Here is a 230686-nt window from a genome sequence, read left to right as displayed (position 1 = left end):
AGGAACGTGCGGACGTTGGCGTCCTGCGCGGCCGGCAGCAGGCGGTTGTCGATGAGCGACAGCGCTTCCTGGTGGCCCTTCACCATCGCATCGACGTAGGCCTTCTCGTAGTCCTTGCCGGACTTCTGGTCGAGCGTGGACAACTCGCTGCGGCCCTTCTCTTCCAGCGCGGTCACTTCGGGGTTGCTTTCGCTGGCGCCGAGCTTCTGGCCGGCTTCGAGGTTCTTGGAGTGTTCGCGATGCAGCATGTTGGCGTAATCGGCGACATCGCCGGTCACCTTCTTGCCCTTGGCCTGTTCGGCGGCGGCGATCTCATGCTTGTCGACGGCGCCGACGAGCGCGACGGCCTGGCCTTGCGTCATCGCGCCGGTGGCCGAGGCGTTCGGCGACGCGGCGCTGCTCTGGTCGGTGGTCGCGGCGGTCGAGCCCGCCTGTGCGCTGGCATCGCCGGTGGTGCTGGCGTTGTTGCCCGGCTCGGCGCTGGTGTCGGCGGTCTGGTCGACGGCCGGGGTGGCGGACGTCGCCGGCGTACCCGGTGCGTTGTCGGCCGTGGCCTGGTCGTCGTTGCGATTGTTGCAGCCCGTCAGGGCCAGCATCGCAAGGGAGGTGGCGAGGGAAAGCTTCAATGCACGGTTCATGTCGGGATCCTTCGTGGGTGGTTGTCGTTGGAGCAAAGCGCGATCAATGCAGTCGCAGCAGGCCGTCGGTGCGCGGGAACAGACTCGCGCGTTCCCACGCGGCGCGCACGTCCGGCTCGACCTCTTCCCACGACAGGCCGGTGGCCTGTTCGTAGGATTTCCACAGCGCCGCGGCGGCGCGTTCGGCGGTGTCCCAGTCGGCGCCGTAGATCTCGCGTGCGCCTTCGCCGATGACGGACACCAGTTGGCTGTAGCTGATCATCCGAGTCGTCATGTCATCCTCCCGCGAACATTCGCGATGCAACGCGTTGCGTGCGCTGCCATGACCATGTCCCCGCAAGTGTCGTGCCACGGCGGTGAGGCGCCCTAACGGGCTCGACGGCGCATTCACGCGAAAAAGATTCCGCGTGCGCGCAGCAATTCGCGTCGGGTGCGCGGCCCCAACGAGTCGTTCAGTTCGTGCACGATCCATTCACCGCCGCGGCGGTATGCACGATGGATCGACGAATCGGATTCCAACGCATGCATGCTTCGCAACGCTTCGCCACGCTCGCGCTGATCGCCGCAACGCTCGCGATGACGGCGTGCGGCGATGGCCCGAACGGCCGCATCAACGGCGCCACCGATGCGCAGGGCAACGCCACCGAACGCGAGCCGACGACACCCGCGCCCGAGCAGCCGACGCCGGGCGGCGCGACGCCGTCCGCCTCGAATCCGGCGAGCGGCCCTGTGCTCGCGCTCGCGCAGAACGCCGACGGCGGCGCGTACCTGGTGAATTCGGCGAACTCCGCCGTGTATGCGCTGGAAGGCGACGTCAACGGCAACCGTTGCGACGACGCGTGCATCGAAGTCTGGCCGCCGCTGCTCACGACCGATGCGCGCAGCGGCGTCGGCGAAGGGCTGCGCGCGGAACTGCTCGGCACGGTCGGCCGCGCGGACGGCACCACGCAAGTGACCTACGATCGCAAGCCGCTGTATCGCTACAACGCCGACACCGGCGCGGGGCGTACCGGCGGCCATGGCGTGCGCGACAAGTGGGGCCACTGGACCCTGCTGGACGCGGGCGGCAAGGCGTTGCCCGATCCGGCGAAGGCCGACGCCGCGAAGCCGGCGACGTCGTAAGGCGCGCGACGACGGGCGACCATGGAGGCTGCCTTCGCGACCGCATTGATCGCCACGGGCCACGATGTCCCGGCGCGTTCCTCGTTGATGTGGGGCGCGCTCGCGCTCTACTGGTTGTGGACGATCGCCGGCTGCCTGGATTTCGCCTGCCATCGCGCGACCAACCTGCCCGCGACCTCGGGCATCGCCGAATCGCGATTGCATCTTGTGCAGCTCGCGTTGTGCGGTGGCGGCGCGGTGTTGTGGCTCGTGCTCGCGCCGACGGCCGGGCTCGCATTGCTGGTGGGCTTCATCGTCGTCGTGCACGCGTGGGCGGGCTATCGCGACACGCGCGCCGCGTTCCTGGCAGGCCGCACCATCTCCCCGATCGAACAGCACATCCACAGCGTGCTGGACGTCGCCCCGTGGATCGCCCTCGCCGCGACGGCGTGGCTCGCCTGGCGCGCGCCGCAGACGCAGTGGGGGCTCACTCTTCGCGAAACACAACTGTCGATCGGGATCTGGGCGGCCGTGCTGTTGCCTGCGCTGGTGCTGTGCGTTGCGCCGGCGCTGATGGAATTCCGCGACGCGCTGCGCGTGGCGAACCGGAGGCGGAACGTTGGCGCAGATGCCTGAACAACAGATGCGCGCCGGCCAAACCCACCGCGAAGGCCGCGTAGGCCGACACCATGCCGCCGGCGGACAGATGGCGGTCGAATCCAGGCGTCAGGCGTCGCGGCACGACGTGATAGTCGACAACGTACGCGGTGACGGCGGTAGCAGCGGCGAGCCCGGCAACGGCCTCGGGCCGCTTGCGGTGCGCGCAGGCTTCGAACATGCCGGCCCACCACAGCGAACTGGCGTGGTGGATCGCGTAGCCGAGCGCGGTGTGCCGCATGTCGGTGCCGTGGCGATGCATCGCCGCCTCGCCCCACGCCCAGTGGCTGGTCGCGTTGACGCCGCTCGCCGCGCGCCCGGTTCGTGCGCGCGAATGCAGCGCAACAGCGAGGGTTGACGCGATGCTCGCGAACGATCCCGACACCAGCGTGCGGATCGACCAGCGCGCGACGCGCCGCGTCAACGCGCTGGCATCGCCCTCGCCTGCCGGGAGCACGTCGTGCGCGTGCTGATGACCGGTGCGACGGGGCTGATCGGAAGCGCGGTGGTGCGGCGATTGTCGGACGCGGGGCATGAACTCGTGCTCGTCGTTCGGGAGGTGGACGCGGCGAAGGCGCGCTGGCCGCACGCGCACGTCGTGCCGGGCGGCTTCGGTGGCGACACGCCGCCCTGGCCGGATTACCTGCGCGGTGTCGACGTGGTGATCAACGCCGTCGGGATCTTCACCGAGCAAGCAGGCCAGAGCTTCGATGCAGTGCACGTGAAGGGCCCGGTCGCGCTGTTCCGTGCGGCGATCGAGGCGCGCGTGCGCCGGGTGATCCAGATCTCCGCGCTGGGCGCGAGCCCGTATCGCGACGAGGCCTACCTGTCCACGAAAGGACGCGCCGATGCCGAACTCACCGCGATGCCGATCGAAAGCACCATCGTGCGTCCGTCGCTGGTGTTCTCCGCCGAGGGGCCGAGCACGCAGTGGTTCGCCGCGCTTGCCGCGCTGCCGCTGACGCCGCTTCCCGGCGGCGGCGGCCAGCACATCCAGCCGGTGCACATCGACGACGTCGCCGATGCGATCGCGCGCCTGGTCGTCGCGCGCGAGGTGCCGGGCGAGCTGATCCTCGTCGGGCCGCATGCGCTCACGCTTCGTCGCTATCTTGCCGCGCTGAAGCACGGGATCGGGGCCGGCGGCGGTTTCGTGTCGATCCCGTCCGGGATGCTTCGCGGGATGTCGGCGCTGTTCGGCCGTTTCAGTCCGTGGCTGTCGGGCGAGACGATGCGCATGCTCGATGCGGGCTCGACCGCCGCGCCGGCGCCGCTGACGAACCTGCTCGGACGAGAGCCGCGCGAGGTCGAGACCTTCGTCGACGACGGAAATCGCGCCGGGCTGCGGCTGGCGGCGATGCTGCAATGGCTGCGGCCGCTGCTGCGATGGTCGATCGCGCTGATGTGGCTGGTCACCGCGTACGTGTCGGCCCTCGTGTATCCGGTGCGCGACAGCCTCGCGCTGCTCGCGCGTACCGGCCTGCACGGTGTTGTCGCCGACATCGCGCTGTACGGCGCGGCGGCGGCCGATGCCCTGCTCGGCGTGATGCTCTTCGCGCCGCGCTGGCGGCGACTGTCGTATTCGTTGCAGCTGCTGCTGATCGCCGGCTACACCGTGATCATCACGATCTTCCTGCCCGAATACTGGGCGCATCCCTACGGGCCGATCCTGAAGAACCTGCCGCTGCTGGCGGCGATCGCGACGGCCCGCGAACTGGACGCACCGCATGGACGTCATCGTCGTTAAGTACCTGCACGTGCTCTCCTCGACGTTCCTGTTCGGAACCGGCGTGGGCACGGCGTTCTACCTGCTGGTCGCCAGCCGCGCGCGCGATGTGCATGTCGTCGCGGCGATCTCGCGCTACGTGGTCGTCGCCGACTGGATCTTCACCGCCACGACCATCGTCTTCCAGCCGCTGAGCGGGCTGTACCTTGCCCACAAGCTCGGCTATCCGCTGACGTCGTTCTGGCTGTACTGGTCCATCGTGCTGTTCGTGATCGCCGCGCTGTGCTGGTTGCCGGTGGTATGGCTGCAGATGCGCCTGCGCGACATGGCAGTCGAAGCCGCCGCGAAGAACGAACCGCTGCCGCTGCGCTACGACGGCTATCTCGGCGCGTGGGCGGCGCTGGGCGTGCCCGCGCTGATCAGCTTCCTGGCGATCTTCTACCTGATGGTCGCGCGCCCGGCCTGAGTCGCGGGCGGAAAGAACTTCCTGCGGGCTGAACTTCGCGCGCGCAATGCGATGCGCCGCGCCGCGAAGAGCCCGCTTGGCGCTGGCACGGGCCTTGCGTCGCTCAGTCCAGGGACCCGCGCAGGGCGTGTCCCGAATCCGATGATCCGACCGAACCGCATCCATTCGACCAACGCCGCGCTCCGTCGCAATCGCGCCCAGCGCGGGCGCATCGCGTCGCGGCTCGCGCGCAGCAGCGCGGCGCGCGCGATGGCCGGCGCGCATCGGCGCAGCGACACGGACGCGCTGGCGATCGTGTGCTCGCCGGCCGCCGTCCATCGCGGCTATCGCATCACCATCGTGCTCGACCGCCTCGACGTGCGCGAGCACTGGAGCGGCAAGGCGCTGATCGCATCGAGCACGTCGCCAGCGCGCTGGCTCGCCTGCCTGGACGCGCACAATCTGTCGCGACGCCACGGCGGTTTGCGGGCGCGGGCCGCGATGCTGCGTCGCGCGATGCGGAAGATCGACGAGGTCGAGGCCGCATCGCACGGCGTGTGGCCGGCCGTCGCGGATCCGGCATGACCGTCCTTTCACATCGCCTTGAATGCGGCGCGCGTTCGCCGCTGCTTCACCGTGCATCGCCGAGCATGCGGGCTCATCCGACGACACGCAGGAATCTTCGCGAATGAGCACCGCACGCACCATTCCGGTCTGGATGTCCATCAACACGCCGCCGGGCGGCTGGTCGGACCTGCCGTCCGCCAAGGCGCTCGATGTCGCCGTCGTCGGTGCGGGCATCGCGGGACTCACGACCGCACTGGCGCTGCTGCGCGAAGGCCGGCAGGTGACGGTGATCGAACGCGAAGGCGTCGGCGCGGGCGAAACGCTGCGCACCTCGGCGCATCTGTCGAATGCGCTTGACGACCGCTACTACACCCTCGCCCGCCAGCACGGCGAGGACGGCGCGAAACTCGCCGCCGCAAGCCACGCCGCCGCGATCGACTTCATCGAATCGCTGTGCCGCGACAGCGTCGACGGCTGCGGCTTCCAGCGCATCCCGGGCTATCTGTTCGGGCATGACGGCGACGTCTCGCAACTGGAGAAGGAGGCCGAAGCCGCCAACGCGGCGGGCGTCCGCGCAAGGCTGATCGGCGCGGGCGACGAAGCGCCGGCGGTGCTCGGCCCGCTGCTTCGCTTCGAGCAGCAGGCGCGCATCGACATCGGCGCGTACATGCGCCATCTCGCGCAGGAAGTCCGCGATGCCGGCGGGCGCTTCGTGCGTGCGGAAGTGACGAACATCGAAGGCGGATCGACCTGCCGCATCGTGTTCCGGGACGGCTCGACGATCTCCGCGCAGACCGTGGTCGCCGCCACCAACGTTCCGATCCACGAAACCAACGCCACGTACATGAAGCAGGCGCCGTACCGCAGCTATGTCGTCGCGGGCGAAGCGCCGTCGAACCTCGCCGACGCGCTGTACTGGGACACGGCCGACGCCTACCACTACGTCCGCCTGTTCCGCGATGGCGACGGCAAGGACTGGATCATCGTCGGTGGCGAGGACCACAAGACCGGTCAGGACGACGATCCGACCGCCTACGTCCGCCTGCAGGAGTGGACGCGCGAACGCTTCCCCGACGCGGGTCCGTTCACGCATGCGTGGTCCGGGCAGATCATCGAACCCGTCGACGGCATGGCCTTCATCGGCGCCGACCCGGACAACGACAACGTGTTCCTGATCACCGGCGATTCCGGCAACGGACTGACGCACGGCACGCTCGGCGCGCTGCTGGTGTGCGACCTGGTGCAGGGCCGCGACAACCCGTGGACGCAGCTCTACGACCCCGCGCGCAAGCCCGTGCGCGCCGCCGGCGAATGGATACGCGAGAACGCGAACGCGGCGTTCCAGTTCCGCGACTGGCTGAAGCCGTCGGCGATTGGCGACGCCGACGACATTCCGCTCGGCGGCGGGGCGGTGCTGCGTCGCGGCGTGCATCGCGTGGCGGTGTACCGCAGCGGCGACGGCGAACTGCACGCGTTCAACGCGCGATGCCCGCACATGGGCTGCGTCGTGCGCTGGAGCGGCGAGGAGAAATCCTGGGACTGCCCGTGCCACGGCTCGCGCTTCGAAGGCGCTACCGGCGCCATTCTCAACGGGCCCACCAGCGAGCCGCTCGCGCCGATGGAGTGGAAGGAGTAATCGCACGCGGCTTCACCTGCGCCGCGGTGCATCGTGATGTTTTGACGACGAAACTGAATTCGTGCGTGCGCATGTCGAATGCGACGCGACGCACGAATCTACGGCGCACCGCGTGATTCTTCACGCAATGTGGTTGCCGCGGTTCCTATAACGGACGACGTTTTCAACACGACAGGAATCCGCGTCATGGCACGTACGTCCAACTTCGACCAGGCCCAGGTCCGCGAACTGCTGCTGCAGGCGCTGGAAACCGAGCGCGGCGGCATCCAGGTCTACACCGCGGCGATCAAGGCGGCGCAGAACCCGGACCTGCGAAAGGAATTCCAGGAATACCTGGAAGAAACCACCACGCACGAGGAAATCCTCACGCGGGTGTTCCAGCAGCTGGGGATGGATACCGAGGAACAGAGCCCGGGCCGCGCGGTCGTCGCGCATCTGGGGCAGTCGCTGGTCGCGGCGATCGAGATGGCGATGCAGAACGCCGATCCGGCCGCGGCGGAACTCGTCGCCGCCGAATGCGTGGTGCTGGCCGAAACCAAGGATCACTCGAACTGGGAGCTGATCGGCCAGATCGCGCTGAAGACCAAGGCGGACTTCGCCGACGTGCTGAAGCAGGCGTACCAGTCGGTGGAGAAGGACGAAGACCACCACCTCTATCACACCAAGGGCTGGGCGCGGGAATTGTGGATCCAGTCCCTCGGCCTGCCGGCCGTGCTGCCGCCGCCGGAAGAGGTCAAGCAGGTCGAAACCGCGATCGGCGCATCGCGTGCGGAACAGTCGCGCGAGGAGATGCTCAAGCGCCATTGAGAAGCCGGGAACAAGTGGTCGGGGAACGAGAACCGGTGACGGGACTCCACTCGCCGCTCGTTCCTTGCCGCGCGTTGCGGCGCTTACGATCCCAGCCCGTGCTCGCGCGCGTACGCGTAGAACTCGAGGTCGCTTTTCACCCCGAGCTTGCGCATCGCCTCGACCTTCTGGCTGCTCACCGTCTTGACGCTGCGGTTGAGCTGACGGGCGATCTCCGACACCGTGTGGCCGAGCGCGAACAGGCGCATCACCTCGGCCTCGCGCTTGGACAGCGTGGTCGTGGAGTTGGGGCTCTCGCCCTGCGCCGATTCGATCTGCTTGCGCACCGATGCGCTGAGGTAACTGCGGCCGGCCGTGGCGGCGGTCACCGCGGTCGGCAGTTCCTTCATGGCGTCCGACTTGCTGACCACGCCGCGCACGTTCGCCAGTCGCGCGATGTTGTTGAGCACGCCGGGATTGGCCAGCTGGGTGAGCACCACGATGTTGAGGTCCGGCCAGCGCCGTCCGAGCAACTGCAGCAGGCTTAGGCCGTCGGCGGCCTGTTCGCCGGGCATGTTGAAGTCGGTGACCACCAGCTGGCAGGCCGTGCTGTCCAGCACGCGGAGCAGCTCATCCGGCGAGGTCGCCTCGGCGACGACGCGAAAACCCGGGCTCTGCTCCAGCAGCGCACGCACGCCGCTGGAGACGATCGGGTGGTCATCGGCGAGAACGATATGGAAAACCAAGCGGGCTCCTCAGCTTCACTCGCAACGCGGCTTCACTCGGAGAACGCGCCGCCAGGCAGCGGTCCCGATCCTGGCCGCTGCCGGCCTCGCACTGGCCGGAGTATATACCCGCCCGTTCAGGCAACGTGATCTCCGCCCTCACCATTCAGGCTAGACTGTTTCCATGCGTGCCATCGCGTTCCGCCTGCTGCTCTGCCTGATGCTCGTCCTCAACGGGACGGGCTATGCGGTGGCCGCGACGCAGATGAACGTGGCGCACGTGGCGATGGCGCTGGCCGCCCAAGAGGCGGCGAACAACCCGCCGTGCCATGAGGAAGCGCCCGCGCAGGACGCTGCGAAAACAGCGCATTCGCATGCCGGGCTCGCGGCGGATCCGTCCAACCCCGCCGCGCCTTCGTGCTGCCAGTCCTCGCATTGCAACTGCGATTGCCTCCAGCACGCGACCGCCGCGATGTCCGTCCTCGCGGTCGCTACCCCCGTGCCGCCGGACGCCGACATCGCCCAACCCGGCGTTGTGAGTCCCATCGCGCCGGCACTGCCGAACCTGCTCCGACCTCCCATCGCCTGACTCCGGGCGCGCAACCGCGCGCCGATCTCCACGCGTGCGCACCTGGCCGCCATGACGGCCAGCGCGCCGCATCGACGATGATCTGCACGGAGCAGTCCATGACATCCGATGTTTTCCGGCGTCGCGCGGCATCGCCGTCGCGCCGTCGTTTCGTCACCGGCCTGGCGGCCGGCGGCGTCGCCACGGGCGCGGGCCTGTGGCACCTGCCCGGTTCGGCGGCCCTCGCCTCGCCGGCGCATTCCGCCAACGTCCTCACCGGCACGCAGTTCGACCTTTCGATCGACGCCGCGCCGGTCAACTTCACCGGGCGCACGCGTCCGGCGGTCACCGTCAACGGGTCGCTGCCCGCGCCGATCCTGCGCTGGCGCGAGGGCGATACCGTCACGCTGCGCGTCGCGAACCGCCTGCCCGTACAGAGTTCCGTGCATTGGCACGGCCTCGTGCTGCCGGCCAACATGGACGGCGTGCCGGGCCTGAGCTTCGACGGCATCGGTCCCGGCGAGACGTTCACCTACCGCTTCGACATCCGCCAGTCCGGCACGTACTGGTATCACAGCCATTCGCTGTTCCAGGAACAGGCCGGCCTGTACGGCGCGATCGTGATCGATCCGCGCGAGCCGGCGCCGTACGCGTTCGATCGGGAGCACGTGGTCCTGCTGTCCGACTGGACCGACCTGGAACCGGCCGCGTTGTTCCGGCGCATGAAGAAGATGGCCGGCTACGACAACTTCCATAAGCGCACGGTCGGCGATTTCTTCGACGACGTCTCGCGCGACGGGCTGTCGGCGACGCTGCGCGATCGCGGCCAGTGGGGGCGCATGCGCATGACGCCCACCGACCTGTCCGACATCAACGCCAACACCTACACCTACCTGCTCAACGGCACCGCGCCGTCGGGCAACTGGACCGGCCTGTTCCGCAGCGGCGAGAAGGTCCTGCTGCGCTTCGTCAACGGCTCGGCGATGACCTATTTCGACGTGCGCATTCCGGGCCTGAAGATGACGGTGGTCGCCGCCGACGGCCAGTACATCCATCCGGTCACCGTCGACGAATTCCGCATCGCGGTGGCGGAAACCTTCGACGTGATCGTCGAGCCGTCCGGCCAGGACGCGTACGCGATCTTCGCGCAGGACATGGGCCGCACCGGCTACGCGCGCGGCACGCTCGCGGTGCGGCACGGGCTCGAAGCGCCGCTGCCGGCCCAGGACCCACGGCCGATCCTGACGATGGACGACATGGGCCACGGCGGCATGGATCACGCCGGCATGAAGCATGGCGCGAAAGGCATGGAAGGCGGTTGCGGCGCGAACATGGGCATGAAGGGGATGGAAGGCGGCTGCGGCGCGAACATGGGCACGAAAAGCCCGGGCCACGACATGGCCGGCATGGACCATGGCGGCGGGATGCAGTCGCATCCGGCGAGCGAGAACGGCAATCCGCTGATCGACATGCAGACGATGTCGCCGGCGCCCAGGCTCGACGACCCCGGCATCGGCCTGCGCGACAACGGGCGCACCGTGCTCACCTACGGCGCGATGCGCAGCCTGTTCGAGGATCCCGACGGCCGCGAGCCTTCGCGCACCGTCGAACTGCACCTCACCGGGCACATGGAGAAGTTCGCCTGGTCGTTCGACGGCCTCAAGTTCATGGACGCCGAACCGTTGCGGCTGAATTACGGCGAGCGCATGCGCATCGTGCTGGTCAACGACACGATGATGACGCACCCGATCCACCTGCACGGCATGTGGAGCGACGTCGAGAACGAGGCCGGCGAGTTCCACCTGCGCAAGCACACCGTCGACATGCCGCCGGGAACGAAGCGCAGCTATCGCGTGCGCGCCGATGCGCTCGGCCGCTGGGCGTACCACTGCCACCTGCTCTACCACATGGAAGCCGGGATGATGCGCGAAGTGCGCGTGGAGGAGCGCGCATGAGGTCGCTTCGCACGAACGCATCGCGCACGCTGCTCGCCGCTGCGTTGTCGCTTGCGCTGGCACCCGCATGGGCGCAGGACCCTGCGCATCACCACGCACCGCCGCAGCCGCAGCCGTCTTCCGCGCACGATCACGCGTTGATGGATCACGGCACGCACCAGGGCGCCGTCGACCACGCCGCGATGGGACACGGGACGCCCTCGCAGGCGACGCCACGCGAGCCCATCCCGGCGATCACCGATGCCGATCGCGCGGCCGCGTTCCCGCAGCTCGAACACGGCATGCACCACGCGCCGGAGCGCAACAGCTTCGTGCTGTTCGATCGCCTGGAAGCGATCGATCTGGACGACGGCCGGGGCGAAGCGTGGGAAGCGCAGGCCTGGTTCGGTTCGGACATCCATCGGCTGTGGCTTCGAAGCGAAGGCGAGCGCGAGCACGGACACACCGAATCGGCGGACCTCGAACTGCTCTACGGCCGCAGCGTCACGCCGTGGTGGGACGTGGTCGCCGGCGTGAAGCACGACTTCAAGCCAGGCCGTTCGCGCGACTGGGCCGCGTTCGGCGTGCAGGGCCTTGCGCCGTACAAGTTCGAGGTGAGCGCGACGGCGTACATCGGCGAAGGCGGCGCGACGGCGGCAACGGTCGAGGCCGAGTACGAAGTGCTGCTGACGAACCGGCTGATCCTGCAACCGCGCGTGGAAGTGGAGGCGTTCGGCAAGGACGATCCCGGGCGAGGCGTCGGCTCCGGCCTGTCGACGGTCGAAACCGGCCTGCGATTGCGCTACGAGGTCACGCGGCGATTCGCGCCTTACGTGGGCGTCGCGTGGGAGCGCGCGTACGGCGGCACGGCAGACCTGCGCCGCGACGAAGGCGAAGCCGTCGAGGACACGCGCCTCGTCGCCGGCGTGCGGCTCTGGTTCTGATCGCCATGCGCGCCATGACGCACCGCCGTCCCGCCCTGCCCCGCACCCGGTGCGGCAGGCGGCGGTGCGTTGACCTTCCCACGATGGGAAGGCCCAGGCTGCGTCCATCGAATCCGCCGATGGAGCCCGCATGAACACCCTCGCCGCCACCGACCTGCGCCTGCCGATCGCGGGCATGACCTGCGCCTCGTGCGCCGGACGCATCGAACGCGCGCTCGCCGCCGTTCCGGGCGTCCTGCGCGCGGACGTGAACCTTTCCACCGCGACCGCCAACGTGGCGACCGATGGCAGCGTCGCCGCGCCCGCGCTGGCGGACGCCGTGTCGCGCAGCGGCTATCGCGTCCCGGAACGCACGCTCGACCTGGCTATCGGCGGCATGACCTGCGCATCGTGCGCGGGACGCATCGAGAAAGCCCTGCGCGCCGTGCCGGGCGTGATCGACGCCAACGTGAACCTCGCGACCGAACGGGCGCAGGTGCGCGTGCTGCCGGACGTATCGGCCGACGATCTCATTGCCGCCGTCGTGGCGGCTGGCTATCGCGCCAGTGCACCGGACCGGGACGGGGCCGACACCGCGCAATCTCCCGACGCCGAAACCGACCAGGCCGACGCGCGCGAACGCCGGCATCTCTGGCTCGCGATCGCGCTGGCGCTGCCGCTGGTGCTGCCGATGCTCGCGATGCCGTTCGGCGTGCACGCGATGCTGCCCGGCTGGATCCAGTTCGCACTCGCCACGCCGGTGCAGTTCTGGCTGGGCGCGCGCTTCTATCGTGCCGGCTGGGCGGCGCTGAAGGCGCGCAGCGGCAACATGGACCTGCTGGTCGCGCTCGGCACCAGCGCCGGTTACGGCCTCAGCGTGTGGCACCTGCTCGCGGGCGGCGATCACGCGCCGCTGTACTTCGAGGCCTCCGCCGTCGTCATTGCGCTGGTGCTGCTCGGCAAGTGGCTGGAAACGCGCGCCCGGCGCCAGACCACCGCCGCGATCCGCGCCCTGCAGGCGCTGCGTCCCGCCACCGCGCGCGTGCTGCGTGACGGCGTCGAGGCGGACGTGCCGCTCGCCCAGGTGCGCGTGGGCGATGCCGTCGTGGTTCGCCCGGGCGAACGCATTCCGGTCGACGGCCGCATCCTCGACGGCCGCACGCATGCCGACGAATCGATGCTGACTGGCGAATCGCTGCCGATCGCGCGTTCGGAGGGCGACCGCGTCACCGGCGGCGCGGTCAACGGCGAAGGCCGCATCGTGGTCGAGACCCTCGCGATCGGCGCCGAGAGCGCGCTCGCGCGGATCATCCGGCTGGTCGAGGATGCGCAGGCGAAGAAGGCGCCGATCCAGCGCATCGTCGATCGCGTCAGCGCGGTGTTCGTGCCGGTGGTGATCGGCATCGCGCTCGTCACGCTGCTGGGCTGGGGCGCGACGACCGGCGACTGGAGCGGCGCGCTGCTCAACGCGGTCGCGGTGCTGGTCATCGCCTGCCCGTGCGCGCTCGGCCTGGCGACGCCCACCGCGATCATGGCCGGCACCGGCGTCGCGGCGCGCGCCGGCATCCTGATCAAGGACGCGCAGGCGCTGGAAACGGCCAAGCGCATCGCCGTCGTCGCCTTCGACAAGACCGGCACGCTGACGGAAGGCAAGCCGGCACTGGCCGAAGCCATCGCGCTCGATGGCGACACGTTGTCGTTGCTGGCGCAGGCGGCGGCGGTGCAACGCGGCAGCGAGCACCCGCTCGCGGCGGCCGTGGTGCATGCGGCGAAGGACGCGCCATTGCTTACGGCAGCCGACATCCGCGCGGTGCCGGGACGCGGCGTGCGCGGCCGCATCGGTTCGCATGACGTGCTCATCGGCAGCGAGCGGATGATGCGCGAGGTGTCGGTGGATGTCGCGCTGCTTTCCGCACGCGCGGAAGCGTTGACCGCCAGCGGCCACACCGTGTCGTGGGCGGCGACAGCCGCAGGGGGCCCGCGTCCGCGCCTGCTTGGCCTGCTCGCCTTCCGCGATACGCCGCGCGCCGGCGCACGCGAGGCCATCGCGCGGTTGCACGCACTGGGCGTGCGCACGGTGATGGTGTCGGGCGACCAGGAAGGCGCCGCGCGGGCGATCGCCGCGGACCTGGGCATCGACGACGTGCGCGCCAACGTGCTGCCGGACGAGAAGGCGGCCGCGATCGACCAGCTGCGCCGGTTTGGCGTGGTCGCGATGGTGGGCGACGGCATCAACGACGCACCCGCGCTCGCCGCGGCGGATGTCGGCATCGCGATGGGCAGCGGCACCGACGTGGCGATGCATGCCGCGGGCGTCACGCTGATGCGACCGGAACCGGCGCTCGTCGCCGACGCCATCCAAATCTCGCGTCGCACCACGCGAAAGATCCATCAGAACCTGTTCTGGGCGTTCGTCTACAACGTCGTCGGCATCCCGCTGGCGGCGTTCGGACTGCTCGATCCGGTGATCGCCGGCGCCGCGATGGCGTTCTCGTCGGTCAGCGTCGTCACCAACGCGCTGCTTCTGCGCGGCTGGCGACCGCATCGCCTTCAAACCCTCTCGACATGAACCACGCACGTTTGAATCGCAAGGAGCCGACCATGCCCCGCATGCCACGACCCGAACTCGCCGACGCTCGCCAGCAGGGCCTGCACAACATCGGCGAAGCCGCGCGGCAGAGCGGCGTCAGCGCGAAGATGATCCGGCACTACGAGAGCATCGGCCTGATCCCGCCGCCGAACCGCACCTTCGCCGGCTATCGCCTTTACAACGACGCCGACCTGCATCGTCTGGGATTCATCCGTCGCGCACGCGGGCTGGGTTTTTCGATCCGGCAGATCGAGGCGTTGCTCGGCCTCTGGGACGACCGATCGCGCGCAAGCGCCGAAGTGAAGCGCCTGGCGCAATCCCACGTGGACGAGCTGGCCGAAAAGATCGCCGAGATGCAGGCGATGCAGCGGACGCTGCAGGACCTGGCACGTCGCTGCCACGGGGACGATCGGCCGGACTGTCCGATCCTGGAGGATCTGGCCGCAGCACCGGATGCGGATGCGGATTCGTCATCCCAACGCGGTGCGGGCGATGCGCCGCTGTCGTTCGAGGCGGGAAGCGAACGACGTCGTGCGGGACGCGGGCGCTGAGGTGGGTGGGCGCCGTAAATCGAATCACCATTACCCAACCACCAACCGCCAATCACGAATCACGGATCACGAATCACGAATCACGAATCACGAATCACGAATCACGAATCACGAATCAAAAAACCAAAGCGCAAAACGCCGAAGGGCCCCGTTTCCGGAGCCCTTCGGCGTTTCACTATTTGGCGTCCCCACGGGGATTCGAACCCCGGTCGCTACCGTGAAAGGGTAATGTCCTAGGCCTCTAGACGATGGGGACAAAACTCTTTGTTTCAGCATCATCCCCGAAGAGATGGTGGAGCCAGCCGGGATCGAACCGGCGACCTCCTGCATGCCATGCAGGCGCTCTCCCAGCTGAGCTATGGCCCCACGTGCTGCTGGAAAGACGAAAATTCTAGCGGGCGTTCAGCGATGTCGTCAAGCGTTCGCTGCCAGATTTTTTTCGTCGCGTCCGCCGGTGCTGGTACCGGCGTCGACGGGGCGCAATGTTGCCACACCATGTCCCCGCTCCGCTAGATACTCGAGCCACTTTCCGAGAAACGTGTTCATCCGTGTCCTGTGGTCGAGCACTTCCGCCGCCGGCGGATACATGCCGATGACGTCCTGCCAGCGGCGGCCGACGTAGCAGTTGGTGACTTCCAGCTGGCGCGCGTCGTGATACAGCCGCAGATAGGCCGACGGATCCTGCTCTCCGGTGACCGGATCGCGCATGGCGTAGGTCAGGCGCAGCTCCGTGGTGTACGGATGGCGCTCGATTACGTCCAGCTGCAGGTCCAGGCCGTCGCCGACGCTGGAGTGGTAGGTGCCGACCTCCAGGACCGCCGACGGGAACAGTCGCGCGAAACGGGCGTGGTTTTCGGCGTACAGCCCCATGAGCCAGCCGAAGCGGCTGAGGCGGGGAATGCGTGCTTTGCGGGTAGCGAGTGACATGGGCATGGACACCGATATGGAGTCGATGCTACACGGCACAACCTCGGCGCGGCAGCGTTGACGCACGCCCCCGGCAGGCATACGGTAAGGATTCCTCGCGACGGCCTTTTTCCGGGGTTTTCCCGCTCCGCCGCCGTTCAGAACATCTCGCGATGGATCCCCAGCGTGGTCAGGACCTTGCTCGAGATTTCCTCGATCGAGGTGTTGGTCGTGCTCAGCGTCGAGATGCGCTCGGCGCGGAACATCGCCTCGGCGGCCGCCACCTCCCGCTTGCAGGTCTCGAACTGCGCATAGCGGGAGTTCGGGCGCCGCTCCTGGCGGATCTGCTGCAGGCGCACCGGGTCGATCGTCAGACCGAAGAGCTTGTTGCGGTACGGGCGCAACCGGGGCGGCAGGCGGTCGTGCTCCAGGTCTTCCTCGGTCAGCGGATAATTGGCCGCGCGCACGCCGTAATGCAGCGCCAGGTACACGCACGTCGGCGTCTTGCCGGCACGCGACACCGCCACCAGAACCAGGTCGGCATCGTCGTAGTTGATGGCCTGCCCGTCGTCGTGCGTCAGCGCGAAGTTCATCGCGTTGATGCGGCGGTGGTAGGTGTCGAAATCCACCATGCCGTGCGCCTGGCCGATGCGGCGCTCGCGCGTCTGTTCCAGTTCGCGCTCCAGCGGCTCGATGAAGGGCGCGAAGACGTCGAGCATCAGCGCGCCGCTTTCGGCCAGCGCCGCACTCACTTCGGTGTCCATGCACGAGTTGATCACCACCGGGCGCACGCCGTAGGACTCGGCGGCCGCGCGGATCTTCTCGCCCACTTCACGCGCGCGCTCGGCGCTGTCGACGAAGGGAATGCGGTCGGTGACGAAGCGCGTCTGGGTGAACTGGGTGAGCAGACTGTGGCCGATGGTCTCGGCAGTGATACCGGTACCATCGGATACGTAGAAGACGGGACGCACGCCGGCCATCGGTTTTCTCCTGAACTGGGCGTTCACAATACAAAAAACGCCGATGTATCAAGCTTGTCTGCCTCCGGCGCCCGGGCGATCATATCCGGATCGCTGCGCGCCAAGCGCCGAGGGCGCGCCGGCCGTTCCGCCACTCCTCTTCGAATCGCCTGCTTTTCCTGTCTGGAGATCGCCCGCTTGAACGAGAACATCCTCTGGCTGCACGCGTTGCGCCTTACCGACCTGGCCCGCGTCGGCGGCAAGAATTCCTCGCTCGGCGAGATGATCGGCAACCTCGCGAACCTCGGCGTCTCCGTGCCCGGCGGCTACGCGACCACCGCGGAAGCCTTCAAGGACTTCATCGCGCACAACGACCTGCACCAGCGCATCTACGACAAGCTCGCCACGCTCGACGTCGAGGACGTCAACGCGCTGACCGCTGCCGGCGGCGAGATCCGCAGCTGGGTGATCGATGCCCCGCTACAGCCGCAGCTGGATGCGGACATCCGCGCGGCCTACAAGCAGCTTTGCGACGAGAACGGCGGCGGCGACGTCGCCGTTGCCGTTCGTTCGTCCGCCACCGCCGAAGACCTGCCCGATGCCTCGTTCGCCGGCCAGCAGGAAACCTTCCTTAACGTCACCGGTGCCGACGACGTCGTGCACAAGGTCAAGGAAGTCTTCGCCTCCCTCTACAACGACCGCGCGATCGCCTACCGCGTGCACCACGGCTTCAAGCACGAGGACGTGTTCCTCTCCGCCGGCGTGCAGCTGATGGTGCGCTCGAACGTCGGATCCTCCGGCGTGCTGTTCACGCTCGACACCGAGTCGGGTTTCCGCGACGTCGTGTTCATCACCTCCAGCTACGGCCTGGGCGAGATGGTCGTGCAGGGCGCGGTGAATCCCGACGAGTTCTACGTCTACAAGCCGACGCTGCTGCAGGGCAAGCAGGCGATCCTGCGCCGCGGCATGGGCGCGAAGCAGCAGCGCATGGTGTATTCGGACAAGCCCGGCGAGCGCGTGCGCATCGAGGAAACGCCGGCCGATCTGCGCGCGACGTTCTCCATCAGCGACGAGGACGTGCATGAACTCGCGCGCCAGGCGCTGACGATCGAAAAGCACTACGGCCGCCCGATGGACATCGAGTGGGCGAAGGACGGCGTGAGCGGCAAGCTGTTCATCGTGCAGGCGCGCCCGGAAACGGTGAAGTCGCGCGGCCATGCCACGCAGATCGAGCGTTACCAGCTCACCAGGCGCGGCGACATCGTGTGCGAAGGCCGCGCCATCGGCCAGAAGATCGGCACCGGCGTGGCGCGCGTCGTGCGCTCGCTGGCCGACATGAACCGCGTGCAGCCCGGCGACGTGCTCGTCGCCGACATGACCGACCCCGATTGGGAGCCGGTGATGAAGCGCTCGGCGGCCATCGTCACCAACCGCGGCGGCCGCACCTGCCACGCGGCGATCATCGCGCGCGAACTCGGCGTGCCGGCCGTCGTCGGCACCGGCAATGCGCTCGACACGATCCAGGACGGCCAGGAAGTCACCGTCAGCTGCGCCGAGGGCGACACCGGCTTCATCTACAAGGGCACCCTGCCCTTCGAGCGCAACGTGGCCGACCTCGACAAGATGCCGGAAGCGCCGCTCAAGGTGATGATGAACGTCGCCAACCCGGAGCGCGCGTTCGACTTCGCCATGCTGCCGCACGCGGGCGTCGGCCTGGCGCGCCTGGAAATGATCATCGCCAGCCACATCGGCGTGCATCCCAAGGCGCTGCTGGAGTACGACCAGCAGGACGCCGCGACGAAGAAGAAGATCGACGAGAAGATGGCCGGTTACGCCAGCCCGGTCGACTTCTACGTGGATCGCCTCGCCGAAGGCATCGCGACGATCACCGCGTCGTTCGCGCCGTACCCGGTGATCGTGCGCCTGTCGGACTTCAAGTCCAACGAATACGCCAACCTCATCGGGGGTTCGCGCTACGAGCCGCATGAAGAGAACCCGATGATCGGCTTCCGCGGCGCGAGCCGGTACGTCGATCCGAGCTTCACCGAGGCCTTCGCGCTGGAATGCCGCGCGGTGCTGAAGGTGCGCGAGCAGATGGGCCTGACCAACTGCTGGGTGATGATCCCGTTCGTGCGCACGCTGGACGAAGGCCGCAAGGTCGTCGAGGTGCTCCGCTCCAACGGCCTGGAACAGGGCAAGGACGGGCTGAAGATCATCATGATGTGCGAGGTGCCGTCCAACGCGCTGCTCGCCGAGGAATTCCTCGAGATCTTCGACGGCTTCTCCATCGGTTCCAACGACCTGACGCAGCTCACGCTGGGCCTGGACCGCGATTCGGGCATCGTCGCGCAGCTGTTCGACGAACGCGATCCGGCGGTCAAGAAGCTGCTGTCGCTGGCGATCCAGGCCGCGCGCGCGAAGGGCAAGTACGTCGGCATCTGCGGGCAGGGACCGAGCGATCACCCGGATCTGGCCGAATGGCTGATGGACCAGGGCATCGAATCGGTGTCGCTCAACCCCGACACGGTCGTCGACACCTGGCTGCGTCTGGCGAAGGCCAAGGCGAAGAAGGCTGCGGCCTGACACCCGCCTTGCACTGAACTACCGTGACGCATCGACGCCCCGCTTATGCGGGGCGTCGTATTTTGTGAACGCACCATCAAATCCGTCGTACCGAAGGAGGCCGTCTTGACCGCCGATCCCACGCCGCAAGCCACGTTGCAGGATTCCCTGCCGAACATCACCCGCGAACTCGCGCCACCGGCGCATTTCAGCGCGATGACGGCCGACCAGTTCTGGGCCTGGGCGATGGACGTGGGCATCAAGATCGGCGGCGCCCTGCTCGTCTTCTACATCGGCCACCACGTCGCCAAGTGGATCGTGCGCGCCGCCGGACGCGGCCTCACGCGCGCGCATGTCGAAGCGACCTCGCTCCAGTTCATCAGCCGCGTGATCTACATCGCGCTGCTGATCGTGCTGCTGCTGGCGATCCTGCAGGGCTTCTTCGGCATCGCACCGACCTCGTTCATCGCGATCCTCGGCGCGGCGGGCCTCGCGATTGGCCTGGCACTGAAGGATTCGCTGTCGAACGTCGCCTCGGGCGTGATGCTGGTGACGCTCAAGCCGTTCCGCGTCGGCGACGTGGTGCAGATCGGCGGGAGCAGCGGCACGGTGGAGAACGTGAGCATTTTCCAGACGAAACTGCGCGGCGCCGACAACCAGACCATCGTGCTGCCGAACAACCTGATCACCACCGCGCCGATCGTGAACCTCACGCCCGACACGCGCCGGCGCATCGAGCTGATCATCGGCATCGGCTACCAGGACGACATCGACCTCGCCCGTGCGGCGATCATGGGCATCATGAAAGCCGACAAGCGCATCTTCGACGCGCCGGCACCGGACGTCGTGGTGTACGAGCTGGCCGACGTTGCGGTGCGCCTGGGCGTGCGTTGCCACGTCAGCAACGCCGATCACTTCGCGACGAAGTGCGACCTCAACGAGCGCATCAAGAAGGCGTTCGACCGCGCCGACATCAGCATCCAGCAGGCGCAGCGCGACATCCGCGCACAGCGGCGCGTACTCGAGGCGGTGCAGTCGTCGACGACCAGTGCGGCCGGCGTCACCGAGACGGCGCCGTCGTCCTCGCCCGAGGAACAATCTGCGACGTCGTCGCCGTCGCCGGACCAGCAGACGCCGCCCGAGCTGCGCTGACGGTCAGTCCTGCGCGTCGCCGCCGAGGCGGCCCATGAAACCGCGGTAGTGGCGCAGTTCGGCGATGGAGTCGCGCACGTCGCTCAGCGCGGTATGGCGCGCGTCCTTGTTGACGCCAGCCAGCACGTCGGGCGCCCAGCGGCGCGCGAGTTCCTTGATCGTGCTGACGTCGAGGTTGCGGTAGTGGAAGTGCTTCTCCAGCCGCGGCATCAGGCGGTGGAGGAAACGGCGGTCCTGGCAGATCGAGTTGCCGCACATCGGCGACTTGCCCGCCGGCACCCAGCGCTGCAGGAACTCGAGCGTCTGCTGCTCGGCCTGCGCGATCTCCACGCGGCTGTCGAGCACGCGCTGCCACAGGCCCGAACGGCCATGCTGGTTGCGGTTCCATTCGTCCATCGCTTCCAGCCGCGACAGCGGATGCGAGATCGCCAGCTCCGGCCCTTCGGCGAGCACGTTGAGCTGCTTGTCGGTCACCACCGTGGCGATCTCCAGGATCGAGTCGCGGTCGGTGTCGAGCCCGGTCATTTCCAGGTCGATCCAGATCAGGTGTTCGTCGTTCACAGAAGGGACGGCCGCCATGCGCTCGCACTGGAATGAGGACCGGCGCATCATACAGCCAGCCCGCCCGGCGGCTTCGCGCCGCACTCACGGAAAACGCCACGAATGCCCTCGCCCGTCGCGATCGATCCAACGCATTACGCCGTCGTCTCGGCCATGATCACCCCGGCGTTCTTCCTGACCGCCGCAAGCTCCATGCAGATCTCATCGAACAACCGCCTGGCGCGCGTGGTGGACCGCATGCGCGCGGACATCGAGACGCTCCGGGGCCTGCCGCAGGGCCCGGCCCGCGTGGAGCAGGAAGCACGGATCGCGATCCATCGCCGCCGCTCGTACCTCGTCCTCGCCGCGGTGCGGATGCTCTACGCGGCGATCAGCGCGTTCGTCGGCACGAGCCTGGGCATCGCGGTGGATGCGTTCTTCGGTTACCGGCTGGACCTGGTGCCGACGGGGTTGGCGGTGGTCGGCGTACTGCTGATGTTCGCCGCGTCGCTGTGCCTGGGGCATGAGGCGAAGCTCGGGCTGCGGATGCTGGATCGCGAGCTGGATGAGCAGTTGGCGAAGGATCGGTTGGAAGTGAAGGAGTGACGTTCGGTCCTCTCCTGGACGGCGAGAATCAAAATGGGTTCCAGCTTTCGCTGGAATGACGGAGCACGAGCGGCAGCGCATGACCGCTCTTGGGCGTGACACACCCCGGGTGCGCTTCGCTTACCCGGGCTACAACAGCGCCTAGCCTTGCGGCGCAGCGGGCGTCGCCTTCCCCCGCTTTCGCCGGAAATACGCCGTCAACCGCGCACCGGATTCCTCGCCCAGCACGCCGCCGGTGACCTGCACGCGGTGGTTGTGACGCGGATCGGCGAGCAGATCGAACACGCTTCCCGCCGCGCCCGTCTTCGGGTCGCGCGCGCCGTATACGACGCGGGCCACGCGCGCGTGCACCATCGCCATCGCGCACATCGCGCACGGCTCCAGCGTCACGTACAGGGTCGAACCCAGTAGCCGATGGTTGCCCACGCGCTGCCCGGCTTCGCGCATCGCGACGATCTCGGCGTGCGCGGTGGGATCGCGCAGGGTGATGTTGCGATTCCAGCCCTCGCCCAGCACTTCGCCGTCGGCAGAAACCATTACCGCACCGACCGGAATCTCGTCGTCCTCGCGCTCGGCGCGTTCGGCCAGCGCCATCGCGTGGCGCATCCAATGCAGGTCGGCATCTTCGGCCTGCGGCGCGTTCGTCGTTTCCTGAACCATCGCGACAGGATGCCCGAGCCCGCGCGGCCCCGCCACGCTCCGAGCGCGATTCACCGCCCGTTGCGCCCCATCCGATCAGCCGCCGCGTGCCCGGAACCGCTAAAATTGACGTTCCCCGCGCTCAAGCGGCAGCCAGCCACCGACGGCCCCGCGCCACGGCCGCCCGCCAAACCCAGGACCGCGCTTCGTCCATGAATGCCACGCCCATGAACTCCCAACACCGCAAACCGCTGCCCGGCACGTCGCTGGACTATTTCGACGCACGCGAAGCGGTCGAGGCCATCGCCCCCGGCGCGTGGGCCGGCCTGCCCTACACCTCGCGCGTGCTGGCGGAAAACCTGGTGCGCCGCTGCGACCCGACGACGCTGGTCGCGTCGCTGAAGCAGCTGATCGAACGCCGCCGCGACCTGGATTTCCCGTGGTTCCCCGCGCGCGTGGTGTGCCACGACATCCTCGGCCAGACGGCCCTGGTGGACCTCGCCGGCCTGCGCGATGCCATCGCCGACCAGGGCGGCGACCCTGCGAAGGTGAACCCGGTCGTGCCGGTGCAGCTGATCGTCGACCACTCGCTCGCGGTGGAGTGCGGCGGCTTCGACCCCGATGCGTTCGCGAAGAACCGCGCCATCGAGGATCGCCGCAACGAGGACCGTTTCCACTTCATCGAGTGGACCAAGCACGCGTTCAAGAACGTCGACGTGATCCCGCCGGGCAACGGGATCATGCATCAGATCAACCTCGAAAAGATGTCGCCGGTGATCCAGTCCCAGCGCGACGAGAACGGCAAGCTCGTCGCGTTCCCCGACACCTGCGTCGGCACCGACAGCCACACGCCGCACGTCGATGCGCTGGGCGTCATCGCGATCGGCGTCGGCGGGCTTGAAGCCGAGAACGTCATGCTCGGCCGCGCGTCGTGGATGCGCCTGCCGGACATCATCGGCGTCGAACTCACCGGCAAGCGGCAGCCGGGCATCACCGCGACCGACATCGTGCTCGCGCTCACCGAATTCCTGCGCAGGGAAAAGGTCGTCGGCGCGTACCTGGAATTCCGCGGCGAAGGCGCGGCCAGCCTGACGCTTGGCGACCGCGCGACGATCTCGAACATGGCGCCCGAATACGGCGCGACGGCGGCGATGTTCTTCATCGACGACCAGACGCTCGACTACCTGCGCCTCACCGGCCGTGAAGACGCGCAGGTGAAGCTCGTCGAAACCTACGCGAAGACCGCCGGCCTGTGGGCCGACGACCTGAAGGCCGCGCAGTACGAGCGCACGCTGACGTTCGATCTGTCCAGCGTGGTGCGCAACATGGCCGGCCCGTCGAATCCACACAAGCGCCTGCCGACGTCCGACCTCACGCAGCGCGGCATCGCCGGCAACCTCGACGCGGCACGCGCGCAGGAGGCCGAAGGGCTGATGCCCGATGGCGCGGTGATCATCGCCGCCATCACCAGCTGTACGAATACCAGCAACCCGCGCAACGTGATCGCGGCCGGCCTGCTCGCGCGCAACGCGAACGCGCGCGGCCTCACGCGCAAGCCGTGGGTGAAGACCTCGCTCGCGCCGGGTTCGAAGGCCGTGCAGCTGTACCTGGAAGACGCGAAGCTGCTGCCGGAGCTCGAACAACTCGGCTTCGGCATCGTCGCGTTCGCGTGCACGACGTGCAACGGCATGTCGGGCGCGCTGGATCCGGCGATCCAGCAGGAAATCATCGACCGCGACCTGTACGCCACGGCCGTGCTGTCGGGCAACCGCAACTTCGACGGGCGCATCCATCCGTACGCGAAGCAGGCGTTCCTCGCCTCGCCGCCGCTGGTGGTCGCCTACGCCATCGCCGGCACCGTGCGTTTCGACATCGAACGCGACGCGCTGGGCGCGGACGCCGACGGCAAGCCGGTCACGCTCAAGGACATCTGGCCCAGCGACGAGGAAATCGACGCCATCGTCGCGCAGAGCGTGAAGCCGGAGCAGTTCCGCCGCGTGTACGAGCCGATGTTCAACATCCGCGTCGAACACGGCGAACGCGTGAGCCCGCTGTACGACTGGCGCCCGCAGAGCACCTACATCCGCCGCCCGCCGTACTGGGAAGGCGCGCTGGCCGGCGAGCGCACGCTGCGCGGCCTGCGTGCGCTGGCGGTGCTCGGCGACAACATCACGACCGACCACCTGTCGCCGTCGAACGCGATCCTGATGAACAGCGCGGCCGGTGAATACCTGCACAAGATGGGCCTGCCGGAAGAGGACTTCAATTCGTACGCGACGCATCGCGGCGACCACCTCACCGCGCAGCGCGCGACGTTCGCCAATCCCACGCTGATGAACGAGATGGCCGTGATGGATGGCGAAGTGAAGAAGGGGTCGCTGGCGCGCATCGAGCCGGACGGCCAGGTCGTGCGCATGTGGGAAGCGATCGAGACCTACATGGAACGCCGCCAGCCGCTGATCATCATCGCCGGCGCCGACTACGGCCAGGGCTCCTCGCGCGACTGGGCGGCCAAGGGCGTGCGCCTGGCGGGCGTGGAAGCGATCGTCGCCGAAGGTTTCGAGCGCATCCACCGCACGAACCTGATCGGCATGGGCGTGCTGCCGCTGGAGTTCAAGCCGGGCTTCAATCGCACGGTGCTGCGCATCGACGGCACCGAGACCTTCGACGTGATCGGCGAGCGCAAGCCGCGCGCGGACCTCACGCTGGTGATCCATCGCCGCGATGGCGAGCGCGTGGAGGTGCCCGTCACCTGCCGCCTCGACAGCGACGAGGAAGTATCGATCTACGAAGCCGGCGGCGTGCTGCAGCGTTTCGCGCAGGACTTCCTGGAATCGTCGGCGCGCGCGGCCTGACCGCCGCGTGCCCGCTCATCGCACGCCCTTTCCCACCCCGCAAGGAGTAGCGACATGCCCGGCACCGTCACCCTGCACCGCGTCATCCGCGCGCCCGCCGAACGCATCTACCGTGCCTTCATCACGCCGGCCGCGATGGTGAAGTGGCTTCCGCCGCACGGTTTCACCGGCGAGGTCCATTCGATGGATGCACGCGTCGGCGGCAGCTACCGCATGTCGTTCACCAACTTCGGCACCGGCGGCAGCCATTCCTTCGGCGGCACGTACCGCGAGATGGTCCCCGGCGAAAAGCTGCGCTACGACGACCAGTTCGACAATCCCGAGCTCCCCGGCACGATGGAAGTCGAGATCACGCTGAAGCCCGGCATGGTCGGTACCGACGTGAGCATCGTGCAGAAAGGCATTCCCGATTCGATCCCGGTCGAGTTCTGCTACCTGGGGTGGCAGGAATCGCTGGAGATGCTGGCGAAGCTGGTGGAGCCGGAGATTCCGGACGGGGCGTGATGACCGGCGTCGCACCGCGAAGACGGGGATCCAACTTTGCGGCGTGTCCAGCTTTCCGGAGAGTGTGATTTGTCGGCAAGTTGGATTCCCGCCTTCGCGGAAATGACATCAAACACAAGAACGAGTACCCAATGACCCACGCACCGCAGATCCGCATCCCCGCCACCTTCATGCGCGGCGGCACGAGCAAGGGCGTGTTCTTCCGCCTGGATGACCTGCCCGAAGCCGCGCGCGTGCCCGGCAAGGCGCGCGATGCGCTGCTGCAACGCGTGATCGGTTCGCCCGACCCGTACGGCAAGCACACCGACGGCATGGGCGGCGCGACGTCCAGCACGAGCAAGTGCGTGATCATCTCGAAGTCGTCCGTGCCCGGGCACGACGTCGATTACCTCTACGGCCAGGTCGCCATCGAGGAATCCTTTGTCGACTGGAGCGGCAACTGCGGCAACCTGAGCACGGCGGTCGGTCCCTTCGCGATCGCCGCCGGGCTGATCGACGCCGAGCGCATTCCGCAGGACGGCCTGTGCACGGTACGCATCTGGCAGGCGAACATCGGCAAGACGATCATCGCGCACGTGCCGGTGACCCACGGCCAGGTGCAGGAAACCGGCGATTTCGAACTGGACGGCGTGACCTTCCCCGCTGCGGAAATCCAGCTGGAATTCCTCGATCCGTCCGACGACGGCGATGCCGGCGGCTCCATGTTCCCCACCGGCAATCTCATCGACGAACTGGAGGTGCCGGGCGTCGGCACGTTCAAGGCGACGATGATCACTGCGGGAATTCCCACGATCTTCCTTGACGCCGCAGATCTGGGGTACACCGGCAGCGAGTTGCAGGACGCGATCAACAAGGACGCCACGGCGCTGGCGAACTTCGAGAAGATCCGTGCGCACGGCGCCCTGCGCATGGGGCTGATCAAGCATCTGGACGAGGCGAAGACGCGCCAGCACACGCCGAAGGTCGCGTTCGTCGCGCCGCCGGCGGATTACGTTTCCTCGAGCGGCAAGCAGGTTGCGGCGAACGATATCGATCTGCAGGCGCGCGCGATGTCGATGGGCAAGCTGCACCACGCGATGATGGGCACGGCCGCGGTGGCGATCGGTACCGCTGCCTCGATTCCCGGCACGCTGGTGAACCGCGCCGCAGGCGGCGGCGAACGCGAGTCGGTGCGCTTCGGCCACCCCTCCGGCACGTTGCGCGTGGGCGCGCAGGTGAAGCTCGTCGACGGCCAGTGGACCGTGACGAAGGCCATCATGAGCCGCAGCGCGCGCGTGTTGATGGAAGGCTGGGTGCGGGTGCCGGCGGATTCGTTCTGAGCGGTGCGCTTCGCTTACCCGCGCTGCAAAAACCGATCCGCTGCACCAACAAAAAAGCCCCGCCATGCGGGGCTCTTCATCATCGTGGCCGCTCATTCCCACTCGATCGTGGCCGGCGGCTTCCCGCTGATGTCATACACGACGCGCGAGACGCCGCGCAACTCGTTGATGATGCGATTGGACACGCGGCCGAGGAAATCGTACGGCAGGTGCGCCCAGTGCGCGGTCATGAAGTCGATGGTTTCCACCGCGCGCAGCGCGATGACCCACTCGTACGCGCGCGCATCGCCCACCACGCCCACCGACTTCACCGGCAGGAACACGGCGAAGGCCTGGCTGGTCCGGTCGTAGAGATCGGCCTTGCGCAGCTCTTCGATGAAGATGTGGTCGGCGCGTGCGAGCAGTTCGGCGTGTTCGCGCTTCACTTCGCCCAGGATGCGCACGCCCAGGCCCGGGCCCGGGAACGGATGGCGATAGACCATCGCGCGCGGCAGGCCGAGTTCGACGCCGAGGCGACGCACTTCGTCCTTGAACAACTCGCGCAGCGGCTCGACGAGGCGCAGCTTCATGTCTTCCGGCAGGCCGCCCACGTTGTGGTGGCTCTTGATGACGTGCGCCTTGCCGGTCTTGCTGCCCGCCGACTCGATCACGTCCGGATAGATCGTGCCCTGCGCGAGCCACTTCGCGTTCTTCAGCTTGGCCGACTCCTCGTCGAAGATCTGGACGAACAGGTTGCCGATGATCTTGCGCTTGGCTTCGGGATCCTCGACGCCGGCGAGCGCCTTGAAGTAACGGTCGGCGGCGTTCACGCGCACGACCTTCACGCCCATGTGCTCGGCGAACATCGCCATCACCTGGTCGCCCTCGTTCCAGCGCAGCAGGCCGGTGTCGACGAACACGCAGGTGAGCTGCTCGCCGATCGCCTTGTGCAGCAGGGCGGCGACGACGGAGGAATCCACGCCGCCGGACAGGCCGAGGATCACTTCATCCGAACCGACCTGCTCGCGCACGCGCGCGATCTGGTCCTCGATGATGTTGGCGGCCGTCCACAGCGTCTTGCAGCCGCAGATCTCGGCCACGAAACGGCGCAGCAGCGTCTGGCCCTGCTTGGTGTGCGTGACCTCCGGATGGAACTGCACGCCGTACCAGCGCTTGTCCTCGCGCGCCATCGCGGCGACCGGAATGCGATCGGTCACGGCGGTGACGGTCCAGCCCGGCGGCGCCTTGGCGACGTGGTCGCCGTGGCTCATCCACACGTCGATGCGCGGCTCGCCGTCGTGGTCGGTCAGCCCGCCGAGCAGCGCGTCGCTCGCGACCAGCTCGACTTCGGCGTGGCCGAATTCGCGCGCATCGGCCGCTTCGGTCGCGCCGCCCAGCTGCGCGGCGAGCGTCTGCATGCCGTAGCAGATGCCCAGGATCGGCAGGCCGGCGTCGAAGACTTCCTGCGGCGCGCGCGGGGCGCCCTGCTCGGTCGTCGATTCCGGGCCGCCCGACAGGATGATGCCCTTCGCGCCGAACGCGGCGATTTCCGCCGGATCGTGGTCCCACGCCCAGATCTCGCAGTAGACGCCGATCTCGCGGATGCGGCGGGCGATCAGCTGCGTGTACTGCGCGCCGAAATCGAGGATGAGGATCTTGTCGGTGTGGATGTTGGTCATGGACGGCCGTGATTCGTGATTCGTGAAGTGTGATTCGCAGCAGCGATCCCGTGGTGCGGAGCCGAGTCCCCGACGAATCACGAATCACCCATCGCGAATCACGCGCGCGTGCGTCAGCTCGCGCGATAGTTCGGCGGTTCCTTCGTGATCTGCACGTCGTGCACGTGGCTCTCGCGCGCGCCGGCGTTGGTCACGCGCACGAAGCTGGGCTTGGTGCGCATTTCCTCGATGCTCGCGCAGCCGACGTAGCCCATCGTGGCGCGCAGGCCGCCGGCGAGCTGGTGGACGACGTTGCGAAGCGGGCCGCGGTACGGGACGCGGCCTTCGATGCCTTCGGGCACGAGCTTGTCGGCATCCGACGCGTCCTGGAAATAACGATCCTTGGAGCCCTGCTCCATCGCGCCCAGCGAACCCATGCCGCGGTAGCTCTTGTAGCTGCGGCCCTGGAACAGCTCGACTTCGCCCGGCGCTTCCTCGGTGCCGGCGAACAGGCCGCCGATCATCACCGTCGATGCGCCGGCGACGATCGCCTTGCCGATGTCGCCCGAGTAGCGGATGCCGCCGTCGGCGATGAGCGGGATGCGGTCCTGCAGCGCTTCGGCGACCATCGCCACGGCGGTGACCTGCGGCACGCCGACGCCTGCGACGATGCGGGTGGTGCAGATCGAACCGGGGCCGACACCGACCTTCACCGCGTCGGCGCCGTTGTCCATCAGTGCGAGCGCGGCGTCGCCGGTGACGATGTTGCCGCCGATGACCTGCAGCTGCGGGAAGTTCTTCTTCACCCAGTTCACGCGATCGAGCACGCCCTGCGAATGGCCGTGCGCGGTGTCGACCACGACCACGTCCACGCCGGCCGCGGCGAGCGCTTCCACGCGCGCTTCGGTGTCGCCGCCGACGCCGACGGCCGCGCCGACCAGCAGGCGTTCGCTGGTGTCGTAGGCGGCGTTGGGGTTGTCGGACTTCTTCTGGATGTCCTTCACGGTGATCAGGCCGCGCAGCTCGAAGCCGTCGTTGACCACCAGCACCTTCTCGATGCGGTGCTTGTGCAGCAGGCTCAGGACTTCCTCGTCGGTGGCGCCTTCGCGCACCGTCACCAGGCGGTCCTTCTTGGTCATGATGTGGCGGACCGGATCGTCGAGCTTCTTCTCGAAGCGCATGTCGCGGCTGGTGACGATGCCCATCAGCTGGCCGCCTTCCACCACCGGCACGCCGGAGATGTTGCGCGCACGGGTGAGCTTGAGGACTTCGCCGATCGTCGTGTCGGGCCCGACGGTGAAGGGCTCCTTGATCACGCCGGCCTCGAACTTCTTGACCTGCGCGACCTGCGCCGCCTGGGCTTCCAGGCTCATGTTCTTGTGGACGATGCTGATGCCGCCCAGCTGCGCCATGGCGATGGCCAGGCGGGCTTCGCTGACGGTGTCCATCGCGGCCGACAGGATCGGCAGCCGGATGTTCAGGTCGCGGGTTAGGCGGGTGGTGAGCGAGACGTCCTTGGGCAGGACCGTCGAATGGGCCGGGACGAGCGAGACGTCGTCGTAGGTCAGTGCTTCAGCCTGGATGCGCAGCATGGGCGGGGGCCGGAAGAGGTGAAGCGCGACATTGTAACGTGTCCGGGGTCCTCGACGCTGCCTTCGCGCTGGGATGTGTCGTTCTGCAGGAGTGGCGGGTCGCGCTTGAGCCGATTCGCTTCGCAAATCGACTCCGACACGTGCACCACACCCGCCCCTCGCCGCTCCGCGGCGACCGCCCCTGACTCAGGGGCTGGGGCAAACGCCTCGCTTCGCCCTTGGTCTTCAGCCCCTCTCCCACCGGGAGAGGGGTTGGGGTGAGGGGCAACGGAGTTACACAATCCCGGATCGCGTGGTCGGTACAGCGCTGTGGGGTGCTTTTCAGGCAGCCATTGCCAGCCTACTTCACCGCATGCCACCCACGGCCCGAATCCGCCGCCTCGGCGGCCTCGAGCGTGTTCTGCATCAGCGTGGCGACGGTCATCGGGCCGACGCCGCCCGGGACGGGCGTGATCCAGCTGGCCCGCTGGGCCGCCGCGTCGAACCCCACGTCGCCCACGAGGCGGCCGTCGTCGAGGCGGTTGATGCCCACGTCGATGACCACCGCGCCCGGCTTCACCCATTCACCGGGGATCAGGCCCGGGCGGCCGACGGCCACCACGAGGATGTCGGCGTTGCGGATCGACGCCTCCAGCACCTGCGGCGGGGTGAACTTGTGGCAACTGGTGACGGTGCAGCCGGCGATCAGCAGTTCCAGCGCCATCGGGCGCCCGACGTGGTTGGACACGCCGACGATCGTCGCACTCTGCCCGCGCACCGGGCGGTCGGTGTAGGCCAGCAGCGTGGTGATGCCGCGCGGCGTGCACGGGCGCAGGCCGAACTGGCGCAGCGCGAGGTGGCCGACGTTCTCCGGATGGAACCCGTCCACGTCCTTGCGCGGGTCGATACGGTGGATCAGCTCCGTTGCGTCGCGGCGGTCCGGCAGGGGCAGCTGCACCAGGATGCCGTGCACCTCCGGGTCCGCGTTGAGCCTGTCGATCAGCGCGAGGAGTTCGTCATTGCCCGTATCGGCCGGCAGGTCGTAGTCGATCGCGCGGATGCCCACTTTCTGCGCCGCGCGCCGTTTGTTCTTCACGTAGACGCTGGACGCGGGGTCGTTGCCGACCAGCACCACGGCCAGGCCGGGGCGCGATTTGCCCGACGCGACGCGCGCATCGACGCGGCTCTTGAGCGTGTCGAGCAGGTCCTCGGCGATGCGCTTGCCGTCGAGGATTCGGGCCGGTGCGTGGGTCGTGGAGACGGTCATGCCGTGGGCTGGAGTACATTCGGGCCGGGCATTATCGCTCAAGCCACCTGCCGGCGGCCGGCACGCCGCTCCACCGCCCTACCCCGCACCGCGACGACGACGCCCCCGATGACCGAACCCGATTTCGAAACCACCCAGATCGAGGCCGCCGCCTTCCGGCGGCTGCTCCAGCACCTGCTGCAGGAGCGCCCGGACGTGCAGAACATCGACCTGATGATCAACGCCGGCTTCTGCCGCAACTGCCTGGCCGACTGGTACCGCGAGGCCGCCGAGCAGCGCGGCATCACGATGACCAAGGACGAGGCGCGCGAGGCGATCTACGGCCTGCCCTTCGCGCAATGGAAGGCGCAGCACCAGCGCGAGGCGACGCCCGAGCAGCTGGCGGCGTTCGAGGCGGCGCAACGCCGTCACGCCGGATGAGTTTCGGGCGCCGCCAGTGGCTGGGCTGGGCGGCGCTGCCGGTGCTCGGCTACGCGGGCATGGTCGCGTGGCTGTTCTCCAAGCAGCGCGAGCTGATCTACCTCCCCGAAGGCACGCGCATCGACGTCGCCCAGACCGACTTCACCCTCGCGCGCGGCGACGTCCAGCTGCACGGCTGGGTGCTGCATCCGCATGCGTCGCGCCCGGTGATCTACTTCGGCGGCAACGCGGAAGGCATCCAGAACCGGCGCGAGATGCTCGACCGGCTGCTGCCCGATCGCCCCGTGTACCTGGTGTCGTATCGCGGTTACGGCGCGAGCGGCGGGCAACCGAGCGAGGCGGCGCTGCTCGGCGATGCGCTGGCGTTGTTCGACGAAGTGCGTTCGCGCCACCCGGACCAGCCGATTGCGGTGATCGGCTCCAGCCTGGGCACCGGCGTCGCCAGTTACGTCGCCAGCCAGCGGCCGGTGTCGCAGCTGGTGCTCATCGCGCCGTTCGACAGCCTCACGGCCGTGGCGCAGGTGCATTACCCGGTGCTGCCGGTGCGCTGGATCATGCGCGACCGCTTCGATTCGATCGAGCGCCTGCGCGGCTACGAGGGCGAGGTGATGGTGATCCGCGCCGCGCTCGACACCATCGTGCCGCCGGCGAACACCAACCGCCTGATCGCGGTGCTCGGCAAGCCGCCGAGAGTCGTGGACCTGCCGCAGGCCGGGCACAACACGATCAGCGGCGATCCGGTGTTCGAACAGGCGCTGGCCGACTTCCTGCGCTGAAGCCTACGCGGCGCAGAACGTCACATAGTCGATGTAGCCCGGGAAGTCGCGCCCCGCGGCGCACACCGGGCAGTCCGGATCGGCCGACAGCCGCGTTTCGCGGAACCGCATCCCCATCGCGTCGAAGTGCAGCAGGCGGCCCGCCAGCGGCTCGCCGACGCCGAGGATCAGCTTGATCGCCTCGGTCGCCTGCAACAGGCCGATGACGCCCGGCAGCACGCCGAGCACGCCCGCTTCGGCGCAGTTGGGCGCGGCTTCCGGCGGCGGCGGCTCGGGGAACAGGCAGCGATAGCACGGCGCATGGCCGCGATGGCGCCCCGCATCGAACACGCTCACCTGACCTTCGAAACGATGCACCGCGCCGTACACCAGCGGCTTGCCGAGCTTCACGCAGGCGTCGTTGAGCAGGTAGCGCACCGGGAAGTTGTCGGCGCCGTCGATCACCACGTCCGCGCCGTCGATGAGACGTTCGACATTGGCGGCGGTGATGCGCTCCTGGAAGGTCGCGATGTTCACCGACGGATTCAGCGCCGACAGCGCAATGCGCGCCGACTCGACCTTCGGCACCCCGATGCGGTCTTCGGTGTGCAGGATCTGCCGCTGCAGGTTGCTGCGATCGACGATGTCGTCGTCCGCCAGCACGATCGTGCCGATGCCGGCCGCCGCCAGATAGAACGCTGCCGGCGAGCCGAGGCCGCCGGCGCCAACCATCGCGATGCGTGCGGCCTGCAACCTCCGCTGTCCCGTCTCGCCGACTTCGGGCAGGCGCAGGTGGCGCGAATAACGGTCGTAGAAGTCGAATTCGCGCTCGTCGCGCGTGATCGGCAGGCCTTCGGCGATCCAGCGCGTCGTACCGCCTTCCACCGACGCCACGCGTGCGTAACCCGCCGCATGCAACGCCTGCGCGGCCTTCATCGAGCGCGCGCCGGACTGGCAGATGATCAGCACGTCGGCCGAGCGGTCGGGCAATGTCGCCTGCGGATCGGCCTCCAGTGCGCCGCGAGCGACGCCGAGCGCGCCTTCGGCGATGCCGGTCGCGCGCTCGTGCGATTCGCGCACGTCGACGATCACCGCGCCGTCGCGCTGGCGGCGGAAGGCGTCGGCGGGCGTGATGCGTTCGATCTGGTCGGTGATATCCATGGCGCGATTATCGCCCCTCAGGCGTAACGCAGGATCTCGACCACGGCGCCGGCAGCCAAACGCTGCGGTCCATCGGGCACGACGATCAGCGCGTTGGACTCGCCGACCGCTCGCAGGCGGTGCGAACCCACAGCGGGATTCGGATCGGCCCGCAGCACGCCGTGTTCGTCGCAGAAGACGGTGGCACGCTGGAATTCGCGTCGCGCGTGGGATTTGTCGACGGGCGCGACCAGTTGCGCGCGCTCGACCGGACGCGGCTCGGTGCGGCCCTGCAATGCGTCGATGAGCGTGCGTCCGAACCCCAGGAAGGTCGCGAACACCGACACCGGATTCCCCGGCAGCGCGAGCACGCGCGCCTGGTCGAGGCTGCCGAACAGCACCGGCATGCCGGGCTTCATCCGCACCTTCCAGAAATGCACGGTGCCGAATTGCTGCAGCACCGCCGGAATGTGGTCCTTCTCGCCGGCCGACACCGCGCCGCAGGTGACGATCAGGTCGAACGCGCAGCCGGCATCACGCAGTGCGATCTCGACCTGCTTCGGATCGTCGGGCAACCGCGGCCAGGCCGTCGGCTCCAACCCTTCCGCGCGCAGCAGGCCCATCAGCAGTTCGCGATTGCTGTCGTAGATCTCGCCCGGGGCCAGCGAAAGACCGGGTTCGATCAATTCGTCGCCGCTGCTGAACACCGCGACCGTCGGCTTGCGGAACACCGTCAGCGACGGCACACCGAGCGAGGCGGCGAGCGACACGCGCGCGGGCGTCAGGCGTTTGCCGGCTTGCAGCACGCATTCGCCGGCCTGCACGTCCTCGCCGGCAAGGCGCAGGTTCGCGCCGGCGGCGGGCGGCATGAGGACCACGACGCGATCGCCTTCCACGCGCGTGTTTTCCTTGATGACGACCGTGTCGGCGCCCGCGGGCATCGGTGCGCCCGTGGTGATGCGCACGCATTCGCCCTCGTCCACCGTGATCTCGCGGGCACGGCCGGCGAACTGTTCGTCGACCAGGCGCAGCGTCGTCCCGCCTTCGCGCAGATCGGCATGGCGCAGTGCGAAGCCGTCCATCGCGCTGTTGTCGAACGGCGGCAATGGGATCGGCGCGTGCACGTCGGCCGCGAGAATGCGCCCGTGTGCACGCGACAGCGGCAGCGTTTCGGTGTCGAGGCGATGCTTCGCCGCGACGTCGCGGATGATCGCGACGGCCTCGTCGAAGGCGAGCTGTGTCGGGAAGTCGGTCATGCGGTGGGGTCGCGTCCGTCGGAATCGCCGGGCACCGCGCCGGCGGCGGCGAGGTCCTGCGGCGTGTTGAGGTTGCCGAAGCGTACGCCGTCCAGCCGCACGGCGACCATGCGCAGGCGGCGTTGCAACGAATGGACGGCAAGATCGCCCGCGTCGATCGCATGCGCGGTCGCCTCGCGCAGGGATGCCACGGACCACAACGCGACAAGCGGCTGCGGGCCGTCGTCGTCCACGGCGTAGGCGCCGTGCGATCCCGCGGCGGCGCTCAGGCTCGGCACGAGGCAGTCTTTCACACCGATCAGGTCCACCGGGAGCGTGAGCAGCCACGGCGTCTGGCACGCGGCGGCGAGCGCATCGAGCCCGGCGAGCGGGCCGAGGTCGACGGTCACTCGATCGCGAACGGCGCGCAGGCCGATGCGTTCGTAACGTTCGGGTTCGCGGTTCGCGCTGACGATAACGTTCGAGACGTCAGTGGCGAAGCGTTTTCGCCAGCGTTCGACCTGCGGCATCCCGTCGCGCATGAGCCAGGCCTTGTCGATGCCACCGAGCCGGCTTGCGCGTCCGCCCGCGAGGATGCCGAGGGTGATGTCGGAAGGCTGCAGCGTCATGGATGGGATTTTACGGCGTCTCGTAGCCGTCATCCGGCGGTGGCCGGGATCCTGGCCGCCAAACGAACGTGTTCGCCTTCCAACGAATGACGCTTCTCAGCCCCTCTCCCGTCGGGAGAGGGGTTGGGGTGAGGGGAAACGAGGCGATTGGGCCAAACGAGCGTTGCCGCACAGCGCTGCGGTGTTGCTTTCCTGCTTTGGACGCAACGCACGATGGATTCCTGCGCTGGAATGACAGCACCTGCCGCGAAGACGAAACGACAAAGGCGATCGCGCTAGACGCGACCGGCCTGCATCCCGGCGTTCGCCGGGATGACGAAACGACAAAGGCGATCGCGTCAGGCGCGACCGCGTGACTACGCTGGATCCCGGCCTACGCCGGGATGACGAAACGACAAAGGCGATCGCGGCAGGCGCGACCGCGTCGTTTCGTCACTTGCCCTTTTTGACGTGCTTCAGCAGGCGGCGCTTGCGCGCGACCTGGCGTTCGGTGAGCACGTTCTTCTTGCCTTCGTAGGGGTTCGCGCCTTCCTTGAACACGAAACGCACCGGCGTGCCGACCAGCTTGAAGCGCTTGCGGAAGAAGTTCTCCAGATAGCGCTTGTAGGTGTCGCTCAACGTGCGCAGGCGCGTGCCGTGTACGACGAACGTCGGCGGGTTGTTCGCCGCCGGATGCGCATAGCGCAGCTTGGCGACGTGGCCGCGAACGGTCGGCGGCGGATTGGTTTCGTACGCGACTTCCAGCGCCTTGTTCACTTCGCTGGTACTGAATTCGTGCGTCGCCGACGCATGCGCGCGATGGATGGCGCGGAACAGCTCGCGCAGGCCCGAGCCGTGCTTGGCACTGATGCGCACCGCTTCGGCCCACTCGACGAAGCCGAGCTTGCGCGTCAGCAGCGCCTCGGCCTGCTGGCGCTGGTAATCGGTCAGGCCGTCCCACTTGTTGATGGCGACGACCAGCGCGCGACCCGCGTCCAGCGCGAGGCCCAGCACCGTGGCGTCCTGGTCGGTGATGCCCTCGCTCGCGTCCAGCATCACCACGGCGACCTGGCACTGCTCGATCGCCTGCAGCGTCTTGATGATCGAGAACTTCTCGACCGCCTCCTCCACGCGCGCCTTGCGGCGCACGCCGGCGGTATCGACCAGGCGGTACAGGCGGCCGTCGCGCTCCATGTCGATGGAGACCGAGTCGCGCGTGGTGCCGGGCACCTCGGAGGCGATCATCCGCTCCTCGCCGAGCAGGCGGTTGACCAGCGTCGACTTGCCGACGTTCGGGCGGCCGATGAAGGCCACGCGGATGCGCGACGGATCGGTGTCGAGCTCCGTCGCTGCGCCCTCTTCGGGCACGCGCTGGAGCACGCTGTCGATCAGCTCGTCGATGCCCTGGCGATGCGCCGACGACACCGCGATGACGTCGGTGATGCCGTAACGGGCGAATTCGTTGATCGCGGCCTGGGCGTCGAGGCCGTCGGTCTTGTTGACCACCAGCATCGCCGGCCGCGCGGTCTTGCGCAGCCACGCGAGGATGTCGTCGTCCAGCGCCGAGGCGCCTTCACGACCGTCCACGACGAACAGCACCAGGTCGGCTTCTTCGGCGGCGGAACGCGCCTGGCGCGCGGTGGCGCCCGCCAAGCCCTCGTCCTCGCCGGCGATGCCGCCGGTGTCGACGACCGCGAACGGGCGCTTGCCTTCCGGCCGCGCAACGCCGTAGTTGCGATCGCGCGTGACGCCCGGCTGGTCGTGGACCAGGGCGTCGCGGGTGCGCGTCAGCGCATTGAACAGCGTGGATTTTCCAACGTTGGGACGGCCAACGAGGGCGACGAGCGGAAGCATGGTGAGGGCCGGTGCGGAATGGGGGATCGGGGAAGCGGAGCGCCGTGCCGCGCAGCGGGAAGGCGCGCGGCGGCCGGGTCCGGCCCGGTCCGTGGGTATCGGGGTACGGCATGATGACGGGCCCGGCGCCAAAAGGGAAACCGGGGCCGAATGCCGCATGCAAAACGGCCCGGACTCGCGCCCGGGCCGTTCGTCTGCAGCGGGTGCCGCCAGCGCTTACTGCAGGCGGAACGCCGTCAGCTCGCCGTTGACGTTCTGCACCACCGCGATGCCGTCGGCGACCACCGGAGCGGCCTTCACGGCCTTGCCGCCAACGCGCTCACGCGCGGCGAACTCGCCGTTGTCCAGCTTCAGCCAGTGCACGTAGCCGTCGAAATCGGCGACCACGGCGAAATCGCCCTGCACCGCCGCGCCGGTCACGTTGCGACGGGCCAGCGCCGGCTGCGACCACAGGGCCGCGCCGCTGTTCTTGTCCAAGCCGAAGACCGAGCCGCTGGGATCGGTGACGACCAGGCGGTCGGACGCGAGGCCGATGCGGCCTGCGCCGCCGTGCTCCGCCGACCACATCGGACGGCCGCTCGGGGCATCGATGGCGAGGGTCTGCTTCTTGAAGCTGGTGGCGAACAGCGTCGTGCCTTCGAGCACCGGCGTGCCGTCGATGTCGGCCATGCGATCCAGTTCGGTACGGCCTTCCGGCTGCGCGACCGGCTGCTCCCACATCGGGCGGCCATCGCTGGCCGACAGCGCCGACACGGTGCCGTCGTCGTTACCGATGAACACGAAGCCCGGGCCGAGGACCGGGCCGTCGTTGCCGCGCAGCGACAGCATCGGCACTTCCTGCACCCAGAACCAGCGACGCTCGCCACTGGCGGCGTCGAAGGCGGTGACACGGCCGTCGTTGGAACGCACGAACACCGAGTTCATGCCGATCGCCGGCGCGGCGATCACTTCGTTCGGGACGTGGGCCTTCCACTTCTCTTCGCCGGTGCTGGCGTCGAGCGCGATGACTTCGCCATCCAGGCCGCCGACCACGACCAGGCCTTCGCCCACGCCGGGACCGCCGGACAGGCGGACGTTCGCCTTCTTGTCGGGGCGGTATTCCCAGACCTGCTTGCCGGTCTGCAGGTCGAACGCGTGCACGCCGCCTTCGATCGCGGCGGCGAAGACGCGACCGTCGGCGACCGCCGGTCCCTGGCGTACGCCGCTGCGGCCTTCGCCCTTGCCAGCGTTGGCCGACCAGATCTTCTGGACGGTCACCGAGGGCGTGATGTCGGTCAGCTCGGCGGGTTCGTTCGGCTTGCCGTCGTCCTTCTTCTTGTCGCCACCGAACCAGCCCTTGACGGTCGAGCACCCGGCGAGCGAAGCCGCGCACAGCAGCACGACGGAGGTACGCAGCAGCATGGAGCGGTGCTTCATCAGGACTTGGCCTCGGGCTTGGCGGGCGTGCCGCCGACTTCGGTGAGCTTGAGTTCGAGCAGGCGGCGGTGCGGCGAAGCCACGTCCAGCTTGGCCATCGCCTCGGCGTACGCCGTGCGCGCCTGGTCCTTCTGGCCGAGCGCGAGGTGCGCATCGCCGCGCACTTCGATGCCCGCCGCGGTGTCGGCGTCGGCCACGAGCTTCAGCGCGGCATCGGCCTGCTTCTTGTCGATCAGCAGGCGCGCGGTGCGCTGCTGGATGATCTGCGCGATCGCCGGATCCTCGGTGCGGATGCCCTGGAGCGTGGCGAGCGCGGCGTCGTTCTGCTTCGCCTCGACCTGCGAGCGGGCCAGTTCGAGGGCCGCCAATGCGCGGTAGCTCGAACCTTCTTCCAGCGCCTTGACCTTGGCGTCGGCGGTCTTGTCTTTCGCGTCGATGGCGTCGATGGCCTGCTGGTACTGCGTGGCCATGCCCATGCGTTCCTGCTCGTGGCGCTGGTCCCACCATTTCCAGCCGCCGATGGCCGCCAGACCCAGGGCGATGCCGCCGATCAGGCCCGCGCCGTTGTTGCGCAGCCACTGCAGGACGCGTTCGCTTTGTTCGTGTTCGTCGAGAAGATCGTCAATCGCCATGGGCTGGCTGCCGTGCTCTGTGGCCCACCGTTACGGCGGGAATCCGAAATAGGAGCACCGGCCCGCAGCGCGGGCCGGTGCATGTGGATTTCCCGTACCGCCGGTCAATCGCCCGGCGTGAGGGAACCGTCAGAGGATAGCGTAAAGCGCGCCACGTTCGCGCGGCTGAACGGCGTCAGATCGACCGTCTTGCCCGCGTTGCGGACTTCGACCGCGGAAGAATTTCCCAGCACCACGCGCGAGACTTCGCCCGCGGCGTAGCTGCGCTGCTGGCCGGTACCGAGTTCGCCGCTTTCGATCACGCGGCCGTCGGCGCCGCGCACTTCGACCCAGCTGTTGCCGATGAAGTTGAGCGACAACGCCGGCTGCGTAGCGGCAGGCGCCGCGGGCAGCGTCGCCATCGAGGCGACGAGCGGTGTCCGGTGCACCGGCTCGGACGGCGTCGGCTGCGCATTGTTCGCAGGGGTCGCCGGCGCGGTCGCCACGTCGAGCGACTCGACCTTGGCGTCGTCCTTCTTGAGTTCGCGCGAGGCCATCCAGATCGGCACCGCGATGGCCGCCGTCAGCACGATGTAGATCGCACGACGCGTGGCCTGTTCGAACACGCGGCGGTAGCGCGGCGTGTGGGTGTGGCTGACAAGGTCCGACGGCGCGATCGGTCGCGCGCCCTGGCCGAGTTCCTCGTCGAACTTGACCCCGAGCAGGCGCGCATAGCTGCGCATCTGCCCGCGGACGAAGACCGGCGCACCCAGCTGGCTCGAGTCCCCCGATTCGAGCTGCCGGATCACCTTGACCGGAATCTTCAGGCTGGCGGCGACGTCTTCCTGCGACAGGCCCGCCTCTTCGCGGGCCTGCTTAAGGCGCACGCCAATGCTGGCGCCCATCTCAGGCGCGAGTTGGTTCGAGTTCATCGCTTTCCGTCATCCCCCATGCCGGAGCCCCGCGTCTGCGGGAACTCCGCCCTCATTCGCTGAACGTATCTTGCGGCGGCAGCCCTGTCGCCGAGTTTCTCTTCGATTTGTGACGCAAGCTGCAACGCCCCCGCATCCGCTGGTGCAGCCGACAGGCGGCGCTCGGAGAATGCGCGGGCTTCGAAGGCATTTCCTTGACGGAATTCAAGCTCCGCCAACGCGCCAAGTGCCGTGGCGTTGTTCGGATCCAGCTCGACGGCGCGGCGCAGGTCCCGACGCGCGCGGTCGTCCTGGCCGGCTCGGGCGGCACAGCTTCCGGAGTTCGCCAGCGCCACCGACGGCGTCGTGTAGCGCGGGTCCTGCAGCGCGCGGTCGAACCAGGCCAGCGACTCGGCCGCACGGCCTTCGCGGCACAGCCAGACGCCGTAATTGTTCTGGATCGCGCCGTTGGTGGGCGCGAGTTCGGCGGCGCGCTGGTAACGGCGACCGGCTTCGGCCGAATCGCCGCGCCGGGCCACGACCACGGCGAGGACGGTCTCGGCGTCGGCGGATTTCGGATCGAGCTTGAGCGCCTTCAGCGCTTCCTTTTCGGCCGCGGCGTAATCGCCGGCGAGCAGGCGCGCGCGGGCCAGTTCGAGCGGGCGGCTCGCGGCGACGGCGTCCTTGTTGCGACCGTTGCCGGCGACGTTGACCTCGGGCGAGGTGCGCTCGAAATCCTGACGCTTGAAGTCCTGCTTGACGAACGGCACGCGGCTGCACGCACCGGTGGCCAGCAACCCGATCGCCAACGCGGTCGAGATCGTGAGGCTCAGCGGGCGGCCGCGGACGTCCATGGCTAGCGGGCTCCTGACATTACGCGGCCTCGTTCCCGAGACCCTGCGCCTGCAATCGTTTGTTGAATTCCGCCTGGCGCCGGGTGCGGTCCATGACCTGCCCCTTGAGCTGCCCGCACGCGGCGTCGATGTCGTCGCCTCGCGTGCGCCGGACCGGGGCGATCATGCCGGCTTCATTGAGCAGCTTCTGGAAGGCGCGGATCGCCGCGTCGTCCGGCCGCTCGAAGCGCGTGCCCGGGAACGGGTTGAACGGGATGAGGTTGACCTTCGCCGCGTCCTTCATCTGCACGGCGTTGTCGAACTGGCGCATCAGGCGCAGCAGCTGGCGCGCGTGTTGCGGCTGGTCGTTCACGCCCTTCATGAGCGTGTACTCGAACGTTACCGACGTGCCGCGCTTGCGCAGCGCGTAGCGCACGCAGGCGTCCATGAGCTGTTCGATGGGGTACTTCTTGTTGAGCGGCACCAGCTCGCTGCGCAGCTCGTCGTTCGGCGCATGCAGCGACACTGCGAGCGAGACGTCGCTCTCCAGCGCAAGGCGGTCGATCATCGGCACCATGCCGGCGGTCGACAGCGTGACGCGCTTGTTCGCCAGGCCGTAGCCCAGGTCGTCGCGCATGATGCTCATCGCGCGCACGACGTTGTCGAAATTCGCCAGCGGCTCGCCCATGCCCATCATCACCACGTTGGTGAGGCGGCGCTGCTGGTGCGGCACGTTGCCCAGGTGGCGTGCCGCGACCCACACCTGGCCGATGATCTCGGCGGTGGACAGGTTGCGGTTGAAGCCCTGGGTGGCGGTGGAGCAGAACTGGCAGTTGAGCGCGCAGCCCACCTGCGACGACACGCACAGCGTGCCGCGCCCCTTGTCGGGGATGTAGACGGTTTCGATGGCGTTCTTCGGGTCCATGCCGAGCAGCCACTTGTGCGTGCCGTCGGTGGACGCCTTGTCGAACACGACCTGCGGCACGCGCACTTCGGCGCTCGCTTCGAGCTTGGCGCGCAGCGCCTTGCCCAGGTCCGTCATCTCGGCGAAATCGGTCACGTACCGGTGATGGATCCACTTCATCACCTGGTGCGCGCGGAACTTCTTCTCGCCGAGCGTCTCTTCGAAGAAACGCTCGAGCGAAGCGCGGTCGAGATCGAAGAGATTCATCTTCGAGGACCCGACCGCGTTCTTGCCGGCCACGCCCGCTTCCACGCGCGCAGCCGATTCCGTCCCGGGCGTCTGCCCTGCGAGCTGGATGTCGATGCGTTCCCGTTGCGTGGTCATGGCCTTTACGTCTGCGCTGGTCGCTTAGCGGGCGTACACGTCGGTCGCCGGGAAGAAGTACGCGACTTCGATCGCGGCGTTCTCCAGGCTGTCCGAACCGTGCACGGCGTTGGCGTCGATGCTGTCGGCGAAGTCGGCGCGGATCGTGCCCGGCGCTGCGTCCTTCGGATTGGTGGCGCCCATCAGGTCGCGGTTCTTCAGCACCGCGCCCTCGCCTTCGAGCACCTGGATCATCACCGGGCCGGAGATCATGAACTCGACCAGTGCATTGAAGAACGGACGTTCGCGATGCACGGCGTAGAAGCCTTCGGCTTCCTGCTTCGAAAGCTGCTTCATCTTCGAAGCGACGACCTTCAGGCCGTTCTTCTCGAAGCGGGTGTAGATCTCGCCGATGACGTTCTTGGCGACGGCATCCGGCTTGATGATGGACAGGGTGCGCTCCAGCGCCATGGATTCTCTCCGGGTAGGCGGGCCGCCGAACGTGGTGACTTGACCAGGGTTCGCGCCCGAGGATAACAGAAAAACCCGCGTACGGACGCGGGTTTAGCCCACAAGGCTCCGGTAATTCTAACGGATCGCACGGCATTTTTGCAGGGTCTGGCGGCGGGTTTTGCGCGGCGTCCGTTGACGGTTCAGGCCGGCAGGGACTAGCATCAAACAAGCGTTTGATTCAGCCACCGCAGCCCCAGGACATCCGCAGTACCCATGGCCACCACCGCCCATTTCTCGACCAAGGACCGGATCCTTGGCGCCGCCGAGGAACTGTTCGCCCAGTTCGGTTTCACCGGCACCTCCCTTCGCCAGGTCACCAGCCGCGCCGACGTCAACATCGCGGCGGTGAATTACCACTTCGGCAGCAAGGAAAACCTCGTCAACGAGGTCTTCCGCCGCCGCATGGACGACATGAGCGCCCAGCGCCTGGGCGCGCTGAAAGCCGCGCTGGAACAGCACCCCGGCGAGCTGGAGCCGATCCTCGCCGCCTTCGTCCAGCCCGCCCTGGCGATGGCGCAGGACCGCCACGGCGGCGGCGCCTTCGTCCGTGTCGTGGCGCGTGCCTACGCCGAGAAGAACGACCGCCTGCGCAAGTTCCTGTCCGACCACTACGGCCACGTGCTGCGCGAGTTCGCCAAGGCGATCGCCGGCTGCGTGCCGGGCCTGAGCAAGGAGGAGCTGTACTGGCGGCTCGACTTCCTCGCCGGCTCCCTGACCTACGCGATGGCCGATTTCGGCCTGATCAAGCGGCCCGCCGGCGTCTCCGAAGCGGCCCATCGCGAACGTGCCGCACGCGAGCTGATCCGTTTCGCGGCGGCCGGCTTCAAGTCCTGAACCCTGTTCGAAATACTTGTTAAACAAGGATTTGCATAACATGCCTAAGAAACTGCTTGCACGCCGCGTGGCCGTGCTTGGCGCCGGCGTCATGGGTGCGCAGATTGCCGCCCACCTGACGAACGCGGGTGTCGACACGGTGTTGTTCGACCTTCCGGCCAAGGAAGGCGACCCGAATGACGTCGTCGGCAAGGCCATCGCCAACCTGGCTAAGCTCAGCCCCGCCCCGCTCGCCAGCAAGACGCTGGCCGAGCGCATCACCCCGGCCAACTACGAGACCGGCCTGGAGCAGCTGCGCGGCTGCGACCTGATCATCGAGGCCATCGCCGAGCGGATGGACTGGAAGCAGGACCTCTACAAGAAGATCGCGCCGTTCGTCGCGGACGACGCGATCCTCGCCAGCAACACCTCGGGCCTTGGCATCAACAAGTTGGCCGAAGTGCTGCCCGAGCAGCTGCGCCACCGCTTCTGCGGCGTGCACTTCTTCAACCCGCCGCGCTACATGCACCTGGCCGAGCTGATCCCGGCCAGGACCACCGACGCCGACGTGCTGACGGCGCTGGAAACTTTCCTGACCACCGCGCTCGGCAAGGGCGTGGTGATCGCCAAGGACACGCCGAACTTCATCGGCAACCGCATCGGCGTGTTCTCGATGCTGGCCGCGATGCATCACACCGAGCAGTTCGGCCTGGGCTTCGACACCGTCGACGCACTGACCGGCCCGGCGATCGGCCGCCCGAAGTCGGCGACTTACCGCACGGCGGACGTGGTCGGCCTGGACACGATGGCGCACGTCATCAAGACGATGGCCGACACGCTGCCCGACGACCCGTGGCACGAGTACTTCAAGGCGCCGAAGTGGCTCTCCGCGCTGATCGAAAAGGGCGCGCTGGGCCAGAAGTCCGGCGCCGGCGTGTACACCAAGCGCGGCAAGGACATCCTGGTGCTGGACCTCAAGACGCAGGATTACCGCGCCTCGGCAGGTGAGCTGGAGCCGGAAGTCGCCGCACTGCTGAAGGAAAAGGATCCGGCGAAGAAGTTCGCCGCGCTGCGCGCCAGCCAGCACCCGCAGGCGCAGTTCCTGTGGGCGATCTTCCGCGACTCGTTCCACTACAGCGCCTATCACCTGGAATCGATCGCCGAGACCGCGCGCGACATCGACTTCGCGATGCGCTGGGGCTACGGCTGGTCGCTGGGTCCGTTCGAGACCTGGCAGGCCGCCGGCTGGAAGCAGGTTGCCGACTGGATCGCCGAGGACATCGTCGGCGGCAAGGCGATGAGCAGCGCGCCGCTGCCGGACTGGGTGTTCGACGGCCGCGACGGCGTGCACGACAAGGACGGCAGCTTCAGCCCGGCGCGCAAGGCGCAGGTGCCGCGCTCGTCCAACCCGGTGTACGGGCGCCAGCGTTTCCCCGATCCGCTGCTCGGCGAGAAGTTCTCGCAGGGCCGCACGGTGTTCGAGAACGATGGCATCCGCATGTGGGCCGATGACGGCGACGACATCGCCGTGGTCTCGTTCAAGACCAAGATGCACACGGTCAACGACCACGTGCTGAACGGGCTGCAGGAAGCCATCTCCATCGCCGAGCGCGACTTCGCCGGCCTGGTCATCTGGCAGCCGAAGGAGCCCTTCTCCGCCGGTGCCGACCTCGCCGGTGCGCTGGGCCTGCTGCAGGCCGGCGACGTGAAGGGTTTCGAGGCGATGGTCGCCAACTTCCAGGCCACCAGCCAGCGCATCAAGTACTCGCTGGTGCCGGTCGTCGCAGCCGTGCGCGGCCTCGCGCTCGGCGGCGGCTGCGAGTTCCAGATGCACTCGGCCAAGGCCGTGTTCGCGCTGGAGAGCTACATCGGCCTGGTCGAAGCGGGCGTTGGCCTGCTGCCGGCCGGCGGCGGCCTGAAGGAGTTCGCGGTGCGCGCCTCCGAAGCGGCCGGCCCGGGCGGTGACGTCTTCGCGCAGCTCAAGACCGCGTTCGAGAGCGTGGCGATGGGCAAGGTGTCGGCGTCGGCGTTCGAGGCGAAGGAGCTCAAGCTCGCACGCGACAACGATGCGGTGGTCTTCAACGCGTACGAACTGCTGCATGTCGCCAAGGCGCACGCGCGCGCGCTGGCCGAATCCGGCTACCGCCCGCCCCTGCCTGCCCGCCGCATCCAGGTCGCCGGTGACGTGGGCATCGCGACGTTCAAGATGATGCTGGTCAACATGCTCGAAGGCCGCTTCATCTCGCCGCACGATTACGAGATCGCCTCGCGCATTGCCACCGTGCTGTGCGGCGGTGAAGTCGACCGCGGCGCGATCGTCGATGAGGAATGGCTGCTGAAACTCGAACGCGAACACTTCGTCGCGCTGGCGCAGATGCCCAAGACGCAGGAACGCATCGCGCACATGCTCAAGACCGGCAAGCCGCTGCGCAACTGAGCGACGACGACACAGGACCCCAGAAAATGACCAAGCAAATCCAGGACGCCTACATCGTCGCCGCCACCCGCACGCCGGTCGGCAAGGCGCCGCGCGGCGTGTTCCGCAACACCCGTCCCGATGAAATGCTCGCCCACGTGCTCAAGGCCGTGGTCGCGCAGGCGCCGGGCATCGACCTCGGCCGCATCGACGACGCGATCATCGGCTGCGCCATGCCCGAGGGCGAGCAGGGCATGAACGTGGCGCGCATCGGCGCGCTGCTGGCCGGCCTGCCCAACACCATCGCGGCGCAGACGATCAACCGCTTCTGCTCGTCCGGCCTGCAGGCCGTGGCGATGGCAGCCGACCAGATCCGCCTCGGCAACGCGGACCTCATGCTCGCGGGCGGCACCGAATCGATGTCGATGGTGCCGATGATGGGGAACAAGGTCGCGCTGAGCCCGCAGGTGTTCGCGAAGGATGAGAACGTCGCCATCGCGTACGGCATGGGCATCACCGCCGAGAAGGTGGCCGAGGAGTGGAAGGTCTCGCGCGAGGAGCAGGACGCGTTCGCGCTCGCTTCGCACCAGAAGGCCATCGCCGCGATCCAGGCCGGCGAGTTCAAATCCGAAATCACGCCGTATGAAGTCATCTCGCGCATCCCGGACCTCGCCGGCAACGCCGTGCGCGTGAAGAAGTCGATCGTGGAGATCGACGAAGGCCCGCGCCCGGATTCGTCCATCGAGGGCCTCGCCAAGCTCAAGCCGGTGTTCCGCAACGGCCAGTTCGGCGGCAGCGTCACTGCGGGCAACAGCTCGCAGATGAGCGACGGCGCGGCCGGCGTGCTGCTCGCGTCCGAGCAGGCGATCAAGGACTACGGACTGACACCGCTGGCGCGTTTCGTGAGCTTCTCGGTGGCCGGCGTGCGCCCGGAAGTGATGGGCATCGGCCCGATCGCGGCGATCCCGAAGGCGCTCAAGCAGGCGGGCCTGACCAAGGACCAGCTGGACTGGATCGAGCTCAACGAAGCCTTCGCCGCGCAGGCGCTGGCGGTGATCCGCGACAGCGGCCTGGATCCGTCCAAGGTCAACCCGCTCGGCGGCGCCATCGCGTTGGGCCATCCGCTCGGCGCCACCGGCGCGATCCGCACCGCGACCATCGTGCACGGCCTGCGCCGCCGCCAGCAGAAGTACGGCATGGTCACGATGTGCATCGGCACCGGCATGGGCGCGGCGGGCATCTTCGAAGCCCTCTGAGGGCCGCCGCCTCCAAGAGCTCCAAGAAAAGGGCAGCCTTCGGGCTGCCCTTCTTCATTGCGGACGGCCCTCGCCTTCTCGCCGATTTCACGTCCCTGTCGCGCAGCTGAGCACAGCATCGCAGCGGCGCCGGACGTGTTCGCATTCGCCGGCGCGGGGCGTCGGCACGTCCACCGTCAGCGATGCCCTTGTTCGTTCCCGGTTCGTTCGAAACCCTCGACAAGGAGAACGCTCATGTCCCTGCGCAAACTCGCCGGTCCGTTGCTGGCGTTGATCACGTTGTTGGTAGCCGCCTGCCAGACCACGACACCCGGTTCGATGCAGGGCGCCGTGGAAGTACGTTCGGGCGTGATCGAACAGATCACCGACGTACAAATTTCCAATACCAAGACGCGAGGCCTAGGGGCAGTGGTCGGCGGCGCGCTCGGCCTGGGCGTGGGCAGCCTGATCGGCGGCGGTACCGGTCGCGATGTCGCGATGGTGCTTGGCACGATCGGTGGTGCGGTGACGGGCAATACGGTGCAGCGGCGCAACCAGGCGCCCACTCCGGGCCAGGACATCATCGTGCGTCTGAACAACGGCGTGCTCGTCTCGGTCACGCAGGAACCAACCAATCTGCGCGTAGGACAGAAGGTCTTCATCCAGGGCCAGGGCGAGGAAGCCCGTGTGACGCCGGCGCAGTAAGCCGTGCACCAACGAAAGAGGCGGCCGGATGGCCGCCTCTTCGTTTGCGAGCTGGGTGCGATGTCAGGCCATGCGCGTTCCGTTGGGCACGGGTCGCTCGATCGTGGTGATCACCACGCCCTCCTCCGTCGGAAACCCGGTCAACAGGAACTCCGAAATGAAGGGCCCGACCTGTTTCGGCGGGAAGTTGATCACGCCCACGATCTGCCGCCCGACGAGTTCGTCGGCGGCGTACAGACGCTTCACCTGCGCACTGGTCTTGCGCACGCCGTGCGGGCCGAAATCGACCCACAGCTTCCACGCCGGCTTTCGCGCCTCGGGGAATTCCTCCACGCGCTGCACCGTGCCGGCGCAGAGCATCACCTTCTCGAAATCGGCCCAGCTGATCGTGTCGGTCATTCTTCCCTCGCCTGTCCCCAACTGCGTTCCATTCGGTCCTTCCAGTCGTCCCTGAGCTCGGCCCACCAGTAGCTCAACTGCGCACCGACGAAGCCGACCGGTTTGATCGCCGAGACCAGGCCGTAGCCACTCAGTTCGCGCCAGCGCATGTCCCCGTCCGCGATGGCGCTCGCCAACAGCTCGCCGGCGAACGTCGTCGGTGCGACGCCGTGCCCGCCGAATGCCTGCGCCAGCCACAGTCCATCATCGATGGCACCGATCTGCGGCATCTGGTGACGCGCGTAGCTCATCAGTCCGGACCATGCGTGGTCGATGCGAACGCCGTCCAGCTGCGGGAACACCTTCAACATGTCGCGATACAGCACCGTTTCGACCTCGGCCGGCGACCGGTCGAGCACCGAGATGCGCCCACCCCACAGCAACCGGGTGTCGGGCAGCGGGCGGTAGTAATCGAAAGCGAATCGCGTGTCGTACACGGCCGCGCGCGTGCTCATGACCTCGTCCAGCCGCGCGCCCAACGGCTGCGTGACCATCACGTAGGTGGCGATCGGCAACACGCCCGCATCGACTTCGCTGCGCAGACCGGCGAGATACCCGCCGCACGCGAGCACGACCTGATCGGCCTCGACCACGCCCTCGGGCGTGCGAACGCGCCAGCCCCTGCCGGCGCGTTCCAGCGCGACGGCAGGCGTCTGTTCGTGGATGCCGATGCCCTGCGCCATCGCGGCACGCGCGATGCCGCGCGCGTATTTCAGGGGATGGAAATGGAAGGCGTCCGGCTCGAAGAGGCCGTCGTGATAGCGCCGCGTGTGGACCAGGGAACGCAGGCGCTCGCGGGGCATCCATTGCCAATGGGCGCCGAAGCTCCGTTCGAGCAACTGCTGGCGCTCGATTAGTACCTGCGGATCGCGGAACCAGTTGGCCCAGATCACACCGGCGTCGACGCGATCGCAGTCGATCTCGTAGCGCTGCGTACGCGCGCGGATGAGTTCGACCGCGCCCGTCGTGCCGGAATAGAGGTCGCGGGCCCGATCCGGTCCAAGATCGTGCAGCAGGCTCTCCTCGCCACGCGAGAAGCCGCCGAACACGAAGCCGCCGTTGCGTCCCGACGCACCGAACCCGACCCGCTGCGATTCCAGCAGCACCACATCGCGGACACCGCGCTCGGCCATGCCCAGCGCGGCGTTGAGTCCGGCAAAGCCGCCGCCCACTATGCAGACGCTCGCCGCCACCGGGCCGCGCAGCGGACCGAACCCGAGCTCACGCTCGGGGACGGTCGCAAGGTAGTAATTGGAATCCAGACCGGTCATCCCGCGAACCTACCGCGGCGGACGCGAGACCGCCACGTCGTCGAGTCATCGGCGCGGTACCGACGCCGGTCGTCCGCCCGGCGGGGCCGGCGTTCCGACGTCAGTTCAGCTCTTCGACGCCCAGTTCGGCCAGCGCGTTCTGCATCAACTGGCGTGCGGAATCGCTGAGCTTCTCGTGGTCGAGCGCGTACCGGATGGTCGCCTCGATCAGGCCGATGTGCGTGCCGCAGTCGAAACGCGTGCCCTGGAAGCGGTAGGCGTTGACGGCCTCCTCCTCCAGCAGCGATGCGATCGCATCGGTCAGCTGAATTTCGCCACCCGCGCCCGGCGTGGTCGACTCCAGCAGCGAGAAGATGCGCGGATTGAGCACGTAACGGCCGACGACGGCGAGGTTGCTCGGCGCGACTTCGGGCTTGGGCTTTTCGACGATGGCGCGGATGCGACCTTGGCGCTTCTCGAAGTTTTCGGTCGCCACGATGCCGTAGCTCGCCGTCTGTTCGCGCGGCACGTCCTGGACGGCGATCATGCTGGCGCCGGTGGCTTCGGCGGCGTCGGCCATCTGCTTCAGCGCGCCGGGACCGCGGTTCCAGATGAGGTCGTCGGGCAGGAGTACAGCGAACGGCTCATCGCCGATCACGGCCTTCGCGCACAACACGGCATGGCCGAGGCCCAACGCTTCGGCCTGGGTGACGAAGACGGCGCGAACGCCTTCCGGGAGTACGTTTCGCACCAGCTCAAGCTGTTCGTTCTTGCCGGCGCGCTCGAGCTTCTGCTCCAGCTCGTACGCCTTGTCGAAGTAATCGGCGACCGCGTGCTTGTAGCGGTTGGTGACGAACACGAGCGTGTCGCAGCCGGCTTCGATGGCTTCGTCCACGGCGTACTGGATCAGCGGCCGATCGATGATCGGCAGCATTTCCTTCGGGACGGTCTTGGTGGCGGGGAGAAAGCGGGTGCCGAGGCCGGCGACGGGGAAAACGGCCTTGCGGATTCGTGCGGACATCAAACCTTCCTGGCGTTGCGTGCGGGAAAGGCCACCACTGTCGCCGATTCCTGGTAATCCGGATGTGTACCCACGGGCTGGAATTCAGGGACGGCCGTCCGCAACAGCTGGTTCAACTGCTCCAGGTCGTAGCGGCCGCTGGCCTCGCGCAACTGTCCGAGCGAGCTTTCCAGGTGGGAGACGACCACTTCACGCGGCTCGGCCTGGAGGATCTTCGGGTGCGTGGTCTGGCGATAGCGCTCGTCCGCGTGAAAGAGCGTCTCGTGCAGCTTCTCGCCGGGGCGCAGGCCGGTGTAGACCACCGCGATGTCGCGGCCCGGCTGCTTGCCCGCCAGGCGGATCATCTGCTCGGCAAGCAGCCTGATCGGTACGGGCTCGCCCATGTCGAGCGTGTAGATGGCCTCGTGCGTGCCGAGTGCGGACGCCTGCAGGATCAGCTGGCAGGCTTCCGGGATGGTCATGAAGAAGCGCGTGACCTCCGGGTCCGTGACCGTCACCGGGCCGCCGGCGCGGATCTGCTCGCGGAACAGCGGCACGACGCTGCCGGCTGAATCCAGCACGTTGCCGAATCGCACCGTGACGAAGCGCGTGGCGAACTGGCCGGCCAGCGCCTGGCAGGCCATTTCGGCCAGTCGCTTGGTGGCGCCGAGCACGTTGACCGGGTCGACCGCCTTGTCGGTGGAGATCAGGACGAAGGTGCCCACGTCGGCAAGACAGCACGCGCGGGCGACGGTTTCCGTCGCGAGCGAGTTGTTGCGCACGGCTTCGCGAAGCTGCAGCTCGAGCAGCGGCACCTGCTTGTAGGCCGCTGCATGGAAGACGGCGTCCGGCTCGGCGCGCTTGAGCGCGTGCGCGATGACGGCCGGGTCGCCGCAATCGCCCAGGACGGAGATGTATTCCACGTCCGGGAAATCGCGCTTGAGCGCGGCTTCGGTGGTGGTGAGCGCAAGCTCGTCGACTTCGATCAGGGTGATGCGGCGCGCACCGTGACGGGCACACTGGCGGCACAGCTCTGAACCGATGGACCCACCGGCGCCGGTCACCAGCACCGAGCGCGCGCCGAGCCAACTGCGGATCGCCTTCCAGTCGGGCAGCACCGGCTTGCGGCCGAGCAGGTCCTCGATCGCCACTTCCTTCAGTTCGCCGGGCAGCGAACGCCCTTCGAGCACGTCCTGCAGCTTGGGCACCATGCGGAACGGCAGCCCGGTGCGCTCGCAGGACACGACGACGCGCTGCAGCGCATTCGCATCGGCCGACGGCATGGCGATCACGAGCAGCTTGGCAGCGGTTTCGCGCGCGATCTCCGCGACGTCCTGTACGCGGCCGAGCACTGGAACGCCCTGGACCTTGCTGCCGCGCAGGCGGACGGCATCGTCGAGGAAACCGACCGGCTGATACGTGCCGGAACGACGCAGGTCGCGAACCAGCGCTTCGCCAGCGTGGCCGGCGCCCAGGATCAGGATCCGGACAGAGGACTTGGATGCGGATTCGACCCGGCTGTCCTTCCACGCGCGATACAGCAGGCGCGGAGCCCCGAGCATGCCCATCAACACCAGCGGATACAGCACCAGGACCGTGCGCGGCACGGTGCTCAGGCGGTTGTAGAGGAACAGGCCGAGGACGATCGCGAACAGACCGAGCACCGAGGCCTTCAGGATGTTCCAAAGATCGGGCACGCCGGCGAAGCGCCACAGGCCGCGGTACAGCCCGACCTGCCAGAACACCAGACCCTGCGCGGCGAGTACCAGCGCGATCTCGGCGGACCACAACGGGATCGCAGGCGCGTTGGCCTCGATACCCCAGCGAAGGCGATGCAGGGCTTGCCAGACGACCCATACCATCGCGAGATCGTGCGCAACCACCGCAAGGCGCGGCAGTCCACTCTTCCACCGATCACGCCATGAGCTCATCCTTCGCCCCTTTTATTTCTTACGAACTGCCAAGTATTCAATCAGGAAGCTGCGCCCGGAACTTCTTCTGCAGGACCAGCCAAAAAAAAGCGCAGCACATATACCACGCGCCTACCGTACCGGCGATGAAGAACGCATCGCGAGGGAGCCCTCCCCAGCCTGCGATTATGACCACCAGCAAAACGGCCGCATAGCAAAGCGTGACGCGTCCGTGACCGGCCGCACGCGCCCAGGCCTGGTAGGCATGCTGGGTGTGCGGCGTCCACCAGCGCTCGCCCCGCAGGACGCGGCGAAGGAGGGTCAGGGAGGCGTCGACAACAAACACCGAAACCGGCAGTAGCACCAGAGCGAACTTTTCCCCGAGGCGGGCCGCGGCCACGGCGCAAAGCGCCCCAAGCGCAAAGCCGATCGCCCCGCTCCCGACGTCGCCCATGAAAATGCGTGCCTTCGGAAAATTGAAAGGCAGGAAGCCAAGGCACGCGGCCGCCAGGGCGAGACCCAGCAGGCCGAACGCACCGCCGGCCATTCCGGCCAGGCCCACGGCCGCGAGCAGCGCCTGGCTTGCCGCCAGCCCGTTGATGCCGTCCATGAAATTCCAGACGTTGGTCAGCACCAGCGTCGCGACGAAGGCCGCCGCGGCGATCCATACCGAGTCGTACAAGTCCCCGGCCGCGAGCGCGAACAGCCCGGACGCCAGCACGTGCACACCGAGCCGGATCCAAGGCGAAAGCGGCCGGTGGTCGTCCACCCAGCCGATGCCCGCCACCATCACCAGTCCTACGCCGAAGGCCAGCATGATCGGCGCCTGTTCGGGCTGGCGCACGCCCAACGCAACGGCTGCGACCAGCAGCGAGATCACGATCGCGATGCCGCCGCCGCGAGGCGTCGCCACGCTATGGCTGCGACGTTCGCCCGGCTGGTCGATCAGCGACCGCATGAGCGCATAACGGCGCGCAAGCCACGTGCCCGCCACGCCGATGCAGAAGTGCACCACCAGCCATTCCAGCATCCGTCAGACCACCGCGTAGTTCAGCAGCGGCTTGATCGTGCCCCACTCCTTGCAGCTCGGGCATTGCCAGTGGTGGCTGCGCGCACCGAAGCCGCAACGATTGCAGCGATAGCTCGGATTGCGTACCAGCAACTGGTCGGTGATGTGCTTGAGATCGTGCAGCGTCGCGGCCGGGTCCGCGCCTTCGGCGAGCGTCAGGTCGATCAGCGCCGCTTCGCCGCGCACCGAAGGACGATCCTTCAATTGCCGTGCGAGATAGGCGCGCGCCGAGGGCACGCCCTCCTCGCTCTCGACCATGCGGGTGAGTGCGAGCACCGGCGCGATTCCGCGATAGTGCTCGGTCATTTCCGCGAGGAACGCGCGCGCACCGGGCGCATCGCCGACGCGTTCGTAGCAGTCGAGAAGCGCCGGGAGGACTTCGGGCAGGTAGTCGGGGTCGACGCGCGCCACGCGTTCGAATGCACGGATCGCACCGGCGTCGTTGCCGGCGTCGACTTCCAGCCGCCCTTCGATCATGCCGGCACGCACGGAGTTCGCATCGGCCTCGTAGGCGCGCTTCACTGCTTCGCGCGCGGCGTCGGTGTCGCCGGCAGCGCGATGGCGGTCGGCCAGTTCGCATTCGAACTGCGCGATCAGCTTGCCCATCGGCTCGCCGGTGGCTTCCTCGTAGCGGCGTGCGTTCTCGATCGCCTTGTCCCAGTCGCGCTCGGACTGGTAGATGCCGATGAGATGACGCAGCGCGAGCGGCGCGCGCATGTCGAGCGCGACCAGGTCGGAGAACACGGTTTCGGCGCGATCGAGCAGGCCCGAACGCATGTAGTCCTCACCCAGCGCGAGCAGCGCCTGCACGCGCTGCTGGTCGCTCAGACCGGGACGCTGCACCAACGCCTGGTGCAGGCGGATCGCGCGGTCCACTTCGCCACGACGGCGGAACAGGTGGCCGAGCGCGACCTGCGTTTCGAACGTGTCCTTGTCGAGCTCCGCGATATGCAGGAACAACTCGATGGCCTTGTCCGGCTGTTCGTTGAGCAGGTAATTCAGGCCGCGAAAGTACGTCGTCGACAGCCGGCTGACCTGCGTGTCGCTGTGCCGCTCGCCGCCACGACGGCCGATGATCCAGCCGCTGACCGCCGCGATCGGCAGGAGGAGGAAGAACCAGAACCACTCACTGATGAAAGCCATGCATCAACTTCCGGAAGTGGGTGCGGTCGTCGCACCCTGGCGTTGCGCGCGCGCCAGTCGACGGCGCATGGGAAGGACCACGCTGGCGCTGATCGCAAGGCCGCCGATGACCACGCCCAGCAACAACGCGACGAGCAACGAGACGCCGACGTTGGTCGGCAGCCGCGAGAATCCAAGATCGATCACGACCGGTGCACGGTTCAGCGCGCCGACGATGGCGCCGGCCGCAAGGCACGCAATCGCGATCAGGAAACGGAGCAGGCGCATCACGGCCTCCATCGACCGCTGTGGTCTGCTTTAGCTTAACGGACCTTCTTCGCAGGTCCAGTGGAACGACGATGCGCGCGCAGGGCCGCATGCGTCGACCGTGCAGGTCAGTCGGCTTCGTCCAGCGGCACCACGCCGCTGACGCGCTCGCGCAGTTCCTTGCCCGGCTTGAAGTGCGGAACGTGCTTGCCCGGCAGCGCGACCGACTCACCCGTCTTCGGGTTGCGGCCCAGGCGCGGCGGGCGGTAGTGCAGAGAAAAACTGCCGAAGCCGCGGATTTCGATCCGCTCCCCGGTGGCGAGCGAGCCGCCCATCATCTCCAGGAGCGCCTTCACCGCCAGATCCACGTCCTCGCCCTTCAGATGGGCCTGACGCTGCGAAAGGATCTCGATGAGTTCGGACTTGGTCATGCACGCTCTGGGTCTGGTCCCACCGCGCCCCATACGCGGTCGGTTGCGGGAGCCCCGCATATCGAAGGCGGCCCGGACGAGCCGGACCGCCTTCGTTTACTGCTGCCTTCGAGTTACGCGAAGAGCGGTATTACTCGGACTTGTTGCCCAGCTGCTCGCGCAGCAGCGCGCCCAGCTTGGTGGTGCCGCTGGAGGCTTCCGACGAGGCGCGGTTGTAGTCGGCCAGCGCTTCCTGCTGCTCGGCTTCGTCCTTCGCCTTGATCGACAGCTGCATCGAACGGCCCTTGCGGTCGTTGCCGATGATCTTGGCTTCGACTTCCTGGCCGACCTTCAGGTACTGGGAAGCGTCTTCCACGCGCTCCTTGGCGATGTCGCGGGCGGCGATGTAGCCCTCCACGCCATTGTCCAGCTCGATGGTCGCGCCCTTGGCATCGACTTCCTTCACCTTGCCGCGGACGATCGAGCCCTTGGCGTTGGACGCCACGTACTGGCCCATCGGGTCCTGCTCAAGCTGCTTGACGCCCAGGCTGATGCGCTCGCGCTCCGGATCCACGGCGAGAACGACGGCTTCCAGCGTGTCGCCCTTCTTGAAGTTGCGGACCACGTCTTCGCCGGTGGTGTTCCAGCTGAGGTCGGACAGGTGCACCAGGCCATCGATACCGCCGTCCAGGCCGATGAAGATGCCGAAGTCGGTGATCGACTTGATCTGGCCCGACACCTTGTCGCCCTTCTTGTGGATGGCGGCGAAGGTTTCCCACGGATTGCTGGTGACCTGCTTCATGCCCAGCGAGATGCGGCGACGCTCCTCGTCGACGTCCAGGACCATGACCTGAACCTCGTCGCCGACCTGCACGATCTTGGACGGGTTGACGTTCTTGTTGGTCCAGTCCATCTCGGACACGTGCACCAGGCCTTCCACGCCCGGCTCGATCTCGACGAACGCGCCGTAATCGGTGACGTTGGAGACCTTGCCGAACACGCGGGTGTTGGCCGGGTAGCGACGGGCGATGTTGTCCCACGGATCCTCGCCCAGCTGCTTCAGGCCGAGGCTGACGCGGTTGCGCTCGCGGTCGTACTTGAGCACGCGGACGTCCAGCTCCTGGCCGACTTCCACCACTTCCGACGGGTGACGCACGCGCTTCCACGCCATGTCGGTGATGTGCAGCAGACCATCGATGCCGCCGAGGTCGACGAACGCACCGTAATCGGTGAGGTTCTTGACGACGCCCTTGAGGATCGCGCCTTCCTGCAGCTTCTCGAGCAGCTGCTCGCGCTCGACGCTGTACTCGCTCTCGACCACCGCACGGCGGGAGACGACGATGTTGTTGCGCTTGCGATCGAGCTTGATCAGCTTGAACTCAAGCTCCTTGCCTTCCAGGTAGGCCGAGTCGCGCACCGGGCGCACATCGACCAGCGAACCCGGCAGGAAGCCGCGGACATCCTTGATGTCGACGGTGAAGCCGCCCTTGACCTTGCCGCTGATGCGGCCGGTGATGGTCTCGTTCTTCTCGAGCGCCTGCTCGAGTTCGTCCCACACCATGGCGCGCTTGGCCTTCTCGCGCGACAGGACGGTCTCGCCGAAGCCGTTCTCGATGGAGTCGAGCGCGACCTTGACTTCGTCGCCCACGCCCACGTCGATTTCACCGGCGTCGTTCCGGAACTGTTCGATCGGCACGATGCCTTCGGACTTCAGGCCGGCGTTGATCACCACCACGTCGCCGCGGACTTCCACGACGACGCCGGTGACGATGGCGCCCGGCTTCAGCTTGGCCAGGTTGGTCTGGCTCTGTTCAAACAGTTCGGCAAATGATTCGGTCATTGAAGAAATACTCGGTTGAACACACGGGCCGCACCGGCTGTCAGGGCCTAACTGAGTTAGAAGGCATCAAGCAGCGCGTGGTCGACCCACCCGTTGTGTGGCGCGATGCAGCTGCGCCATGTGTTATGAAGGAAACCAGCACGCGTCCTCGTTCCGACGGACACGCGATGGCGCTGTTCTGCCGCGGTCGATGCTCAGCGCGAAGGCAACAACGCCAACACGCGCTCCACGACGGTTTCGATGCCAAGGCCGGTGGTGTCGATGCGGACGGCGTCTTCGGCCGGCCTCAACGGAGCCACCGCACGATTGGCATCACGCGCGTCGCGGGCGAGGATCTCCCGTAGCAGACCGTCTAAATTAACGGAAACCCCTTTGTCTTTCAACTGCTTATAGCGCCTTTCGGCCCTTTCGTCGGCGCTGGCGGTCAGAAACACCTTGTAGGGGGCGTCCGGGAAGATCACCGTGCCCATGTCCCGGCCGTCGGCGACCAGCCCCGGCGCCTGCCGGAAGGCACGCTGCCGGTCCTTCAGGGCGGCCCGGACTTCGGGGATCGCGGCAATGGCCGAGGCCGCGGCGCCGGCGGTCTCGGTGCGCAGTTCGTCCGTGGCGTCCATGTCGTTCACCAGGATCCGCAGCTCGCGGGACACCGGGTCTTCCTGGAAATCGATCCGGGTATCGAAGGTGCACCGGACCAGGGCCGCGGGGTCCGCGAGGTCGAGGTCGGCCCAGCCGGCGGCGACGCCGACGGCGCGGTACAGCGCACCGGAATCGAGGTAATGCCAGCCCTGGCGGGCGGCGACCAGCCGGCTGATGGTGCCCTTGCCGGAGCCGGAAGGGCCATCGATGGTGAGGACGGGGACGCTGGAATTCGGATGGGGGCTGTTCATGCGGGCATTATGCGTGCTCGGCGCGAATGGCCGGAAAAACGCCTGCGCGCGCAAGCGTTTTCGCGCCTCGCGCCGTCACCGATCCCACCCGGGCGATGCCTGTTTCCGTCGCGTGCGTGCAAACACTTGATCCGCGGGGAATTTACCCGTTAGAATCGCCGGCTTCGTCCGTTAACCCATTTACCTGTAGCCGAGGTCTGTCATGAAGGTCCTGTCCTCCCTGAAGTCGGCGAAGGCCCGTCACCGCGACTGCAAGGTCGTTCGCCGCCGTGGCAAGGTCTTCGTGATCTGCAAGTCGAACCCGCGTTTCAAGGCGCGTCAGCGCTGATCCACCCCGTCCGGCGTTCTACGTCGGACTGAAACGCGAGAAGGCCGCCCTCGGGCGGCCTTCTGCATTGTGGCGTTCCCCGCTGCACCTGCGCGCCCGATTCGCACGGGCCTCTACGGTGCAAACCTCCAAAACGTGACGGCCGCGCGCTGCCGGGGCGTCAGGGGTTGTGCGTACAATCGCGCACTACCACGAGGGGGCTCGAAGGGGACTCGCCATGAAGCATCGCATTGCCGCCGTTCCGCTGTTCGCTGCGCTCGCCCTGTCCGGTGTCGCTTCGGCCGACACCCTGCTGGTCGAACGCGTCCAGGAAGAAAACCAGGCGACCCTGCCTGCACGTGGCCAGACCATGGCGCAGGTGGAATCCAGCTACGGCGCGCCCGCGCAGAAGCTGGAAGCCGAAGGTGGACAGAAGCGCCAGTGGCCGACCATCAACCGCTGGGTCTATCCGTCGTTCACCGTCTACTTCGAGAAGAACAAGGTGATCGACGCGGTAGCCAACAAGGCCAGCGCGGAGGAAGTGGGCCCCAAGCCCCCCATCCGCTGAGCCCCTTCCGATGACGTCATGAACCAGAACGCACACGCACGCTTTCCTGCCGAGTGGGAACCCCAGTCGGCCGTCCTGATCGCCTGGCCCAACGCAGACACCGACTGGGCCGACCGCCTGGGCGAGGTCGAAGAGACCTACATCGCGCTCGTCGCGGCGATTACCCGGTTCCAGGACGCGATCGTGTGCGTGGCCGACGAGGACGTGGAGGCGTACGCACGTGCGCGCCTGTCCTCGGCGCGCGTGGACATGGCGAAGGTGCGCTTCGTCGAAGCGCCGTACGACGACACGTGGCTGCGCGATTCCGGCCCGATCACGTTGCGCGACGGCGACGGCTTCCGCCTGCTCGATTTCCGCTTCACCGGCTGGGGCGGCAAGTTCGATGCGAGCCAAGACGATCTGCTTGTCGAGCGCTTGTCGGATGCCGGAATCTTCTCGAAGAGCGCACGCCAATCCATTGATTTCGCTCTGGAAGGCGGCGCCATCGACACGGACGGCGCGGGCACCCTGCTGACGACCTGGCAGTGCCTGCGTGAGCGCCACCCGGATGCTTCCCGCGAGGAACTGACGAACAAGCTGGCCGGTTGGCTCCAGCAGGATCGCGTCCTGTGGCTCGATCACGGCTACCTAGAGGGCGACGACACCGACGCGCACGTCGACACCCTCGCCCGCTTCGCGCCGAACGACGCCATCATCTTCCAGGCCTGCGACGACGAAACCGACTCGCACCACGCCGAGCTCAAGGCGATGGGCGATGAGATCGCCGCGCTGCGCACCAGGGACGGCAAGCCGTACCGCCTGTTCCCGCTGCCGTGGGCGAAGCCCATCCTCGACGAGGGCCGCCGCCTCGCCGCGAGCTACGCCAACTTCCTGATCGTCAACGGCGCCGTGCTGATGCCCGCATACGGCGACGAAGCCGACGCGAAGGCGCAGGCCGTGCTAGCCGAGGCCTTCCCGGGCCGCGAGATCGTCCAGGTGCCGTGCCGCTCGCTCATCTGGCAGAACGGCAGCCTCCACTGCATCACGATGCAGTTGCCGCAGGGCGTCGTCGCCTGATCCTTCACGCAGCGGCATGACCGCTGCGTTTCGCCCACGTTTTCGTTCGCGTCATGCGCGAGGCCTACAATTGCAGGCCTTCCGCGCGTTGCGCAGCTTTCGATCCGGAACCGATGAAGAAGACCACCCTCCCCGTCGCGCTGATCCAGGAGCGCAACCACGGCGATGCCGACGCGAACCTCGCGGTGATCGAGCAGCGCGTGGCCGAGGCCGCCAAGCGCGGCGCGAAGCTCGTGCTGCTGCAGGAACTGCACAACGGGCCGTACTTCTGCCAGCACGAGGATGTGTGCGAGTTCGACCTCGCCGAGACCATTCCGGGCCCGAGCACCGAGCGCCTCGCACCGCTCGCCAGGCAGCACGGCGTGGTGCTGGTGAGCTCGCTGTTCGAGAAGCGCGCGACCGGGCTGTACCACAACACCGCCGTCGTCTTCGAAGCCGATGGCAGCGTCGCGGGCAAGTACCGCAAGATGCACATCCCGGACGATCCGGGCTTCTACGAGAAGTTCTATTTCACGCCGGGCGACATCGGTTTCGAGCCGATCAACACCTCCGTCGGCCGCCTCGGCGTGATGGTGTGCTGGGACCAGTGGTACCCGGAAGGTGCGCGCCTGATGGCGCTCGCTGGCGCGGAACTGCTGCTGTATCCCACCGCGATCGGCTGGGATCCGGACGACCAGCAGGCCGAGAAGGATCGCCAGCGCAATGCGTGGATCCTGAGCCATCGCGGCCATGCCGTCGCCAACGGCCTGCCCGTGCTCAGCTGCAATCGCGTCGGCCATGAGCCCTCGCCGCTCGGCGCGTCCGGCATCCAGTTCTGGGGCAGCAGCCACGTGCTCGGCCCGCAGGGCGAGTTCCTGGCCGAGGCGCAGACGAGCGATCCGGAAATCCTGATGGCCGAGGTCGACATGGAACGCAGCGAACACGTGCGCCGCATCTGGCCGTTCCTGCGCGACCGCCGCATCGACGCGTACGGCGACCTGCTCAAGCGTTACCGGGATTGAGTTCAGCGAGCGCCGGGGCACCGTCGCTGAGCCGTCATTCCCGCGCAGGCGGGATCCATCGATCCGAGGCATCCCGTCTTACGTCGGGCGTGATGCATGCGCAGTTGATCCCCGCCTTCGCGGGGATGACGTCAAAGTCGGGTCGCGACCAGCGACGCAAGCCATGGCCGCGGTTACGCTTGGGCCATGTCAACGCCAACCGCCCCCGCCGCGACCCCGTCCGCGCTGCTCCTTCGCAGCGCCGTCGCTACCGATCTTTCCGCGATCACCGCGCTGTATGCGCAGGAAGTCCGCGATCACGTCGCGACCTACGAGTACGACGAGCCCGACGAAGCCGAGATGACGCGCCGTTGGCAGGCGGTGGTCGCGCAGGGCTATCCCTACCTCGTCGCCGAACGCGAGGGCCGGTTCGCCGGCTACGCCTACGCCAGCAGCTATCGCACGCGCGATGGCTATCGCTGGACGGTCGAGGACACCGTCTACGTGCACCCGGATTTCGTCGGCCAGGGCATCGGGCGCGCGCTGCTGCAGCGGCTGATCGACGATTGCACCGCCCTCGGCCTGCGCCAGATGGTCGCGGTCGTCGGCGACGTCACCAATGCGGCGTCGATCGCCCTGCACGAGCGGCTCGGCTTCCGCACGGTCGGCGTCTTCCAGGGGCTGGGGCGCAAGCACGGCCGATGGCTGGATACGGTCCAGATGCAGCGGGCGCTCGGGCCCGGGGCTCAGTCCGACCCGGCCTGATGCCGACGAACGGTCGATAATAAAACGAACGGCCGTGCTATTTTTCCGGCCATGAACGCTCTGACCGCCACCAGCAAAGGCGCTGCGACCCGCGAGGCCATCATCGACCGGGCCTACGGCATCGCCTGCGCAGCCGGTCTGGAGGGCCTGTCGATCGGTCCGCTGGCCCAGGCGGTGGGGATGTCCAAGAGCGGCGTGTTCGCCCATTTCGGCTCACGCGAAGACCTGCAGATGGCGGTGCTCGATGAGGCCGGCGTCCGCTTCGTCGACCACGTGCTGCGCCCGGCCCTGAAACATCCGCGCGGCCTGCCCCGTCTCCGCGCCATCCTCGAGGCCTGGTACGACTGGGTCCGGCAGTCCGAAGGCAGCTGCCTGCTGCTCAGCGCCGCGAGCGAATACGACGACCGCCCTGGCCCGCTGCGCGACCGCCTGGTCGAACACGATCGCCGCTGGCGGCAGGAAGTCGCGCGGGCCATCGTGCTCGCCATCGAATCCGGCGAACTGGCGACGGACACCGATCCGGACCAGATGGCCTTCGAGCTCTACAGCCTCGCGCTGATCGTCCACCACGACGCCGGCCTGTTCGGCTTCGAGACGGCTGCCGACCGTGGCCGCCGCGCGATGGAGCGGCTGTTCCGCTCCTACGCCCCCCACGCCCCCGCTCCCCGCGCCTGACTCCACCCCACGGAGGGATCGCCATGTACCCGCTCATCGCCAGAATTAGCACGACCGTTCGTAAACTCTTCGGCCTGTACGGACTGCGGCTGTGGTTTGCGATCGGCGGCCTCGTGGCGCCGCGCCGCGCCGTCGCCCGCGCGGCCCGGATCTTCTGCACGCCGATGGCGTCCTCGCGCAGCCGGGCGCTGGCCGCGCCGACCTTCGAAGCACGCGAGGAAAGCGTCATCGTCGACGACCACCCGGTCACGGCGTACGTCTGGGGCGATCCGCAGCGGCAGCCGTACGTGCTGTTCGCGCACGGCTGGTCGAGCCACGGCACGCGCGTCGCGGCGTGGTTGCCGCGGCTTCGCGCCGCGGGGTACGCCGTCGTCGCGTTCGATCAGCCAGCCCACGGGCGCAGCCCGGGCGAGCGCGCGACGCTCCCCTGCTTCACCCGCCACCTGATGGCGGTGGCCGAACACTTCGGGCCGGCTGCGGTGGTGATCGGCCATTCGCTGGGCGGCGCCGCGACGGCGAACGCCCTCGCGCGCGGCATGAAAGCCGAGCGCGCGGTGCTGATCGCGCCGGCCGCCGATCCGGTGGCCGCCGCCGAGCGCTTCGCCGACCTGCTCTGGATCGGCGCCAATGTCTGCCGGCGGATGTTCGAGTATTTCGAAAGCCGCATCGGCCTGAGCTTCGACGAACAGCAGGCGCACCGCACCGCGCCGGTGATCGGTCGCCCGGCGTTGATCGTCCACGATCTGGAAGACCGCGACGTGCCGTGGTCGGAAGGCGAGCGGTATGCGCGCTATTGGCCCGATTCGCGCCTGCTGACGACGCGCGGGCTCGGCCACCGTCGCGTGCTCGACGACGAAGCGGTGATCGGCGCCGTGATGCGTTTCCTGCGCGGCGAAACCGTGGGCGAGCGCGCGGTGTCCTCCCCCAACCTGCCTTTCGGCGTTGCCTGAGACCGCCCTTCATTGCCCCGTTCCCGGTCAGGCCCTAAGCTTCCTGCAACCGATTTCCCACGACGGCGCCTGCGGGCGCCGTCTTGCTGCAGGACCGCCCAAACCATGCCGATTTACGCTGCACGTGTCGTCTCCGTCGAAGGGCGCCTGGATGTCTGAGTCGCTGCACGCGCTGCTGGAACGCCAGCCCCACGCGATCGTCGAACGCGACGGCGTGCGCTACACGCTGCTCGGCACCGCGCATGTATCGCAGGCGAGCGTCGAGGCGGTACGCGACGCCGTCGGCAGCGGCGCATTCGACGCGGTGGCGGTGGAACTGGACCCGCAACGCCTGACCGCCCTCACCGATCCCGACGCGATGGCGCGCATGGACCTGGTGGAAGTCATCCGCAACGGCAAGACCGCGTTGTTCGCGGCGAACCTCGCGCTGGCCGCCTACCAGCGCCGCCTCGCCGAGCAGCTCGGCATCGAGCCCGGCGCCGAACTCAAGCGCGCGGTGCTGGAAGCGCGCCAGCGCGACCTGCCCGTGCACCTGATCGATCGCGACGTCGGCCTCACCTTCAAGCGCGCCAGCGCGGGCCTGGGTTTCTGGGGCCGGATGAAGCTGGGCGCGGGACTCATGACGGCGCTGTTCGTCGATGAGGAAGTCGGCGAGGCGGACATCGAGAAGCTCAAGCAGGGCGACATGCTCGAGTCGAGCTTCAGCGAGTTCGCCAGCGACAGCCCGGAACTCTACGAAGCCGTGATCGCCGAACGCGATCGCTACATGGCCGCGCGCCTGCGCGAAACGCATGGCGATGCGCGCGAAGTGCTCGCGGTGGTCGGCGCCGGGCATCTGCAGGGCCTTGCGCGCCATCTGCGCGAGGAAACGCGCGATCCGGAAACGATCCGCACCGAGCTCGAAACCGTCCGCAAGAAGAGCAAGACGCCGTGGCTGGGCATCGCCATCGTCGCTTTCATCGTCGCCGCGATCGGCGTGGGTATCTGGCGCGGCGGTTTCGCGATGGGCGCCGACCTCCTGCTGCAGTGGGTGATCTGCACCGCCGGCTTCGCCGCACTGGGTTGCGCGCTGGCGACGGCGCATCCGCTGAGCATCCTGACGGCGGCGTTGTTCGCGCCGCTGAAGCCGTTCCGCCTCGGCGTGCCGACGGGCACGTTCAGCGCACTCACCGAAGCGCGCATCCGCAAGCCGACCTACGCCGACTTCATGTCGCTGCGCGATGACGTGCAATCGGTGCGCGGCTGGTACCGCAACCGCGTCGCACGCGTGCTGCTCACCTTCCTGCTGACCAACCTGGGCTCGATGATCGGCGCCTGGACGGGCCTGTTCCGTATCGGCGGACGGTTGCTGCACTAATCGCGCGTTTGCGGCCGTTGAAGCCCGGATAAGCGAAGCGCCATCGGGTTCGCGCGCACGACGATGACGTTTTCCGGGTGCGGCCTTCGGCCTTACCCGGGCTACAAAAACCGGATGGCTACACGAGGCGTCGCCGCCAAGACAAAGGGCCGGAGCAAGCTCCGGCCCTTTTCATTGCACGCCGTTCGTGCCTTGCTGGACGGTGCCGACTTCAGTCGACCTTGAGCGCCGTGATCGTCGCTCCGCCCACCGGTCCTTCGACCTGCCTGCCGCGCGCACGGCGGACCATGCGCGAGGTGCTGTTGCGCAGGTCGTCGAGCATCGCGTAGATCGTCGGCAGGAACAGCAGGCTGACCACGGTGGAGAACGCCAGGCCGCCGGCGATGGCGCGCGCCATCGGGTAGTACGGCGGGCCATCGCCACCGATCTGCGTCTGCGTCAGCGAGATCGGCACCATCGCGAGGATCGCCGTGCCCATCGTCATCAGGATCGGGCGCAGGCGTTCCTTGCTGCCTTCCACCAGCGCGTCGGTGCGGGACAAGCCGCGACGTCGCAGGTTGTTGATGTGCTCGATCATCACGATGCCGTTGTTCACCACCACGCCCATCAGCACCAGGATGCCGATGAAGGCCATGATGTTGAACTCGGTGCCGGTCAGCCAGAACAGCCAGAACACGCCGAACACCGAGAACAGCACGCCGGTCATGATGGCCGAGGGGAACAGCAGCGACTCGAACACCGCCGCCATCACCACGTAGATCATGATCAGCGCGATCAGCAGGTTGAACATCATCTGCTTGTTCGCCTCGGCCTCGTCCTCGAACGCGCCCGACTCGAAGGTGTAGTTGTAGCCGGCCGGGAACGCCACCGCCTTCAGCACCTCCTCCATCGCCTTGCGCGCCTCGGGCACGGTGATCTTGTCGCCGAGGTTGGCCTGGATCGCCACCGTGGTCTGGCGGTTCGCGCGCTGGATCTGCGTCGCCGAGGGCTTCACGGCCACGTCGACCATCGCCAGCAGCGGCACGGTGCGGCCGTCGGGCGCGCGCACGGTGAAGCTGGCAACGTCCTCCATGCCGAACTGTTCCGCGCCTTCGAAGCGCACCCACACCGGCACTTCGGTGTCGCCGCGACGGAACTCGCGCAGCGGCGCGCCGCGTAGCGCGAGGCCGACGAAACTCGCCACTTCCTGCGCGCTGAAGCCGAACGACGCCGCGCGTTCGCGATCCACGCGCACCGACAGCTCGCTGTTCTGGTCGCCGATGTCCACGCGCACGTCGCGCAGTTCCTTGCGCTTGGCGAGGATGGGCACGATGTCGTTGGCCAGCTCGACCAGCGTCTCGGTCGAATCGCCGACCAGCTGCACCTGCACGTTCTGGCCGGGCCCGCCGCCACCGCCGCCGCCACCGCCCTGGTTGCCGATGCCGATGTTGGCGCGCGCCGACTTCGGCAGGTCCTTGCGCAGTTGTTCGACGATGCCCTTGGACTCGCTGATCTTCTTGGTGTCGAAGGTGATGCGCGTGCCGCCCCAGCCCTGCTCGCTGTAGTACGAGTAGATCTGGGTGATGTTGTACTTCTTGCGGTTCGCGTCCAGGAACTTCTCGATCTTGAGGATCTCGTCGGACATCTGCTCCTTCGTGTACGCGCCCTTCCACTGGTAGAAGATGTTCGTCTCGGTGCCGTCGTCGCCACCGAACATGTTCTTCTTGGTCAGGTTGAACGGCACGATGCTGATGGCGATGATCATCAGGATGCCGAGCACGGCCTTCCCGCGATGCTCCAGCGTCCAGCGCAGGAAGGACGCATAGCGCTTCTGCATGCGCGGGATGATGCCGCGATCGGACTTCACCGCCGGCGGCGTCTTCAGGCGCGCGGAGATCATCGGGATCAGGCTCACCGCGACCAGCCACGACGCCAGCAGCGACACGGAGATCGTGATCGCGATCTGCGAGAGATAGATCGACAGGAAGTTGCGCTCGCCGAACAGGTTCGGCAGGAACACGATGCAGTGGCACAGCGTGCCGGCCGACAGCGCGATCGCGACGTGCTTGGTGCCCAGGATCGACGCGAGCACCGGCTGGTCGGGCATGCGTTCGCGTTCCTGGTAGATGCTTTCCACCACCACGACCGCGTTGTCCACCAGCATGCCGACCGCGAGCAGCAGGCCCATCATCGACAGGATGTTGAGCGTGACGCCCGCGAAATACATGAAGCCCAGCGTCATCACGAAGCAGATCGGGATGGCCAGCGTCACCATCAGCGTCGACGGCCAGTGGCGCAGGAAGAAGAACAGCACCGCGATCGACAGCACCAGGCCGATCGCGCCGGCTTCGGCCAGCTCCAGCAGCGACTTGGTGACGTTGTCGCCCTGGTTGTCGATGATGATGATGCGGATGTCGGACAGTTCAGGCTGCTTGCGGATCGCCTCCACTTCCGCCAGCGCCTTGCTCGACACGTCGACGAGGTTCGCGTTGCGTTCCTTGAAGATGTCCAGGCCGATCGCCGGACGACCGTCGAGGCGTCGCCCGTAGTTCATGCGCTGTGGCTTGAGCCGCACCTGCGCGATGTCGCCCAGCCGCACGCCCGCGTTGTTGATCACCAGGTCGCGCAGCTGCTGCAGGTCGACGATCTCGCCCACCGGCTGCACGCGAAGACGGCGTCCGCCGTCGTCGATCTGGCCGGCGGAGATCGAGAAGTTGACCGCCTTCAGGCGTTCGTTGAGGTCGTTGAGGCTGAGGTTGTGCGCGGTGAGGCGATCGGGATCGATGGCGATTTCCACCTCGTTCGGCGCCGCGCCCGTCACATCCACGCGCGCCACGCCCGGGATGCGTTCGATGCGCCGCTTGAACTCGCGCTCGATCATGTCGTACGAGCCGGTCAGGTCGCTCTTGCTGGCCAGTCGCACGCGCAGGACCGGTTCGTCGGTCGTGGAGAACTTGAAGACGTTGAAGCGTTGCAGGTCGTCGGGCAGGTCGTCGCGGATCGCGTCGATGCGCTCGCGCGCCTCCGACGCCGCGATGGCGACATCGCGGTTCCAGTCGGAGAACTGCATGAAGATCTCGGCGCCGTCGGCACGCGCGTTCGCGTCCATGCGCTTGATGCCGGTCATCGTCGACAGCGCTTCCTCCACCGGACGCAGCAGCGTGCGCTCCACCTCCTCGGGGGTGGAGCCGGTGTAGGGCAACTGCACGAAGATGAAAGGCGGCGAGACTTCGGGAAAGGCCTCCAGCGGCAGGCGGATCGCCGCGATGAGGCCGATCACGAACAGCGACACGAAGAACATGATCGCCGTGACCGGCCGCTTGATGCTGAGCTCCGCAATACTCATCTCGCGCGCTCCTCAGACCGGCTCGGCGTGGCCGGCGGCGCCTTCGCCCGTGGCGACCGCCCCGTGCGTGCGCTTGGCGCGGGTGACGTAGTAGTCGTCGGCGCGGCGATCCAGCAGGTCGTATACGACCGGGATCACCACCAGCGTCAGCAGCGTGGACACCAGCAGGCCGCCGATCACCGTGATCGCCATCGGCGAGCGCACTTCGGCGCCCTCGCCCATCGCCACCGCGAGCGGCAGGAAGCCGAACAGCGTGCACGTCGTGGTCATGATGATCGGGCGCAGTCGCGAGCGCGCGCCTTCCACCAGCGCCTCGCGCTTGGCGACGCCCGCTTCGCGCAGCTGGTTGACCTTGTCGACCAGGATGATCGCGTTCTTCACCACCAGGCCGACCAGCAGGATCAGGCCGATGAAGACCACCACCGACACGGGCGAATTGGTGATCAGCAGCGCGAGCACCGCACCGACCAGCGCGAGCGGAATGGTGAACAGGATGACGAAGGGGTGCAGCAGCGATTCGAACTGCGACGCCATCACCAGGTACACCAGGAACACCGCCAGGCCGAAGGCGAACAGCAGCGCGTTGACCGACTCGGCGAGTTCCTCGCCCTGGCCGCCGATGTGCATGCTCACGCCGGCACCGAGCGGCTGCTCGGACACCATGTCCTCGACCTCGCGCACCGCGGTACCCAGGTCGATGTCGCGCAGGTTCGCCGAGACGATCGCCACGCGCACCTGGTCGGCGCGGTGGATCTCGCTGGGGCCGGTGGTTGCGACGACGTCGGCGACCGAGTCCAGCGTCACCGGGCGGCTGCTGTTCGGGTTGACGATCAGGCGGCGGATGCTGTCGACGGAAGCGCGGTCGGTTTCGCGGGCGCGCACCAGCACGTCGATCTTGCGATCGCGGAAGCTGTAGCGCGTGGCGACGTCGCCGCGCACCTTCTTCACCACGACATCGGCGATCTGGCGCGTCGTCAGGCCGAGCGCGCCGGCACGGTCCTGGTCGAAGCGGATCTGGATCTCGGGGAAGCCCTCCTCCACCGTCGACTTCACGTCGGCGTAGTGCGGATTGGCGCGAAGCAGCTTGGCCATGCGCTGGCCGGCCTGCTGGATGCCTTCCAGGTCCTGCCCGCGCAGCTCGATCTCCAGCGGCGTGGAGAAGCTGAAGAGCTCCGGACGCGCGAAGTCGACCTGCGCGCCCGGATGATCCTTCATCGTCTCGCGCAGGGCTTCGGTCTCGCGTGCTTCGACGTCCTTGCTGCCGCCGTTCGCCATCACGACGGTGAGCTTGCCGATGTTCTCGCCGCTCTCGGTCGGGTTGGCGTCCAGGCGCGTGCCGCTACCGCTCACGCCGTACAGCGCGCGGATGCCATCGTCCTTCGCGTGCTTGAGCTGCAGCTCGCGCACCAGGGCGTCGGTGTCGCGCAGCGGCGTGCCGGGCGGGAGCTTCACGGTCATCTCGAAGCGGTCCTGCGCCAGCTGCGGGATCAGGTCCGCGCCCAGCAGCGGCACGGCGAGCAGCGTCAGCGCGAAGGCCGCCGCGGCCGAGCCGAGCACCAGCACCGGACGGTTGAGCGCGTTCGGCAGCAGCTTCAGGTAGCCGCGTTCGGCGCGGGCGTACGGCGCCATCGCCAGGTCGCTCAGCTTGCGCATGAACGGACCGACGACCGCCACCAGCACGCGCCACACGCGGACGATCGCCCAGGCGATGCTGAAGAAGAACGTACGCAGCACCCAGTTCAGACCGCGCTGGAACCACGCCAGCGGCTTGCCGACATTCGACTTCGGCTCCCATCGCGGATGCGGCGCTTCCTCCGGGAAGGCCATCGGCGGACGGCCCTTGAGCGCGCTCAGCATCGGGATCAGCGTCATCGATACGATCAGCGAGATGCCGATGGCGAGCGCCACGGTCAGCGCCTGGTCGCGGAACAACTGCCCCGCGATGCCCTGCACGAACACCAGCGGCAGGAACACGGCGATCGTCGTCAGCGTGGACGCGACCACGGCCATGCTCACCTCGCGCGTGCCGGCGATGGCCGCTTCGAGTACGCCCAACCCTCGCTCGCGCGCCTTCGCGATGCTTTCCAGCACGACGATGGAGTCGTCGACCACCAGGCCGGTCGCCAGTGCCAGGCCGCCCAGCGACATGACGTTGAGGCTCAGGCCCATCTGGCCCATGAAGAAGAACGTCGCGATGATCGACACCGGCAACGAGAGGCTGATGACGAACGTGCTCCAGCCATCGCGCAGGAACAGGAAGATGATCAGCACGGCCAGCGCGCCGCCGATGACCGCGTCCTTCTTGACGTCGGAAATCGCGTGGCGGATGAACTGCGACTGGTCGTCGATGGTCGTCAGTTCGACGTCCGGCGGCACCTGCTGCTTCAGCTCTTCCAGGCGCTTCTGGATCGCGTCGGCGGTGGCGACGGTGTTCGCGTCGCCTTCCTTGTAGATCGCCAGCTCGACCGCTTCCTTGCCCGCCAGGCGGATGATCGCCTCGCGTTCCTTGAAGCCCTGGCGCACGTCGGCGATGTCCTTCAGGCGCACGGGCATGCCGCCCGCGACCGACGCACCACCCGCGGAATTGGCGCTCTGCACCGAGGCCGCCGCGGCCATCGCTTCGGCCGAACCGGTCTGCGCCGCGATCGCCGCCATCTGCGCCGCCGCGGAGGCGGCCGCGCTGTCGCCACCGCTCTGCGTGGTGACGAGCATCTCGCGCATTTCCGGCACGCTGGCGAACTGGTTCACCGTGCGCACGAGGTAACGCTGCGAGCCCTCTTCCAGGCGGCCGCCGGAGATGTTGATGTTTTCCTGCTGCAGGCGCTGGATGACGGTGTCGATCGGCAGGTTGAGCTGCGCGATCTTCTGCTGGTCGATGTCGACCTGGATCTCGTCTTCCAGGCCGCCGCCGACCTTCACCGCGGCCACGCCTTCGACGGGCTCGAGCTTCTTCTTCAGGTCGTCGTCGGCATAGCGGCGCAGCCCGGTGAGCTGGCGCATGGCCTCGGTGTCGCTCGACGCCTCGCTCTTGGGCGACAGCGCGATGCGGAGGATCGGCTCGGTCGACGGATTGAAGCGCAGCAGCACCGGCGCCTTGGCTTCAAGCGGAAGTTGCAGCACTTCCATCTTGTCGCGGACTTCCAGGCTGGCCTGGTCCATGTCGGTGCCCCAGGCGAACTCGAGCACGACATCGCTCTGGCCGGTGCGCGAGACCGACTTGAGCTTGCGCAGCCCCTTCACCACGCCGACGGCTTCTTCCACCGGCTCGCTGATCAGGGTTTCGATTTCCGACGGCGCCGCGCCGGTGTATTCGGTGCGGACGGTCAGGGTGGGATAGCTCAGATCGGGCAGCAGGTTGACCTTGAGGTCGCCCAGCGCGATCAGGCCGAAGAGGACGAAAGTGAGGGTCACCATCGCCACCGTGACGCGGCGGCGTGTGGAGAACTCCACCAGGTTGAAACCGGGCGTGTGCGCGTGTTGCGTCACGTGGGTTCTCCGGAATTACTTCTTGTTGGTTTCGGGCTTGGCGACGGAAGCGACTTCCTTCTTCGCCTGCGGCTGGCCGAGCACCTGCACGACCGAGCCGTCGCGCAGCGCGGTCTTGCCGGCGACGACGACCTGCTGGCCTTCCTTCACGCCGTCGCGCACTTCGGCCCACGAGCCGTCCATGTAGCCCAGCTTGACCGGCACGCGCTTGGTCTTGTCGCCGGTGACGACGAACACCGCCGGATCGCCATCGTCTTCCAGCAGCGCCACGCGCGGCACGACGAGCGCATCGGCGCGCTGGTCGTAGTCGATCTTGATGCGGCCGAACATGCCCGGCTGCAGGATGCCCTCGCCCTTGAACGAGCAGACCACGCGGAACGTGCCGCTGCCCGAATCGACCACCGGCGACACGCGGTCCACCGTGCCCTGGAAAGTCTTGCCCGGCAGCGCGTCGACCACGAGCGCGACCGGCAGGCCCGCCTTGAGCGTCACCAGCTCGCGCTCGGGCACGTTGAGCGTGGCCTCCAGGCGCGAGGTGTCGACGATACGGAAGATCGGCGTGTTGATCTGGACGAAGTTGCCGGTCTTGATCGAACGCGAGGCGATCACGCCAGAAATCGGCGCTTCGACGTTGGCGTAGGACAGCTCCAGGTTCGCCAGGCGGTTGGCGGCGCGGGCGTTTTCCAGGTCGTAACGCAGCTGGTCGTTGTCGTTCGCGCTGAGCAGCTTCTGGTCGGCCATCTGCTTGGCGCGGTTGTAGTTGGCTTCCAGCTTGCGCATCGCGGCGCCGGTCTGCGCGGCCTGCAGCTGCGAGCGGGCCGAATCCAGGCGCACCAGCGTCTGGCCGGCGCGGACCGGCTGGCCCTCTTCGACCATCACGTTGAGCGCGACGCCCGAGGTCTTGGCGACCACCTGCGACTCGGCGACCGGCTCCAGCGGCGCGGTGCCGGTGTAGCTGGCGGCGACGGCGCGGCGGGAGGCCTTGGCGACCTCGACCGGCACGGCTTCGGGGCCCTTCTTGTCTTCCCCGGCCTTGGCCTGGGCCTCGCCCTCGCCCCCGCCCTTGCAGGCGCTGAGCAGCAACAGGCACGGCAGCAGGACGACAGCGGCGCGGGCAAAACCACGGCTGCGATTTCGGGTGAAGTGACGCATGAATTGGACCCCAAGGTGGCTGAGACCGGCGCTTGTACCGGTGTTGTATGTAGGTATATCACCGCCCCAGTCACCTTCCATCCGCCGAAGGTCATGGTGACTGGAGCCACGTCGTGCACCGCGTCCGAAAAAACCGCGAAGCGGGCACGCAACAACCATCGATGCAAAACGGGGCGGCTTCGTTGCAATCCGAACCATGGCTATACTTGCCGACTCTTGCGCGGCCGCCTTAATGGGGAGGCGCCATGCAGCCAGCACCTAGACCTTTCGCTAGCCACACGAGATTGCGGACTACGACATGATGCGACCGCTGATGATCGCCGCCTGCTTCCTGCTGACCGCCACCGCATTCAGCGCGTCGGCACAGGACGCCCAGGCTCCCGCCGCCCCGGCCGCTGCCGCACCCGCGGCTGCCGCTCCGACGGCCCCGACGGCTCCGGTTTCGCTCAAGGGCGATGCCGCACGGGGCAAGCAGCTCACCTACACCTGCCAGGGCTGCCACGGCGTCACCGGCTACAAGAACGCGTATCCGAACTACCACGTGCCGCGCATCGGCGGGCAGTCGGAGGTCTACCTGACCAACGCGTTGACCGAATACAAGAAGGGCACGCGCAAGCACCCGACGATGCAGGCCCAGGCGCAGAGCTTCTCGGACCAGGACATCGCCGACATCGCCGCCTTCCTTTCGACCGTGAAGTGAGCAGACCCATGACGAACAAGATCCTCGCCATCGCCCTGCTCGCCTCCCTCGCACTGGTCGGCTGCTCCGGTGGCGACACCCCGGCCGAGCACTCGGCCGCCGATCGCAGCGAAGGCCACACCTCGTCCTCCGCGGGCCTGCCGGCCGGCCACATCGCCGCGGGCGAGAAGCTGGCGCAGACCAAGGGCAAGGCCACCGGCCAGTCGTGCGTCGACTGCCACGGCGCCGAAGGCAACGCGCCGATCGACGAGACCTACCCGAAGCTCGCCGGCCAGTACTACGACTACATCGCGCACTCGCTGCAGGCGTATCGCGACGGCGATCGCGAGCACCCGCTGATGTCGAGCCAGGCGAAGGAACTGACCGACCAGCAGATCGCCGATCTCGCCGCCTACTTCGGTTCGCGCAAGGGTTCGTTGCAGGATCTGCACGGCATGCACCACGACTGATCGCGCTCGCCGCGACGGTTGAAAGGCCCGCGCGAGCGGGCCTTTTTGTTTCCGTCTGGATCGCCCGGTGCCGAACTGCGTTGCGTGCCGGGCTGGGCCCGTCGCCCGAAAAGAAACGGGCCGCATGGGCGGCCCGTTTCTTCGTGCATACCGTGGTGGCGATCAGGACTCGATCGGCACCAGCGTGATCTCGACGCGGCGGTTCTGCGCACGGCCGGCTTCGGTGTCGTTGCTGGCGATCGGGCGGGTCTTGCCGGCGCCGACGACGATGAAGCGCTCGCGGTTCAGGCCGCGGCTCTGCAGGTAGCTCGACACCGTGTTGGCGCGCTGCTCGGAGAGCTTCTGGTTGTACGCATCGCTGCCGACGCTGTCGGTGTGGCCGGCCACTTCGATCACCGTCTGGTTGTACTCCTGCAGCGTGCGCGCGACGTTGTCGAGCACCGGGTAGAACTCGGGCTTCAGGTTCGACTTGTCGAAGTCGAAGGTGATGCCGCTGGGCATGTTGAGCGTGATGTTGTTGCCCTGGCGCACGACGTCCACGCCGGTGCCAGCGGTCTGCTGGCGCAGCGCGGCTTCCTGGCGATCCTGGTAGTTGCCGATGGCCGCACCGGCGAGACCGCCGACGCCTGCGCCGACCAGCGCGCGCTGGCGGCGCTCGGTCGCGTCGTCGCCGCTGAGCAGGCCTGCTGCGACGCCGGCCAGCGCGCCGATGATCGCGCCCTTGCCCGTCTTGCTCATGCCCTGCTGCTGGCCCTGCTGCTGCGGCTGCTGCTGCGGATACGGCTGGCCGTAGTAGTTGCCGCCGCCCGTGGCGCAGCCGGCGAGCAGCGCGGTGGTGACGACGGCCACGCATGCGGCCTTGACGAAATTCTTCATGGAGTGGTCCTTGCGTGAAAGACGGAAGTGATGAACGCGCACAAGCTAACCGCGTTCACGTCTGGCGCAAGTGATCGTCGCCTCGCGTGTTCAGTCGGCGGCAGGAATCAACGCCTGCGCTGCATCCGCATCGAGGCGCACGTCCCAGTTCCCCATCAGCGCCAGGTACAGCAGCTTGTCGAACTCCGCGCCGAAGCGGCGGATCACCGCATCCGGATCTGGAATCAGGCGGCCATCGGAGATCAGGCCGAAGTGCACGCGGCCGTTGTAGCTGAGGATGGAAATGCCGATGCCGATGGAGCCGGTCTGCGGCACCCAGAACATCATCTCGCGCAGCATGCAGCCGGCGAGATACAGCGGCTGCTGCGGGCCGGGCACGTTGGTCGCGACCGCGGTGGCCTTTCGACTGAACAATTCCAGCGCGAGCCCCTGCACCGACGCGGGCGCCATGCCGAGCGCCGCGAGCAGCCCGTAGGCGACGATCGCCTGCCGCGAGCGCTTGAGGTCTTCCATGCACTGGGCGACGCGTTCGAGACGACGGATCGGATTGTCCTCGCCCACCGGCAGGTCGAGGAACACCAGGCCGAAGTGGTTGCCGAGCTTGCGCGCATGCTCCAGCGGGCGCAGGTTCACCGGCACCGTCGCACGCAACGTCATGCCGTCGACGTGGTCGCCGCGTTCGATCATGTAGCTGCGCAGCGCGCCGGCGGCGGTGGCCATCAGCACGTCGTTGACGGTGCAGTCGCAGGCGCGGCCGACGGCTTTCACTTCCTCCAGGTCCAACGGCTCGGCCCAGGCGACGCGCTTGCTCGTGCCCAGGCGCCCGCGCAGCATCGAGGGCGGATCGTCCGACAACGACAGCGCGTGCAGCAGTTCGCGCGCGATCTCGCCGCCCTCCTTCGCCAGCACCGCGGCGAGCGAGGGGTCGCGATACATCTCCAGCCCTTTTTCCACGACCTTGCTGCCCAGTTTCACGTAGCGGTCCACCGCGCCCACGCGGCGCGCGACGCCAGCGTGTTCCTTCTTGAGCCACGCGCGCGGCAATTCGCTGCCGTCGCCCGCATCCGGCGCGGTATCGGTCAGCGACAGCAGCACCTGCACCAGCGCGATGCCGTCGGCGTAACTGTGGTGGATTCGGGCAACGAGCGCCGAACCGCCGCCGTCGAAGCGTTCCACCAGATGAAACTGCCACAGCGGGCGATCGTGGTTGAGCGGCGACGACGCGAGCTGGCTGACGAAGCGCTCCAGCGCGCGTTTGTCGCCGCGCCCGGGCAACGCGGCGTGCTGCACGTGCCAGTCGAGGTTGAAGTTGAGGTCCGTTTCCCACTGCGCGCCGGCCGGCGTGACCACGGCCTTCTGGCGGAAGCGGCGGTACGAAAGGAAGCGCTGTTTCACCACGCGCTTGAGGCGTTCCAGCGACATCGGCTCGGCGAACATCAGCACGCCGGTGATCATCATCGGGTTGGTCGGCCGCTCCATCCGCAGCCACGCCGTATCGACCCGCGACATCGGTTCGCGGCGACCGCGCCGGCGTGCTCCAGTCCGTGTCGCCATGGCGGTCGGCTCTCCCGTGCGCGTCGGGCCGAGTGAATCACGCCCTCGCGCACAGCGTCAACGCGGCGCCGCGTCAGCCGCGCAGCTTCCGGTAGGCCGCCAACGCGGATTCCCGTCCCGCGCCCATGTCGACCAGCGGTTGCGGCGGATAGTCCGGTGCGACGCGGCGCAGCGCCTGCGGGTCCTGCCACGGCGAAAAGCGCAGCGGCACCGGCAGCCCGGCGAGTTCGGGCACCCACCGCGCGATGTAACGCCCGTCCGGGTCGAACTTGCTCGCCTGCAGCACCGGGTTGAACACCCGGAAATACGGCGCCGCATCCGCGCCGGTGCCGGCGACCCACTGCCATCCGAGCGTGTTGTTCGCCAGGTCGGCGTCGATGAGCGTGTCCCAGAACCAGCGCGCGCCGTGTCGCCAGTGGTAGCGCAGGTGCTTGGTCAGGAAGCTCGCGACGATCATGCGCACGCGGTTGTGCATCCACCCGGTGTGCCACAGCTCGCGCATGCCGGCGTCGATGATCGGCACGCCGGTGCGGCCCTGTTGCCAGTCGGCCAGGCGATCGGGCGAGACGTTCGACCACGCGAAATCGTTGAAGCGCGCGTCGAAGTTGTGGTCCGGCGTCTCCGGAAAGTGATGCAGCAGGTGATGCGCGAATTCGCGCCACCCCAGCTCGCGAAGGAACGCGTCGATGTCGGCGCCATTGGCCGCGGTGCGCTCGCGTTCGAGCACCGATGCCACGCGCCACGGCGCGATTTCGCCGAAATGCAGGTGCGGCGAAAGGCGCGATGTTCCGACGCGGTCGGGCCGGTCGCGCTGCTCGCGGTAGCCGCGCAGCGCGCCATCGACGAAGGTGTCCAGCGCCGCGTGCGCCCCGGCTTCGCCGGGCGTCCATTCGTCCCAGAAACCGCGGTCCCAGGCGAGCTTCGGCGCAAGTTTCAGCGCATCCAGCGACACGCCCGACGGGCCCTCGTCGCTGTGCGGCAACCGCGACGGTGCGTCGATGCACAGCCCGAGCTGCCACTGCGTCAGCAGCGTCTTCCAGTACGGCGTGAACACCTTGAACGGCAGGCCCTGCTTGTTGCGCACCGTCCAGGGCTCGAACAGCAGCGCGGCGTTGAAGCTCTCCACGCGCAGGCCTTCGTGCCGCAGCGTGGTCTTGATGTGCGCGTCGCGGCGCTCGTGGGCCGGTTCGTAGCGGCGGTTCCAGAACACCGCCTCGGCGCCCGTGGTGGCGATCAGCGATTGCAGCGTCGCCAGGCTCGGCCCGAAGAAATGCCGCAGCTGCGACCCGCGCCGGCGCAACGCCTCGTCGAGCGCGGCCAGCGAGCGATGGCGCCATGCATCCGACGCCGCACCGGGCGCCCAGTCGCCGCCTTCGTCCGGCGCGTGGATGTAGACCGGGATCGGCACGTAGCCGTTGTCGAGCGCCGCCTGCAGGGCCGGGTTGTCGTCCAGGCGCAGGTCGTTGCGGAACCACACCAGCGCCAGCGCGTTGGATTCGGCGGCGGACATCGGGCACCCGGGGAAGTGGAACGGAATCGTCGCGGCCAGTATGCCGAAGGGTCGATACGGGTTGTCGACGCGCCCTCGACGTCAGCCGCCGCGGTATTCGCGCGGAATGCGGTCGTTGAGGCCGACGAGGATCTCATAGGGAATCGTGCCGGCGAGCGTCGCGACGTCCTCGGCGCGGATCGCCTCCCCGCCCTGCGCGCCGATCAGCACGACGTCGTCCTCGTTGAAGGCGCTGTCGCCGCCGATGTCGACCATGAACTGGTCCATGCACACACGCCCCACGATGGGATAACGGTGCCCGCGGATCAGCACCGATCCGCGCGAGGACAACGAACGCGGGAAACCGTCGCCATAGCCGATGGGCACCGTCACCACGCGCGTGTCGTGGCCGGATCGCCACGTCGCGCCGTAGCTCACCGGGTTGCCCGCCTTCACCACCTTGAAGTACACGACCTGCGAGCGCAGCGACATCGCCGGCTTCACGTCGATGGTGCGTTGCGATGCGGGATCGGGCAGCACGCCGTACAGCACGATGCCCGGGCGCACCATGTCCAGCCACGTCTGCGGGAAATGCAGCACGCCGCCCGAGTTCGCGAGGTGGCGCAACGGCATCGGCGCGCCGAGCCGCTCGATGTGCGCGCAGGCCTCGTGGAAGCGTTCGACCTGCTGCAGCGTCATCGGCGACGCCGGATCGTCCGAGCACGCCAGGTGCGAATAGATGCCCTTCAGCACGCACCATTTCGATGCCACCGCCGCTTCGACGAACGGCCGTGACGAGTAGCTGTGCACGCCGATGCGTTCCATGCCGGTGTCGATCTTCAAATGGATCACGGCGCGACGCCCCATTGCCTCCGCCGCGGCTTCCACCTGGCGCAGCTTGTCGAGCGAGGACACGGTGATCTCCAGATCGTGCGCGATGAACTGCGCGACCTGCGGACCGAAGATGCCGCCCAGCACCAGCACGGGCGCGGTGATGCCGGCCCGTCGCAGCGCGATGCCTTCCTCCACGAACGCCACGCCCAGCTGTTCGACGCCCTGCGCCTGCAGGTGCAGCGCGACCGGCACGAGTCCGTGCCCGTAGGCGTTTGCCTTGACGATGCCCATGACGGGCACGCCCACATGCGCGCGAATGGCGCGGAGGTTGTGCGTCAGGTTGTCGAGATCGACCGTGATGCGAGTCGGACGCTCGCTGACGGCGGGGGGCATGCCAGGCGTGGAGTGCACTGCGTGTCCGCTGCGGGGGCTCGGACATCCATTCTAGCGGGGTCGGTTTTCGCCCAGCCCTTTCGCCCGCGGCGCTTGAGGCCCTTTCCTACGGGGAGCGGGTCGAGGAGCGTCGACCGGACGCCGCTCACCCGCTCAGGACACCAAGCCGGTCAATCGCAGCGACGCTCGATCACCGTCTCGGTCTTGTTCTGCTGGTTTTCCTGGATCTTGCGACCGGCGAACGCACCGCCCACGGCACCGGCCGCGGTGGCGATCTTCTTGCCGCTGCCGCCACCGACCTGGTTGCCCAGCAGACCGCCGACCACGCCGCCCGCCACGGTGCCGGTGATCTTGTGCTCGTCCTTCACTTCCTTGGGCTTCTGCACTTCGACGTCGTAGCAGTGCTTGCCCTTGCTGGACGAGGTACCCGACTGCCACGCCATCGCCGGCCCGGCCAGTGCGACCATGGCGACGAGGGCAAGAACATGATTCACGAACGCGATGCGGCGCATGACGGCACTCCTTTGGCGACCTGCATTCACGCTGCACCGGAGCTCGTTACGGGGGCGTCAATCCGCGTCAGGTGCGGCTGCCACGCCGCCGCAGCGCTTCGTCTTCGTTCACGTGTTCGTAGTCGAAGCCCGCATAGCGGATGTGCTCCGCGAAGAACTGCCCGTGCGATCCGGCCGCCATCAGGCCGGCATGCAGGTGCGGCGGCACGTCGAAATACCGGTACACCTCGCCGCTGGTGAATTCGATCTCCAGCACGCGGCGGTCGGCGTCGTAACCGACGCTCGCCATGGCATCCGATTCCACGCGTACCCGTTCCATCGGCAGCGGACTCTAGCGCCGCGTGCGTGACACCGACGTCGATGCGCGAGGGCGTGCGCTTACTCGAAGCTGCCCACCGAATCGTGCGACAGGTTGTCGAAGCGGGTGTACTCGCCGAAGAACTTGAGCTTGATCGAGCCGGTCGGGCCCGAACGCTGCTTGCCGATGATGACCTCGGCCAGTCCCTTGTCCGGCGAGTTCTCCTTGTTGTAGTAGTCGTCGCGGTAAATGAACATGATCATGTCCGCGTCCTGCTCGATTGCGCCGGATTCGCGAAGGTCGGCCATCACCGGGCGCTTGTCGGTACGCGTTTCCAGCGATCGGTTGAGCTGCGACAGCGCGATCACCGGCACCTGCAGTTCCTTCGCCAGGCCCTTGAGCGAACGCGAGATCTCCGAGATTTCCGTCGCGCGGTTCTCGCTGTTGCCCGGCACCGACATCAGCTGCAGGTAGTCGATGACGATCAGGCCCAGGCCGTGCTCGCGCTTGAGGCGACGCGCCTTGGCCGACAGCTTCACCGGCGACAGGCCGGGTTCGTCGTCGATGAAGATCTTCACTTCGCGCAACTGTCGGATCGCACCGGTCACGCGGCTCCAGTCCTCGTCTTCGAGCTGGCCGGTACGCAGGCGCTGCGCGTTGACGCGGCCCACCGAGGAGATCAGTCGCATCGCCAGCTGCGAGGCCGACATTTCCATCGAGAACACCGCCACCGGCAGCTTGCTGCGGAACGCGGCGGTCTCGGCCATGTTCAGCGCCAGCGTCGTCTTGCCCATCGCGGGACGCGCGGCCAGGATGATCAGGTCGGTCTTCTGCAGGCCGGCCGTCATCATGTCGAGTTCGGTATAGCCGGTCGACAGGCCGGTGACGCCGCTGCCGTTGGTGTAACGCGTCTGCAGCGTGTCGAAGGCCTCCGACAGCGCCTTGGTCACCGGGGTGAAGTCGGTCTTGCCGTTGGTGTTGGCCTGCGCGATCGCCAGCACCTGGCGCTCGGCTTCCTCGAGGATCTCCGCCGAATCGCGGCCGTCCGGCTGGAAACCGTCGTTGACGATGCCCGTGCCGACGTCGATGAGCTGCCGCAGGATCGCCTTGTCGCGGACGATCTCGGCGTAGGCCGTGATGTTGGCCGCCGACGGCGTGTTGCTGGCCAGCTCGATCAGGTAGGCGCCGCCGGCGACTTCCTCGCTCAGGCCCTGGGATTCGAACCACTCGCCGAGCGTGACCGCGTCGAACGGCCGGTTCTTTTCGGCCAGTTCGCTGATCGCGCGGAAAATCAGCTGATGGTCGCGACGATAGAAGTCGTGGTCGCTGAGCGCATCGGCGATGCGGTCCCAGGAGTCCGGCGCCAGCATGAGACCGCCCAGCACGGCCTGCTCGGCCTCGATGGACTGGGGCGGCACGCGCAACTGGTCCATACGCTGCTCGTTGCGCGTCTCGAACCGTTTCTCCCTGCGAAAACCAGGTCGTGCGCTCATGCCCTCAGTCACCTTTTCCGTGCGCCGTCGCGCCGGCCGTGTCGTTGTCGCGGGTCGGGCATCGTAGACGCGGAATGGCGTCGGGCGTTGCAGATAAGTCTGTGGATATCGCGTGGATACTCATGCCGGGCATGGGGCCACGCGGTCGTCTCGCCCGATGAGACACCGCGCGAGGCGCTGGGGCGTCACCCCGGGGTGGCGATGCCGGCGCGGGCGCGCATGCCGGGCGAGATCACCGACAGCAGGTCGTCCAGCGCTTCGTCGCGCCAGCGGCCGATGCGACGCGGCTGCAGCGCGCCGGCGATGTGCTGGTCGATCAGCCGGGCGATGATCGGGAACACCGCGTCGCCGTCGGCCTCGCAGGCTTCGCGCAGGCTGGCGGCGATCAGGTCGGCGAACGACAACGGCGCGCAAGGCGGTGCGATGGCCTGTAGCGAATGCAGCGTGAGCTCGAGCGAGGGATCGAGTTCGGGAAGGTCGAGGCGCTGGTCCATGGCGGCGGTACCGGAGTGAGTGCCCAGACTGTGTCACGCACTTTTCTGACGCCCTATCGGAAAAATCCGAAAACCTTTCCCGTTCTTCGCACAAGGAATCGGGCGCAAAAGAAAAGGGCGCCCGGAGGCGCCCTTCCCTTCAAGCCCGTTCGGTGACCGGGATCAGGCGACTTCGCCGACCACGATGACCTTGACGTTGGCTTCGATGTCGGCGTGCAGGTGCACGACGATCTCGTATTCGCCGGTGCGGCGCAGCGGGCCTTCGCCCAGCACGACTTCCGACTTCTCGACCTTGTGGCCGTGCTTGGTCAGCGCCTCGGCGATGTCGCGCGGCGTGATCGAGCCGTACAGCTTGCCTTCGGTGGAGGCGTTCGCGGTGATGGTCACCTCGACGCCTTCCAGCGCGGCCTTGCGGCCTTCGGCGCCTTCCAGCGCGGCCTTGGCCTTGGCTTCGTACTCGGCGCGGCGGGCCTCGAACTCGGCCAGGTTGGCCTCGGTCGCCGGCGCGGCCTTGCCGTACGGGATCAGGTAGTTGCGGCCGAAGCCCGGCTTGACGTTGACCTTGTCGCCGAGCTTGCCGAGGTTCTGCACGTTCTGCAGGAGGATCAGTTGCATGGTGTTGCTCCGTATTCGTTAGCGAGCCTTTGGCCCGCAGCGGTGGCTGTCCGAATGACGTCTCTGAGGCACCCTCCGCGTAGGACGGATACCAAATCGAAGTCCGGTTTTCTTGAAGAGTCCGCACATGGATGTGCGGGCTCTTGCGGAGGGATCCGCGTTACGCGTTGTGGTTGTCGGTGTACGGGATCAGGGCCAGGAAACGGGCGCGCTTGACGGCCGTGGCCAGCTGGCGCTGGTACTTCGACTTGGTACCGGTCACGCGGCTCGGCACGATCTTGCCGGTCTCGGTGAGGTACTGGCGCAGGGTGTTGAGATCCTTGTAGTCGATCTCCTTGACACCCTCGGCGGTGAACTTGCAGAACTTGCGGCGACGGAAGAACTTGGACATGAGTGTGTGCTCCTAGGGCGTGATCAGGCGGCTTCGGCGTTGTCGTCGGAAGACTCGTCGGACGTGCCGACGCCTTCCTCGTCACGGCGGCGACGCTCGCCACGCTCGGGCTTGTCGCCCTTCTCGTCCTTGTACTTCATGATCAGCGACTGCTCGGTGTCCGGACCGTCGCGCTTGATGACCAGGTGGCGCAGGACGGCGTCGTTGAAACGGAAACCGTCGACCAGCTCGTTCAGGACGTTCTGGGTGCACTCGATGTTGAGCAGCACGTAGTGGGCCTTGACCAGGTTCTCGATCGGATAGGCCAGCTGACGACGGCCCCAGTCTTCCAGGCGGTGGATCTTGCCTTCGCCGCCTTCGATCAGGCCCTTGTAGCGCTCGACCATGGCCGGCACCTGCTCGCTCTGGTCCGGATGGACCAGGAACACGACTTCGTAATGACGCATTGTGTGATTCCTTGTGGATGATGGCCGCGGGCTTCGCCGCGTCCGGATCAGCCCCCCGGCACCCGGAACTGGGCGCGGTGGAGCAAGGTCTCCCACCGGCCGGAGCCGTGGGAGCCGGAAAGTATGGCGGATCAATGGGTTGAAGGCAAATGGCCGGCTACTTACCCGGGCGGGCCACTACAGCCATCCTTGGCGGGACGCATCCGGCTTCAGAGAGCCTGCCCGGCCATCCGTGGCCGGGCGTTCGCAGCCGCGCGAACCTACGGTTCGCGAGCGCGGCTGCTCACCCAGGCGTCGATGTGCGCCTCCAGCGCCTCCAGCGGGACCGAGCCGGTTTCCAGCACGGCGTCGTTGAACTCGCGCAGATCGAACTTCGGGCCCAGCTGCCTCGACGCCTTCTCACGCAGCTCGGAGATTTTGAGCTGCCCGATCTTGTAGGCGAGCGCCTGCCCCGGCCAACCGATGTACCGGTCGATCTCGTTGACCACGTCCTGGCGGGTCTTGGGCGAGTTGTCCATGAAGAAGGCGATGGCCTTGTCGCGACTCCAGCCCTTGCTGTGCATGCCGGTGTCCACGACGAGGCGGACCGCCCGCCACATGTCGTAGGCGAGCTGGCCCATGCGGTCGTACGGGTCGTCGTACAGGCCCATGTCGTAGCCCAGGCGCTCGGCGTACAGGCCCCAGCCCTCGCCGTACGCGACGAAGTACCCGACGCGGCGGAACATCGGCACGTCCGGCAGTTCCATGCCGCGCGCGAACTGGAAGTGGTGCCCCGGCACGGCCTCGTGCAGCGAGAGCGGCATCATTTCCCACTTCGGCCGGACCTCGGGCTTGTAGAGGTTCACGTAGTAGAAGCCGGCGCGGGTGCCATCCACGGCGCCGGGCTGGTAATACGCGGTCGTCGTATCGGGCGCGATGTTGTCGGGAATCGGCCGCACGCCGTACGGCAGGCGCGGAATGGTCTTGAACACCTTCACCAGCTCGGGGTCGATTCGCTTGGCGATCGCCTGGTACGCGGTGAACAGCTCCTGCGGCGTCTTGTAGAAGAACTTCGGGTCGGTACGCAGGTACTGGAAGAACTCCGCCAGCGTGCCCTTGAAGCCGACCTCCGCCTTGATCTTCTCCATCTGCGCGCGGATGCGCGCGACTTCCTTCAGGCCGATCTGGTGGATCTCGTCGGCCGACAGGTTCGTCGTCGTGAAATACCGCGCGGTGAAGTCGTAGTACGCCTTGCCGTCCGGCAGGTCGACCGCGGCGATCGAGGTGCGCGTCTTCGGCAGGTAGTCGCCCTTGAAGAACGTGGCGAACTGCCGGTACGCCGGCACCACGGCCTGCGAGATGACCTGCTTCGCTTCCGCCTGCAGGGCGGCGCGATCGGCCGCGCCGATGGCGTCGGGGAATTTCGCGAAGGGCTTGTAGAACGGGCTGTTGGTCGGATCGTCCACCAGTTGCGACTGGATCTGCGCCGGCACGCGCTCCATCAGCACGCGCGGCGGCGTGTTGCCGCTCGCGGCGCCCTCGCGCAGCAGCGCCTGGTTCTGTTCGATCAGCGCCGGCAGCGCGCGCATGCGCGCCAGCCAGTCGCGGTAATCCTTCACCGTGGCGAACGGCAGGACTTCGGCGATGCCTTCGGCGGTCTGCACGCCGCCGCTTAGGCCGATCGGCTGCAGGTATTCGCGATATTTCTGGCGTTCGACGGCCTTCTCCAGCCCCCATGCGAAGACGTCGTAGCTGAGGCGGTCGTCTTCGGTCAGCGCGTTGCGGTCGATCGCCTTCAAACGCTTCAACGCCGCACGGTCGCCCTCCATGCGGCGCTCGATGGCGGCCATGCTCATGTCGGTCCAGCGATCGTTGTAGCGCTTGTCGCCGCGCCAGCTCGCCTCCTCCGGGTTCTCGCGCATGCCGCGCTCCCACTCCTCGTCGAAGAGCGCGTGCAGCGCGGTCGCGGCGGGACTGCGGCTGGTGGCGACCTTCGCGGCCGGCGTGCTGGAAGGCGCCTGCGCGAACGCGGGCGAAACGGACAGGCAGGCGGCGACGGCCGCGGCGAGCAGTGCGTGTCGAAGCATGGGCATTCCCCCGGAAGAACGTCGGCCGAGTCTAGCCGCCCGCGAGCGCCATCGGCTTGATGCGGCCTGCCGGGAACCGCGCCTTCACGACAGCCCCGCTAGCGTGCGATCGATCCCATAAAGGGCGGCATCGCGCGTGAAGATCGCGACCTTCAACATCAATGGCGTGAACACGCGCCTGCCCGCGCTGCTGGAATGGCTGCGCCGCGAGCAGCCCGACGTCGCCTGCCTGCAGGAGCTCAAGGCGCCAGAAGACGCATTTCCCGCGCAGGCCATCGCCGAGGCCGGTTACGGCGCGATCTGGCACGGGCAGAAGTCGTGGAACGGCGTGGCCATCCTCGCGCGCGACGCCGAGCCGGTGGAAATCGGCCGCGGCCTGCCGGGCGATCCGGAGGACCTGCAGAGCCGCTACATCGAAGCGGCCGTCGGCGGCATCGTCGTCGTCTGCCTCTACCTGCCCAACGGCAACCCGCAGCCCGGGCCGAAGTTCGACTACAAGCTCGCGTGGATGGAACGCCTGCACCAGCGCGCGCAGTACTGGTTCGACAGCGGGCAGCCGGTGGTGATGGCCGGCGACTACAACGTGGTGCCGACCGACGAGGACATCTACAACCCGAAATCCTGGCGCAAGGACGCCCTGCTGCAGCCGGAAAGCCGCGAGCGTTACCAGCGCCTGCTCGACCAGGGCTGGACGGACGCGGTGCGGCACGTGTTCGGCGAGGAGCGCGTCTACACGTTCTGGGATTACTTCCGCCAGCATTGGGAACGCAACGCCGGCCTGCGCATCGACCACCTCCTGCTCAATGCCGAACTGCTGCCGCGGTTGCGTTCGGCGGGCGTGGATCGCTGGGTGCGCGGCCAGGTGAAACCGAGCGACCACGCGCCCACGTGGATCGAACTGGGGCCGGCGAAGGCGGCTAAGAAAACCGCCGGCAAGACCGCCCCCAAGGCCACGAAGAAGGTGGCGAAGAAGGCCTCGAAGAAAGCGACGAAGAAAACGACCAGAAAGGTGGCGAAGAAGACCGCCGCCAAACGCGCGGCGCCCGCGAGGCGAACGCGACGCGCCGCACAATGAAACGAAGGGATCACGACCCGTTGCCGCCGCGCTAACCGTCGAATTCGCAGCATCGATGCATCGAACACGACAGGAGCGACCGATGGCCAGGCATCCCGACGACAAGCATCGACACGAGCTCTACCGCGGCATGCCGTCGGTGACCAACCGCACCTGGGGCTCGCCGCAGGGCGACGACGGCTTCGGCTATCCGGGCCAGGGCGGCTACGGCGAAACGCGCGGCGATGCGTCGCGGCGCGACACGCAGCAGCGCTCGACGAGCCATCGCGGCCGCGGTCCGCGCAATATCCTGCGTTCGGATGAACGCATCGCGGACGACTTGATCGAACGGCTTACGCGCGATGAGGAGATCGATGCGAGCGAAATCCTCGTCGCGGTCGATGCGGGCACGGTCACGCTCACCGGCGAAGTCCCGGAGCGCCAGATGAAGCATCTCGCGGAGAACCTCGCGGCCGAGGTGCAGGGCGTTCGCGAGGTCAACAACCGCATTCAGGTCGACAAGGGCGCGAAGTCGTTCGGCCCGCCCGGTCGCGCGGTGCGCAGCGGTTTCGACCAGCAGGGCAGCGGCTTCTCCAGTTCGCAGTTCGACCAGCGCGACGACGAGGACGACGACGCGCATGACGCGAATCGCCGCGAACCGATGCGTCGGTCGCGAGAACACTGACGCTCCATCGGCCATAGCTCGGCTCGTGTAGCCGGGCCAAGGGAAAGCGCACCCGGGGTGAAGGCCATCAAGGCCGATCCCGGGTGCGTTTCGCTTTACCCGGGCTACAAAGGCGCATGGGGCCGTGACGACGCGGCGTGCGCGCGCGCAGTGCACAATCGCCGCATGAGCGATCCCCACGCGGGCAGTCCCGCCCCTCGTCCCAGCCTGCGCGAGCGGTTCGACGCGCTGCGCAACCTGCCGCCGTTCCTGCGGCAGATCTGGTCCACCAGTCCCCTGCTCTCGCTGATGACCATCGGCTTGCGCGTGATCCGCGCGCTGCTGCCGGTCGCCACCTTGTACGTCGGCAAGCTGATCATCGACGAGGCCGTGCGCCTGGTCGCCGCTGGCAACGGGTTCGACACCTTGGGCGAGGCCTGGCACAGCGGGCAACTCGACACGCTGCTTTCGCTGCTCGCGCTGGAGTTCGGGCTGGCGATCGCGTCCGACCTGCTCGGACGGCTCGTGAGCTACGGCGATGCGCTGCTCTCGGAGATGTTCACCAACGTCACCAGCGTGCGCCTGATGGAACACGCGGCGACGCTCGACCTGGAGGACTTCGAAGACCCCGACCTGCAGGACAAGCTGGACCGCGCGCGTCGCCAGACGATGGGTCGCATGAACCTGATGAGCCAGCTGTTCGGCCAGGTGCAGGACGCCATCACCGTGGTGAGTTTCGCGGCGGGCCTGCTGGTGTACGCGCCCTGGCTGATCCTGCTGCTGGCGATCGCGCTGGTGCCGGCGTTCGTCGGCGAGGCGCACTTCAACGCGCTGGGCTATTCGCTCAATTTCGCGTGGACGCCCGAGCGCCGGCAGCTGGAATACGTGAAGCAGATGGGCGCGAGCGTGGACACGGCGAAGGAGGTGAAGATCTTCAACCTCCATCGCTTCCTCATCGCGCGCTACCGCGAACTCGCCGATGCGCTGTTCCGGGCGAACCGGGCGCTGGCGCGGCGACGGGCGTTCTGGGGCGCGCTGCTGGCCGCGCTGGGCACACTCGGTTATTACGTCGCGTACGGCTACATCGCATGGCGCACGGTGCGCGGCGATTTCAGCATCGGTGACCTGACCTTCCTCGCCGGCAGTTTCCTGCGCTTGCGGCAGTTGCTCGAAGGCCTGCTCGTCGGTTTCTCGCAGGTCGCCGGCCAGGCGCTCTACCTCGACGACTTGTTCTCGTTCTTCGAGATCCAGCCGGAAATCGCCTCGCCGGTCGATGCGGCGCCGGTGCCGCGCCCGATCGCACGCGGCTTTACGTTCGAGAACGTCGGCTTCCGTTATCCCGACGCGGACAAGTGGGCGCTGCGCGGGCTCGACTTCGAACTGCGCGCGGGCGAGGTGCTGGCGCTGGTCGGCGAGAACGGCGCCGGCAAGACGACGCTCGTCAAACTGCTGGCGCGGCTGTACGACCCCGACGAGGGCCGCATCCTGCTCGACGGGCGCGACCTGCGCGAGTACGACCTCGACGACCTGCGCGGCAACGTCGGCGTGATCTTCCAGGACTTCGTGCGTTACCACCTCACCGCCGGCGAGAACATCGGCGTCGGTCGCATCGATGCGATGAACGACGACGCGCGCATCCGCGAGGCCGCGCGTCGCGCGATGGCGGACGAGATGATCGAGCGCCTGCCGAACCAGTACGACCAGCTGATCGGCCGTCGCTTCAAGACCGGCGTGGACCTCTCCGGCGGCCAATGGCAGAAGCTGGCCATCGCACGCGCCTACATGCGCGACGCGCAGGTGATGATCCTCGACGAACCCACCGCCGCGCTCGATGCGCGCGCGGAATTCGAGGTGTTCCAGCGCTTCAAGGATCTCTCGCGCGGCAAGACGGCCGTGCTGATCTCGCACCGGTTCAGCAGCGTGCGCATGGCCGATCGGATCCTGGTGCTGGCCGACGGGCGGCTGGAAGCCAGCGGCACGCACGAACAGTTGCTGGCGCAGGGCGGCCGGTACGCGGAATTGTTCGAGCTGCAGGCCGCCGGTTATCGTTGACGCATCCCGCGCCACGATTGGCAAACACCCCACGCACGACCGGACAGGAGCCCTGCCCCCATGCGCCATGCCTTGCATTGCACTTCGCTCGCCCTCGCCCTTTCGCTGACCCTGGTCGCCTGCCAGGCCCGCCAGGGCGAAGACGCCGCGCCGGCGAAAGCCGCGACCGCCGCGCCGAAGGCGCTTCCGACGCAGACGGTGGCGAGCCAGAACGGCCAGGTGACCGTCACCACGATCGCCGCCGGCCTCGAACATCCGTGGAGCGTGGCCCTACTTCCGGACGGCGGTTTCCTTGTCACGGAACGCCCGGGGCGTTTGCGCCATGTATCCGCCGACGGTGCCGTATCGGCGCCGATCACCGGCGTCCCGACGGTCTGGGCGGAAGGCCAGGGCGGCCTGCTCGACGTCGTGCTCGCTCCGGATTTCGCGACCAGCCGGAAGATCTTCCTGAGCTATTCCGAGCCGGGCCCGGACGGCAGCGCCGGCACGGCCGTGTCGACGGCGACGCTCGGCGACGGCGCGCTGAGCGAGGTGAAGCTGTTCTATCGCCAGGAGCCCAAGCTCGTCGGCCCGAACCACTTCGGTTCGCGCATCGCCTTCGACGGCAAGGGGCATGTGTTCATCACGCAGGGCGAGCGCAACGACCGCCCGACCTCGCAGAAGCTGGACATGCTGCAGGGCAAGCTGGTACGCCTGAACCTCGACGGCAGCGTGCCGGCCGACAATCCGTTTGTCGGCCGCAAGGACGCGCGCCCGGAGATCTGGAGCTACGGCCATCGCAACATGCAGTCGCTGGCGACCGATCCGCGCACCGGCACCGTGTGGGAAGCCGAGCACGGTCCCAAGGGCGGCGACGAGATCAACCTGCCGCAGCCGGGCAAGAACTACGGCTGGCCGATCATCACGCACGGCATCAACTATTCCGGTTTGAAGATCCCCGAGGCCGTCGGCACGTCGGCGCCCGGCATGGAACAGCCGTACCACGTGTGGGAGAAGTCGCCGGGCCTGTCGGGCATGGCGTTCCTCACCGGCCAGGCGGGTTCGAAGTGGAACGACAGCCTGTTTCTCGGCGCGCTCGCCGACGGCAGCCTGATCCGCCTGACGCTGGACGGCGACAAGATTACCGGCGAAGAGCGCCTGCTGAAGGACCTCGGCGCGCGCATCCGCGATGTGCGCGTCGGACCCGACGGCGCGGTGTACGTCCTCACCGACGAAACCGACGGCAAGCTGCTGCGGCTGGACGCGCCGAAGGGGTGATCGGGCCCGCCGCACGCGTGATCGCGCGTGCGGCATGTCGGAGCTTCGTCACTTCGTAGAGAGAAACGGCATGTCGGAGCTTCGTCATGCCGGAGCATGCCGGAGAGAGAAACATCGTCATCCCGGCGAACGCCGGGACCCAGGGTGGGCACGCGCGGGCACTCCTTGCGGGGCAAACCATTTCCGGTCATTCGCGCGAAGGCAGGAATCCAGCCCTGCACGCTCGGGCTTCCGTATAGCGTGATGCGTCGGAAAGATGGATCCCCGCCTACTCGACATGACGATGCAACGGACGTCGCACGCGCACGTTGATTTCGCGCAGGCCAATGCAAACAAGGAACCCCCCATGATCCGGACGCTTCTCCTCACCCTCGCCCTGCTCGTCTCCGTCTCCGCCTTCGCGTCCGAGACCGACGCCGAACTGCTCGCGCTCGACGCCACGTGGAACGAGCTGCGCATGAAGCCCGACGTCGCCGGGCTTGATCGCATCCTCGCCGACGACTGGATGCTCACCCACTCCGACGGCCGCGTGCAGTACAAGGCCGACTACCTCGACGAACTGCGCACCAGCACGCGTCGCAACTCGGGTATCGGCAACGAGGACGTGCGCGTGCGCCGTTACGGCGACACGATGGTCGTCACGGGCACCAGCGTGCAGTCCGGCGTCAGCAACGGCGTGCCCTGGAACGGCCGCTTCCGCTTCACGCGCGTGTGGGTGCAACGCGACGGCGCGTGGAAGATGATCGCCTCGCATTCCTCGCGCGTGGCCGACGCGAAGTAGCGTTCAGAACAGATCGCCCTGCGGCGCGGTTTGCGCGGGTGCGCTGTAATCCAGCCGGCCGTCGACGATCCGCGCCGCCTTCGTGTACGGATGCTCTTCCGCGCGGTTGGGTGCGATGAGGTGCACCACCGTCCAGCCGCGCGATTTCAGATCGTCGCTGATCAGGCTTCGGTGGCATTGCGTCCAGTACGCCTCGGCGCACATCACGGCGGTGCGCCGCGTCGAGGCGATCGCTTCCAGCCGGTCCCGCGCTTGCTGGAACTGGGCGGTCTCCATGTAATCGGCGTAGCCGCGGAAGGACGCGTTGCGCCACACGGTATTGGGCGAGTCCTTCCGCGGGTTTCGACGCCCGCCCAGGTCGACCATCGGCAGGTACTCGATGCCGGCTTCGGCCAGGCCCGCGGCGATGTTCGCCGCCGCGAACTGCGGGTGCCGGCGCGAGCCGGGATAACGCCGCACGTCCGCCACGGCCTCGATGCCCGCCTGCATCAGCAGGCTGAGGAATTGCGGCCATTCGCGCGTGGAATGGCCCACGGTCCAGATCGTTCGCATGGACCGGAGCATAGTCGGCGGGATGTCGCCCAGATGAGAATCAATATCAAGTGAAGGCGTCTGGGCTACAATGGCGGCGCTTCCCCCACTCGCCCCAGACACCCCGATGTCCTCCGCTTTTGGCACCGAGACGGTGCTGGATGTCCGTCACTGGACGGACGATTACTTCAGCTTCACCACCACGCGCGACGACGGCTTCCGTTTCGAGAACGGCCAGTTCGTGATGATCGGCCTGCAGGTCGAGCAGCCCGACGGCTCGCACAAGCCGCTGCTGCGCGCGTACTCCATCGCCAGTGCGAACTGGGAGGAGCAGCTGGAGTTCTTCAGCATCAAGGTGCCGAACGGGCCGCTGACCTCGCGCTTGAAGTCGATCAAACCGGGCGACGAGGTGCTGATCGGCCGCAAGCCGACCGGCACGCTGCTGATCCACGACCTGCACGTCGGCCGCAACCTGTACCTGCTGGGCACCGGCACGGGCCTGGCGCCGTGGCTGGCGGTGATCAAGGATCCGGAAACCTACGAGCGTTTCGACAACGTGATCCTCACGCACGGCGTGCGCAGCGCGAAGGATCTCGCGTATCGCGACTACTTCGTCAACGAGTTGCCGCGTCACGAGTTCCTCGGCGAGCAGATCGCCGCGAAGCTGAAGTATTACCCCGCCGTGACGCGCGAGGCGTTCGAATTCGACGGTCGCGACCAGCGCGGCCGCCTGACGGACCTGTTCGACAGTGGCCGCATGATGGAGCACCTAGGCCTGCCGGCGCTGGATCCGGAACACGACCGCGCGATGATCTGCGGCAGCCCGCAGATGCTGGCCGATTTCCGCGACATCCTCGACCGCCGGGGCTTCACCGCCGCGCCGCGCATCGGCACGCCGGGGCAGTACGTGTTCGAGCGTGCGTTCGTCGAGAAGTAATCTCGGATCCGCGTGCCGGCGACGCCACCGCCGGACCTCGCCGGAGCGCGGGGACTAGACTGGCTCCTCCCCCCGGATGGAGCAGTGCGATGAGATTCCAGGACAAGGTCGTGATCGTCACCGGTGGCGCCAGCGGCATCGGCGAGACCACCGCGCGGCAGTTCGCCGACGAGGGCGCGCACGTCGTGATCGCCGACTTCTCCGATGGCGGCCAGGCCGTCGCCGACGCGATCGCCGCGAACGGCCCGCGCACGCTCTTCGTCAAGACCGACGTCGCCGACAGCGCGAGCGTGCGGAACATGGTCCAGCGCACTGTCGAGGCGTTCGGGCGCATCGACGTGCTGTTCGCCAACGCCGGCATCGCGCACGACGGGCCGATCGACCAGCTCGACGACGCGTCGTGGACGCGCACGCTGGACATCAACCTCACCGGCGTCTACCTGTGCGACAAGTACGTCATCGAGCAGATGCTGGTGCAGGGCGGCGGCGTCATCGTCAATTGCGGCTCGATCCACAGCCACGTCGGCAAGCACGGCGTCACCGCGTACGCCGCGGCCAAGGGCGGCGTGAAACTGCTGACGCAGACGCTGGCGATCGACTACGGCGCGCGCGGCATCCGCGTGAACGCGGTCTGCCCCGGTTACATCGAGACGCCGCTGCTGAAGGACATTCCGGCGCAGGCGAAGGCGGAGCTCGCGAGCCTGCACCCGATGGGGCGCCTGGGCCGCCCGGAAGAAGTGGCGCGCACCGTGCTGTTCCTCGCCAGCGACGACGCCTCCTTCGTCACCGGCGCCTCGCTGCTGGTGGACGGCGGCTACACGGCGCAGTGATTCGCGTGGCGCCCGCGTTTCGTGCGCGGGCGCCGGCGCCGGCGCGATTCACGCCAGTGCGGCCTCGATGTCCTTCGCGATCGACTCGGGCTTGTCGTTCGGCGCGTAACGCTTGAGCACGCGGCCATCGCGGCCAACGAGGAACTTGGTGAAATTCCACTTGATGGCGTCGATGCCGAGGAAGCCGCCCTTCTCGTCCTTCAGCCACTTCCACAGCGGATGCGCGGCGTCGCCGTTGACGTCGATCTTGGCGAACATCGGGAACGTCACGTCGTAGGTGAGCGAGCAGAAATTGCGGATTTCCGCTTCATCGCCCGGCTCCTGGTGACCGAACTGGTCGCACGGGAAGCCCAGCACGTCGAAGCCGCGGTCGGCGTAATCGCGCTGGAGTTTTTCCAGTCCGGTGTACTGCGGGGTGAACCCGCACTTGGACGCGACGTTGACGACCAGCAGCACCTTGCCTTCGAACTCGCGCAGCGCGCGCGGCTGGCCTTCGATGTCCGTGGCGGTGAAGTCGTAGGCGGTGGTCATTGCGGCGCTCCGGTGTGGGGTGTTGCAAGGATAGCGCCGCGCGCCCGCACGTCGGTGCGCAATCGAAGCGTCATCCCGGCGAAGGCCGGGACCCAGGCACGCAGCGCCGGATCTTGCGGCGGCCTCGCGCTTCGGAAAGCGCGAAGGCCTGGGTCCCGGCTTTCGCCGGGATGACGGAACTCGGGGCGCCGCATGTCGAACCCGGAAAACAACAACGCCGGGACAAGCCCGGCGTCGCTGTATCCGAACCTTGTCGACGTTCGATCAGAACGATGCGCGGAACTCCGCACCGAACGTGCGCGGCTCGTTGATCATGCCGGTGAGGTTGTTGAAGTCGATCGCGCCCACCACCTGCACTTCGTCGGTGATGTTGCGGCCGAACAGCGCCACGTCGTACTTGCCGTAGTTCCAGCTGTAACCCACGCGCAGGCCGCCTTCGACCAGCGACTTCGCGCGGAACTCGAGCGAGTCGTACAAGAAGAAGTTCAGCTCGTCGCGGTACATCCAGTCGGTGTAGACGTAGAACTCGTTGCCGTTGTCCATCGGCAGGCCCCAGCGCGCGGTGAGGTTGTGCGTCCACTTCGGCGCCTGCGGCAGTTCGTTGCCGCCGATGTAGTAGCTGCCGGTCGGCTCGCCGGTCGCCGGGTTGAGCACCGGCGCATCGGTCACGGTGCACGCCGCGCAGCCGGCCACGTTGAGATCGCTGTCCTTGATCTCCGTGTCGTTGTAGCTGCTGCCCAGCGTGACCAGCAGGTTGTCGGTCAGGTACGCCTGGAAGTCCATCTCGAAGCCCTGGCCGACGGACTTGTCGGCGTTGAGCAGGATGTTCGCGTTGGCGGCGCCGCCCACGGCCGTGAGCTGCTGGTCCTTCACTTCGTAATAGAACACGCCGGCGTTGATGCGCGCGCGGTTGTTCCACAGGTCGGCCTTCACGCCCACTTCGTACGAGGTGGAGGTTTCCGGACCGGCGACCGACATGCGGTTGAACGCGCCGGCGGCCTGGATCGAGCTGCCGCGATACCCGGTGGCGACGCGGCCGTAGAAGTTCACGTCGTCGTTGATCTCGTAGGTGGCCGACAGGTCCCAGCTGAACTTCTTGTCTTCCGGCGCGGCCGACAGCGTGCCGCCCGGGCCTTCGGCCGCGAGCAGGTCGTCCTTCGTGCACAGCACCGGGCCGGGGATGATGCCCAGCGTCGGGCCGATGCACGGCGCGAAGCCGGTGTTCCAGTAATCGATGACGTTGAGTTCCTTCTCGTCCCACGTGTAGCGCACGCCGGCGCGCAGTTCCAGCGCCTGCGTGGCCTGCCAGGTGCCGGCGGCGAAGACCGCCCACGAATCGTTGGTCTGGCGCACGCGCTCGTAGCCGTCCTGCTGGCCGTTGTTGAGCGAGTCGTAGCTGAAGCTTTCGACGTCGTAGTCTTCGTTGAAATAGAACACGCCGCCCTGCCAGTTCCACGGCGTGCCGGTGTTGGATTCGATGCGGAATTCCTGCGTCCACTGCGCGTGGCGCGGGATGCCGTCGGCGGTCTCGGACTGGAACGGGATGAAGCCCGGGCCGTCCGGCGTGCCGCCGTCGATGTCGCCGCGGCTGTAGGTTTCCACCGACTCGTAGCCGGTGATGGCGTACAGCGTGTAGGTGTCGCTGAGGTTCCAGCTCAGGCGCGCGCTGGCGCCCTGGCTGTCGAGCTCGGAGTGGTTCAGGCCGTTGAGCGAGACGTGGTCCTCGTCGAAGCCCGCCACCAGGTCGTTGGTGCCCGGCTCGATGATGTTGGCGCGGAACAGGCGCGCGGTGCCGTTGAGGCGGCGCGCGTGCGCGTTGAGCAGCAGGTCCCAGTCGCCGTTCTCGTACAGGAACTGCACGCGCGCGGCGGATTCGTCGTAGCCCTCGAAGCCGTCGTTCGGGCCCGGGTAATCGTTGGTGACCCAGTCGTCGCGACGCTGGAACAGCGCGGAGGCGCGGGCCGACCAGTTCTCGGTGAGCGCGCCGCCGACGGCGCCCTCGAAGTTCACCATGTTGTCGGTGCCCACGCCGAGCTTGCCGTAGCCGCTGGTTTCCTGCGACGGACGGGCCGATTCGAACTTCACCACGCCGGCCGGGCTGTTGCGGCCGAACAGCGAACCCTGCGGGCCGCGCAGCACTTCCACGCGATCCAGGTCGAACACCGGGAAGCCCTTGAGGATCGGGTTTTCCTGCACGACGTCGTCGTACACCAGCGACACCGGCTGCGAGGTGTTGAGGCGGAAGTCGGTGTTGCCGTAGCCGCGGATGTAGAAGCGCGGGAACGCGCGGCCGAAGGAGGACTCGATGTTCAGGCTCGGCACGCGGCCGGACATGAAGCGCACGTCGGTGCCGCCGGCGCTGAGCACGTCCAGCTCCTGCGCGTTGATCGTGCTGACCGAAACGGGCACGTCCTGCAGGTTCTCGACCTTGCGCTGCGCGGTCACCTGCACGGTGTCCAGCGTGGTGGCGCTCGGGGTGTCGGTCGTGGTCTGCGCGTCCTGCGCGAGGGCGGCCTGCGCCGGCAGCATCAGGGCGATGGCGACGGTCAGGGCGTGGCGGGAAAGCGTGCGCGGAGGCAGCGGCATGGAAGGCATGGGGCGGTCTCGATGTGCGGCGCCGAAGGATGGAGGCGCCAAGGGTTCGAAGGCCGACGCAACGCGGCTTCTCTCCGGCGCGCGCTACGACGATGCGATGAGCGAATGGATCAACTCAGGACCGTCCCTTGACGGCCTCGGCGCGGACCCGGTCCCGCGCCCTGGCAGCTCGACATGACGCGGGAATGTTACCAGAGTGTTAAAGCGCCGTACCGGGGCGTACCGAGGGCCCGCGCCCCTACCCCAGTGCCTTGAAGCCCCTCTCCCGCAGGCGGGAGAGGGAACACCACCCGCGCGTTACTTCGCCACCCGCACCGCCGGCGCGAACGGCTTGATGCCCAGCGCCTCGTGGATTTCTTCCGGGTAGTACGCGGTGTCGCCCTTCAGCACCAGCGCGACCTTGCGGATGTCGGCGATGTTCTTCGTCGGATCGCCATCGATCAGCACCAGGTCGGAGCGCTTGCCCGGCGTGATCGAACCGCGCTCGGCCAGCGTGCGGCTGTACTTGGCGCCGTTCCAGGTCGCCACCTGCAGCGCCTGCGACGGCGTGAGGCCAGCCTGCACGTAGAGTTCGAGTTCGCGCTGCAGCGTGAAGCCGACCATTTCGTCCGTGCCGGCGACCACCGGCACGCCGGCCTTGTAGGCACGGCCGACGAACTCGACCATCTTCGCGTACGAGCGCGTGTACTTCGCCGCGGTCGCATCGTCGGGGATGTTCATCTCCGCCGCACGACGTCCACGCTGCACGTCCGGCGGCAGATGGTCGGCGACGTCGGCCACGATCGGCGACATCTCGCCTTCGCGCTGGTGCAGGAACTCGAACGTCGCCAGCGTCGGATCGATCACCACCTGCTTGCGCGCCAGCGTGTGGATGAAGTCCTGCACCGGCTTGCTGTCGAGGTCGAGCCCGTCGGTCTTGTCGGCCGGCAGGTAGAAGCGCGCCAGCGTGCGCGTGTCGGTCTTGTCGTCGACGAAGAAGTTCAGCATCAGCTGGTTGATGTGCTGGATCTCGTCGAAGCCGTCGTCCACGACGTCCTGCGCGCGCAGGAACGCCGGCACGTGGCCGCTGACGCGCAGGCCCTTGGCGTGCGCGTAGGCGACGGTGTCCTTGAGGATGTCCTTCGGGAACGAGTTGTAGATCTTGATCTGCGGGTACTTGTGCTCCGCGTACCAGTCCACCGCCTTCTTCGCGTCGTCGAGGTTCTTCACCACGAAGCCGTTGCGCGCGGAGAACTTGCTCTCGCCCTCGATGAAACCCGCCGGCACCACGTCCGGCGACATCAGCGTGCCGGCCTTGATCTCGCCGAGCATCTGCTGGAGCGTCGCGTTGTCGTTGCCCATGTCGCGCACGGTGGTGACGCCGGCGGCGAGGTTCAGCCCGCCGTCCCAGCGGCCGACGTGGCCGTGCATGTCGAACAGGCCCGGCAGCAGCACCTTGCCGTTGGCGTCGATGACGTGGTCGGCCGCGGCGGGCTTGTTCGACGCCGACGCGGGCGTGATCGAGACGATCCTGCCGTCCTTCACCAGCACGTCGCTGGCGGCGCCAAGCGTCGCCTTCTCGCTGTCGAACACGCGGGCGTTGCGGATCAGCGTCGCGCCGGCGAGCGGATGGCCCAGGCGCTTTGCCAGATCGACCAGCGCATCGCCTTCGGCCTGCTTCTGCTGTTTTTCCAGATCCGCGGCGACGGCCTGGCAACCGTCCTCGACCAGCTGCACGAAGCCCGGATAGATGAAGGCGAACAGGCGCGGGCTGGCGTCGGTCGTGGCCCACACGAACGTCGGCACCAGGCCCACGCCGGTCACCGCCATCAGCTGGACGTCGCGCGTCTTCGCGCCGCACTGCACCTGGGCCTGCGCCACCTTGCGCGAGGTCAGCGTGCCACTGGGGATCAGCGGCAGCTTGCCGTCGGGCCGTTTGGCGAGCGCATTGAACGCGACCGAGAACCCCGCGGGCGAGCCGCCCAGCGGCTGGTACAGCGCGGTGCCCTGCACCGCCTGGTTGCCCGCGTCGGACGTGGACTTCCACTGCACCTGGTCGCCATCGCGGCGGAAGCTCTCGTCGATCTTCGCCCCGAACGTCGACGTGCCCTGCACCTTGTAGGTCTGGTACGTGCCGTCCGGCGCGAGGGTGTATTCCTCCTTCAGCTCGGGGCCGCGGCCGTTGTCCTTGAAGATGAACTCGACCTTCGTCGTGCCGTCGTCGCCGCGCGTCACGACCTGCTGTCCCGCCTGCTTTCCGCCGTCCACGAGCGCGACATAGCGCAGCGTTTCGGCCGCCAGGACGTGCGGCGCCACGGCCAGCAGGCCCAGCGCGAGCGATCCGGCCAGCGCGATGCGAGTCTTCTTGTTCATGTCCATGTCTGCCCTGTGTGTTGCCCGGACCGGCGGCCCGACTGTTCCGGGAGTGTAGCCAGCCTGTGCCGCCGGAGGCCGTTCATTCCCCCATGCCTTTCGTCATGGGTCCGTCCGTGGGCCATCGGGTAGGCTTCGGGCTCCCTTTGACGAGGTTTCCGAGCCCATGAAGCACCCTCTCGCGCTGGCGCTGGCCGTGGCAATCGCCGCGACCGCCCCCACTTACGCCAAGACCCCCAAGCAAGGTACCGCCGTGAGTGCGCAAGCCGATGCCGTTAAAGGCGCGAACCCCTTCTTCGCCGACAGCCCGCTGCCGCTGCATTACCCGCAGTTCGACAAGATCAAGGACGCCGATTTCGGCCCCGCCTTCGACGCCGGCATGGCGCAGCAGCTGAAGGAAATCGACGCGATCGCCAACAACCCCGAGAAGCCGACCTTCGAGAACACCATCATCGCGATGGAGAACTCGGGCCGCACGCTCGGCCGCGCGACGACCGTGTTCTTCAACCTGGTCGGCACCGACACCAATCCGACGCGCGAGAAGCTGCAGGGCGATTACGCGCCTAAGTTCGCCGCGCACCGCGACGCGATCAACCTCAACGGCAAGCTGTTCGAGCGCGTCAAGGCGCTGTACGACACGCGCGATTCGCTGGGCCTGGACGCGCAGGGCAAGCGCCTGGTCGAGCGCTACTACACCGATTTCGTCCGCGCCGGCGCCAACCTGTCCGACGCCGACAAGGCCAAGCTGAAGCAGATCAACGCCGAGCTGGCGGGCCTGGGCACCAAGTTCAGCCAGAACGTGCTGGCCGAAGTGAACGCCTCGGCGATCACCGTCGATACCAGGGAAGAACTCGACGGCCTGTCCGACGAGCAGATCGCCGCCGCCGCCGAAGCCGCCAAGGCGCGCAACCTGCCGGGCAAGTACGTGATCGCGCTGCTCAACACCACCGGCCAGCCGCCCGAAGCGCAGCTGACCAACCGCGCGCTGCGCGAGCGCCTGCACAAGGCCTCGGTCGCACGCGGCAGCCGCGGCAACGAGTTCGACAACACCGGCATCGTCGCGCGCGTCACCAAGCTGCGCGCCGAACGCGCCAAGCTGATGGGCTACCCGAACTACGCCGCCTACGTGCTGGAAGACGAAACGGCGAAGACGCCGCAGGCCGTCAACGCGATGCTCGGCCAGCTTGCCCCGGCCGCCGTGGCCAACGCCAAGCGCGAAGCCGCCGACCTGCAGGCGATGATCGATGCCGAACAGAAGGCCAAGGGCCAGCCGACGTTCAAGCTCGAGCCGTGGGACTGGTCCTTCTACAGCGAGAAGGTGCGCCAGGCGAAGTACAGCTTCGACGAGTCGCAGCTCAAGCCGTACTTCGAAATGCAGAACGTGCTCGAGAACGGCGTGTTCTACGCCGCCGGCCAGCTGTACGGCCTGAAGTTCAAGCAGCGCACGGACCTGCCGAAGTACCACCCGGACACCTGGGTGTACGACGTGTTCAACGAGGACGGCTCGCAGCTGGCCATCTTCATCTGGGATCCGTACGCCCGCTCGTCCAAGCGCGGCGGTGCGTGGATGAACTCCTACGTCGACCAGTCCGAGCTGAGCGGCTTCAAGCCGGTCGTCGCCAACCACCTCAACATCCCCAAGCCGAGCGAAGGCAAGCCGACGCTGCTGACCTGGGATGAAGTGACCACCGCGTTCCACGAGTTCGGCCATGCGCTGCACGGCATGTTCTCGGACGTGAAGTACCCGTACTTCAGCGGCACCAGCGTCCCGCGCGACTTCGTCGAGTACCCCTCGCAGGTCAACGAGATGTGGGCCGACTGGCCGTCGATCCTGGCCAACTACGCCAAGCACTACCAGACCGGCGCGCCGATGCCGAAGGAATTGCTGGACAAGGTCATCGCCGCTTCGAAGTTCAACCAGGGCTTCGCGACGACCGAATACCTGGGGGCGGCGATGCTCGACCAGAACTGGCACCAGGCCACCGAAGGCCAGCTCCCGGCGGCCAACGGCGTGATGGCGTTCGAAGCCAATGCGCTCAAGCAGGACGGCGTGGACTTCTACGCGGTGCCGCCGCGTTACAAGACGCCGTACTTCAGCCACATCATGGGCGGCTACGCGGCCGGCTACTACGCCTACATCTGGTCTGAAGTGCTGGACGCCAACTCGGTGCAGTGGTTCAAGCAGAACGGCGGCCTGAGCCGCAAGAACGGCGACCACTTCCGCCAGACGCTGCTCTCGCAGGGCGGCAGCACCGACGCGCTGCAGCTGTTCCGCAACTTCGCCGGCCACGATCCGAAGATCGAGCCGCTGCTGGAGAAGCGTGGCCTGACCACCGCGCCGTCGCAGCCGACGACGAAGGCTTCGAAGAAGTAAGTCGCTTCGTCGCGACGTGTAACGAAAAACCGCCCGGGAAACCGGGCGGTTTTTTTTAGCCCCTCTCCCTGCGGGAGAGGGGTTGGGGTGAGGGGCAAAGAAGCCACAATGGCGAACCGCCGTTTGCGTACAGCGCTACGCTTTTGTGCTCACTTCTTAGCTGGAGGGAACAAGTCCATTCGCGAAGACGCCCCCATTCGGATGGCATCCAGGCCTGGATCCCGGCCTTCGCCGGGATGACGAAACATCAGGGTGCGCTATGGCCGAAAGGCAACATGCACGTCACCTCTCCCGCAGCCGATTCACCTCAAGGAAAATCTCCCGCGCCAGCACGCCCTGGTCGGGCTGATCGATGAAAAACCCCTGCACGCCCAGCCCGTACAGCTGCAGCGCTTCGGCGACGACCGACTGCGGCATGCCGCCCGGCGTCTGCGCAAGGTAGGTTTCCTCCGCGCGAAGCGTGTACGGATGCACCTGCAATCCCGCCTTCAGCGCCCACCCGAGCATCGGGTGCACGAGGCCGGTGCCCTGCGCGGCGAGTTCCGCCTTGCCGTCGCCATTCGCATCGACCGTCGCGTCCAGCGTCGTGCGCGGCAACAGGCTGCCCTTCCACGGGCCGACGCCGCTGGCGTAATTCGCGCGCATCCACGTCAGTGCCGGTTCGGTGGCGAACGTGCCGTATCGCGTGTCCGCATCGAGGCCGCCCGCCGCCTGCACCAGGCCGCCGTAGAGGGCGGCGAGGTTCGCACCGTGCGCGACGTTGTAGGCGACGTCGTACGGGGCGGCGCCCTGGAGGTCGTCGTACAGCTGCACCAGCGGCAGGTCGATGCCAGCGGCCGGCATCAGCGACTTCTTCAGCTCTATCAGGTTCTCGAACTCGAAACTCTGGATGTACACGCGGCGCGGGTCGGTAAAACCTTCGGCCACCAGCGTTTCGACGAGCTTCGCGCCCAGCGAGGCATGGATCGGCGCGCCGTCGATGCGTCGGCCTTCGCGCGCGAAATACGTCGGATGCTTGGTTTCCGGATAGATCCCGATGCGGCGGCCGCTGCGGCTTTCGCGCTTCACCAGCGCGATCACTTCGGCGAGCGTCGGGATCGGATACAGCCCGTCGAAGCGCGTGTTGCCGGGGCGGATCGCGGGAATGCGCTCCTTCGCGCGCAACGTCTTCAGCTCGGCGAGCGTGAAGTCCTCGGTGAACCAGCCGGTCATCGTGAGGCCGTCGATGGTCTTGGTCGCGCGGCGATTGGCGAATTCCGGATGCGAGGCGACATCGGTCGTGCCGGAAATCTCGTTCTCGTGGCGCGCGACGAGCACGCCGTCCTTCGTCGCGACGAGGTCCGGTTCGATGAAATCCGCGCCCTGGCGGATCGCGAGGCGGTACGACTCCAGGGTGTGCTCGGGCCGATACCCGCTGGCGCCGCGATGGCCGATCACGATCAGCCCCTGGCGGCCGAGTGGATCGGACGGGCGATGGCGGTCGGCGGAGGCGCTCATCGCCGCATCATCGGCGAAAGCGGCGGGCGTGGCGATGCCGAACGCGAGCAGCGTCGCGGCGGCGGATCGGAACAACCGGGTGAAGGCGGGCATGGTTCGCTCCTTGCGTTCAGGGGATGCCGGCTCCCCCGAGCAACCGGCCGCGCCATCCTCGCGGCCGAAGATTGCGCGCCGTTGACCGTCGCGCGTCAGCCGCCCAGCCGCTCCATCAACCCGCGTGCGTCGAACGGCGCGCGGACCTTCGCGTCGTTGTCGAAATAGCAGTACACGTCGCGCGCTTGCCGCGTCGGGCGGGCGCGCTCGATGCGCGGCACGTCGGTCGGCACGCCGCCGGTGCGCCACGCCCGGATACGTCGCGCCCAGTCGTCCAGCGCTTTTTCGCCGTAGCCGCTCGCATACAGTTCCTCGTCGCCGTGCAGGCGCACGTAGACGAAGTCCGCCGTGACGTCGCCCACGAACGGAAACTTCCGCGCGGTATCGGCCACCACCAGCGCGATGTTGAACTCGCGCAGCAGCGCGGTGCACTCGGGCACGAGGAAGCTTTCGTGACGTATCTCCAGTGCATGCCGCAGCGGAAACTCGCCCTGCGCGCTCAGCACGCTGCGGCCCTTCATGAGCGCGACCTCGCGACGCCGCGCGAGCTTCGCCGCCTGCGTCGTATCCCGCGGCAATTTGCCGAAGAACGCGCGCAGGCGATCGGCATCGAACTGGAAGTTCGGCGGCAACTGCCAGAGGATCGGCCCGAGCTTCGGCCCCAGCGCGAGCAGCCCCTGCGCGAAGAACGAGGCCAGCGGCGTGTCGATGTCCTTCAGCCGCTTCATGTGCGTGAGGAAGCGGCTTCCCTTCACGGCGAAGACGAAGTCGTCCGGCGTTTCGTCGCGCCACAGGCGAAAGCTTTCCGGGCGTTGCAGCGAGTAGAACGTGCCGTTGATCTCGATGCTGTGGAAGCAGCGCGAGGCGTACTCGAGTTCGCGCCGCTGCGCGAGCCCCTGCGGATAGAACACGCCGCGCCACGGCGCGTAGCGCCATCCGGATATGCCGATGTGCACCCTGCCCTGTTTCGCCGTCATCCCTTTCGCCCCTTGCGCTTGAGCAGCGACAGATCGGCGACGAACTGCGCATAGGCCGCATGGCGATCCTCGTCGCCGCGCTGGCGCAGCACGAACGAGGGATGCACCGTCGCCAGCACGCGCGTGCCGTCGGCCAGCGTCTGCCACGCGCCGCGCTGGGCCATCAACCGGAACTTGCTACCGAGCACCGAACGCGCGGCGATCGCGCCGAGGCAGACAATGATGTCGGGCTTCACCGCGGCGAGTTCGCGCTCGAGCCAGAGGCGGCAGGCGGCGCGTTCGGATGCGTCGGGGCTCTTGTGCAGCCGCACCTTCCCGCGCCATTCGTACTTGAAGTGCTTCACGGCGTTGGTCACGTAGAACGCCGCGCGATCCAGGCCGAGTTCCGCCAGTGCACGATCGAACAGCTTGCCCGCAGGCCCGACGAACGGTTGACCGCTCAGGTCTTCGGCGTCGCCTGGCTGTTCGCCAATGAACAGCACGCGCGCGTCTTCCGGGCCCTCGCCGAATACCGTCTGCGTCGCAGGTTTCCACAAGGGACAGCGCTTGCAGCCTTTCGCGGCCTCGCGCATCGCGGCGAGGCTGTCGTCCACCGGCTCCGGCGCTTCGCCATCGCGCACCGCTACGCGCTTGCGCGGGCGCTTGGCTGGGGGTTTCGGGGGCGTCTTGCGGGTGGCCAATGCGGGCTCCGTGCGTTGGACGGAGTGATGTTGGCGACTGCACCATCAAGGAAGATTGAAGGCCACCATGGGTTTTCGTTACGCGGCCTTTCCCTCTGCTGTTGTAGCCCGGGTAAGCGCAGCCCTTGTAGCCCGGGTAAGCGTAAGCGCACCCGGGAGAACGAAGTGATGGTGTTCGGCAGCCGTGATGCACCCCGGGTGCGCTTACGCTTACCCGGGCTACAAAAGCTACTAAGCATGGGCGTCAGTGTGTCGTGCGCACCACCGGCGCCAGCGACGTCAACGAGATGGGCGCGGTGAATCCCGCGATCGAACGTTCCGGTTCGCGCAGCAGGAGGCGGCGGACCTTCGCTTCCTCGTCGTGCGGCAGTTCCGCCAGCAGGTTCACCTCGCCGGACACGAGCGTTCCCACCGGCACGCCATCCCGATAGAGGATGCGCGAGCCGGCCAGGCGCGGCACCTTCTCGCCGCTGACGATGGTGCCCACCAGGTTGAGCGGATCGACCGCCGACACGCACACCATCGCGCCATCGTGTTGACGCTGGCGGATCTGGCGCATCAGGCCGATGGCCTCCGGCAACGCGAACTGCTCGCCCGAAAGACCGGCGATGAAGCGACCGCCGCGGATTTCGCCACGCGCTTCGAGGCGATGGTAGACACGGACGAGTTCGCGCCACGGCGGCAACCATTGCGCCTCGCGTTCAAGCAGGCGCCAGCACACCACGCCATATCGGCGCAGCAGCGTGCGCGCGACGTGTTCGACGTCTTCCGGCGTGCGCGCCTGTTCGGCCGACGCATTGCGCCGGATCAACGCCCAACGGCCGGCGTCCTCGATGCCGTTCATCGCAATGCGACGACGACGGCCCGGGTTGGTCGCGCTCGGACGCTTGGACGCGGGCACGAGCAACGCGCGAAGACCGGCGTAGCTGTCGCAATGCACGCGGCCACGCGCGACGAGTTCGGCCAGCGCGTCCTCCAGTTCGGTGCGGAGCAGATGCGCGCCACCGACGAGTTCGTCGAAGAACGACGCGCCGTGTTCGCCGAGGTAATCCACGACTTTCTGCGCGCGCGACGACAGCGCCTCATCGGCCGCCGGCGGTGGCGCGAGTCGCGTCCACGCCGCGGCATCGCGACGCGGCAACAGCACGATGGGCGTGGCGCGCACCGGCGTACTGCCCTTCGCCGCACCCGTATCGGCCGGGCCCGCGCGCAGGCGCGTCCACAGCGTGCGGCCGGCGGTGCACAGGTCGTCGAGCCACGAGATGGAATAGTCGTTGATGCGCGCCGGCAGCAGTTCGCTTTCCCATGCGGCCGCGGGCGCTTCGAAGCCTTCCAGCTGCGACACGACGCCGGCGAGCGCCTCGGGCCCGTTGACGCGCGTGCTCGGCGCGACGCGCTGCCAGTCGAACAGGAAACGCATGAAATCGCGCGGCGCGACCGGTTCGATCTCGCGACGCAGGCGCTTGAGCGTGTATCGGTGGATGCGCGCGAGCAGATGGCGCTCGCACCATTCGTCCACGCCGATGCCGGGCGTGAAGCGGCCCTGCATCACGTAGCCTTCGTTCTGGAGGCGCAGCAGTGCGAGGTCCACGTCGCTGCGCGGCAACGACAGATCGTCCGCGATGACCGACGACGGCGTCGGCCCAAGACCGGTCAGGCGCGAGCGCAGCAGTTCGACCAGCGCGTCCTCGCGATCCCAGGCTTGCGCGGCGTATTCGGCGGGCGCCTGGATCGGCGCCTGCATCGGCACGTCGACGTAGACCGCCTGCAACTGCGGCAGGCGTTCGGCTGCGACCCACAGGCCATTGCCATCGCTGCCGCGTTGGCCCACGGGCTTGTCGATCGGCGGCGGCATGAGTTTCGTCGCGCGATGCGCGCGGACCAGGCGCTGCAGCCAGTCGGCCCAGCCGTTTTCGCGCACTTCGCGCTCGCTGACGACGCCCAGGCCCATCAGCGCCTCGTGCATCTCGTCGGCGTTGCGGACCTGCGGCCAGCATTCCTCGCGCACGGCGTCGATGGCGTCGGCGTCGAGGCGGCCGAGATCGTCCGCGCTGCGCGCGTCCGTGTAGCGGCGCGTCTGCACAGCCTGCGTGCGGCGCTCTTCCAGCGGCGCGTCGTCGAGGAAGGCGTAGGGACGCGCGTTGAGGATTTCCGCGGCGAACGGCGACGGCGCACTCAAGTCCCGCGCGACGACCTGCACTTCGCCCGCTTCCATCGCGCGCAGCACGTCGAGCCAGCCGTCGATGTCCATCGCCTCGTGCAGGCAGTCGTGCAAGGTCTGCGCGACCAGCGGATGGTCGGGCACCTCGCGCTCGCCGACGAGGTTTTCCGCGCACGCGACCTGATCGGGGAAAACCGTCGCGAGCAGGTCCTCGGACTTCATGCGCTGCAACTGCGGCGGCACCTTCTTGCCGCCGACGAAGCGCGGCAGCGCGAGCGCGGTGGTCGCGACCCAGCGCCAGCGCGCGCCGAACAGCGGCGCGTCGAGCAGCGCCTGGACCAGCACGTGTTCGGCGGATGCCGAATGCAGGTAGCTGGCGACTTCGATCAGCGGGAAGCTGTGGCTGGTGGACAGCGACAGGATGATCGCGTCTTCGGTCGCCGCCGCCTGCAGTTCGAAATTGAACTTGCGGCAGAAGCGCTTGCGCAGGGCCAGGCCCCACGCGCGGTTGATGCGGCTGCCGTAAGGCGTGTGGATGATGAGCTGCGTGCCGCCGGATTCGTCGAAGAAGCGCTCCAGCACCAGCGTGTGCTGCGTCGGCATCGCACCCAGCGTGGCGGCCGCGCTGCCGAGGTATTCGATGATCTGGCGCGCGGCTTCGGGCGTGAGCAGGACTTCTTCGGTGAGATGGCGGAAGGCGCTGGTGGATTCGATGTTGGTTTGCAGAGCGTCGGGCGCGGTTGCAAGAGCAGCATCGGCCGCATCATTGCCCTGTCCGTCCCGACCCTCACCCCACCCCCTCTCGCGGGGGGAGAGGGGCTCAACAGCGAGGCGCGCGGTGACTTCCTCGCGCAACCGCGACACGGCGACGGACAGTTCATCCGTACGACCCGGCGCTTCGCCCAGCCAGAACGGGATGCTCGGCGGCTGGCCCTGCGCGTCTTCCACGCGCACCTTGCCGGGCTCCACGCGCAGGATGCGGTAGCTCGCATTGCCCAGCTGGAAGATGTCGCCGGCCATGCTTTCGATGGCGAAATCCTCGTTTACCGTGCCGATGAACACCGACTCGGGTTCCATGATCACCGAGTAATCGCCGGTATCGGGAATGGTGCCGCCGGACATGAGCGCGGTGGTGCGTCCGCCCTTGCGGCCGCGCACGACGCGGTTCACGGCGTCGCGATGCAGGTAGCCCGCGCGGATGCCGCGCCGCGTGGTGAAGCCATCGGCCAACATGCGCACGATCGCGTTGAAATCCTCGCGCTTGAGCTGCGCGTACGGCCACGCGCGACGCACCCAGTCGAACAGCGCGTCCTCGCTCCACTCCTGGCACGCGGCTTCGGCGACGATCTGCTGCGCGAGCACGTCCAGCGGCGCCTCGGGCATGATCAATGCATCCAGTTCGCCGCGACGCACGCCGTCGAGCAGCGCCGCGCACTCGACCAGTTCGTCGCGCGTCTGCGGGAACAGGCGCCCCTTCGGCGTGCCGCCCACGTAGTGTCCGGACCGACCCACGCGCTGCAGGAACGCCGCGATCGAACGCGGCGAACCGAGCTGGCACACCAGGTCCACGTCGCCGATGTCGATGCCCAGTTCCAGCGAGGCGGTCGCCACCAGCACGCGCAGTTCGCCGCGCTTGAGGCGTTGTTCGGCATCCAGGCGCAGCTCTTTCGACAGCGAACCGTGATGCGCGGCCACCGCGTCCTTGCCGAGTTTTTCGCCCAGGTGGTGCGCGGCGCGCTCGGCCATGCGGCGCGTGTTGACGAACACGAGCGTGGTGCGGTGCTGTTCGACCAGCTCGCAGACGCGCGTGTACACCTGCTCCCACTGGTCGGACGACATCACCGCGCTCAGCGGCGTCGGCGGCAATTCGAGCGCGAGGTCGCGTTCGCGCGTGTAGCCGATGTCGACGATCTCGCAATCGGGCGTGCCGTCCGGCGCGACGGCGGCGGAACCGACGAGGAATCGTGCGACCTGCTCGATCGGCTTCTGCGTGGCGGACAAGCCCACGCGCGTGAGGCGATGGCCGCACAAGGCTTCCAGGCGTTCGAGCGAGAGCGAGAGATGGCTGCCGCGTTTGCTCGCGGCGACGGCGTGGATTTCGTCGACGATCACCGAACGCACGGTCGACAACATCGCGCGGCCGGATTCGGAACCCAGCAGCACGTACAGCGATTCGGGCGTGGTGACGAGGATGTGCGGCGGCTTGCGGCGGTTCGCGGCACGCTCGGCCTGCGGCGTGTCGCCGGTGCGCACGGCGGTGCGGATCTCGACATCCGGCAGGCCCATCGCGGCCAGTTCCTCGCGGATGCCGGCGAGCGGGGCCTCGAGGTTGATGCGGATGTCGTTGGACAGCGCCTTCAGCGGCGAGATGTAGACGACGAAGGTTTCGTCCGGCAGCGCCGCGGCTTCCTCGAACAGGCTCCCGTTGTTCGCATGCTCCAGTCCACGGCGGACGAGCATGTCGATGGCGGTCATGAACGCGGTGAGCGTCTTGCCCGAACCGGTGGGCGCGGCGACCAGCGTGTTGCGGCCGCTGCGGATCGCCGGCCACGCCTGGACCTGCGCGGACGTGGGCGCGGGGAACGCCTTGGCGAACCAGGCGGCGACGGCGGGATGAAAGGCGCTCAGGGGCATGGGGTCGGATGGTGCGGGAGGCGTGTCTCAGGTTGTGAGACGACGATGGGACAGGCGTTCAGGATCGGCGGGCGAACGGCAGCCCGTTCAGCCAGCCCCCTGCGCCTCGCCCGTGGGAATGTTCGAGGCGCGGACTTGGGCCGCGTCCCCTCGCCCATAAGATGGAGGCATGTCCGCCCTGCCCAACCCCGTTGCCGAGTCCGCCGCAGTGCTGCGCGACTGGCTTGCGCCGTTCGATCGCGTCTTCGTGCTGACCGGCGCCGGGTGCAGCACGAATTCCGGCATCCCCGATTACCGAGACGCGGACGGCCAGTGGAAGCGCACGCCGCCCGTCACCTACCAGGCCTTCACCGGCGATCCGCGCGTGAACGCCCGCTACTGGGCGCGAAGCTTCATCGGCTGGCCGCGTATCGACGAAGCACGCCCCAACGGCGTGCACCACGCGCTCGCAGGCTGGGAGACGCGCGGCGGCGTGTCGATGCTGCTGACGCAGAACGTCGACGGGCTGCACCAGCGTGCCGGGAGTCGTCACGTGATCGACCTCCACGGTCGGCTCGACGGCGTGGTCTGCCTGCAGTGCAAGGCCGAATCGACGCGCGCGGAACTTCAATCGCGACTGGCCGCAGCCAATCCCGAATGGGCGAATCTGGACGCCGGCACCGCGCCCGATGGTGATGCGGACCTGGAAGGCCACGATTTCACCCGCTTCACCGTGCCCGCCTGCGAGGCCTGCGGCGGAATGCTCAAGCCCGATGTGGTGTTCTTCGGCGAGAACGTGCCGCGCGACCGCGCGGTGCGCGCCGGCGAGGCGTTGAAGGCCTCCGACGCGATGCTCGTCGTGGGCTCGTCGCTGATGGTGTACTCGGGATTCCGTTTCGCGCGCATGGCGCATGAGGCGCGCATCCCGCTGGCGATCCTCAACCGCGGGCGCACGCGGGCGGATGAGCTGGCTGCGCTGAAGATCGAGGAAGAGGCCGGCGCGGTGCTGCTGGCAGCGCTTTCGTGATGCAGGATTCCCGCTTCTTGCTCGTGTAGCCCGGGTAAGCGGAGCGCACCCGGGGACTGACGACGTGACAGCTCCCGGCTGCGGCTTCGCCTTACCCCGGCTGCAAACGCCCGTTTGCGTAGACGGGAAAGACGGCCAAAAAGAAAGGCGCCTCAGGGGCGCCTTTCTTCATTGCCGAACCCGAAGCCTCAGGCGTCCTGCCCCTTGGCGAGCAGGCTCGCGCGGCGGCTGTAGAGCACGTAGACGATCACGCCGACGACGTTCCACACCAGGAACCACTTCTGCGTGGTGTGCGGCAGGCTCCAGAACAGGTACAGACAGCCGAAGATCGCCAGCGGGCCAACGACCCACGCCATCGGCGTGCGGAACACGCGCGGGCGGTTCGGATCGCGCTTGCGCAGCACCAACATGCACACCGACACCGCGATGAACGCCACGAGCGTGCCGGCGTTGGCCAGCGCGGCGATCTCGTCCAGCCGCGCCACGCCCGCCAGCGCGGCGACCAGCACCGCGGTGAACAGCGTGATCGCCACCGGCGTACCCGTGCGCGGGTTCACCTTCGACAGGCTGCGCGGCAGCAGGCCATCGCGCGACATCACGAAGAAGATGCGGCTCTGCCCGTAGAAGAACGCCAGCAGCACCGTGGGCAGCGCGATCACCGCCACGATGCCGATGATGAGCGCCGCCTGCGGGTGCCCCAGCTCGCGCATGATCAGCGCCAGCGGTTCGGCGCTCTTGCCGAACACGGTGAAGCTCATCGCGCCCACGGCGGCCAGTGCGACGAGCACGTAGATCAGCGTGCAGCCGACCATCGAACCGATGATGCCGATGGACAGGTCGCGGCCCGGGTTCTTGGTTTCCTCGGCCGCGGTGGAGATCGCATCGAAGCCGTAGAAGGCGAAGAAGATGATCGCTGCCGCCGCCATGACGCCGCGTTCGACACCCGCGGCATCGATGGATTTCGGGAAGCCGTACGGCATGAACGGCGTGAGGTTCGCCGAATCGAACGCCGGCAGCGCCACGGCGATGAACACGCCCAGCGCGATCAGCTTGAACACCACCAGGATCGCGTTGAGCGTGGCGCTCTCGCGCGTGCCGGCGATGAGCATGCCGGCCACCAGGAAGGTGATGACGATCGCCGGCAGGTTGATCACGCCGCCCGCGTGCGGGCCGGCCGCCAGCGCAGCGGGCAGCATCACGTTCCATCCGGTCTGGTCGTGCACCCACTGCAGGAAGCCCGCGAAGTAGCCCGACCACCCCACGGCGACCGTGCTGACCACCAGCGAGTACTCCAGGATCAGGCTCCAGCCGACGATCCAGGCGATCGCCTCGCCCAGCACCGTGTAGCTGTAGGTATAGGCGCTGCCGGCCGCCGGCATCATCGTGGACATCTCGGCGTATGCCAGCGCCGCGCAGGCGCAGACCACGCCGGCGACGATGAAGGACAGCAGCACGGCCGGGCCGGCCTTGTCCGCGCCCACGCCGATCAGCGTGTAGATGCCGGTGCCGACGATGGCGCCGATGCCCAGCGCGACCAGGTGCGGCCAGCCCAGGGTGGGCACCAGCCGCCGCCCTTCCTCATGGACGGTGAGCCTGTCGATGTCCTTTCGCCGGAGCCATGACTGCATGCAGAACCTCGTTCGAACCGGGTGTGAAGGCGCACATACTGAGCCATCGCCCGGCCGGATGCGACGTGCAGTGCAGCTTGCGCGCCAGCCCCCCGATGTTGCACGCATCCGCCGCCTTCATCGCATGGGCGGCCGGGCCGTCCTACCATCGCGGTTCCCTGTCGCCGGTGGCACCCGATGAAGAAGTGGATCGCCCTGCTCGTGGTCGCCCTGCTGGCCCTGGCCGGCTGGATCGCCGCCGGCCCGTTCCTCACGATCAACTCGATCCGCACGGCGGTTGCCGAGGAGGACACGGCGGAGCTGGCCGAACACGTCGACTTCGTGGCGGTGCGGCGCAGCCTGCGGGCGCAGGTCGAGGACACGCTCGCGCGCAAGGCCGGCATCGATGCGCAGAACAACCCGCTGGGCGCGTTCGCGCTGGGGCTGGCCAACCAGGCGGCGGGCGGGATCGTCGATGCACTGGCGACGCCGGCCGGCATCGGCGCGGTCCTGCAGGGTCGCGGGCTGTTGCATCGCTTGAGCGGCGGCGGTGTCGACCCGGATGACGGCACGGCGCATGTGCCACCGCCCGATCCCCTGCGTGATGCGAGCTACCGGTTCGAGTCGCCGTCGCGGTTCACGGCGACCGTGCGCAATGCGGATGGGGATCCGGTGGTGTTCGTGCTCACGCGCAACGGGTTGCGCTGGAAGCTGACGGATATCCGATTGCCGCTCGCGGCGTTGATCGGGCCCTAGGCTTTTGTAGCCCGGGTAAGCGAAGCGCACCCGGGGACCCGCACGCATTATCCGGGTGCGCTTCGCTTACCCGGGCGACCAGCGCACGCAGCCCGGCGCGAGAAGAACACCGCACATCACCCGTTATTTCACGATCGCCGGATTCGCCACGCCATGCGGCACGTGCCCCGCGGCGACGTGATCGCGGGCCGACAGGATGTTGTGCTCGGAATCGTCGAAGAAGATGTCCGCGCCGAACGCCTCCAGGAACGGGCCCTTCGCGCGCCCGCCGAGGAACAGCGCCTCGTCGAGCCGGATGTCCCACTCGCGCAGCGTGCGGATCACGCGTTCGTGCGCCGGGATCGAGCGGGCGGTGACCAGCGCGGTGCGGATCGGCGACGCCTGCCCCGTCGGGAACGCCTGCTGCAGCCGGTGCAACGCATCCAGGAAGCCGCGAAACGGCCCGCCGGAGAGCGCCTGCGCCGCGTGGCTGCGCTCGTGCTCGGTGAACGCGGCCAGGCCGCCCTCGCGCGAGACGCGTTCGCCCTCGTCATCGAAGATCACCGCGTCGCCGTCGAACGCGATGCGCAACTGATCGTGCCGCTGCTGCGGCGCGCGGGCCGGCAACAGCGTCGCCGCGGCCACGCCGGCGGCGAGCGCGCTGCGCACGTCCTCGGCGTTGGCCGACAGGAACAGGTCGGCGTTGAACGGTCGGATGTACGGGTAAGGCGGCGCGCCGTTGCTGAACGCCGCGCGCTTGATCGCCAGCCCGTAATGCGCGATCGAGTTGAAGATGCGCAGCCCGCTGTCGGCCGAGTTGCGCGAGATCAGGATGACCTCGACGCGCGGCGCCTCCGGCGGCGCACCGTCGTTGAGCGCGAGCAGCTTGCGCACCAGCGGGAAGGCGATGCCGGGCGTGAGCAGGTCGTCTTCGTGCGAGCGCTGGAAATCCGCGTAAGCGTCGATGCCCTCGCGCTCGAACAGCGCGTGGCTGTCTTCCATATCGAAGAGGGTTCGCGAGGAAATCGCGACGATCAGCGGATCGGCATCACGGTCGGGCATGGCGGAATTATGCCGCAGCGTGGTCGCGGGGATTGAGACGGTTGGCGAGAGCCTGGATCACGGCGGGAATGCGGACGGCGTGACAGCCTGGACCCCGGCTTTCGCCGGATGACGCTTTCAAGCCCCTCTCCCCTCGGGAGAGGGGTTGGGGTGAGGGGCAACGAAGCCGAAGCGGTGAACAGCGGTCAGGGTGCTGCACTGCGCCGTTGCTTCTCGCCGCGCGGAAATCAGAGAAGCAAATGGGTTCCAGCTTTCGCTGGAATGACGGAGGGAATGCGGACGGCGTAACAGCCTGGCCCCGCCTTCGCCGGATTGACGCGTCAAGCCCCTCTCCCCTCGGGAGAGGGGTTGGGGTGAGGGGCAACGAAGCGGGAGCGGTAAACAGCGGTTGCCGTACACCGCTGCGTTGTTGCTTGTTTCGCCGCGAGCGGAAATCGCACAAGCAAAATAGGTTCCAGCTTTCGCTGGAATGACGGCGGGAATGCGGACGGCGCGACAGCCTGGATCCCGGGGCTTCGCCGGCATGCCGGTATAGGCGCCCCGCCCCTACGCCACGAACTGCTCCGCCAGCATCCGCTCCTCGAGGTTGTGCTCCGGATCGAACAGCAGCGTCACGGTGCGATCGTGCGATTCGCGGATCGTCACTTCCACCACATCGCGGACTTCGTGCGAGTCGGCGGTGGCGCTAACGGGGCGCTTGTAGGGATCGAGCACGTGGAAGCGCACTTCGGTGTCGGCCTTGAGCACGGCGCCACGCCAGCGACGCGGGCGGAAGGCGGCGATCGGCGTCAGGGCGACGACGTTCGCGCCCAGCGGCAGGATCGGCCCGTGCGCGGAGAAGTTGTAGGCGGTGCTGCCGGCGGGCGTGGCGACCATGACGCCGTCGCAGATCAGTTCGTCCAGCCGCGTTTCGCCGTTGAGGTCGATTCGCAGGTGCGCGGCCTGGCGGGTCTGGCGAAGCAGCGAGACCTCGTTGTAGGCGAGCGAGCCCACCGTCGCGCCCGATTCGGTTTGCGCGACCATCTCCAGCGGGCGCAGCACCGCCGGTTCGGCGGCGTGCAGGCGACCGAGCAGGCCGTCGCCGTCGTGCTGGTTCATCAGGAAGCCGACCGTGCCGAGCTTCATTCCGTACACGGGTTTGCCGAGGCCCCCGTAGCGATGCAGCGTCGCGAGCATGAAACCGTCGCCGCCGAGCGGCACGAGGATGTCGGCATCCTCCGGCGCGTGCTGGCCGTGCTGCGCGGTGAGGGCTTCGAGGGCGCGCTGCGCGCCATCGGCGTGGCTGGCGAGGAAGGCGATGCGTGGCGTCGCGGTCATCGGCGGCTCCGGGGGTGAGGGAGGCAGCATAACCGGTGGGACGTCGTCGTCATCGAAGTGGCGACAGAGCCCCTCTCCCAACGGGAGAGGGGTTGGGGTGAGGGGCAACGAAGTGTCTGGTTAAAACCAGCAGTGCGGCGCTTCACCGCGCGTTCCAGCCGTGGCGCTCCGTTACCCCTCATCCGCCCTTCGGGCACCTTCTCCCGGAGGGAGAAGGGATACAAAGAAGAAGGCCCGGCGTTCGCCAGGCCTTCTCGTCCACATAATCAGGGCGCTTACGCCCCGACCGAAGCCACCTGCGCCAACCTCCGCACCGCCACCGACAGCGTCGGGTAATCCAGCGCCTTCTGGTTGTGCAGGTCGGCGAACATCGCCAGCGTGAAGCGCAGCGAGGAGTCGTCGCGCTTGAGCCACGCGTCGACCTTCTGCTCCACCGGCTTCTTGCCGCCGTCGGCGAGTATCTGCGAGACCAGCGAGCGGGCCTGCGTGGCCAGCTCGTCGCGCAGCGCGCCACGGGCCAGCGCCTGCCAGCGGCCGTCGACTGGCAGCTGTTCGACCTGCTCGTACAGCCACGGCAGGCTCAGCGCCTGGCCCAGCGAGAAGTACGCCTTCGCCACTTCCACCGGCGAGAGCTTGCGGTTGAGCGAGATCTCGACGATGTCGCAGCCGAACTCCAGCAGCGGCAGCGCGGCGAGCTGCTCGGCGAGCGGCGCCGGCAGGCCCTTGCCCTTCCACTCGTTCATGCGCGCCTCGTACGCGTCGCGACGCATGCCCGAGAGCACTGCCGGCAGCGACGCACGCACCGCGTTGAGGCCGTCGCCGTAGCGCGACATCGCGGCGGTGATTTCCGGCATCTTGCCCGGACGCGACAGCAGCCAGCGCGACATCGAACGCAGCAGGTGCCAGATGACCTGCAGCGCATCGACCTGCACCGCTTCCGGCACCTTGCCGTCGAGCGCGTCGATCTGCGCCCACAGGCCGCGTGCGTCCACCGCCTCGCGGGCGATGGTGTAGGCCTCGGCGACCTCGGCCGGCGTGCGGCCGGTGTCCTCGGTCATGCGCAGGGTGAAGGTCGCGCCCATGCGGTTGACCATCGAGTTGGTCACCGCCGTGGCGATGATCTCGCGCTTCAGGCGGTGGCCTTCCATCGCCTTGGCGTACTTGGCCTGCAGCGGCTGCGGGAAGTAGCGCACCAGCTCCTTGGACAGGTACGGATCTTCCGGCACGTCCGATTCCAGCAGCTGCTGGAACAGCACGATCTTGCTGTACGACAGCAGCACCGCCAGTTCCGGACGGGTCAGGCCTTGGCCGCGCGACTTGCGCTCGGCGATCTCCGCATCGCTGGGCAGGAACTCGATCTGGCGATCGAGCAGCCCCTGCGATTCCAGCGTGCGGATGAAGTGCTGCTTGGAGCCCAGGCGGTGCACGCTCATCCGCTCCATCAGGCTCAGCGCCTGGTTCTGGCGGTAATTGTCGGTGAGCACCAGCTGCGCGACCTCGTCGGTCATCTGCGCCAGCAGCTTGTTGCGCTCGGGCAGCGTCAGCTTCTTCTTCTGCACCTCGCCGTTGAGCAGGATCTTGATGTTCACCTCATGGTCGGAGGTGTCCACGCCGGCGGAGTTGTCGATGAAGTCGGTGTTGAGCAGCACGCCATGCTGCGCAGCCTCGATGCGGCCCAGCTGGGTCATGCCGAGGTTGCCGCCCTCGCCCACCACCTTGCAGCGCAGCTCGCGGCCGTTGACGCGCAGCGCGTTGTTGGCGCGATCGCCCACGTCGGCGTTGGTCTCACTCGACGCCTTCACGTACGTGCCGATGCCGCCGTTCCACAGCAGGTCGACCGGTGCCTTGAGGATCGCGCTGAGCAGTTCCGCCGGGCTCATCGCGGTGACGGTCGGGTCGATGCCAAGCGCGGTCTTCGCCTCGGCCGAGAGCGGGATCGACTTGGCCGAACGCGGATAGATGCCGCCGCCCTTGCTGATCAGCGAACGGTCGTAATCGTCCCAGCTCGAACGCGGCAGCTTGAACATGCGCGCGCGTTCCTTGAACGTCGACGCCGCATCCGGGTTCGGATCAATGAAGACGTGGCGGTGATCGAACGCCGCGACCAGGCGGATGTGCTTGCTCAGCAGCATGCCGTTGCCGAACACGTCGCCGGACATGTCGCCGACGCCGACCACGGTGAAGTCCTGCTTCTGGCTGTCGCGGCCCATCGCACGGAAGTGGCGCTTGACCGACTCCCACGCGCCGCGCGCGGTGATGCCCATGCCCTTGTGGTCGTAACCGACCGAACCGCCCGAGGCGAACGCGTCGTCCAGCCAGAAGCCGTGCGCGCGTGCGATGCCGTTGGCGATGTCGGAGAACGTCGCGGTGCCCTTGTCGGCGGCGACGACGAGATACGGATCGTCGCCGTCATGGCGCACGACGTTCTGCGGCGGAACGACCTTGCCACCGGCGAGGTTGTCGGTGATGTCCAGCAGGCCGTTGATGAAGCGCTTGTAGCAGGCCACGCCTTCGTTGAACCACGCGTCGCGATTCACCGAGGGATCGGGCAACTGCTTGGCGATGAAGCCGCCCTTCGAACCCACCGGCACGATGACGGTGTTCTTCACCATCTGCGCCTTCACCAGGCCGAGCACTTCGGTACGGAAGTCTTCGCGGCGATCCGACCAGCGCAAACCGCCACGCGCGACGGGGCCGAAGCGCAGGTGCACGCCTTCCACGCGCGGGCCGTACACGAAGATCTCGCGGTACGGACGCGGCTTGGGCAGGTCCGGCACCTTGGACGAATCGAACTTGAAGCTGATGTAGTCGGCCGGGCCGCCGTCGGCGCGCAGGCCGTCCTTGTGCTGGATGTAGTAGCTGGTGCGCAGCGTGGCGTCGATCACGCCGATGAAGCTGCGCAGGATGCGGTCTTCGTCCAGGCTGGCGACGCGGTCGAACAGGCCCTTGAGCGCTTCGCGCGTGGCTTCGATCTGCGCTTCGCGCTTGCCGGCGCGCGCTTCGAGCATCGGCTCCAGCGCGGCGAGCGTGGCTTCGTCGCCATTGGCCAGGACCGAAAGCTGCGCGCGGAAGGCTTCCACGCCGGCCTTGATCTGCGCCTTGGATTCGCTGCCGGTGATCGGATCGAACTTGGCTTCGAACAGCTCCACCAGCAGGCGCGCGAGCAGCGGATAGCGGTTGAGGGTTTCTTCCACGTACGCCTGCGAGAACGGCACGCCGACCTGCAGCAGGTACTTGCAGTAGCCGCGCAGCATCGCCACCTGGCGCCACGACAGGTTGCCGGTGAGGATCAGGCGGTTGAAGCCGTCGTTCTCGGCATTGCCGCGCCAGATCTGCGCGAAGGCTTGCTCGAAGTTCGCATCGAGGCTGGACACGTCGAGGTTCGGGTTCGAGGTTTCGACCTCGAAGTCCTGTACGAACAGCGTCTGGCCGTTCGCGGTGAGGCGGTACGGATGCTCGGAGATCACCCGCAGGCCCATGTTCTCCATCATCGGCAGCGCGTCCGACAGCGGGATGTCGTCGTTCTGGCGATAGAACTTGAAGCGCAGGCCGCCGTCGCCGTTGTGCGCGCGGTACAGGCTCAGGCGCAGGTCGTCCGGACCGGTGAGCGCGGCGAGATGCTCGACGTCGTCGGCGGCCACGTCGGCGCTGACGTCCTCGATGTAGCCCGCCGGCAGCGCACGGCCGTAGGTGTTGGCGAGCGTGAGGCCGCGCTGTTCGCCGTGGCGCACCACGAGGCGTTCACGCAGGTCGTCCTGCCAGTTGCGCACGAGCCTGGACAGCTCGGCTTCGATCTTCGCGCTGTCGGTTTCGATCGCCTCGCCCGACTTCGGGCGCACGATCAGGTGCACCTGCGCCAGCGGCGATTCGCCGCCGAGCGTCACGGACGAATCGACGTGCTCGCCGTGCAGTTCGCGCTTGAGCATCGCCTCGATGCGCAGGCGCACGTCGGTGTTGAAGCGGTCGCGCGGGATGTAGACCAGCACCGAGAAGAAGCGGCCGTAGCGGTCGCGGCGCAGGAACAGCTTGCTGCGCACGCGCTCCTGCAGGCCGAGGATGCCGGTCGCGGTGCGCAGCAGCTCCTCTTCGCTTGACTGGAACATCTCGTCGCGCGGCAGCGATTCCAGGATGTGGCGCAGCGCCTTGCCGCTGTGGCTGTCGGGCTTCAGGCCGGACTGCTGCATCACGTAGTTGTGGCGCTCGCGCACCAGCGGGATGTCCCACGGGCGGCGGTTGTACGCGCTGGAGGTGTACAGGCCGAGGAAGCGTTCCTCGCGCACCGGCTTGCCCTTCGCGTCGAAGGTGAGCACGCCGATGTAATCCATGTAGCCCGGGCGATGCACCGTCGCGCGCGAGTTGGTCTTGGTGAGGATCAGCGCGTCCACCGCGCCCGACTGCGGCATGTAGTGCGCGGCGAGCGAGGTCAAGAGGCGCGGCTTGCCAACGTCCTTGCCGCGCAGCAGGCCCAGGCCGCTGGACTTGATCGCGCTGAGCACTTCCGCGCCGCCCTTCTCGACGACTTCATACTCGCGGTAGCCCAGGAACGTGAAGTGGTTGTCGGCCGCCCAGCGCAGGAACTCCTGCGCCTCGCGCTTGCCCGCTTCGGTCACCGGCAGGTTGCGCTGGGCCAGCTCGTCGGCGACGGCGAGCATCTTGGCCTGCATCTGCGGCCAGTCGCGCACGGAGGCGCGCACGTCGGCGAGCACCGCTTCCAGCGCCTTCTGGATCTTCGGCATCGCCTCGGCCGGCTGGCGGTCGATCTCCAGGTGCATCAGCGATTCGGGCTGGCCGTCGCCGATGGCGAGGATCTTGCCCGTCTTGTCGCGGTTGAACGGCACCACCGGATGGCCCAGCACATGCACGCCGATGCCCTGTTCGGCCAGCGCCATGGTCACCGAATCGACCAGGAACGGCATGTCGTCGTTGGCGATCTGGATGACCGTGTGGCCCGATTCCCAGCCCTCGCCCTTGATCGTCGGATTGAACAGGCGCACCAGCGCCGAACCCGGCTTGCGCGCGCGGGCGAAGTCGAGGAAGTCGATGGCCAGTTCGGCCCAGCCCTGCGCGTCGTGCTGCGGCAACTCGTCGCTGCTCATGCGCTTGTAGAACGCGGTGATGAACGCTTCGGCCTCGGCGTGGCGGGACTTGGGCAGTCGCGTACGCATGGCTTCGACGATGGGCGCCAGCGACACGGTGTCGTCCTGCTGGCCGGCCTTCGCGGCGGTGCGTTTGGCGGGAGCGCGTTTGGCCGGTTCGACCTTGGCGGCGGGTTTGGCGGAAGCGTTACGTTTGGTGCTCATGGCAACGGAAGTTCCAATGAAATAAGGCCCACGCTCTTCACGTGGGCCGGGGGATACGGTTCAGTACGGGCTGTTCGCGGACACGATCGGGCGCGAAGCCGTTTTGGCGGCATCCTCGCGCGGACGACGATCGCGGCCGCGATCGACAGGACAGGCGGTGGGACGTGACGATCCGAAGCGTTTCATGTCGGGTTCGTGCGGGCTCGTGTGCCGGGTGCGTGCCGGAGATGCGTTCGAAACCGGGCCGTCAACGCAGGCCGGTTTCGTTGCGCGCGATCACCAGGCGCTGGATCTCGCTGGTGCCCTCGTAGATCTCGGTGATCTTGGCGTCGCGGAAGTAACGCTCCAGCGGCATTTCCTTCGAATACCCCATGCCGCCGTGGATCTGCACGGCCTGGTGGGTGATCCACATCGCCGCTTCGGACGCAGTGAGCTTGGCGATGGCCGCCTCGTTGCTGAAGCGCGCGCCGCCCTTGTCGAACTCGCCCTTCTGCCAGGCCGCGCGCAGCGTGAGCAGCGTGGCCGCGTCGAGCTTGCACTTCATGTCGGCGATCTTCGCCTGGGTCATCTGGAACGTGCCGATGGCCGCGCCGAACGCCTTGCGCTCCTTCACGTATTCCAGGGTTTTCTCGTACGCGGCGCGCGCGATGCCGATGGCCTGGCTGGCGATGCCGATGCGGCCGGCGTCGAGCACGCTCATCGCGATCTTGAAGCCCTCGCCTTCCTTGCCCAGCACTTCGTTCGGCTGCGCGACGTAATCGGCGAACTCGATCTCGCACGTGGCCGACGCGCGGATGCCGAGCTTGGGCTCGGTCTTGCCGCGATGGAAGCCGGCGCGCTCGCCGTCGACGAGGAACGCGGTGATGCCGCGCGCGCCCTTGTCGGGCTCGGTCATCGCGAACAGCACGAAATACTTGGCGACTGGGCCGGAGGTGATCCAGCTCTTCTTGCCGTTGATGAGGTAGGTGCCATCGGCCTGCCTCGTCGCCTTGCAGCGCATGGCGGTGGCGTCGGAGCCGGATTGCGGCTCGGTCAGCGCGAAGGCGCCGATCTCGCGGCCTTCGGCGATGGCGCGCACATACTGCTGCTTCTGCTCCTCGGTGCCGAACTTCAGGATGCCGTTGCAGAACAGCGAATTGTTGACCGACATGATGGTCGAGTGCGCGGCGTCGCCGGCGGCGATCTCGATCATCGCGAGCACGTAGCTGATCGGATCCATGCCCGCGCCGCCGTATTCGGCCGGCACCTCGATGCCCATCAGGCCGTTCTCGCCGAGGGTCCGGATGTTCTCCAGCGGGAATTCGCCCGTCTTGTCGTGGTGCTCGGCGCTGGGAGCAATCTTCTCCTGGGCGATGCGGCGGGCCACATCCTGGATCATCAACTGCTCTTCGGTGAAGCTGAAATCCACGTTAGACACCTCGTACTTGAGTCTTTTGGTTCATTGGGCGAAACAGCCCGCAAATTGTAGCCGGCCTGTCCGGAATTCGCAGGTACGAGCCGTTGCGCAGCGCAATAAACGCGCCGTCGGACCTGCCGCGCAAAGCGCAGGCGACGACGCTTCCATGCCGCATGGCGCGGCCGCATCGACGATGCAGGCGCGGTGGAAACCGGTGGCCGTTGCCGTGCGGACCTGCTTTTGCGGGGATCCGGCGCGCGCCGAGCTTGACCCTGCGGGGCGCAGCAACGACACTTATCGCTATATCGCGATAGGTTGATGAAGCATGGATCTGGAAGGCTGGTCTTCACGGCTCAAAGTATTCGCCGACGCCACGCGCGTGCGCCTGCTGGCGCTTCTGGAGCGCGAGGAGCTGACCGTGGCCGAACTGTCGGGCATCACCCGCCTGGCCCAGCCGCGCGTGTCCACGCACCTGGCCAAGCTGAAGGAAGCCGGGCTGGTGCGCGATCGCCGCGCCGGCGTGTCGGCCTACTACCGCTTCGACGACGCCGCGCTCGACGGCGCCCAGCGCGCCTTGTGGACCACGCTGCGCGAAGGCAGCGACGACCCGCTGCTGCGCCAGGACGCCGAGCGCGTCGCCGACGTGCTGGCTTCGCGCGCGGCCGACCAGAACTGGGCCGACACCGTCGCCGGCGACATGGAGCGCCACTACTCCCCCGGCCGCACCTGGGAAGCGATGGCCCGTTCCGCGCTGCCGCTGCTGGAGCCTGGCGACGTGCTGGACGTGGCCTCCGGCGACGGCGTGCTCGCCGAACTCCTCGCGCCGCACTCGCACCGCTATGTCTGCCTGGATTCGAGCACGAAGGTCGTGCTCGCCGCGTCCGAGCGCCTGCGCAAGCTGAAGAACGTCGAAGTCCGCGAGGGCGACATGCACGCGCTGCCGTTCGACGACGCACATTTCGATCTGGTCGTGCTCATGCACGCGCTCACCTATGCCGAACACCCGGCGCAGGCCGTCGCCGAAGCGGCGCGCGTGCTGCGCCCCGGCGGCCGGCTGCTGCTCACCAGCCTCGCGCGCCACGAACACCGCAGCGTCGTGGACGCCTACGGCCACGTGAACCTTGGCTTCAGCGAGAAGGACCTGGTGAAGTTCGCGACCAAGGCCGGCCTGGACGTGGGCAGCTGCGAGACCGTGACGCGCGAGCGCCGTCCGCCCCATTTCGAAGTGATCGCGCTGATCGGCCGCAAGGCCGGCGACGCGCGCAAGACGACGAGGAAGTCCTGATGAACACCCTGCCGTGGCTCAACCCCGAACGCGCGCAATCGCTGCAGCGCCTGCTGCGCGAGCGCATCCTCGTGCTCGACGGCGCGATGGGCACGATGATCCAGCAGCATTCGCTCGATGAAGCCGCGTACCGCGGCGAGCGTTTCGCCAAGGGCTACGACCACGCGTACGACCACGTCGAACACGTGCACGGGGACAACTGCGGCTGCGCGCGCGACCAGCGCGGCAACAACGACCTGTTGAGCCTGACGCAGCCGCAGATCATCCGCGGTATCCACGCGGAATATCTCGATGCTGGCGCCGACCTGATCGAGACCAACACGTTCAACTCCACCACCGTCTCGCTCGCCGATTACGGCCTGGAGCACCTGGCGCGCGAGCTCAACGAAGCCGGCGCCCGCCTCGCGCGCGAAGCCTGCGACGCCGCGGAGGCCGCCGATCCTTCGCGCCCGCGCTACGCGATCGGCGTGCTCGGGCCGACCAGCCGCACCGCCTCGCTGAGCCCCGACGTGAACCGCCCCGGTTTTCGCGCCATCACTTTCGACGAGCTGCGCGTGGCGTATCGCGAAGCCGCCGACGGCCTGATCGACGGCGGCGCGGACGTGCTGATGGTCGAGACGGTGTTCGACACCCTCAACGCCAAGGCGGCGCTGTTCGCGATCGAGGAAGCCTTCGACGCGCGCGGCGTGCGCCTGCCGGTGATGGTGTCGGGCACGATCACCGACGCGTCGGGCCGCACGCTTTCCGGGCAGACGGCCGAAGCATTCTGGTATTCGCTGCGCCACGCGCAGCCGCTGGCGATCGGCCTGAACTGCGCGCTCGGCGCGAAAGACCTGCGCGCGCACGTCGACGTGCTGGCGCAGGTCGCCGACGCGTACGTCAGCACGCACCCGAACGCCGGCCTGCCCAACGCGTTCGGTGGCTACGACGAAACGCCGGACGACATGGCCGAAGTGCTCGGCGAGTTCGCCCGCGCCGGCCTGCTCAACCTCGTCGGCGGTTGCTGCGGTACGACGCCGGCGCACATCGCGGCGATCGCGAAGGTCGTCGAAGGCGTCGCGCCGCGCACGTTGCCGTCGCTGGCCGCCGCGGCCTGACGTCCGCCGCATCGAACCGAACACCCGACTTTCCGCGCCCTCGCGAACGGATTCCGTGACCGCAATGACCCCAGCCCTTCCCCGCCAGACGCGCCTCAGCGGCCTGGAGCCGTTGCAGATCACGCCGGAAAGCAATTTCATCAACGTCGGCGAGCGCACCAACGTCACCGGCAGCGCGCAGTTCAAGAAGCTCATCCTGGAAGGCCGCCTCGACGAAGCCGTCGTGGTCGCGCGCCAGCAGGTCGAGAACGGCGCACAGGTCATCGACGTCAACATGGACGAAGGCCTGCTCGATTCCGAGCGCGCGATGGTCGAGTTCCTCAACCTCATCGCCGCCGAGCCGGACATCGCACGCGTGCCGGTGATGGTGGACAGCTCGAAGTTCAGCGTCATCGAGGCCGGTCTGCGCTGCCTGCAAGGCAAGGGCATCGTCAACTCGATCTCGATGAAGGAAGGCGAGGACGAATTCCTGCGCCAGGCGCGCCTGGTGCGCCGCTACGGCGCGGCGGTGGTGGTGATGGCCTTCGACGAGGCCGGCCAGGCCGACACGATCGAGCGCAAGGTCGAGATCTGCTCGCGCGCCTACCGGCTTTTGACCGAACAGGTCGGCTTCCCGCCGGAAGACATCATCTTCGACCCGAACGTGTTCGCCATCGCGACCGGCATCGAGGAACACAACGACTACGCCGTCGCCTTCATCGAAGCCACGCGCGAGTTGAAGCGGCGCTTCCCGTTCAGCCACATCTCCGGCGGCGTGTCGAACGTCTCGTTCTCCTTCCGCGGCAACGAGCCGGTCCGGCAGGCTATCCACGTCGTGTTCCTGTACCACGCCATCAAGGCCGGCATGGACATGGGCATCGTCAATGCCGGCGCGCTGCCGCTGTACGACGACCTGGACGCCGAACTGCGCGAGCGCGTCGAGGACGTCGTGCTCAACCGCCGCAGCGACGCGACCGAACGCCTGCTGGAAATCGCCGATCGCTACAAGGGCAAGAAGGGCGAGAAGAAGGTCGAGGACCTCGCATGGCGCGAGAAGCCCGTGCGCGAACGCCTGTCGCATTCGCTGGTGCACGGCATCGACCAGTACATCGAAGCCGACACCGAGGAAGCGCGGGCCCAGGCGACGCGTCCGCTGGACGTGATCGAAGGCGCGTTGATGGACGGCATGAACGTCGTCGGCGACCTGTTCGGCGCCGGCAAGATGTTCCTTCCGCAGGTCGTGAAATCCGCGCGCGTGATGAAGAAGGCGGTGGCGTACCTGCTGCCCTTCATCGAAGCCGAGAAGCTGCGCACGGGCGATGTGGGCAAGTCCAACGGCAAGATCGTGATGGCGACCGTCAAGGGCGACGTGCACGACATCGGCAAGAACATCGTCGGCGTCGTGCTGGCGTGCAACAACTTCGAAGTGATCGACCTCGGCGTGATGGTGCCGGCGCAGGTGATCCTCGATCGCGCCAGGGCCGAGAACGCCGATCTGGTCGGGCTGTCCGGCCTGATCACGCCATCGCTGGAGGAGATGAGCCACGTCGCGCGCGAGATGCAGCGACAGGGCTTCGAAGTGCCCCTGCTGATCGGTGGCGCGACGACCTCGCGCGCGCACACCGCGCTGAAGATCGATCCGCACTACAAGTCGCCGACGGTGTGGGTGAAGGACGCCTCGCGCGCGGTCGGCGTCGCGCAGTCGCTGATCAGCCCGGACCTGCGCGGCAACTTCGTCGCCGCCAACGACGCCGACTACGCCGAGATCCGCCAGCGCCACAAGCAGCGCGGCGACGGCAAGCGCCTGGTCCCGCTGGAAAAGGCGCGCGGACAGCGCTTCGACGGCGGTTGGGGCGACTACACGCCGCCCGCGCCGAACCAGCCGGGCCTGCACGTGTTCGACGATTACCCGTTGGCCGAACTCGTCGATTACATCGACTGGACGCCGTTCTTCAACACCTGGGAGCTGGCCGGCAAGTACCCGGCGATCCTCACCGACGAGGTCGTCGGCGCGCAGGCGAGCGAGCTGTACCGCGATGCGCGCGCGATGCTCAGGCGCATCGTCGAGGAGCGCTGGCTCACGGCGAAGGCGGTCTTCGCGCTGTGGCCGGCCAATGCGATCGGCGACGACGTGGTGGTCGACGCGAACGGCACCTCCACCACCCTGCACTTCCTGCGACAGCAGGTCGACAAGCCCGCCGATCGTCCGGATTTCTGCCTGGCCGATTTCATCGCGCCGAAGGATTCGGGCCGCCAGGACTGGATCGGCGGCTTCGCGGTGACGGCGGGCATCGGCATCGAGGAACACATCGCGCGCTTCGAAGCCGACCACGACGACTACAACGCGATCCTGCTCAAGGCGCTGGCCGACCGCTTCGCCGAAGCGCTGGCCGAACGCCTGCACGAACGCGTGCGCAAGGAATTCTGGGGCTATGCCGCGACGGAGGCCCTCGGCAACGACGCGTTGATCGACGAGGCCTACGTCGGCATCCGCCCCGCGCCGGGTTATCCCGCGTGCCCCGAACACAGCGAGAAGGCGACGCTGTTCCGCCTGCTCGACGCAGAGAACAACGCCGGCGTGCGGCTGACGGAGAGCTTCGCGATGTACCCGGCCGCGGCGGTCTCCGGCTACTACTTCAGCCACCCACGCAGCCAGTATTTCGTCGTGGGGCGTGTGTCGAAGGAACAGGTCGAGGATTACGCGCGCCGCAAGGGCGTGAGTCTCGCGCAGGCCGAGCGCTGGCTGGCGTCCAACCTGGACTACGACCCCGAGTGATCGCTCTCGCGCGCGTCGATGCGACGGGTTCGCGGGGGCATCGTCGGGCGCTTGTGCTTCGATCGGCAGGTTTGCAATGGACGCTTCGATGAACCTCGAAATCGCCGCCTCGCCGCATCCGATCGTGCCGGCCACCGGCAACGCCGCCTTCATCCACAAGTACGCCGCGCCGGGCTGCATCGGCCTGGTCGGCGGCCGCGACTGGATGACCAAACTCATTCGCAAGGCGCAGGCGCCGCTGACGTCCGACGGTCACCGCAGCCTGTGGTCGCACGCGTTCGTCTTCAGCGAGCGGCGCGTGGATGGGCACTGGTGGGTGATCGAGTCCGACCTCGACCTGCGTTACCGCCAGATCCGCCTCGGCGTGCAGGAAAACCGCGTCGATCGCTATTTCGACGACGAGGCCTTTCCGAACCTCGCGATCCTCGATTTCGGCCTGACGGATGCGCAGGTGCTGCAGGTGCAGCGCGCGGGCCTGGACCTGCTGTCCGGGCTGGTGAGCTATTCCCTGAGCGAATTGATGGGCACGTTGCTGGCAATGCACAGCCGTCGCCTGCGCCGTCGCGAGAACCTGCTGGCGAAGGAAGGCGCGCTGTATTGCTCGGCGATGGTCCAGCACTGCTACGCCGCGGCCGGCATCGAGTTCCTGCCCGGCGTGCTGGGCAAGAACATCGCACCGCACGATCTCGACGAGTCGCCCGTGCCGCATGCAACGCACCGCCTCATCCGCGACCTCGGCATCTCGACGCTGCGCGAAGCGGGCCACGAATCGAGCCAGTGGCTGCGCTCGTTTACGTCGGAATAGGAACGCCGGTTCGACGGATCACCACACCAGGTCGTCGGGCACCTGGTATTGCGGATCGGCGTAGGGGTCTTCCGCGGCGGGGGCGTTCGGATCGACCTTCAGGGCGACGGCGGGCGCGAAGATCGCTTCGGCCTGCGCGAGCAGTTCGGCGGTGACCAGCAGGTAGCGGCCGTCCATCTGCAGCACGCCGAGTTCGCCGGCGTTGAGCTGTTTGAGCTGCGCCTCGTTGACGTAAATGCGCTTGATCTTGCCGCCGTACGGAAAATGGCGCGCGATCTCGGCCGCGGCGTCGTTCAGCGCCTTGTCCTTGACCAGTTCGGCCAGCTTCGCGCGCGCCTCACGGCGCTTGCGCGCCTCTTCCTGCTTGGCGGCCTCGGCGGCGATGCGCTCGTCCTTCTCGCGCTGGGCGCGGATGGCGTACGCCTTCGCCAGATCGATGTCCTCGCGGCTCTGCGGCCTGCCGCCATGTCGCTGGCCGGGCTTGCGCGCATCGGGCTTGCGTCCGTCCGGGCGGCCCTGCGGCTTCTCGCCCTGGGGCTTCGCGCCGTGCGCCTGTGCGCCGTGCGGCTTTCCGCCCGCACGGTGATCCGGCTTGCCGCCCCTGGCGTGCGGGCCCTTGTTTTGCGGGCCCTTGCTCTGCGCAGGGCGTTCGGGCTTGGGCGCGGGCTTGAAGCCCAGGCCCATCAACTGGTCGCGGAGGCTGTTGCTCATGATGCTGCTGCGAGGGGAAAGAGGACTGCCGGCCCGAAGTATAGGCAGCACGGGGCCGCAGCGCGCGGGCCATCGGCCGCGCGCCGGGCATGGTCTTCAGTAATGCGGCGGCGGCGGTTCCTGCGAAGGGTCCGCCGAGAACGGGTTGGACGCGAGCGCGGCCCGCATCTGGCGCAGTTCCTCCAGCACGCGATGCATCGCCAGCGCGTTGCGCGCTTCCTCGCCGCGCGAGGCGGCGAGTGCATCGCTCAGTTCGGACAGCGCCTGCTCCTGGAACGCGAGCCGCGTTTCCAGATCGACCAGGCGCTGCTCGAGCTCGTCGTGTCCTGCCGTCATGTCAGTGCGTCTGGATCGAGCGCCCGCGCCCGATGCCGTAGTACGCCAGCCCGGCCGATTCGACCTCGTCCGGGTGGTACAGGTTGCGACCGTCGAAGATCACCGCATCGCCCACCGATTGCTTCAGGCGACCGAAATCCGGACTACGGAACTGCTTCCATTCGGTGACGACCACCAGTGCGTCGGCGCCGGCCAGTGCGGCGCGCGCGGAATCGCACAACGCCAGGTCGTCGCGATCGCCGAAGATGCGGTGCGCTTCCTCGCTCGCTTCCGGGTCGTACGCGCGCACCTTGGCGCCGGCCTCCCACAGTTGCTGCAGCAGGCGACGGCTCGATGCTTCGCGCATGTCGTCGGTGTTCGGCTTGAACGCGAGGCCCCACACGGCGAACGTCTTGCCCTGGATGTTCCCGTCGTAGTGGCGCTGGATCAGCTCGAACAGGTGGCCCTTCTGCTGTTCGTTGACGCCTTCGACGGCGCCGAGCAGCTGGGCGGTATAACCGTGCTGCTGCGCGGTGCGATGCAGCGCCTGCACGTCCTTCGGGAAACACGAGCCGCCGTAGCCGGCGCCGGGATAGATGAAGTGCCAGCCGATGCGCGGGTCCGAACCGATGCCCTGCCGCACCATCTCCACGTCCGCGCCCACGCGCTCGGCGATGTTGGCGATCTCGTTCATGAAGCTGATCTTCGTCGCCAGCATCGCGTTGGCCGCGTACTTGGTCAGCTCGGCCGAACGCACGTCCATCACGACGATGCGCTCGTGGTTGCGGTTGAACGGCGCGTACAGGCGCTTCAGGCGATCGACCGCGACCGCGCTGGAGGAACCGATGACGATGCGGTCCGGGCGCATGCAGTCGTTGACCGCATCGCCTTCCTTCAGGAATTCCGGGTTCGATGCGACTTCGAACGAGATTTCGGCGCCGCGCTTGCCCAGTTCCTCGGCGATGGCCGCACGCACCTTGTCGGCGGTGCCGACCGGCACGGTGGACTTGTTCACCACCACCGCGGGGCGTTCGAGGTGCTTGCCGATCGTGCGCGCCACGGCCAGCACGTATTTGAGGTCGGCGCTGCCGTCCTCGTCCGGCGGCGTGCCCACGGCGATGAAGATGACATCGCCGTGCGCGATGGCCGCTGCCGCATCGGTGGTGAAGGTCAGCCGGCCCGCGGCGTGGTTGGCCTTCACCATCGGCTCCAGGCCGGGCTCGTAGATCGGGATCACACCGCGGTTGAGGCCTTCGACCTTGGCCTGGTCGATATCGACGCAGACCACGTCATGGCCGACATCCGCCAGACAGGTTCCGGTGACCAGGCCGACGTAGCCCGTTCCGAAGATGGTGACGCGCATGCAGTTGCTCCGAGCGTGACGAGGGGTGCACGGTAACCAGTCGCGAGTGAAGAGCCTGCTCGCTTCCGGTCGTCTTCACCCGTTAGCGCTTGGCCTGCCCCGGCTTCACGATGTCGAGCAGCTCCACTTCGAACACGAGCGTCTGGTTCGGACCGATCGGACCTGCGCCCTGCTCGCCGTACGCGAGCTTGCTCGGGATCCAGAAGCGGAACTTGCTGCCCACCGGCATCAGCGTCAGGCCTTCCTGCCAGCCCGGCACCATCTGCGCGAGCACGAACGTCGCCGGTTCGCCGCGATCGTATGAGCTGTCGAAGGTCTTGCCGTCGAGCAGCGTGCCCTTGTAGTGCGCGCTCACGACGTCGGAGGCCTGCGGCTTCGGGCCCTTGCCTTCGGTGAGCACCTGGTACTGCAGGCCCGAGGCGGTGGTCGTCACGCCGGGCTTGTTCGCGTTTTCGGCGAGGAACTTGGCGCCGGCCTCGGCGTTGTTCTTCGCGTCGGCCTCCAGCTTGGCGATCTGCTGCGCGCGGACCTTCTGGCCGAACGACTCGCGGATCTGCGCGGCCTGCTTCTCGTCCAGCAGCGGCTTGCCGCCTTCCAGCGAGGTCTTGAGCGCCTTGTGCAGCGTGTCCAGGTCGATCTCGCCCTTCACCGGCTCGAGCGAGCGCGCCATGTCCATGCCGATCATGTAGCTGACCTGTTCCTTCTCCGTCGCCAGGCCCGCGATCGCCGTCGCGCCATCCTTCCCGGCTTCGGCGGTGGCGGTTTCCTTCTTGGCCTCGGCGTTGTCGGCCGGCTTGTTGCAGGCGGCCGTCAGTGCGGCGAGCGAAGCGACGGCCAGGGCAAGGCCGGTGTGGCGCGAAGTGAACTTCATCGGGGGACTCCAGGAAGGAAGGATCGCCGTGACGGATCCGCCCCGGCGTTTGCGGCCTGACAAACTGCCAGCGGCGAACTGAACGTCAGGCGTACCACGCACCGCGCGGCACGCCTGTCGATCGACGCACGCTTTCATGCGCGCGCGTTGCTCACGCGCGCACTGGAACGCTTCTTACAGGATGCCCATCAGTTCGACGTCGAACACCAGCGTGGCGTTCGGGCCGATCGGGCCGCCCGGCGTACCGTTGGCGCCGTAGGCGAGATCGCCCGGGATCCAGAAACGGAACTTGCTGCCCACCGGCATCATGCCGACGCCTTCGGTCCAGCCCGCGATAACCTGGTTGAGGGCGAATTCCGCCGGCTGGTTGCGCGCATAGGAGCTGTCGAACACGGTGCCGTCGAGCAGCTTGCCCTCGTAGTTGACGCGCACGCGGTCGGTCGCGGCCGGACGCGGGCCCGAGCCCTGGCGCAGCACCATGTACTGCAGGCCCGAACCGGTGGTGATCACGCCCTTCTGCGTCTTGTTCTCGGCGAGGAACTTCGCGCCCTCGGCCTTGTTCTTGTCGCCCAGCTGCGCGGCCTGCGCCTGCATCTTGGCCTGGACCTTCTGCTGGAACGACTGGCGGATCGCACCCAGCTCGGTTTCGCTCAGCAGCGGCTGGCCCTTGTCGAAGGAGGTGCGGATGGCCTGGATGACGACCGGCAATTCGAGTTCGTCCTTGATCGGCGCGAGCGAACGACCGACGTCGGCGCCGACGAGATAGGCGACCTTGTCCTTCGGCACGTCCGGCGCCTTGGTGCCGGCCGGCGCCTGACCGGTGCGCACGGCGATGCGCTGCATCAGCGCGGGGCCGACGGTCTGCGCTTCGGTTTCGGTGATCAGCGGCTTGCCGCCGTCGAAGGCGTTCTGGATGGCGCGCTGGAACGCGGCCAGGTCGATGTCGGGCGACAGCGGCGTGATGGACTGGGCGATGTCCGTGCCCACCATGTTGCTGGTCTTTTCGCGTTCGGTCGTCAGCACGTTCTTTTCCTGAGCAGAGGCCGCCCCGCCGATCAGCGTGGCCGCAGTGGTAAGCAACACGGCGGCGCCGCGCATCAATGCCTTCATCGGGAACCTACTCCGTATGGGTTTTGTCGTCCGGCATGTGCCGGCGCCTTGCGAACGCCGCAGCAGATGGGCGCGTGCAAGCCATGCATTGTCGCGGCACCGACGCGTCGCGGCAATCGCCAACCGTCTGTACACGCGATGCGCGCATGCGCCCCGTGAAGCGGTGTGCGCATGCGAGGCCGACGCGTGTGCACGCCGGTGCACCAGCCGACAGGCATCGCAAAGACAGCCCGGGCGCCCGGGGCGGATGCTGGGCGACACCCCTTGCCTGAACAGCCTGTCCGGCGCCGTCCGTCGGCTATGCCATCAGTTGGCTGGCAGCCGGTTGACCTGCCGTATTTCGGTGTTATAGTTGCCTACAACACCGGTCTACTAACGAGCAGGACGTTCACCATGAACCGCAGGTTCCAGAACTCGCTCACGGCTCTGCTGGCTTCCGCCTCCACCCTGGCACTGTGCCTGGCGATGGCGATGCCCGCCGCCCAGAAAGCCCACGCCGAACGCATGGCCGTTCAGCTGGGGCCGCTGGATGCCACCTTCGTCCCGGCCGACGCCTCGCGCAGCCAGCAGGAACAGCTCGACGCGCTGACCCGCAGCATCGAACGCCGCGCCGAGCGCGTCGACACCCTGGCCGATGCCGCGACGCTGGCGGCGGAAATCGCCACCGCCACGGCGCTGGCCCAAGCGGTGAAGACCGCCGGCGAGACCGACCGCGACACCGAACACAAGGCACGGACCGCCGCCCGGCATCGCCGGCAAACCCTAGTCATGCCTTATTTCTCATTCGCACCGCGGGGCTGAACCATGACCGCAATCCAATGGAGCGACGGCGCTCCGATCTATCGCCAGCTGAAGGATCGCGTCATCGCGATGATGCTCGACGGAATCCTGAAGCCGGGGGACGCCCTCCCCTCCGTGCGCCAGGTGGCCGCCGAATACCAGCTCAATCCCATCACCGTCTCGCGCGCCTATCAGGAACTGGCGGACGAGGCTCTCGTCGAGAAACGCAGGGGTCTTGGCATGTACGTGACCGAAGAGGCGGCAAAGAAACTGCTGTTCAACGAACGCGAACGCTTCCTGCGCGAGGAGTGGCCGCTGGTGCTCGAACGCATCCTGCGGCTGGGCCTCACCGCCGAAGACCTGCTCACCCCGGCCAAGGCAGGCTCGCCATGAACGCCTCCGCTTCCCTCGTCTCCGCAGCCGCGCCGGTCGTAAGCGCCCGCGGCCTGCGCAAGGCCTACAAGAACAAGCTCGCGCTGGACGACACCGCGTTCGAGATCCCCGCCGGCCGCATCGTCGGCCTGATCGGCCCCAACGGCGCCGGCAAGACCACGGCGCTCAAGGCGATCCTCGGACTGATCCCGTTCGAGGGCGAGCTGCGCGTGCTGGGTCGCGATCCGCGTACCGAACGCGACGAACTCATGCGCGATGTGTGCTTCATCGCCGACGTCGCGGTGCTGCCGCGCTGGATCCGCGTGAAGGAAGCCATCGACTTCGTCGCCGGCGTGCACCCGCGCTTCGACCGCGCCAAGTGCGAACGCTTCCTCGCCCACACCCAGCTCAAGCCGCAGATGCGCGTGCGCGAGCTGTCCAAGGGCATGATCGTGCAGCTGCACCTGGCGCTGGTGATGGCCATCGACGCACGCCTGCTGGTGCTCGACGAACCCACGCTCGGCCTGGACATCCTCTACCGCAAGCAGTTCTACCAGCGCCTGCTGGAGGACTACTTCGACGAGGAGAAGACCATCCTGGTGACCACGCACCAGGTCGAGGAAATCGAGCACATCCTCACCGACGTGATGTTCATCCGCGACGGCAAGGTCGTGCTCAACAACGACATGGAAACGCTCGGCGAGCGCTTCACCGAAGTGATGGTCAACGGCGAACGCACGAACGATGCCCGCGCACTGCGCCCGATCGACGAGCGCGCCCTGCCCTTCGGCAAGACGGTGATGCTCTTCGACGGCGTACCGCGCGCGCAGCTCGCCGGACTGGGCGAAACCCGCACGCCGGGCCTGGCCGATCTGTTCGTCGCCACGATGAAGGGGACCTACGCATGAACGCGATCAACCAATCCCACGAGCTTCCCCGCTCCGCCGCGGTCGCGACGACGCATCCCACGCACACGTTCAAGATGCTGATGCGCCGCGAGTTCTGGGAGCACAAGGGCGGCTTCCTGTGGGCGCCGCTGGTGGCCGGCGGCATCCTGCTGGTGCTGACGCTGATGGGCATCGGCGCGGGCGAAGTGCTGCTGCGCAAGGTGCCGGACCGCGCGACGATCAACGTCGAAGGCGGCAGCTTCCAGGTCAACGGACTGGACCTGTCGCAGCTCACCGCGAAGATGAGCCCGAGCGAGCTGCACGAGTTCGGCGGCGTGATCGACGCCAGCCTGTACATGGCGGCGAGCTGGCCCTTCATCGTGCTGGCCTTCGTGGTGTTCTTTTACTGCCTGGGCAGCCTGTACGACGATCGCCGCGACCGCAGCGTGCTGTTCTGGAAATCGCTGCCGATTTCCGACCGCGACACGGTCCTGTCGAAGGTCGCCAGCGCCACGCTGATGGCGCCGGCCATCGCCGCCCTCGCCGCCATCGCGACGGTGTTCGGTTCGATGGTCGTTTACAGCTTCGCGGTGCTGCTGCACGGCGGCAACCCGGTCACGATGCTGTGGGGCCCGGCGAGTCCGCTGAAGGTGAGCCTGCACCTGATCGCCTCGATCCCGGTGTACGCACTGTGGGCGCTGCCGACGGTGGGCTGGCTGATGCTCTGCTCCGCCTGGGCCAAGAGCAAGCCGTTCCTGTGGGCGATCATGATCCCGGTCTTCGCCGGCATCTTCGTCAGCTGGTTCGACCTGATGCACCTGTTCGAACTGGAAACCGGCTGGTTCTGGAAGAACGTCGTCGCCCGCAGCCTGCTGAGCGTGGCCCCGGGTTCCTGGTTCAATGCGGCGCAGACCGCCGATGTGAACTTCGACGGCCCGCAGGCGGTGCACTCGCTGCTGAGCCTGCGCACGATGTACTCGGTCCTCGCCACGCCGCAGCTGTGGGTGGGTGCGCTGGCCGGTGCGGTGATGATCTTCGGTGCGATCCGCCTGAGGCGCTGGCGGGATGAGGGATGAGCGCCAGCGCGGACCACTGGTCCGCGCGGCGCGAATGACCGGCCATGGATGGCCGGGCCGGGCTCCCCGAAGCCCGAAGCGTGACGCCAGGGATGGCAGTCGCAACGTAATCGAAGCGAAAGCCGCGGCACTGCCGCGCGGCGCGAATGACCGCCCACGGATGGCCGGGCCGGGCGAACCAAAGCCCGCGACGCGACGCCAGGGACTCAGCAACGCCATCGAAATCGATGAAGCAGGACCGAACACCCGCATTACCGCAAGCGAAGCAGACCTAAGAAGTAAAACACTTCACGAGGAAGTCCCCCGATGCGCCCGAAGTCCGCAGCCCTGCTCCTCGCACTGCTCACCGCCGCATCGTTTCCAGCGTTCGCCGCCGATGGCGCCGCGGACACCGTCGTGGATAACGTGCTGATCGTCGGCGACAGCCTCAGCAGCGCCCACCGCATGGAGCCATCGCAAGGCTGGGTTTCCCTGCTGCAGGCCAAGCTCGCCACGCAAACGGATACCCCGCCCGCCATCGTCAACGCGAGCCGCGGCGGCAAGACGCTGACCAATGCGCTCGAAGAACTTCCGGCCCTGCTCACCGCGCACCACCCCGATGTCGTCGTGCTCGAACTGGGCGGCAACGACGCGATCCTCGGCGCGAAGCGCGACGCGATCGAACGCGATCTGAGCAGGCTCATCGAACTTTCGCGGGCGCAGGGCGCGAGGGTCGCGATCCTCGGCTTCGCGGTACCGCCGGCGTTCGACAAGGACGGTTCCGCCGATCTGCTGCGCGAGGCCTACGTCACGGTCGCGAAGACACAGGGCATCGCCCTGCTTCCCTCGCTGCTGGGTGATATCTCCACCACGCCGGCGCTGCTGCAGGACGATGGCATCCACCCCAACGCGGCCGCCCAGCCGCGTGTGCTCGAAAACGCCTGGCCGACCCTGCGCCCGCTGCTGCTGGGCGATGCGCGAGACGGTGCAACCGTGCGCACCTCGGGTGCATCCAAGTAGGGCCTTTCACGGAGAGATCCACCATGCGCAAGCCCACCCTCGCCTTCGCCCTGCTTCCTTTCGCGCTGTTCGCCGGCCAGGCCTTCGCCAACGAATGCAGCCATTCCGAACCGCGCAACCTCACGCTCGACTTCTCCGGCGTGAAGACGGTGATGTTCGACATCGGCCCGCACGACCTCACCGTCACCGCCTCGCCCGGCGCGAAGGGCGCGGTGCAGGGCAAGGCCTGCGCCTCCAACGCTGACAAGCTGAAGGAGCTCTCGCTCACCCAGCAGCGCGTGGGCGACAAGATCATCGTCACGGCCAAGCGCGCCGACACGATCAACTTCAACTTCGGCGGATCGCACTACGCCTACCTGTCGCTCAACGCGACCGTGCCGGACAACGTGCTGGTGCAGCTGGACGTCGGCTCGGGCGATGCGCGCGTCAGCGGCGCGGCGGCGCTGAGCGCGGACGTCGGTTCCGGCGATGTCGAAGCCCGCAATATCCGCGGCCTGGTCACGGCGGACGTGAATTCCGGCGACATCGAACTGGACACGATCGGTTCGCTGCACGTGCTGTCCGTCGGTTCGGGCGACCTCACCGCGCGTCGCGTGAAGACCAACGTCGAGATCGGCAGCGTGGGATCGGGCGACATCGACCTGCGCGAGGTCGGCGGCAACGTCAGCATCGAGAGCATCGGCTCCGGCGGGCTGGAAGCGCAGCGCGTCGGCGGCAACGTCATCGCCGGGAAGATCGGCTCCGGCGGGCTCGACGCGCACGACGTCGCCGGCAACCTCACGGTTCGCCGCGTCGGCAGTGGCGGCGTCGACCACAGCGGCGTGAAGGGCACGGTCAGCGTGCCCGCCGACGACTGATCCCTTCCATCCAACTTCCAAGGATGTCCGTCATGACCCTGCGACTCATCGCCCTCACCGCGGCCCTGTCCAGCGCCACGCTGCTGGCCGCGTGCGACGCTAATCCTTCTCAAAAGGCCTCGCAGAAAGCGGCGGACACCGGAAGCGTCGTCTCCGGCGCCGTGCAGAAGGCGCTGACGAAGGCGAAGAAGGAAATCGCCGAAGGCAACATCAGCGTCAACAACAGCGGCACCCGCGGAAAGCGCGTGGAGATCTCGCCCAAGGGCGACCTGCTCATCGACGGCCAGCCGGTGCCGGTGACGCCGCAGCAGCGCACGCTACTGCTGGAATATCGCGGCCACGTGATCGAGGTCGCCAACGCGGGCGTCACCATCGGCATGCACAGCGCGGACCTGGCCACGCAGGCGGTGACCCAGTCGCTGAAGAGCGTGTTCACCGGCGGCTCGGACGAAGACATCGAGCGCAACGTGAAGGCGCAGGCGTCGAAGGTCGAAGATGCCGCGATGGCGCTGTGCGATGCGCTGCCGGGAATGATGGAGTCGCAGAACCGCCTGGCCGCCGCGATGCCCGAGTTCAAGCCTTACGCGAACATGACGCAGGCCGACATCGACGAGTGCCGCACCGACGCGAAGCACAAGGGCGAGACGGTGGCGGCATCGGCGGCCGACGCGGCGCAAGAAGCAGCGAAGGCGGCCGAGGTGCCGACGAAGCAGTGATGTTTTAGCCCCTCTACCTTCGGGAGAGGGGCTCAACGCGCGGAAGCGGCCGCTTACCCGCCCCCACCACTTCCCTCATGGATCCCGCCGCGCGTCAGCGCCGCCGGATCCAGCAGCTCGCGCAGCTGTTTCGACGAGAGCCCGCTCGACTCGGCGGCGACTTCCAGCACCGGCCGGCCTTCCTTGTACGCCTGCTTGGCGATCGCGGCGGCCTTCTCGTACCCGATGATCGGATTGAGCGCGGTGACCAGGATCGGATTGCGGTCCAGCGCCTCGCGAACGCGCTCGGGTCGCGGCTTCAAGCCGGCGATGGCGTCGTCCGCCAGCAGCCGCATGACGTTGCCCAGCAGCTGGATCGAATCGAGCAGGTCGTAGGCGATCAGCGGCAGCATCACGTTGAGCTGGAAATTGCCGCTCTGCCCCGCCACGGTGATCGCGGTGTGGTGGCCCATCACCTGCGCGCACACCATGCACGTCGCTTCGGGAATCACCGGGTTCACCTTGCCCGGCATGATGGAACTGCCCGGCTGCAGCGCCGGCAGTTCGATCTCGCCCAGCCCCGCCAGCGGCCCGGAGTTCATCCAGCGCAGGTCGTTGGCGATCTTCATCAGCGCGACCGCCAGCGCGTTCAACTGGCCCGACAGCTCCACGGCATCGTCCTGCGAGGCGATGCCCTCGAACTTGTCGTCGGCCGAGTCGAACTTCACGCCCGACAGCGCCGACAGCGACTTCGCCATCGCTCTGCCGAACCGCGCGTCGGCGTTGATGCCGGTGCCGATCGCCGTGCCGCCGATCGGCAACCTGCGCACGCGACCCAGCGCATCCTCGATGCGCGCCTGCGCCGACGCGAGCTGCGACGCCCACGCGCCGAATTCCTGCGCGAACGTCAGCGGCATCGCGTCCATCAGGTGCGTGCGACCGGTCTTGGTGATCTTGCCCAGCGCCTTGCCCTGGCGCTCGATCGTGCGGCGCAGGTGCTTGAGCGCTGGCAGCAGCTGTTCGCTCGTCGCGATGAGCGCGCTCACGCGGATCGCCGTGGGGATCACGTCGTTCGAGCTCTGCCCCAGGTTGACGTGATCGTTCGGATGGATCGCCTTGGCGACCTTGCCGCCGGCGTTCGCCAGCGCGGCGACGACCTCGTTGGCGTTCATGTTGCTCGAGGTGCCCGAACCGGTCTGGAACACGTCGATGGGGAACTGCGCGTCGTGCTCGCCCGCGGCCACGGTCAGCGCGGCGGCGCGGATCGCCTGGGAGGCGCCCTTCCCCAGCAGCCCGAACCCGCCGTTGACCTCCGCCGCCGCCGCCTTGATCAGGCCCAGCGCGCGGATGAACTCCCGCGGCATCGGCCGGCCGGAAATCGGGAAGTTCTGCACGGCCCGCTGCGTCTGCGCGCCCCACAGCGCCTGCGCGGGCACCTGCAACTCGCCCATGCTGTCTCGTTCGATACGGAAGCCGCTGTCGCGGCGGGCCTGCTTGGCCATCGGGTGTCCTCCGGTTCGGATGCGCGCAGCTTACGCCCGGCGCGTTACGCGCGTTTCACCCGGGCCGGCGCTTGCGAAGGGCCGCGCCGGGCGGGAGTAGTAGAATCGCGGTCCGCCATCGCCATCGCCCCCAGACGCCTGCCATGTCCGTTGAAGCCCAGCTGCTCGCCCTTTCCCCGCTCGATGGCCGCTACGCCGGCAAGGTCGACGCGCTCCGCCCGATCTTCTCCGAGTACGGCCTGATCCGCGCGCGCATCAAGGTGGAAGTGGAATGGCTGCTGGCGCTGGCCGCCGAGCCGGGCATCGTCGAACTGGCACCGTTCTCCGACGCCGCCGCCGCGCGCCTGCGTGCGCTGGTCGACACGCTGACGCCGGCCGATGCCGCGCGCGTCAAGGAGATCGAGCGCACCACCAACCACGACGTCAAGGCGGTCGAATACTTCATCAAGGAACGCCTGAAGGACGACGCGGAGCTCGGCCCGGCGCTGGAATTCGTGCACTTCGCCTGCACGTCGGAGGACATCAACAATCTCAGCTACGCGCTGATGCTCAACGAGGCGCGCCAGTACGTGCTGCTGCCCAAGCTCGACGACCTGATCCAGACGCTGCGTGCGATGGCGCACGAACACGCCGCGCTGCCGATGCTGTCGCGCACCCACGGCCAGACCGCCTCGCCGACCACGGTCGGCAAGGAAATCGCGAACGTCGTCGCGCGCCTGCAGCGCCAGGGCGAAACGCTCGCCGCGGCGCGCATGCCGGGCAAGATCAACGGCGCGGTCGGCAACTACAACGCGCACGTCGCGTCCTATCCGGACATCGACTGGCCGGCGTTCTCCGAGCGCTTCGTGCATTCGCTGGGCCTGAACTGGCAGCCGTACACCACGCAGATCGAGCCGCACGACGGCATCGCCGAGATCTGCGACGCGCAGCGCCGCATCGACACCATCGCGATCGACCTGTGCCGCGACGTGTGGGGCTACATCTCGCTGGGCTATTTCAAGCAGGCGGTGAAGGCCGGTGAAGTCGGTTCCTCGACCATGCCGCACAAGGTCAACCCGATCGACTTCGAGAACGCCGAGGGCAACTTCGGCGTCGCCAACGCGCTGTTCGAGCATTTCGCGGCGAAGCTGCCGATCAGCCGTTGGCAGCGCGACCTCACCGATTCGACGGTGCTACGCGCGCTCGGCACCGCGTTCGGCCACGCGCTGATCGGCTTCGATGCCCTGTTGCGCGGCCTGGGCAAGCTCAGCGCCAACCCGCAGCGCCTGGCCGAAGACCTCGATGCCGCATGGGAAGTCCTCGCCGAAGCCGTGCAGACGGTGATGCGCCGCCACGGCCTGCCGAACCCGTACGAACAGCTCAAGGCGCTGACCCGCGGCCAGGGCATCAACGAGGCGTCGATGCGCGAGTTCATCGGCACGCTGGAGCTGCCGGCCGCCGACAAGCAGCGCCTGCTCGACATGACGCCGGGCAGCTACGTGGGCCTCGCCGAACGCCTCGCGCGCGAGATCTAATGTCATTTTCAGGGTTCGCTGAGCTGAACACGCCTGACGATTTGCTACTGAAGCTGCGTCATGACTGGGCGCGTATGGGTGACGACCCTGAGGACCAATACGCGGCCTTTGATTTTTTCGTAACGGCCGAACACATCATCGATTGGCTATACCCAGACGACAAAAATGCGCGGAGCGCTCTGCGTCAAGAAAATGCAATTCTTCGGGTCACTTCGCATCTAGCGAACGGCGCTAAGCACTTCCGTACGAAAGACAGACGCCACAGTTCCGTCTTGAACGTCGAGAAGTCCCGATATGTCGCTAAGGGATACGTCGAAGAGGGATACTTTGCCGAACCACTTCTTGTCCATTTGGACGAAGAGGAGGCCGGTCTACTTGGCGTTGACGGATCGATAGACGCCAGGACGTTAGCTAGCCGCGTCCTCCAGTTCTGGGAGAGGAAGATCACGCCATGAAACTGCTCGTCAACATCGACGTGCCGGATCTGGACGAGGCGGAAGCCTTCTACACCGGCGCGTTCGGGTTGACGCCCGCGCGCCGCCTCGGCGCCGACGTGCTGGAACTGCTCGGCTTCGCATCTCCCCTGTACCTGCTGCGCAAGGACGCCGGCAGCGCCGGCGCCGGGCGGTCGCAACGCGACTACGCCCGCCACTGGACGCCCGTGCACTGCGACGTGGTGGTCGACGACCTCGACGCCGCGCTCGCACGCGCCCTCGCCGCCGGCGCCACGCAGGATTCCCCCATCCGCCAGGCCAACTGGGGCCGCATCGTCACCCTCGCCGATCCATTCGGACACGGCTGGTGCCTGCTGCAGTTCCTCGGCCGCGGCTACGACGAAATCGCCACGCCATGACCCGAAAGACCGCATCCAAGACCGCGTCCAAGAAGGCCGCACCGAAGAAGATCGCCTCCGCGAAGACCGCCAAGGCCGCGCGTGCCGAACTCCCCATCGAGATCGATGCCCGCTCGCTGCCGCCGCTGGGCATGACGCCGGAGCGCTTCCTGCGCGACTACTGGCAAAAGCGCCCGCTGCTGATTCGCAATGCGTTTCCGGATTTCGACACGCCGGTGCAGCCCGAAGACCTCGCCGGCCTCGCCTGCGAGGAAACCGCGCTGTCGCGCATCGTCATGCACGATCGCGCCAACGACGGCTGGACGGTACGGCACGGCCCGTTCGAGGAAGACGAATTCCCCGGCATGCCGCACCAGGACTGGACGTTGCTGGTGCAGGACGTCGACAAGTGGGATCCCGACATCGCCGCGCTGCTGGAGCATTTCCGCTTCCTGCCGCGCTGGCGCATCGACGACGTCATGATTTCCTTTGCCGCGCCGGGCGGTTCGGTCGGCGCGCACGTGGACCAGTACGACGTGTTCCTGCTGCAGGCGTACGGGCATCGTCGCTGGCAGATCGACGCCAGTGCCAATCCGCCGCTGGACTTCCGCCCCGACGTCGAGCTCAAGCTGCTGCGCGAGTTCAACGCGACGCACGACTGGGTGCTCGGCCCGGGCGACATGCTGTACCTGCCGCCCGGCGTGCCGCACAACGGCGTGGCCGAAGACGCGTGCCTCACCTTCTCCGTCGGCATGCGCGCGCCGTCGGCGGCGGAACTGCTGGGGGATTTCGTCGACACCCTCGCGGCCGATGCCGACGATGCGCTGCGCTACACCGATCCGGACCTCGCGCCCGCGGCCGACCCCAACGAGATCGACGTGGCGGCAATGAACCGCGCCGTCGAAGCGCTGAACCTGCTGCGCATGAACGATCCCGATCGCCTCGGCGACTGGTTCGGCCGTTTCATCACCGTGTACCGCGCCGGCGGCGAAGTGCACGGAGGCGGCGAGCCGCGCTCGCGCATCGAGATCGAATGGGACCTGGAACACGGCGCGAGCCTGTACCGCCATCCGTACTCGCGCATGGCGTGGCGGCGCGCACATCGCAAGGGCGAGCCCGCGCGGCTCTTCGTCAGCGGCCAGGACCATGCCCTGCCCGCCGAGGATGCGGCGCTGATCGCCGACGCCGCGCAGCTCGACGGTGCCGCCTACGCCGCGCTGTCGGAGGCCGGTCGCGACCTCGTGCAGACCCTGATCCAGTCGGGCCATTACAACCTCGCGCTGCCGGACGAAGAGGAATGAGCCGCGCCGATGCCGTGTTCCACGTCGAAGCGGTCGCCTTCGAACAGGCCGCCGCCGAGCTGCGCGCCGTTCGCGACGCCGTGTTCGTGCAGGAACAGGGTGTCCCGGTGGAGATCGAACGCGACGCACTGGACCCGCTGAGCCGGCACGTCCTCGCGCGCGATGCGGATGGTCGGCCGATCGGCACCGGCCGGCTCACGCCGGACCGCCGCATCGGCCGGATGGCGGTGCTGCCGCAGTGGCGCAACCGACGGGTCGGCGAGGCGCTGCTCAAGGCGCTGCTCGCGCAGGCGCAGGCGCTGCGCTGGAACGAGGTCACCCTGCACGCGCAGGTGAAGGCGATGGCGTTCTACGCGCGGCAGGGCTTCCTTCCGTATGGCGGGCGCTTCGTCGAGGCGGGCCTGGACCACCAGTCGATGCGGCTCGTGCTCGGCGGCGTCAATCCGGTCCTGCGCCGCGACGCCGGCCTCGCCGCCCTGCTGGGCGTGATCGACGGGGCGCGCCGGCAGCTGCTGGTCTACAGCCGCGACCTCGATCCCGGCCTGCTCGACACGCCCGAGGCGATGGCCGCGCTGCGCCGTTTTGCGGTCGGCGGCGGCGAGGTGCGCGTGCTGCTGCACGATCCCGAGGCGCCGCGACGCGCACTCGCCCCGCTGATCGGCCTGTCCCAGCGATTGCCGAGCGCGTTCGCCTTCCGCGCCGTCGAGGAGCCGGTCGATCGCGATTACGCATCGGCCTACGTCGTGGGCGACCGGGGCGGCTGGTACTTCCGCACGCTCGGCCACCGCTTCGATGGCGAAACCCGCTTGGACGACGAAGCGCGCGCCCGCCAGCTCCGCGCCCATTTCGCGCCGGTCTGGGAGCGGGCACGTCCCTGCACCGAGTACCGGGCGCTCGGGATCTGAACGGATCCCGTCCCGCGCGCGCCCTTGAACGGGCGGCACATGCCCAAACGCTATTCACGGGCCCGGGGCGATCACGCGCTCCGGGCCGCTTTTCGCTATCGGCCCGCAACCGCACTTCGACGTTGGTGTTAGGCGTTTGTCCGCGGCCAAGGGCTATAATTCCGAATCTTGGCGCCTGAATAGCCGAGCTCGTGCAATCCAGGCTCACTCCGCCTTTCCCCACCGAGTTTCCCGATCGCCATCGTGGACAGTCTCCTGAAGCAGTTCTCCCAGTCCTCCCAGCTCGGCGCCAACGCCGCTTTCGTCGAAGACCTGTACGAGCAGTACCTGGTTGCACCCGACAGTGTCGATCCCAAATGGAAGGCGTATTTCGACGGCTTCAAGGGTCGCGAGGCCGGCGACATCCCGCATTCGGCGGTGATCGAGCAGATCGCCGAAGCCGGCCGCCAGGCCGCCCGCGGCGTGGTTTCGGTCGCAGCCGGTGCCGGCGATGAGCGCGAGCGCCACGTCGGCCGCCTGATCACGGCCTACCGCTCGCGCGGCCACCTGGGCGCCAACATCGACCCGCTGGGCCTGTGGCAGAAGCCGGACGCGCCGGACCTCGACCTGGCGTTCCACCAGCTCACCAACAACGACCTCAACGCCGAGTTCAGCACCGGCGGCGTGGGCGGCAACGACCGCATGAAGCTCGGCGACCTGTTCGCCCTGCTCAAGGCCACCTACACCGGCCCGATCGGCGCCGAGTTCATGCACATCTCCGACGCCGAACAGCGTCGCTGGCTGTATGAGCGCCTGGAGAAGGCCGGCGGCAAGTTCGGCCGCACCGCCGAGGACAAGAAGCGGATCCTGGAGCGCCTGACGGCCGCCGATGGCCTGGAACGCTACCTGGGCACCAAGTACGTCGGCCAGAAGCGCTTCTCGCTGGAAGGCGGCGATGCGCTGATCCCGCTGATGGACACCACGATCCGCCGCGCCGGCGAGCAGGGTGCGAAGGACGTCGTGATCGGCATGGCCCACCGCGGCCGCCTCAACGTCCTGATCAACACGCTCGGCAAGCCGCCGCGCCACCTGTTCGACGAGTTCGAAGGCAAGTTCGAGCACGTCCACAGCGACCTCGCCCACCAGGGCGACGTGAAGTACCACATGGGCTTCTCCGCCGACGTCGCCACCCCGGGCGGCCCGGTGCACCTGGCGCTGGCGTTCAACCCGTCGCACCTGGAAATCGTCGACCCGGTCGTCGCCGGCTCCGTGCGTTCGCGCCAGTCGCGTCGCGGCGAGAAGGGCGCGCAGCAGGTGCTGCCGATCCTGATCCACGGCGACGCCGCGTTCGCCGGCCAGGGCGTGGTGATGGAGCTGTTCCAGATGTCGCAGGCACGCGGTTTCCGCGTCGGCGGCACGGTGCACATCGTCATCAACAACCAGGTGGGCTTCACCACCAGCGCGATGCAGGACGCGCGTTCGACGCTGTACTGCACGGACGTGGCCAAGATGGTCGGCGCGCCGGTGCTGCACGTGAACGGCGACAACCCGGAAGCGGTCGTGTTCTGCGCCGAGCTGGCGCTGGACTTCCGCAACGCGTTCGGCAAGGACGTGGTCATCGACCTGGTCTGCTACCGCCGCCACGGCCACAACGAGGCCGACGAGCCGGCGGCGACGCAGCCGGTGATGTACCAGGTCATCCGCAAGCACAAGACGCCGCGCGAACTCTACGCGCAGCAGCTCGTCGCCGAAGGCACGCTCAGCGCCGACGAGGCGCAGGCGCTGGTCGACGGCTACCGCCAGAAGCTCGACGACGGCGTGGTCACCACCGAAGTGGTCGAAGTGAAGCCGGACGAGTTCACCATCGACTGGTCGAAGTACCTCTCGGGCAAGCTCACCGACCCGGTGGACACCACGTTCGACCGCAAGAAGCTCGACAAGCTCGCCGCCACCATCAACGACGTGCCGGCCGACCTCAAGCTGCACCCGCGCGTGGCGAAGATCTACGAGGACCGCCGCAAGATGTCCGCCGGTGAGCAGCCGGGCGACTGGGGCTTCGCGGAGAACCTCGCCTACGCCACGCTGCTGGACGAAGGCTACAAGCTGCGCCTGGTCGGCCAGGACTGCGGTCGCGGCACGTTCTTCCACCGCCACGCGATCCTGCACGAGCAGAGCAACGACGAGTACGTCCTGCCGCTGCGCCGCCTGGTGAAGAACCCGACCGACGTGACCATCATCGACTCGCTGCTCAGCGAGGAAGCGGTGATGGGCTTCGAATACGGCTACGCCACGGCCGATCCCATGACGCTGGACATCTGGGAAGCGCAGTTCGGCGACTTCGCCAATGGCGCGCAGGTGGTGATCGACCAGTTCCTGTCCTCCGGCGAGGCCAAGTGGGGTCGCCTGTGCGGCCTGGCGCTGTTCCTGCCGCACGGCTACGAAGGCCAGGGCCCAGAGCACTCCTCCGCGCGCCTTGAGCGCTTCCTGCAGCTGTGCGCGCTGGAGAACATGATCGTCTGCACGCCCACCACCCCGGCGCAGGCGTATCACATGATCCGCCGCCAGATGCGCATGACCACGCGCAAGCCGCTGGTGGTCATGACGCCCAAGTCGCTGCTGCGCCACAAGCTCGCGGTGTCGACGCTGGACGAACTGGCCAAGGGCGAGTTCCAGCACCTGATCCCGGACGCCTCGGCGGACGTGAAGAAGGTCAAGCGCGTCGTCGTCTGCGGCGGCAAGGTCTACTACGACCTGCTGGAAGAACAGCAGAAGCAGGGCGTCGAGGACGTCGCGATCCTGCGCGTCGAGCAGCTCTATCCGTTCCCGCGCGCGATGCTGCAGGCCGAGCTTGCGCGCTTCAAGAACGCCACCGACGTGGTGTGGTGCCAGGAAGAGCCGCAGAACCAGGGCGCGTGGTACCAGATCCGCCACCACCTGGCCGCCTGCCTGCAGTCGGGCCAGACGCTGCATTACGCAGGTCGCGCGCGCTCGCCGTCGCCGGCCGCCGGTCACCTCGCCGACCACGTCGCCGAGCAGGCCGCGCTGGTCGCCGATGCACTGAAGAACCCGCTGCGCGGCGAAATCACCGCCGAATGAAGCCGGTAGCTGGCGGGTGGTCGAACACGACCCGCCAGCGTCCGACCTTCGAACCCCAAACTCGAACACCGATCAAGTCATCCAGGATGCGCGCCCCATGAGCACCGAGATCAAAGTCCCCGTTCTGCCCGAGTCCGTCTCCGACGCCACCATCGCGACCTGGCACAAGAAGGTCGGCGATGCCGTCAAGCGCGACGAGAACATCGTCGACCTGGAGACCGACAAGGTCGTGCTCGAGGTGCCCTCGCCCGTCGACGGCGTGATCAAGGAAATCAAGTTCAAGGAAGGCGACACGGTGACCAGCCAGCAGCTGATCGCCGTCGTCGAGGAAGGCGCGGCCGCCGCCGCGCCGGCGCCGGAAGCCAAGGCCGACAAGGCCTCGATCGACGCCAAGAACGTCGCCGCCACGACCGCCGAAGCCCAGCCGGTGACCCCGAAGGCCGCCGCGGCCGAAGCCACCAAGGCCGCCGGCGGCGTCGACCAGCTCCCGCCGGGCGCGCGCTTCACCGCCGTCACGCAGGGCATCGATCCGTCGCAGGTGGAAGGCACCGGCCGTCGCGGCGCGGTGACCAAGGAAGACCTGGTCAACTACGCCTCGGGCAAGACCGGTGGCGTCGCCGGTGGCGCGCGTCCGGAAGAGCGCGTGCCGATGACCCGCATCCGCGCGCGCATCGCCGAGCGCCTGATGCAGTCGAAGAACTCCATCGCCATGCTCACCTCGTTCAACGAGGTCAACCTGGGCAAGGTCATGGCCATGCGCAAGGAGCTGGGCGAGCAGTTCGAGAAGGCCAACGGCATCAAGCTGGGCTTCATGAGCTTCTTCGCCAAGGCCGCCGCCAACGCGCTGCAGAAGCACCCGGTGGTCAACGCCTCGGTCGACGGCAACGACATCATCTATCACGGCTACGCCGACATCTCGATCGCCGTGTCGACCGACAAGGGCCTGGTCACGCCGGTGCTGCGCAACGTCGAGCGCATGGGCTTCGCCGACATCGAGAAGGGCATCGCCGACTACGCCAAGAAGGCGCGCGACGGCAAGCTCGGCCTGGACGACCTCCAGGGCGGCACCTTCACCATCACCAACGGCGGCACCTTCGGTTCGCTGATGTCCACCCCGATCGTGAACCCGCCGCAGAGCGCGATCCTCGGCATGCACGCCATCAAGGAGCGCGCGATCGTCGAGAACGGCCAGGTCGTCGCCGCGCCGATGATGTACATCGCGCTGTCCTACGACCACCGCATCATCGACGGCAAGGACGCCGTGCTGTTCCTGGTCGACATCAAGAACCAGCTCGAGAACCCGCACCGCATGCTGCTGGGAATGTAAGAAGACGGAATCGGGAATGGGGAATCGGGAATCGCAACCCGCCCCACTCCCGACCTTCCGATTCCCTACTCCCCATTCCCCATTCCCGAGAAAAGAAATGAGCGAACAGCAGCAATTCGACGTCATCGTCATCGGCGCCGGCCCGGCCGGTTACCACGCGGCCATCCGCGCCGCCCAGCTGGGCCTGAAGACCGCGTGCATCGACGCCGCGCTCGGCAAGGACGGCAAGCCGGCGCTCGGCGGCACCTGCCTGCGCGTGGGTTGCGTGCCGTCGAAGGCGCTGCTGGACAGCTCGCGCCAGTTCTACAACCTCGGCCACCTGTTCGGCGAGCACGGCATCACGGCGAAGGACGCGAAGATCGACGTCGCCACGATGATCGGCCGCAAGGACAAGATCGTGAAGCAGTTCACCGGCGGCATCGCGATGCTGTTCAAGGCGAACAAGATCACGCCGTTCTACGGCTTCGGCCAGCTGCAGCCGGGCAACGTCGTCACGGTCAAGCAGCACGACGGCAGCACGGTGGAGCTCAAGGGCACCAACGTGATCCTCGCCGCCGGTTCGGATTCGATCGAACTGCCGTTCGCCAAGTTCGACGGCGAGAACATCGTCGACAACGTCGGCGCGCTGGACTTCACCGCCGTGCCCAAGCGCCTGGGCGTGATCGGCGCCGGCGTGATCGGCCTGGAACTGGGCAGCGTGTGGAAGCGCCTTGGCGCGGAAGTCACGATTCTGGAGGCGCTGCCGGACTTCCTCGCCGCCGCCGACGCCGAGGTCGCCAAGGCCGCCGCGAAGGAATTCAAGAAGCAGGGCCTGGAGATCAAGCTCGGCGCGAAGGTCAGCAACACCGAAATCACCGGCAAGGGCAAGGCGAAGGAAGTCCTCATCACCTACACCGACGCCGAAGGCGAGAAGACGCTCACCGTCGACAAGCTGCTCGTCTCCGTCGGCCGCCGCGCCGCCACGCGCGGCCTGCTGGCCGAAGGCACCGGCGTGAAGCTGGACCAGCGCGGCATGATCGAAGTCGACGAGCACTGCCACACCGGCGTCGATGGCGTGTGGGCCGTGGGCGACTGCGTGCGCGGCCCGATGCTAGCGCACAAGGGCTTCGAGGAAGGCATCGCGGTGGCCGAACTCATCGCCGGCCTGCCGGGCCACGTCAACCTCGACACGATTCCGTGGGTCATCTACACCGAGCCGGAAATCGCCTGGGTCGGCAAGACCGAGCAGCAGCTCAAGGCCGAAGGCACGCCGTACAAGGTTGGCACCTTCCCGTTCGCGGCCATCGCGCGCGCCGTCGCCATGGGCGAGCCGGCGGGCTTCGTGAAGGTCATCGCGCACGAGGAAACCGACCTGATCCTCGGCATGCACCTGGTGGGCGTCGGCGTGTCCGAACTCGTCCACGAAGGCGTGCTGGCGATGGAGTTCAAGGGTTCGGCCGACGACCTCGCCCGCATCTGCCACGCGCATCCGACGCTGTCGGAAGCGATCCACGACGCCGCGATGGCCGTCTCCAAGCGCGCCATCCACAAGGCGAACTGATCGCGACCGGCCTCGCGCCGCAACCGGGCCGCCATCACTTCACGGTGCTGGCGGCCTTTTGTTTTTGGGGGTCACCGTGACCGGCACTCCGATCCGCAACGTGTCCGATACCGCCGCCTGGGTCGCGATCTATCGCGCGATGGAAAGCGAACGCCCGGACGCCCTCTTCCACGATCCCTACGCGCGACGGCTCGGCGGCGCGCGCGGCGAGGCGATCGTGCGCGCGATGCCGCGCGGCGCGTCGATGAGCTGGCCGATGGTCGTGCGCACCGCGGTGATGGACGAGATCGTCATGCGCTGCGTGCGCGACGGCGCGGCAACCGTGCTCAACCTCGCGGCCGGGCTGGACGCGCGTGCGTACCGCTTGCCGTTGCCGCCGACGCTGCGCTGGATGCACGTCGACCTGCCCGACTCCGTGGCCGACTTCCGCGAACAGATGGCCGGCGAAACGCCGCGCTGCGAGGTCGAATACATCGGCGCGGACCTGCGTGATGCGCAGACGCGACGCGATGTGTTCGCCCGCGCTGCGGAAAATGGCCCGGTGCTGGCGATCACCGAGGGGCTGCTGGTCTACCTGGAGGCGGAGAACGTGTCCGAACTCGCCGCCGACCTGCACGACATCGCCCACGCGCGATGGTGGTTGACCGACCTCGCCTCGCCGCGCCTGCTGAAGATGCTCAAGCGCCGCTGGCAGCCGCAACTCAATGCGGGCAACGCGCCGTTCCGCTTCGGGCCGGCCGAAGGCACGGCGTTCTTCGCGCCGCATGGCTGGAAGGAAAGCGAGTTCCGTTCGACCTGGGACGAATCGCTGCGCCTTGATCGCACCATGCCGAACATCTGGCTGTGGAAGCTGCTCGACCGCCTCCAGCCTGCGCGCAAACGTGAGGAGATGCGTCGCATGTCCGGCATCGTGCTGATGCACGCCAACTGATCCAGAACCACGACCCCAGCGAGTTCAAACCATGCGTTCCCTTTGCGTCTACTGCGGCTCCAACTCCGGCTCCAGGCCGATCTACACCGAACGTGCCATCGCCCTCGGCACGCGCTTGGCGAAGGACGGCATCACGCTGGTCTACGGCGGCGGCAATGTCGGCCTGATGGGCGTGGTCGCCGATTCGGTGCTCGCGGCGGGCGGCGAGGTGGTCGGCGTGATTCCCGAGCAACTGGTCAACTGGGAAGTCGCGCACAAGGGCCTGACACGCCTGGAAGTCGTCGGCTCCATGCACGAGCGCAAGGCGCGCATGTTCGATCTGTCCGACGGTTTCGTCGCCCTGCCCGGCGGCTTCGGCACGCTGGATGAAATGTTCGAGATGCTCACCTGGCGCCAGCTCGGCATCGGCGACAAGCCGTGCGCGTTCTTCGACGTCGACGGCTTCTATTCGCCGCTGATGGGCATGCTCGACCGCATGGTTGCCGAACGCTTCCTGCACCCCGACCAGCGCGACGACCTGTGGCACGGCGACGACATGGACGCGATGCTCGCCTGGATGCAGGCGTACAAGCCCGCGCAGGCGGACAAGTGGATGGATGAGAAGCGGCGTGGGGCGATGCGGTGAGGAGAGGTCACCCGCTCGGGCGGTGACCTACTAAAAGAAAAGCCGTCATCCCGGCGAACGCCGGGACCCAGGCCGGGGACCTCGCAAACCCGACGCGCTCTCGCGGCACTTTCCGATAGAGCGGGGCTTGCGCAACGTTGCACGCTACGAGCCTGGGTCCCGGCGTTCGCCGGGATGACGGAGCTAAAAGTGGTGATGCATCCATGCGTGTACATCCTGGCAAGCCAACGCAACGGCACGCTATACGTGGGTGTAACCGGAGACCTCGTCCAGCGCATCCATCAGCACGTGACCAACGTGGTGCCTGGTTTCACCCGGCGGTACGGTGTACACACGCTGGTCTGGTTCGAACCACACGAATCCATCGTCGAAGGCATTCGTCGCGAGAAGCGCATCAAGGAATGGCGCCGCAGCTGGAAAATCCAGCTCATCGAATCCACGAATCCACAATGGCGCGACCTTTCTCCCGATATCCTCTGACACGGCTCCACATCCGGATGACGCCATGACCATCCCCACCACCTTCTCCACCTTTCGCATCCACAACGACGCCAGCGGTTATCGCAGCGGGCTGGAGCAGGTCGGCCTCGACGATCTCGCGCCGGGCGAGGTGGTCGTCAAGGCCGCCTACTCGTCCGTCAACTTCAAGGACGCGCTCGCCGGCACGGGACAGGGCAAGATCCTGCGTCGGTTTCCGCTCGTGGGCGGCATCGACGTCTCCGGTCACGTGGTCGCCTCCACCGACGCCAGGTTCAAGGAAGGCGACGCGGTGCTGGTCACCGGTTGCGGGCTGAGCGAAACGCGCGACGGCGGGTACGGCGAATACGCGCGCCTGGAAGCGAAGTGGGTCATCCCGCTGCCCAGCGGCCTCAGCCTGCGCGAAAGCATGATCCTGGGCACCGCCGGGTTCACCGCCGCGCTCGCGTTGCTGCGCATGACCGAAAACCGCCAGACACCCGACCTCGGTCCGCTCGCGGTCACCGGCGCGACCGGTGGCGTTGGCTCGCTCGCGGTCGACATCTTCAGCCGCGCAGGCTTCGAGGTGCACGCCATCAGCGGCAAGCCCGAACACGCCGATTACCTCAAGGAAATCGGCGCGACGCAGGTGCTCGGGCGCGATGCGTTGTCGACCACGCGGCCGATGGAATCGGCGCAGTTCGGTGGCGGCCTCGACAACGTCGGCGGTCCGATGCTCGCCAGCCTGCTCGCCCAGACCACGCCGTACGGCAACGTCGCCAGCGCGGGCCTGGCCGCGAGCGCCGAGCTGGACACCACCGTCATGCCCTTCATCATCCGCGGCGTGTCGCTGCTGGGCGTCGCGTCGGCCGGCACGGCGCGCGACATCCGCGAGCGCGTCTGGCAGCACCTCGCCGATGACTGGAAGCCGCAGCACCTGGAGCGCATCTGCATGCGCGAGGTCGGACTGCAGCAATTGCCGGACGTGTTCTCGACGATGCTGGCCGGCGGTTCGCTGGGACGTACGCTGGTCGTGATCTGACGCACGGATTGGGCGCGCGGAACGTCCGCCGCCCGCTGTTGCGACAGCCCGGACGCTGGCTACAATCCCCAAACGTTCAGGGGGACATTTATGGCGCGCATTCTCATCGTCGACGATTCGCCGTCGCAGCTCATGGGCATCCGGCGCATCGTCGAGAAGCTCGGCCACGAGGCCCTCACTGCCGAGGACGGCGCCGCGGGTGTCGAGGCCGCCAAGCGCGAGCTGCCCGACATGATCCTCATGGACGTGGTGATGCCGAATCTCAACGGCTTCCAGGCGACGCGCTCGATCACGCGCGACCCAGCGACCTCGCACATCCCGGTCGTGCTGGTGACCACTAAGGACCAGGACACCGACCGCGTCTGGGGCATGCGCCAGGGCGCGAAGGCCTACCTCACCAAGCCCTTCAGCGAAGGCGACCTGTCCGACGTGATCGGCCAGGTGATGAAACGCTGAGCGAACGCCCCGCGCCTGTCGCTGGCGGGAAACGAGAAGGCGCCCGATGGGCGCCTTTTCATTTCCGACGAGTCGCGACTCAGGCGCGTCGCCAATCGTCGCCGAACGCATCACGCAGCCGCTCGTAGGCCTCCCGCTCGGCGTCCGTGTTGGGACGCGGCGCCAACACTTCCAGCTCGACGATCTGGTCGCCCGGCGGCTGCTTGCCGGTGGGATCGTTCGGCAGGCCGCGGCCGCGCAGGCGCAGCTTGCGGCCGGCTTCGGAATTGGCGGGAATCTTCAGCTCCACCGCGCCGCCCAGTGTCGGCACGCTCACCGTCGCACCGAGCGCGGCTTCCCACGGCGCGATCGCCAGCACATGGATCACGTTGCGGCCGTCCACTTCGAACTGCGGGTTGGCGGCGTATTCGATCTCCAGCAGGAGGTCGCCATGCGCGCCCTGCCCGGCCAGGCGGATCACCTGGCCCGGCCGGATGCCCTTGGGCACGCGGACGTCGAGCGTGCGGTTGTTGACCGAGATGCGCACCGTGCCGCCCTCGTAGACGGTCTCCAGCGACACGGCGAGCTTGGCGCGCGAATCCCCGCGCGGCTGCGGGCCGGCGCCACGCTGCTGGCCGAAGCCGCCGCGTCCGAACAGGCTTTCGAAGAAGTCCGAGAACCCGCCGCCCGCGCCACCGCCGGCGAAGATTTCCTCGAAGTCCGGGTTGCCATACCCGTTGCCGCCGAAACCGCCCGGCGGCGGCTGCACTTCGTCGCCGGGACGATAACCGCGCGCACGGAGCTGGTCGTAAGCAGCGCGCTTCTGCGGATCGCGCAACGCTTCGTAGGCCTCGTTGACGGCCTTGAACTTCTCTTCGGCGCCGGCTTCCTTGCTGACGTCGGGATGGTATTTGCGCGCGAGCCGGCGGTACGCCGTCTTGATCTCGGCGTCGCCGGCGCCGGGCTCAACGCCCAGGGTGTCGTAGTAATCCTTGAACTGCATCGATGATCCGTCCCGGAAAGGCTGTACGCGGTTCGCCGCGAAGGCGGGAGGTTAGCGCACCCGCGGCGAAGCCGAGGTGTTCCGGCGCTGCCGGGCTCGCCGGTCGCGCCGCGCCGAACAGATTGGCGCCGCCCGCCGGGCTTTCAAGCACCCGTTGACGCCGGTTACCGGGCCGCGGGGTCTAGAATCGTCGGGAATCCGCATACACACAGGAACGGCCATGACGATCCAGATCGGCGAACGCATCCCCGAGGTCCCGCTCCAGCGCATCCGCGAGGGCGTGGAGACGCTCGACACCAACGCGCTGTTCGACGGCCGCAAGATCGTCCTGTTCGCGGTGCCCGGCGCGTTCACCCCGACCTGCTCGGAAAAGCACCTTCCCGGTTTCGTGCAGCATTTCGACGAATTCCGCAGCCGCGGCGTCGAGGTCGCGTGCATGGCGGTCAACGATCCGTTCGTGATGCAGGCCTGGGGCGAAAGCCAGAACGTGCCCGACGGGCTGATGATGCTCGCAGACGGCAACGGCGACTTCGCGCGCGCGCTCGGCCTGGAACTGGACGCCAGCGCCTACGGCATGGGCCGCCGCGCCAAGCGCTTCGCGCTCTATGCCGACGACGGCGTGGTGAAGCTGCTCAACGTCGAAGCGCCGGGCGAATTCCGCGTGTCCTCGGCCGAGCACGTGCTCGAGCAGCTCAAGCACCTGTAACCGGCTGCTGTCGCCCGGGTATGCGAACGCGCACCCGGGAACGCTCTCCGCTGCCCCGGGTGCGTTCTGCTTACCCGGGCTACAAACGCGTGCGATGTCCCCGGCGCGTCCGGCTATTGGTTGGCGGACTGCAAGCGAAAGCCCAGCCGCGACCACGCACCGCTGTCGGCCAGCGCGGTCAGCGTGTGTTCGCCGGGCTGGTCGAAGTCGTGCACGAACGTGCCCTGCCCGATCGATTCGCCGATGAGGCGGCCGTCGAGCAACCAGCGCACGCGCGCGTCGGCGCCCAGCGCACGCAGCGATAGCCGCACGTGCTGCGCGCCGCCGGGCGCGGGCGCGAGCGTGGCGCGATCGTTCAATCCTTCGATGCGCAGCTCCTGCACGGCATCGCGCCCGTCGGCAACGCAGTCGGGCGACAACGACGGCAGCCGCGATGCGGCACGCGCCGAACTGGACAGCCACGGCGACGCGAGCGCCGGCCAGCGCGCGATCTCGCGGGTTTCGCGCACGTGCGTGGCCGAGCAGTCCGCCGACAGGCGCAAACCGGTACGCGCATCGACGTCGAAGCGCTCGACACCCGCATTCCACAGTCGCGCGTCGCGCTCGGCGAAGGTCGGCGGCACCGAGCCATCGAGCGTCCACGCCTCGCGCCGCTGCCGGCACAACTGCGGCGCGGACGGGTCCGGCGGCAGGCCGAGCGGCCAGCAGATCTCGAGGCTGGCCACGCTCGCCGGCGGCGGGCGCGGCGCGCCATCGGCACGCGCACGCGGGAGGCTGTCGATCACTTCGAACATCAGCGGCAGCGCGGTGATCGCGCCGTACTGCCCGGGCAGCGGCGTGCCGTCCGGCCGCCCCACCCACACGCCCACCGTGTAGCGACGCGTGCCGCCGAGCGCCCACGCGTCGCGGAACCCGAAACTCGTGCCCGTCTTCCACGCCACGCGCGGGCGACCGCGCGGGTCGAACGTGTCGGCCGCGCTGCCGGGGCGCGGATTGGCTTCCAGCATCTCGCGCACGATCCACGCCGCGCCGGGCGAGAGCAGGCGCCGGTCCACGCGCGGCGCATCGCGCGTGTAGCGCACGCGCCCGGCGATGCCGTCGCGATTCAGTGCGGCGTACGCGCCGACCAGGTCTTCAAGCCGCGCGCCGGTGCCGCCGAGGATCATCGACAGGTTCGGCGTCGCGCCCGGCGGCCATTGCAGGCGGATGCCGGCGTGCGCGAGCCGTGCGGAGAAACGCGACGGGCCGACGCGGTCGAGCAGGTCCACCGCCGGCACGTTGAGCGAAAGCCGCAATGCCTGCGCCGCGCCCACGGGGCCGTTGAATGCAGCGTCGAAGTTGCCGGGCCGGTAGTCGCCGAACGCCTGGGGCGCATCGACCAGCAGGCTCTCCGAATGGATCAGCCCGTCGTCCAGCGCCAGACCGTAGAGGAACGGCTTGAGCGTCGATCCGGGCGAGCGCCAGGCTTTCACCATGTCGACGTGCCCCACGCGCGCGACATCGGCGAACGCGAGCGAACCGACGTAGGCACGCGCTTCCAGCGTGGCGTTGTCGACGACCAGCAACGCGGCGGACGTGCGTTCGGGCAGTTGCGAGAAATACGCGGCGACGCGGTCTTCCAGCGTGCGTTGCAGGTCCAGGTCGAGCGTGGAGACGATGCGCACCGCGTCGGGCCGTTCGGAGCGCAGCCGCTGCGCGAGCAACGGCGCGTAGCGCGGCGGTTGCAGCGAGCGCGCGACGACCGGCTCCACGCGCGCATCGGCCACCTGTTCCGCCGTCCAGACCTGCATCTGCCGCATGCGCGCGAGCACCTTGTCGCGCGCGATGCGCGCGCGCTCGGGTTCGCGATCGGGGCGAAGCCGGCTGGGCGACTGCGGCAACACGGCCAGCAGCGCCGCTTCGGCGTGCGACAGGCGCGACGACGGTTTGCCCAGGTACGCCCAGCTCGCCGCGTCCACGCCTTCGACGGTGCCGCCGAACGGCGCGTGGTTGAGGTAGAGCGACAGGATCTCGCGCTTGGACAGATGCACTTCCAGCTGCACCGCACGCAGCATCTGGCGCAGTTTGCGCATCGGCGTGCGGCGGTTCGCCGCCTGCGCCTCCTGCTTCGCGTCGAGGATGCGCGCGACCTGCATCGTCAGCGTGGAGCCACCGGATATCACGCGCCCACTGCGCACCCACTGTCCGGCGGCGCGCAGCATCGCGACCGGATTGATACCCGGATGCCGCCAGAACCAGCAGTCCTCGTAGGTCAGCAGCGCCTGCACGTACAGCGGCGACACCTGCCTGGTGTCCACCGGATAGCGCCAGATGCCGCCCGCGTCGGCGAACGCGCGCAGCGGCGTGCCATCGGCCGCGGTGACGAGCGCGCCGCGATCGCGTTCATCTGGCAATGGAAGCGGGAACGCGAGGTCCGCCAGCATCGCCGCGATGAGCAGCAGTTGCGCGGCGAGGAGGGTTTTCAGGGCGAGTCGGCGGCGTCCGAAGTGCGGCGCCTCGTGAACGCCATTGCCGGTGCCGTGTCTACTCACGTCCGGTACCCGTCATCCCGGCGAAGGCCGGGATCCAGGCCGAATGCGCGTCCGGTGCCGCCATCCGCTCTTCGTCGGCCGTGACGGCCTGGATCCCGGCCTTCGCCGGGATGACGGTAGATGGGCGATGCGGGCTGCACGAGTGCAACCCACACATTGACGGATTGTGGTGCTGCAACACCTGGAGCCTCACTTCCCTCCCGGCTGCGTCACCGTAAGCGTCGCCGGAATGACCCGGCCCACGCCGCGAAGCTCCGGGCGGTACATGTCTTCCACCAGCGATGGCGGCACCGTGTAGGTGCCCGGCGTCACCGCGCGCACGAGGTAGAACACGCGCGCCGTATCGCCCACGTCGAGCTTGAGCGCGGCCACGTAGCGGTCGTCGCGGAACTCCTCGTGGCGCACTTCGGCGGCGTCGTCGCGATCGCTCAGCTCGATCCCGTCGATCACCACACCGGCCCACTGCTTGCCGTCGCCGAGATTGAAGTTCTCGATCTCCAGTCCCGCCGGCAACAGGTCGGTGAGCAGCGCGTCGGGCATCGGACGGCTCGCACGCACGTTCACCTGCACGATCAGCGCGTCGCCTTCGGCCAGGGTGCCGCCGGTCCACGGCGTGCCGTCGGTCGTGTAGTACTTGCGATCGATGTCGATGACCGACTTGTCCGGCGCCGGTGCGGTGCGCGGCACGCCGGCGATTTCGAAGCTGGCGTACAGCGGCGGCTCGCCCTTCGGCGCGAAGCTCACGCCACGCGCGACCGCGGCCGCATCGAACAACCGTCCGATCAGGCGTGCCGGGCCAGCCTCGCTGGTCGCGTCGCCGACCTTCCATTCGCCGGACACCTGCCTGCCCTGCTCGGCCATCAAGGCCTTGCCCAGACGCGCGATGGCGACCTGCTCCTGCGTGCTGAGCCACAGCCAGCTGTTGTTGCGCCGCGCGTCGAGTTCGCGGCCCAGCGCGACCGCGCGGGCGTCGAATTCGGGCTTCGCCAGCTTGTGCTCGTGCACCAGCGCGATCATCAGCGCGTCGTCGCGCAGGCGGCTGCCGTAGTCGCCCAGGTACTCCGGACGATCCGCCGCATCGCGCGCGAAGCCTTCGGCGATCGCCTTGGCACCGCGCGCCTTGTCGCCCTGCAGCGACAGCGCGATGCCCAGGTGCACCAGCGGCAGGCCGGTGAGGCTCTGCTTGCGCTCGTTGTCGTACAGCGCGCGCAGCGTGCCCAGCGGCGCGCGGTTGACGCGCGCGAGCGCGTAACCGGCGTAGGCCTGGTAGGCGAACTTGAGGTGTTCGCGCCGGTCGTAGCCGAAGAACGGCGAGCCGCCGGAAAGCAGGTCCTCGTTGAGCACCTTCAACGCCTTCTGCAACATCGCGTCGGGCACCGCGAAGCCGGCGTCCCGCGCGTCGAGGAGGAACTCGACGACGTACGGCGTGATCAGCGGATTGACGTAATCGCCATCGCCCCACATCGAGAAATGGCCCGAGCCGATCTGCATCGCGGCCAGCCGCCCGAACGCGCCTTCCATCCGCGCGCGACGCTTGCCCGCATCAAGGCCCGTCGTGCCGAGCATCTTCGCCGTGGCGTCGTCGAGTTCGAGCGCGGCGAAGCCCTTGCTGGTGGTCTGCTCGGCGCAACCGTAGGGATACTCGAGCGCGCCCTGCAACGCGGTGGCGAACGGAATCGGCGGCAATGCGCTGACCGACAGGCGCGCGTTGACCGACTCGGGCATCAGGCCCTCGGCCAGCGCCTGGTCGAGGGCGATCTCGCCCAGCGAATCGAGCACCTTCGTGCGCGCACGCACCACCGACGGCCACGCCGGGCGGACCGGCAGGTCGTAGCGACGATCGACCTTCACGCCGTTCCCGTCCACGCGCACACGCACCTGCGCGACGGTCATGCCGGGGCGGGCCTGCAGCGGGAAGGTGTAGGTGGTCTTCGCCTCCGACGCGAGCTGCGCGGTGCGCGTGCCCTCGGAAATCGCGATCGGCCCCTCGCCCGTCACCTGCACCTTGAACGTGCCGGCGCGGCCGGTGAAGTTCTGCACGTCCAGCGTGACGTTGCTCCGGTCGCCCGGCGCGAGCACGCGCGGCAGGCTGGCTTCGGCGAGCACGGGCGCGCGCACGATGGTGTCCGCCGCGCGGCTGCCATACGTGCTGGCCGAGTACACCAGCGCCGAGACGCGCAGCGTGCCGTTGAAGTCCGGAACGGCGAGGCGAACGCGCGCATTGCCCTTCGCGTCGAGCTTCACCGGACCTGCGAACAGGTCGACCGTCTGCACCTTCGCCGTCGGGCGCCGCGCCTGCGGCAGCGCGGTCAGCGCCATGTCGCCACCGAAGCGGATCTTCGCCATGTTGCCTTCGAAGCTCTCGATCACGCGACCGTAGACGTCGTACGCATCCACGCCGAGGCGGCGCTGCGCGAAGAAGTGCGCGGCGGCATCGGGCACCGGGAAGCGCGTGATGTTGAGGATGCCCACGTCCACCGCCGAGACCGTCACGAACGCGTCCTTGCCGGCCAGCTGCGGCACGCTCACCGTGACCGGCAGGTCGCGCTCGGGCTGCATCTGCTTCGGCACGGACAGGCCGACGGCCACCTTGCGATCGCGACGGTCCATCGGCACGAACGCCACGCCCACCGCACGCGCCGGCGTGATCCTGCTCGGCGCGCTGCCGCCGCGGAACACCAGCGCGGTGACGTAGACGTCGTGGCGCTCCCAGTCCTTGGTCACCGGGATCTCGAACGTGCTGCCGGCTTTCGCGTCGATATCCTGCACGTAGAGCATGCGGTCGGTCTCGACCATCAGCAGGCCCTTGCCCGCATGCGGCGGCGTCAGCGTGACCTTGAGCGTGTCGCCGGCGCGGTAGGCGGTCTTGTCGAGCGCGAGCTTCACCTTGTCGGGGCGCGCATCCAGGCCGCGGTTCTCATCGTTCCAGCTCCAGCCGGCGGTGAAGGGATAGCGCGTGGTGAGTTTCGTCGCCGGATCGAACACGTCGAGGCGGTAATCGCCCCACTCGACCGGGAAATCGACGCGTGCCGACGCGGTGCCCACGTCGACCGTCTTCGTCTCGATGTCCTCGTAGCGGCGGGTGAAGTCGTAATCCCAGCCGTCGTCGCCGTGGTTCCAGTGGTAGTCGCGGTGCTCGCGCACCAGCGTCACGCGCAGCGCCTTCGCCGGACGCGGCTGTGCGTCGCTGCCGTAGCGGCCGATCTCGAAGCCGACGCGCGCGTTCGCGTCGGCGCCATCCTTGTCGTCGAACAACGGACGCACGCCGACCAGCGCATCGGCCGGCCACAGCACGCGCTTGAGGCTGCGATTGACGCTGCGCCCGCCCGTCTCGTACACGCTGCCGGTGACGATCGCGGCGATCGTGCTCACGGGTTTGGCTTCGTCCGGCAGCGCGATCTCCTGCTCGAGCTTGCCCTGCGCGTCGAGTTCGGTATCGACGACGTCGGCGGCTTCCTTCGGCAGCGACAGCGTGGGATCGCCGAAGAACCAGCCGGGCAGCTGCTCGAGCGGATGCTGCTCGATGGCCACGGCAAGCTTCGCGGTGAAGCGGTTGCCCGCGGCGGGCGCGCCGTACAGGTACGCGCCGTCGACGCGCAGGTTCAGCGCTTCGCCCGGCTTGAGCACCGGCTGCGCATCGAGGTCGAGCTTGAGGCGTTCCGGGAGGAATTCCTCCACGCGCAGCGTCATGCCCTGCACGGCGTCCTTGCTGCCCGGATCGGTGCGGAATTCCACGCGCCAGCGGCCGGTCGCGGCGTCCACCGGAATGACCTGCTCGTGGCGCACGTAACCCTGCGCGTCGGGCTGCAGGCGCGTTTCCAGGAAGGTCTTGCCGTCCGGCTGCACGTAACGCAGGAACACCGGCTGCGGCGCCTTGCCCGTTTTCGCCGCGACCGGATTGCCGTCCTGGTCGCGCAGCAGCGCCGACAAGCGCACCGTTTCGCCCGGCCGGTACAGATCGCGACCGGACCAGGCGAACACGTCGAACCACGCCTGCTCGCGCCCGCTGACGGCGAACTCCGACAGGTCCAGCGCCGGCTGGTTGAACGGCAGCATCGAGACGTCGCGGCCCTTGCTCGCGACCAGCACGTAGGCGGCATCGAGCTTGTACTTCAGCAGCGCGTTGCCGTTGCCGTCGGTTTCGGCCTTCATCACCGGCTCGCCGCGCGAGTCCAGGATGCGCAGCTCGACGCCCGACACGGCGCTGCCGTTTTGCAGCGATGCGGTGTGCACGAACAGCGTGTCCTTGTAGGCGCGCACGTGCAGGCCGAGGTCGCTGACGGTGAAGAACGCGGTCTCGTACTGGTCCTGGAACTGGCCTGCGCGCTTCATCACCGCGAAGTACAGGCCGGGTTCCTGCAGTTCCTTGATGTCCTGCACCGGCAGGTAGGTCAGCACGCGTTCGTTGGGCTTGCCGCCGAGCACGAAACGATTGACGTAGACCGGTTCTGCAAGCTGGTCCAGCGGCGTCTTCTCGCTGTATTCGCTGGCCAGTTCCCAACTGCCGCGACGCCCGCCGCGCTGGTATTCGGCGAAGAACTTCGGCAGCTCCTTCTCGCGCACGCGCAGGAATTCGACGTCCACTTCCTGCACGTTGACCGAGACCACCGGCAGGCCGCGGCTTTCGCGAGCCGGCAGCACGCTGCCCTGCGAGGCGAAACCGACGACCGGATCGAGCGGACCGGTGTAGATCTCCTTGCGCAGCGGCTGTGCGAGGCGATCGCCCGACGCGGCGGTCAGCCCGGCCTTGATCGCGACGACGTAGTCCTTGCTCGCTTCCACGTGCGGGAAACGCAGCACCTTCGCGTCGTCCGCCAGCACCCAGCTGCCTTTGACGACCGCGCCGTTCTTGTCGGTCACGGCGATCAGTTCGTCGAACGATTGCGTGCCCACCAGCGGCTTGCTGAATTCCAGCGCGATGGCGAGCTGCTCGTCGCCCTTCTGGTCGGGATACGCCGCGAGCAGCGCGAAGCCCTGCACCGTTTGCGCTTTCGCCTGTATCGCCTCGCCGCTCGGTGCGGGAAGCTGGCCGTTCGCATCGCGCTTGCAGCCGGCGAGCAACGCGGCGGCAAGCACAAGGAAGGCGAACCACCGCATCACGCGGCCGTGGTCCAGTCGGGCGTGGACGAATGCTTCGGCTGCGCGCTTCATGCGATCTCCCCAGAGGTGCGCCGAGTATAGATTCCGGCCACGAAAACTTCGCCGGCCGGACGCCGTGCACAGCGGGCCGGAACGCCTGTCGGGGTTGTCACATGGCGTGTGCGATCATCGGCCGCCTCGACTTTCCCGACCCACTGCATGTCGCGCGACGTACCGCGTCCTGCCATCGCCGAAACCGAACCGCCGGCGCACCCGGCCGCCGTTCCGGACGACGCCGCGCGAACCCGAAGTCCGGTGCTCGTCATCCGCCACGGTGCATTCGGCGACCTGCTGCAGGCCGACGGCGCGCTGCGCGATCTTCGCGAGCACCATCGCGACCGGCACATCGCCCTGCTCGCCTCCTCGCCCTACACGCGGCTGATGTCGCGCTGCCCGCACGTGGACGAGGTGATCGCCGATCCGCGCGCCCCGCTGCTGCAACTCGGCCGCAACCTGTCGCTGCTGCGCACCTTGCGCGAGCGCGGCTTCGAGCGCGTCTACGACCTGCAGGGCAGCGACCGCACCGCGCTCTACCGCCGGCTGATGCCGGAAACGCCCCAGTGGCTGCGCAAGCACAATCCGTCGGGCAGCGGCACGCCCGACCGCCTGGCCTACGCGTGGATGCTGGCGCAGGCCGGCATCCGGGTCCGCCATGCCGACGCCCCGGACCCGGCGTGGATGGCCGAGGACGCCGGCGCCCTGCTCGCCGGCGCGGGCGTGCCTTCGGACTACATCGTCCTGATCCCGGGCAGCGCCGCGCGGCACGCGCACAAGCGCTGGCCCGGCCATGCCGCTCTCGCCCGGCGCCTGGGCGAGCTCGGGCATGCGGTCGTCGTCGTGCCGGGGCCGGACGAACTCGAACTCGCCCGCAGCCTGCCCTGCCACGTGCTGACCCGACCGGACGGCGGCTTTCTGGACTGGTTCGCGCTCGCCGGCGTGCTGCAGCGCGCAGCGTTCGTCGTGGGCAACGACACGGGGCCGACCCACCTCGCGGCGGCGCTCGGCGTCCCGGGGTTGGCGTTGTTCGGTTCGCACACGTCGGTCGAGCGCACCGGCATCCGCATGCGCGCCTTCGAGGCGATCCAGGTGTCCGACCTCGCGCAGTTGCCGGTCGAGACCGTGCTCGCGGACGTGCTGCGTCGCCTGCCGCACGCCTGACGGCTTTACCGCCGCGCCCGCGGCGGTCACGATGCGGCGTCCCCGCGCGTGCGATCCGACATGAAGCTGAGCGACCTGTACCTGTACCCCGTGAAGTCGTGCGCGCCGCTGGCGCTGGAGGAAGCGCGGGTGGAATCGCGCGGACTCGCCGGCGACCGCCGCTGGATGATCGTCGACGCCGATGGTCGCTTCGTCACCGGTCGCCAGTTTCCGGAACTCACGCTGCTGCGCGCGCGCCCTGCGGACAATGGGCTGACGTTCGACGCGCCCGGCATGCCGACGCTTTCCGTGCCCCTCCCGGCGCCCTCAGAACATTCCGTGGTGGAAATCTGGAAGAAGCCGGTCGGCGCGACGTTCGCATCCGACGATGCCGGGGACTGGCTCAGCCGCTATCTCGGCAGCGCCGTGCGGCTGGTCTACATGGACGACACCGTACTGCGGCAGGTCGATCCGACGTTCGCACGCGAGGGCGACATCGTCGGCTTCGCGGACAGCTTCCCGATCATGCTGCTGGGCCGCGGTTCGCTGGACCGGCTCAATTCGCAGCTCGACGTGCCGGTGTCGATGACGCGCTTCCGCCCGAATTTCGTGGTCGATGTCGACGAGCCACACGCCGAAGATGCGTGGACGCGGATCGCGATCGGCGAGCTGGAATTCGATGTGGCGAAGGACTGCACGCGCTGCAACTTCGTCAACATCGATCCGGCGACGGGGCGCCGGTCGCACGACGGCCAACCGTTGAAGACGCTGACCGGTTACAGGCGGTTCGACGCCGGCGTGACGTTCGGGCGGCATCTGATTCCGCGGTCGTTCGGCGTGGTGCGCCGTGGAGATGCGGTGCGGGTGTTGGGGTAGGCGCAGCGGCGTTTCACTCCATCCGCTTTCCCGTCATCCCGGCGAAAACCGGGACCCAGGCATGCGACGCGTGACGTGCAATCCCACGGCCTTTCGGAAGGCGTGTCGGCCTGGGTCCCGGCCTTCGCCGGGATGACGGGCTAGAACCACGGCGACGGCGACGGCGACCGCGGCCGCGCCTGCGACTGCACCAAACAAAAACGCCGCCCGAAGGCGGCGTTCCTGTTGATGCCGTAACGCGTTGGATCAGGTCGCTGCCGGCGACTCCGATTCGCCCGACGCTTCCGTCGCGACTTCGGACGCCGCGCCTTCGATCGCCATCCCCTCGACCGTCGCATCGCCGCCGCCGTTCTCCTCGTCCTCGTCGAGCGACGCGTCCACGCGTTCGATCGTCTGCAGGCTTTCCTCCGGCGACAGGCGCATCAGGGTGACGCCCTGCGTGTTGCGGCCGACCTGCGAGATCTCCGCCGCACGCGTACGCACCAGCGTGCCGCCGTCGGAAATCAGCAGCACGTCGTGGTGATCCGACAGCTGCACCGCGCCGATGAGCTTGCCGTTGCGTTCGGTGGTCTTGAGCGCGATCACGCCCTGGCCGCCGCGGCCCTTGCGCGGGTATTCCTCCAGCGCGGTGCGCTTGCCGTAGCCGCGTTCGCTCGCAGTGAGGATGTCGCCGTCGCCGTCGACGACGATCAGGCTCACGACGTACGCGCCGCTGGTGTTCCGACCACCGTTGTCGTCACCCTCCTCGCCCTCCTCGCCTTCGGCCAGGCGGATGCCGCGCACGCCGGTGGCGGTACGGCCCATCGAACGCACCGCGTCCTCGGAGAAACGCACGGCCTTGCCGTTGCTCGCGAACAGCATGATGTCGCGCTCGCCATCGGTCATCGCCACGTCGACCAGCGCATCGCCGTCGTCGAGGTTGATCGCGATCTTGCCGCGCTGCAGGCGGAAGGCGAACTCGGTGAGCGGCGTCTTCTTGACCGTGCCGTTGCGCGTGGCGAAGAAGACGAAGCAGTTCTCGGCGTACTCGCGCACGGGCAGCACGGCCTGCACCTGCTCGCCGTTTTCCAGCGGGATCCAGTTGATGATCGGACGGCCGCGCGCGTTCGGGCCGGCGTCGGGCAACTGGTGCACGGGCAGCCAGAACACGCGCCCGGCGCTGGTGAAGGTCAACAGCGTGTCGTGCGTGTTCACCAGCCACAGGTGGTCGATGAAATCCTCGTCCTTCGTCGAGGCCGCGTTGCGCCCCTTGCCGCCGCGCTTCTGCGCGCGGTACGTGCTGACCGGCTGGCGCTTGGCGTAACCCGAATGCGACAGCGTGACCACCACGTCTTCCGGCGCGATGAGGTCGAGGATGTCGAGGTCTTCCTCGCTGGCGCGGATCTCGCTGCGGCGCGCGTCGCCGAATTCTTCCTTGACGTTGCGAAGTTCGGTGCGGATCACCTCCAGCAGCACGTTCGGATCCTCGAGGATCTCGATCAGGCCGCGGATGGTTTCCAGCAGCTGCTTGTATTCGTCGGTGAGCTTGTCCTGCTCCAGGCCGGTGAGGCGGTGCAGGCGCATTTCGAGGATCTGCTGCGCCTGCGTTTCGGTCAGCTGGTAGCGGCCGTCGATGAGGCCGACGCCGGCCGGCAGGTCTTCCGGACGCGAGGCATCGCTGCCGGCCGCGGCCAGCAGCGCGCCGACCAGGCCCGGCTCCCACGTGCGGGCGAGCATGCGTTCGCGCGCTTCGTTCGGATTCGCCGAGGTCTTGATCAGCTCGATCATCTCGTCGATGTTCGCGAGCGCGACCGTCAGGCCTTCCAGGATGTGCGCACGCTGGCGGGCCTTGCGCAGTTCGAAGATGGTGCGGCGGGTGACGACTTCGCGGCGATGCTTGACGAAGACTTCCAGCATCTCCTTCAGGTTCAGCAGCTTCGGCCGGCCGTCGACGATGGCGACCATGTTGATGCCGAACACCGACTCCATCTGGGTCTGCTGGTAGAGGTTGTTGAGCACGACCTCCGCCGACTCGCCGCGCTTGACCTCGATGTAGATGCGCATGCCGTCCTTGTCGGACTCGTCGCGCAGCTCGCTGATGCCCTCGAGCTTCTTTTCCTTCACCAGCTCGGCGATCTTCTCGATCAGCCGCGCCTTGTTGACCTGGTACGGGATCTCGGTGACGACGATCGCCTCGCGACCGTTGTCGGCCACTTCCACCTCGGCGCGCGCACGCATGCGCACGCGACCACGACCGGTGCGGTAGGCGGCGGTGATGCCGGCGGTGCCGTTGATGATGCCGGCGGTCGGGAAATCCGGGCCCGGGATGTACTGCAGCAGGCCGTCGACGTCGATCGTCGGCTCGTCGATCAGCGCGATGGTCGCGTCGATCACTTCGGACAGATTGTGCGGCGGGATGTTCGTCGCCATGCCGACCGCGATGCCGGCCGAGCCGTTGACCAGCAGATTCGGCACACGCGTCGGCATGACGGTGGGCTCGAGTTCCTTTTCGTCGTAGTTGGGCTGGAAATCGACGGTTTCCTTGTCGATGTCGGCCATCAGCTCGTGCGCGATGCGCGACATGCGCGCTTCGGTGTATCGCATGGCCGCGGCGTTGTCGCCGTCGATCGAACCGAAGTTGCCCTGCCCGTCCACCAGCATGTAGCGCAGCGAGAATGGCTGCGCCATGCGCACCAGCGTGTCGTACACGGCGGTGTCGCCGTGCGGGTGGTACTTACCGATGACGTCACCGACGATACGCGCCGACTTGTAGTACGGCTTGTTGCTGTGCGCGCCCAGTTCGTTCATCGCGTACAGCACGCGGCGATGCACCGGCTTGAGGCCGTCGCGCGCGTCCGGGAGCGCGCGCCCCACGATCACGCTCATCGCGTAATCGAGGTAGCTGCGGCGCATCTCGTCTTCGAGGTTGACCGGGATGATTTCCTTGGCGAGTTCGGCCATCGGGTTTCCGTGTTTGTTTGTTTGCGCGCGGCCGAACCGGCGGTTCGCTCAGCACGAAGTTTCAGCCGCAAAACACCCCTTGCGGGCTGGCGTTCCAGTCCGCTGCGGGCGGTGTCGGATCGACAGGAAATGATAGCACGGAACGGGGTTTCGAGACACCCGTTTCTTGGGCAGAAACAATGACTTGCGAAGCAATCGGCCGGTTTTCCGCGCATCAGGCGCGGTGTTGCCGGCGAGGCGAGGCCCGCGCACGGCGAAAGCTCCCGCCATGCACCGATGCGCATGCGGGGGCTTGCGGTCACGGCCGCGCTGGTAGGCGATCAGGTGCGCTTGGCCAACGCCACCTGCGCCGACCCTCTCCCGTCAGGAACGGGGCGGTCGACGATCAACCAAACGCCGCCCTCATCGCCGCTTCGTCCGGGCGCTCGATGACGCCGCGCTCGGTCACGATGGCGTCGATCAGCTCATGCGGCGTCACGTCGAAGACGGGGTTCCAGGCGCCGATTTCCTCGGCCGCCGTGCGCATGCCGCCCACGGCGAACAGCTCGCCGGGATCGCGCTCCTCGATGTGGATGGCATCGCCCGAAGGCGTTTCCATGTCGACCGTGGACGACGGCGCGACGACCATGAACTTCAACCCGTGATGGCGGGCGGCGATGGCGAGCTGGTAGGTGCCGATCTTGTTGGCGGTATCGCCGTTGGCGCAGATGCGGTCGGCGCCGACGACCACCCACTGCACGTCGCCGGACTTCATCAGGTGCGAGGCGGCGGCGTCGGCGATCAGCGTGGGCGAGATGCCGTCCTGCTGGAGTTCCCACACCGTCAGGCGCGCGCCCTGCAGCCACGGGCGCGTTTCGCCGGCGAACACCTTGTCGATGCGGCCTTCGGCCACGCCCGCGCGGATGACGCCCAGCGCCGTGCCGAAGCCCGCGGTCGCCAGCGAACCGGTGTTGCAGTGCGTGAGCACGCCGCTGCCCGGCGGAATCAGCGCGGCGCCGAGCGCGCCCATGCGGCGATTGGCGGCGAGGTCTTCGTCGGCGATGGCCTGCGCCTCGCGTTCGAGCACCTCGCGCCAGTCGCTGCCAGCGACGGCGAGCACGCGGCGCATGCGCGCCAGCGCCCAGGCGAGGTTCACCGCGGTGGGACGGGCGGCGTTGAGGCGTTGCAGCGCGGGTTCGAGCTTCGCAGCCGCTTCCCGGCCGTCGTTTGCTTCAATCGTGCGCGAGGCGAGCACCACGCCCCAGGCAGCAGCGATGCCGATGGCCGGTGCGCCGCGCACGGTGAGCGCGTGGATCGCCGCGGCGACGGCGTCGCTGTCGGCGCAGGTGACGTATTCCACCACGAACGGCAGCTTGCGCTGGTCCAGCAGTTCGAGGGCGTCTCCGGTCCAGCGGATCGGACGGATGCGGTCGTAGCGGTCGAAATCTATGGCGTTGGTGTTCATGCGGCCAGTTTACAGGCCGCTGCGCAGCGCCACCGCCCGGAGCGGGTGAACGGGAACCAGAACGAGCGGCCGGCCACTCGTTCGTTTCCGCGTGCTCGCGTTTGCGGCCTAGCGCACCTGGAAGTCGCCGCGGCAGCCGTTGCTTACCCAGACGCCATTGCGGTCCCAGCCCCAACTGCGGCCTTCGATGCAGGCGGACTTCGAGGCCTGGCGGACCAGGCGCGCATCACGGCGGATGGTGACGTTGCAGCGGCGTTCACGATGGTCGTCGGAGCCGCAGTAGAGCGTCTGGACGTTGCCGCCGCCGGGGCCATTCCAGCCACCGCCGTGCCCGCCGCCGTTGCCACCGCCCCAGCCGCCGCCGTAGCCGGTCGCGAATTCGGCGCGGCATCCGTTGTCCACCCAGACGAAACCGCGGCCCACGCCCCAGCTGCGGCCTTCGACGCAGGCGGACTTGGAGTACCGGCGAACGAGCGTCGCGCCGCGGCCGTCGATGGCGCACTGCCGATAGCGGTTGTCGTTGGAATCGCAGCGGACGGTGCGGCCATCGCCACCGCCACCGCCGTTACCCCAGCCGTTACCCCAGCCGTTGTCGCGACCGAGCGCGAATTCCGCCCGGCATCCGTTGTTGACCCAGATGCCCGAGCGGTCGTAGCCCCAGGTGCGGCCCTCGATGCACGAGGCCTTAGACACCTGCCGGAGCAGTTGCACACCGCCGCGCGTGTCGGCATTGCAGCGATGCAGGCGGCTGTCGTTGGAATCGCAGCGCACGGTCCGGTCCGAGCCGTAACGCTGCGCATCCACCTGTGCCTGCGCGGCCTGCGCCCAGAGCGCGCCGACGGCGAGGACGGACAAGAAGCCAAAAGCCCTGAGCGATTGCGCGATCATCGAAGCCCCCTGCGTGCGATGAGAATTTTTCTCAGACTAACGCGCGAGGCTTAACGGGGGCCGCACCGGGCGGGCCCGGATCACGGCGGTTCAGCCGCCGGATTGCTGCGGCTTCTGGTGGATCTCGAACTCCGCGCGGCAGCCGTCCTCGACCCAGATGCCGTTGTCGTCCACGCCCCAGCTGCGGCCTTCCACGCAGGCCGCGCGCGACAGCTGGCGGAACACGCGCACGCCGCCCTTGGTGTCGATGGGGCAATGGCGCGGGCGTTTGTCGACCGAATCGCAGCGCACGATCTCGCGGGGCGCTTCGTTGGCGACGTCGACCATCATGCGGAATTCGGCCCGGCAACCGCCCGACACCCACACGCCGCGGGCGTCGGCGCCCCAGTTCTGGCCGCGCATGCACGGGTTCTTGGAAAGCTGCCGGACCAGCTCGACGCCGGCGCGCGTTTCGGACGGGCAGTGCGTCCAGCGATTGCCCTTGGATTCGCAGCGCATCACGCGCGAACCGGTGCCGCCGCCCACGCTGCCGCCGTAGCCGAGCACGAAATCGCCGCGGCAGCCGTCCTTCACCCAGACGCCGGCGGAGCTGACGCCCCAGGTCTTGTTCTCGTCGCAGTCGGTGCGCGAGAGCGTGCGCAACAGGCGCACGCCGCCGCGGATGTCGGCCGGGCAGAGGTTGTCTTCGCCGTCCTTGGATTCGCAGCGCAGGATCCGGTCGCCGAGGAAACGCCCGCCTTCCTCCTGCGCGAACGCGTCAGGTGCGACCACCACACATGCCGCAAGCAACGTCGAGACTGCCAAGCCGCGCATCATGCACCCCTGTCTTCCAGACGCCACTGTATCGGGTCCGCGCGTAAACGGGCATCAAGAACCCGGCGGATCGCGAAAACGGGACGTCAGGCGCGGGCGAAGTCGAAGGCCAGCACATCGGCGATGCGGCCGGTGCGCAGCATCGCCATCATCAGGCGGTCCATGCCCAGCGCGACGCCGGCGCATGCGGGGAACCCCGCCGACAGCGCATGCAGCAGGCGCTCGTCGCGCGGCGGCTCGATGTCGCCCCGACCTCGGCGCACGCTGCGATCGCGCTCGAACCTCGCGCCCTGCTCCGCCGCGTCGGCCAGTTCGTGATAGCCGTTCGCCAACTCCAGCGGCCCCAGGTACAGCTCGAAGCGCTCGGCCACCGGCGGCTCGCCCGCACGGATGCGCGCCAGCGCGCACTGCGAGGCCGGGTAGTCGTACACGGCCAGCAGTTCGTCCGGATCGAACGACGGTTGCAGGCGGTGGGTCATCAGCAGGTCGAGCCAGTCGTCGCGGGTCAGCCCCGCCGGATCGATCACCACATCGCCAAGCGCCGCTCGCAGTTGTGCCTCGCTCGCGCTGGCCGGATCGATGCCCAGTCGTTCGCGATACAGGTCGTGATACGTGATGCGCGACAGCGTCGCCGTGCGGCCGACCAGCGCGAGCGCCGCCCGCACCAGCGCGGCGGTTTCGTCGACTAGACGCGTGTGGTCCCAGCCGAGGCGATACCACTCCAGCATCGTGAATTCGGGATTGTGGCGGCCACCGGCTTCGCCGTCGCGGAACACGCGGCCAAGCTCGTAGCAATCGCCGAAGCCCGCCGCGAGCAGCCGCTTCAACGGGTACTCCGGCGAGGTGCGCAGCCAACGCGTGCGCGGCGCGCCGTCGGTGCGGCCGCTGAATTCCAGATGGAACGACGCGATGTTCGGGTCGCTGTTGCCGGCCATCGACATCACCGGCGTTTCCACTTCGACCACGTCGCGTTGCGCGAAGAACGCGCGCACGGTCGCGTTGAGCCGCGCGCGCAGGCGCAGGACGTCGAACGACGCCGACGGTTGCCAGTCGCCCATGCCTCAGCCTCCGTGTTGCGCGAGGAACGCGAGCAGGCGCGCTTCGTCCCAGACCTCGACGCCGAGCTCGGTCGCCTTGTCGAGCTTGGAACCGGCCGCTTCGCCGGCGACGACGAAACTGGTCTTCTTCGACACGCTGCCGGCGACCTTCGCGCCGAGCGCTTCCAGCTTCGCCTTGGCCTCGTCGCGACTCATCGCCGACAACGTGCCGGTGAGCACGGCGGTCTGTCCTTCGAGCGGGCCGGCGGCCGACGCTTCGACGGCCGGCGTCAACGACTGCAGCGTCGACAACGACTCGCCGCCGCGACCAAGCAGTCGCGCGTTTTCCTCGTCTTCCAGCCACTGCGCGAGCGCGATCGCGGTTTCGTTCGGCAAGCCCGCGGTCACGAAACCGTGCTGCGGCGCGTCGAGCAGCGCCTGCGCGTCCGGGAACGCCGACGCGAGCTGTTCGGCGCGCACCTTCGTGATCTTCGGTATCTCCAGATCGCCCAACAAGGTCGCGAAATCCAGGCCGTCACGCAGCTTCGCGTTCGGCGCATGCGTGTCGTTGATGGTCACGCCGCGTGCGAGCAGGTCGTCGATGACCTGCTGGTTGCCCGGCTGGTCGAAGAAATGCCCGATCGCGCGCGCCACTTCACCGCCGACGTCGGGCACGCGCTTGAACAGTGGCCACGGCAGGCGGCGGATCAGCGCGATGTCGCCGAACCAGTTCGCCAGCGCCTTCGCCGTGCTTTCGCCGACGTGCTGGATGCCGAGCGCGTAGAGGAAGCGCTCCAGCGTGGTGTTGCGGCTGTGGTCGATGGCCTCGATGAGGTTCTCGGCCCACTTCGTGGCGACCTTGCCGGATTTCACCGTCTCGGGCGTCGTGCCGTCGCGCTCGTCGGCGCGCCGCTTCATTTCCAGCAGGTCGTCGAGTTCGAGCTTGTAGAGGTCGGCCACGGACTGCAGATAACCCAGGTCCGACAGATCCTCGATGAAGCGCTCGCCGAGGCCTTCGATGTCCATCGCGCGACGCGAGGCGAAATGGCGGATCGCTTCCTTGCGCTGCGCCGCGCAGGTCAGCTCGCCCGAGCAGCGCCACACGGCCTCGCCTTCCTCGCGCACGATGTCCGAACCGCACACGGGGCACTGCGTCGGCATCTGCCATTGCGGCGCGTGCGGGTCGCGGTATTCGGGCACGACGCGGACGATTTCCGGGATCACGTCGCCCGCGCGACGCACGATCACCGTGTCGCCGATGCGCACGTCCAGGCGTGCGATCTGGTCGGCGTTGTGCAGCGTCGCATTGGTGACGACGACGCCCGCGACCTGCACGGGTTTCAGGCGCGCGACGGGCGTCGCCGCGCCGGTGCGGCCGATCTGGATGTCGATGCCTTCCAGCACCGTGGATTGTTCCTGCGCCGGAAACTTGTGCGCGATCGCCCAGCGCGGCGCGCGCGAAACGAAGCCCATTTCGCGCTGGCCGTCGTAATCGTCGAGCTTGTAGACGACGCCGTCGATATCGAACGGCAGCGATTCGCGCTGCTTGCCGATGCCGCTGTAATAGCCAAGCAGCCCTTCGGCGCCGGCGACCACGTCGTTGAGCGCGCTGACCGGGAAACCCCAGTCGCGCAGTTTCGCCAGCGTCTGCGAATGCGTCGGCGGAAGTTCGGCGCCTTCGACGATGCCGACCGCGTAGGCGTAGAACGCAAGCGGCCGCTGCGCGGTAATGCGCGGATCGAGCTGGCGCAGCGAGCCGGCCGCGCCGTTGCGCGGGTTCGCGAGCACCTTGCCGCCGTCCGATACCGCGCGCTCGTTGTAGGCCTTGAACGCGGCGAGCGGCATGTACACCTCGCCGCGCACTTCCAGCACGGCGGGCCAGTCGCTCCCGCGCATCTGCAGCGGGATCGCCTTGATCGTGCGCAGGTTGGCGGTCACGTCCTCGCCGGTTGCGCCGTCGCCGCGCGTGGCGCCCTGCACGAACCGGCCGTTCTCGTAGCGCAGGCTGATGGCGAGGCCGTCGAGCTTGGGCTCCACCGAGAACTTCGGCGCCCGGCGACCGAGTTTTTCCTCGATGCGGCGCTCGAAGTCGGCGACTTCCTCGTCGGTGAACGCGTTGCCGAGCGACAGCATCGGGATCGCGTGGCGCACTTCAGCGAACGTGCCCGACGGCGCGATGCCGACGCGCTGCGTGGGCGAATCGGGCGTGACGAGGTCGGGGTGTTCGGCTTCGAGCGATTGCAGTTCGCGCAGCAGGCGGTCGAATTCGGCATCCGGAATCGCCGGATCGTCGAGCACGTAGTAGCGGTAATTGGCGTCGTCGATGCGCTGGCGCAGTTCGGCGATGCGATCGGCGGGAGTCGGAGTCTTGGCCACGTCAGTCCTTCGGCCGTTGCACGGCGGGAGCGTGGGTAGTGTGCGGGTAAGAATGTGAGGACGGAAGCCTCGGGAGCGCATCGTGATGGTACGCGGATCCTTCGATGACACCGTCATCCCGGCGAAAGCCGGGCCCCGGGCTGCCTGGTTTGCAGCGATTGCTGGGCTCGCGTATCGGCGAAGACGCTGCCGCGTAGTGGCCTTCAGCTGGAGCGATCGTCAGTGCACCGCACGCCCCGACCCTCACCCCAACCCCTCTTCCGGAGGAGAGGGGCTCAAATCGTCATCGCGTTGAACGCAATGAGGTGTCTCGCAATCACCAGCGCGCCGGCTTCGTCAGCGGTGGGGCTTCGCGCTGGCGGTCGTAGGCGCGCAGTTCGTCGCGGATGTGCGCGATGCGCTGGCGGCCGAGCGCGTTGCGCTGTTCGTCCAGCACCACGCCGTCCAGCAGTTCGGCCATGCGCTGCGCGGTGGGCAGCATGGTCTCCCACGCGTCCAGCGCGTTCACCGGCGCGGGCAACGTGAGGAAGAACGCGATGGCCGGCGTTTCCATCGACTGGATGTTGGCCATGTCGAAGCTGCCGGGCTTCATGATGTTGGCCACGCTGAACACCGGGCCGCGGTCGGGGTGGTTCTCGACCAGGCGGTGGAACACGCCCATGTAGCCGTAGACCAGGCCGGCCTTTTCGGCGGCGACGACGATGTCCGGGCCGTGCAGCTTCTGTCCGGCGCGGGCGGCCAGGTACAGGGTCACGATCTTGTCGAATTCCTCGGTGACGCGACGGCCGAGTTCGCTGTTCGCGCCGCCTTCGAGCGTGCGGTCGAACAGCTCCAGTTCGGCCTGCGCGGTCGAGCCGCCCGCCGCACCCTGCGCTGCGTCGCGTTCGATCTGCTCGCCCAGCGTGGGTTCCTGGCGCGGCGCGCCGGCGGAGGACGCCGGTTCGCGCGGGAGGCGCTTGCCCTGCCCCGGCTTGCGCGGACGGCCGAAGAAGACGATGGCGGCGACGAGGATCAGTCCCGCGATCAGGATGCCGATCCGCAGCAGGGTCACGTCGGACATCAGATGGACTCCTTCACGATGGGGTTTGCACGGAACACGCGGCCGGTCACGCCACGCCTGCCAGTCGCGAGGCCTCGGCCAGGTCCACCGACACCAGGCGGCTGACGCCCGGCTCGCGCATGGTCACGCCCGACAGCTGTTGCGCGGCTTCCATCGTCGCCTTGTTGTGGGTGACGAAGAGGAACTGTACCGCCTCGCTCATCTCGCTGACCATCTGCGCGAGGCGCCCGACGTTGGCTTCGTCCAGCGGCGCGTCCACCTCGTCGAGCAGGCAGAACGGCGCGGGATTGAGGCGGAAGATCGCGAACACCAGCGCCACGGCGGTCATCGCCTTCTCGCCGCCGGACAGCAGCGAGATGTTCGACACGCGCTTGCCCGGCGGGCGGGCCATGATCGAGACGCCGGTGTCCAGCAGGTCCTCGCCGGTGAGTTCCAGGTACGCGTGGCCGCCGCCGAACAGGCGCGGATACAGCTCCTGCACGCCACTGTTGACGCGGTCGAAGGTGTCCTTGAAGCGGCCGCGGGTTTCGCGGTCGATCTTGCGGATGGCTTCTTCCAGCGTTTCCAGCGCGGTGGTGAGGTCGGTGTTCTGCGCGTCGAGGTAGTCCTTGCGCTGCTCGGCCTCGGCGTGTTCGGCGATGGCGGCGAGGTTCACCGGCTCCAGGCGGCGCAGCTTGGCGTCCAGTTCGTTGACGCTGCGGCCCCACACGTCCACGTCCATGTCGTCGGTGAGCGTGTTCAACACGTCTTCCAGCACGAAGCCGGCTTCGACCACGGCCGCGACGAGCTGCTCGGCCTTCAGCACCAGCGCCTGCTGTTCGAGGCGGCGCTGCCCGATCGCTTCGCGCTGCTGGATCGCCTGGTCGTCGCGCTGGTGGCGGACCTGTTCGAAACGGCGCAGGTCGTTGTCGATGCCGTCCAGCGTGGTGCGCGCCAGGGTGAGGTTCTGCTCGGTGAGCACGCGCTGCTCCAGCGCGACCTGCCGCTGTTCTTCCAGCGTCACCACCGGATCGTCGCCTTCGGCCAGCTGCAGCGAGAGTTCCTCCAGCCGCGTATCGAGCTGGCCGCGCTGGCCGCCCATGCGCGACAGCGCCTGTTCCAGCGCGGCGATCTGCGTACGCTGCGACTCCAGCGTGAGCGCCAGCGCATGCGCGGTATCGCGCGTTTCGCGGGCGATGTTGCGGGCCTGGTCGCGCGCGTCGGTGAGGTTGCGGCGTTCGCCTTCCAGCGCGTGGCGCGTGTCCTCCAGTTCGCTCATGCGCACCACCGCCTCTTCCTGGCGGTTGCGTGCCTCGCGCCCCTGGTCCTGCGCGGCTTCCAGCGTCTGTTCGAGCTGCGCGAGTTCGGCGTCGATCTTCTCGATGCGCGAGCGCGCGTTGTCGAGGCGGCCCTGCTGGCTCTGCAGCTGGCCCGCGAGCTCGGACACGCTGCGATGCGCCATGTACAGCGTGCGCTGCGCGTCCTCGCGCTGCTGCTCGGCGGCAAGCGTACGGTCGCGCAGTTGGACCAGCAGCGATTCGAGTTCCTTTTCGCGCGACAGCAGCGTTTCGATTTCGCCGCGCAGCGTCTGGATTTCGCGCTCGCGCAGCAGCGCGCCCTGCTGGGCCGCGCCCGAGCGCAGCACGCGCACCCAGCCCGCGCCGAGGCGCTCGCCGGTGCGGGTGATGACCGATTCGCCTTCGCCCAGCTGCGGCAGCAACGCGCGCGCCTGCGTCAGGTCGTCGGCCGCATGCAGTTTCGCGAGGATGCGGCGGATCGCGATCGGGCCGCGTACCTTCGATGCGAGCGACGTCGGCGCGAACTGCACCGAATCGTTCTGCGGATCGACCAGCGCGAGGCGCCCTTCGCCCAGTTCGCCGATGGCTTCCACCAGCGTTTCCGGCGATTCGACCAGCACGCCTTCGATCATCTGGCCGAGCGCGCTTTCGACCGCGTTTTCCCAGCCGGCATCGACGTCGAGCGCTTCGCCCACGCGCGTGGCCGAATCCAGTTCGCGCGCCTTGAGCCAGGCCAGCGCGGCGCCCTGCTCCTGGCCCAGTGCCGCGTGCTGCAGGGTTTCCAGCGACGACAACCGACCGCGCGCGGCCTGCGCCTGCTTGCGGGCATCGGCCAGTTCGGACTGCGTGGTGCGCTGCTGTTCCTGCAGCTGCGCCAGCGTTCCCTTGCGCGTCTCCAGTTCCTCGCTGAGGCTGTCGATGGAGAACTTCTGCGTTTCGTGCTTTTCCTGCAGCTCGGCGAACGAGTCCGACAGCGCGGTCAGGTCGAGGCCGGAACGTTCGGCATTGAGCGATTCGCGGCGGCGATCGGCTTCCAGTACCTGGCGGTCCAGGTGCTCGATGCGCGTGCGCTCCACGTCGGCGGCACGCGAGGCCTCGGCCTGCGCGCGGCTGTGCGCTTCCCAGCGCTGCTGCCAGTCGGTGAGCGCGGCCTCGGCCTCGCGCAACGTCTCCTGGCGCATGACGTCTTCTTCGCGCAATTGCTCCAGGCGCGGTTCGGACTCGCCCACGGCTTCGCGAAGCACGTCCAGCTTGGACTGGTCGCTGCCCATGTGCTGGCCGAGCTCGGCCAGCGCGGTCATGGCCTCGTCGCGCGCCTTGTGCAGGCGGCTGGCCATTTCGCGCTGGTGCTGGATCTGCTGTTCGATGCGGGCCAGCGAACCGCTGACCTCGTAGCTGGCGGCCTGCGCCTTGTTGAGCGCCTCGGCGGCCTCTTCGCGCTTCACGCGGCCGACTTCGATCTCGCGCTCGGCCTCGCGCTGTTCGGCGATGAGCTGTTGCAGGCGGGTTTCCTGCTGCGCGAGCTTCTCGCGCTGGCCCTGCAGTTTCTGGTCGAGGGCGCGGTGTTCCAGCGCCTTCCACTGCGCGTCCTTGACCTTCCGCTCGGCCTGGATCGCCTGGTACTGCTCGGCTTGGCGCGCCTGGCGCTTGAGGTGTTCGAGCTGCTTGCCGACTTCCTCGCGCAGGTCGTTCAGGCGATCCAGGTTCTCGCGCGTGTGGCGGATGCGCGTTTCGGTTTCCTTGCGCCGTTCCTTGTACTTGGAGATGCCGGCGGCTTCTTCCAGGTAGACGCGCAGTTCCTCGGGCTTGGCCTCGATGACCTGCGAGATCATGCCCTGCTCGATGATCGAGTAACTGCGCGGGCCCAGGCCCGTGCCGAGGAACAGGTCGGTGATGTCGCGGCGGCGGCACTTGGCGCCGTTGAGGTAGTACTGGTTGCTGCCGTCGCGGCTGACGGTGCGCTTGACCGAGATCTCGTTGAACGCCGCGTATTCACCGGTGATGGTGTGGTCGGAGTTGTCGAAGATCAGCTCGACCATCGCCTGCGAGACGGGCTTGCGTGCCGAGGAACCGGCGAAGATCACGTCGGTCAGCGAATCGCCGCGCAGGCGGCTGGCGGAGCTCTCGCCCATCACCCAGCGCACGGCGTCGATGATGTTGGACTTGCCGCAGCCGTTGGGACCGACGATGCCGGTCATGTTGGTCGGCAAATGCAGCGTGGTCGGATCGACGAAGGATTTGAAGCCGGACAGCTTGATCGTGGACAGACGCATGCGTCGATGGGTTCTCGGGCTCGATGCGTGTCGCCTGACCGCGCGCGCATCCTCGTGAGGTGGATGACTTATCTACGCTAACTGCTTGATCGGTATAGCGAAGGTTCGGCGTTTCAGCCGAAAGATGAAAGAGTATAGCGAGGCTGGCCGGCGCTGCGGGGCCGGATGGCCCGTCGGGACAGGCCCCGTACGGCAGGCGGGTCCGGTCGACGCGGCATTTACGGCGCCGCTGCGAGGCTGGGGCCATGGATCGAGGTTTCTGGTTGCAGGCTGGCGCGATCGCGTGGCCACTGACGATCGCGCTGGTGCTGGGCCTGGTGGTCCATGGCGCCCTGCTGGCGCTGGCTCGCCGGGCGGATGCCCACCTCGCCACGCGGATGCGCGCCCGGATCGTGCAGGTCATCGCCCTGCCCGCGGCCGTGGCGCTGCCGCTGTTCTTCCTCAGCATCGCGGTGCGGGCCGTGCCGCTGCCGGAGGACTGGATCGACCGCATCCAGCATTGGCTCGGCGTCGGCGGCCTGCTCTGCGTGACCTGGCTGCTGGTGCGGGCGATCGGCGCGATCGAGCGACGCATCCTGCGCCAGCACCCGGTGGAGGTCGCCGACAACCTCGAAGCCCGACGCGTGCAGACGCAGACGCGTGTGTTGAGCCGCATCGCCCAGGGCGCCGTCATCCTCGGCGGCGTCTCGATCGCGCTGATGACGTTCCCCGCGATCCGCCAGCTCGGCACGACCCTGCTCGCCTCGGCCGGCATCATCGGCCTGGTGGCGGGCATCGCGGCCAAGCCGGTGTTCGGCAACCTCATCGCCGGCTTGCAGATCGCCCTCACCCAGCCGATCCGCCTGGACGACGTGGTCATCGTGCAGGGCGAATGGGGCCGCATCGAGGAAATCGACAGCACCTACGTGGTCGTGCGCATCTGGGACGAACGCCGCCTCGTGGTACCGCTGCAATGGTTCATCGAAAACCCGTTCGAGAACTGGACACGCACGACGTCGCAACTGCTCGGCACGGCATTCCTGTGGCTCGACTACCGCACGCCGATGGGCGAAGTACGCAAGGCGCTGCAACACATCTGCGAAACCGACGAGCGCTGGGATGGCCGCGTCTGCGTCGCGCAGATCACCGACTCGGACCGCTCGACCGTGCAGGTGCGATTGCTGGTGAGCGCCCGCAACTCCGGCGACCTCTTCGACCTGCGCTGCGCCGTGCGCGAACGCATGATCGAATTCCTCAACGCCTCGCACCCGTACGCGTTGCCGCGCGTGCGCGTCGCGCGGGCGATCCGCGCGGCAGAGGACGCGGACTCGCGGGTGTACCGGGCGCATGTACCCGCGGCGACGACGACCTCGCCGGGGGCGGAGGATGTGAATGCGGCGGATGTGGTGCGCGAAACGACGCACCCCGGCTGACGATCAGCCGCGCAGGCTCCGCCCGCTCTCCGGATCGAAGTAATGCATGTGCTCGGGGTGATGGCCCAGGTGCACGATGTCGCCTGCGGCGGGAAGGCTTCGCGGCGGGAGGCGGAGGATCAGTTCGCAACCGCCGCAACCGAGGTTGAGGAACGCCTCGTTGCCGACCGGCTCGACGGTTTCCACCTTCGCCTGCAGGTGTCCCGGACCGGGCGCGGCGAGCGTGAGGTCTTCCGGGCGCAGGCCGACGGTCAGTTGCTTACCGACGTAGCCGCGCACGCGTTCGCGCAGCCCGGGTTCGGGATGCAGCGGAAGCTCGACGTTTTCCGCGATGCGCAGCGCAAGATCGTCGCCGCGTTCCACGACCTCGCCCCACAGCAGGTTCATCTTCGGGCTGCCGAGGAAAGTCGCCACGAAGAGGTTCGCCGGGCGGTTGTACAGCGCCATCGGCGTGTCGATCTGCTGGATGCGTCCCTTGTCGAGCACGACGATGCGCTGGCCGAGCGTCATCGCCTCGACCTGGTCGTGCGTGACGTAGATCATCGTCGTGCCGAGCTTGCGATGCAGGCGCGCGATTTCCACGCGCGTGGACGCACGCAGCTTCGCGTCGAGGTTCGACAGCGGTTCGTCGAGCAGGAACACCTGCGGCTGCCGGACCAGCGCGCGACCGAGCGCGACGCGCTGGCGCTGCCCGCCCGACAACGCCGCCGGCTTGCGGTCCAGCAGCGATTCCAGTTCGAGCATCTGCGCCGATTCGTTCACGCGCCGGTTGATCTCGTCCTTCGGCGCGCCGCGCAGTTTCAGGCCGAAGCCGAGGTTCTCGGCGACGGTCATGTGCGGATACAGCGCATAGCTCTGGAAAACCATCGCGATGTCGCGGTCCTTGGGCGCCACGTCGTTCACGATGCGATCGCCGATGCGCAGTTCGCCTGAGGTGATCGTCTCCAGCCCCGCGATCATGCGCAGCAGCGTCGACTTGCCGCAGCCCGAAGGCCCCACCAGCACGAGCAGTTCGCCATCGCCGATGTCGAAGGTCGCGTCGTCCACGCCCACGTAGCCGTTGGGATAAACCTTGCGCAGACGATCCAGCGTGACCTTCGCCATTGAGTTCCTCGGGTGAGCCCTGCGGTCCAAGCGGGACGGCGCTCGCATTGTGTTCGTTCCGGCAATGCAAATGGCGCCGGCCTTCGTTATCCTGCCATGTAACCGTTTTCATGCCTATCACCCGCCGACGACGCCCGACCACGGGGCCGGAACGCGGACGTTTTTCGCGACGGGATCCGTTGCCCTTCCCTCCCACGGCATCGGATCCCGCCGCGTTCTTTCTCCCCGCACGACCGCGGCACTGATTTCGTATTCAGCGCACGCCGCACGGCCCGGCGCGACGGCATCGCAGACAGGCGCCGGCCGCTCCATTACGCTGCGGACCCATCCGCGTTGATGCCTTCCGGTGATGCCTTGAGCGAGATCCCCCCGACCGACACCCACGCCCTGCTCGCCGACATCGGCGGCACCAACGCGCGGTTCGCGCTCGCGCGACCCGACGCGGTCGATCCGCTGCTGATGGAGAGCGTGCGCGAGTTCGTGGTCGCCGATTTCCCCTCGCTGGCCGACGCCGCGCGCCATTACCTCGACACCACCGGCGCCATCGCGAGCACCGGCGTGTTCGCGGTCGCAGGCCGCGTGGACGGCGACGAGGCGCGCATCACCAACCATCCCTGGGTGATTTCCGCCGCGCGGACCGGCGAAGCGCTGGGCCTGACCTCGCTGCGCCTGGTGAACGACTTCGCCGCGCAGGCGATGGGCGCGTCGCTGCTGCGCCCGCAAGACGTGGTGCCGGTCGGCGGCATCGGCTGGAACGGCCACGATGCACAGGACCGCACCTTCGGCATCATCGGCGCGGGCACGGGCCTGGGCGTGGGCGGGCTGCTGCGCCGCGGCGGCCGCTATTTTCCGCTGCAGACCGAAGGCGGCCACGTGAGTTTCGCGCCGAACTCGCCGGAGGAAATCGAGATCCTCCAGCAGATGTCCGCCGAATTCGGCCGCGTGTCGAACGAGCGCCTGGTGAGCGGCCAGGGCCTGGTGAACCTGCACCGCGCGTTGAGCAACATTGCCGGCGAAGACCCCGGCCCGCTCAAGCCGGCCGACATCACCGCACGCGCATCAGGCGGCGACGAGCGCAGCCTGCGCACGATCGACGTGTTCTGCGCGGTGTTCGGCGCGGCCGCCGGCGACCTGGTGCTGACGCTGGGCGCCTGGGACGGCGTGTTCCTCACCGGCGGCCTCGTGCCGAAGCTGCTGCCGTCCATCGCCCATTCGGCCTTCCGCCAGCGCTTCGAATACAAGGGCCGCTTCTCGCCGGTGATGGCGCGGATCCCGACGCTCGCGGTCATCCACCCGCAACCGGGCCTGCTGGGCGCCGCCGCGCTGGCCCTGGAAGGCACCTGACACCACACGTGGTCTTTCGGGGCGCTGTGCGAGGATCCGGCGCATGGCCGACCGCACGCCCCTTCCGACGCCCGAAGCCGGGGCGACGTACGTCTTCCATGCCCACGCGAACCGCGAGGTCTGGACTTGGGCGGCGGCGGTGTCCATCGCGGCGGAACTGCGCCGCGAGCTGATCGTCCAGCCGCGCGCGCGGCTGCTGTTGTCCGGCGGCGAAACGCCCGGCCCGGTCTACCGCGCCCTGTCGCAGGCGCCGCTGGACTGGGAGCGCGTGGACGTCGGCCTCGTCGACGAACGCTGGCTGCTGCCGGACGATCCGGACAGCAACGCGTACCTCGTGCATCGCGAATTCCTGCGCGACCACGCGGCCGTCGCGCACTTCGAACCGATGACGCAGGCCGGTCGCAACCTCGAAGGCGCGGTCGCCACCGCCAACGCGCACGCGCGCCGCGAAGCGACGGTCGCCGTGTTCGGCATGGGCGATGACGGGCATACGGCATCGCTGTTCCCCGGCATGAACGACGCCGAACGCGTCCTCGCCAGCCCGCGCGACTACGTCGCCGTCGACGCGCAGGGGTGCCCGGGCGCGCGACAGTGGACGCGTCGCATCAGCCTCACGCCGCGCGGGATCGCGCGCATCGCGCATCGCCTGCTGCTGATCCAGGGCGAACGGAAGCGCGCGGTGTTCGAGCAGGCCGTCGCCGCGGGCGACCGGCAGCGGTGGCCGGTGCTGGTGACGCTGGACAGCAGCTATGGCACGCCGCTGGACGTGCATTGGTGCGCGTGAAGCGCCGCGCGGACGCGTTCCATTCCCCGGGTGCGCTTCGCTTACCCGGCCTACGACGCCCAGGGCGTCGTGCGGCGAAGACGGTTTCGCTGTCTTGAATGCGCGCGTGGTTCGCTGCACGCGCGGTGCGTAGCACGCGATTGGTCGCGAGCAGGTTCTTCAGCGGTAGCACCAGGCCGGATTCGAAGGGGCTCAGGATCACGGTGATGATCAGCACGGGCACGAGGCCGACGGTACGCGCAGGTGGATCGAGCGCGCGGCAGAGCCGGTGCGCGCGCACCGTGTAGAACAGCACCGGCGGCACCGTCACGAGCGTCAGCAGGACCGAGGCCGTCAGGCCGTCCTGGCGCCATTGCATCGCGGTCGCGGTGCACATGACCGCGAACCAGACCACGTGCAACACGTAGGTGCGGATCAGGCCCGCGCGGGTGCGGGCGAGTTGGCGGAGGAGTTCGTCGCGATCCATGCGGGCCGAGGGGGCGGAAGCCAGGCGTCACTGTAGCCCGGGGCGTCGAAGCGCATCAGATCGCAAAGCTGCGATGGACTGGATCCATCGGCTTCCCGGGTGCGCTTCGCTTACCCGGGCTACGACACCGGGCGATCTGCGGTCACACCTGCGGCACGCCGCGCGAGCGACCGACTTCCGAGCGCGGCGGTGCGCCGAACAGGCGCTTGTATTCGCGACTGAACTGCGACGGGCTTTCGTAGCCGACGTGGCGCGCGGCCGACAACGCCTCCATGCCGCCGGCCATCATCAGGCGACGCGCTTCGTGCAGGCGCAGGTGCTTCTGGAACTGCAGCGGCGACATGGTCGTCACCGCCTTGAACTGATGGTGGAACGAGGACGTGCTCATGTGCACGGTGCGCGCGAGCTCGTCGATGCTCAGCGGTTCCAGGTACTCCTCGCGCAGCCGCGCGACGGCGCGTGCGATGCGGCTGGAGCGCGTATCGGTCGTGGCCAACGCGCGCAGGCGATGGCCGAGTTCGCCGGTCAGCACGCGATAGAGGATCTCGCGCCGCGCCATCGGGCCGAGCACCGGCAAATCCTCGGGCGTATCGAGCAGGCGCATCAGGCGCAGCACGGCATCCATCAGCGGTGCGTTGACCCGTGCTGCATAAAGGCCCAGGTCCAGCCCCTGCGTCGCATCGGACGAAAGCGGCTGCGGCTGGCCGGACTGCCCGGCTTCGGCGATCAGCGCCGCGACGTCGTCCGGGTCGATGTCCAGGCGCAGGCACAGGTACGGCTCCTCCGGCGTCGCCTCGATCACCTGCCCCGTCACCGGCAACGTCACCGACACCACCAGGTAGTTGAGCGGGTTGTAGACGTAGGTCTGCCCGGCGAGCGTCGCGGTCTTGCTGCCTTGCGCCACGATCACCAGCCGCGGCTCGTACACCGCCGGCGTGCACGCGGTCGGCCCGCTCAGGCGGACCAGGCTCAGCGGCGCGAAGGCGGTGGCGTGGACGCCGTCGGACGGTGTCGATCGGGCAATCCGCGCGGCGAGTTCCGGCAACGCGGCGCAGCCGGCGCGGGTGTTCGGGGAATCGACTGGAGGCATTGGAGTTCCGGCGTTCCGTGAGCCGCCCCGATTATGACTTCCGGGCTATGGCGGATGTTGCCGATCGTGCCGGCTTGGGGCGGATTTGCAGGATCGGGCAATGATCCAGCAGCAATGGACTATCGCGTGCAATCGCCGCGGACTAACGTAGCCGGTACACGGAACGCCCCACGCCGACCCGCCTGCAACGCCGACCCGCGCGGCTGCGGCGCGCCCGGGTGCGCGGCGCCCCTCCCCCGACGCTTCGCCCACCAGAGGCCGTCCGCCCGATGTGGATTGTCCAGTACGCCCTGAGCCGCCGGTACACCATCGGCGTGCTCGCGATCCTGATCCTGCTGTTCGGCACCCTTGCCGCGCGGCGCATGCCGACCGACATCCTGCCGGAAGTCGGCATCCCCTCGATCAACCTGGTGTGGACCTACAACGGCCTGCCCGCGGCGGACATGGCGGCCAAGCTGACCTCGTTCTCCGAGGCGGCGATCCTCAACACGGTCGATGACCTCAAGGAAGTCCGCTCCGACACGATCAACGGCGCGAGCATCGTGCGCATCGACTTCCAGCCGAACGTGAGCCTGGACCGCGCGCTCGGCCAGATCACCTCGGTCTCGCAGACGATCCTGCGCCGCATGCCGCCGGGCACGTCGCCGCCGCTGGTGATCCGCAACAACGTCTCGTCCACGCCGGTGCTGATGCTGGTGCTGTCGTCGGATTCGCTCACCGAGGCGCAGCTGTACGACTACGCGCGCCTGCAGTTGCGCTCGCAGATCCAGACCATTCCCGGCATCCGCATGTCGCTGCCCTACGGCGGCGCGGCGCGGCAGATCATGGTCGACCTCAATCCCGCCGCGTTGCAGACCTACGGCCTTACGCCGGCCGACGTCACCGGCGCGCTGGAACGCGGCAGCCCCACCCTGCCGTCGGGTTCGATCCGCGAGAACGCGCGCGAGATGCAGATCTCGCTCGATTCCAGCCCGGCGACGGCCGCGGACTTCCTCGACATCCCCGTCGCCTCGCGCAACGGCACGCTGGTGTACGTCCGGGACGTCGCGTCCGTGCGCGACGGCGGCGCGCTGCAGACCAACGTCGCGCGCATGGACGGATCCAGCGCGGTCGCCGTTGCGCTCATCAAACTGGGCAATGCATCGGCGGTGGAGCTGGTGCGTTCGGTGCGCGAACGCCTGCCCGAAATCGAAGCGTCCGCGCCGCCGGGCACGCGCATCCAGCCGATCTTCGACCAGTCGGTGTTCGTCGACAACGCCATCGGTTCGATCCGCCACGAAGCGCTGCTGGTCGGCCTGCTCGTCGCGCTGGTCGTGCTGGTCTTCATCGGCTCGTGGCGATCCAGCCTGATCGTGCTGTCCGCCATCCCACTCGCGCTGCTGGCCTCCGTCGCGATGCTCAGCCTGCTGGGCTACACGTTCAACGTGATGACGCTGGGCGGCCTCGCGCTCGCCATCGGCATCCTGGTGGACAACGCGGTGGTGGACGTGGAGAACACCAACCGCAACATCGCGCTCGGCAAGGACGTGAGCACCGCCATCCTCGACAGCGCGAAGGAAGTGGTGTTCCCGGAGATGGTGTCCACCATCGCCATCTGCATCGTGCTCACGCCCATCCTGCTGATGACCGGCCTGTCGGCGTGGGTGTTCACGCCGCTGGCGCTGGCGGTGATCTTCGCGATGCTCGCGTCCTTCCTGCTGTCGCGCACGCTGATTCCCGTGCTGTGCTACCTGCTGTTGCCGGCGGACATCAGGAGCCGCGCGAACCCGCGCTGGGCGCCGGAAAAGGCGCTGCTGAAGATCAACCACGTCGTCGAACATCGCCTGGATTCACTGCGCGAGAAGCACCACGCGCTGCTGGTGAAACTCGGCCACCACGGCGGCGTGCTCGCTGTGTGTGCGCTGGTCGTGCTGATCGCCGGCGGCCTCGCCGCGGCGTCGCTGGGCCGCGAGTACTTCCCGCACGTGGATGCGGGGCAGCTTCGCTTCCAGGTGCGGTTCCCGTCCGGCACGCGGCTCGAAGAAACCGCGGCGCGCGTGACGGAGATCCAGCGCGAGATCCGCAGGATCGTGCCGCCGGCCGAACTGGATACCGTGTACGAGCAGATCGGCGTGCCCGACGCAGTGAACCTGTCGCTGGTGGACAGCGCGGTGGTGGGATCGTTCGAAGCCGAGATCATGCTGCAGCTGAAGACGCCGCACGGCCCGAGCCATGAATACCTGTCGCAGATCCGCCACCGCATCGCGCAGAAATTCCCGGACGTGAAGATGTTCGAGCGCCCGCCGGATGCGACCAGCCGCACGCTCGCGGGCTCGGCCGCCGCCGCGTTCGAGGTGCGCATCATCGGCCGCGACAGCGCGGGCAACCTCGCCATCGCGCGCGACATCGAACAGCGACTCGGCCAGGTGCCCGGCGCGGTGGACGTCGCGCTTCGACAGGTGCTCGACCTGCCCGAGTACCAGGTGCACATCGACCGCACGCGCGCCGCGCAGCTGGGCCTCGATGCGCAGCAGGCCAGTCGCGCCGTGCTCGCGGTGCTCGGTTCGGCGGGCACGGTGTCGCCGGTGTACTGGACCGACACCGTCAACGCGCTCGCCTACACCGTGCAGGTGCAGGCGCCGCCGGTGAACATGACCAGCATCGACCAGCTGCTCAACGCGCCGCTGCGCATCGGCAGCGACGGCCAGGCGGTGCTGTTGCGCAACATCGCGACGGTGACGCCGCGCCGCGTGCCGGCCAGCATCGCGCGCACCACGCTCGCGCCGACGATCAGCGTGCTGGCCAATGTCGAGGGCACGGACCTGGGCTCGGTATACGACGCGCTCACCGGCATCACGAAGCAGATGGAAGGTCGCCTCAAGCCCGGCAACCGCATCGAGATCGTCGGCCAGGCCGGCGAGATGCAGAGTGCGTACGGCGAACTCGCCGCGGGCCTGCTGATGTCGGCCGCGCTCGTGTTCCTCGTCCTCGTGGTCAACTTCCAGTCCTGGATCCAGCCGCTGGTGGCGATGTCGGGCCTGCCGATCGCGATCGCCGGCGCCGCCATCGGTTTGTTCGTCACCGGCACGCCGTTGAGCGTGCCGGCGCTGATGGGCGTGATGATGGTGATCGGCGTGTCCACCGCGAACTCGGTGCTGGTCACCAGCTTCGCGCGCGGCCTCGTCGCCGACGGCCACGACCCGGAGCTGGCCGCCTACGAATCCGCCGCCGTGCGCCTGCGCCCGGTGCTGATGACCGCCAGCGCGATGGTGCTCGGCATCATCCCGATGGCGCTCGGGCTGGGCGAAGGTGGCGAACAGAACGCGCCGCTCGGCCGCGCGGTCATCGGCGGTTTGCTGTTCGGCACGCCGGCCACGCTGATCCTGGTTCCGTCCATCCTTGCCGTGCTCGGTCGCCGCAATCCGGCCGCCGTGCGCCACGCCGCCCATCCCGAAGCCATCCCCGGCGCCGACGACGCCGGTGCAGGAGTTACGCCATGACGACCGCCCTTCCCGCACGGGCCGCCCTGTTCGCCGCCAGCGCGCTGTCGATCGCCATTGCGCTGAGCGTCGGGCTTGCCGGCTGCAACCGCAGTTCGGCCGAAACCACGCCCGCGCAGACGATTCCCGAAGTGCTGACCGTGCAGGCCAAGCCGGCCGACGCGGCGTTCGAGCTGCGCCTGCCCGCGCGCGCGCTCGCCGGTGAATCCGCGCAGCTGTATCCGCGCGCGACCGGGTTCGTGAGCGAGCGCCGCGCGGATCTGGGCGACAGCGTCGTCGCGGGCCAGGTGCTGGCGGTGATCGCCGCGCCGGAATCCGACCAGGCCGTGCGCGAAGCCGCCGCCGTGCTCGCGCAGGCGAAGGCCGACCAGGAACTGGCGAAGGTGAACTACGACCGCGCGCAGGTGCTCATCGGCTCCGGCGCGATCTCGAAGGAGCTGTACAGCGACCGCAAGGCGAACTTCGACGTGGCCGTCGCCGCGCGCGGCGCCGCCGAGGCGCGACTGGCCGCGGCGCGCGAACGCCAGGGCTTCCAGACCGTGCGCGCGCCGTTCTCCGGCGTGGTCGTGGCGCGCAACGTCGAACGCGGCGATCGCGTGGTCGGCGATGCGGCGAGCGCGCAGCCGATGTTCGAGATCAACGCGCTCGATCCGCTGCGCGTGGTCGTCGATGTGCCGCAGAACGTGGCGCTGCAGATCCGTCCCGGCGTCGAAGGCGACGTCACCTTCCCGGAACTCCCCGACCAGACGTTCAAGGCGCAGGTCGTGCGCAGCGCGCAGGCGATCTCGCGCGATGCCGGCGTCATGCGCACCGAGTTGCGCCTGCCCAATCCCGACAGCCGCATCCCGGCGGGCATGGTCGGAACCGTCGCGCTGCACCTGCAGCGTGCGGTGCCGGCGATCGTCGTGCCGGTCTCCACCGTCGTGCAGCGCGGCACGGTCGCGCAGGTGGCGACGGTGTCGAACGGGAAGCTCGCTTTCCACGACGTCACCCTCGGCCGCAACCTCGGGAACGAAATCGAAGTGCTGTCGGGCGTGTCGGCGAACGACACCGTCGTGCTGGCGCCCAATGCATTGTTGACGGACGGAAGCCCGGTGAAGGCGCGCGCGTTGGCGGAGCAGAAGAAGCAGTAACGCGAACTCTTGTTGCCCGCGTGGGCCGCAGGCCGCGCTCGGGTCAGCCGTGATGGGCGTCATCCCGGCTGCGCTGCGCTTACCCGGGCTACCAAAACATCGCATTGGTCAGGCGGTTGGAGCGGCAGCCCCTGCTTCATCCTTCCGACGACTCAGATCCGCCTCGGCGCGAAGGAACACTGCGCCGAGCGCCTCCTCGCCATGCGCCGACACCGCGCTGCCGACCAGTACCGACAACCCGCCCTGCGCCGATTCGGACGCCACCTCGCGCAGCGCGCCCAGGCGCGCTTCGCCCGCGTCGCCCGTCAGCACGGCGACGAACTCGGCGCTGTCGCTGACGCGGTTCACGCGATCGCCGGCGGCGAGATCCAGGCAGCTTTCGAAGCGCGATTCCAGCGCCTGCAAGGTCTTCTCGACCGTCCGCTCGCCGTCGCGTTCGACCAGCGCCGCGTAGCGTTGCACTTCGAGGATCGCGATGCGGAAGTTCTCCTTCGCCACGGGTACCGGCGCCGGCTCGGGCTCGCGACGCGTCGTCAGCGCGACGCGCACCTCGTCCTGGTAGCGCCGCGCGTGGCCGTCCAGCAAACCCATGGCGACACGACCGAGCGATTCCAGCCAGTCGCGCTGGGCCGGCTCGAGCGTGCGCGGCTGGCGATCGACGACGCAGAGCGTGCCGATCGCCTGCCCGTCCGCGGTGGTGAGCGGCATGCTCGCGTAGAAGCGCGCGCGCACCTCGCCGATGACGATCGGGAACATCGCAAAGCGCGGATCGCGGGCGAGGTCGGGCACCTCCATCAACTCGCCCGGCTCCAGGATCGCGTGCGCGCAGACCGCGACGTTGCGCGGCGTTTCGTGTTCGGCCAGGCCCAGGCGCGCCTTGAACCACTGGCGGTCGCGATCGATCAGCGACAACAGCGCGATGGGCGCATCGCACAGGTGCGCGGCGATGCGCACCAGGTCGTCGTAGACCGATTCGCTGGGTGTATCGACGACGTGGTACCGGTCCAGCGCGTGCTGGCGCGCGCTTTCGACGGCGGGGATGACGCGATGCGGGGTACGGGCCAAGGCCGCGTTTTCCTGCTGCGGAGGTTCGAACGTTGCCGCAGGGGCGGTCCAGAGCGCGTCAATGTTCACCGCGTCCGTAACCCGGGGAAGCGAAGCGGGACGACGCCCCATCAAGGCACCAACTACGCTTCGCTTGCCCGGGCTATGAATGGACGCTCAGCGCAGCTCCACGTCCACCTTCGCCCCGGCCCGCGCGATCTTCAGCTCGCCATTCATCCAACGGGCGATCTTCCCGTCGATTCGCGTCGCGCCGGGCGCGGACGCATACGGCCACGTCAGCACCACGCCGCCGGGCGGCAATTTCGTATCGGGCGACAACGTGAACAGCATGCGCCCGTCGCGCTCCTTCAGCGAATACCCCACCGGCCCGTACTGCGTGCGCAGGTTCGCCACGCTCACGCCCTCGCCCGCCAGCCAGTCCGCCGGGATGCCCGCGGCGACAACCAGCGCATCGTCCAGGTCGCGCGAATACGCGAACAGGTCCAGCGCCGACCGCACGTAATCCGAACCGACCCACGCATGCGGCAGGTCGCCGACGAAGAACGGCTTGCGCGGCGTGCGCGAGACGACCTCGGCCCACTGGTTCCAGGTACGCGGCTGCTGGTCGGCGAAGAAGAACGCCAGCGCCTCGTGCGCGCGATCGCGCCAGCCCAGGCGAACGAACGTGCCGATGGTGCGCAGCTCGTACGGCGTGTAGTCCTTCCATTCGCGCGCGCCGTCGCGACGCGACACGAACTCGCGCCAGTAACGCTCGAAGGTGTTGTCGAGCAGGTCCTTCGGCAGCAGCCCCTGTTCGCCGCCCGGTGCGAGCGCGATCGTCGTGGACGTCGCATCGAAATCGCCCAGTTCTGCCGCGCCCGGCAGGAAATCGATGCCGTGCTGCTGCGTGGCGCTGCGAAGCGAGGCATACAGGTCGTCGCGGAACTGGTCGCGCGAGGCGGCAAAGCGCTTGGCATCCGCGTCCTTGCCGAGCCACTGCGCGATTTCCACCGCATCCTTGTAACCGCGCAGCGCCCAGAAGTTGTCCCAGTACGAATGCATCGGCTTGGCCGAATAGCCTTCGTGGCTGATCGACGCCGGCATCATTCCGTAGAACGCCGGATTGCGTGCGCGGTTCGCTTCGGTGCGTTCGCTCAGGCGCAGCTTCTCCATGTAGTCGAACGCGCCGACTACATGCGGCCACATCGCGTCGAGCAACTCGCGATCGCGGTTGAAGCGGTACACCTGCGCGATGGTGAAGATCAGCTCGCCGTGGCTGTCGTTCTCCGGCACCGGATCGCTGCCGCGATCGTCCACGCAGCACGGCACCTTGCCGTTGTCGAACTGGTACGGCGCATACCAGCGCAGGAATTCGGTGGCGACGTCCTCGCGGCCCATGCGCAGCAGGCCTTCGCCGATCATCGCGCCGTCGCGGATCCACGCGCGCGAGTACGACCGCGTACCCGGCTGCAGGCGCGGCCCGATGCGGCTGATCAGCATGTGCGCCAGCGCGGTGCGCAACGTGTCGACCACGTGCTGGCCCTGTTCCGGCACGCGAAGCTGTACGCGGTCGAGCTTGTCGCGCCACAGCGCCGCAGTGGCGGCCTGCGCTTTCGCCGCATCGATGCGCTTCGGCTCCGCCTCGTCGCGACCGGTCAATCGCACGCTCCAGTCGAACTCCCGGGATTGCCCGGGCGCAAGCTCCACCGAGTACAGCAGCGCGCCGGACGCGAGGCCGGTCACGTCATCGACCTGGCTTTCCACGGGACCGAACGCCTTGCGTTCGCAACCTTGCGCGCAGAACGCTTTCCAGTTTGCGCGGGCCAGTCGCTGCACCACTTCGCCTTCGTCGAACCGACTCACGAAGGCGGCATCGGATGCCGTGGCGCGCACGGGGAAGCGGCCGGCGACCGCGATCGCGTCCGGTTTCGCGTTGATCGAACCGATCTGGCTGACACCGCCGACGGTGCTCAGGAACTGCGTCGGCGGATTCACCTGCATCGGCCGCGCGGCTAGCGCGAGGACGTAGCGGCGCGGACGATCGCTCGTGTTGCGCAGCACGTAGCGGGCGGTGAGATGCGAATCGTCGCGCGTGCCATGTGCGAACGCCGTGGTGTCCAGCGCGAAGTCCGCGTGCTTCCAGTGGACCGACGGAATCGGCAGGTAACCGTCCTGCAGCGACTGCGTGATCTTCACGTCGGCCCAGGTCACCAGCGTGCCGTCGCTCACCACGAACGGCTCGATGCTGAAGGCGCCCTTGCCCACTTCGACCGCACCATCCTCACCGATCAACCCCTGCTCGACGCCACCGTCAATTCCGAGAATCGTCCAGTACGGCTGCTCGCCGAAGAACCCGCGCGGCCAACGGCCACGCGGTGCATCCTTCGCGACAGAGCGGACGAAATCGTTGGGGGTCGCCGCGAACGCGAGCGGCATCACCTGGAAGTTCGCCAGCGCGATGCGCTGCGCCGGCGCCTTCGTTGCGGTCAACCGGACGAAGCGCGCTTCGGACTCGGGCAATGCGATGTGATCGCGACCGCCATTGCTTCCACTCACTTCGCGCGCGACGCGCCATTGCGCGCCATCGTCGGACAACTCGATGCGGTAATCGCTGGCGTGTTCGCGCGGCAGCCAGTCGAGCACGAGTCCGCCGAACTCGCGCGGCTTGCGCAGGTCGAGCGTGAACTGCGGCGCCGTCGCCGCGCCAGGCGCGGCGCGCCATGCGGTCGTGGCATCGCCGTCGATGGCGTTACGCGCGGGACCGTTTCCGCTTTCGACCGTTGCGCTCGCGTCGCCCGTCAGAGGCGAATCATCCTGCGGCGGCAGCTTGCGGAACGTGAGCTGGTCGAAACACACCGAGCCCTTGCCGCCGGCGCTGTTGTAGATCGTGAATTCGATCTTCCGGCTGCGGCGCAGCGTGGGATCCGGCGCGGGGCCCCATGCGCGGCTGATATGGCGCTGCTTGTAGACGACGGGCGTCCAGTTCTTCGGGAACTCGTAGCGCGGCTTGTTGACCCACCACACGTTGTCGCCGCTGTCGTCGACGACCTTGAATTGCAGGTCGTTGCGCGGCGAATCGCCACGCAGCTGGAATGAGAACGCGTAGTTGTCCGGATAGTCGATCAGCAATTCGCGCTGCAAACCGGCGTAACCGGAAACGCCGTTGAAATCGTAGTCCAGGCAGACGGCCTGGCCGTCGGCGCCGGGCACCTTGCGCAGCGTGCCGGTGACCTGGTCGGAGGTCACGACCTGCCACGGCGTGGTCGATTCGAAATCGTCCAGCACACGCACTTCGCCCACTCCCTGCGCCCACGCCGTCACCGGAACCAGCGCGAACGCCCATGCAAACCGACGTGCCATCCTCACCCTTTCACGCTCCCGACCAGCAGGCCCTGCAGGTAATAACGCTGCAGCGCCAGGAACAGGATCAGCACCGGCAACACCGTCACCACCGATCCGGCCATCATCATCTCGTTGTCCTGCACGTGCTCGCGCGACAGCGATGCCAACGCCACCGGCAGCGTGAAGTGCCCGGAATCGCTCAGCACGATCAGCGGCCACATGAAGTCGTTCCACGCGCCGAGAAAGACGAAGATCGCCAGCGTCACGAGGATCGGCTTGAGCACCGGTAGCACGATCTGGAAGAAGATCCGCGTCTCGCTCGCGCCGTCGATGCGGGCGGCTTCCAGCAGTTCATCGGGAATCGAACGCGCGTACTGGCGCACGAGGAAAATGCCGAACACGCTCGCCATCAGCGGCACGATCGCGCCGGCGTAGGTGTTCACCAGCCCCATCTGCTTGAGCATCAGGAACAGCGGCATCATCGTGACCTGCGCCGGGATGATCAGCGCGCCCAGCAGCAGGCGGAACACGCGCTCGCGGCCGGCGAACTTCAGCTTGGCGAACGCATAGCCGGCCATCGTGTTGAGCATCAGCGCGATGAGCGTCGCGGCGGTGGCGATCATCGCGCTGTTGAGCAGGTAGCGTCCCATGCCGGCGCGCGCGAACAGCTCATGGTAGTTGTGCAGCGTCGGTGCGGCGGGCAGCAGCGGCGGCGGGAAATGCGCCGCTTCGCCCGGCTGCATGAACGACACCGACAGCATCCACAGCAGCGGCGCGAGGCTCACCACCGCCAGCGCGATCATCAGCCCGTTGACGATGGCGCGGGCCAGGCGCGGGCTCATGCTTCCGCTCCACGTCGGCGCGCGAACCACAGCAGGCCGCTGGTGGCGACCGACATCAGCGCGAACAGCAGGAACGCCACGGCGGACGCATTACCGAGGTTCCACCACTTGAAGCCTTCCTCGTACATCAGGTAAAGCACGCTCACGGTGCTCTGCAGCGGCCCACCCTGCGTGATCACGTAAGGCTCCGCGAACAGCTGGAAATACCCGGACAAGGTGAGGATGGAGACCATCAGCAGCACCGGGCCCAGCTGCGGCAAGGTGACGTTCCAGAACTGCTGCGCGGGCGTCGCACCGTCGATGCGCGCGGCCTCGTAGAGGTCTTCGGGAATCGACTGCAGTCCGGCGATGAAGATGATCATGTTGTAGCCGAAGTTCTTCCACACCGCGAACAGGATGATCGTCGGCATCGCCCACGTCGGATCGCCGAGCCAGTCGACGGCGGGCAGGCCCAGCGAGGTCAGGCCCCAGTTCACCAGGCCGTAGCGCGTGTGGAACAGGTAGCGCCAGATCACCGCGACAGCGACCACCGTCGTCACCACCGGCGCGAAGTACGCGGTCCGGAAGAACGGCTTGAAGCGCGCGGCCTTCGAATGCAGCAGCAGCGCGGCGCCGAGCGAGACGGTGATCGACAGCGGGACACCGACCACGACGAAGTACATCGTGTTGCCCAGCGCCTTCCAGAACAGCGGGTCCTGCAGCAGCGTCGCGTAGTTGTGCAGACCGACGAAGCGCAGGTTCGAGATGTCGGCGAGCGAGTAGATGTCGAAGTCCGTCAGGCTCAGCGCGAACGCCGCCAACACCGGCAGGCCGAAGAACACGCCGATCACCGTGAGCGCGGGCGCGGCGAACATCCAGCCGGCGGTGGAGGCGGACACGCGGCGCGTCGCAATCATGGCGAACCTCCGGCGGCGTGCTGCTCCAGCATCCAGCGGCGTTTTTCGAGGATGGCATCGGCGCGGCGATCGAGTTCGGCGGCGGCTTCATCGACGGTGTAGCGACCGGCGACCATCTGCTCGCCGACGATGCGCAGCTCCTGCGCGATGCGCTCCCACTCGGGCACTTTCGGCGCGGGTTTGGCGCGTTCGAGCTGCTCGCGGAACGGCAGCGTGTAGGGATCGCTCGCCAGCGCCTGGCTGCTTTCCCACGCGCTGCGGCGCGGCGGCAGGTTGCCGGTGAGCGCGTGGAAACGCACCTGCACCTGCGGGTCGGACAGGAACGCGACGAGCTTCCACGCAGCGTCCTGCTGCTTGGACTGCTTGAACACCACGAAGCTCGCGCCGCCGGCGACCGACGCGCCGGGGCCGTCGGGACCGGGCAGCGGCATCGTGCCCCACCTGCCTTCCAGTTCCGGTGGCAGGCGCTTGCGGAACTCGGCGATGTTCCAGGGCCCGTTGACGTAGAAGGTGAAGAAGCCGCGGCCGAACTCGTTCCAGACGTTGGCGATCTGCGTGTTCGCGAACGCCGGCGCCCATTTGCGCTGGAAGATGTCGTTGTAGAAGGTGAGCGTGCGCTTGAACCCCGGGCTGCGGAAGTTTCCGTAGCGGCCGTCGTCGCGCAGCAGCGGATCGGGTTGCTGGATGGCGAGGTTGAGCAGCGGCTCGTATTCGTTGAGCGGCAGGTGGATGGCGAAACGATCCGGCCCGACATGGCGCTTCACCGCAGCCATCGCGTCGTTCCATTCCTGCCACGTGCGCGGCACCTGCTTCACGCCGGCGGCTTCGAGGATGTCCTTCCGGTAGAACGGCAGGCGCGTTTCGACGTACCACGGCACCGCATACACATGTCCGCCGATGACGCCGGTGTCCCACGAGCCGCCGAAATAATCGCTCGCCGGCATCGAGGGCGTACGTGCGAGGAACGGTTCCAGCGGCGTCACCGCGTCCAGCTCGACGAACTCCGCCAGCCACGTGTTGCCCAGGCCGCACACGTCCGGCAGGCCGTCGCCGGCGAAGGCGGTCAGCAGTTTCTCGTGCGCGGCGGTGACCGGCAGTTGTTGCACTTCGACGCGGATACCGGGATTGGCGCGTTCGAAATCGGGGATGAGCTGGCGCACCATCTCGCCTTCGAAGCCCATCGCCCAGAAGCGCACGACGGTGCGTTCATCGCGCTCGCCGCCGCACGCGGACAGCAGCGCGACAACGGCGAGAACCGTCATCGCGACGATGGTGCGCCGCCGGCTCACTTTGTTTTTGGCTCCTGCGTCGGCTGCGGCGTCTGCGAAGCGCGGTTCACCCGCGACTCCGCCTCGCCCAGCGCGCGCGCCGTCGCCGCGTCCTTCTCGGCCTTCGTCTGCGGCTTGGGTTGCGTGGGCGCGGCCTCGCCTTCCTTCACCGGTTCCAGCCAGCCGCCCTTGAAGCCCGCCTTCTGCAATCCGTCGCGGATGTACTTGTTCCGCTTCATCACGTTCCAGACGAACTCGTTGCGGTAGTTGCTGATCATCGCCAGGATCGGGCCCTGGTCGATGCCGATGTAGTCGCTCGCGACCCAGCCTTCGCCCGGCACCAGGCGGCCGGTCTTGAGCGGGATGTCGAAGTCGAAGCTGCGGTTGAACGAATCGAGGAACCCGTAGCTGGAGTACAGGTATTCGCCGTAGCGCTCGTGCATGGCGACGGTCGACGGAATCACGATTTCCGGCGCGAACGGCAGGGATGCGATGGCCGCGGTCGGCGCGATGGTGCCGTCGTCGAAGGTGTCGCGCAGGCCGGCGCCGCGCGCGGAGTAATGGCGGAACTGGCGCTGTTCGCCGCGGAACTCCTGCAGCGTCTGCTGCGGGCCGTCGCTCGCGGTGAGGCCCCACACTTCCGGGCCGTAGTCCTTCCACTTCATCGGATTGGCGATGGCGTACGCACGGTGCGCATACGCCGCGCGGCGGCTGTTCTCGAAGTAGTCGATGCCGCGCTCGCGCATGTAGTCGTCCTGGATGCCGCGGAAATCGATCCAGACGTGGCTGTACTGGTGGCCGAACAGCGGGCCGAACGACAGGTATTCCTCGCCCTGGTACACGCCCCACGAATCGTTGTACGTGCGCGTCCACACCGACCACGACTCCGGCGCGACCGGATGCGTCGGCGAACCCATCGCGAGGATGTAGAGCATCATCGCTTCGTTGTAGCCGGTCCAGTCGTGCTGGATGAAGCCGCTTTCCGGGAACCAGCCCATCGAAATCAGCGGCGCGTTGCGCTGCAGCCACGGCCAGTCGACGCGCTTGTAGAGCGTGTCGGCCAGATCGCGGATTTCCTTCTCGCGCGGATCGTCGCGATCGTAATAACTCTGCGCGAACAGCACGCCCATCATCAGCAGCGCGGTGTCGACGCTGGAAAGCTCCACCCAGCTCTGGAACCGGGCGCCGGTGTCCATGTCGAGGAAGTGGTAGTAGAAGCCGTTGTAGGCGCCCTTGCCTTCGGCCTGCGGGCCGGAGGGGAGGTCGCGGAAGAACTTCAGCGTGGTGAGCGTGCGATCCACCGCCTGGCGGCGGCTCACCCAGCCGTTCTCGATGCCGATCGGGTATGCGGTCAGCGCGAAGCCGACCGACGCGATGGACGCGAACGGCCGCGAGGGATAGCGGTCGGGCGTCAACCCGTTCACTTCGTTCGTGGTGTCCCAGAAGAACTGGAACGTGCGCTTTTCGACGTCGCGGAACAGCGGCGGCAGTTCGAGCTTGGTCGGTTTCAACGGCTCCACCTCGACCGGCGGCGCGGACGCGATCGGGTACGCCGTGGACGCCGGCCCTTCCTGCTTGCACCCCGAAATGAACACGAGCACCGCCACCAGCGATGCAGTCCCCACACTGCGTCGTATCGAATCGAACATCACCACGCCATCTTGTCGAATGAGGGTCGCCTTTGGTTTCCGGCCGGCGAAGGCCGCACCACGAAACCGCCGACCGCCCCGACGAGGTAGGCGGCCGGCGGCCCGGGTCAGAAGTTGAAGCCTAGCGAGAGTTTGAAGGTACGGGTTGGCAGGGCCTGTGCGAGCGGGATGCCGAATTCGGGGTTGGGCGAATTGAAGCCACCCGGGTAATCCTGGTAGCTGTTGTAGTTGGCCCAGTCGAACACGTTCAGGATGTCGGCGCGGGCCCACATCCGGAAGCCTGCACCCGTGTCGAATTCCTTCATCGCCGCGATGTCGAACTGCTTGTACCCGTACGTGCCATCGGGCTTGTACTGGTCGATGAAGCAGTTGTCCGGCTGGTCGACGGCCACGCAGTTGACGAAGTAGCGCGGCGGCTGCGAGGTCAGCGTCAGCTTGGCCGACAGCGTCGTGTTCCACGGGCCGTCGTAGATGCCGGTGGCGACGAGGCGATGCTCGGGCACTTCTGCGTCATGCCAGCCCAGCGCCTGCACGGTCGGATAGTCCAGCGAGAAGACTTCCGGCGACTCGCGTTGTTCGCGCGCATCGAGGTAGGTGTAGGCGACGGTGACGCTCCAGCCCGATTCGGCCGTGTAAGGCTTCTCGGCCTTCAGATACAGCGCGTTGGTCTTGGTCTCCAGGCCATTGGTGCCCAGGATCAGGTTGCCGAACGGCGCGAAGCCCTGGCCCCACGGCGGTCCCCAGCTGAAGCCGGGGCGGAAGAACGAGCCATCCGGCAGGCGATTGCCGAGCAGGAACACGAACCCGTCCTTGCTCTGCACGCGCGAGATCGTGACGTCGGTGAGCCATTCGCCGACCTGGTTGCGCATGCCGAGGCTGAACTGGTCGGAGTACGGCGTCTTCAGGTTGTTGTCGAGCATGAAGACTTCGCGCCCGAGGCCATCCTGCGAGGCGAGCGTCGCCAGCACGGCCGGATCGAAGTACGACGCGTTCCAGTCGATGCACGGCGTGCCCGGGGCCGGCAGCGGACGCGGGCACGAGCCATCGGCGAGGCGGAAATCGATGTCGGTCGTCGGGAACGTCGACTTGGTGATTTCCAGCTGCAGCCAGTCGAACAGGTTGCGGTCGTACGCACGGCCGGCGCCGCCGTAGATCACGTGTTCCTGGTTGGCGAACAGGTCGTACGAGAAGCCCAGGCGCGGCTGCCAGCCATCCTTGAAGGATTTGCGGTTGTTGCCGTTGCTGATGTAGTTCTCGACGTTGATGCCCGAGTTCGGGTTGTTGATCGCGCTCGAACCACGCAGCGCGGCGGCGACGTCGGCCGGCGTGACGTAATCCAGGTACGTCGGGCTCTTCTCGTAGTCGTAGCGCAGGCCGAGGTTGAGGATCAGGTTCTCGTTGACCTCCCAGTCGTCCTGGAAGTAGATGCCGTACTGCTTGTTCGCCGACGAGGCCGAACCGTCGCCAACGCCCGGCAGCGCGGTGCCGAACTTGACGTGGATCGGCTGCACCAGGCTGGTGCCGACGTCGTACGTGAACTGCGGGTAGTACGGCTGGCGTTCGGTCGCGTCGACGTCGACGTCCTTGAACTTCACGCCCATCTTCAACGTGTGGCCCTGGAAGCCGGTGAACGTCAGGTCGTTCTGGAGGCCCCAGCCCTTCTGGCCCTTGTCTTGGAAATCCGAACCGCCGCCGCTGCGCACGATGACGTTGTTGAAATCCGCGTTTCCGTTGTCGCTGCGGTTGCTGAGGATGTACGCGATACCGCTGGTGTACGGGCTCGGATTGAACGTCGAGTCTTCGTACGTCAGGTGGAAATCGTTTAGCCACGCGCCGTTGGTGTACTGGTAACGCAGGTCCGCGCGCGTTTCCTCGTTGAGCTTGTTGGTCGCATAGCTGGGCAGGTTCTGCCCGCCGGTGTTGGTCAGCTCTTCCTCGTCGCGGTATTTGCCGCTGAACTCGAAGTAGTGGTTTTCACCGATCAGCCAGTCGACCTTGCCGAAGTACAGGTTTTCCTTGAACGGCGCGTTGAACAGGCCGGAGCCCGCTTCGGCCTGCAGGAAGTCGGGCAGCTCGTCGATGGAATAGCCGCGACCTGGCGTGAGCGTGCGGGGCGACTCGTATTCCTTGGCTTCGTACGACAGGAAGAAGTGCGCGCGATCGCGCAGGATCGGACCGCCGAAGGTGGCGCCGTACTGCTCTTCCTTGGTCTGCACCTTCTCGTCGGCGCGCTCCTCGAACACGGTCGGCGTACGCCAGTCGGTCGAGGTGTAGTCCCAGAAGAAGCTGCCTTCGAAGTTGTTGGTGCCCGAGCGCGTGGTGGCGACGATCGCCGCGCTGCTCAGCTGGTCGTACTCGGCCTTGTAGTTCTGGGTGATGACCTTGTATTCGCCGATCGCCGACTGCGGGAACGGATTGCCGCGGCTGGAATCCTGGCCGCTGATGCCGCCGCGCAACACGTAATCCTTCTGGCCGACGCCGTCGATGTAGACGTTGATGCCGTTGGCGTTCTGCGCGCCCGACTTGATGCGCGTGGAGCCTTCGTTGCCGGTTTCGAACGCCACGCCCGGCGCCAGGTCGGCGAAGGCGAGGAAGTTGCGCGTGCCCTGCGGCAGCGACTCGATCTGCTTGTTGGTGACGTAGGTGGCGATCTCGGACGTCTTGGTTTCCGCCACGACTTCGCTGGTAACGGTGACGGCATCGACCGTGGTCGCGTCGCCCGCGGCCGCGGTTTCCGGCAGTCCGCCGGCGGACAGATCGATGGTGGCCGTCTGGCCGACCTGCAGCGTCACCGTCCGGGTGGTCGCCTGGCCGTTCGCGACCGCGTCGATGCGGTACGTACCCGGCAGCAGGCCGCCGAGGTTGTAGGTGCCGTTGGTGGCCTGGACCTTCCGGGTCAGGCCGGTGGCGGTATTGGTGGCGGTGACCTGGGCTTCGGTGGCAGGCGCCGAATCGACCGTGATCTGGCCGCGGATGGTCGCCGAAGTACTTTGCGCCATCACCGCGGGGGCGGCGACGGCAAGGCAGCTGGCAAGGGCGCAGGCAAGCAGCCGGCGCGACGGATGTCTCGAGCGGGGGAACCTCGAATTCATATGCTTCCTCTCTCCAAAAGCATGTCGAACCACGTGGAATCGTTTACAGCGAACAGACACAAGGAACCGTGACGCCCCGGGGCACGGGTATCACGCAGAAGGCGGAGGTGGCGTGCGGGTGCCGCCCGACTCGCGCACGATCAGCTCGGTCGCCAGCACGCCGGAAGGCGACGTTGACGGCTCTGCGGCCGCTTCGCCGGCGATTTGCGAGATCAGCAAACGCGCCGCGCGAGCGCCGAGTTCGGCGATGTTGACGCGAATGGTCGTGAGGGCCGGGTGCACGTAGCGTGCAAGCGGGATGTCATCGAAGCCCGCAACGGCGATCTCGGCGGGCACGCGAACGCCTTCGTGCGCGAACGCGAACAGGCATCCCAGCGCCATCATGTCGTTCGCGGCGAAGACGGCATCGGGACGTTGCGCGGCGCCGAGCAGTTCGTGACCGGCGCGATGGCCCGATGCTTCGTCGAAGTCGCCCTGCACGACCCATTCGGGCGTGCCGGGAAGCAGGCGCGCGAGCGCATCGCGATAACCGCGAAGGCGTTCGTGCGCATCGAAATTGTCGGCAGGGCCGGCGATGAAGGCGATCCTGCGGTGGCCGCATTCGACCAGGTGTTCGACCATCGCCACCGCGCCGCCGTGGTTGTCCACGCGAAGCACGGCGGTGCCGTCCAGGCCGGACTGGCTGTTGATCAGCACGGTCGGCAGCGCGGGGTCGAGGTGTTCGCCCAGCAGCGTCGGTATCTCGGCGAAGGGCGACAACACCAGCAGGCCGTCGACGCGACCGCGCATCGCACGCAGCGCGGCGCCCTGCTCGTCCGGATTGCCGTGGTAGCTCGAAACCAGCAGGTGCAGCCGTTTCGCGCGGGCGACCTGGTCGATGCCGCGCATCAATTCGGAAAAGAATTCGCCGTGCAGGTCCGGCAGCACGACGCCGAGCGTCTGGGTGCGGCGGCTTGAGAGGCTGCGCGCGGCCGCATGCGGCGTGTAGCGCAGCTCCTGCGCGGCGGCGAGGACGCGGTTGCGTACGTCTTCGGCCACGTTGCCGTGGCCGTTCAATGCGCGCGAGACGGTGGCCACGGAGACCTGCGCGACGCGGGCGACGTCTTTGATGGTTACGCTCGGCACGCTGTCAGGGCCTCTGCGGACAATGCGCGCGGACTGTAAACGTTTCCAATTTCAAGTGTAAAGCTGGTGTTACGCGACTGCGGTAAACGTCGGCTTCTTCGTCCTTCGTGCAGGCAACCGGCAGCGGGGATGCTGCAGCGCGACACGTCACGCACCGGGTGAGCGTCGCTTATCCCGCTTCGCCCGGGGTGCGCGCCTTGATCGAGAGCGCGTGGATGTCCGTGGTCATCAGCTCGCCCAGCGCGGCGTAGATCGCGCGATGGCGGGCGATCGGGCCCAGGCCCGCGAACGCCTCGCTGACCACGTCGACCCGGAAGTGCCCTCGCCCATCGGCCGCGCCGGCGTGACCGGCGTGGCGATGGCTTTCGTCCTCGATCTCCAGCCAAACCGGTGCGAGCGCCGCCTCGAGCGCGGAGCGGATCGCCGCGACGCGCTGCTCGCGCGGGAGGCTCACGGCAGCACCTTGCGGAACGGCCGGACCTCCACGCGCTGGTAGACGCCGGCGACGACGTACGGATCCGCATCGGCCCAGGCGCGCGCGGCGTCGAGCGATTCGAATTCGGCGATCACCACGCTGCCGGTGAAGCCGGCCGGACCCGGGTCTTCGGCGTCGATCGCCGGGCACGGACCGGCGAGCAGCAGGCGCCCGGCGTCGCGCAGCGCGACCAGGCGCGCCAGGTGGTCGGGGCGCGCCGCCATGCGCTGCGCGAGGACGTCGTTGCCGTCATAACCTTCGATCACGTACCACATGCTTGTCGTGCGTCCTTCCATACCGGGGATAACCGGGCTGAATTGTAGTCGCCCCGCGGCTGGACACGGCCCGGACGAGGCCGTACCCTTGCCTTCACAAGGCCGGCTGCAGCGGCCCGACGCGACCGGCTCCCCACACCGTCGCCTCGCACGCACCCAGTGCGTCGCTGCCCCCGACGGCCTCGCCCGAGACTTCATCGCCCGCCACGCCCCCGCGTGACGCGCCGGCGTTGATCGTCCGGGCCGGGCCCGGCGTTCCGATCCAAGGGAAGATTCCTGAAGGGAAGTTTCCAACCCGACCGGGCAGGTCCCGGCAGGTTCGTCCCAGCAAGTCCGTTGCATCCACGGTGGTCCGTCGACCGCCAGCCTGAGCGATAGCAGTGCCGACGGCCCGGAGGGGCCGGCTCCGAATGACCGAAGAACGCGCAGCCGACGCGAGCGATCCGCAACCCGTGGCCGCCCCGGCCTCCACCGCGCCACAGCAGCAGGAAATGCCGCTGGCGGTGGTCCATGGCCAGCCCGTGCTGCAGATCCCGCAGGACCTGTACATCCCGCCGGACGCGCTGGAGGTCATCCTCGAGGCGTTCGAAGGCCCGCTCGACCTGCTGCTGTACCTGATCCGCCGGCAGAACCTGGACATCCTCGACATTCCGGTGGCGGACATCACCCGCCAGTACGTCGACTACATCCAGGCCATGCACGAGATGCGCTTCGAGCTGGCCGCCGACTACCTGGTCATGGCCGCGATGCTGGCCGAGATCAAGTCGCGCATGCTGCTGCCGCGCGCGGTCAACGAGGTGGGCGAGGAAGAGGATCCGCGTGCCGAGCTGGTCCGCCGCCTGCAGGAGTACGAGCGCTTCAAGAAGGCCGCCGAGGATATCGACGCCCTGCCCCGCCAGGACCGCGATACCGCGCCGGTGCAGGCGTTCGTCCCGGACCGCGCGTCGGTGCGACTGCCGCCGCCGGTGGACCTGAAGGAAATGCTGCTGGCCCTGCACGACGTGCTCAAGCGCGCCGAGCTGTTCACCCAGCATGCGATCAAGCGCGATGCGCTCAGCGTCCGCCAGCGCATGGGCGAGCTGCTTGAGCGCTTGAAGGACGGCAGCTTCTACCGCTTCGAGACGTTGTTTACTGCCGAGGAAGGCAAGCTCGGCATCGTGGTGACGTTCCTGGGCATGCTCACGCTGGCCAAGGAACAACTGGTGGAGATCGTGCAGGAAGCACCGTTCGCACCGATCTACGTCAAGTCGCTCGCGCTGCTCAAGGACGGGGAAGAGATCGAACTGAGCAGCGAGTTCGACGAGCCGGCGGCCAACGATGGCTGACGACGCCCGTCGTCTCCCCCGCGCAGGCGGGGACGGTCTCAACCGTTCCAAAGGCACCCGATTCCCGCGCGTGCGGGATTGACGCCCCAAGGCTGGAAACCGATCGATCCATGGACCAACAACTGATCACCCGCATCGTCGAGGCCGCGCTGCTGGCCGCGAACCAGCCGCTGACGCTGGCGCAGCTGCACGCGCTGTTCCCCGAGGACCAGCCGGCCCCGCCGGACAGCGTCGAACAGGCGCTGGAAACGCTTCGCGCCGGTTGCGAGGACCGCGGCGTGGAGCTGGTCGAGGTGTCGTCCGGCTTCCGCTTCCAGGTGAAGGCCGACGTGCACCCGTGGGTCGCGCGCCTGTGGACCGAGCGCCAGACGCGCTACACGCGCGCCACGCTGGAAACGCTGGCGCTGATCGCCTATCGCCAGCCGATCACGCGCGGCGAGATCGAGCAGGTCCGCGGCGTGGCGGTCAACAGCAACATCATCAAGGCGCTGGAAGAGCGCGAATGGATCCGCGTCGTCGGCCATCGCGACGTGCCCGGCAAGCCGGCGCTGTTCGGCACGACGAAGGTCTTCCTCGACTACTTCGGCCTCAAGCGCCTGGACGAACTGCCGCCGCTGTCGGAGCTGAAGGACATCGGCGAGCTGGAGCCGCAACTGCAGTTCGAAGGCACGCCGGCACCGATCGCCGCGGGCGTCGGCGATGGCGCCCCCAACGCAGAGGCATCCGATGCCGACGCGGACGGCAGCGGTGCGGATGACGCGGCGGCGAACGAAGCCGATGGCGGATCGGAAGCGGACGCCTCAAACGAGACCGGCGCGCCGCAGGGCGACCAGCCCGAGGCTGAAACCGACCTCGAAACCGCGACGGCCGAAAACGTTGCCGGCGCGAATGACGACGCCGCTTCGGACGAAACCGGAGCCGACGCCGATGTGACCGCCGCCGACGAAGCGATCGGCAGCGACACCCCCGACACCATCGACGCCGAGGTCGCCGACCTCGACCTCGACGAAAACGAATACGCCCTGCAGGGCGAGCCCGAAGCCGCGCCGGGAGAGCGCGCGGCGGACGAGAACGATCACGAGCAAGACAACGCCGTCGAGACGACGACCGTTCCCACCGATGACGAAGCCGAGACGGCCGAGTCGGAGCAACACAAAAATGACTGAAGAAAAGAGCCGCAAGCTCACCCTCAAACGCGCTGCCGATCCGGCCGCCACCGAGGCCCCGCGCCTGGAAGAACGCCTGCACAAGGTGCTCGCGCAGGCCGGTCTGGGTTCGCGACGCGCGCTGGAACAGCGCATCGCCGACGGCCTGGTGAAGGTCAACGGCGAGACCGCGCAGATCGGCGTGAGCGTCAAGAGCGGCGACCGCATCGAGCTCGACGGGCGCCAGTTCGTCGCCAGCGCGCTGACCGATCCCTCGCGCGTGCTGATGTACAACAAGCCCGAAGGCGAAGTGACCACGCGCGAAGACCCCGAAGGCCGTCCGACGGTGTTCGAGGCCCTGCCCGCGTTGAAGGGCGCCCGCTGGATCGCGATCGGCCGCCTCGACATCAACACCACCGGCCTGCTGCTGCTCACCACCGACGGCGAGCTGGCCAATGCGCTGATGCATCCGTCGTTCGAAGTCGAGCGCGAATACGTCTGCCGCGTGCGCGCGCCGGAAGGCGAGGACGTGGTGCCGGACAACATCGTCGACCGCCTCGCGCGCGGCGTCGCGCTGGAAGACGGCCCGGCGAAGTTCGAGGAAATCGAACGCATCGGCGGCACCGATTCGCACGACTGGTTCCGCGTCGTGGTGAAGGAAGGCCGCAACCGCGAAGTGCGCCGCCTGTGGGAATCGCAGGGCTGCCAGGTGAGCCGCCTCAAGCGCATCCGCTACGGCGAGGTCGCGCTGCCGCGCGAACTGCTGCGCGGCCAGTCGCGTGAGCTGCCGTCCGACGCGGTGGAATCGCTGCGCGGCAAGCTCGGCCTGGAAGACGGCACGCCGTCGGCGCTGACGCTGCAGCCGGTGATCGGCCAGCGCAAGGCGACCAAGGCGACGATCGACCTGACCGGCAAGGCGCGCTCGCACGGTTACGTGGGCGGCCACAACACCGCCGACGAAGGCCGCGAACTGCGCCGCTTCGACCACGTGCGCGAGGATCGCGGTGGTCGCGGTCGCGGCGGTCCGCGCAAGCACGGCGGCCTGACGGTCAGTGGCGAAGCCGCGGCGAAGGCCGGCAACAAGCCGTTCAAGCAGCGCAAGGAAAAGGGTCCCAAGCCCTTGCCGGAAGGCAATCCGGCGGCGTTCCGCACCTGGTACGTGCCCGATGGCGTGACCACCGGTCCGAGCGGCCATCGCAACCCCGACGGCGCGCGCGGTCCGCGCAAGCCGCAGGGCGGCAAGGGTCCGCGTCCGGGCGGTGGCGGCGGCGGCAACCGCGGCGGCTTCGGCGGCGAGCGCGGTGGCGCGTACGGCGGCGGCTTCGGTGGCGAGCGCAGCGGCGGTGGCGGCTTCGGCGGCGAACGCAGTGGCGGCGGCGGTCAGCGCAGCGGCGGCCAGGGCCAGCGCAGCCCGCGTCCGTACGGGCATCCGGGCAATGCGCCGAGCTTCCCGTCCGACCACGCCAATCCCGGCAGCTTCAACCCGTACGGCGACAAGCCGCGCAGCCCGGGCGGCCAGCGCCCCGGCGGCGCACGTCCGGGCGGTCCGCGCCCGGCCGGCAACCGACCGGGCGGCAACGGCCCGGCGGGCAATCGTCCGGGCGGTCGTCCCGGCGGCGCACGTCCGGCCGGCCCACGTCCGGGCGGTCCGCGCGGCGGCGGTCGCCCCGGCGGTGGTCGCGGTCCGCGCGGCTGATCCATCGCGGTGCAACATCCAACAGGGCGCTTCGGCGCCCTGTTTCTTTTTGGGTGCGGGAAACTTCCGGCGCCTGCATGGGCGACGGCGCTGTGTCGCATTGCGCGTGGTCGATACCGTCCGTCGCCGCGCATTGGAAACGGCACACATTTCACTGGCCCCGAACGCTGGCGGGACGACCATGTGACGCCTCGGTGACGGCGACCACATGCGGACGCCGCACCGCATGCCGGGACGCCGCGACACCGGCAGGCCATGGACGATGAATCGCAAGCGCAGCTCGACGATCGCAGCATGCGGGTTCGTGCTCGCCGGCGTCGTCCTGCCTGCATCCGGCGCCTCGCGCACCGCGGCGCTGAGTGTCACCGCCGATGTCGTCGCCGCCTGCGAGGTGCGCGTGGTGGACGACTTGCTGCCCGACACACGAGACGCGCGATCCGGCGCTTCCCATCTTCTTGCACTCGTTTCGTTCTGATCGCCGCGCAGCCGCGTGGCATGGCGCTTCGTTCCCTCGGCAGGAGAAACCGAGATGTCCCCGCAACCGCTGCTCCGCTCCGCGCTGCTCGCAGGCGCCGTCGTGCTGTCCTTCGCCTCCATCCCGTCGAACGCCGCGACCAAATCCGCCAATTTCCAGGTACTGGCGACGATGGTCAGCGACTGCACCATCATCAGCATCACCAACGTCGACTTCGGTTCGGTCGGCGTCCTGAGCAATGACCTCGACACCATCGCCACGCTCACCGTCGCCTGCACGCCGGGCACGTCATACACCGTGTCCCTCAACGCGGGCACCGGCGCGGGCTCCACCATCACCGACCGGCGCATGGGCAGTGCCGGCGGCGGTTCGCTGAAATACCAGCTGTTCCGCGACGCCGCGCGCACGCAGAACTGGGGCAACACGCCCGGCACCGACACCCAGGGCGGAACCGGCAACGGAAGCAACAACGCCTACACGATCTATGCGCGCCTGCCGACGCAGACCGCTCCCGCGATAGGCAGCTACACCAGCACCGTAACCGCGACCATCACCTACTGAACGCGACGGCTCGCGGGAAGGAGACCCGATGAAGCGCGAGGATCGACTCGGCCTTCATGCGCCGCCACGCACGGCGCGCGTGCGCGCCAGCCTGATCGCGATGAGGCTGGCCATGGCGCTGGCAGGCGCATGCCTCGCGCTCGGCAAGCCGACGCACGCCGCCACGCGCACGGCGAACTTCAACGTGACCGCCCAGCTGGTGAGCGACTGCTCGATCGTCAGCGCGCCCAACCTCGACTTCGGCACGGTCGGCGTGCAGAACGTCGCGTACTACGGCACGGCGACGCTGGTGGTCCTGTGCACGCCGGGCACGGCGTACACGGTCGCGCTCGATGCGGGCTCGGTCGCCGGGTCCACGGTGAACGTGCGCAACCTCAGCGGCCCGGGCGGCAACATGACCTACTCGCTGTATCGCGACTCGGGCTACACGCAGATCTGGGGAACCACCGCGGGCACCGACACCACCGGTGGGACGGGCACGGGCAGCAACCAGAGCTACACGGTCTACGGACGCATCTTCGCCATGCAGACCACCAAGGCGCCCGGCACCTACACCAGCACGATCACCGCAACCATCACCTACTGACAAGCGAGGTGTGCCATGAAGTCCGGACGGTCCTTCCCTGCCCTGCTCGCGATCGCACTCGCCGTCAGCGGCGTGGCCCTGGCGGCTTCGATCCACGTCATGCCCACGACGATCACGCTCGGGCCCGGTAAGGCGACCGGCGTGTTGACGATCACCAACGAAGGAGAGGATCCGATCAACGCGCAGGTGCGTGTGTTCGCCTGGGACCAGGCCGGCGGAAAGGACTCGTTGAACGCCACGCAGAAGGTGGTGGTGAGTCCGCCGATGACCGCGCTGGCGCCGAAGCAGACGCAGTCGATCCGCGTCGTGCGCGTGGACAAGACCGACGCGACCGCCGAGGAGGCGTACCGGCTGGTGATCGATGAGATCGTCGATCCGGCGAAGGCGCCCAAGACCGGCGTGGCGGTGCAGATGCGCTATTCGGTGCCGGTGTTCGTGCTGCCCAAGGCCACGATGCCGTCGGGCACCGTGAACGTCACCGCGCAGGCGACGGGCAGCGCGCTGTCGCTCAAGGCGCACAACCCCAGCGAGGCGCACGTGCAGCTGGCGGACGTGTCCGTCGAACACCAGGGCGGCGCCATCACGCCGGTGCAGCCGGGACTGCTCGGCTACGTGCTGTCCGGCGGCACGATGCAGTGGACGCTCGCGGTCCCGTCGAACGCCGCCGCGGGCGGACGCCCCGTGCGCGTGCATGCGAACGTCAACGGCCAGCCGCTCAACGTCGACCTCTGAACCCCGACCACCGCGTCGCACCGGCCACGCGCCGGCCCACGGCGCAGGGAGTCGCATGAAGGGGGCGCGATGCGCGCGCATCCGTTGCTCTACCTCGTCGCGACGGCCGGCGCCGTGCTGGCCGCGGCCGCCGCGCGCAACGCCGGCGCGCAGACCGCGGCCGTCGCGCCCACGACGTATTACCTGGAGGCCATCGTCAACGGGCGCGACACGGAGCTGATCGTGCAGATCGATCGCGACGCGCGTGGCTTCGTCATGTCCGCCGACGAACTCACCGCGATCGGCGTCCGCGTGGACAACCTGCCGCTGGACGCGGACCGCCGGGTCGCGCTCGCCGACGTGCCCGACCTGCAAACCCGCTACCTCGAGGCCGAGCAACGGATGGAACTCACGCTGCCCGATGCGCAGCTGGTGCCCGAGCGCATCGGTTTCGCGAACCCGAAACCACCACCGCCGCAAACGGGCACCGGCCTGTTGTTCAACTACGCCGCGAACCTGCAGAGCAGCCGCGTCGAACTGACGCAACGGCAGAACGCGCGCCGCCTGCACGTGCCGCTGCTCGGCTCCGCGCGCTACGGGCACCTGCCGGTGGTGAGCCAGGAGGAGTTCGACGCGCACTACGCGCAGCGCAACCGCACCTTCGCGCTGTCGTCCGAACTGCGCCTGTTCTCGCGGCGCGGCGTGTTGGTCAACACCGGTTATTCGACGCTGGAAAACGGCCACCACGACTACACGCGGCAGGACTCCTACTGGACGTACTCGGACGTCGAACGCATGCGCACGTACACGGTCGGGGATTTCATTTCCTCCTCGCTGACCTGGACCCGCGCCGTGCGCCTGGGCGGCATTTCCATCGCGCGCAATTTCGACGTGCGGCCCGACCTGATCACGTTTCCGGTGCCGGCGCTCGGAGGCAGCGCCGTGGTGCCGACCACGGTGGACCTGTTCATCAACGGGCTGCGTCAGGAAACCGCGCAGGCCACCGGCGGCCCCTTCGTCTTCGCCGGTGCGCCCGCGCTCACCGGCGCGGGACAGGCGCGGATCGTGTTCCAGGATGCGCTGGGGCGTGAAGTCGTGCTGATGCGCCCCCTGTACATGGATTCGCGCCTGCTCGCCGCCGGCAACACCGATTACGCCGCGCAGTTCGGCTATGTGCGCCGCAGCTACGGCAGCCGGTCGTTCGACTATCGCGATTCGCCGGCGTTGACGGGGTCCTTGCGACGCGGCATGCGGGACGGATTCACGTTCGAGGCGCACGGTGAGTTCGCCGACGGCCTGCGCAACGCCGGCGTCGGCGCACTGGTGGAGCTGGGACGCTTCGGCGTGATCGACGGCTCGTGGTCGCAGAGCGCGGGGGATGCACGAGGCAACCAGTACGGGCTGGGATACCAATACCTTTCGCCGTATTTCACTATCGACATCCGCGGCCTGCGCACGCAGGACGACTACCGCGACATCGGCTTCCTGGAAGGCGCGCTTATTCCCGAGCGCCAGGCGCATGCGTCCTTCAGCGTGCCGATCACGCAGCGGCATTCGGTGATCGTCACGTACACACGGCAGGACGCGTCCGCGACCGGTGGGTCGCGCATCATCACGCTGGGTTACAACGGTTCCTTCGGCGAGCGCCTGAACGTGTTCGCCACCGCCTACCGCGACTTGGACCAGGACGATCCGGGCGGCCTCTACATCGGCGCGTCGTTGAGCCTGGACAATCGCAGGAGCGCCTCCGTGGCCGCAAGCCGCAACGGCGACGTCGATACAGTCACACTGAGCGCAGGCAGGAGCGTGGACTACGAACGCGGCGGCTTCGGGTGGAACCTGTCGCTCGACGGCGGCAGCGACGATTACCGTCATTCGCTGGGGCGGCTGGACTATCGCGGCCGCCATGTCGAGGCGTCCCTCACCGCCGAACACGCCCGTCGCGGGACGCAGCGCTACATCAACCATTCGCTGTTCGCCAACGGCGCCTTCATCCTGATGGATGGCGACCTGATGGCCTCGCGCTACGTCTACGACGCCTTCGCGCTGGTGTCCACGCGCGGCGTGCCCAACGTTCCGGTGCTGCGCGAGAACGCGTACGTCGGCACGACCAACCGCCACGGCCATCTGCTCGTGCCCGACCTGCAGGCCTACGAGATCAACCGGCTCGCGCTGGACGTCACGAACCTGCCGATCGACATCGCCTACCAGAGCGACCGCATGGAAGTGGCGCCACGCGCGCAGTCGGGCGTGCTCGCGGATTTCGCGATGGGCCGCTACGAGGGCGCGACCGTGATCCTTCACGACGAGGCAGGCGCGCCGTTGCCGGTCGGAACGCCGGTCGAGCAGCTCGATACCGGCGAGTCGTACGTTGTGGGCTACGACGGCGAGGTGTTCGTTCCGGCGCTGGTCGACCAGGCGCGACTGGCGGCCACGATCGGCGGCGTCCGCTGCGTCGCGACGATCCGCTTCGACAAGGAGACCGACGTGCTCAAGACCATCGGGCCGTTCACCTGTGCGAGGTCGCCATGACACGCGCGATCGTGGAACGGAAGCGGCGTTCGATCCGCTGCATCGTGTCGTGTCTGCTGGCCTTGCTTTTGACGGCAGGGACGGTCGCGAGGGCGCAGACCTGCACGTTCTCGATACCCAACCCGGACTTCGGCAACGTCGATGTGCTCGCAGCCGGGCCGGTGGACCTGACGACGCAGGCGACCATCAGCTGTACCGGGGCATCGACGCCCTACATCCACGCCTGCGTCAGCCTGGGCTCGCGCGGCATGACGGGGCCGGGCGGGGTGAAGTTGAATTACGACATGTACATCGACGCGGCGCGCACGCGTCCCTGGGGCAGCCTCTGGGACTCGACCGCGAACAACGTGCTCACCGCGGAGATCCCGATGTCCGGAGGCGCCGGCAGCACCTCCGTTCCGGTGTACGTGCGGATATTCGACGGCCAGACCGATCTGCCGGTGGGCGCCTACTCCCAGGGATTTCTCGGCGCGGGTTATACCGGCTTCAACGTCGTCGGCTACACCAGCGCGCCGACCGCCTGCACGACCGGAAGCGGCCCGCAGACGCCTCCTTCCTTCACGACGCGCGCCACGGTGATCGCAGGTTGTTCGGTGTCCGCAAGCAATATCGACTTCGGCCAGATGGGCGTCATCGGGCAAGCGGTCAACGCAACGGGCGTGCTCACCCTCACCTGCACGAAGAGCGCGACCGTCACCATCGCGCTCGACGCAGGCGTGTCCGTCGGCGCGAAGGTCGCATCGCGCGCGATGACGCGCATGGGCGGAACGGAGTTACTGCAATACCAGTTGTATCGCGATGCCGCGCGGACGCAGCGCTGGGGCGACGGCAGCCAGGGGACCTCGACGCTCAGCCTGACCGGCGCCGGTGCTGCGCAGACAGCGACCGTGTATGGCAGCGTTCCCGCACAGAACATGCCCCCGCCGGGCACCTACAACGACACGATCACGGTGACGGTCACGTTCTGAGGTCCCTCGGACGTCGCGATCGCGACGCGTCGGTCACGGCAACATCGCCGGCTGCGCGTCGTACCACTCGCGCGCGCGGATCAGGTGGAAGTCGCGCTGTCCGTTGTCGACCGCGACCGCGCAGCTGAGCACGCCCCATTTCGCGTACAGGCTGCCGGCGCGCTGCTTTCCGTGCAGGCGCAGCCGCGCCTTGACGTCGTAACGCGCGTTGCTCGCATCCACGTTGTCCAGCAGCAGCGTCTGCCCGGCGAGGCGCACGTTGCCGTTGGCCTGCGCCGGGCCGGAATCGACCAGCTTGAACATCCATTTCGGGTAATCCTTCTGCCGGGAGAACAGCGCAAGCAGGAAACCGACGTCCTTCATCGCGATGCGCGCACGGCCGTCGATGCTCACCGGTCGATCCCAGTCCATGCGCGCGCGTTGCAGGTCGATGCGCGTCCACCAGCCGCCGCGCGACTCGCCGCCGGGCTCGGTGAAACTGACGTTGGCCAGCGCCATGCGCGTGCCGTCGATGTTGAACGTGTGGCGCTTGAGGTCCGCGCGACGCAGCTTCGTGTCGATGTCCACGTCGGTGCGCAGCGCGATGCCGGCCAGGTGCATGCGGGCAGCGCGCGCATCGATGCCGAGCGTGCCCTGCCCGATCGCGCCCGCGCCATCGAGCGTGAGATCGCCGGACAGCGTGCCCGAACCGCCATCGAATCGCAGATGATCGTTGGGCAGGTACCGGTTGTAGGCGCGCAGGTCGGGCACCTTCGCATCGGCGAAGGTGAGATGCGCGCGCATCGCCTGCCCCACCTGCTTCATCGCCCCCGGCTGGCGCAGCGCCTGACGTTCCACGCCGGACACGCTTTCCAGCAGCAGCCGCAGGTTCTGCCCCTGCACGAACGGACGCGCCGCCGCGTCGTCGGCCGCGATGTCGAACCGCTCCATCACCAGCTCCAGGCGCGGCAGCACCTCGTCGTCCGGCCCTGTGTCCAGACGGCCGTCGGCACGCGCGCGACCGGCGATGCGGTTGCCCATGACGTGCGCGACGGCCTGCACGTCCGGCACGCCGACGCGGCTGCCGCCCGCGATCCGCCCGTCGATCACCCGCACGTCCGCGTCCACCACGCCCGCGCCGTCCAGCGACAGCCACGGCGCGTCGAAGAAACTCCCCAGCCAGCGCAGCGACGCGAAGTGCCATCGCCCGACCACGTGCCCGGAGCTGCGCGGCAACAGGCTTCGCGCATCCTTCAGCGGAACCTGCGTGCCACGAACGGTCACGTCGGCATCCAGCGACAGGCGACCCTCGGCCTGCGCGGGCGCGCGCGCGATCAGGTGCATGTCGCGATCCACGTCCAGGGCGACGTCCAGCGCATCGCTGAAGGCCTTGCCGGTTCCGTCGCGCCCGCGCACCGGCGTGTGCCAGCGCAGGCGACTGCCGGGCGTCAGCGAGCCGCGCGCGAAGCCCAGGTCGATCTGCGCGCGTCCATCGCCGGCCACGTTGCTCAGTGCGATGCGGCCCTGCGGGTCGATGCTCACGCCCAGCGTGGGTGCCTTGCCGTCGAGCTTGAGCGTCGCGTCGGTGAGCAGCAGCTTCGCGATGCCGCGTGCCTGATCGCGCGTGTGCCGCGCGATGGCGAAGTCGGCATCGATGCGACCGTCGCGCAGCAGCGCGTCCTTGCCGAATCGAAGCTGGGCGTTCTCGAAGTGCGCCTGCGACGGCATCAGCTCCAGCGCCCCGCCGCGCAGCTGCTTGAAGAAGCCGACGTTCGCGCGGCCCACGCCGTCGAGCACGAGATCGCCCAGGCGTCCGTGGCGGATCGAATCGCTGTGGATGCGGTCGAACTGCAGCACCCAGCCGCCCGCACGCGCGGGCAGCGGCGGTTTGTGCGGGCCGCCGATATCGACGGCGCCGGTGACCTCGTACGCGACCACTTCCGGCACGCGCACGGTCTTTCGCAACAGCGGAAGGATCGCGATGCGGCCGCTGGCGCGCGCGGCCTCCACCGACCACGTCGCGCGACCGGCGTGGCCTTTCAGGCGCACGTCCCACACGTGCACGCGGCCGGGCCACAGCGTGAGGCCGCGACTCCACTGGATCTGGAACTTCTCCGGCTTGCGGTTGGCGGTCCATTCGCCGATCGGCGTGTTGATGAAGATGTTGCCGGCCAGCAGGTAGAACGCGTAAACGCCGACCAGCACGATCGCGCCGAGCCGTATCCAGCGCCGCGCGAGGGAAGGAACACGCTGCCACGAACGCGTTGCGAAGTTCAGTTCCATTGATGCGTGCTCCCTGGTGCACGGTGCGATGCGCTGAGCTTACCCGCGCAACGCGGCCGCCGGCCTCTCGACCGACGCGAACTTTGCACCGTGCATTGCCTGCACGATTGCGATTAGTGGCGCGCGAGTTCGACCACGCGTGGATGCACGAGGCGCTCGAAATCGTGCCAGCCCATGCGCATCAGCTCGCGATGCGATCCGGCGTTGAACGCGATGTCGTCGTCCTCGGCCAGGCTCGCCGCGGCATACACGTCCATCGCGTAGAGATTGCCGAACGGCGGCATCGCGCCGACCTCGCATTCGGGGAAGCGGTCGCTGAAGTCCGACTCGCTCGCCAACGCGACTTCGCGCGCGCCGCTGGCCTTGCGCAGCTGCGCCAGATCGAGCCATTCGTCCGACGGAAGCACCGCCATCGCGAGCTTTCCATCGAGCCGCACCATGACGGTCTTCACCATCTCGTGGCTGTCGATGTGGGCGCTCGCCGCGGTGTCGCGTGCGGTGAAGGCATGCGGATGCGTCATCGTGTCGTAGGCGACGCGGTTGGAACTGAGGAATTCCTGGAGGCGCGGGGACAGGGTTTCGGACGACATGGCACGGGCTCCTTCAGCGGAGGCCGGGCGCGTCGCGACGCTCGATGCGGCGCGCGGGGCGTGGGTCGTTGTATGAAGAGGCGACTTGAAACGTGAGGCGTGCCGCACGGGACGGCCCGGCCAGTGTACCCCCGTTGTGCGATGCGATCCGCGGCCTGCTGCGTCACGTGTGCGTTATCGACGCCCCGCGAGACGCGTCGGCGCCATTCATCGAATCGGCGCGGCGGAATACGGCGATCGGCGGCAGGACGGCGTGCGTGTGGCGAACCCGGGTGCGCTTCGCTTACCCGGGCTACAAAAGCGGGCTTTCAGCGCAGCTCGAACGCGTCCGCGTCCAGCATCGCAGGGAAACGCTCGCGATGTGCGGCCAGCTCGGCCGCCGACAGCGTCACGGTGACGACGGTCTCGACGTCCACGCACTCGGTGACCGGCTGGCCGACGTAATCGATCACCGCACTGTCGCCGGCGTAATGCAGCCCGTTGCCGTCGGTGCCGACGCGGTTCACCGCCGCGACGTAACACAGGTTCTCGATCGCACGCGCGCGCAGCAGCGTCTTCCACGGATACGCGCGCGCCGACGGCCAGTTGGCGACGAAGATCATCAAGTCGAAGTCGAGCTGGCCCGCACGTTCGACATCGAACCGGTTACGCGAGAACACGGGGAAACGCAGGTCGTAGCAGACCAGCGGGCAGATGCGCCAGCCGCGCCAGTCGAGCGTGAGGCGATCGCGGCCCGCCGCGTAGCGCTCGTGTTCGCGCGCGTAACGGAACAGGTGGCGCTTGTCGTAGGTGCTCACCGCACCGTCGGGCGTGGCGAACAGCAGGCGGTTGTAGACGCCGTCGCCATCGCGCAACTGGACGCTGCCGGTCACCGCGGCGTCGAGCCGCGCGGCCTGTTCGCGGACCCATTCGACGGTGGGTCCCGCCATCGTCTCGGCATTGCCGATGGCCTCGTTGGAGAAACCGCTGGTGAAGGTTTCCGGCAGGATCACCAGATCCGTCGTGCCGCGCAGCGGCGCGATCAGTCCACCGTAGTAATCGCGATTGCCGGCCGGATCGTGCCAGCGGGTGTCGCCTTGGACGAGGGTGACGCGCAGGTCGTTCATTGGACTACCCGAATGTGTGGCTGAATTCGATCGCCGTCATCCCCGCGAAGGCGGGGATCCAGCTGTCAGACGCATCAAACCCTACGGAACACATGACGCGTCGGACGGTTGGATTCCCGCTTTCGCGGGAATGACGATTCTTGAAGCGACGGACGTTTCACGGAAGCCGCTTCGGTGTACGTCAAAGCCTCTGCAACCGCTCGATCGCCTTGTCCAGCGTCGCCTCGTTCTTCGCGAAGCACAGACGCGCGAGGCGCTGCCCCGCCGGCGGCGTTTCGTAGAACGGCGACAGCGGGATGGCGGCCACGCCCTTTTCCACCGTGAGCCAGCGGCAGAACGCGGCATCGTCCAGGTCGCTCACGTCCGAATAATCCACCAGCTGAAAATAACCGCCTGGCACCGGCAGCGGCTTCAGGCGCGTGGTGAGCAACTGCTCACGGAAGCGGTCGCGCTTGGCTTCGTAGAACGCGCCGAGTTGCTCGTAGTGTTCCGGCTCGGCTTCGATCATCTCCGCGAACGCCCACTGCGCCGGAGCGAACGTGCAGAAGGTGTTGTACTGGTGCACCTTGCGCAGCTCGGCCGACAGCAGCGGCGGCGCGATGCAGTAACCGACCTTCCAGCCGGTGCAGTGGTAGGTCTTGCCGAAGCTGGACACGACGAACGCGCGTTCGCGCAGTTCCGGATGGCGCAGCACGGATTCATGACGGCGGCCGTCGAACACGATGTGCTCGTACACCTCGTCCGACAGCAGCCAGAGGTTCGTGTCGCGCAGCAGCGCGGTGAGCTGTTCGATGTCGTCCGCGGTGAACATCGCGCCGGACGGATTGTGCGGCGAGTTGATCATCAGAAGGCGCGTCTTCGGCGTGACCGCGGCGCGGATCGCCTGCCAGTCGGGCGCGAAGGTCTGCGGATCCAGCGGCACGTGAACGGCGCGACCGCCGGCCAGGTCGATCGCCGGCTCGTAGGAGTCGTAGCAGGGATCGAGCACGATCACCTCCTCACCCGCGCGCACGACGGCGGCGACGGCGTCGAAAATCGCCTCGCTCGCACCGGAAACGACGGTCACTTCAGTATCCGCGTCCGGACGATGGCCGTAGCAGCGCTCGGTCTTCGCGGCGATGGCCTGGCGCAGCGCGGGCACGCCGGTCATCGGCGCGTACTGGTTCCTGCCCTCGCGCATGGCGCGGTCGAGCGCGTCGATCAGGCGCTCGGGCACGTTGAAGTCCGGGAAGCCCTGGCCGAGGTTGACCGCGTCGTGCTCCATCGCCAGCTGCGACATCACGGTGAAGATGGTCGTGCCGACCTTCGGCAGTTTGGTTTGCAGGGTCATCGCGGGGAAAGCTCGGCGTGGGGGTTGCGGACCGCCAAGTGTAAGGACGCGGGCACGGCGGCGTCATGACGAACGCTCATCTGCGCATCCTCCGGCCGCAGGCGCGGGCGCGCGCGATTGCGCCGGTCGCATCGGCCGTGGACACTTGCGCCATGCGTGAACTGCAGATCGTCGACGCCGCCGAGCTTGCCAGCGCCTACGCCGCCGCGGTGTATGTGGTCGCGCTGGACGGCGATTCGTTTCCGCTGCGCGTCGGCGAGCCCGCGCGCGACCTGGAGGCCTACGCCCCGGCGTCGCGCTATGCGTTCATCACGGCGTGGAATCCGGCGTCGCAACCGCGCTCGGACACCGCCAACGAGGCCGCCGACGCCCTGCTCGTCACACAGCTCGACGCGCTGGGCGTGACGCGGCACGCCGCGTGGGCGCAGGACGCCGACGGCCGCTGGCGCGAGCCGGGCTGGCTCGTGGCCGACGTGGACGAGAGCGCGCTGCTCCGGCTCGCGGAGGAATTCGGCCAGGCGGGCGTGCTGGACTGGGCGGCCGGCGAGCCGGTTCGGCTGCGGATGCTGGCGCCGCGCCCCGTCGGACACGCGGTCGCGCATACGGACTGGATCCCGGCGTGAGCGGTGACGCCTGATCACGTCGTGAGTCCCACCGGGCGTGCTCCGCCTGCCCGGGTGCCAACGCCCGCCGCCGTCAGGCGCCCCGCCACGCCAAGCGGCGGATTTGGCGAACCGAATAGAATGGCCGACCTTCGCGGCGCCGCCCGCCCGGCCTTTCCGATGACGCCCAACGACCGCCCCGCCCCGCCGCTGCTGGCCGCCCGCGGCCTGCGCTTCGCGCGCAACGACGAACCGGTGTTCGGCCCGCTGGATTTCAGCGTCGACGCCGGCGAAGCGCTGCTCGTGCAGGGCGACAACGGCGCCGGCAAGACCACGCTGCTGCGCGTGCTCGCCGGGCTGCTTCGCTCCGACGGCGGCGAGATCGACCTCGACGGCCAACCGGCCGGGCATGCCCGTCGCGCCCGCGCGATCGCGTACCTGAGCCACCTGCCAGGGCTCAAGGCGGACCTGACGGCGATGGAAAACCTCGACTTCCTGTGCGGCCTGCAGGGTCGCCGCCGTGCACAGCTTCCCGAGAACGCCCTGGCGATCGTCGGGCTGGCCGGCTACGAGGACACGCTCGCGCGCCAGCTTTCGGCCGGGCAGAAGAAGCGCCTGTCGCTGGCGCGGCTGTGGATGTCGCCGGCGCCGCTGTGGCTGCTCGACGAGCCGTACGCGAACCTCGACCTGGAAGGCATCGAGCTGGTCAACCGCATGGTCCAGGCGCACCTGCGCGAGGGCGGCGCGGCGCTGGTCACCACCCACGGCGCCTACGCGGCCCCGCCGGTGCGCACGCGCATGCTGGTGCTGAGCCGGGGGGCCGCCGCATGAGCGCCTCCACCACGCCGAGCCTGGTCGGCGCCGCGCGCGCCCTGCTCGTCCGCGATTCGCGCCTGCTGTGGCGGCGTCGCGGCGATGCGCTGCAGCCGGCGCTGTTCGCGCTGCTGGTCGTCGTCCTGTTCGCCCTCGGCCTGGGCGGCGAGAAGACCGCGCTGTCGAAGGTCGCCGCCGCGGTGTTGTGGCTGGCCGTCCTGCTGGCCGGCCTGCTCTCGCTGGACACGCTGTTCCGCGGCGACGCCGAGGACGGCTCGCTGGAGCAGTGGATGCTGGCGCCGGTGCCGCTGGCCTGGCTGGTCGGGGTGCGGACCTTCATGCATTGGGCGACGACCGCGCTGCCGCTGCTGATCGCCACGCCCTTCCTCGGCGAGCTGCTGTACCTGCCGCATCGCGAGCTGGGCGTGCTGATGACCTCGCTCGCGCTGGGCACGCCGCTGCTGAGCCTCATCGGCGCCGTCGTGGCCGCCCTGACAGTCGGGATGCGGCGCTCCGGTATACTCGTGGCCCTGCTGGCGCTGCCGTTGTACGTGCCGGTGCTGGTGTTCGGCGCGGGCAGCGTGGCGGCCTGCGCGCAGGGGCTGGATCCGACCGGAGCGCTGCTGTTGCTGGGCGCGGGCCTGGCGGTGGCGCTGGTCCTGGCGCCGCTGGCCGCGGCCGCCGCGATCCGCATCGCACTGAGCTGAGTTCGACGGGGCGCACGGGTGAACGCCGGGGACGGAGCTTTGAGCCAGATCAAGGGGCCCCTTCCCGGCCGACGCGACAATCCGCCGCAACCGCCACCGTCCGGCCGCACCGCCGGACCGGGCTGAGAAATCGATGAATCCGATCATCCGCTGGTTCCACAAACTCGGATCGCCTCCGTACTTCGACCGCTTCGCCGCGCGCTGGGCGCCCTGGGGCTACGGCCTGGGCCTGCTGGTCATGGCCTGGGGCCTGTACGGCGCGCTGTTCCAGGTGCCGGCCGACTACCAGCAGGGCGACAGCTTCCGCATCCTCTACATCCACGTGCCAAGCGCCTGGATGAGCATGGCGGTCTTCGGCCTGATGGCGCTGTATTCGGCGATCGCGCTGGTGTGGCGCATCAAGCTGTGCGAGATCCTCGCGATGGCCTGCGCGCCGATCGGCGCGGCCTTCACGCTCATCACCCTGCTCACCGGCTCCATCTGGGGCAAGCCGATGTGGGGCACGTGGTGGGACTGGGATCCGCGCCTGACCACCGAACTGATCCTGCTGTTCCTCTACCTGGGCATGATCGGCCTGTACAACGCCATCGACGACCGCCGCGCCGCCGCGCGTGCCGCGGGGCTGCTGGCGATCGTCGGCGTCGCGCTGCTGCCGGTGATCCGGTACTCGGTGGTGTGGTGGAACTCGCTGCACCAGGGCCAGACGATCGAGATCTTCGGCGAGTCGAAGATGGATCCCAGCATGTACGGGCCGCTGATCTGGATGGTCCTCGGCACCAAGCTTTGGTTCGTCGGCGCGCTGCTGTCGCGCGCCCGCGCCGACAACCTGCGTCGCGAGAGCGGCAAGGGCTGGGTCGCCGACCTCGCCGGAGGTCGGCGCGCATGAGTTATCAGAACTACGTGATCGCCGCCTACGCGGTGTTCGTGATCGTGCTGGGATGGGACTACGCCAGCACGAAGCTGCAGATCCGCCGCGAGTTGCGCGGCGCACGCCAGCGTGCCGCGCGCGAGGCCGCGCGCCCGGGCCGTGACGCCGAACTGACCCGCTAGCCCCTTTCGTTCGAGAGTGCTTCCCGCATGAATCCCGTCCGTCGCCGCCGCCTGCTCTGGGTCATCGCCCTGGTCGTGGCCGCCGGCATCGCCACCACGCTCGTCGCGATGGCCCTGCAGCGCAACATCGCCTACCTCTACACCCCCAGCGAAGTGCTGCGCGGCGAAGCCGGCGGGCAGGCGCGTTTCCGCCTGGGCGGCATGGTCGCGGCCGATTCGTTCAAGCGCGCGCCCGGCTCGCTCGACGCGACCTTCCGCGTGACCGATGGCGACGCGCAGATGCCGGTCAAGTACACCGGCATCCTCCCCGACCTCTTCCGCGAGAAGCAGGCCGTCGTCGCCACCGGCCGCATGCAGGGCGACGTGTTCGTGGCCGAGGAGATCCTCGCCAAGCACGACGAGAACTACATGCCGAAGGAAGTCGCCGACAAGATGGGCATGGCGCACAAGAAGCACGACGTCGACGCACCCGCCGCCGGCGCGGCGAAGGAAGCCAAGTAAGTGCTGGGCGAAATCGGGCAGGTCGCGCTGATCCTCGCGCTGCTGGTGTCGGTCCTGCAGGCGGCGCTGCCGCTGGCCGGCGCGCAGCGCGGCGTCGCGCCGTGGATGGCCGTTGCGCGTCCGGCCGCATATGCGCAGCTGGCGCTGGTGGCCTTCGCGTTCGTGATCCTCACGCATGGCTTCGTGACGCAGGATTTCTCCCTGCGCTACGTCGCCGAGAACAGCAACTCGCTGCTGCCGGTGATGTACCGCTACACCGCGGTGTGGGGCGCGCACGAAGGCTCGCTGCTGCTGTGGGCGCTGATCCTCGCCGCGTGGACCGGCGCCGTCGCGCGTTTCTCGCGCAGCCTGCCGGACACCGTCATCTCGCGCGTGCTGGGCGTGATGGGGCTGGTGAGCGCGGGCTTCCTCGCGTTCCTGATCTTCACCAGCAATCCGTTCCTCCGCCTGCTGCCCTCGCCCGGCGAAGGGCGCGACCTCAACCCGCTGCTGCAGGACCCGGGGATGATCATCCATCCGCCGATGCTGTACCTGGGCTACGTCGGCTTCGCGGTGCCGTTCGCGTTCGCGATCGCCGCCCTGCTCGACGGAAAGATCGACGCACGCTGGCTGCGCTGGACGCGTCCGTGGACGAACGTCGCGTGGGCCTTCCTGACGCTCGGCATCGCGCTGGGTTCGTGGTGGGCGTATTACGAACTCGGCTGGGGCGGTTGGTGGTTCTGGGATCCGGTCGAGAACGCGAGCTTCATGCCGTGGCTCGCCGGTGCCGCGCTGCTGCATTCGCAGGCGGTGACCGAAAAGCGCGGCAGTTTCCGCGGCTGGACGCTGCTGCTCGCCATCGCGACGTTCTCGCTGTCGCTGCTGGGCACGTTCCTGGTGCGTTCGGGCGTGCTGACCAGCGTGCACGCGTTCGCGGCCGATCCGGCGCGCGGCCTCTTCATCCTCATCTTCCTCGGCATCGTCGTCGGCGGATCGCTGCTGCTGTACGCGCTGAAGGCGCCGTCCTCGGAAGATGCCGGCAAGCCCTTCGAGCTGTTCTCGCGCGAAACGCTGCTGCTCGCCAACAACCTGCTGCTGTCCACGGCGTGCGCGATGGTGCTGCTCGGCACGCTGTATCCGCTGCTCGCCGACGCGCTGGAGCTGGGCAAGATTTCCGTCGGTCCGCCCTACTTCGCGTTGATGTTCGTGCTGCTGATGGCGCCGCTGGTGCTGCTGCTGCCGTTCGGCCCGATCACCCGCTGGCAGCGCGACCAGGCGTCGAAGCCGCTGGCGATGCTGCTGCCGTGGGCTGGACTCGCCATCGCGCTCGCGGTCGTCGCCTATTTCATGGCGCCGCAGGGCCCGGTGAAGGTCGCCGCGGGCGTGCTCGGCGCGGCGTGGGTGCTCTTCGGCACGGCGCGCTTCGTGTGGACGCGCGTGCGCAGCCAGACCAGCGGCCAGCGCTTCACGCCGGAAATGCTCGGCATGACGCTCGCGCATTTCGGCGTGGCGGTGTTCCTCGTCGGCGCCCTGCTGACCGAAGGCCTGACCACGCAGCGCGAACTCGCCGTCGCGCCCGGCCAGACCGTCGAACTGGGCCGCTACGCGTTCCGTTTCGATGGCGCGGCGCATTCGCAGGGCCCGAACTACGAAGCCGACCGCGGCACCGTCAGCGTGTTCGAGAACGGCAAGCCGCTCACCGTGCTGCATCCGGAAAAGCGCGCCTACGCCAGCGGCGGCCAGGTGATGACCGAAGCGGCGATCGCGCGCGGCGTTACGCGTGACCTGTACGTCGCGCTGGGCGAACCGCTCGGCGGCGATGCGTGGGCGCTGCGCGTGCACATCAAGCCGTTCGTGCGCTGGATCTGGGCCGGTGCGTTGCTGATGATGCTGGGCGGGTTCGTGACGGCGACGGATCGGCGCTTCCGCATGAAATCGGTTGCGTCGGTCGAAGCACCGTCGCGGCCGGCCATGCAAGCGCTATCGACCACAGGCGGCAGCGTCTTTGGCGAATACGAACGGCATAAGCGAAACGCCAGCGGTCCGGACGACGTACGCGTCGACTTCGATGGAGACGATGCGTGAACAAGGCCCGCTGGATCCCTTTGATCGTCGTCGCCGCCCTCGGCGTGCTGCTCTTCGCCGGCGTGCTGCTGAGCCGCAACCCCAATCGCGATGCCCTGCCCTCGCCGCTGATCGGCAAGCCCGCGCCGGCCTTCCGCCTGCCGGTGCTGCACGAGCCCGGCCGGCTGGTCACCGATCGCGACCTGCGCGGCGCGCCCTACCTTCTGAACGTCTGGGGCAGCTGGTGCCCGGCGTGTCGCGACGAGCATCCGGTGCTGACGCGTTTCGCCGAAACCAAGCGCCTGCGCGTCATCGGTTTCAACTGGAAGGACGAGCACGCCGACGCGTTGCGCTGGCTGGAGCAGTTCGGCAACCCGTATTTCATGGTCCTCACCGATTACGACGGCAAGGCCGCCATCGACTGGGGCATCTACGGCGCACCGGAAACCTTCCTCGTCGACGCCGGCGGCACGATCCGCTGGAAGTACGTCGGCCCGCTCACCGACGAGGTGATCGAAAAGGAACTGCTGCCCCAGCTGGCGCAGATCGACGCGCGGGGCGCATCGCTGTGATGCGCGGCGCTTTCCCGCACGCCGTGCTGCTCGCATTGGCGCTGATGTTCTCCGGCGCCCCAGCGTTCGCGCAGGTCGCCACCGGCGCCACGCCGCTGCGTTTCACCGACAGCACCGAGGAAAAGCGCTTCCACGCGCTGGTGAGCGAACTGCGTTGCGTGATGTGCCAGAACCAGTCGCTGGCCGATTCCAACGCGCAGATCGCCGTGGACCTTCGCCGCGAAGTGCTCGAGCTGATGCGCAAGGGCAAGACCGACGCGGAGATCAAGGATTTCCTTGTCGCGCGTTACGGCGAATTCGTGCTGTACCGCCCACAGGTCGAAAGCAAGACGTGGCTGCTGTGGTTCGGCCCGGCGTTGGTGCTGCTGGCCGGCGGCATCGTCGTGGTCGGTGCGGTACGACGCCGCTCGCGTCCGTCCGCGCAGGCGGCGGCCGACGAGCGCAATGACGAGCAGGAGTGGTGATGGGCAGCGCGATGGTGGGTTTCGTGATCGCCGGCCTCGTGCTGGCCGTGCTGACGCTGGCCTACGTGCTGCGCCCGCTGTGGCGCACGCGACGCGTCGCGGGCGTGGCGGTGATCGCCGGATTGACGCTCGCCACCGCGATGGCCTACGTCGCCATCGGTACGCCGGCCGCGCTGGACAACGCGCAGCGCGAGATGCCCCGCACGCTGGACGAAGCCATCTCGAAACTCGAAGCCGAGCTGCAGCGCGATCCCAACCAGATCGAAGGCTGGCGCTTGCTCGGCCGCGCCTACATCGCGCAGGGCAACGCCGCCAAGGCGTCCGACGCGCTGTCGCACGCGATCAAGCTCGCGCCGGACGACCCGGACCTGCTGGCCGAAGCGGCCGAAATGCGTGCGCTCGCCGCACCGGAACGCCGCTTCGACGAACAGGGCGTCGCGATGCTGCGACACGCGATCGAACTGCAGCCCATGCACCAGCGCGCGCGCTGGTTCCTCGGCATCGCCCAGCGCCAGGCGTCGCAGCCGGCCGAAGCCGCGCGCACGTGGGAACCGCTGCTGACGACCATCGTCGATGCCGCGGCCGCCGCGCCGCTGCGCGCGCAGATCGACGCCGCGCGCGCCGAAGCCGGCCTTCCGCCGCTGCCGGCGGCTGCCGCAGCTTCCACGGCCTCCGCGCAGGCGCCAACCAAGGGCGGGATGAAGGTGAAGGTGTCGGTCACGCCGGAACTCGCCGCGAAGATTCCGCCGAACGCGACGCTGTTCGTGATCGCGCGCCAGCCCGGCGGTCCGCCGATGCCGGTCGCCGCGGAGAAGCTGCCCGCGACGGGGTTCCCGCGCGAGATCACGCTCGACGACAACGACAGCCCGATGCCCACGCTGAAGCTCTCGCAGCTGCACCGCGTCGAAGTGCTCGCGCGCATTTCCGTCAGTGGCGACGCCACGCCGGAACCGGGCGACATGGAAGCGAAGGCGAAGGTGTCGGACAAATCCGGCGTGGTCGAACTGGTGATCGATTCGGTTCGCCCCTGAGGTTCGCGGGCGGATCTCCGACGACGCCGGATCGGATTTTCCGACATGCCGCCAGGCATAACGGTGATGTCGTCGTCCCGCCCGGCACTTTAAGCTTGCGCCCATGACCGAATTCATCCCGCCCGGCACGCGCTGGTTCGACCTGCCCTCCCCGTTCGCAATGAAGCGCGGAGGCGAGCTGCATGGCGCCCGCGTCGCATACGAAACCTGGGGCACGTTGAACGCCGCGCGCGACAACGCCGTGCTGATCGTCACCGGCCTCTCGCCCGATGCGCACGCGGCGAGCAACGAGGGCAATCCGGAGCCGGGCTGGTGGGAAGCCATGCTCGGCCCCGACAAACCCATCGACACGAACCGCTGGTTCGTGATCTGCGTGAACTCGCTGGGTAGCTGCAAGGGCTCGACGGGGCCGGCCTCGATCAACCCGCAGACCGGCAAGCTGTATCGCCTGGATTTCCCGGATCTGTCGGTGGAAGACGGCGCGGACGCCGCAGCGCACCTCGTGCGCGGACTGGGCCTGGATCGCATCGCCTGCCTTATCGGCAATTCGATGGGCGGCATGACGGCCCTCGCGTTCCTGCTGCGCCACCCGGGTCTGGCGCGCAACCACATCAATATTTCAGGCGCGGCGAAAGCGCTGCCGTTCTCCATCGCCATCCGTTCGCTGCAGCGCGAGGCGATCCGCCTGGATCCCAACTGGAACCACGGCCAGTACGACGACGCGCACTATCCCGAGTCCGGCATGCGCATGGCGCGCAAGCTCGGCGTGATCACCTATCGCTCCGCGCTGGAATGGGACGGCCGCTTCGGTCGCGTGCGCCTGGACTCCGATCGTGCCGACGAAGATCCGTTCGGGCTGGAATTCGAAGTCGAAAGCTACCTGGAAGGCCACGCGCGCCGGTTCGTGCGCCGGTTCGATCCGAACTGCTATCTGTATCTGAGTCGATCGATGGACTGGTTCGACATCGGCGAATACTGCGCGACGCGTTCGAGCGGCGAAGCGGACACGCGTGCGGGCCTCGCGAGCATCCGCGTGGAGAAGGCGTTGGCGATCGGCGTGCATACGGACATCCTCTTCCCGCTCCAGCAACAGGAAGAAATCGCCGAAGGACTGCGCGCGGGCGGGGCCGACGCGACCTTCGTGCCGTTGCCTTCTCCGCAGGGACACGACGCGTTCCTCGTGGACATCGCGCGCTTCGGGCCTGCGGTCGCGGGATTCCTGAACGCCCTGTAGGCGCGCTCGCGCGGGCATACCGGCATGGATTGACGCAACGCAAGAAAGCCGACGCGGGCCGCGCGGTAGAATCGGCCCATGAACGCCTCCGACGCGCTGCCCGATCTGCACTTTCCCGGCCACGACAAGCTGGTCGCCGCCATCGACGCCGCGGTCTCCGCCGGCGACGAACACGCGGTCACCGCAGCGCTGCGCACCACGCTGTGCGGCATGATCCGCGACCGCGACGTGCAGCTGCCCGCCTGCGTCCACGAACCCATCGCCGACCATTACGCACGTCGCGAGCTCTACCGCAGCCCCGACCTCGGTTACAGCGTCGTCGCGATGACCTGGGGCCCGGGCCAGGGCACGCCAGTGCACGACCACTGCGGCCTGTGGTGCGTGGAAGGCGTCTGGGACGGCGAGCTGGAAATCACGCAGTACGAGTTGCTGGAACGCGAAGGCGATCGCTTCCGCTTCCGCGCGGCCGGCGGCATGCATGCCGGCCCCGGCAGCGCAGGCAGCCTCATCCCGCCGCACGAATACCACACGATCCGTAACGTCAGCCGCGATGCCGTCGCGGTCTCGCTGCACATCTACAAGGCGGCGATGGAGTCGTGCGCGACGTTCGTGCCGGACCAGGGCGAATGGTTCTCGCGCGTGGACAAGACGCTGCGCACCGACGAAGCCGCCTGATCGCCCGGCGGCAAACGCTGGCCCCGTCACCACCTGACCTTCGGCACCTTGGCGCTGTCACCGGCCGGCATTAGCGTGGGCGCATTCATCGTCAGGAGCGCCGACGTGCTGACCGATTTCCTCCTCGCGTCCCTGCACCACCTGCTCGTCTTCGGACTGATCGCCATGCTGGTGGCCGAATCGGTCCTGCTGCGCGGCGCCCTCGACCGCGCCACGCTGCAGCGTCTTGCCGGCATCGACATGGGCTACGGCCTGTGCGCGATGGCGCTGATCGCCGTCGGCATCGGTCGCGTCGCATTCGGCATCAAGGGCTACGACTTCTACCTGCACAACCCGTGGTTCCACGCCAAGATGGGCGCGTTCGTGCTGGTGGGGCTGCTGTCGATCCTGCCGACCGTGCGCTTCCTGCGCTGGCGCAAGGCGCTGGCAGCCAATCCGATCTTTTTGCCCGATGCCGCGGAGACCGCCCGCATGCGCACGATCGTCCGCGTCGAGCTCATCCTGCTGGCCGCGATCTTCGTCCTCGCCGCTGCCATGGCCCGCCATGGCGGATTGAGCCTTTGAGCGCTGCCGCAGGCCCGACCCTCGGCTATACTGCACGGCCGCGCCGGAATGGCGGAATCGGTAGACGCAGCGGACTCAAAATCCGCCGCCCTTAAAAGCGTGTGGGTTCGAGTCCCACTTCCGGCACCAGACAGGACCCGCGAGCGATCGCGGTTTTTTTGTTGGCCCATCGGTCGCCTTGCCCCGGCTGCCCCGCAGGACACCCGGGCTTCACATCGGCACCCGCAATCTCAGCCCACGAGACCGCCGCGGATCGTATCCGTCGCACCACACCGGGGAAGTGGCCATGCCGAACGAGACTTTCAGCGCCTACGACGAAGCGGGCAACCGATACACCATCCACGTGCGCCGCACCTTCATCGAAGCGCGCGGTTCCGGGGAGGAACGACGCGTGGAAGGCTTGCGCTCGTACCACCTGACCGATGGCGTCGTGGTGGATCGCATCGATGCCGAGTCCTTCGCCATCGCCACCAATGGCGTGGCGCTCAAGCTTCGACCGCTCGGCGTCTGAAGCGCGATACCTTGCAACGGGCGAGCGTCTACGGCGCTCGCCGGGCGACTACAACCCGGCGCCGAGCACCCGCCGATAGCGCACTTCCACCGCCCTCGCCGCCTCGCCCTGCGGCGAGATGTTGGTCATGGTGATGATGAGCCGATCCGGGTCGGGCTGTTCGATTTCCGTGCGCCAGTCCCAGCGCGGACCGCCCTTGCCGTCGCCATAGCTGCCCAGCACGTTGAAGTGTTCCGACGTGGCCGGGCCGGCGGAGAACATGATGCTGGTGCCGGTGCCGAAGCTTTCCACCCAGGCCGACTCGTACGCGTTGTCGTCCAGGTGCAGGCCGTAGATGGCGACGCCTTCGATGGGATCATCGCCGAAGCGGCTGCGGTATTCGTGCAACAGGAAGCGGCCGTCGAGGATGCCCCGGATGGTGCCGCGTTGCGGTGCTTCGCAGGCCACGTGATCGGGCTGGAACCACAGCCGGAACGTGCCTTCCCATTCGCCGATCATCTGCGCGAGGCGGCGGTGCCGGCCGTTCGCGATGGAAGCTTCGAATTCCTTCCTGCCCATTGCGCGCTCCGTTGGGGCGACGCGAACAGGCGACGCCGTCAGGGCAGGAGCGTACCGAACACCACGCGCGAGCGCTCGTCGTAGATTCGCAGCCACAGTGCCTGGCTGCTTCGTTCGGCGCAGCGCTTTGCCTTGGGCAGCACCGCGGCCAGCGCGGCTTCGGCGCTGGCGTAATCCGCGCTGGCTTCGGCGATCTGCTGCTGCAGGACGCCGCCGTCATGGCGCGATAGTTCGACGCGGTACATCGCAGGGCTCCTCCGGCCGGGGGCGTCCGGCATGGACGTGCGGGGGACAGGATGCATAGGCTGCCAAGGTTTCCGCGGGCCCACAGTCAGCGGGCGCTGCGCCGCT

Annotated in this window: 187 protein-coding genes, 3 tRNA genes and 6 pseudogenes (1 of these 196 only partly in view); 100 read left to right on the top strand and 96 right to left on the bottom strand. The window is 68.0% G+C overall.

Translation table 11 applies throughout. The features are described 5' to 3' along the window. Window positions 1-638, bottom strand: partial view of a DUF4142 domain-containing protein gene (locus LA521A_RS08115; RefSeq protein ID WP_281781786.1) — the 5' portion only. 82 nt of this gene lie to the left of the window's left edge; 638 of the gene's 720 nt are visible here — the first part of the coding sequence; it begins with the start codon at window positions 636-638; the stop codon falls past the left edge of the window. A gap of 43 nt (window positions 639-681) precedes the next feature. Then, window positions 682-912, bottom strand: coding sequence for a hypothetical protein (locus LA521A_RS08110; RefSeq protein ID WP_281781785.1), 231 nt, complete (start codon window positions 910-912; stop codon window positions 682-684). 248 nt (window positions 913-1160) lie between these two features. Between LA521A_RS08110 and LA521A_RS08105 the strand changes: the two genes are divergently transcribed. The 8 genes from LA521A_RS08105 (at window position 1161) to LA521A_RS08070 (ending at window position 7574) form a co-directional block, all read left to right on the top strand. Next, window positions 1161-1760 (top strand): COG4315 family predicted lipoprotein, encoded by a 600-nt coding sequence (locus LA521A_RS08105; protein WP_281781784.1) that lies wholly within the window; start codon window positions 1161-1163, stop codon window positions 1758-1760. Window positions 1761-1781: 21 nt separating this feature from the next. Next, entirely contained in the window at window positions 1782-2375 is a 594-nt protein-coding gene (locus LA521A_RS08100) for a hypothetical protein (protein ID WP_281781783.1), read from the top strand. Between the two features lie 260 nt (window positions 2376-2635). After that, window positions 2636-2869 (top strand): hypothetical protein, encoded by a 234-nt coding sequence (locus tag LA521A_RS08095; RefSeq protein ID WP_281781782.1) that lies wholly within the window; start codon window positions 2636-2638, stop codon window positions 2867-2869. Further along, the gene (locus LA521A_RS08090; protein ID WP_281781781.1) at window positions 2857-4140 is read left to right on the top strand and encodes an SDR family oxidoreductase; all 1284 of its coding nucleotides are present in this window, start codon (window positions 2857-2859) and stop codon (window positions 4138-4140) included. The genes LA521A_RS08095 and LA521A_RS08090 overlap by 13 nt, the downstream gene beginning before the upstream one ends. Continuing rightward, window positions 4121-4585: a DUF2269 family protein gene (locus LA521A_RS08085; RefSeq protein WP_281781780.1), complete on the top strand. Its 465-nt coding sequence runs from the start codon at window positions 4121-4123 to the stop codon at window positions 4583-4585. The genes LA521A_RS08090 and LA521A_RS08085 overlap by 20 nt, the downstream gene beginning before the upstream one ends. Before the next feature lie 141 nt (window positions 4586-4726). After that, window positions 4727-5149: a hypothetical protein gene (locus LA521A_RS08080; protein WP_281781779.1), complete on the top strand. Its 423-nt coding sequence runs from the start codon at window positions 4727-4729 to the stop codon at window positions 5147-5149. 103 nt (window positions 5150-5252) lie between these two features. Then, entirely contained in the window at window positions 5253-6767 is a 1515-nt protein-coding gene (locus LA521A_RS08075) for an FAD-dependent oxidoreductase (RefSeq protein WP_281781778.1), read from the top strand. Window positions 6768-6953: 186 nt separating this feature from the next. Continuing rightward, window positions 6954-7574, top strand: coding sequence for a DUF892 family protein (locus LA521A_RS08070; protein WP_281781777.1), 621 nt, complete (start codon window positions 6954-6956; stop codon window positions 7572-7574). Window positions 7575-7657: 83 nt separating this feature from the next. Here LA521A_RS08070 and LA521A_RS08065 read toward each other — a convergent pair whose 3' ends face one another. Continuing rightward, window positions 7658-8299, bottom strand: a complete 642-nt coding sequence (locus LA521A_RS08065) for a response regulator (protein WP_281781776.1) — start codon at window positions 8297-8299, stop codon at window positions 7658-7660. A gap of 163 nt (window positions 8300-8462) precedes the next feature. Here LA521A_RS08065 and LA521A_RS08060 point away from each other — a divergent pair, with 163 nt between their 5' ends. The 5 genes from LA521A_RS08060 (at window position 8463) to cueR (ending at window position 14844) form a co-directional block, all read left to right on the top strand. Further along, window positions 8463-8867: a CopL family metal-binding regulatory protein gene (locus LA521A_RS08060; RefSeq protein WP_281781775.1), complete on the top strand. Its 405-nt coding sequence runs from the start codon at window positions 8463-8465 to the stop codon at window positions 8865-8867. A gap of 98 nt (window positions 8868-8965) precedes the next feature. Beyond that, window positions 8966-10801, top strand: a complete 1836-nt coding sequence (locus LA521A_RS08055) for a copper resistance system multicopper oxidase (protein ID WP_281781774.1) — start codon at window positions 8966-8968, stop codon at window positions 10799-10801. After that, complete coding sequence (locus LA521A_RS08050; protein ID WP_281781773.1) at window positions 10798-11724, top strand: copper resistance protein B; 927 nt, start codon at window positions 10798-10800, stop codon at window positions 11722-11724. The genes LA521A_RS08055 and LA521A_RS08050 overlap by 4 nt, the downstream gene beginning before the upstream one ends. 130 nt (window positions 11725-11854) lie before the next feature. After that, entirely contained in the window at window positions 11855-14272 is a 2418-nt protein-coding gene (locus LA521A_RS08045; RefSeq protein ID WP_281781772.1) for a heavy metal translocating P-type ATPase, read from the top strand. A gap of 32 nt (window positions 14273-14304) precedes the next feature. Continuing rightward, window positions 14305-14844 carry a Cu(I)-responsive transcriptional regulator gene (gene cueR / locus LA521A_RS08040; RefSeq protein WP_281781771.1) on the top strand — a complete coding sequence of 180 codons (540 nt, stop codon included), beginning with the start codon at window positions 14305-14307 and terminating at the stop codon, window positions 14842-14844. Between the two features lie 180 nt (window positions 14845-15024). Here cueR and LA521A_RS08035 read toward each other — a convergent pair. The 4 genes from LA521A_RS08035 to ppsR all read right to left on the bottom strand — a co-directional run bounded on the left by LA521A_RS08035 (window position 15025) and on the right by ppsR (window position 16730). After that, window positions 15025-15100, bottom strand: a tRNA-Glu gene (locus LA521A_RS08035). A gap of 34 nt (window positions 15101-15134) precedes the next feature. After that, a tRNA-Ala gene (locus LA521A_RS08030) sits at window positions 15135-15210 on the bottom strand. A 48-nt stretch (window positions 15211-15258) separates the two neighbouring features. After that, entirely contained in the window at window positions 15259-15771 is a 513-nt protein-coding gene (locus tag LA521A_RS08025) for a DUF1249 domain-containing protein (protein ID WP_281781770.1), read from the bottom strand. 137 nt (window positions 15772-15908) lie between these two features. After that, window positions 15909-16730 carry a posphoenolpyruvate synthetase regulatory kinase/phosphorylase PpsR gene (gene ppsR / locus LA521A_RS08020; protein ID WP_281781769.1) on the bottom strand — a complete coding sequence of 274 codons (822 nt, stop codon included), beginning with the start codon at window positions 16728-16730 and terminating at the stop codon, window positions 15909-15911. Between the two features lie 177 nt (window positions 16731-16907). On the opposite strand from ppsR, the gene ppsA reads away from it, so the two are divergent. Together ppsA and LA521A_RS08010 are read left to right on the top strand one after the other, a co-directional pair. Continuing rightward, window positions 16908-19292 (top strand): phosphoenolpyruvate synthase, encoded by a 2385-nt coding sequence (ppsA, locus tag LA521A_RS08015; RefSeq protein WP_281781768.1) that lies wholly within the window; start codon window positions 16908-16910, stop codon window positions 19290-19292. 105 nt (window positions 19293-19397) lie between these two features. After that, window positions 19398-20423: a mechanosensitive ion channel family protein gene (locus LA521A_RS08010; RefSeq protein WP_281781767.1), complete on the top strand. Its 1026-nt coding sequence runs from the start codon at window positions 19398-19400 to the stop codon at window positions 20421-20423. 3 nt (window positions 20424-20426) lie between these two features. On the opposite strand, the gene orn is transcribed toward LA521A_RS08010, so the two are convergent. Further along, window positions 20427-21002 carry an oligoribonuclease gene (gene orn / locus LA521A_RS08005; protein WP_281781766.1) on the bottom strand — a complete coding sequence of 192 codons (576 nt, stop codon included), beginning with the start codon at window positions 21000-21002 and terminating at the stop codon, window positions 20427-20429. A gap of 84 nt (window positions 21003-21086) precedes the next feature. On the opposite strand from orn, the gene LA521A_RS08000 reads away from it, so the two are divergent. Beyond that, window positions 21087-21569, top strand: coding sequence for a DUF2721 domain-containing protein (locus LA521A_RS08000; protein ID WP_281781765.1), 483 nt, complete (start codon window positions 21087-21089; stop codon window positions 21567-21569). Window positions 21570-21710: 141 nt separating this feature from the next. Here LA521A_RS08000 and tadA read toward each other — a convergent pair whose 3' ends face one another. After that, entirely contained in the window at window positions 21711-22229 is a 519-nt protein-coding gene (tadA, locus tag LA521A_RS07995; RefSeq protein ID WP_281781764.1) for a tRNA adenosine(34) deaminase TadA, read from the bottom strand. Between the two features lie 206 nt (window positions 22230-22435). Between tadA and acnD the strand changes: the two genes are divergently transcribed. The 3 genes from acnD (at window position 22436) to prpF (ending at window position 26886) form a co-directional block, all read left to right on the top strand. Continuing rightward, a complete protein-coding gene (gene acnD, locus LA521A_RS07990) occupies window positions 22436-25063 on the top strand; it encodes a Fe/S-dependent 2-methylisocitrate dehydratase AcnD (RefSeq protein WP_281781763.1) in 2628 nt (875 codons plus the stop codon). 54 nt (window positions 25064-25117) lie between these two features. Continuing rightward, window positions 25118-25567 (top strand): SRPBCC family protein, encoded by a 450-nt coding sequence (locus LA521A_RS07985; protein WP_281781762.1) that lies wholly within the window; start codon window positions 25118-25120, stop codon window positions 25565-25567. Between the two features lie 131 nt (window positions 25568-25698). After that, on the top strand, window positions 25699-26886 hold the full coding sequence (gene prpF, locus LA521A_RS07980) for a 2-methylaconitate cis-trans isomerase PrpF (RefSeq protein ID WP_281781761.1): 1188 nt from the start codon (window positions 25699-25701) through the stop codon (window positions 26884-26886). A gap of 92 nt (window positions 26887-26978) precedes the next feature. On the opposite strand, the gene guaA is transcribed toward prpF, so the two are convergent. The 3 genes from guaA to folD form a co-directional block, all read right to left on the bottom strand. Then, window positions 26979-28544: a glutamine-hydrolyzing GMP synthase gene (guaA, locus tag LA521A_RS07975; RefSeq protein WP_281781760.1), complete on the bottom strand. Its 1566-nt coding sequence runs from the start codon at window positions 28542-28544 to the stop codon at window positions 26979-26981. Between the two features lie 113 nt (window positions 28545-28657). Next, entirely contained in the window at window positions 28658-30115 is a 1458-nt protein-coding gene (guaB, locus tag LA521A_RS07970; protein ID WP_281781759.1) for an IMP dehydrogenase, read from the bottom strand. Between the two features lie 340 nt (window positions 30116-30455). Further along, window positions 30456-31361, bottom strand: a complete 906-nt coding sequence (folD, locus tag LA521A_RS07965; RefSeq protein WP_281781758.1) for a bifunctional methylenetetrahydrofolate dehydrogenase/methenyltetrahydrofolate cyclohydrolase FolD — start codon at window positions 31359-31361, stop codon at window positions 30456-30458. 108 nt (window positions 31362-31469) lie between these two features. On the opposite strand from folD, the gene LA521A_RS07960 reads away from it, so the two are divergent. Together LA521A_RS07960 and LA521A_RS07955 are read left to right on the top strand one after the other, a co-directional pair. After that, window positions 31470-31781: a DUF1244 domain-containing protein gene (locus LA521A_RS07960; protein WP_281781757.1), complete on the top strand. Its 312-nt coding sequence runs from the start codon at window positions 31470-31472 to the stop codon at window positions 31779-31781. Next, window positions 31778-32557 (top strand): alpha/beta hydrolase, encoded by a 780-nt coding sequence (locus LA521A_RS07955; protein WP_281781756.1) that lies wholly within the window; start codon window positions 31778-31780, stop codon window positions 32555-32557. Before LA521A_RS07960 ends, LA521A_RS07955 begins: the two co-directional genes overlap by 4 nt. 3 nt (window positions 32558-32560) lie before the next feature. Here the strand turns inward: LA521A_RS07955 and moeB are convergent, their stop codons facing one another. The 10 genes from moeB to ndk all read right to left on the bottom strand — a co-directional run bounded on the left by moeB (window position 32561) and on the right by ndk (window position 42882). Next, window positions 32561-33697 (bottom strand): molybdopterin-synthase adenylyltransferase MoeB, encoded by a 1137-nt coding sequence (moeB, locus tag LA521A_RS07950; RefSeq protein WP_281781755.1) that lies wholly within the window; start codon window positions 33695-33697, stop codon window positions 32561-32563. 17 nt (window positions 33698-33714) lie between these two features. Further along, window positions 33715-34932, bottom strand: coding sequence for a molybdopterin molybdotransferase MoeA (locus tag LA521A_RS07945; RefSeq protein ID WP_281781754.1), 1218 nt, complete (start codon window positions 34930-34932; stop codon window positions 33715-33717). Then, the gene (mobA, locus tag LA521A_RS07940; protein ID WP_281781753.1) at window positions 34929-35573 is read right to left on the bottom strand and encodes a molybdenum cofactor guanylyltransferase; all 645 of its coding nucleotides are present in this window, start codon (window positions 35571-35573) and stop codon (window positions 34929-34931) included. Before mobA ends, LA521A_RS07945 begins: the two co-directional genes overlap by 4 nt. A 399-nt stretch (window positions 35574-35972) precedes the next feature. Further along, window positions 35973-37373 carry a ribosome biogenesis GTPase Der gene (gene der, locus LA521A_RS07935; RefSeq protein ID WP_281781752.1) on the bottom strand — a complete coding sequence of 467 codons (1401 nt, stop codon included), beginning with the start codon at window positions 37371-37373 and terminating at the stop codon, window positions 35973-35975. Between the two features lie 216 nt (window positions 37374-37589). Beyond that, a complete protein-coding gene (bamB, locus tag LA521A_RS07930; protein ID WP_281781751.1) occupies window positions 37590-38789 on the bottom strand; it encodes an outer membrane protein assembly factor BamB in 1200 nt (399 codons plus the stop codon). Continuing rightward, on the bottom strand, window positions 38789-39421 hold the full coding sequence (locus LA521A_RS07925) for a YfgM family protein (protein WP_281781750.1): 633 nt from the start codon (window positions 39419-39421) through the stop codon (window positions 38789-38791). The genes bamB and LA521A_RS07925 overlap by 1 nt, the downstream gene beginning before the upstream one ends. Before the next feature lie 104 nt (window positions 39422-39525). After that, window positions 39526-40332, bottom strand: a complete 807-nt coding sequence (locus LA521A_RS07920; RefSeq protein WP_281781749.1) for a RodZ domain-containing protein — start codon at window positions 40330-40332, stop codon at window positions 39526-39528. Further along, complete coding sequence (gene pilW, locus LA521A_RS07915) at window positions 40329-41165, bottom strand: type IV pilus biogenesis/stability protein PilW (RefSeq protein WP_425494578.1); 837 nt, start codon at window positions 41163-41165, stop codon at window positions 40329-40331. Before pilW ends, LA521A_RS07920 begins: the two co-directional genes overlap by 4 nt. 19 nt (window positions 41166-41184) lie before the next feature. Then, window positions 41185-42315, bottom strand: coding sequence for a dual-specificity RNA methyltransferase RlmN (gene rlmN, locus LA521A_RS07910; RefSeq protein ID WP_242524949.1), 1131 nt, complete (start codon window positions 42313-42315; stop codon window positions 41185-41187). Window positions 42316-42456: 141 nt separating this feature from the next. Continuing rightward, a complete protein-coding gene (gene ndk, locus LA521A_RS07905; protein WP_281781747.1) occupies window positions 42457-42882 on the bottom strand; it encodes a nucleoside-diphosphate kinase in 426 nt (141 codons plus the stop codon). A 255-nt stretch (window positions 42883-43137) separates the two neighbouring features. Between ndk and LA521A_RS07900 the strand changes: the two genes are divergently transcribed. The 4 genes from LA521A_RS07900 (at window position 43138) to LA521A_RS07885 (ending at window position 48093) form a co-directional block, all read left to right on the top strand. Further along, window positions 43138-43758, top strand: coding sequence for a TetR/AcrR family transcriptional regulator (locus LA521A_RS07900; RefSeq protein ID WP_281781746.1), 621 nt, complete (start codon window positions 43138-43140; stop codon window positions 43756-43758). A gap of 40 nt (window positions 43759-43798) precedes the next feature. Next, window positions 43799-46174: a 3-hydroxyacyl-CoA dehydrogenase/enoyl-CoA hydratase family protein gene (locus LA521A_RS07895; RefSeq protein ID WP_281781745.1), complete on the top strand. Its 2376-nt coding sequence runs from the start codon at window positions 43799-43801 to the stop codon at window positions 46172-46174. 26 nt (window positions 46175-46200) lie between these two features. After that, on the top strand, window positions 46201-47409 hold the full coding sequence (locus tag LA521A_RS07890; protein WP_281781744.1) for an acetyl-CoA C-acyltransferase: 1209 nt from the start codon (window positions 46201-46203) through the stop codon (window positions 47407-47409). 234 nt (window positions 47410-47643) lie between these two features. After that, window positions 47644-48093: an outer membrane lipoprotein gene (locus LA521A_RS07885; RefSeq protein WP_281781743.1), complete on the top strand. Its 450-nt coding sequence runs from the start codon at window positions 47644-47646 to the stop codon at window positions 48091-48093. A gap of 63 nt (window positions 48094-48156) precedes the next feature. Here the strand turns inward: LA521A_RS07885 and LA521A_RS07880 are convergent, their stop codons facing one another. The 10 genes from LA521A_RS07880 to cmk all read right to left on the bottom strand — a co-directional run bounded on the left by LA521A_RS07880 (window position 48157) and on the right by cmk (window position 58286). Next, window positions 48157-48492, bottom strand: coding sequence for a tRNA-binding protein (locus LA521A_RS07880; protein ID WP_281781742.1), 336 nt, complete (start codon window positions 48490-48492; stop codon window positions 48157-48159). Further along, window positions 48489-49802, bottom strand: a complete 1314-nt coding sequence (locus LA521A_RS07875) for an NAD(P)/FAD-dependent oxidoreductase (RefSeq protein ID WP_281781741.1) — start codon at window positions 49800-49802, stop codon at window positions 48489-48491. Before LA521A_RS07875 ends, LA521A_RS07880 begins: the two co-directional genes overlap by 4 nt. Window positions 49803-49902: 100 nt before the next feature. Then, on the bottom strand, window positions 49903-50802 hold the full coding sequence (gene galU, locus LA521A_RS07870; protein ID WP_281781740.1) for a UTP--glucose-1-phosphate uridylyltransferase GalU: 900 nt from the start codon (window positions 50800-50802) through the stop codon (window positions 49903-49905). Next, the gene (locus LA521A_RS07865) at window positions 50802-52712 is read right to left on the bottom strand and encodes a polysaccharide biosynthesis protein (protein ID WP_281781739.1); all 1911 of its coding nucleotides are present in this window, start codon (window positions 52710-52712) and stop codon (window positions 50802-50804) included. Before LA521A_RS07865 ends, galU begins: the two co-directional genes overlap by 1 nt. A 37-nt stretch (window positions 52713-52749) precedes the next feature. Next, on the bottom strand, window positions 52750-53718 hold the full coding sequence (locus LA521A_RS07860) for an MraY family glycosyltransferase (RefSeq protein ID WP_425494589.1): 969 nt from the start codon (window positions 53716-53718) through the stop codon (window positions 52750-52752). Between the two features lie 6 nt (window positions 53719-53724). Continuing rightward, window positions 53725-54903: a lipopolysaccharide assembly protein LapB gene (gene lapB / locus LA521A_RS07855; RefSeq protein ID WP_281781737.1), complete on the bottom strand. Its 1179-nt coding sequence runs from the start codon at window positions 54901-54903 to the stop codon at window positions 53725-53727. A 3-nt stretch (window positions 54904-54906) separates the two neighbouring features. Beyond that, window positions 54907-55170, bottom strand: coding sequence for a lipopolysaccharide assembly protein LapA domain-containing protein (locus LA521A_RS07850; protein WP_281781736.1), 264 nt, complete (start codon window positions 55168-55170; stop codon window positions 54907-54909). A 107-nt stretch (window positions 55171-55277) separates the two neighbouring features. Next, complete coding sequence (locus LA521A_RS07845) at window positions 55278-55580, bottom strand: integration host factor subunit beta (protein WP_158986681.1); 303 nt, start codon at window positions 55578-55580, stop codon at window positions 55278-55280. A gap of 130 nt (window positions 55581-55710) precedes the next feature. Next, window positions 55711-57399: a 30S ribosomal protein S1 gene (gene rpsA, locus LA521A_RS07840; RefSeq protein ID WP_281781735.1), complete on the bottom strand. Its 1689-nt coding sequence runs from the start codon at window positions 57397-57399 to the stop codon at window positions 55711-55713. Window positions 57400-57593: 194 nt separating this feature from the next. Next, window positions 57594-58286, bottom strand: coding sequence for a (d)CMP kinase (cmk, locus tag LA521A_RS07835; protein WP_281781734.1), 693 nt, complete (start codon window positions 58284-58286; stop codon window positions 57594-57596). 202 nt (window positions 58287-58488) lie between these two features. Here cmk and ykgO point away from each other — a divergent pair, with 202 nt between their 5' ends. The 8 genes from ykgO to LA521A_RS07795 all read left to right on the top strand — a co-directional run bounded on the left by ykgO (window position 58489) and on the right by LA521A_RS07795 (window position 64944). Beyond that, window positions 58489-58614 carry a type B 50S ribosomal protein L36 gene (gene ykgO / locus LA521A_RS07830; RefSeq protein WP_010342887.1) on the top strand — a complete coding sequence of 42 codons (126 nt, stop codon included), beginning with the start codon at window positions 58489-58491 and terminating at the stop codon, window positions 58612-58614. Between the two features lie 217 nt (window positions 58615-58831). Beyond that, window positions 58832-59161, top strand: a complete 330-nt coding sequence (locus tag LA521A_RS07825) for a hypothetical protein (protein ID WP_281781733.1) — start codon at window positions 58832-58834, stop codon at window positions 59159-59161. An 18-nt stretch (window positions 59162-59179) separates the two neighbouring features. Beyond that, window positions 59180-60217 carry an agmatine deiminase family protein gene (locus LA521A_RS07820; RefSeq protein ID WP_281781732.1) on the top strand — a complete coding sequence of 346 codons (1038 nt, stop codon included), beginning with the start codon at window positions 59180-59182 and terminating at the stop codon, window positions 60215-60217. 113 nt (window positions 60218-60330) lie between these two features. Next, window positions 60331-61218 (top strand): carbon-nitrogen hydrolase, encoded by an 888-nt coding sequence (locus tag LA521A_RS07815; RefSeq protein WP_281781731.1) that lies wholly within the window; start codon window positions 60331-60333, stop codon window positions 61216-61218. A gap of 186 nt (window positions 61219-61404) precedes the next feature. Next, window positions 61405-61962, top strand: a complete 558-nt coding sequence (locus tag LA521A_RS07810) for a GNAT family N-acetyltransferase (protein ID WP_281781730.1) — start codon at window positions 61405-61407, stop codon at window positions 61960-61962. A 51-nt stretch (window positions 61963-62013) separates the two neighbouring features. Beyond that, entirely contained in the window at window positions 62014-62637 is a 624-nt protein-coding gene (locus tag LA521A_RS07805; protein ID WP_281781729.1) for a TetR/AcrR family transcriptional regulator, read from the top strand. 23 nt (window positions 62638-62660) lie between these two features. Continuing rightward, window positions 62661-63587 carry an alpha/beta hydrolase gene (locus LA521A_RS07800; protein WP_281781728.1) on the top strand — a complete coding sequence of 309 codons (927 nt, stop codon included), beginning with the start codon at window positions 62661-62663 and terminating at the stop codon, window positions 63585-63587. A 151-nt stretch (window positions 63588-63738) separates the two neighbouring features. Then, complete coding sequence (locus tag LA521A_RS07795) at window positions 63739-64944, top strand: TraB/GumN family protein (RefSeq protein ID WP_281781727.1); 1206 nt, start codon at window positions 63739-63741, stop codon at window positions 64942-64944. Between the two features lie 211 nt (window positions 64945-65155). Here the strand turns inward: LA521A_RS07795 and LA521A_RS07790 are convergent, their stop codons facing one another. From LA521A_RS07790 to LA521A_RS07780, 3 genes are read right to left on the bottom strand one after another with little or no spacing between them, the layout of a single operon-like run. Next, on the bottom strand, window positions 65156-68269 hold the full coding sequence (locus LA521A_RS07790) for an efflux RND transporter permease subunit (protein WP_281781726.1): 3114 nt from the start codon (window positions 68267-68269) through the stop codon (window positions 65156-65158). Window positions 68270-68281: 12 nt separating this feature from the next. After that, window positions 68282-71755 carry an efflux RND transporter permease subunit gene (locus tag LA521A_RS07785; protein WP_281781725.1) on the bottom strand — a complete coding sequence of 1158 codons (3474 nt, stop codon included), beginning with the start codon at window positions 71753-71755 and terminating at the stop codon, window positions 68282-68284. A gap of 15 nt (window positions 71756-71770) precedes the next feature. Continuing rightward, the gene (locus tag LA521A_RS07780; protein WP_281781724.1) at window positions 71771-72907 is read right to left on the bottom strand and encodes an efflux RND transporter periplasmic adaptor subunit; all 1137 of its coding nucleotides are present in this window, start codon (window positions 72905-72907) and stop codon (window positions 71771-71773) included. Between the two features lie 301 nt (window positions 72908-73208). Between LA521A_RS07780 and LA521A_RS07775 the strand changes: the two genes are divergently transcribed. Both LA521A_RS07775 and LA521A_RS07770 read left to right on the top strand, forming a co-directional pair. Then, window positions 73209-73607, top strand: coding sequence for a c-type cytochrome (locus LA521A_RS07775; protein WP_281782054.1), 399 nt, complete (start codon window positions 73209-73211; stop codon window positions 73605-73607). Window positions 73608-73615: 8 nt separating this feature from the next. Beyond that, window positions 73616-74056 carry a c-type cytochrome gene (locus LA521A_RS07770; RefSeq protein ID WP_281781723.1) on the top strand — a complete coding sequence of 147 codons (441 nt, stop codon included), beginning with the start codon at window positions 73616-73618 and terminating at the stop codon, window positions 74054-74056. A 162-nt stretch (window positions 74057-74218) separates the two neighbouring features. Here LA521A_RS07770 and LA521A_RS07765 read toward each other — a convergent pair whose 3' ends face one another. The 12 genes from LA521A_RS07765 to LA521A_RS07710 form a co-directional block, all read right to left on the bottom strand. Further along, window positions 74219-74932, bottom strand: coding sequence for a YiaD family glycine zipper/OmpA-like lipoprotein (locus LA521A_RS07765; protein ID WP_281781722.1), 714 nt, complete (start codon window positions 74930-74932; stop codon window positions 74219-74221). Between the two features lie 90 nt (window positions 74933-75022). Next, complete coding sequence (locus tag LA521A_RS07760) at window positions 75023-76441, bottom strand: WS/DGAT/MGAT family O-acyltransferase (RefSeq protein ID WP_281781721.1); 1419 nt, start codon at window positions 76439-76441, stop codon at window positions 75023-75025. A 118-nt stretch (window positions 76442-76559) separates the two neighbouring features. After that, window positions 76560-77996, bottom strand: a complete 1437-nt coding sequence (locus LA521A_RS07755; RefSeq protein ID WP_281781720.1) for a cryptochrome/photolyase family protein — start codon at window positions 77994-77996, stop codon at window positions 76560-76562. Between the two features lie 81 nt (window positions 77997-78077). Then, window positions 78078-79202: an alanine racemase gene (gene alr, locus LA521A_RS07750; RefSeq protein WP_281781719.1), complete on the bottom strand. Its 1125-nt coding sequence runs from the start codon at window positions 79200-79202 to the stop codon at window positions 78078-78080. Window positions 79203-79372: 170 nt separating this feature from the next. Beyond that, window positions 79373-79714 carry a glycine zipper 2TM domain-containing protein gene (locus LA521A_RS07745; RefSeq protein ID WP_281781718.1) on the bottom strand — a complete coding sequence of 114 codons (342 nt, stop codon included), beginning with the start codon at window positions 79712-79714 and terminating at the stop codon, window positions 79373-79375. A gap of 67 nt (window positions 79715-79781) precedes the next feature. Then, window positions 79782-80018: a KTSC domain-containing protein gene (locus tag LA521A_RS07740; protein WP_281781717.1), complete on the bottom strand. Its 237-nt coding sequence runs from the start codon at window positions 80016-80018 to the stop codon at window positions 79782-79784. 74 nt (window positions 80019-80092) lie between these two features. Next, window positions 80093-81505, bottom strand: a complete 1413-nt coding sequence (locus LA521A_RS07735) for a replicative DNA helicase (protein WP_281781716.1) — start codon at window positions 81503-81505, stop codon at window positions 80093-80095. Between the two features lie 185 nt (window positions 81506-81690). Beyond that, window positions 81691-81999, bottom strand: a complete 309-nt coding sequence (locus LA521A_RS07730; protein WP_281781715.1) for a hypothetical protein — start codon at window positions 81997-81999, stop codon at window positions 81691-81693. Between the two features lie 162 nt (window positions 82000-82161). Next, window positions 82162-82614 carry a 50S ribosomal protein L9 gene (gene rplI, locus LA521A_RS07725; RefSeq protein ID WP_281781714.1) on the bottom strand — a complete coding sequence of 151 codons (453 nt, stop codon included), beginning with the start codon at window positions 82612-82614 and terminating at the stop codon, window positions 82162-82164. A 160-nt stretch (window positions 82615-82774) separates the two neighbouring features. After that, window positions 82775-83005: a 30S ribosomal protein S18 gene (gene rpsR / locus LA521A_RS07720; protein WP_031372470.1), complete on the bottom strand. Its 231-nt coding sequence runs from the start codon at window positions 83003-83005 to the stop codon at window positions 82775-82777. A gap of 23 nt (window positions 83006-83028) precedes the next feature. Then, window positions 83029-83451 (bottom strand): 30S ribosomal protein S6, encoded by a 423-nt coding sequence (gene rpsF / locus LA521A_RS07715; RefSeq protein ID WP_281781713.1) that lies wholly within the window; start codon window positions 83449-83451, stop codon window positions 83029-83031. A 260-nt stretch (window positions 83452-83711) separates the two neighbouring features. Continuing rightward, a complete protein-coding gene (locus LA521A_RS07710; protein WP_281781712.1) occupies window positions 83712-85517 on the bottom strand; it encodes a DUF885 domain-containing protein in 1806 nt (601 codons plus the stop codon). Between the two features lie 136 nt (window positions 85518-85653). Here LA521A_RS07710 and xth point away from each other — a divergent pair, with 136 nt between their 5' ends. The 5 genes from xth (at window position 85654) to LA521A_RS07685 (ending at window position 91325) form a co-directional block, all read left to right on the top strand. Further along, entirely contained in the window at window positions 85654-86592 is a 939-nt protein-coding gene (xth, locus tag LA521A_RS07705) for an exodeoxyribonuclease III (RefSeq protein WP_281781711.1), read from the top strand. 82 nt (window positions 86593-86674) lie between these two features. Next, window positions 86675-87256 (top strand): BON domain-containing protein, encoded by a 582-nt coding sequence (locus tag LA521A_RS07700; protein WP_281781710.1) that lies wholly within the window; start codon window positions 86675-86677, stop codon window positions 87254-87256. 165 nt (window positions 87257-87421) lie between these two features. Further along, entirely contained in the window at window positions 87422-89287 is a 1866-nt protein-coding gene (locus LA521A_RS07695; protein WP_281781709.1) for an ABC transporter ATP-binding protein, read from the top strand. Between the two features lie 60 nt (window positions 89288-89347). Then, a complete protein-coding gene (locus LA521A_RS07690) occupies window positions 89348-90544 on the top strand; it encodes a PQQ-dependent sugar dehydrogenase (protein WP_281781708.1) in 1197 nt (398 codons plus the stop codon). 346 nt (window positions 90545-90890) lie between these two features. Further along, complete coding sequence (locus tag LA521A_RS07685) at window positions 90891-91325, top strand: nuclear transport factor 2 family protein (RefSeq protein WP_281781707.1); 435 nt, start codon at window positions 90891-90893, stop codon at window positions 91323-91325. A gap of 3 nt (window positions 91326-91328) precedes the next feature. Here LA521A_RS07685 and LA521A_RS07680 read toward each other — a convergent pair whose 3' ends face one another. Next, window positions 91329-91859, bottom strand: a complete 531-nt coding sequence (locus LA521A_RS07680) for a DUF488 domain-containing protein (RefSeq protein WP_281781706.1) — start codon at window positions 91857-91859, stop codon at window positions 91329-91331. 124 nt (window positions 91860-91983) lie between these two features. Between LA521A_RS07680 and LA521A_RS07675 the strand changes: the two genes are divergently transcribed. Next, window positions 91984-92793: a ferredoxin--NADP reductase gene (locus LA521A_RS07675; RefSeq protein WP_281781705.1), complete on the top strand. Its 810-nt coding sequence runs from the start codon at window positions 91984-91986 to the stop codon at window positions 92791-92793. Between the two features lie 89 nt (window positions 92794-92882). Next, window positions 92883-93623, top strand: coding sequence for an SDR family NAD(P)-dependent oxidoreductase (locus LA521A_RS07670; RefSeq protein ID WP_281781704.1), 741 nt, complete (start codon window positions 92883-92885; stop codon window positions 93621-93623). A gap of 48 nt (window positions 93624-93671) precedes the next feature. Here the strand turns inward: LA521A_RS07670 and LA521A_RS07665 are convergent, their stop codons facing one another. From LA521A_RS07665 to LA521A_RS07655, 3 genes are all read right to left on the bottom strand, one after another. Next, entirely contained in the window at window positions 93672-94154 is a 483-nt protein-coding gene (locus LA521A_RS07665; protein ID WP_281781703.1) for a glutathione peroxidase, read from the bottom strand. A gap of 264 nt (window positions 94155-94418) precedes the next feature. Beyond that, the gene (locus LA521A_RS07660) at window positions 94419-96740 is read right to left on the bottom strand and encodes a TonB-dependent receptor (protein ID WP_425494588.1); all 2322 of its coding nucleotides are present in this window, start codon (window positions 96738-96740) and stop codon (window positions 94419-94421) included. A 306-nt stretch (window positions 96741-97046) separates the two neighbouring features. Continuing rightward, the gene (locus tag LA521A_RS07655) at window positions 97047-99101 is read right to left on the bottom strand and encodes an amidohydrolase family protein (protein WP_281781701.1); all 2055 of its coding nucleotides are present in this window, start codon (window positions 99099-99101) and stop codon (window positions 97047-97049) included. Window positions 99102-99267: 166 nt separating this feature from the next. On the opposite strand from LA521A_RS07655, the gene LA521A_RS07650 reads away from it, so the two are divergent. Continuing rightward, complete coding sequence (locus LA521A_RS07650) at window positions 99268-101475, top strand: M3 family metallopeptidase (protein ID WP_281781700.1); 2208 nt, start codon at window positions 99268-99270, stop codon at window positions 101473-101475. Between the two features lie 282 nt (window positions 101476-101757). Here LA521A_RS07650 and LA521A_RS07645 read toward each other — a convergent pair whose 3' ends face one another. The 4 genes and pseudogenes from LA521A_RS07645 to LA521A_RS07630 form a co-directional block, all read right to left on the bottom strand. Then, window positions 101758-103065, bottom strand: a complete 1308-nt coding sequence (locus LA521A_RS07645) for a glycerophosphodiester phosphodiesterase family protein (protein ID WP_281781699.1) — start codon at window positions 103063-103065, stop codon at window positions 101758-101760. A gap of 95 nt (window positions 103066-103160) precedes the next feature. Continuing rightward, window positions 103161-104042, bottom strand: coding sequence for a DUF72 domain-containing protein (locus LA521A_RS07640; RefSeq protein ID WP_281781698.1), 882 nt, complete (start codon window positions 104040-104042; stop codon window positions 103161-103163). Further along, window positions 104039-104677, bottom strand: a pseudogene (locus LA521A_RS07635) (UdgX family uracil-DNA binding protein); the annotation flags it as partial. The pseudogene LA521A_RS07635 and the gene LA521A_RS07640, both read right to left, overlap by 4 nt. A gap of 364 nt (window positions 104678-105041) precedes the next feature. Then, a pseudogene (locus tag LA521A_RS07630) lies at window positions 105042-109517 on the bottom strand (DEAD/DEAH box helicase); the annotation flags it as partial. Between the two features lie 169 nt (window positions 109518-109686). Here LA521A_RS07630 and LA521A_RS07625 point away from each other — a divergent pair. After that, the gene (locus LA521A_RS07625; protein WP_281781695.1) at window positions 109687-110523 is read left to right on the top strand and encodes an NAD-dependent protein deacetylase; all 837 of its coding nucleotides are present in this window, start codon (window positions 109687-109689) and stop codon (window positions 110521-110523) included. A 188-nt stretch (window positions 110524-110711) separates the two neighbouring features. Here LA521A_RS07625 and LA521A_RS07620 read toward each other — a convergent pair whose 3' ends face one another. Continuing rightward, window positions 110712-112151, bottom strand: a complete 1440-nt coding sequence (locus tag LA521A_RS07620; RefSeq protein ID WP_281781694.1) for an amino acid permease — start codon at window positions 112149-112151, stop codon at window positions 110712-110714. 177 nt (window positions 112152-112328) lie between these two features. On the opposite strand from LA521A_RS07620, the gene LA521A_RS07615 reads away from it, so the two are divergent. Further along, the gene (locus LA521A_RS07615; protein ID WP_281781693.1) at window positions 112329-112886 is read left to right on the top strand and encodes a DUF2939 domain-containing protein; all 558 of its coding nucleotides are present in this window, start codon (window positions 112329-112331) and stop codon (window positions 112884-112886) included. A gap of 123 nt (window positions 112887-113009) precedes the next feature. Here the strand turns inward: LA521A_RS07615 and LA521A_RS07610 are convergent, their stop codons facing one another. The 4 genes from LA521A_RS07610 to LA521A_RS07595 all read right to left on the bottom strand — a co-directional run bounded on the left by LA521A_RS07610 (window position 113010) and on the right by LA521A_RS07595 (window position 121961). Further along, window positions 113010-113927, bottom strand: a complete 918-nt coding sequence (locus LA521A_RS07610; RefSeq protein WP_281781692.1) for a 5'-nucleotidase — start codon at window positions 113925-113927, stop codon at window positions 113010-113012. 546 nt (window positions 113928-114473) lie between these two features. Continuing rightward, window positions 114474-115244 (bottom strand): NAD kinase, encoded by a 771-nt coding sequence (locus LA521A_RS07605; RefSeq protein ID WP_281781691.1) that lies wholly within the window; start codon window positions 115242-115244, stop codon window positions 114474-114476. Between the two features lie 275 nt (window positions 115245-115519). After that, entirely contained in the window at window positions 115520-120544 is a 5025-nt protein-coding gene (locus tag LA521A_RS07600) for an NAD-glutamate dehydrogenase (RefSeq protein WP_281781690.1), read from the bottom strand. 247 nt (window positions 120545-120791) lie between these two features. Next, the gene (locus LA521A_RS07595) at window positions 120792-121961 is read right to left on the bottom strand and encodes an acyl-CoA dehydrogenase family protein (RefSeq protein ID WP_343226713.1); all 1170 of its coding nucleotides are present in this window, start codon (window positions 121959-121961) and stop codon (window positions 120792-120794) included. Between the two features lie 304 nt (window positions 121962-122265). Between LA521A_RS07595 and LA521A_RS07590 the strand changes: the two are divergent. From LA521A_RS07590 to LA521A_RS07575, 4 genes and pseudogenes are all read left to right on the top strand, one after another. Continuing rightward, window positions 122266-123195 (top strand): annotated as a pseudogene (locus LA521A_RS07590) (ArsR/SmtB family transcription factor); the annotation flags it as partial. A gap of 29 nt (window positions 123196-123224) precedes the next feature. Next, window positions 123225-124322: a homocysteine S-methyltransferase family protein gene (locus tag LA521A_RS07585; RefSeq protein WP_281781688.1), complete on the top strand. Its 1098-nt coding sequence runs from the start codon at window positions 123225-123227 to the stop codon at window positions 124320-124322. A gap of 64 nt (window positions 124323-124386) precedes the next feature. Further along, window positions 124387-127077 carry a methionine synthase gene (metH, locus tag LA521A_RS07580; RefSeq protein ID WP_281781687.1) on the top strand — a complete coding sequence of 897 codons (2691 nt, stop codon included), beginning with the start codon at window positions 124387-124389 and terminating at the stop codon, window positions 127075-127077. Window positions 127078-127165: 88 nt separating this feature from the next. Further along, window positions 127166-127882 (top strand): hypothetical protein, encoded by a 717-nt coding sequence (locus LA521A_RS07575; RefSeq protein WP_281781686.1) that lies wholly within the window; start codon window positions 127166-127168, stop codon window positions 127880-127882. A gap of 18 nt (window positions 127883-127900) precedes the next feature. Here the strand turns inward: LA521A_RS07575 and LA521A_RS07570 are convergent, their stop codons facing one another. From LA521A_RS07570 to LA521A_RS07550, 5 genes are all read right to left on the bottom strand, one after another. Further along, window positions 127901-128593, bottom strand: coding sequence for a DUF2058 domain-containing protein (locus tag LA521A_RS07570; protein WP_281781685.1), 693 nt, complete (start codon window positions 128591-128593; stop codon window positions 127901-127903). Window positions 128594-128689: 96 nt separating this feature from the next. Continuing rightward, window positions 128690-128929 (bottom strand): SlyX family protein, encoded by a 240-nt coding sequence (locus LA521A_RS07565; protein ID WP_281781684.1) that lies wholly within the window; start codon window positions 128927-128929, stop codon window positions 128690-128692. 1 nt (window position 128930) lies between these two features. Beyond that, window positions 128931-130271 carry a UDP-glucose dehydrogenase family protein gene (locus tag LA521A_RS07560; protein WP_281781683.1) on the bottom strand — a complete coding sequence of 447 codons (1341 nt, stop codon included), beginning with the start codon at window positions 130269-130271 and terminating at the stop codon, window positions 128931-128933. 82 nt (window positions 130272-130353) lie between these two features. Continuing rightward, a complete protein-coding gene (locus LA521A_RS07555) occupies window positions 130354-131142 on the bottom strand; it encodes an FKBP-type peptidyl-prolyl cis-trans isomerase (RefSeq protein WP_281781682.1) in 789 nt (262 codons plus the stop codon). Between the two features lie 174 nt (window positions 131143-131316). Next, on the bottom strand, window positions 131317-132252 hold the full coding sequence (locus LA521A_RS07550) for an FKBP-type peptidyl-prolyl cis-trans isomerase N-terminal domain-containing protein (RefSeq protein WP_281781681.1): 936 nt from the start codon (window positions 132250-132252) through the stop codon (window positions 131317-131319). Window positions 132253-132645: 393 nt separating this feature from the next. On the opposite strand from LA521A_RS07550, the gene LA521A_RS07545 reads away from it, so the two are divergent. From LA521A_RS07545 to LA521A_RS07515, 7 genes are all read left to right on the top strand, one after another. After that, window positions 132646-133053, top strand: a complete 408-nt coding sequence (locus LA521A_RS07545; RefSeq protein WP_281781680.1) for a hypothetical protein — start codon at window positions 132646-132648, stop codon at window positions 133051-133053. A gap of 3 nt (window positions 133054-133056) precedes the next feature. Beyond that, the gene (locus tag LA521A_RS07540) at window positions 133057-133425 is read left to right on the top strand and encodes a GntR family transcriptional regulator (protein ID WP_115840567.1); all 369 of its coding nucleotides are present in this window, start codon (window positions 133057-133059) and stop codon (window positions 133423-133425) included. Then, window positions 133422-134312, top strand: a complete 891-nt coding sequence (locus tag LA521A_RS07535; RefSeq protein WP_281781679.1) for an ABC transporter ATP-binding protein — start codon at window positions 133422-133424, stop codon at window positions 134310-134312. Before LA521A_RS07540 ends, LA521A_RS07535 begins: the two co-directional genes overlap by 4 nt. Continuing rightward, a complete protein-coding gene (locus tag LA521A_RS07530; protein WP_425494577.1) occupies window positions 134309-135367 on the top strand; it encodes a hypothetical protein in 1059 nt (352 codons plus the stop codon). The genes LA521A_RS07535 and LA521A_RS07530 overlap by 4 nt, the downstream gene beginning before the upstream one ends. Window positions 135368-135772: 405 nt before the next feature. After that, the gene (locus LA521A_RS07525) at window positions 135773-136366 is read left to right on the top strand and encodes a GDSL-type esterase/lipase family protein (protein ID WP_281781678.1); all 594 of its coding nucleotides are present in this window, start codon (window positions 135773-135775) and stop codon (window positions 136364-136366) included. A gap of 23 nt (window positions 136367-136389) precedes the next feature. Continuing rightward, the gene (locus tag LA521A_RS07520; RefSeq protein WP_281781677.1) at window positions 136390-137223 is read left to right on the top strand and encodes a DUF4097 family beta strand repeat-containing protein; all 834 of its coding nucleotides are present in this window, start codon (window positions 136390-136392) and stop codon (window positions 137221-137223) included. A gap of 32 nt (window positions 137224-137255) precedes the next feature. Further along, entirely contained in the window at window positions 137256-137939 is a 684-nt protein-coding gene (locus tag LA521A_RS07515) for a YggN family protein (protein WP_281781676.1), read from the top strand. 53 nt (window positions 137940-137992) lie between these two features. Here the strand turns inward: LA521A_RS07515 and LA521A_RS07510 are convergent, their stop codons facing one another. Then, window positions 137993-139420, bottom strand: a complete 1428-nt coding sequence (locus LA521A_RS07510) for a class II fumarate hydratase (protein WP_281781675.1) — start codon at window positions 139418-139420, stop codon at window positions 137993-137995. A 143-nt stretch (window positions 139421-139563) separates the two neighbouring features. Here LA521A_RS07510 and purB point away from each other — a divergent pair, with 143 nt between their 5' ends. The 12 genes from purB (at window position 139564) to pilH (ending at window position 153424) form a co-directional block, all read left to right on the top strand. Beyond that, a complete protein-coding gene (gene purB / locus LA521A_RS07505; RefSeq protein WP_281781674.1) occupies window positions 139564-140934 on the top strand; it encodes an adenylosuccinate lyase in 1371 nt (456 codons plus the stop codon). 451 nt (window positions 140935-141385) lie between these two features. Then, a complete protein-coding gene (locus LA521A_RS07500) occupies window positions 141386-141787 on the top strand; it encodes a VOC family protein (protein WP_281781673.1) in 402 nt (133 codons plus the stop codon). Next, window positions 141784-143067 carry a ribosomal protein uL16 3-hydroxylase gene (locus LA521A_RS07495; RefSeq protein ID WP_425494576.1) on the top strand — a complete coding sequence of 428 codons (1284 nt, stop codon included), beginning with the start codon at window positions 141784-141786 and terminating at the stop codon, window positions 143065-143067. The genes LA521A_RS07500 and LA521A_RS07495 overlap by 4 nt, the downstream gene beginning before the upstream one ends. Beyond that, on the top strand, window positions 143064-143972 hold the full coding sequence (locus LA521A_RS07490) for a GNAT family N-acetyltransferase (RefSeq protein ID WP_281781672.1): 909 nt from the start codon (window positions 143064-143066) through the stop codon (window positions 143970-143972). The genes LA521A_RS07495 and LA521A_RS07490 overlap by 4 nt, the downstream gene beginning before the upstream one ends. 243 nt (window positions 143973-144215) lie before the next feature. Next, window positions 144216-147047, top strand: a complete 2832-nt coding sequence (locus LA521A_RS07485; protein WP_281781671.1) for a 2-oxoglutarate dehydrogenase E1 component — start codon at window positions 144216-144218, stop codon at window positions 147045-147047. Window positions 147048-147144: 97 nt separating this feature from the next. Next, on the top strand, window positions 147145-148374 hold the full coding sequence (sucB, locus tag LA521A_RS07480) for a dihydrolipoyllysine-residue succinyltransferase (RefSeq protein WP_281781670.1): 1230 nt from the start codon (window positions 147145-147147) through the stop codon (window positions 148372-148374). Window positions 148375-148471: 97 nt separating this feature from the next. Next, the gene (lpdA, locus tag LA521A_RS07475) at window positions 148472-149914 is read left to right on the top strand and encodes a dihydrolipoyl dehydrogenase (protein WP_281781669.1); all 1443 of its coding nucleotides are present in this window, start codon (window positions 148472-148474) and stop codon (window positions 149912-149914) included. 100 nt (window positions 149915-150014) lie between these two features. Beyond that, window positions 150015-150845 (top strand): class I SAM-dependent methyltransferase, encoded by an 831-nt coding sequence (locus LA521A_RS07470; protein WP_281781668.1) that lies wholly within the window; start codon window positions 150015-150017, stop codon window positions 150843-150845. Between the two features lie 31 nt (window positions 150846-150876). Then, a complete protein-coding gene (locus LA521A_RS07465; protein ID WP_281781667.1) occupies window positions 150877-151470 on the top strand; it encodes an LOG family protein in 594 nt (197 codons plus the stop codon). A gap of 207 nt (window positions 151471-151677) precedes the next feature. Further along, window positions 151678-151950, top strand: a complete 273-nt coding sequence (locus tag LA521A_RS07460; RefSeq protein WP_343226712.1) for a GIY-YIG nuclease family protein — start codon at window positions 151678-151680, stop codon at window positions 151948-151950. Window positions 151951-151975: 25 nt separating this feature from the next. Further along, window positions 151976-152968, top strand: a complete 993-nt coding sequence (locus tag LA521A_RS07455; protein WP_281781665.1) for a YhdH/YhfP family quinone oxidoreductase — start codon at window positions 151976-151978, stop codon at window positions 152966-152968. 90 nt (window positions 152969-153058) lie between these two features. Continuing rightward, window positions 153059-153424: a twitching motility response regulator PilH gene (gene pilH / locus LA521A_RS07450; protein ID WP_281781664.1), complete on the top strand. Its 366-nt coding sequence runs from the start codon at window positions 153059-153061 to the stop codon at window positions 153422-153424. A gap of 79 nt (window positions 153425-153503) precedes the next feature. Here the strand turns inward: pilH and LA521A_RS07445 are convergent, their stop codons facing one another. Beyond that, window positions 153504-154406, bottom strand: coding sequence for a DnaJ C-terminal domain-containing protein (locus LA521A_RS07445; RefSeq protein ID WP_281781663.1), 903 nt, complete (start codon window positions 154404-154406; stop codon window positions 153504-153506). Between the two features lie 220 nt (window positions 154407-154626). Here LA521A_RS07445 and LA521A_RS07440 point away from each other — a divergent pair, with 220 nt between their 5' ends. Beyond that, the gene (locus tag LA521A_RS07440; RefSeq protein WP_281781662.1) at window positions 154627-155112 is read left to right on the top strand and encodes a peroxiredoxin; all 486 of its coding nucleotides are present in this window, start codon (window positions 154627-154629) and stop codon (window positions 155110-155112) included. Window positions 155113-155225: 113 nt separating this feature from the next. Here the strand turns inward: LA521A_RS07440 and pbpC are convergent, their stop codons facing one another. Continuing rightward, a complete protein-coding gene (gene pbpC / locus LA521A_RS07435; RefSeq protein WP_281782051.1) occupies window positions 155226-157577 on the bottom strand; it encodes a penicillin-binding protein 1C in 2352 nt (783 codons plus the stop codon). A 255-nt stretch (window positions 157578-157832) separates the two neighbouring features. Next, on the bottom strand, window positions 157833-162740 hold the full coding sequence (locus LA521A_RS07430; protein WP_281782050.1) for an alpha-2-macroglobulin family protein: 4908 nt from the start codon (window positions 162738-162740) through the stop codon (window positions 157833-157835). Between the two features lie 201 nt (window positions 162741-162941). On the opposite strand from LA521A_RS07430, the gene LA521A_RS07425 reads away from it, so the two are divergent. Together LA521A_RS07425 and LA521A_RS07420 are read left to right on the top strand one after the other, a co-directional pair. Further along, entirely contained in the window at window positions 162942-163940 is a 999-nt protein-coding gene (locus LA521A_RS07425; RefSeq protein ID WP_281781661.1) for a glycosyltransferase family 9 protein, read from the top strand. 60 nt (window positions 163941-164000) lie between these two features. Further along, entirely contained in the window at window positions 164001-164795 is a 795-nt protein-coding gene (locus LA521A_RS07420) for an MOSC domain-containing protein (protein ID WP_281781660.1), read from the top strand. Window positions 164796-165041: 246 nt separating this feature from the next. Here the strand turns inward: LA521A_RS07420 and gyrA are convergent, their stop codons facing one another. The 9 genes and pseudogenes from gyrA to smc all read right to left on the bottom strand — a co-directional run bounded on the left by gyrA (window position 165042) and on the right by smc (window position 178903). Continuing rightward, a complete protein-coding gene (gene gyrA / locus LA521A_RS07415; RefSeq protein WP_281781659.1) occupies window positions 165042-167735 on the bottom strand; it encodes a DNA gyrase subunit A in 2694 nt (897 codons plus the stop codon). A gap of 385 nt (window positions 167736-168120) precedes the next feature. Further along, on the bottom strand, window positions 168121-169179 hold the full coding sequence (gene mtnA / locus LA521A_RS07410) for an S-methyl-5-thioribose-1-phosphate isomerase (RefSeq protein WP_281781658.1): 1059 nt from the start codon (window positions 169177-169179) through the stop codon (window positions 168121-168123). Between the two features lie 108 nt (window positions 169180-169287). Beyond that, a complete protein-coding gene (locus tag LA521A_RS07405) occupies window positions 169288-170034 on the bottom strand; it encodes a DUF3011 domain-containing protein (protein ID WP_281781657.1) in 747 nt (248 codons plus the stop codon). A gap of 123 nt (window positions 170035-170157) precedes the next feature. Then, complete coding sequence (locus LA521A_RS07400) at window positions 170158-170838, bottom strand: DUF3011 domain-containing protein (RefSeq protein ID WP_281781656.1); 681 nt, start codon at window positions 170836-170838, stop codon at window positions 170158-170160. 128 nt (window positions 170839-170966) lie between these two features. Further along, window positions 170967-171938, bottom strand: coding sequence for an EF-P lysine aminoacylase EpmA (gene epmA, locus LA521A_RS07395; RefSeq protein WP_281781655.1), 972 nt, complete (start codon window positions 171936-171938; stop codon window positions 170967-170969). Window positions 171939-171941: 3 nt separating this feature from the next. Next, a pseudogene (locus LA521A_RS18990) lies at window positions 171942-172121 on the bottom strand (BRCT domain-containing protein); the annotation flags it as partial. Window positions 172122-172369: 248 nt separating this feature from the next. Then, a pseudogene (gene ligA / locus LA521A_RS07390) lies at window positions 172370-174293 on the bottom strand (NAD-dependent DNA ligase LigA); the annotation flags it as partial. 316 nt (window positions 174294-174609) lie between these two features. Continuing rightward, window positions 174610-175353, bottom strand: coding sequence for a cell division protein ZipA (zipA, locus tag LA521A_RS07385; RefSeq protein WP_281781653.1), 744 nt, complete (start codon window positions 175351-175353; stop codon window positions 174610-174612). 46 nt (window positions 175354-175399) lie between these two features. Then, the gene (gene smc, locus LA521A_RS07380; RefSeq protein WP_281781652.1) at window positions 175400-178903 is read right to left on the bottom strand and encodes a chromosome segregation protein SMC; all 3504 of its coding nucleotides are present in this window, start codon (window positions 178901-178903) and stop codon (window positions 175400-175402) included. Between the two features lie 245 nt (window positions 178904-179148). Here smc and LA521A_RS07375 point away from each other — a divergent pair, with 245 nt between their 5' ends. Next, window positions 179149-180315 carry a mechanosensitive ion channel family protein gene (locus LA521A_RS07375; RefSeq protein WP_281781651.1) on the top strand — a complete coding sequence of 389 codons (1167 nt, stop codon included), beginning with the start codon at window positions 179149-179151 and terminating at the stop codon, window positions 180313-180315. Window positions 180316-180318: 3 nt separating this feature from the next. Here the strand turns inward: LA521A_RS07375 and LA521A_RS07370 are convergent, their stop codons facing one another. Further along, window positions 180319-181419: an ABC transporter ATP-binding protein gene (locus LA521A_RS07370; protein WP_281781650.1), complete on the bottom strand. Its 1101-nt coding sequence runs from the start codon at window positions 181417-181419 to the stop codon at window positions 180319-180321. Window positions 181420-181782: 363 nt separating this feature from the next. Here LA521A_RS07370 and glk point away from each other — a divergent pair, with 363 nt between their 5' ends. Beyond that, window positions 181783-182763, top strand: coding sequence for a glucokinase (gene glk, locus LA521A_RS07365; protein WP_281782049.1), 981 nt, complete (start codon window positions 181783-181785; stop codon window positions 182761-182763). A 43-nt stretch (window positions 182764-182806) separates the two neighbouring features. Beyond that, entirely contained in the window at window positions 182807-183547 is a 741-nt protein-coding gene (pgl, locus tag LA521A_RS07360; protein ID WP_281781649.1) for a 6-phosphogluconolactonase, read from the top strand. A gap of 608 nt (window positions 183548-184155) precedes the next feature. On the opposite strand, the gene LA521A_RS07355 is transcribed toward pgl, so the two are convergent. After that, window positions 184156-185103, bottom strand: a complete 948-nt coding sequence (locus LA521A_RS07355; RefSeq protein ID WP_281781648.1) for an AraC family transcriptional regulator — start codon at window positions 185101-185103, stop codon at window positions 184156-184158. Between the two features lie 269 nt (window positions 185104-185372). On the opposite strand from LA521A_RS07355, the gene LA521A_RS07350 reads away from it, so the two are divergent. Continuing rightward, complete coding sequence (locus LA521A_RS07350) at window positions 185373-188582, top strand: efflux RND transporter permease subunit (RefSeq protein WP_281781647.1); 3210 nt, start codon at window positions 185373-185375, stop codon at window positions 188580-188582. After that, window positions 188579-189715 carry an efflux RND transporter periplasmic adaptor subunit gene (locus LA521A_RS07345; protein ID WP_281781646.1) on the top strand — a complete coding sequence of 379 codons (1137 nt, stop codon included), beginning with the start codon at window positions 188579-188581 and terminating at the stop codon, window positions 189713-189715. Before LA521A_RS07350 ends, LA521A_RS07345 begins: the two co-directional genes overlap by 4 nt. A 108-nt stretch (window positions 189716-189823) precedes the next feature. Here the strand turns inward: LA521A_RS07345 and LA521A_RS07340 are convergent, their stop codons facing one another. The 10 genes from LA521A_RS07340 to LA521A_RS07295 all read right to left on the bottom strand — a co-directional run bounded on the left by LA521A_RS07340 (window position 189824) and on the right by LA521A_RS07295 (window position 203723). Continuing rightward, entirely contained in the window at window positions 189824-190780 is a 957-nt protein-coding gene (locus LA521A_RS07340; protein WP_281781645.1) for a GAF domain-containing protein, read from the bottom strand. A gap of 156 nt (window positions 190781-190936) precedes the next feature. After that, on the bottom strand, window positions 190937-194119 hold the full coding sequence (locus LA521A_RS07335) for a discoidin domain-containing protein (protein WP_281781644.1): 3183 nt from the start codon (window positions 194117-194119) through the stop codon (window positions 190937-190939). A 2-nt stretch (window positions 194120-194121) separates the two neighbouring features. Then, entirely contained in the window at window positions 194122-194943 is an 822-nt protein-coding gene (locus tag LA521A_RS07330) for a carbohydrate ABC transporter permease (protein ID WP_281781643.1), read from the bottom strand. Next, on the bottom strand, window positions 194940-195839 hold the full coding sequence (locus tag LA521A_RS07325; protein ID WP_281781642.1) for a carbohydrate ABC transporter permease: 900 nt from the start codon (window positions 195837-195839) through the stop codon (window positions 194940-194942). Before LA521A_RS07325 ends, LA521A_RS07330 begins: the two co-directional genes overlap by 4 nt. Beyond that, on the bottom strand, window positions 195836-197101 hold the full coding sequence (locus LA521A_RS07320) for a sugar ABC transporter substrate-binding protein (RefSeq protein WP_281781641.1): 1266 nt from the start codon (window positions 197099-197101) through the stop codon (window positions 195836-195838). The genes LA521A_RS07325 and LA521A_RS07320 overlap by 4 nt, the downstream gene beginning before the upstream one ends. A 23-nt stretch (window positions 197102-197124) precedes the next feature. Beyond that, window positions 197125-198756: a glucoamylase family protein gene (locus LA521A_RS07315; protein ID WP_281781640.1), complete on the bottom strand. Its 1632-nt coding sequence runs from the start codon at window positions 198754-198756 to the stop codon at window positions 197125-197127. Between the two features lie 107 nt (window positions 198757-198863). Further along, window positions 198864-201848 (bottom strand): TonB-dependent receptor, encoded by a 2985-nt coding sequence (locus LA521A_RS07310; protein WP_281781639.1) that lies wholly within the window; start codon window positions 201846-201848, stop codon window positions 198864-198866. Between the two features lie 90 nt (window positions 201849-201938). Beyond that, complete coding sequence (locus LA521A_RS07305) at window positions 201939-202973, bottom strand: LacI family DNA-binding transcriptional regulator (protein ID WP_281781638.1); 1035 nt, start codon at window positions 202971-202973, stop codon at window positions 201939-201941. A gap of 169 nt (window positions 202974-203142) precedes the next feature. After that, window positions 203143-203427, bottom strand: a complete 285-nt coding sequence (locus LA521A_RS07300; RefSeq protein WP_281781637.1) for a BolA family protein — start codon at window positions 203425-203427, stop codon at window positions 203143-203145. Beyond that, complete coding sequence (locus LA521A_RS07295) at window positions 203424-203723, bottom strand: YciI family protein (protein WP_281781636.1); 300 nt, start codon at window positions 203721-203723, stop codon at window positions 203424-203426. Before LA521A_RS07295 ends, LA521A_RS07300 begins: the two co-directional genes overlap by 4 nt. 410 nt (window positions 203724-204133) lie before the next feature. On the opposite strand from LA521A_RS07295, the gene LA521A_RS07290 reads away from it, so the two are divergent. The 9 genes from LA521A_RS07290 to LA521A_RS07250 all read left to right on the top strand — a co-directional run bounded on the left by LA521A_RS07290 (window position 204134) and on the right by LA521A_RS07250 (window position 213722). Further along, window positions 204134-205048 (top strand): segregation and condensation protein A, encoded by a 915-nt coding sequence (locus LA521A_RS07290; protein ID WP_281781635.1) that lies wholly within the window; start codon window positions 204134-204136, stop codon window positions 205046-205048. Between the two features lie 110 nt (window positions 205049-205158). Further along, window positions 205159-206214 (top strand): SMC-Scp complex subunit ScpB, encoded by a 1056-nt coding sequence (scpB, locus tag LA521A_RS07285; RefSeq protein ID WP_281781634.1) that lies wholly within the window; start codon window positions 205159-205161, stop codon window positions 206212-206214. Continuing rightward, on the top strand, window positions 206207-207889 hold the full coding sequence (locus LA521A_RS07280; protein ID WP_281781633.1) for a pseudouridine synthase: 1683 nt from the start codon (window positions 206207-206209) through the stop codon (window positions 207887-207889). Before scpB ends, LA521A_RS07280 begins: the two co-directional genes overlap by 8 nt. A gap of 262 nt (window positions 207890-208151) precedes the next feature. Next, the gene (locus LA521A_RS07275) at window positions 208152-208364 is read left to right on the top strand and encodes a hypothetical protein (RefSeq protein ID WP_281781632.1); all 213 of its coding nucleotides are present in this window, start codon (window positions 208152-208154) and stop codon (window positions 208362-208364) included. Between the two features lie 54 nt (window positions 208365-208418). Further along, on the top strand, window positions 208419-208925 hold the full coding sequence (locus LA521A_RS07270) for a Csu type fimbrial protein (protein ID WP_281781631.1): 507 nt from the start codon (window positions 208419-208421) through the stop codon (window positions 208923-208925). A 28-nt stretch (window positions 208926-208953) separates the two neighbouring features. Further along, on the top strand, window positions 208954-209511 hold the full coding sequence (locus LA521A_RS07265; protein WP_281781630.1) for a Csu type fimbrial protein: 558 nt from the start codon (window positions 208954-208956) through the stop codon (window positions 209509-209511). A gap of 15 nt (window positions 209512-209526) precedes the next feature. Continuing rightward, window positions 209527-210243, top strand: coding sequence for a fimbrial biogenesis chaperone (locus tag LA521A_RS07260; RefSeq protein ID WP_281781629.1), 717 nt, complete (start codon window positions 209527-209529; stop codon window positions 210241-210243). 69 nt (window positions 210244-210312) lie between these two features. Then, the gene (locus tag LA521A_RS07255; RefSeq protein ID WP_281781628.1) at window positions 210313-212754 is read left to right on the top strand and encodes a fimbria/pilus outer membrane usher protein; all 2442 of its coding nucleotides are present in this window, start codon (window positions 210313-210315) and stop codon (window positions 212752-212754) included. Continuing rightward, entirely contained in the window at window positions 212751-213722 is a 972-nt protein-coding gene (locus tag LA521A_RS07250) for a Csu type fimbrial protein (RefSeq protein ID WP_281781627.1), read from the top strand. The genes LA521A_RS07255 and LA521A_RS07250 overlap by 4 nt, the downstream gene beginning before the upstream one ends. 33 nt (window positions 213723-213755) lie before the next feature. On the opposite strand, the gene LA521A_RS07245 is transcribed toward LA521A_RS07250, so the two are convergent. The 4 genes from LA521A_RS07245 to LA521A_RS07230 form a co-directional block, all read right to left on the bottom strand. Beyond that, window positions 213756-215984: an AsmA family protein gene (locus LA521A_RS07245; RefSeq protein ID WP_281781626.1), complete on the bottom strand. Its 2229-nt coding sequence runs from the start codon at window positions 215982-215984 to the stop codon at window positions 213756-213758. 113 nt (window positions 215985-216097) lie between these two features. After that, window positions 216098-216574 (bottom strand): aminoacyl-tRNA deacylase, encoded by a 477-nt coding sequence (locus LA521A_RS07240; RefSeq protein WP_281781625.1) that lies wholly within the window; start codon window positions 216572-216574, stop codon window positions 216098-216100. 308 nt (window positions 216575-216882) lie between these two features. Next, window positions 216883-217680 (bottom strand): amidohydrolase, encoded by a 798-nt coding sequence (locus LA521A_RS07235; RefSeq protein ID WP_281781624.1) that lies wholly within the window; start codon window positions 217678-217680, stop codon window positions 216883-216885. A gap of 181 nt (window positions 217681-217861) precedes the next feature. Next, complete coding sequence (locus LA521A_RS07230) at window positions 217862-219010, bottom strand: pyridoxal phosphate-dependent aminotransferase (RefSeq protein WP_281781623.1); 1149 nt, start codon at window positions 219008-219010, stop codon at window positions 217862-217864. Window positions 219011-219162: 152 nt separating this feature from the next. On the opposite strand from LA521A_RS07230, the gene LA521A_RS07225 reads away from it, so the two are divergent. The 15 genes and pseudogenes from LA521A_RS07225 (at window position 219163) to LA521A_RS07155 (ending at window position 229777) form a co-directional block, all read left to right on the top strand. Beyond that, window positions 219163-219633 carry a DUF3293 domain-containing protein gene (locus LA521A_RS07225; RefSeq protein WP_281781622.1) on the top strand — a complete coding sequence of 157 codons (471 nt, stop codon included), beginning with the start codon at window positions 219163-219165 and terminating at the stop codon, window positions 219631-219633. Window positions 219634-219792: 159 nt separating this feature from the next. Further along, on the top strand, window positions 219793-220443 hold the full coding sequence (gene ccmA, locus LA521A_RS07220) for a heme ABC exporter ATP-binding protein CcmA (RefSeq protein ID WP_281782048.1): 651 nt from the start codon (window positions 219793-219795) through the stop codon (window positions 220441-220443). Next, entirely contained in the window at window positions 220440-221132 is a 693-nt protein-coding gene (gene ccmB, locus LA521A_RS07215) for a heme exporter protein CcmB (protein WP_281781621.1), read from the top strand. Before ccmA ends, ccmB begins: the two co-directional genes overlap by 4 nt. Before the next feature lie 133 nt (window positions 221133-221265). Further along, window positions 221266-222018, top strand: a complete 753-nt coding sequence (ccmC, locus tag LA521A_RS07210; RefSeq protein ID WP_281781620.1) for a heme ABC transporter permease CcmC — start codon at window positions 221266-221268, stop codon at window positions 222016-222018. Next, entirely contained in the window at window positions 222015-222182 is a 168-nt protein-coding gene (ccmD, locus tag LA521A_RS07205) for a heme exporter protein CcmD (protein ID WP_281781619.1), read from the top strand. The genes ccmC and ccmD overlap by 4 nt, the downstream gene beginning before the upstream one ends. Before the next feature lie 27 nt (window positions 222183-222209). After that, entirely contained in the window at window positions 222210-222683 is a 474-nt protein-coding gene (gene ccmE, locus LA521A_RS07200; protein ID WP_281781618.1) for a cytochrome c maturation protein CcmE, read from the top strand. After that, window positions 222684-224591: pseudogene (locus LA521A_RS07195) on the top strand (heme lyase CcmF/NrfE family subunit); the annotation flags it as partial. Window positions 224592-224743: 152 nt separating this feature from the next. Continuing rightward, the gene (locus tag LA521A_RS07190) at window positions 224744-225298 is read left to right on the top strand and encodes a DsbE family thiol:disulfide interchange protein (RefSeq protein WP_281781617.1); all 555 of its coding nucleotides are present in this window, start codon (window positions 224744-224746) and stop codon (window positions 225296-225298) included. Window positions 225299-225342: 44 nt separating this feature from the next. Further along, window positions 225343-225762 carry a cytochrome c-type biogenesis protein gene (locus LA521A_RS07185; RefSeq protein ID WP_281782047.1) on the top strand — a complete coding sequence of 140 codons (420 nt, stop codon included), beginning with the start codon at window positions 225343-225345 and terminating at the stop codon, window positions 225760-225762. Further along, window positions 225762-226793 (top strand): tetratricopeptide repeat protein, encoded by a 1032-nt coding sequence (locus tag LA521A_RS07180; RefSeq protein ID WP_281781616.1) that lies wholly within the window; start codon window positions 225762-225764, stop codon window positions 226791-226793. The genes LA521A_RS07185 and LA521A_RS07180 overlap by 1 nt, the downstream gene beginning before the upstream one ends. Before the next feature lie 103 nt (window positions 226794-226896). Next, window positions 226897-228027 carry a homoserine O-acetyltransferase MetX gene (gene metX, locus LA521A_RS07175; protein WP_281781615.1) on the top strand — a complete coding sequence of 377 codons (1131 nt, stop codon included), beginning with the start codon at window positions 226897-226899 and terminating at the stop codon, window positions 228025-228027. Between the two features lie 78 nt (window positions 228028-228105). Then, a complete protein-coding gene (locus tag LA521A_RS07170) occupies window positions 228106-228702 on the top strand; it encodes a cysteine dioxygenase family protein (protein ID WP_281781614.1) in 597 nt (198 codons plus the stop codon). A 48-nt stretch (window positions 228703-228750) separates the two neighbouring features. Beyond that, window positions 228751-229266 carry a DUF2214 family protein gene (locus LA521A_RS07165; RefSeq protein WP_281781613.1) on the top strand — a complete coding sequence of 172 codons (516 nt, stop codon included), beginning with the start codon at window positions 228751-228753 and terminating at the stop codon, window positions 229264-229266. A gap of 42 nt (window positions 229267-229308) precedes the next feature. Beyond that, window positions 229309-229395 (top strand) — tRNA-Leu (locus tag LA521A_RS07160). 157 nt (window positions 229396-229552) lie between these two features. Further along, window positions 229553-229777 (top strand): hypothetical protein, encoded by a 225-nt coding sequence (locus LA521A_RS07155; protein ID WP_281781612.1) that lies wholly within the window; start codon window positions 229553-229555, stop codon window positions 229775-229777. A 48-nt stretch (window positions 229778-229825) separates the two neighbouring features. Here LA521A_RS07155 and LA521A_RS07150 read toward each other — a convergent pair whose 3' ends face one another. After that, a complete protein-coding gene (locus LA521A_RS07150; protein ID WP_281781611.1) occupies window positions 229826-230335 on the bottom strand; it encodes a DUF1579 domain-containing protein in 510 nt (169 codons plus the stop codon). 38 nt (window positions 230336-230373) lie between these two features. Next, window positions 230374-230580, bottom strand: a complete 207-nt coding sequence (locus LA521A_RS07145; RefSeq protein WP_115840632.1) for a hypothetical protein — start codon at window positions 230578-230580, stop codon at window positions 230374-230376. Window positions 230581-230686: the final 106 nt, after the last annotated feature.

Origin of the sequence: Lysobacter auxotrophicus, assembly GCF_027924565.1 — a bacterium.
Lineage (GTDB): Bacteria > Pseudomonadota > Gammaproteobacteria > Xanthomonadales > Xanthomonadaceae > Lysobacter_J > Lysobacter_J auxotrophicus.
Note: the sequence above shows the minus strand (reverse complement) of the source record. Positions and strands in the feature narration are given on the sequence as shown.

Bases quoted from the DNA above. Each gene is read 5' to 3' on its own strand.
- LA521A_RS08110 (WP_281781785.1), bottom strand. From the start codon at position 912: ATGACGACTCGGATGATCAGCTACAGCCAACTGGTGTCCGTCATCGGC.
- LA521A_RS08105 (WP_281781784.1), top strand. From the start codon at position 1,161: ATGCATGCTTCGCAACGCTTCGCCACGCTCGCGCTGATCGCCGCAACG.
- LA521A_RS08100 (WP_281781783.1), top strand. From the start codon at position 1,782: ATGGAGGCTGCCTTCGCGACCGCATTGATCGCCACGGGCCACGATGTC.
- LA521A_RS08095 (WP_281781782.1), top strand. From the start codon at position 2,636: ATGTCGGTGCCGTGGCGATGCATCGCCGCCTCGCCCCACGCCCAGTGG.
- LA521A_RS08085 (WP_281781780.1), top strand. From the start codon at position 4,121: ATGGACGTCATCGTCGTTAAGTACCTGCACGTGCTCTCCTCGACGTTC.
- LA521A_RS08080 (WP_281781779.1), top strand. From the start codon at position 4,727: ATGATCCGACCGAACCGCATCCATTCGACCAACGCCGCGCTCCGTCGC.
- LA521A_RS08075 (WP_281781778.1), top strand. From the start codon at position 5,253: ATGAGCACCGCACGCACCATTCCGGTCTGGATGTCCATCAACACGCCG.
- LA521A_RS08070 (WP_281781777.1), top strand. From the start codon at position 6,954: ATGGCACGTACGTCCAACTTCGACCAGGCCCAGGTCCGCGAACTGCTG.
- LA521A_RS08060 (WP_281781775.1), top strand. From the start codon at position 8,463: ATGCGTGCCATCGCGTTCCGCCTGCTGCTCTGCCTGATGCTCGTCCTC.
- LA521A_RS08055 (WP_281781774.1), top strand. From the start codon at position 8,966: ATGACATCCGATGTTTTCCGGCGTCGCGCGGCATCGCCGTCGCGCCGT.
- LA521A_RS08050 (WP_281781773.1), top strand. From the start codon at position 10,798: ATGAGGTCGCTTCGCACGAACGCATCGCGCACGCTGCTCGCCGCTGCG.
- LA521A_RS08045 (WP_281781772.1), top strand. From the start codon at position 11,855: ATGAACACCCTCGCCGCCACCGACCTGCGCCTGCCGATCGCGGGCATG.
- cueR (WP_281781771.1), top strand. From the start codon at position 14,305: ATGCCCCGCATGCCACGACCCGAACTCGCCGACGCTCGCCAGCAGGGC.
- LA521A_RS08025 (WP_281781770.1), bottom strand. From the start codon at position 15,771: ATGTCACTCGCTACCCGCAAAGCACGCATTCCCCGCCTCAGCCGCTTC.
- ppsR (WP_281781769.1), bottom strand. From the start codon at position 16,730: ATGGCCGGCGTGCGTCCCGTCTTCTACGTATCCGATGGTACCGGTATC.
- orn (WP_281781766.1), bottom strand. From the start codon at position 21,002: ATGGCGGCCGTCCCTTCTGTGAACGACGAACACCTGATCTGGATCGAC.
- LA521A_RS08000 (WP_281781765.1), top strand. From the start codon at position 21,087: ATGCCCTCGCCCGTCGCGATCGATCCAACGCATTACGCCGTCGTCTCG.
- tadA (WP_281781764.1), bottom strand. From the start codon at position 22,229: ATGGTTCAGGAAACGACGAACGCGCCGCAGGCCGAAGATGCCGACCTG.
- acnD (WP_281781763.1), top strand. From the start codon at position 22,436: ATGAACTCCCAACACCGCAAACCGCTGCCCGGCACGTCGCTGGACTAT.
- LA521A_RS07985 (WP_281781762.1), top strand. From the start codon at position 25,118: ATGCCCGGCACCGTCACCCTGCACCGCGTCATCCGCGCGCCCGCCGAA.
- prpF (WP_281781761.1), top strand. From the start codon at position 25,699: ATGACCCACGCACCGCAGATCCGCATCCCCGCCACCTTCATGCGCGGC.
- guaA (WP_281781760.1), bottom strand. From the start codon at position 28,544: ATGACCAACATCCACACCGACAAGATCCTCATCCTCGATTTCGGCGCG.
- guaB (WP_281781759.1), bottom strand. From the start codon at position 30,115: ATGCTGCGCATCCAGGCTGAAGCACTGACCTACGACGACGTCTCGCTC.
- folD (WP_281781758.1), bottom strand. From the start codon at position 31,361: ATGACCGTCTCCACGACCCACGCACCGGCCCGAATCCTCGACGGCAAG.
- LA521A_RS07960 (WP_281781757.1), top strand. From the start codon at position 31,470: ATGACCGAACCCGATTTCGAAACCACCCAGATCGAGGCCGCCGCCTTC.
- LA521A_RS07955 (WP_281781756.1), top strand. From the start codon at position 31,778: ATGAGTTTCGGGCGCCGCCAGTGGCTGGGCTGGGCGGCGCTGCCGGTG.
- moeB (WP_281781755.1), bottom strand. From the start codon at position 33,697: ATGGATATCACCGACCAGATCGAACGCATCACGCCCGCCGACGCCTTC.
- LA521A_RS07945 (WP_281781754.1), bottom strand. From the start codon at position 34,932: ATGACCGACTTCCCGACACAGCTCGCCTTCGACGAGGCCGTCGCGATC.
- mobA (WP_281781753.1), bottom strand. From the start codon at position 35,573: ATGACGGCTACGAGACGCCGTAAAATCCCATCCATGACGCTGCAGCCT.
- der (WP_281781752.1), bottom strand. From the start codon at position 37,373: ATGCTTCCGCTCGTCGCCCTCGTTGGCCGTCCCAACGTTGGAAAATCC.
- bamB (WP_281781751.1), bottom strand. From the start codon at position 38,789: ATGAAGCACCGCTCCATGCTGCTGCGTACCTCCGTCGTGCTGCTGTGC.
- LA521A_RS07925 (WP_281781750.1), bottom strand. From the start codon at position 39,421: ATGGCGATTGACGATCTTCTCGACGAACACGAACAAAGCGAACGCGTC.
- LA521A_RS07920 (WP_281781749.1), bottom strand. From the start codon at position 40,332: ATGAACTCGAACCAACTCGCGCCTGAGATGGGCGCCAGCATTGGCGTG.
- pilW (WP_425494578.1), bottom strand. From the start codon at position 41,165: ATGGACGTCCGCGGCCGCCCGCTGAGCCTCACGATCTCGACCGCGTTG.
- rlmN (WP_242524949.1), bottom strand. From the start codon at position 42,315: ATGAATCTCTTCGATCTCGACCGCGCTTCGCTCGAGCGTTTCTTCGAA.
- ndk (WP_281781747.1), bottom strand. From the start codon at position 42,882: ATGGCGCTGGAGCGCACCCTGTCCATCATCAAGCCGGATGCCGTCGCC.
- LA521A_RS07900 (WP_281781746.1), top strand. From the start codon at position 43,138: ATGGCCACCACCGCCCATTTCTCGACCAAGGACCGGATCCTTGGCGCC.
- LA521A_RS07895 (WP_281781745.1), top strand. From the start codon at position 43,799: ATGCCTAAGAAACTGCTTGCACGCCGCGTGGCCGTGCTTGGCGCCGGC.
- LA521A_RS07890 (WP_281781744.1), top strand. From the start codon at position 46,201: ATGACCAAGCAAATCCAGGACGCCTACATCGTCGCCGCCACCCGCACG.
- LA521A_RS07885 (WP_281781743.1), top strand. From the start codon at position 47,644: ATGTCCCTGCGCAAACTCGCCGGTCCGTTGCTGGCGTTGATCACGTTG.
- LA521A_RS07880 (WP_281781742.1), bottom strand. From the start codon at position 48,492: ATGACCGACACGATCAGCTGGGCCGATTTCGAGAAGGTGATGCTCTGC.
- LA521A_RS07875 (WP_281781741.1), bottom strand. From the start codon at position 49,802: ATGACCGGTCTGGATTCCAATTACTACCTTGCGACCGTCCCCGAGCGT.
- galU (WP_281781740.1), bottom strand. From the start codon at position 50,802: ATGTCCGCACGAATCCGCAAGGCCGTTTTCCCCGTCGCCGGCCTCGGC.
- LA521A_RS07865 (WP_281781739.1), bottom strand. From the start codon at position 52,712: ATGAGCTCATGGCGTGATCGGTGGAAGAGTGGACTGCCGCGCCTTGCG.
- lapB (WP_281781737.1), bottom strand. From the start codon at position 54,903: ATGGCTTTCATCAGTGAGTGGTTCTGGTTCTTCCTCCTCCTGCCGATC.
- LA521A_RS07850 (WP_281781736.1), bottom strand. From the start codon at position 55,170: ATGCGCCTGCTCCGTTTCCTGATCGCGATTGCGTGCCTTGCGGCCGGC.
- LA521A_RS07845 (WP_158986681.1), bottom strand. From the start codon at position 55,580: ATGACCAAGTCCGAACTCATCGAGATCCTTTCGCAGCGTCAGGCCCAT.
- rpsA (WP_281781735.1), bottom strand. From the start codon at position 57,399: ATGACCGAATCATTTGCCGAACTGTTTGAACAGAGCCAGACCAACCTG.
- cmk (WP_281781734.1), bottom strand. From the start codon at position 58,286: ATGAACAGCCCCCATCCGAATTCCAGCGTCCCCGTCCTCACCATCGAT.
- ykgO (WP_010342887.1), top strand. From the start codon at position 58,489: ATGAAGGTCCTGTCCTCCCTGAAGTCGGCGAAGGCCCGTCACCGCGAC.
- LA521A_RS07825 (WP_281781733.1), top strand. From the start codon at position 58,832: ATGAAGCATCGCATTGCCGCCGTTCCGCTGTTCGCTGCGCTCGCCCTG.
- LA521A_RS07820 (WP_281781732.1), top strand. From the start codon at position 59,180: ATGAACCAGAACGCACACGCACGCTTTCCTGCCGAGTGGGAACCCCAG.
- LA521A_RS07815 (WP_281781731.1), top strand. From the start codon at position 60,331: ATGAAGAAGACCACCCTCCCCGTCGCGCTGATCCAGGAGCGCAACCAC.
- LA521A_RS07810 (WP_281781730.1), top strand. From the start codon at position 61,405: ATGTCAACGCCAACCGCCCCCGCCGCGACCCCGTCCGCGCTGCTCCTT.
- LA521A_RS07805 (WP_281781729.1), top strand. From the start codon at position 62,014: ATGAACGCTCTGACCGCCACCAGCAAAGGCGCTGCGACCCGCGAGGCC.
- LA521A_RS07800 (WP_281781728.1), top strand. From the start codon at position 62,661: ATGTACCCGCTCATCGCCAGAATTAGCACGACCGTTCGTAAACTCTTC.
- LA521A_RS07795 (WP_281781727.1), top strand. From the start codon at position 63,739: ATGTCTGAGTCGCTGCACGCGCTGCTGGAACGCCAGCCCCACGCGATC.
- LA521A_RS07790 (WP_281781726.1), bottom strand. From the start codon at position 68,269: ATGAGTATTGCGGAGCTCAGCATCAAGCGGCCGGTCACGGCGATCATG.
- LA521A_RS07780 (WP_281781724.1), bottom strand. From the start codon at position 72,907: ATGCGTCACTTCACCCGAAATCGCAGCCGTGGTTTTGCCCGCGCCGCT.
- LA521A_RS07775 (WP_281782054.1), top strand. From the start codon at position 73,209: ATGCGACCGCTGATGATCGCCGCCTGCTTCCTGCTGACCGCCACCGCA.
- LA521A_RS07770 (WP_281781723.1), top strand. From the start codon at position 73,616: ATGACGAACAAGATCCTCGCCATCGCCCTGCTCGCCTCCCTCGCACTG.
- LA521A_RS07765 (WP_281781722.1), bottom strand. From the start codon at position 74,932: ATGAAGAATTTCGTCAAGGCCGCATGCGTGGCCGTCGTCACCACCGCG.
- LA521A_RS07760 (WP_281781721.1), bottom strand. From the start codon at position 76,441: ATGTCGCGGGTCGATACGGCGTGGCTGCGGATGGAGCGGCCGACCAAC.
- LA521A_RS07755 (WP_281781720.1), bottom strand. From the start codon at position 77,996: ATGTCCGCCGCCGAATCCAACGCGCTGGCGCTGGTGTGGTTCCGCAAC.
- alr (WP_281781719.1), bottom strand. From the start codon at position 79,202: ATGCCCCCCGCCGTCAGCGAGCGTCCGACTCGCATCACGGTCGATCTC.
- LA521A_RS07745 (WP_281781718.1), bottom strand. From the start codon at position 79,714: ATGCGCCGCATCGCGTTCGTGAATCATGTTCTTGCCCTCGTCGCCATG.
- LA521A_RS07735 (WP_281781716.1), bottom strand. From the start codon at position 81,505: ATGAGCGCACGACCTGGTTTTCGCAGGGAGAAACGGTTCGAGACGCGC.
- LA521A_RS07730 (WP_281781715.1), bottom strand. From the start codon at position 81,999: ATGGACCAGCGCCTCGACCTTCCCGAACTCGATCCCTCGCTCGAGCTC.
- rplI (WP_281781714.1), bottom strand. From the start codon at position 82,614: ATGCAACTGATCCTCCTGCAGAACGTGCAGAACCTCGGCAAGCTCGGC.
- rpsR (WP_031372470.1), bottom strand. From the start codon at position 83,005: ATGTCCAAGTTCTTCCGTCGCCGCAAGTTCTGCAAGTTCACCGCCGAG.
- rpsF (WP_281781713.1), bottom strand. From the start codon at position 83,451: ATGCGTCATTACGAAGTCGTGTTCCTGGTCCATCCGGACCAGAGCGAG.
- LA521A_RS07710 (WP_281781712.1), bottom strand. From the start codon at position 85,517: ATGCTTCGACACGCACTGCTCGCCGCGGCCGTCGCCGCCTGCCTGTCC.
- LA521A_RS07700 (WP_281781710.1), top strand. From the start codon at position 86,675: ATGGCCAGGCATCCCGACGACAAGCATCGACACGAGCTCTACCGCGGC.
- LA521A_RS07695 (WP_281781709.1), top strand. From the start codon at position 87,422: ATGAGCGATCCCCACGCGGGCAGTCCCGCCCCTCGTCCCAGCCTGCGC.
- LA521A_RS07690 (WP_281781708.1), top strand. From the start codon at position 89,348: ATGCGCCATGCCTTGCATTGCACTTCGCTCGCCCTCGCCCTTTCGCTG.
- LA521A_RS07685 (WP_281781707.1), top strand. From the start codon at position 90,891: ATGATCCGGACGCTTCTCCTCACCCTCGCCCTGCTCGTCTCCGTCTCC.
- LA521A_RS07675 (WP_281781705.1), top strand. From the start codon at position 91,984: ATGTCCTCCGCTTTTGGCACCGAGACGGTGCTGGATGTCCGTCACTGG.
- LA521A_RS07670 (WP_281781704.1), top strand. From the start codon at position 92,883: ATGAGATTCCAGGACAAGGTCGTGATCGTCACCGGTGGCGCCAGCGGC.
- LA521A_RS07665 (WP_281781703.1), bottom strand. From the start codon at position 94,154: ATGACCACCGCCTACGACTTCACCGCCACGGACATCGAAGGCCAGCCG.
- LA521A_RS07660 (WP_425494588.1), bottom strand. From the start codon at position 96,740: ATGCCGCTGCCTCCGCGCACGCTTTCCCGCCACGCCCTGACCGTCGCC.
- LA521A_RS07655 (WP_281781701.1), bottom strand. From the start codon at position 99,101: ATGAACAAGAAGACTCGCATCGCGCTGGCCGGATCGCTCGCGCTGGGC.
- LA521A_RS07650 (WP_281781700.1), top strand. From the start codon at position 99,268: ATGAAGCACCCTCTCGCGCTGGCGCTGGCCGTGGCAATCGCCGCGACC.
- LA521A_RS07645 (WP_281781699.1), bottom strand. From the start codon at position 103,065: ATGCCCGCCTTCACCCGGTTGTTCCGATCCGCCGCCGCGACGCTGCTC.
- LA521A_RS07640 (WP_281781698.1), bottom strand. From the start codon at position 104,042: ATGACGGCGAAACAGGGCAGGGTGCACATCGGCATATCCGGATGGCGC.
- LA521A_RS07625 (WP_281781695.1), top strand. From the start codon at position 109,687: ATGTCCGCCCTGCCCAACCCCGTTGCCGAGTCCGCCGCAGTGCTGCGC.
- LA521A_RS07620 (WP_281781694.1), bottom strand. From the start codon at position 112,151: ATGCAGTCATGGCTCCGGCGAAAGGACATCGACAGGCTCACCGTCCAT.
- LA521A_RS07615 (WP_281781693.1), top strand. From the start codon at position 112,329: ATGAAGAAGTGGATCGCCCTGCTCGTGGTCGCCCTGCTGGCCCTGGCC.
- LA521A_RS07610 (WP_281781692.1), bottom strand. From the start codon at position 113,927: ATGCCCGACCGTGATGCCGATCCGCTGATCGTCGCGATTTCCTCGCGA.
- LA521A_RS07605 (WP_281781691.1), bottom strand. From the start codon at position 115,244: ATGACCGCGACGCCACGCATCGCCTTCCTCGCCAGCCACGCCGATGGC.
- LA521A_RS07600 (WP_281781690.1), bottom strand. From the start codon at position 120,544: ATGAGCACCAAACGTAACGCTTCCGCCAAACCCGCCGCCAAGGTCGAA.
- LA521A_RS07585 (WP_281781688.1), top strand. From the start codon at position 123,225: ATGAACACCCTGCCGTGGCTCAACCCCGAACGCGCGCAATCGCTGCAG.
- metH (WP_281781687.1), top strand. From the start codon at position 124,387: ATGACCCCAGCCCTTCCCCGCCAGACGCGCCTCAGCGGCCTGGAGCCG.
- LA521A_RS07575 (WP_281781686.1), top strand. From the start codon at position 127,166: ATGAACCTCGAAATCGCCGCCTCGCCGCATCCGATCGTGCCGGCCACC.
- LA521A_RS07570 (WP_281781685.1), bottom strand. From the start codon at position 128,593: ATGAGCAACAGCCTCCGCGACCAGTTGATGGGCCTGGGCTTCAAGCCC.
- LA521A_RS07565 (WP_281781684.1), bottom strand. From the start codon at position 128,929: ATGACGGCAGGACACGACGAGCTCGAGCAGCGCCTGGTCGATCTGGAA.
- LA521A_RS07560 (WP_281781683.1), bottom strand. From the start codon at position 130,271: ATGCGCGTCACCATCTTCGGAACGGGCTACGTCGGCCTGGTCACCGGA.
- LA521A_RS07555 (WP_281781682.1), bottom strand. From the start codon at position 131,142: ATGAAGTTCACTTCGCGCCACACCGGCCTTGCCCTGGCCGTCGCTTCG.
- LA521A_RS07550 (WP_281781681.1), bottom strand. From the start codon at position 132,252: ATGAAGGCATTGATGCGCGGCGCCGCCGTGTTGCTTACCACTGCGGCC.
- LA521A_RS07545 (WP_281781680.1), top strand. From the start codon at position 132,646: ATGAACCGCAGGTTCCAGAACTCGCTCACGGCTCTGCTGGCTTCCGCC.
- LA521A_RS07540 (WP_115840567.1), top strand. From the start codon at position 133,057: ATGACCGCAATCCAATGGAGCGACGGCGCTCCGATCTATCGCCAGCTG.
- LA521A_RS07535 (WP_281781679.1), top strand. From the start codon at position 133,422: ATGAACGCCTCCGCTTCCCTCGTCTCCGCAGCCGCGCCGGTCGTAAGC.
- LA521A_RS07530 (WP_425494577.1), top strand. From the start codon at position 134,309: ATGAACGCGATCAACCAATCCCACGAGCTTCCCCGCTCCGCCGCGGTC.
- LA521A_RS07520 (WP_281781677.1), top strand. From the start codon at position 136,390: ATGCGCAAGCCCACCCTCGCCTTCGCCCTGCTTCCTTTCGCGCTGTTC.
- LA521A_RS07515 (WP_281781676.1), top strand. From the start codon at position 137,256: ATGACCCTGCGACTCATCGCCCTCACCGCGGCCCTGTCCAGCGCCACG.
- LA521A_RS07510 (WP_281781675.1), bottom strand. From the start codon at position 139,420: ATGGCCAAGCAGGCCCGCCGCGACAGCGGCTTCCGTATCGAACGAGAC.
- purB (WP_281781674.1), top strand. From the start codon at position 139,564: ATGTCCGTTGAAGCCCAGCTGCTCGCCCTTTCCCCGCTCGATGGCCGC.
- LA521A_RS07500 (WP_281781673.1), top strand. From the start codon at position 141,386: ATGAAACTGCTCGTCAACATCGACGTGCCGGATCTGGACGAGGCGGAA.
- LA521A_RS07495 (WP_425494576.1), top strand. From the start codon at position 141,784: ATGACCCGAAAGACCGCATCCAAGACCGCGTCCAAGAAGGCCGCACCG.
- LA521A_RS07490 (WP_281781672.1), top strand. From the start codon at position 143,064: ATGAGCCGCGCCGATGCCGTGTTCCACGTCGAAGCGGTCGCCTTCGAA.
- sucB (WP_281781670.1), top strand. From the start codon at position 147,145: ATGAGCACCGAGATCAAAGTCCCCGTTCTGCCCGAGTCCGTCTCCGAC.
- lpdA (WP_281781669.1), top strand. From the start codon at position 148,472: ATGAGCGAACAGCAGCAATTCGACGTCATCGTCATCGGCGCCGGCCCG.
- LA521A_RS07465 (WP_281781667.1), top strand. From the start codon at position 150,877: ATGCGTTCCCTTTGCGTCTACTGCGGCTCCAACTCCGGCTCCAGGCCG.
- LA521A_RS07455 (WP_281781665.1), top strand. From the start codon at position 151,976: ATGACCATCCCCACCACCTTCTCCACCTTTCGCATCCACAACGACGCC.
- pilH (WP_281781664.1), top strand. From the start codon at position 153,059: ATGGCGCGCATTCTCATCGTCGACGATTCGCCGTCGCAGCTCATGGGC.
- LA521A_RS07445 (WP_281781663.1), bottom strand. From the start codon at position 154,406: ATGCAGTTCAAGGATTACTACGACACCCTGGGCGTTGAGCCCGGCGCC.
- LA521A_RS07440 (WP_281781662.1), top strand. From the start codon at position 154,627: ATGACGATCCAGATCGGCGAACGCATCCCCGAGGTCCCGCTCCAGCGC.
- LA521A_RS07430 (WP_281782050.1), bottom strand. From the start codon at position 162,740: ATGCGGTGGTTCGCCTTCCTTGTGCTTGCCGCCGCGTTGCTCGCCGGC.
- LA521A_RS07425 (WP_281781661.1), top strand. From the start codon at position 162,942: ATGTCGCGCGACGTACCGCGTCCTGCCATCGCCGAAACCGAACCGCCG.
- LA521A_RS07420 (WP_281781660.1), top strand. From the start codon at position 164,001: ATGAAGCTGAGCGACCTGTACCTGTACCCCGTGAAGTCGTGCGCGCCG.
- gyrA (WP_281781659.1), bottom strand. From the start codon at position 167,735: ATGGCCGAACTCGCCAAGGAAATCATCCCGGTCAACCTCGAAGACGAG.
- mtnA (WP_281781658.1), bottom strand. From the start codon at position 169,179: ATGAACACCAACGCCATAGATTTCGACCGCTACGACCGCATCCGTCCG.
- epmA (WP_281781655.1), bottom strand. From the start codon at position 171,938: ATGGGCGACTGGCAACCGTCGGCGTCGTTCGACGTCCTGCGCCTGCGC.
- zipA (WP_281781653.1), bottom strand. From the start codon at position 175,353: ATGTCCGACGTGACCCTGCTGCGGATCGGCATCCTGATCGCGGGACTG.
- smc (WP_281781652.1), bottom strand. From the start codon at position 178,903: ATGCGTCTGTCCACGATCAAGCTGTCCGGCTTCAAATCCTTCGTCGAT.
- LA521A_RS07375 (WP_281781651.1), top strand. From the start codon at position 179,149: ATGGATCGAGGTTTCTGGTTGCAGGCTGGCGCGATCGCGTGGCCACTG.
- LA521A_RS07370 (WP_281781650.1), bottom strand. From the start codon at position 181,419: ATGGCGAAGGTCACGCTGGATCGTCTGCGCAAGGTTTATCCCAACGGC.
- pgl (WP_281781649.1), top strand. From the start codon at position 182,807: ATGGCCGACCGCACGCCCCTTCCGACGCCCGAAGCCGGGGCGACGTAC.
- LA521A_RS07355 (WP_281781648.1), bottom strand. From the start codon at position 185,103: ATGCCTCCAGTCGATTCCCCGAACACCCGCGCCGGCTGCGCCGCGTTG.
- LA521A_RS07350 (WP_281781647.1), top strand. From the start codon at position 185,373: ATGTGGATTGTCCAGTACGCCCTGAGCCGCCGGTACACCATCGGCGTG.
- LA521A_RS07345 (WP_281781646.1), top strand. From the start codon at position 188,579: ATGACGACCGCCCTTCCCGCACGGGCCGCCCTGTTCGCCGCCAGCGCG.
- LA521A_RS07335 (WP_281781644.1), bottom strand. From the start codon at position 194,119: ATGGCACGTCGGTTTGCATGGGCGTTCGCGCTGGTTCCGGTGACGGCG.
- LA521A_RS07330 (WP_281781643.1), bottom strand. From the start codon at position 194,943: ATGAGCCCGCGCCTGGCCCGCGCCATCGTCAACGGGCTGATGATCGCG.
- LA521A_RS07325 (WP_281781642.1), bottom strand. From the start codon at position 195,839: ATGATTGCGACGCGCCGCGTGTCCGCCTCCACCGCCGGCTGGATGTTC.
- LA521A_RS07320 (WP_281781641.1), bottom strand. From the start codon at position 197,101: ATGACGGTTCTCGCCGTTGTCGCGCTGCTGTCCGCGTGCGGCGGCGAG.
- LA521A_RS07315 (WP_281781640.1), bottom strand. From the start codon at position 198,756: ATGTTCGATTCGATACGACGCAGTGTGGGGACTGCATCGCTGGTGGCG.
- LA521A_RS07310 (WP_281781639.1), bottom strand. From the start codon at position 201,848: ATGAATTCGAGGTTCCCCCGCTCGAGACATCCGTCGCGCCGGCTGCTT.
- LA521A_RS07295 (WP_281781636.1), bottom strand. From the start codon at position 203,723: ATGTGGTACGTGATCGAAGGTTATGACGGCAACGACGTCCTCGCGCAG.
- LA521A_RS07290 (WP_281781635.1), top strand. From the start codon at position 204,134: ATGACCGAAGAACGCGCAGCCGACGCGAGCGATCCGCAACCCGTGGCC.
- scpB (WP_281781634.1), top strand. From the start codon at position 205,159: ATGGACCAACAACTGATCACCCGCATCGTCGAGGCCGCGCTGCTGGCC.
- LA521A_RS07280 (WP_281781633.1), top strand. From the start codon at position 206,207: ATGACTGAAGAAAAGAGCCGCAAGCTCACCCTCAAACGCGCTGCCGAT.
- LA521A_RS07275 (WP_281781632.1), top strand. From the start codon at position 208,152: ATGAATCGCAAGCGCAGCTCGACGATCGCAGCATGCGGGTTCGTGCTC.
- LA521A_RS07270 (WP_281781631.1), top strand. From the start codon at position 208,419: ATGTCCCCGCAACCGCTGCTCCGCTCCGCGCTGCTCGCAGGCGCCGTC.
- LA521A_RS07265 (WP_281781630.1), top strand. From the start codon at position 208,954: ATGAAGCGCGAGGATCGACTCGGCCTTCATGCGCCGCCACGCACGGCG.
- LA521A_RS07260 (WP_281781629.1), top strand. From the start codon at position 209,527: ATGAAGTCCGGACGGTCCTTCCCTGCCCTGCTCGCGATCGCACTCGCC.
- LA521A_RS07255 (WP_281781628.1), top strand. From the start codon at position 210,313: ATGCGCGCGCATCCGTTGCTCTACCTCGTCGCGACGGCCGGCGCCGTG.
- LA521A_RS07250 (WP_281781627.1), top strand. From the start codon at position 212,751: ATGACACGCGCGATCGTGGAACGGAAGCGGCGTTCGATCCGCTGCATC.
- LA521A_RS07245 (WP_281781626.1), bottom strand. From the start codon at position 215,984: ATGGAACTGAACTTCGCAACGCGTTCGTGGCAGCGTGTTCCTTCCCTC.
- LA521A_RS07240 (WP_281781625.1), bottom strand. From the start codon at position 216,574: ATGTCGTCCGAAACCCTGTCCCCGCGCCTCCAGGAATTCCTCAGTTCC.
- LA521A_RS07235 (WP_281781624.1), bottom strand. From the start codon at position 217,680: ATGAACGACCTGCGCGTCACCCTCGTCCAAGGCGACACCCGCTGGCAC.
- LA521A_RS07230 (WP_281781623.1), bottom strand. From the start codon at position 219,010: ATGACCCTGCAAACCAAACTGCCGAAGGTCGGCACGACCATCTTCACC.
- LA521A_RS07225 (WP_281781622.1), top strand. From the start codon at position 219,163: ATGCGTGAACTGCAGATCGTCGACGCCGCCGAGCTTGCCAGCGCCTAC.
- ccmA (WP_281782048.1), top strand. From the start codon at position 219,793: ATGACGCCCAACGACCGCCCCGCCCCGCCGCTGCTGGCCGCCCGCGGC.
- ccmB (WP_281781621.1), top strand. From the start codon at position 220,440: ATGAGCGCCTCCACCACGCCGAGCCTGGTCGGCGCCGCGCGCGCCCTG.
- ccmC (WP_281781620.1), top strand. From the start codon at position 221,266: ATGAATCCGATCATCCGCTGGTTCCACAAACTCGGATCGCCTCCGTAC.
- ccmD (WP_281781619.1), top strand. From the start codon at position 222,015: ATGAGTTATCAGAACTACGTGATCGCCGCCTACGCGGTGTTCGTGATC.
- ccmE (WP_281781618.1), top strand. From the start codon at position 222,210: ATGAATCCCGTCCGTCGCCGCCGCCTGCTCTGGGTCATCGCCCTGGTC.
- LA521A_RS07185 (WP_281782047.1), top strand. From the start codon at position 225,343: ATGTTCTCCGGCGCCCCAGCGTTCGCGCAGGTCGCCACCGGCGCCACG.
- LA521A_RS07180 (WP_281781616.1), top strand. From the start codon at position 225,762: ATGGGCAGCGCGATGGTGGGTTTCGTGATCGCCGGCCTCGTGCTGGCC.
- metX (WP_281781615.1), top strand. From the start codon at position 226,897: ATGACCGAATTCATCCCGCCCGGCACGCGCTGGTTCGACCTGCCCTCC.
- LA521A_RS07170 (WP_281781614.1), top strand. From the start codon at position 228,106: ATGAACGCCTCCGACGCGCTGCCCGATCTGCACTTTCCCGGCCACGAC.
- LA521A_RS07155 (WP_281781612.1), top strand. From the start codon at position 229,553: ATGCCGAACGAGACTTTCAGCGCCTACGACGAAGCGGGCAACCGATAC.
- LA521A_RS07150 (WP_281781611.1), bottom strand. From the start codon at position 230,335: ATGGGCAGGAAGGAATTCGAAGCTTCCATCGCGAACGGCCGGCACCGC.
- LA521A_RS07145 (WP_115840632.1), bottom strand. From the start codon at position 230,580: ATGTACCGCGTCGAACTATCGCGCCATGACGGCGGCGTCCTGCAGCAG.